Annotated in this window: 215 protein-coding genes, 3 tRNA genes, 3 pseudogenes and 1 riboswitch (1 of these 222 cut by a window edge); of the genes and pseudogenes, 105 read left to right on the top strand and 116 right to left on the bottom strand. The window is 66.1% G+C overall.

Annotated features, from left to right (window positions below; genetic code table 11):
• Positions 1 to 421: 421 nt before the first annotated feature.
• Positions 422 to 1,789: an NAD(P)-binding domain-containing protein gene (locus tag B841_RS04885; protein WP_020934374.1), complete on the top strand. Its 1,368-nt coding sequence runs from the start codon at positions 422 to 424 to the stop codon at positions 1,787 to 1,789.
• Between the two features lie 19 nt (positions 1,790 to 1,808).
• On the opposite strand, the gene B841_RS04880 is transcribed toward B841_RS04885, so the two are convergent.
• Entirely contained in the window at positions 1,809 to 2,525 is a 717-nt protein-coding gene (locus tag B841_RS04880) for an SCO1664 family protein (RefSeq protein WP_020934373.1), read from the bottom strand.
• Positions 2,522 to 3,190 (bottom strand): histidine phosphatase family protein, encoded by a 669-nt coding sequence (locus B841_RS04875; RefSeq protein ID WP_020934372.1) that lies wholly within the window; start codon positions 3,188 to 3,190, stop codon positions 2,522 to 2,524. The genes B841_RS04880 and B841_RS04875 overlap by 4 nt, the downstream gene beginning before the upstream one ends.
• Positions 3,191 to 3,279: 89 nt before the next feature.
• Between B841_RS04875 and B841_RS04870 the strand changes: the two genes are divergently transcribed.
• From B841_RS04870 to arfB, 3 genes are read left to right on the top strand one after another with little or no spacing between them, the layout of a single operon-like run.
• Positions 3,280 to 4,668, top strand: a complete 1,389-nt coding sequence (locus B841_RS04870; protein WP_041631755.1) for a sigma 54-interacting transcriptional regulator — start codon at positions 3,280 to 3,282, stop codon at positions 4,666 to 4,668.
• A gap of 21 nt (positions 4,669 to 4,689) precedes the next feature.
• On the top strand, positions 4,690 to 6,705 hold the full coding sequence (locus B841_RS04865) for a VWA domain-containing protein (RefSeq protein ID WP_020934370.1): 2,016 nt from the start codon (positions 4,690 to 4,692) through the stop codon (positions 6,703 to 6,705).
• A gap of 39 nt (positions 6,706 to 6,744) precedes the next feature.
• Positions 6,745 to 7,185, top strand: coding sequence for an alternative ribosome rescue aminoacyl-tRNA hydrolase ArfB (arfB, locus tag B841_RS13590; protein ID WP_211215545.1), 441 nt, complete (start codon positions 6,745 to 6,747; stop codon positions 7,183 to 7,185).
• Between the two features lie 29 nt (positions 7,186 to 7,214).
• On the opposite strand, the pseudogene B841_RS04860 reads toward arfB, so the two are convergent.
• Positions 7,215 to 8,114: pseudogene (locus B841_RS04860) on the bottom strand (IS982 family transposase).
• A gap of 119 nt (positions 8,115 to 8,233) precedes the next feature.
• Between B841_RS04860 and B841_RS04855 the strand changes: the two are divergent.
• From B841_RS04855 to B841_RS04830, 6 genes are all read left to right on the top strand, one after another.
• A complete protein-coding gene (locus B841_RS04855; protein ID WP_020934368.1) occupies positions 8,234 to 9,241 on the top strand; it encodes an ABC transporter ATP-binding protein in 1,008 nt (335 codons plus the stop codon).
• Between the two features lie 115 nt (positions 9,242 to 9,356).
• Positions 9,357 to 10,640, top strand: coding sequence for an ABC transporter substrate-binding protein (locus tag B841_RS04850; RefSeq protein WP_020934367.1), 1,284 nt, complete (start codon positions 9,357 to 9,359; stop codon positions 10,638 to 10,640).
• Positions 10,641 to 10,727: 87 nt separating this feature from the next.
• On the top strand, positions 10,728 to 11,747 hold the full coding sequence (locus B841_RS04845; protein ID WP_020934366.1) for a carbohydrate ABC transporter permease: 1,020 nt from the start codon (positions 10,728 to 10,730) through the stop codon (positions 11,745 to 11,747).
• Entirely contained in the window at positions 11,744 to 12,580 is an 837-nt protein-coding gene (locus tag B841_RS04840) for a carbohydrate ABC transporter permease (RefSeq protein WP_020934365.1), read from the top strand. The genes B841_RS04845 and B841_RS04840 overlap by 4 nt, the downstream gene beginning before the upstream one ends.
• A gap of 5 nt (positions 12,581 to 12,585) precedes the next feature.
• Positions 12,586 to 13,233, top strand: a complete 648-nt coding sequence (locus B841_RS04835; RefSeq protein WP_020934364.1) for a hypothetical protein — start codon at positions 12,586 to 12,588, stop codon at positions 13,231 to 13,233.
• Positions 13,234 to 13,237: 4 nt separating this feature from the next.
• Positions 13,238 to 13,486: a hypothetical protein gene (locus B841_RS04830; protein ID WP_020934363.1), complete on the top strand. Its 249-nt coding sequence runs from the start codon at positions 13,238 to 13,240 to the stop codon at positions 13,484 to 13,486.
• A gap of 37 nt (positions 13,487 to 13,523) precedes the next feature.
• Here B841_RS04830 and B841_RS04825 read toward each other — a convergent pair whose 3' ends face one another.
• Together B841_RS04825 and B841_RS04820 are read right to left on the bottom strand one after the other, a co-directional pair.
• The gene (locus B841_RS04825) at positions 13,524 to 14,078 is read right to left on the bottom strand and encodes a DedA family protein (protein ID WP_020934362.1); all 555 of its coding nucleotides are present in this window, start codon (positions 14,076 to 14,078) and stop codon (positions 13,524 to 13,526) included.
• 191 nt (positions 14,079 to 14,269) lie between these two features.
• Positions 14,270 to 15,916: an ABC-F family ATP-binding cassette domain-containing protein gene (locus B841_RS04820; protein WP_020934361.1), complete on the bottom strand. Its 1,647-nt coding sequence runs from the start codon at positions 15,914 to 15,916 to the stop codon at positions 14,270 to 14,272.
• An 81-nt stretch (positions 15,917 to 15,997) separates the two neighbouring features.
• Between B841_RS04820 and B841_RS04815 the strand changes: the two genes are divergently transcribed.
• Entirely contained in the window at positions 15,998 to 16,588 is a 591-nt protein-coding gene (locus B841_RS04815; protein WP_020934360.1) for a hypothetical protein, read from the top strand.
• A 254-nt stretch (positions 16,589 to 16,842) separates the two neighbouring features.
• Here the strand turns inward: B841_RS04815 and B841_RS04810 are convergent, their stop codons facing one another.
• Entirely contained in the window at positions 16,843 to 17,571 is a 729-nt protein-coding gene (locus B841_RS04810; RefSeq protein ID WP_020934359.1) for a DUF429 domain-containing protein, read from the bottom strand.
• A gap of 233 nt (positions 17,572 to 17,804) precedes the next feature.
• Here B841_RS04810 and B841_RS04805 point away from each other — a divergent pair, with 233 nt between their 5' ends.
• Positions 17,805 to 19,073, top strand: a complete 1,269-nt coding sequence (locus tag B841_RS04805) for an NAD(P)/FAD-dependent oxidoreductase (RefSeq protein ID WP_020934358.1) — start codon at positions 17,805 to 17,807, stop codon at positions 19,071 to 19,073.
• On the opposite strand, the gene B841_RS04800 is transcribed toward B841_RS04805, so the two are convergent.
• From B841_RS04800 to B841_RS04785, 4 genes are all read right to left on the bottom strand, one after another.
• The gene (locus tag B841_RS04800) at positions 19,039 to 19,464 is read right to left on the bottom strand and encodes an SRPBCC family protein (protein ID WP_041631754.1); all 426 of its coding nucleotides are present in this window, start codon (positions 19,462 to 19,464) and stop codon (positions 19,039 to 19,041) included. The genes B841_RS04805 and B841_RS04800 overlap by 35 nt on opposite strands.
• A 10-nt stretch (positions 19,465 to 19,474) precedes the next feature.
• A complete protein-coding gene (locus tag B841_RS04795) occupies positions 19,475 to 20,572 on the bottom strand; it encodes an alkene reductase (protein WP_020934356.1) in 1,098 nt (365 codons plus the stop codon).
• A gap of 83 nt (positions 20,573 to 20,655) precedes the next feature.
• Positions 20,656 to 21,252 carry a hypothetical protein gene (locus B841_RS04790; RefSeq protein ID WP_245561060.1) on the bottom strand — a complete coding sequence of 199 codons (597 nt, stop codon included), beginning with the start codon at positions 21,250 to 21,252 and terminating at the stop codon, positions 20,656 to 20,658.
• Positions 21,253 to 21,473: 221 nt separating this feature from the next.
• Positions 21,474 to 23,225 (bottom strand): SulP family inorganic anion transporter, encoded by a 1,752-nt coding sequence (locus B841_RS04785; RefSeq protein WP_020934354.1) that lies wholly within the window; start codon positions 23,223 to 23,225, stop codon positions 21,474 to 21,476.
• Between the two features lie 217 nt (positions 23,226 to 23,442).
• Between B841_RS04785 and B841_RS04780 the strand changes: the two genes are divergently transcribed.
• Positions 23,443 to 24,441: a GIY-YIG nuclease family protein gene (locus tag B841_RS04780; RefSeq protein WP_020934353.1), complete on the top strand. Its 999-nt coding sequence runs from the start codon at positions 23,443 to 23,445 to the stop codon at positions 24,439 to 24,441.
• A 38-nt stretch (positions 24,442 to 24,479) separates the two neighbouring features.
• Here B841_RS04780 and B841_RS04775 read toward each other — a convergent pair whose 3' ends face one another.
• The 7 genes from B841_RS04775 to ychF form a co-directional block, all read right to left on the bottom strand.
• On the bottom strand, positions 24,480 to 24,719 hold the full coding sequence (locus B841_RS04775; protein WP_020934352.1) for a hypothetical protein: 240 nt from the start codon (positions 24,717 to 24,719) through the stop codon (positions 24,480 to 24,482).
• A complete protein-coding gene (locus B841_RS04770) occupies positions 24,716 to 26,209 on the bottom strand; it encodes a glycosyltransferase family 2 protein (protein WP_020934351.1) in 1,494 nt (497 codons plus the stop codon). Before B841_RS04770 ends, B841_RS04775 begins: the two co-directional genes overlap by 4 nt.
• A 3-nt stretch (positions 26,210 to 26,212) precedes the next feature.
• Positions 26,213 to 29,233: a bifunctional diguanylate cyclase/phosphodiesterase gene (locus B841_RS04765; protein WP_020934350.1), complete on the bottom strand. Its 3,021-nt coding sequence runs from the start codon at positions 29,231 to 29,233 to the stop codon at positions 26,213 to 26,215.
• Between the two features lie 87 nt (positions 29,234 to 29,320).
• The gene (locus B841_RS04760; protein WP_020934349.1) at positions 29,321 to 29,833 is read right to left on the bottom strand and encodes a 2'-5' RNA ligase family protein; all 513 of its coding nucleotides are present in this window, start codon (positions 29,831 to 29,833) and stop codon (positions 29,321 to 29,323) included.
• Positions 29,834 to 29,839: 6 nt separating this feature from the next.
• A complete protein-coding gene (locus B841_RS04755; protein ID WP_020934348.1) occupies positions 29,840 to 30,211 on the bottom strand; it encodes a carboxymuconolactone decarboxylase family protein in 372 nt (123 codons plus the stop codon).
• A gap of 90 nt (positions 30,212 to 30,301) precedes the next feature.
• Positions 30,302 to 30,742 (bottom strand): YtoQ family protein, encoded by a 441-nt coding sequence (locus B841_RS04750; protein WP_020934347.1) that lies wholly within the window; start codon positions 30,740 to 30,742, stop codon positions 30,302 to 30,304.
• A gap of 158 nt (positions 30,743 to 30,900) precedes the next feature.
• Positions 30,901 to 31,986, bottom strand: a complete 1,086-nt coding sequence (ychF, locus tag B841_RS04745; RefSeq protein ID WP_020934346.1) for a redox-regulated ATPase YchF — start codon at positions 31,984 to 31,986, stop codon at positions 30,901 to 30,903.
• 83 nt (positions 31,987 to 32,069) lie between these two features.
• On the opposite strand from ychF, the gene B841_RS04740 reads away from it, so the two are divergent.
• A complete protein-coding gene (locus tag B841_RS04740; protein WP_020934345.1) occupies positions 32,070 to 33,527 on the top strand; it encodes an AI-2E family transporter in 1,458 nt (485 codons plus the stop codon).
• A gap of 48 nt (positions 33,528 to 33,575) precedes the next feature.
• Positions 33,576 to 34,166, top strand: a complete 591-nt coding sequence (locus B841_RS04735; RefSeq protein ID WP_156844706.1) for a DUF6542 domain-containing protein — start codon at positions 33,576 to 33,578, stop codon at positions 34,164 to 34,166.
• An 82-nt stretch (positions 34,167 to 34,248) separates the two neighbouring features.
• Here B841_RS04735 and B841_RS04730 read toward each other — a convergent pair whose 3' ends face one another.
• Positions 34,249 to 35,217, bottom strand: coding sequence for a 4-hydroxy-3-methylbut-2-enyl diphosphate reductase (locus B841_RS04730; protein ID WP_041631753.1), 969 nt, complete (start codon positions 35,215 to 35,217; stop codon positions 34,249 to 34,251).
• Between the two features lie 122 nt (positions 35,218 to 35,339).
• On the opposite strand from B841_RS04730, the gene xseA reads away from it, so the two are divergent.
• Positions 35,340 to 36,593: an exodeoxyribonuclease VII large subunit gene (xseA, locus tag B841_RS04725; protein WP_020934342.1), complete on the top strand. Its 1,254-nt coding sequence runs from the start codon at positions 35,340 to 35,342 to the stop codon at positions 36,591 to 36,593.
• A gap of 51 nt (positions 36,594 to 36,644) precedes the next feature.
• A complete protein-coding gene (locus tag B841_RS04720; protein WP_020934341.1) occupies positions 36,645 to 36,911 on the top strand; it encodes an exodeoxyribonuclease VII small subunit in 267 nt (88 codons plus the stop codon).
• A gap of 15 nt (positions 36,912 to 36,926) precedes the next feature.
• Here the strand turns inward: B841_RS04720 and B841_RS04715 are convergent, their stop codons facing one another.
• Genes B841_RS04715 through B841_RS04695 form a run of 5 tightly spaced genes read right to left on the bottom strand, consistent with a single transcriptional unit; the run spans position 36,927 to position 42,247 of the window.
• Positions 36,927 to 38,222, bottom strand: coding sequence for an LLM class flavin-dependent oxidoreductase (locus B841_RS04715; protein ID WP_020934340.1), 1,296 nt, complete (start codon positions 38,220 to 38,222; stop codon positions 36,927 to 36,929).
• 26 nt (positions 38,223 to 38,248) lie between these two features.
• Positions 38,249 to 39,337 carry an LLM class flavin-dependent oxidoreductase gene (locus B841_RS04710; protein ID WP_020934339.1) on the bottom strand — a complete coding sequence of 363 codons (1,089 nt, stop codon included), beginning with the start codon at positions 39,335 to 39,337 and terminating at the stop codon, positions 38,249 to 38,251.
• A 59-nt stretch (positions 39,338 to 39,396) separates the two neighbouring features.
• Positions 39,397 to 40,362 (bottom strand): transporter substrate-binding domain-containing protein, encoded by a 966-nt coding sequence (locus tag B841_RS04705; RefSeq protein WP_020934338.1) that lies wholly within the window; start codon positions 40,360 to 40,362, stop codon positions 39,397 to 39,399.
• A gap of 2 nt (positions 40,363 to 40,364) precedes the next feature.
• A complete protein-coding gene (locus tag B841_RS04700; RefSeq protein WP_020934337.1) occupies positions 40,365 to 41,183 on the bottom strand; it encodes an amino acid ABC transporter ATP-binding protein in 819 nt (272 codons plus the stop codon).
• A complete protein-coding gene (locus B841_RS04695; protein ID WP_020934336.1) occupies positions 41,180 to 42,247 on the bottom strand; it encodes an amino acid ABC transporter permease in 1,068 nt (355 codons plus the stop codon). The genes B841_RS04700 and B841_RS04695 overlap by 4 nt, the downstream gene beginning before the upstream one ends.
• Before the next feature lie 179 nt (positions 42,248 to 42,426).
• On the opposite strand from B841_RS04695, the gene B841_RS04690 reads away from it, so the two are divergent.
• Positions 42,427 to 44,370 (top strand): FAD/NAD(P)-binding protein, encoded by a 1,944-nt coding sequence (locus B841_RS04690; protein WP_020934335.1) that lies wholly within the window; start codon positions 42,427 to 42,429, stop codon positions 44,368 to 44,370.
• Positions 44,371 to 44,378: 8 nt separating this feature from the next.
• On the opposite strand, the gene B841_RS04685 is transcribed toward B841_RS04690, so the two are convergent.
• The gene (locus B841_RS04685; protein ID WP_084481973.1) at positions 44,379 to 44,951 is read right to left on the bottom strand and encodes a DUF4245 domain-containing protein; all 573 of its coding nucleotides are present in this window, start codon (positions 44,949 to 44,951) and stop codon (positions 44,379 to 44,381) included.
• A gap of 259 nt (positions 44,952 to 45,210) precedes the next feature.
• Between B841_RS04685 and glpX the strand changes: the two genes are divergently transcribed.
• Entirely contained in the window at positions 45,211 to 46,227 is a 1,017-nt protein-coding gene (gene glpX / locus B841_RS04680) for a class II fructose-bisphosphatase (RefSeq protein ID WP_020934333.1), read from the top strand.
• A gap of 150 nt (positions 46,228 to 46,377) precedes the next feature.
• Positions 46,378 to 47,778 carry a class II fumarate hydratase gene (locus B841_RS04675; protein ID WP_020934332.1) on the top strand — a complete coding sequence of 467 codons (1,401 nt, stop codon included), beginning with the start codon at positions 46,378 to 46,380 and terminating at the stop codon, positions 47,776 to 47,778.
• 54 nt (positions 47,779 to 47,832) lie between these two features.
• Here the strand turns inward: B841_RS04675 and B841_RS04670 are convergent, their stop codons facing one another.
• The 5 genes from B841_RS04670 to B841_RS04650 form a co-directional block, all read right to left on the bottom strand.
• The gene (locus B841_RS04670; RefSeq protein ID WP_156844703.1) at positions 47,833 to 48,852 is read right to left on the bottom strand and encodes a hypothetical protein; all 1,020 of its coding nucleotides are present in this window, start codon (positions 48,850 to 48,852) and stop codon (positions 47,833 to 47,835) included.
• 62 nt (positions 48,853 to 48,914) lie between these two features.
• A complete protein-coding gene (locus tag B841_RS04665; RefSeq protein WP_020934330.1) occupies positions 48,915 to 49,880 on the bottom strand; it encodes a hypothetical protein in 966 nt (321 codons plus the stop codon).
• Between the two features lie 114 nt (positions 49,881 to 49,994).
• Entirely contained in the window at positions 49,995 to 51,380 is a 1,386-nt protein-coding gene (locus tag B841_RS04660; protein ID WP_020934329.1) for a PhoH family protein, read from the bottom strand.
• A 269-nt stretch (positions 51,381 to 51,649) separates the two neighbouring features.
• Positions 51,650 to 52,225: an LGFP repeat-containing protein gene (locus B841_RS04655; RefSeq protein WP_020934328.1), complete on the bottom strand. Its 576-nt coding sequence runs from the start codon at positions 52,223 to 52,225 to the stop codon at positions 51,650 to 51,652.
• Between the two features lie 73 nt (positions 52,226 to 52,298).
• On the bottom strand, positions 52,299 to 52,964 hold the full coding sequence (locus B841_RS04650; protein WP_020934327.1) for a LysR family transcriptional regulator substrate-binding protein: 666 nt from the start codon (positions 52,962 to 52,964) through the stop codon (positions 52,299 to 52,301).
• Positions 52,965 to 53,050: 86 nt separating this feature from the next.
• Here B841_RS04650 and B841_RS04645 point away from each other — a divergent pair, with 86 nt between their 5' ends.
• Both B841_RS04645 and B841_RS04640 read left to right on the top strand, forming a co-directional pair.
• Positions 53,051 to 53,410: a DUF5997 family protein gene (locus B841_RS04645; RefSeq protein ID WP_041631751.1), complete on the top strand. Its 360-nt coding sequence runs from the start codon at positions 53,051 to 53,053 to the stop codon at positions 53,408 to 53,410.
• A 144-nt stretch (positions 53,411 to 53,554) separates the two neighbouring features.
• Positions 53,555 to 55,021, top strand: coding sequence for an MFS transporter (locus B841_RS04640; protein ID WP_020934325.1), 1,467 nt, complete (start codon positions 53,555 to 53,557; stop codon positions 55,019 to 55,021).
• Positions 55,022 to 55,105: 84 nt separating this feature from the next.
• Here the strand turns inward: B841_RS04640 and B841_RS04635 are convergent, their stop codons facing one another.
• Positions 55,106 to 56,308, bottom strand: coding sequence for an alpha-amylase family glycosyl hydrolase (locus tag B841_RS04635; protein WP_020934324.1), 1,203 nt, complete (start codon positions 56,306 to 56,308; stop codon positions 55,106 to 55,108).
• Positions 56,309 to 56,382: 74 nt separating this feature from the next.
• On the opposite strand from B841_RS04635, the gene B841_RS04630 reads away from it, so the two are divergent.
• Complete coding sequence (locus B841_RS04630) at positions 56,383 to 56,970, top strand: TetR family transcriptional regulator (protein WP_041632076.1); 588 nt, start codon at positions 56,383 to 56,385, stop codon at positions 56,968 to 56,970.
• A gap of 64 nt (positions 56,971 to 57,034) precedes the next feature.
• Here B841_RS04630 and glyA read toward each other — a convergent pair whose 3' ends face one another.
• The gene (gene glyA, locus B841_RS04625; RefSeq protein WP_020934322.1) at positions 57,035 to 58,336 is read right to left on the bottom strand and encodes a serine hydroxymethyltransferase; all 1,302 of its coding nucleotides are present in this window, start codon (positions 58,334 to 58,336) and stop codon (positions 57,035 to 57,037) included.
• Positions 58,337 to 58,515: 179 nt separating this feature from the next.
• On the opposite strand from glyA, the gene coaA reads away from it, so the two are divergent.
• Positions 58,516 to 59,442, top strand: coding sequence for a type I pantothenate kinase (coaA, locus tag B841_RS04620; RefSeq protein WP_020934321.1), 927 nt, complete (start codon positions 58,516 to 58,518; stop codon positions 59,440 to 59,442).
• Positions 59,443 to 59,456: 14 nt separating this feature from the next.
• On the opposite strand, the gene B841_RS04615 is transcribed toward coaA, so the two are convergent.
• From B841_RS04615 to mca, 6 genes are all read right to left on the bottom strand, one after another.
• Complete coding sequence (locus tag B841_RS04615; protein ID WP_020934320.1) at positions 59,457 to 59,975, bottom strand: flavodoxin domain-containing protein; 519 nt, start codon at positions 59,973 to 59,975, stop codon at positions 59,457 to 59,459.
• Between the two features lie 26 nt (positions 59,976 to 60,001).
• Entirely contained in the window at positions 60,002 to 61,942 is a 1,941-nt protein-coding gene (locus tag B841_RS04610; RefSeq protein ID WP_020934319.1) for a BCCT family transporter, read from the bottom strand.
• Positions 61,943 to 62,029: 87 nt separating this feature from the next.
• Positions 62,030 to 62,797, bottom strand: a complete 768-nt coding sequence (locus tag B841_RS04605) for an isoprenyl transferase (RefSeq protein ID WP_020934318.1) — start codon at positions 62,795 to 62,797, stop codon at positions 62,030 to 62,032.
• Positions 62,798 to 62,807: 10 nt separating this feature from the next.
• A complete protein-coding gene (locus B841_RS04600; protein ID WP_020934317.1) occupies positions 62,808 to 63,908 on the bottom strand; it encodes a 3-deoxy-7-phosphoheptulonate synthase in 1,101 nt (366 codons plus the stop codon).
• 233 nt (positions 63,909 to 64,141) lie between these two features.
• Positions 64,142 to 64,471, bottom strand: coding sequence for a hypothetical protein (locus B841_RS04595; protein ID WP_020934316.1), 330 nt, complete (start codon positions 64,469 to 64,471; stop codon positions 64,142 to 64,144).
• Between the two features lie 39 nt (positions 64,472 to 64,510).
• A complete protein-coding gene (mca, locus tag B841_RS04590) occupies positions 64,511 to 65,422 on the bottom strand; it encodes a mycothiol conjugate amidase Mca (RefSeq protein WP_041632074.1) in 912 nt (303 codons plus the stop codon).
• 261 nt (positions 65,423 to 65,683) lie between these two features.
• On the opposite strand from mca, the gene B841_RS04585 reads away from it, so the two are divergent.
• From B841_RS04585 to B841_RS04575, 3 genes are all read left to right on the top strand, one after another.
• Complete coding sequence (locus tag B841_RS04585) at positions 65,684 to 66,148, top strand: DUF4307 domain-containing protein (RefSeq protein WP_020934314.1); 465 nt, start codon at positions 65,684 to 65,686, stop codon at positions 66,146 to 66,148.
• Positions 66,149 to 66,370: 222 nt separating this feature from the next.
• Positions 66,371 to 66,892 (top strand): transcription elongation factor GreA, encoded by a 522-nt coding sequence (gene greA / locus B841_RS04580; protein ID WP_020934313.1) that lies wholly within the window; start codon positions 66,371 to 66,373, stop codon positions 66,890 to 66,892.
• Positions 66,893 to 66,938: 46 nt separating this feature from the next.
• A complete protein-coding gene (locus tag B841_RS04575; RefSeq protein ID WP_020934312.1) occupies positions 66,939 to 67,421 on the top strand; it encodes a hypothetical protein in 483 nt (160 codons plus the stop codon).
• Between the two features lie 93 nt (positions 67,422 to 67,514).
• Here B841_RS04575 and B841_RS04570 read toward each other — a convergent pair whose 3' ends face one another.
• Positions 67,515 to 68,318 (bottom strand): Bax inhibitor-1/YccA family protein, encoded by an 804-nt coding sequence (locus tag B841_RS04570; RefSeq protein WP_020934311.1) that lies wholly within the window; start codon positions 68,316 to 68,318, stop codon positions 67,515 to 67,517.
• 170 nt (positions 68,319 to 68,488) lie between these two features.
• Here B841_RS04570 and B841_RS04565 point away from each other — a divergent pair, with 170 nt between their 5' ends.
• The 7 genes from B841_RS04565 (at position 68,489) to B841_RS04535 (ending at position 75,313) form a co-directional block, all read left to right on the top strand.
• On the top strand, positions 68,489 to 69,562 hold the full coding sequence (locus B841_RS04565; protein ID WP_084481972.1) for a suppressor of fused domain protein: 1,074 nt from the start codon (positions 68,489 to 68,491) through the stop codon (positions 69,560 to 69,562).
• Positions 69,563 to 69,847: 285 nt separating this feature from the next.
• Complete coding sequence (locus tag B841_RS14180; RefSeq protein WP_041631750.1) at positions 69,848 to 70,405, top strand: molybdopterin-dependent oxidoreductase; 558 nt, start codon at positions 69,848 to 69,850, stop codon at positions 70,403 to 70,405.
• Entirely contained in the window at positions 70,402 to 72,291 is a 1,890-nt protein-coding gene (locus B841_RS04555) for a DMSO/selenate family reductase complex A subunit (RefSeq protein ID WP_041631749.1), read from the top strand. Before B841_RS14180 ends, B841_RS04555 begins: the two co-directional genes overlap by 4 nt.
• Positions 72,292 to 72,321: 30 nt before the next feature.
• On the top strand, positions 72,322 to 72,948 hold the full coding sequence (locus tag B841_RS04550) for a DMSO/selenate family reductase complex B subunit (protein WP_020934309.1): 627 nt from the start codon (positions 72,322 to 72,324) through the stop codon (positions 72,946 to 72,948).
• A gap of 9 nt (positions 72,949 to 72,957) precedes the next feature.
• Positions 72,958 to 73,917, top strand: a complete 960-nt coding sequence (locus B841_RS04545; protein WP_020934308.1) for a dimethyl sulfoxide reductase anchor subunit family protein — start codon at positions 72,958 to 72,960, stop codon at positions 73,915 to 73,917.
• Positions 73,917 to 74,513 carry a TorD/DmsD family molecular chaperone gene (locus B841_RS04540; protein WP_020934307.1) on the top strand — a complete coding sequence of 199 codons (597 nt, stop codon included), beginning with the start codon at positions 73,917 to 73,919 and terminating at the stop codon, positions 74,511 to 74,513. The genes B841_RS04545 and B841_RS04540 overlap by 1 nt, the downstream gene beginning before the upstream one ends.
• On the top strand, positions 74,510 to 75,313 hold the full coding sequence (locus tag B841_RS04535) for a 4Fe-4S binding protein (protein WP_020934306.1): 804 nt from the start codon (positions 74,510 to 74,512) through the stop codon (positions 75,311 to 75,313). The genes B841_RS04540 and B841_RS04535 overlap by 4 nt, the downstream gene beginning before the upstream one ends.
• Positions 75,314 to 75,347: 34 nt before the next feature.
• Here B841_RS04535 and B841_RS04530 read toward each other — a convergent pair whose 3' ends face one another.
• The 8 genes from B841_RS04530 to B841_RS04495 all read right to left on the bottom strand — a co-directional run bounded on the left by B841_RS04530 (position 75,348) and on the right by B841_RS04495 (position 82,011).
• Entirely contained in the window at positions 75,348 to 76,142 is a 795-nt protein-coding gene (locus B841_RS04530) for an ABC transporter permease subunit (RefSeq protein ID WP_020934305.1), read from the bottom strand.
• On the bottom strand, positions 76,135 to 77,061 hold the full coding sequence (locus B841_RS04525; RefSeq protein WP_020934304.1) for an ABC transporter ATP-binding protein: 927 nt from the start codon (positions 77,059 to 77,061) through the stop codon (positions 76,135 to 76,137). The genes B841_RS04530 and B841_RS04525 overlap by 8 nt, the downstream gene beginning before the upstream one ends.
• 421 nt (positions 77,062 to 77,482) lie before the next feature.
• Positions 77,483 to 77,559 (bottom strand) — tRNA-Leu (locus tag B841_RS04520).
• A 33-nt stretch (positions 77,560 to 77,592) separates the two neighbouring features.
• A complete protein-coding gene (locus B841_RS04515; protein ID WP_020934303.1) occupies positions 77,593 to 78,567 on the bottom strand; it encodes a Ppx/GppA phosphatase family protein in 975 nt (324 codons plus the stop codon).
• Between the two features lie 14 nt (positions 78,568 to 78,581).
• Positions 78,582 to 79,142 (bottom strand): DUF501 domain-containing protein, encoded by a 561-nt coding sequence (locus B841_RS04510; RefSeq protein WP_020934302.1) that lies wholly within the window; start codon positions 79,140 to 79,142, stop codon positions 78,582 to 78,584.
• A gap of 55 nt (positions 79,143 to 79,197) precedes the next feature.
• A complete protein-coding gene (locus tag B841_RS04505; protein ID WP_084482075.1) occupies positions 79,198 to 79,710 on the bottom strand; it encodes a septum formation initiator family protein in 513 nt (170 codons plus the stop codon).
• A gap of 94 nt (positions 79,711 to 79,804) precedes the next feature.
• Positions 79,805 to 81,082, bottom strand: coding sequence for a phosphopyruvate hydratase (eno, locus tag B841_RS04500; RefSeq protein ID WP_020934300.1), 1,278 nt, complete (start codon positions 81,080 to 81,082; stop codon positions 79,805 to 79,807).
• Between the two features lie 140 nt (positions 81,083 to 81,222).
• Positions 81,223 to 82,011 (bottom strand): lytic transglycosylase domain-containing protein, encoded by a 789-nt coding sequence (locus B841_RS04495; RefSeq protein WP_020934299.1) that lies wholly within the window; start codon positions 82,009 to 82,011, stop codon positions 81,223 to 81,225.
• Between the two features lie 216 nt (positions 82,012 to 82,227).
• Here B841_RS04495 and B841_RS04490 point away from each other — a divergent pair, with 216 nt between their 5' ends.
• Complete coding sequence (locus B841_RS04490; protein WP_020934298.1) at positions 82,228 to 82,689, top strand: hypothetical protein; 462 nt, start codon at positions 82,228 to 82,230, stop codon at positions 82,687 to 82,689.
• Here B841_RS04490 and B841_RS04485 read toward each other — a convergent pair.
• The gene (locus B841_RS04485) at positions 82,686 to 83,318 is read right to left on the bottom strand and encodes a MazG nucleotide pyrophosphohydrolase domain-containing protein (protein WP_020934297.1); all 633 of its coding nucleotides are present in this window, start codon (positions 83,316 to 83,318) and stop codon (positions 82,686 to 82,688) included. The genes B841_RS04490 and B841_RS04485 overlap by 4 nt on opposite strands.
• Before the next feature lie 114 nt (positions 83,319 to 83,432).
• On the opposite strand from B841_RS04485, the gene B841_RS04480 reads away from it, so the two are divergent.
• Positions 83,433 to 84,089, top strand: coding sequence for a response regulator transcription factor (locus B841_RS04480; RefSeq protein WP_041631748.1), 657 nt, complete (start codon positions 83,433 to 83,435; stop codon positions 84,087 to 84,089).
• Positions 84,076 to 86,328, top strand: coding sequence for a sensor histidine kinase (locus tag B841_RS04475; protein ID WP_156844701.1), 2,253 nt, complete (start codon positions 84,076 to 84,078; stop codon positions 86,326 to 86,328). The genes B841_RS04480 and B841_RS04475 overlap by 14 nt, the downstream gene beginning before the upstream one ends.
• Here B841_RS04475 and mfd read toward each other — a convergent pair.
• On the bottom strand, positions 86,318 to 89,962 hold the full coding sequence (gene mfd / locus B841_RS04470) for a transcription-repair coupling factor (RefSeq protein ID WP_041632069.1): 3,645 nt from the start codon (positions 89,960 to 89,962) through the stop codon (positions 86,318 to 86,320). The two genes, B841_RS04475 and mfd, sit on opposite strands and share 11 nt — an antisense overlap.
• A gap of 45 nt (positions 89,963 to 90,007) precedes the next feature.
• Positions 90,008 to 90,715, bottom strand: coding sequence for a TetR/AcrR family transcriptional regulator (locus tag B841_RS04465; protein WP_084481971.1), 708 nt, complete (start codon positions 90,713 to 90,715; stop codon positions 90,008 to 90,010).
• Between the two features lie 189 nt (positions 90,716 to 90,904).
• Between B841_RS04465 and B841_RS04455 the strand changes: the two genes are divergently transcribed.
• Positions 90,905 to 91,198 (top strand): 2Fe-2S iron-sulfur cluster-binding protein, encoded by a 294-nt coding sequence (locus B841_RS04455; protein WP_020934292.1) that lies wholly within the window; start codon positions 90,905 to 90,907, stop codon positions 91,196 to 91,198.
• Here the strand turns inward: B841_RS04455 and B841_RS04450 are convergent, their stop codons facing one another.
• Together B841_RS04450 and B841_RS04445 are read right to left on the bottom strand one after the other, a co-directional pair.
• Positions 91,199 to 91,399, bottom strand: a complete 201-nt coding sequence (locus B841_RS04450) for a hypothetical protein (protein WP_020934291.1) — start codon at positions 91,397 to 91,399, stop codon at positions 91,199 to 91,201.
• Positions 91,400 to 91,442: 43 nt separating this feature from the next.
• Positions 91,443 to 92,456, bottom strand: a complete 1,014-nt coding sequence (locus B841_RS04445) for an isopenicillin N synthase family dioxygenase (protein WP_041631747.1) — start codon at positions 92,454 to 92,456, stop codon at positions 91,443 to 91,445.
• A 160-nt stretch (positions 92,457 to 92,616) separates the two neighbouring features.
• On the opposite strand from B841_RS04445, the gene B841_RS04440 reads away from it, so the two are divergent.
• The 4 genes and pseudogenes from B841_RS04440 (at position 92,617) to B841_RS04425 (ending at position 97,420) form a co-directional block, all read left to right on the top strand.
• A complete protein-coding gene (locus tag B841_RS04440) occupies positions 92,617 to 93,855 on the top strand; it encodes an MFS transporter (RefSeq protein WP_020934289.1) in 1,239 nt (412 codons plus the stop codon).
• 167 nt (positions 93,856 to 94,022) lie between these two features.
• Positions 94,023 to 95,489, top strand: coding sequence for a bifunctional UDP-N-acetylglucosamine diphosphorylase/glucosamine-1-phosphate N-acetyltransferase GlmU (gene glmU, locus B841_RS04435; protein WP_020934288.1), 1,467 nt, complete (start codon positions 94,023 to 94,025; stop codon positions 95,487 to 95,489).
• A gap of 11 nt (positions 95,490 to 95,500) precedes the next feature.
• Positions 95,501 to 96,478: a ribose-phosphate diphosphokinase gene (locus B841_RS04430; RefSeq protein ID WP_020934287.1), complete on the top strand. Its 978-nt coding sequence runs from the start codon at positions 95,501 to 95,503 to the stop codon at positions 96,476 to 96,478.
• Between the two features lie 169 nt (positions 96,479 to 96,647).
• Positions 96,648 to 97,420, top strand: a pseudogene (locus B841_RS04425) (SDR family NAD(P)-dependent oxidoreductase).
• Here the strand turns inward: B841_RS04425 and B841_RS04420 are convergent.
• Positions 97,417 to 98,550 carry an MFS transporter gene (locus tag B841_RS04420; protein ID WP_020934286.1) on the bottom strand — a complete coding sequence of 378 codons (1,134 nt, stop codon included), beginning with the start codon at positions 98,548 to 98,550 and terminating at the stop codon, positions 97,417 to 97,419. The pseudogene B841_RS04425 and the gene B841_RS04420 sit on opposite strands and share 4 nt — an antisense overlap.
• A 308-nt stretch (positions 98,551 to 98,858) precedes the next feature.
• Between B841_RS04420 and B841_RS04415 the strand changes: the two genes are divergently transcribed.
• Both B841_RS04415 and pth (B841_RS04410) read left to right on the top strand, forming a co-directional pair.
• A complete protein-coding gene (locus tag B841_RS04415) occupies positions 98,859 to 99,482 on the top strand; it encodes a 50S ribosomal protein L25/general stress protein Ctc (protein ID WP_020934285.1) in 624 nt (207 codons plus the stop codon).
• A gap of 90 nt (positions 99,483 to 99,572) precedes the next feature.
• Positions 99,573 to 100,142 (top strand): aminoacyl-tRNA hydrolase, encoded by a 570-nt coding sequence (gene pth, locus B841_RS04410; protein WP_041631746.1) that lies wholly within the window; start codon positions 99,573 to 99,575, stop codon positions 100,140 to 100,142.
• 1 nt (position 100,143) lies between these two features.
• Here pth (B841_RS04410) and B841_RS04405 read toward each other — a convergent pair whose 3' ends face one another.
• Positions 100,144 to 101,523 (bottom strand): FAD-dependent monooxygenase, encoded by a 1,380-nt coding sequence (locus B841_RS04405; protein WP_041632067.1) that lies wholly within the window; start codon positions 101,521 to 101,523, stop codon positions 100,144 to 100,146.
• A gap of 91 nt (positions 101,524 to 101,614) precedes the next feature.
• On the bottom strand, positions 101,615 to 102,964 hold the full coding sequence (locus B841_RS04400) for an MFS transporter (RefSeq protein ID WP_052337729.1): 1,350 nt from the start codon (positions 102,962 to 102,964) through the stop codon (positions 101,615 to 101,617).
• 85 nt (positions 102,965 to 103,049) lie between these two features.
• Between B841_RS04400 and B841_RS04395 the strand changes: the two genes are divergently transcribed.
• The 4 genes from B841_RS04395 to B841_RS04380 all read left to right on the top strand — a co-directional run bounded on the left by B841_RS04395 (position 103,050) and on the right by B841_RS04380 (position 106,692).
• Positions 103,050 to 103,826, top strand: coding sequence for an IclR family transcriptional regulator (locus B841_RS04395; protein ID WP_020934281.1), 777 nt, complete (start codon positions 103,050 to 103,052; stop codon positions 103,824 to 103,826).
• Between the two features lie 174 nt (positions 103,827 to 104,000).
• Positions 104,001 to 105,119, top strand: a complete 1,119-nt coding sequence (locus tag B841_RS04390) for a cupin domain-containing protein (RefSeq protein WP_020934280.1) — start codon at positions 104,001 to 104,003, stop codon at positions 105,117 to 105,119.
• Positions 105,120 to 105,124: 5 nt separating this feature from the next.
• Positions 105,125 to 105,952 carry a fumarylacetoacetate hydrolase family protein gene (locus B841_RS04385; protein WP_020934279.1) on the top strand — a complete coding sequence of 276 codons (828 nt, stop codon included), beginning with the start codon at positions 105,125 to 105,127 and terminating at the stop codon, positions 105,950 to 105,952.
• A complete protein-coding gene (locus B841_RS04380; protein ID WP_020934278.1) occupies positions 105,952 to 106,692 on the top strand; it encodes a maleylpyruvate isomerase family mycothiol-dependent enzyme in 741 nt (246 codons plus the stop codon). Before B841_RS04385 ends, B841_RS04380 begins: the two co-directional genes overlap by 1 nt.
• Before the next feature lie 89 nt (positions 106,693 to 106,781).
• Here the strand turns inward: B841_RS04380 and B841_RS04375 are convergent, their stop codons facing one another.
• From B841_RS04375 to B841_RS14110, 3 genes and pseudogenes are all read right to left on the bottom strand, one after another.
• Positions 106,782 to 107,180, bottom strand: a complete 399-nt coding sequence (locus B841_RS04375; RefSeq protein ID WP_020934277.1) for a sensory rhodopsin transducer — start codon at positions 107,178 to 107,180, stop codon at positions 106,782 to 106,784.
• Between the two features lie 14 nt (positions 107,181 to 107,194).
• Positions 107,195 to 107,980, bottom strand: a complete 786-nt coding sequence (locus B841_RS04370; RefSeq protein WP_245561059.1) for a D-arabinono-1,4-lactone oxidase — start codon at positions 107,978 to 107,980, stop codon at positions 107,195 to 107,197.
• A 91-nt stretch (positions 107,981 to 108,071) separates the two neighbouring features.
• Positions 108,072 to 108,431, bottom strand: a pseudogene (locus tag B841_RS14110) (FAD-binding protein); the annotation flags it as partial.
• Positions 108,432 to 108,498: 67 nt separating this feature from the next.
• Here B841_RS14110 and B841_RS04365 point away from each other — a divergent pair.
• Positions 108,499 to 109,422, top strand: a complete 924-nt coding sequence (locus tag B841_RS04365) for an NADP-dependent oxidoreductase (protein ID WP_041631745.1) — start codon at positions 108,499 to 108,501, stop codon at positions 109,420 to 109,422.
• On the opposite strand, the gene B841_RS04360 is transcribed toward B841_RS04365, so the two are convergent.
• Positions 109,412 to 110,407 carry an NAD(P)H-dependent flavin oxidoreductase gene (locus B841_RS04360; RefSeq protein ID WP_041631744.1) on the bottom strand — a complete coding sequence of 332 codons (996 nt, stop codon included), beginning with the start codon at positions 110,405 to 110,407 and terminating at the stop codon, positions 109,412 to 109,414. The two genes, B841_RS04365 and B841_RS04360, sit on opposite strands and share 11 nt — an antisense overlap.
• A gap of 36 nt (positions 110,408 to 110,443) precedes the next feature.
• Between B841_RS04360 and pth (B841_RS04355) the strand changes: the two genes are divergently transcribed.
• The gene (gene pth, locus B841_RS04355) at positions 110,444 to 111,103 is read left to right on the top strand and encodes an aminoacyl-tRNA hydrolase (RefSeq protein WP_020934274.1); all 660 of its coding nucleotides are present in this window, start codon (positions 110,444 to 110,446) and stop codon (positions 111,101 to 111,103) included.
• Between the two features lie 14 nt (positions 111,104 to 111,117).
• Here the strand turns inward: pth (B841_RS04355) and B841_RS04350 are convergent, their stop codons facing one another.
• Complete coding sequence (locus tag B841_RS04350; RefSeq protein WP_020934273.1) at positions 111,118 to 111,669, bottom strand: NADPH-dependent FMN reductase; 552 nt, start codon at positions 111,667 to 111,669, stop codon at positions 111,118 to 111,120.
• A 318-nt stretch (positions 111,670 to 111,987) separates the two neighbouring features.
• Here B841_RS04350 and B841_RS04345 point away from each other — a divergent pair, with 318 nt between their 5' ends.
• The 4 genes from B841_RS04345 (at position 111,988) to B841_RS04330 (ending at position 115,960) form a co-directional block, all read left to right on the top strand.
• Positions 111,988 to 112,587 carry a PepSY domain-containing protein gene (locus B841_RS04345; RefSeq protein ID WP_020934272.1) on the top strand — a complete coding sequence of 200 codons (600 nt, stop codon included), beginning with the start codon at positions 111,988 to 111,990 and terminating at the stop codon, positions 112,585 to 112,587.
• Positions 112,588 to 112,630: 43 nt separating this feature from the next.
• Positions 112,631 to 113,458, top strand: coding sequence for an SDR family NAD(P)-dependent oxidoreductase (locus tag B841_RS04340; RefSeq protein ID WP_020934271.1), 828 nt, complete (start codon positions 112,631 to 112,633; stop codon positions 113,456 to 113,458).
• Positions 113,459 to 113,482: 24 nt separating this feature from the next.
• Positions 113,483 to 115,117, top strand: coding sequence for a peptide chain release factor 3 (locus B841_RS04335; protein WP_020934270.1), 1,635 nt, complete (start codon positions 113,483 to 113,485; stop codon positions 115,115 to 115,117).
• Between the two features lie 117 nt (positions 115,118 to 115,234).
• Positions 115,235 to 115,960 carry a hypothetical protein gene (locus tag B841_RS04330; protein ID WP_020934269.1) on the top strand — a complete coding sequence of 242 codons (726 nt, stop codon included), beginning with the start codon at positions 115,235 to 115,237 and terminating at the stop codon, positions 115,958 to 115,960.
• A gap of 30 nt (positions 115,961 to 115,990) precedes the next feature.
• Here B841_RS04330 and B841_RS04325 read toward each other — a convergent pair whose 3' ends face one another.
• Together B841_RS04325 and B841_RS04320 are read right to left on the bottom strand one after the other, a co-directional pair.
• Entirely contained in the window at positions 115,991 to 116,275 is a 285-nt protein-coding gene (locus tag B841_RS04325; RefSeq protein ID WP_020934268.1) for a DUF1540 domain-containing protein, read from the bottom strand.
• A 202-nt stretch (positions 116,276 to 116,477) separates the two neighbouring features.
• Entirely contained in the window at positions 116,478 to 117,347 is an 870-nt protein-coding gene (locus B841_RS04320; RefSeq protein ID WP_020934267.1) for a patatin-like phospholipase family protein, read from the bottom strand.
• 35 nt (positions 117,348 to 117,382) lie between these two features.
• Here B841_RS04320 and B841_RS04315 point away from each other — a divergent pair, with 35 nt between their 5' ends.
• The 5 genes from B841_RS04315 to B841_RS04295 all read left to right on the top strand — a co-directional run bounded on the left by B841_RS04315 (position 117,383) and on the right by B841_RS04295 (position 121,180).
• Positions 117,383 to 117,766 carry a hypothetical protein gene (locus B841_RS04315; RefSeq protein ID WP_020934266.1) on the top strand — a complete coding sequence of 128 codons (384 nt, stop codon included), beginning with the start codon at positions 117,383 to 117,385 and terminating at the stop codon, positions 117,764 to 117,766.
• A gap of 230 nt (positions 117,767 to 117,996) precedes the next feature.
• Positions 117,997 to 119,238: an NAD-dependent epimerase/dehydratase family protein gene (locus B841_RS04310; RefSeq protein WP_020934265.1), complete on the top strand. Its 1,242-nt coding sequence runs from the start codon at positions 117,997 to 117,999 to the stop codon at positions 119,236 to 119,238.
• 17 nt (positions 119,239 to 119,255) lie between these two features.
• Positions 119,256 to 120,392 carry a glycosyltransferase family 4 protein gene (locus B841_RS04305; protein WP_020934264.1) on the top strand — a complete coding sequence of 379 codons (1,137 nt, stop codon included), beginning with the start codon at positions 119,256 to 119,258 and terminating at the stop codon, positions 120,390 to 120,392.
• 13 nt (positions 120,393 to 120,405) lie between these two features.
• Positions 120,406 to 120,840 (top strand): hypothetical protein, encoded by a 435-nt coding sequence (locus tag B841_RS04300; RefSeq protein ID WP_020934263.1) that lies wholly within the window; start codon positions 120,406 to 120,408, stop codon positions 120,838 to 120,840.
• A 10-nt stretch (positions 120,841 to 120,850) separates the two neighbouring features.
• On the top strand, positions 120,851 to 121,180 hold the full coding sequence (locus B841_RS04295) for a transcriptional regulator (RefSeq protein WP_020934262.1): 330 nt from the start codon (positions 120,851 to 120,853) through the stop codon (positions 121,178 to 121,180).
• Here B841_RS04295 and B841_RS04290 read toward each other — a convergent pair.
• Positions 121,177 to 121,836 (bottom strand): sulfite exporter TauE/SafE family protein, encoded by a 660-nt coding sequence (locus tag B841_RS04290; protein WP_020934261.1) that lies wholly within the window; start codon positions 121,834 to 121,836, stop codon positions 121,177 to 121,179. The two genes, B841_RS04295 and B841_RS04290, sit on opposite strands and share 4 nt — an antisense overlap.
• A 46-nt stretch (positions 121,837 to 121,882) precedes the next feature.
• Positions 121,883 to 123,352 (bottom strand): glyceraldehyde-3-phosphate dehydrogenase, encoded by a 1,470-nt coding sequence (locus B841_RS04285; RefSeq protein WP_052337728.1) that lies wholly within the window; start codon positions 123,350 to 123,352, stop codon positions 121,883 to 121,885.
• Positions 123,353 to 123,593: 241 nt separating this feature from the next.
• Here B841_RS04285 and B841_RS04280 point away from each other — a divergent pair, with 241 nt between their 5' ends.
• Positions 123,594 to 124,826 carry a DUF6882 domain-containing protein gene (locus B841_RS04280; RefSeq protein ID WP_020934259.1) on the top strand — a complete coding sequence of 411 codons (1,233 nt, stop codon included), beginning with the start codon at positions 123,594 to 123,596 and terminating at the stop codon, positions 124,824 to 124,826.
• Here the strand turns inward: B841_RS04280 and B841_RS04275 are convergent.
• Positions 124,813 to 125,787: a 3-hydroxyisobutyryl-CoA hydrolase gene (locus B841_RS04275; RefSeq protein WP_041631743.1), complete on the bottom strand. Its 975-nt coding sequence runs from the start codon at positions 125,785 to 125,787 to the stop codon at positions 124,813 to 124,815. The genes B841_RS04280 and B841_RS04275 overlap by 14 nt on opposite strands.
• A gap of 47 nt (positions 125,788 to 125,834) precedes the next feature.
• Between B841_RS04275 and B841_RS04270 the strand changes: the two genes are divergently transcribed.
• Both B841_RS04270 and B841_RS13840 read left to right on the top strand, forming a co-directional pair.
• Positions 125,835 to 126,629: a Cof-type HAD-IIB family hydrolase gene (locus B841_RS04270; RefSeq protein WP_020934257.1), complete on the top strand. Its 795-nt coding sequence runs from the start codon at positions 125,835 to 125,837 to the stop codon at positions 126,627 to 126,629.
• Positions 126,630 to 127,418: 789 nt separating this feature from the next.
• Positions 127,419 to 127,922, top strand: coding sequence for a hypothetical protein (locus B841_RS13840; RefSeq protein WP_156844700.1), 504 nt, complete (start codon positions 127,419 to 127,421; stop codon positions 127,920 to 127,922).
• On the opposite strand, the gene B841_RS04260 is transcribed toward B841_RS13840, so the two are convergent.
• From B841_RS04260 to B841_RS04225, 8 genes are all read right to left on the bottom strand, one after another.
• Positions 127,906 to 128,232: a putative quinol monooxygenase gene (locus B841_RS04260; protein WP_020934255.1), complete on the bottom strand. Its 327-nt coding sequence runs from the start codon at positions 128,230 to 128,232 to the stop codon at positions 127,906 to 127,908. The genes B841_RS13840 and B841_RS04260 overlap by 17 nt on opposite strands.
• A 34-nt stretch (positions 128,233 to 128,266) precedes the next feature.
• A complete protein-coding gene (locus B841_RS13305; RefSeq protein WP_020934254.1) occupies positions 128,267 to 128,782 on the bottom strand; it encodes a hypothetical protein in 516 nt (171 codons plus the stop codon).
• 91 nt (positions 128,783 to 128,873) lie between these two features.
• Entirely contained in the window at positions 128,874 to 130,685 is a 1,812-nt protein-coding gene (locus B841_RS04250; RefSeq protein WP_020934253.1) for an ABC-F family ATP-binding cassette domain-containing protein, read from the bottom strand.
• Positions 130,686 to 130,735: 50 nt separating this feature from the next.
• Complete coding sequence (locus tag B841_RS04245) at positions 130,736 to 131,716, bottom strand: 4-(cytidine 5'-diphospho)-2-C-methyl-D-erythritol kinase (RefSeq protein WP_020934252.1); 981 nt, start codon at positions 131,714 to 131,716, stop codon at positions 130,736 to 130,738.
• Positions 131,717 to 131,721: 5 nt separating this feature from the next.
• Positions 131,722 to 132,600, bottom strand: coding sequence for a 16S rRNA (adenine(1518)-N(6)/adenine(1519)-N(6))-dimethyltransferase RsmA (rsmA, locus tag B841_RS04240; protein ID WP_020934251.1), 879 nt, complete (start codon positions 132,598 to 132,600; stop codon positions 131,722 to 131,724).
• Between the two features lie 32 nt (positions 132,601 to 132,632).
• Positions 132,633 to 133,169 carry a type 1 glutamine amidotransferase domain-containing protein gene (locus B841_RS04235; protein ID WP_020934250.1) on the bottom strand — a complete coding sequence of 179 codons (537 nt, stop codon included), beginning with the start codon at positions 133,167 to 133,169 and terminating at the stop codon, positions 132,633 to 132,635.
• 111 nt (positions 133,170 to 133,280) lie between these two features.
• Positions 133,281 to 134,471, bottom strand: coding sequence for a resuscitation-promoting factor (locus B841_RS04230; RefSeq protein WP_020934249.1), 1,191 nt, complete (start codon positions 134,469 to 134,471; stop codon positions 133,281 to 133,283).
• 192 nt (positions 134,472 to 134,663) lie between these two features.
• Positions 134,664 to 135,503 (bottom strand): TatD family hydrolase, encoded by an 840-nt coding sequence (locus B841_RS04225; RefSeq protein ID WP_020934248.1) that lies wholly within the window; start codon positions 135,501 to 135,503, stop codon positions 134,664 to 134,666.
• A gap of 101 nt (positions 135,504 to 135,604) precedes the next feature.
• Between B841_RS04225 and B841_RS04220 the strand changes: the two genes are divergently transcribed.
• A complete protein-coding gene (locus tag B841_RS04220; protein WP_020934247.1) occupies positions 135,605 to 136,126 on the top strand; it encodes a GNAT family N-acetyltransferase in 522 nt (173 codons plus the stop codon).
• Here the strand turns inward: B841_RS04220 and B841_RS04215 are convergent, their stop codons facing one another.
• From B841_RS04215 to rsmI, 5 genes are all read right to left on the bottom strand, one after another.
• Positions 136,127 to 138,220 carry a RecQ family ATP-dependent DNA helicase gene (locus B841_RS04215; protein WP_020934246.1) on the bottom strand — a complete coding sequence of 698 codons (2,094 nt, stop codon included), beginning with the start codon at positions 138,218 to 138,220 and terminating at the stop codon, positions 136,127 to 136,129.
• 34 nt (positions 138,221 to 138,254) lie between these two features.
• Positions 138,255 to 139,481: an MFS transporter gene (locus tag B841_RS04210; protein WP_041631741.1), complete on the bottom strand. Its 1,227-nt coding sequence runs from the start codon at positions 139,479 to 139,481 to the stop codon at positions 138,255 to 138,257.
• 6 nt (positions 139,482 to 139,487) lie between these two features.
• A complete protein-coding gene (gene metG / locus B841_RS04205) occupies positions 139,488 to 141,326 on the bottom strand; it encodes a methionine--tRNA ligase (protein ID WP_041631740.1) in 1,839 nt (612 codons plus the stop codon).
• 90 nt (positions 141,327 to 141,416) lie between these two features.
• Positions 141,417 to 143,237: a BCCT family transporter gene (locus tag B841_RS04200; RefSeq protein WP_020934243.1), complete on the bottom strand. Its 1,821-nt coding sequence runs from the start codon at positions 143,235 to 143,237 to the stop codon at positions 141,417 to 141,419.
• 163 nt (positions 143,238 to 143,400) lie between these two features.
• The gene (gene rsmI / locus B841_RS04195; protein ID WP_041632062.1) at positions 143,401 to 144,276 is read right to left on the bottom strand and encodes a 16S rRNA (cytidine(1402)-2'-O)-methyltransferase; all 876 of its coding nucleotides are present in this window, start codon (positions 144,274 to 144,276) and stop codon (positions 143,401 to 143,403) included.
• 56 nt (positions 144,277 to 144,332) lie between these two features.
• Between rsmI and B841_RS04190 the strand changes: the two genes are divergently transcribed.
• Entirely contained in the window at positions 144,333 to 145,910 is a 1,578-nt protein-coding gene (locus tag B841_RS04190) for a dolichyl-phosphate-mannose--protein mannosyltransferase (protein ID WP_041631739.1), read from the top strand.
• A gap of 10 nt (positions 145,911 to 145,920) precedes the next feature.
• Here the strand turns inward: B841_RS04190 and B841_RS14175 are convergent, their stop codons facing one another.
• Positions 145,921 to 146,622, bottom strand: coding sequence for a zf-HC2 domain-containing protein (locus B841_RS14175; protein WP_041631738.1), 702 nt, complete (start codon positions 146,620 to 146,622; stop codon positions 145,921 to 145,923).
• The gene (locus B841_RS04180; RefSeq protein WP_020934239.1) at positions 146,615 to 147,022 is read right to left on the bottom strand and encodes a DoxX family protein; all 408 of its coding nucleotides are present in this window, start codon (positions 147,020 to 147,022) and stop codon (positions 146,615 to 146,617) included. The genes B841_RS14175 and B841_RS04180 overlap by 8 nt, the downstream gene beginning before the upstream one ends.
• A gap of 84 nt (positions 147,023 to 147,106) precedes the next feature.
• Between B841_RS04180 and B841_RS13300 the strand changes: the two genes are divergently transcribed.
• The gene (locus tag B841_RS13300) at positions 147,107 to 147,730 is read left to right on the top strand and encodes a DNA-3-methyladenine glycosylase I (RefSeq protein WP_020934238.1); all 624 of its coding nucleotides are present in this window, start codon (positions 147,107 to 147,109) and stop codon (positions 147,728 to 147,730) included.
• On the opposite strand, the gene B841_RS04170 is transcribed toward B841_RS13300, so the two are convergent.
• The 5 genes from B841_RS04170 to B841_RS04150 all read right to left on the bottom strand — a co-directional run bounded on the left by B841_RS04170 (position 147,701) and on the right by B841_RS04150 (position 152,071).
• A tRNA-Ala gene (locus B841_RS04170) sits at positions 147,701 to 147,776 on the bottom strand. The two genes, B841_RS13300 and B841_RS04170, sit on opposite strands and share 30 nt — an antisense overlap.
• Positions 147,777 to 147,848: 72 nt before the next feature.
• Entirely contained in the window at positions 147,849 to 148,958 is a 1,110-nt protein-coding gene (gene sepX, locus B841_RS04165; RefSeq protein ID WP_020934237.1) for a divisome protein SepX/GlpR, read from the bottom strand.
• A 99-nt stretch (positions 148,959 to 149,057) separates the two neighbouring features.
• The gene (locus tag B841_RS04160; protein ID WP_020934236.1) at positions 149,058 to 149,747 is read right to left on the bottom strand and encodes a GNAT family N-acetyltransferase; all 690 of its coding nucleotides are present in this window, start codon (positions 149,745 to 149,747) and stop codon (positions 149,058 to 149,060) included.
• A 20-nt stretch (positions 149,748 to 149,767) separates the two neighbouring features.
• On the bottom strand, positions 149,768 to 151,033 hold the full coding sequence (gene glp / locus B841_RS04155) for a molybdotransferase-like divisome protein Glp (protein ID WP_020934235.1): 1,266 nt from the start codon (positions 151,031 to 151,033) through the stop codon (positions 149,768 to 149,770).
• Positions 151,034 to 151,114: 81 nt separating this feature from the next.
• Positions 151,115 to 152,071 carry a UTP--glucose-1-phosphate uridylyltransferase gene (locus B841_RS04150; RefSeq protein ID WP_020934234.1) on the bottom strand — a complete coding sequence of 319 codons (957 nt, stop codon included), beginning with the start codon at positions 152,069 to 152,071 and terminating at the stop codon, positions 151,115 to 151,117.
• A gap of 94 nt (positions 152,072 to 152,165) precedes the next feature.
• Here B841_RS04150 and B841_RS04145 point away from each other — a divergent pair, with 94 nt between their 5' ends.
• Genes B841_RS04145 through mscL form a run of 3 tightly spaced genes read left to right on the top strand, consistent with a single transcriptional unit; the run spans position 152,166 to position 153,929 of the window.
• A complete protein-coding gene (locus B841_RS04145) occupies positions 152,166 to 152,768 on the top strand; it encodes a 5-formyltetrahydrofolate cyclo-ligase (RefSeq protein WP_084481968.1) in 603 nt (200 codons plus the stop codon).
• Positions 152,769 to 152,804: 36 nt separating this feature from the next.
• Positions 152,805 to 153,458: an SAF domain-containing protein gene (locus B841_RS04140; protein WP_020934232.1), complete on the top strand. Its 654-nt coding sequence runs from the start codon at positions 152,805 to 152,807 to the stop codon at positions 153,456 to 153,458.
• 60 nt (positions 153,459 to 153,518) lie between these two features.
• Positions 153,519 to 153,929, top strand: a complete 411-nt coding sequence (gene mscL / locus B841_RS04135; RefSeq protein ID WP_020934231.1) for a large-conductance mechanosensitive channel protein MscL — start codon at positions 153,519 to 153,521, stop codon at positions 153,927 to 153,929.
• A 14-nt stretch (positions 153,930 to 153,943) separates the two neighbouring features.
• Here the strand turns inward: mscL and B841_RS04130 are convergent, their stop codons facing one another.
• The 7 genes from B841_RS04130 to B841_RS04100 all read right to left on the bottom strand — a co-directional run bounded on the left by B841_RS04130 (position 153,944) and on the right by B841_RS04100 (position 158,446).
• Positions 153,944 to 154,171: a hypothetical protein gene (locus B841_RS04130; protein ID WP_020934230.1), complete on the bottom strand. Its 228-nt coding sequence runs from the start codon at positions 154,169 to 154,171 to the stop codon at positions 153,944 to 153,946.
• Between the two features lie 2 nt (positions 154,172 to 154,173).
• Complete coding sequence (locus B841_RS04125; protein WP_020934229.1) at positions 154,174 to 154,755, bottom strand: MogA/MoaB family molybdenum cofactor biosynthesis protein; 582 nt, start codon at positions 154,753 to 154,755, stop codon at positions 154,174 to 154,176.
• Positions 154,756 to 154,808: 53 nt separating this feature from the next.
• The gene (locus B841_RS04120) at positions 154,809 to 156,026 is read right to left on the bottom strand and encodes a S1C family serine protease (protein ID WP_020934228.1); all 1,218 of its coding nucleotides are present in this window, start codon (positions 156,024 to 156,026) and stop codon (positions 154,809 to 154,811) included.
• A gap of 109 nt (positions 156,027 to 156,135) precedes the next feature.
• Positions 156,136 to 157,131, bottom strand: coding sequence for a HAMP domain-containing sensor histidine kinase (locus B841_RS04115; protein ID WP_020934227.1), 996 nt, complete (start codon positions 157,129 to 157,131; stop codon positions 156,136 to 156,138).
• Positions 157,128 to 157,823 (bottom strand): response regulator transcription factor, encoded by a 696-nt coding sequence (locus B841_RS04110; protein WP_020934226.1) that lies wholly within the window; start codon positions 157,821 to 157,823, stop codon positions 157,128 to 157,130. The genes B841_RS04115 and B841_RS04110 overlap by 4 nt, the downstream gene beginning before the upstream one ends.
• A 155-nt stretch (positions 157,824 to 157,978) precedes the next feature.
• Positions 157,979 to 158,152: a 50S ribosomal protein L32 gene (gene rpmF / locus B841_RS04105; RefSeq protein ID WP_020934225.1), complete on the bottom strand. Its 174-nt coding sequence runs from the start codon at positions 158,150 to 158,152 to the stop codon at positions 157,979 to 157,981.
• A gap of 21 nt (positions 158,153 to 158,173) precedes the next feature.
• On the bottom strand, positions 158,174 to 158,446 hold the full coding sequence (locus tag B841_RS04100; protein ID WP_020934224.1) for a type B 50S ribosomal protein L31: 273 nt from the start codon (positions 158,444 to 158,446) through the stop codon (positions 158,174 to 158,176).
• Between the two features lie 374 nt (positions 158,447 to 158,820).
• Here B841_RS04100 and rpmB point away from each other — a divergent pair, with 374 nt between their 5' ends.
• From rpmB to rpsR, 4 genes are read left to right on the top strand one after another with little or no spacing between them, the layout of a single operon-like run.
• Positions 158,821 to 159,057, top strand: a complete 237-nt coding sequence (rpmB, locus tag B841_RS04095) for a 50S ribosomal protein L28 (RefSeq protein WP_020934223.1) — start codon at positions 158,821 to 158,823, stop codon at positions 159,055 to 159,057.
• Between the two features lie 2 nt (positions 159,058 to 159,059).
• On the top strand, positions 159,060 to 159,224 hold the full coding sequence (rpmG, locus tag B841_RS04090) for a 50S ribosomal protein L33 (RefSeq protein ID WP_020934222.1): 165 nt from the start codon (positions 159,060 to 159,062) through the stop codon (positions 159,222 to 159,224).
• Between the two features lie 2 nt (positions 159,225 to 159,226).
• Positions 159,227 to 159,532, top strand: coding sequence for a 30S ribosomal protein S14 (gene rpsN / locus B841_RS04085; protein ID WP_020934221.1), 306 nt, complete (start codon positions 159,227 to 159,229; stop codon positions 159,530 to 159,532).
• 12 nt (positions 159,533 to 159,544) lie between these two features.
• Positions 159,545 to 159,793, top strand: coding sequence for a 30S ribosomal protein S18 (rpsR, locus tag B841_RS04080; protein ID WP_020934220.1), 249 nt, complete (start codon positions 159,545 to 159,547; stop codon positions 159,791 to 159,793).
• Between the two features lie 126 nt (positions 159,794 to 159,919).
• Here rpsR and B841_RS04075 read toward each other — a convergent pair whose 3' ends face one another.
• The 4 genes from B841_RS04075 to B841_RS04060 form a co-directional block, all read right to left on the bottom strand.
• Positions 159,920 to 160,561 (bottom strand): hypothetical protein, encoded by a 642-nt coding sequence (locus B841_RS04075; RefSeq protein ID WP_020934219.1) that lies wholly within the window; start codon positions 160,559 to 160,561, stop codon positions 159,920 to 159,922.
• A gap of 100 nt (positions 160,562 to 160,661) precedes the next feature.
• Complete coding sequence (gene purH, locus B841_RS04070; protein ID WP_020934218.1) at positions 160,662 to 162,230, bottom strand: bifunctional phosphoribosylaminoimidazolecarboxamide formyltransferase/IMP cyclohydrolase; 1,569 nt, start codon at positions 162,228 to 162,230, stop codon at positions 160,662 to 160,664.
• Positions 162,223 to 162,843 carry a phosphoribosylglycinamide formyltransferase gene (gene purN, locus B841_RS04065; RefSeq protein WP_041631736.1) on the bottom strand — a complete coding sequence of 207 codons (621 nt, stop codon included), beginning with the start codon at positions 162,841 to 162,843 and terminating at the stop codon, positions 162,223 to 162,225. Before purN ends, purH begins: the two co-directional genes overlap by 8 nt.
• 17 nt (positions 162,844 to 162,860) lie before the next feature.
• Positions 162,861 to 164,462, bottom strand: a complete 1,602-nt coding sequence (locus tag B841_RS04060; protein ID WP_156844698.1) for a cell division protein PerM — start codon at positions 164,460 to 164,462, stop codon at positions 162,861 to 162,863.
• A gap of 270 nt (positions 164,463 to 164,732) precedes the next feature.
• On the opposite strand from B841_RS04060, the gene B841_RS04055 reads away from it, so the two are divergent.
• Entirely contained in the window at positions 164,733 to 165,473 is a 741-nt protein-coding gene (locus tag B841_RS04055; RefSeq protein WP_020934215.1) for a M23 family metallopeptidase, read from the top strand.
• Positions 165,474 to 165,569: 96 nt separating this feature from the next.
• Here B841_RS04055 and pcrA read toward each other — a convergent pair whose 3' ends face one another.
• Complete coding sequence (gene pcrA / locus B841_RS04050; protein WP_020934214.1) at positions 165,570 to 167,915, bottom strand: DNA helicase PcrA; 2,346 nt, start codon at positions 167,913 to 167,915, stop codon at positions 165,570 to 165,572.
• Between the two features lie 59 nt (positions 167,916 to 167,974).
• Between pcrA and B841_RS04045 the strand changes: the two genes are divergently transcribed.
• Entirely contained in the window at positions 167,975 to 168,271 is a 297-nt protein-coding gene (locus B841_RS04045) for a chorismate mutase (protein ID WP_020934213.1), read from the top strand.
• Positions 168,264 to 168,992, top strand: a complete 729-nt coding sequence (locus B841_RS04040; protein ID WP_020934212.1) for a hypothetical protein — start codon at positions 168,264 to 168,266, stop codon at positions 168,990 to 168,992. Before B841_RS04045 ends, B841_RS04040 begins: the two co-directional genes overlap by 8 nt.
• Here B841_RS04040 and B841_RS04035 read toward each other — a convergent pair.
• The gene (locus B841_RS04035; protein WP_020934211.1) at positions 168,989 to 169,309 is read right to left on the bottom strand and encodes an antibiotic biosynthesis monooxygenase family protein; all 321 of its coding nucleotides are present in this window, start codon (positions 169,307 to 169,309) and stop codon (positions 168,989 to 168,991) included. The two genes, B841_RS04040 and B841_RS04035, sit on opposite strands and share 4 nt — an antisense overlap.
• 101 nt (positions 169,310 to 169,410) lie before the next feature.
• Between B841_RS04035 and pgi the strand changes: the two genes are divergently transcribed.
• Positions 169,411 to 171,048: a glucose-6-phosphate isomerase gene (gene pgi / locus B841_RS04030; protein ID WP_020934210.1), complete on the top strand. Its 1,638-nt coding sequence runs from the start codon at positions 169,411 to 169,413 to the stop codon at positions 171,046 to 171,048.
• Between the two features lie 180 nt (positions 171,049 to 171,228).
• Positions 171,229 to 172,470: an HNH endonuclease signature motif containing protein gene (locus B841_RS04025; RefSeq protein WP_020934209.1), complete on the top strand. Its 1,242-nt coding sequence runs from the start codon at positions 171,229 to 171,231 to the stop codon at positions 172,468 to 172,470.
• Here the strand turns inward: B841_RS04025 and B841_RS04020 are convergent.
• Positions 172,467 to 172,880: a YccF domain-containing protein gene (locus tag B841_RS04020; protein WP_020934208.1), complete on the bottom strand. Its 414-nt coding sequence runs from the start codon at positions 172,878 to 172,880 to the stop codon at positions 172,467 to 172,469. The two genes, B841_RS04025 and B841_RS04020, sit on opposite strands and share 4 nt — an antisense overlap.
• A 47-nt stretch (positions 172,881 to 172,927) precedes the next feature.
• Between B841_RS04020 and B841_RS04015 the strand changes: the two genes are divergently transcribed.
• A complete protein-coding gene (locus B841_RS04015) occupies positions 172,928 to 174,169 on the top strand; it encodes an MFS transporter (RefSeq protein ID WP_020934207.1) in 1,242 nt (413 codons plus the stop codon).
• Between the two features lie 75 nt (positions 174,170 to 174,244).
• Positions 174,245 to 174,871 (top strand): DedA family protein, encoded by a 627-nt coding sequence (locus B841_RS04010; RefSeq protein WP_020934206.1) that lies wholly within the window; start codon positions 174,245 to 174,247, stop codon positions 174,869 to 174,871.
• Here B841_RS04010 and B841_RS04005 read toward each other — a convergent pair.
• Both B841_RS04005 and B841_RS04000 read right to left on the bottom strand, forming a co-directional pair.
• Positions 174,868 to 175,671 (bottom strand): DNA-formamidopyrimidine glycosylase family protein, encoded by an 804-nt coding sequence (locus B841_RS04005; RefSeq protein ID WP_020934205.1) that lies wholly within the window; start codon positions 175,669 to 175,671, stop codon positions 174,868 to 174,870. The genes B841_RS04010 and B841_RS04005 overlap by 4 nt on opposite strands.
• Before the next feature lie 12 nt (positions 175,672 to 175,683).
• Positions 175,684 to 180,288, bottom strand: coding sequence for an ATP-dependent helicase (locus B841_RS04000; protein WP_020934204.1), 4,605 nt, complete (start codon positions 180,286 to 180,288; stop codon positions 175,684 to 175,686).
• Between the two features lie 34 nt (positions 180,289 to 180,322).
• On the opposite strand from B841_RS04000, the gene B841_RS03995 reads away from it, so the two are divergent.
• Genes B841_RS03995 through B841_RS03980 form a run of 4 tightly spaced genes read left to right on the top strand, consistent with a single transcriptional unit; the run spans position 180,323 to position 182,721 of the window.
• Positions 180,323 to 181,081 (top strand): 3'(2'),5'-bisphosphate nucleotidase CysQ, encoded by a 759-nt coding sequence (locus tag B841_RS03995; protein ID WP_020934203.1) that lies wholly within the window; start codon positions 180,323 to 180,325, stop codon positions 181,079 to 181,081.
• 10 nt (positions 181,082 to 181,091) lie between these two features.
• Complete coding sequence (locus tag B841_RS03990; protein ID WP_020934202.1) at positions 181,092 to 181,901, top strand: thymidylate synthase; 810 nt, start codon at positions 181,092 to 181,094, stop codon at positions 181,899 to 181,901.
• Positions 181,901 to 182,431: a dihydrofolate reductase gene (locus tag B841_RS03985; RefSeq protein WP_020934201.1), complete on the top strand. Its 531-nt coding sequence runs from the start codon at positions 181,901 to 181,903 to the stop codon at positions 182,429 to 182,431. The genes B841_RS03990 and B841_RS03985 overlap by 1 nt, the downstream gene beginning before the upstream one ends.
• Positions 182,432 to 182,439: 8 nt before the next feature.
• Positions 182,440 to 182,721, top strand: a complete 282-nt coding sequence (locus B841_RS03980) for a mycoredoxin (protein ID WP_020934200.1) — start codon at positions 182,440 to 182,442, stop codon at positions 182,719 to 182,721.
• Here the strand turns inward: B841_RS03980 and B841_RS03975 are convergent.
• On the bottom strand, positions 182,718 to 183,017 hold the full coding sequence (locus B841_RS03975; RefSeq protein WP_020934199.1) for a hypothetical protein: 300 nt from the start codon (positions 183,015 to 183,017) through the stop codon (positions 182,718 to 182,720). The genes B841_RS03980 and B841_RS03975 overlap by 4 nt on opposite strands.
• Before the next feature lie 103 nt (positions 183,018 to 183,120).
• Between B841_RS03975 and B841_RS03970 the strand changes: the two genes are divergently transcribed.
• The 5 genes from B841_RS03970 (at position 183,121) to B841_RS03950 (ending at position 191,217) form a co-directional block, all read left to right on the top strand.
• Positions 183,121 to 183,193: transfer RNA gene (locus B841_RS03970), tRNA-Arg, on the top strand.
• 771 nt (positions 183,194 to 183,964) lie between these two features.
• Positions 183,965 to 185,929 carry a type I restriction-modification system subunit M gene (locus tag B841_RS03965; protein WP_041632055.1) on the top strand — a complete coding sequence of 655 codons (1,965 nt, stop codon included), beginning with the start codon at positions 183,965 to 183,967 and terminating at the stop codon, positions 185,927 to 185,929.
• On the top strand, positions 185,926 to 187,158 hold the full coding sequence (locus B841_RS13585; protein ID WP_084481967.1) for a restriction endonuclease subunit S: 1,233 nt from the start codon (positions 185,926 to 185,928) through the stop codon (positions 187,156 to 187,158). Before B841_RS03965 ends, B841_RS13585 begins: the two co-directional genes overlap by 4 nt.
• Positions 187,155 to 190,346 (top strand): type I restriction endonuclease subunit R, encoded by a 3,192-nt coding sequence (locus tag B841_RS03955; RefSeq protein ID WP_020934196.1) that lies wholly within the window; start codon positions 187,155 to 187,157, stop codon positions 190,344 to 190,346. The genes B841_RS13585 and B841_RS03955 overlap by 4 nt, the downstream gene beginning before the upstream one ends.
• Positions 190,347 to 190,518: 172 nt before the next feature.
• Entirely contained in the window at positions 190,519 to 191,217 is a 699-nt protein-coding gene (locus B841_RS03950; protein ID WP_020934195.1) for an 8-oxoguanine DNA glycosylase OGG fold protein, read from the top strand.
• 189 nt (positions 191,218 to 191,406) lie between these two features.
• Here the strand turns inward: B841_RS03950 and B841_RS14100 are convergent, their stop codons facing one another.
• From B841_RS14100 to B841_RS14220, 3 genes are all read right to left on the bottom strand, one after another.
• The gene (locus B841_RS14100; protein ID WP_020934194.1) at positions 191,407 to 192,456 is read right to left on the bottom strand and encodes a hypothetical protein; all 1,050 of its coding nucleotides are present in this window, start codon (positions 192,454 to 192,456) and stop codon (positions 191,407 to 191,409) included.
• 1,180 nt (positions 192,457 to 193,636) lie between these two features.
• Positions 193,637 to 195,871, bottom strand: a complete 2,235-nt coding sequence (locus B841_RS13575) for a bifunctional DNA primase/polymerase (RefSeq protein WP_084481966.1) — start codon at positions 195,869 to 195,871, stop codon at positions 193,637 to 193,639.
• A gap of 224 nt (positions 195,872 to 196,095) precedes the next feature.
• Positions 196,096 to 196,251, bottom strand: a complete 156-nt coding sequence (locus B841_RS14220; RefSeq protein ID WP_404825474.1) for an excisionase family DNA-binding protein — start codon at positions 196,249 to 196,251, stop codon at positions 196,096 to 196,098.
• A 181-nt stretch (positions 196,252 to 196,432) separates the two neighbouring features.
• On the opposite strand from B841_RS14220, the gene B841_RS13835 reads away from it, so the two are divergent.
• Together B841_RS13835 and B841_RS13565 are read left to right on the top strand one after the other, a co-directional pair.
• Entirely contained in the window at positions 196,433 to 196,747 is a 315-nt protein-coding gene (locus B841_RS13835; protein WP_156844696.1) for a hypothetical protein, read from the top strand.
• A gap of 10 nt (positions 196,748 to 196,757) precedes the next feature.
• On the top strand, positions 196,758 to 197,870 hold the full coding sequence (locus tag B841_RS13565; RefSeq protein ID WP_084481964.1) for a tyrosine-type recombinase/integrase: 1,113 nt from the start codon (positions 196,758 to 196,760) through the stop codon (positions 197,868 to 197,870).
• Between the two features lie 783 nt (positions 197,871 to 198,653).
• Here B841_RS13565 and B841_RS03925 read toward each other — a convergent pair.
• A complete protein-coding gene (locus B841_RS03925; protein ID WP_020934188.1) occupies positions 198,654 to 199,688 on the bottom strand; it encodes an FUSC family protein in 1,035 nt (344 codons plus the stop codon).
• A 291-nt stretch (positions 199,689 to 199,979) separates the two neighbouring features.
• On the opposite strand from B841_RS03925, the gene B841_RS03920 reads away from it, so the two are divergent.
• Positions 199,980 to 201,383 carry a M20 family metallopeptidase gene (locus B841_RS03920; protein WP_052337726.1) on the top strand — a complete coding sequence of 468 codons (1,404 nt, stop codon included), beginning with the start codon at positions 199,980 to 199,982 and terminating at the stop codon, positions 201,381 to 201,383.
• Positions 201,384 to 201,478: 95 nt separating this feature from the next.
• Entirely contained in the window at positions 201,479 to 202,297 is an 819-nt protein-coding gene (locus B841_RS03915) for a DUF1906 domain-containing protein (RefSeq protein ID WP_020934186.1), read from the top strand.
• Here the strand turns inward: B841_RS03915 and B841_RS03910 are convergent.
• From B841_RS03910 to B841_RS03885, 6 genes are all read right to left on the bottom strand, one after another.
• Positions 202,278 to 203,048, bottom strand: a complete 771-nt coding sequence (locus B841_RS03910) for a hypothetical protein (protein WP_020934185.1) — start codon at positions 203,046 to 203,048, stop codon at positions 202,278 to 202,280. The two genes, B841_RS03915 and B841_RS03910, sit on opposite strands and share 20 nt — an antisense overlap.
• 109 nt (positions 203,049 to 203,157) lie before the next feature.
• Positions 203,158 to 204,810, bottom strand: coding sequence for a solute symporter family protein (locus tag B841_RS03905; protein ID WP_020934184.1), 1,653 nt, complete (start codon positions 204,808 to 204,810; stop codon positions 203,158 to 203,160).
• A 3-nt stretch (positions 204,811 to 204,813) separates the two neighbouring features.
• The gene (locus tag B841_RS03900) at positions 204,814 to 205,092 is read right to left on the bottom strand and encodes a DUF485 domain-containing protein (protein WP_020934183.1); all 279 of its coding nucleotides are present in this window, start codon (positions 205,090 to 205,092) and stop codon (positions 204,814 to 204,816) included.
• 398 nt (positions 205,093 to 205,490) lie between these two features.
• Positions 205,491 to 206,351: an aldo/keto reductase gene (locus B841_RS03895; protein WP_020934182.1), complete on the bottom strand. Its 861-nt coding sequence runs from the start codon at positions 206,349 to 206,351 to the stop codon at positions 205,491 to 205,493.
• Positions 206,352 to 206,367: 16 nt separating this feature from the next.
• Positions 206,368 to 206,727: an FKBP-type peptidyl-prolyl cis-trans isomerase gene (locus tag B841_RS03890; RefSeq protein ID WP_020934181.1), complete on the bottom strand. Its 360-nt coding sequence runs from the start codon at positions 206,725 to 206,727 to the stop codon at positions 206,368 to 206,370.
• 111 nt (positions 206,728 to 206,838) lie between these two features.
• Positions 206,839 to 208,134 carry a citrate synthase gene (locus B841_RS03885; protein ID WP_020934180.1) on the bottom strand — a complete coding sequence of 432 codons (1,296 nt, stop codon included), beginning with the start codon at positions 208,132 to 208,134 and terminating at the stop codon, positions 206,839 to 206,841.
• 456 nt (positions 208,135 to 208,590) lie between these two features.
• On the opposite strand from B841_RS03885, the gene serC reads away from it, so the two are divergent.
• The 3 genes from serC (at position 208,591) to B841_RS03870 (ending at position 211,751) form a co-directional block, all read left to right on the top strand.
• Positions 208,591 to 209,739, top strand: a complete 1,149-nt coding sequence (serC, locus tag B841_RS03880) for a phosphoserine transaminase (protein ID WP_020934179.1) — start codon at positions 208,591 to 208,593, stop codon at positions 209,737 to 209,739.
• A 122-nt stretch (positions 209,740 to 209,861) separates the two neighbouring features.
• Positions 209,862 to 210,836, top strand: a complete 975-nt coding sequence (gene sepH / locus B841_RS03875) for a septation protein SepH (protein ID WP_020934178.1) — start codon at positions 209,862 to 209,864, stop codon at positions 210,834 to 210,836.
• A gap of 21 nt (positions 210,837 to 210,857) precedes the next feature.
• Positions 210,858 to 211,751 (top strand): DUF6928 family protein, encoded by an 894-nt coding sequence (locus B841_RS03870; protein ID WP_020934177.1) that lies wholly within the window; start codon positions 210,858 to 210,860, stop codon positions 211,749 to 211,751.
• Here the strand turns inward: B841_RS03870 and B841_RS03865 are convergent.
• Together B841_RS03865 and B841_RS03860 are read right to left on the bottom strand one after the other, a co-directional pair.
• Positions 211,736 to 212,578 carry a TrmH family RNA methyltransferase gene (locus tag B841_RS03865; RefSeq protein WP_020934176.1) on the bottom strand — a complete coding sequence of 281 codons (843 nt, stop codon included), beginning with the start codon at positions 212,576 to 212,578 and terminating at the stop codon, positions 211,736 to 211,738. The two genes, B841_RS03870 and B841_RS03865, sit on opposite strands and share 16 nt — an antisense overlap.
• Positions 212,578 to 214,068 (bottom strand): NCS2 family permease, encoded by a 1,491-nt coding sequence (locus B841_RS03860; protein ID WP_020934175.1) that lies wholly within the window; start codon positions 214,066 to 214,068, stop codon positions 212,578 to 212,580. Before B841_RS03860 ends, B841_RS03865 begins: the two co-directional genes overlap by 1 nt.
• A 139-nt stretch (positions 214,069 to 214,207) precedes the next feature.
• Between B841_RS03860 and B841_RS13290 the strand changes: the two genes are divergently transcribed.
• The gene (locus tag B841_RS13290; protein ID WP_020934174.1) at positions 214,208 to 214,921 is read left to right on the top strand and encodes an aminotransferase class IV; all 714 of its coding nucleotides are present in this window, start codon (positions 214,208 to 214,210) and stop codon (positions 214,919 to 214,921) included.
• Here the strand turns inward: B841_RS13290 and B841_RS03850 are convergent.
• Entirely contained in the window at positions 214,918 to 215,661 is a 744-nt protein-coding gene (locus B841_RS03850; protein ID WP_020934173.1) for a DUF3027 domain-containing protein, read from the bottom strand. The two genes, B841_RS13290 and B841_RS03850, sit on opposite strands and share 4 nt — an antisense overlap.
• A 36-nt stretch (positions 215,662 to 215,697) precedes the next feature.
• Here B841_RS03850 and B841_RS03845 point away from each other — a divergent pair, with 36 nt between their 5' ends.
• Both B841_RS03845 and B841_RS03840 read left to right on the top strand, forming a co-directional pair.
• Positions 215,698 to 216,477: a glutaminyl-peptide cyclotransferase gene (locus B841_RS03845; RefSeq protein ID WP_020934172.1), complete on the top strand. Its 780-nt coding sequence runs from the start codon at positions 215,698 to 215,700 to the stop codon at positions 216,475 to 216,477.
• Between the two features lie 18 nt (positions 216,478 to 216,495).
• The gene (locus B841_RS03840) at positions 216,496 to 217,029 is read left to right on the top strand and encodes a DUF2771 domain-containing protein (RefSeq protein ID WP_020934171.1); all 534 of its coding nucleotides are present in this window, start codon (positions 216,496 to 216,498) and stop codon (positions 217,027 to 217,029) included.
• 8 nt (positions 217,030 to 217,037) lie between these two features.
• On the opposite strand, the gene B841_RS03835 is transcribed toward B841_RS03840, so the two are convergent.
• Positions 217,038 to 217,421, bottom strand: a complete 384-nt coding sequence (locus tag B841_RS03835; protein WP_020934170.1) for a cold-shock protein — start codon at positions 217,419 to 217,421, stop codon at positions 217,038 to 217,040.
• 333 nt (positions 217,422 to 217,754) lie between these two features.
• Positions 217,755 to 217,944, top strand: a riboswitch (cyclic di-AMP (ydaO/yuaA leader).
• A 3-nt stretch (positions 217,945 to 217,947) separates the two neighbouring features.
• Between B841_RS03835 and B841_RS03830 the strand changes: the two genes are divergently transcribed.
• Positions 217,948 to 218,577, top strand: coding sequence for a resuscitation-promoting factor Rpf1 domain-containing protein (locus B841_RS03830; RefSeq protein WP_020934169.1), 630 nt, complete (start codon positions 217,948 to 217,950; stop codon positions 218,575 to 218,577).
• 78 nt (positions 218,578 to 218,655) lie between these two features.
• Here the strand turns inward: B841_RS03830 and B841_RS03825 are convergent, their stop codons facing one another.
• Entirely contained in the window at positions 218,656 to 218,847 is a 192-nt protein-coding gene (locus tag B841_RS03825) for a hypothetical protein (protein WP_020934168.1), read from the bottom strand.
• Between the two features lie 65 nt (positions 218,848 to 218,912).
• On the opposite strand from B841_RS03825, the gene B841_RS03820 reads away from it, so the two are divergent.
• The 6 genes from B841_RS03820 to B841_RS03795 form a co-directional block, all read left to right on the top strand.
• On the top strand, positions 218,913 to 221,192 hold the full coding sequence (locus B841_RS03820; protein ID WP_041631732.1) for a helicase-associated domain-containing protein: 2,280 nt from the start codon (positions 218,913 to 218,915) through the stop codon (positions 221,190 to 221,192).
• 54 nt (positions 221,193 to 221,246) lie between these two features.
• The gene (locus B841_RS03815; RefSeq protein ID WP_020934166.1) at positions 221,247 to 221,525 is read left to right on the top strand and encodes a helix-turn-helix transcriptional regulator; all 279 of its coding nucleotides are present in this window, start codon (positions 221,247 to 221,249) and stop codon (positions 221,523 to 221,525) included.
• A complete protein-coding gene (locus tag B841_RS03810) occupies positions 221,518 to 222,033 on the top strand; it encodes a hypothetical protein (protein ID WP_020934165.1) in 516 nt (171 codons plus the stop codon). Before B841_RS03815 ends, B841_RS03810 begins: the two co-directional genes overlap by 8 nt.
• A gap of 1 nt (position 222,034) precedes the next feature.
• The gene (locus B841_RS03805) at positions 222,035 to 222,919 is read left to right on the top strand and encodes an ABC transporter ATP-binding protein (RefSeq protein ID WP_020934164.1); all 885 of its coding nucleotides are present in this window, start codon (positions 222,035 to 222,037) and stop codon (positions 222,917 to 222,919) included.
• 3 nt (positions 222,920 to 222,922) lie between these two features.
• Positions 222,923 to 224,107, top strand: a complete 1,185-nt coding sequence (locus tag B841_RS03800) for an ABC transporter permease (protein WP_020934163.1) — start codon at positions 222,923 to 222,925, stop codon at positions 224,105 to 224,107.
• 62 nt (positions 224,108 to 224,169) lie between these two features.
• Positions 224,170 to 224,721 carry the 5' portion of a DNA repair helicase XPB gene (locus tag B841_RS03795; RefSeq protein WP_020934162.1) on the top strand. It continues 1,110 nt past the right edge of the window, so 552 of the gene's 1,662 nt are visible here — the first part of the coding sequence; it begins with the start codon at positions 224,170 to 224,172; its stop codon lies beyond the right edge, outside the window.

The raw sequence follows: 224,721 nt of genomic DNA, 5'->3' as shown, positions 1-224,721 counted from the left end.
ACCACATACTGCGGCGGGGCGTCGTGGCAGCGCACGCAAGGTTCCGCGCTTAACGTGCACATATGGACTTAAAGTATGGACAATCGTGCATTGTGGGGCAAAGTGTGTTAGCATTCATCCCTGGATGTGACCGCATTCAGAGTTTTCAATTATGAATGGTGGCCCTCGCCGACCTCGTTCCCGGGGTGCGACGGCCCCTCTGTTTCCCGGCAGAATGCGCAAGGTGAGCGTGTTCCGAAGGTCACGGCAGAACCCAAGACAATAGAACAGTGAAGAAGATCGCCTGCAGTGCGGCTCGGCGCCCCGGTATAAAAACTCGGCGGGCCCCTGCCCGGCAGGTGGTGTTCATGGCCCGGAGAAACGGGCCGGAAAGGCATGTTTGACTAAGCGTATTGCAATCATCGGGGCAGGTCCGAGCGGAATGGCGCAGCTGCGCGCATTCGAATCCGCACAGAAGAAGGGTCATGAGATCCCCGAAATCGTGTGCTACGAAAAGCAGGACGACTGGGGCGGCCAGTGGAACTTCACCTGGCGCACCGGCACGGACAAGTACGGCGAGCCCGTGCACACCTCGATGTACCGCAATCTCTGGTCGAACGGCCCCAAGGAGGGCCTGGAGTTCGCGGAGTACACTTTCGACGAGCACTTCGGTCGCCCCGTCTCCTCCTACCCGCCGCGTGAGGCGCTGTGGGACTACATCGACGGCCGCGCCAGCAAATCCGACGTGAAGAAGTACGTGAAGTTCGCCCACGCCGTGCGGTGGGTCGATTTCGACGAGGACGCCAAGACCTTCACCGTCCACGTGGAGAACCTGCGCACCGGTGAGACCGAGTCAAACGAGTTCGACAACGTCATCGTCGCCTCCGGACACTTCACCTTCCCGAACGTCCCGCACTTCGAGGGCATCGACACCTTCCCGGGCCAGATCGTCCACGCACATGAGTTCCGCGGCGCAGAGAGCTTCGCGGACAAGGACGTCCTGCTCATCGGCGCCAGCTACTCCGCCGAGGACATCGGCACCCAGGCCTTCAAGATGGGCGCCCGCTCGGTGACCTTCTCCTACCGCAGCGCGCCCATGGGCTTCGACTGGCCGGAAGGCATGGAGGAGCAGCCGCTGATCGAGAAGTTCGAGGACGACGTCGTGCACTTCTCCAACGGCGTCTCGCGCAAGTTCGACGCCGTGATCATGTGCACCGGCTACATCCACCACTACCCGTTCCTGCCGAGCTCGCTGGCCCTGGACTCGCCGAACAACGTCTACCCGGACAACCTCTACCGCGGCGTCGTCTGGGAGAAGAACAACCAGATGTTCTACCTGGGCGCCCAGGACCAGTGGTTCACCTTCAACATGTTCGACGCCCAGGCCTGGTACGTCCGCGACGTCATCCTCGGCGAGCGCGAACTGCCCTCCGCGCAGAAGCAGCGCGCGAGCATCGACGCCTGGCTCGAGCGCTTCGACAAGCTGGAGACCATGGAGGACCAGGTCGACTTCCAGGGCGCGTACGTCCGCGACCTGATCGAGCAGACCGACTACCCGATGTTCGACCTGGACGCGGTGTGCGGGATCTTCAAGCAGTGGATCCAGTCCAAGCGCGACGACATCCTCAACTACCGCGACGTCACCTACACCTCCGTCATGACGGGCACCACCGCGGAGAAGCACCACACCCCGTGGATGCTGGAGCTGGACTCCTCGCTGAAGCGCTACCTCTCCACCCCGGCGCGTGACGAGGCCCGCGACATCTTCGAGGGGCGCGAGCCGGCCGCCAAGGCAGCCGAGCGCAGCTAGTTCACTTCGGCCGCACCCTTCACACCAGGGGCCACGGGTACTGGTAGTGCGACCTGGGGTGCGGCAGGAAAGGCAGGCGCACGATGCGGGCGGCGCGGCGCTGCAACGCCTCGACCTCGGCGGGGTGCAGCAACTCGGCGATCTCCGCCGGCACATCGTCGATGAGCGGTTCAACCGCGGCCGCCCACTCCGCGTCGATGCCTTCCCCCGCGAAATCCCAGATCACGGTGCGTAGCTTCGGTTCAAAGCTGAAGCACAAACCGTGGTCGATGCCCCACACGTGGTCGTGTTCGTCGATGAGCACGTGCCCGGATTTTCGGTCGGTGTTGTTGACCAATAGATCGAATACGGCCATGCGCTCAAATTGTTTATGCAGTTCCGGCCGAGCTTCCACCACCTGGAGGTAGTGGGTTCCGTCGTTGTCGATGTACCACTGCAGCGATCCGACGCCGAAGGGGGCGTCCTCCCGCACGATCGTCGGCGGGACGATGTGCCAGCCCAAATACTCGCTGAGCACAAACGCCGCCCGCTCCCGCGCGTGCAGGCCCGGCGGGAAATCCCACAGCGGCTGCTCCCCGACCTCGGGTTTGTAGATGGCCCAGCCGTAGTCCTCGCCGAGGGTGGCGTCGAGGGCGAGGGCGAGGTTGCTCGACTCGTGCAATTGGGCCACCAGGCCGAGCTCGCCGCGTTCCAGCAGGCGCAACTCGTCATCGAAAGGCGGCGTCGGCGCGGTCATGGCCGTCCCGCCGCCCGCAGTCGCCCCAGTTCCCCGCTCGTGGTGTTGACCGCCACCATGCGGGTCGAGCCATCGGCGGTGAACTCCGCGACGGAGATCGAGGCCGGGGCGACGACCGCCTCCTGGAACTGATCGAGGTCTTTGCCCTGCAGGTGCGTGATCGCCGCCTTGAGCGGATCGGCGTGGCTGAAGCAGGCGATCACCTCCCCGGGGTGACGTGCGGCGAGGCCGTGCAGCGTCTCGACGATGCGGTCACGCATCTCCACGAACGACTCCCCGCCCGGGAAGCGGAACTCGGACGGCGTTTTCTGCACGGTCTGCCACTCCGGGAGTTTCGCCAGCTCGGTAATCTGCTCGCCGGTCCACTCGCCGAACTCGCATTCCAGGAGCCCATCGTGCAGCGTGGCCTCGAGCCCGAAGTGCTCCGCGGTGGGGGCTGCCGTCTCCCGCGTACGTTCCAGCGGGGAGGCGTAGACCGCGCTGACGGGCAACTCCCCCACTCGCCGCGCGACGGCGCGGGCCTGCGCGCGGCCTTCCTCGCTCAAGTGCAGGCCGGGCGCTCTGCCGGGCAGCACTTTCCCGGTGGTCGGAGTGACGCCGTGGCGCACCAGCAGAATGAGCGTGGAGGATGCGGCCGGGACGTCGGAAACGGTGTCAGTGCCCATACCGCCCGCAGCTTAGTCGCCGAACCGGTAAGAGGCCACGCTTTCCCGGCCCCTCGACGGGCGGGGGTTTCGGGGCTAGCCTGGCGATTGTGACTGCCAAGCCCCATGTGTCCACGATCGGTGAGCTGCGGGCCACCGAGTACACCCACCGTCCCCTGCGCGAGGAGATCCGCGAGAACCTGCTGGCCAGGCTCGCCGCGAGCGAGGACCCCTGGCCGGGTCTGCACGGTCTGGACAACACCGTCATCCCGCAGGTCGAGCGCGCCTTGATCGCCGGCCATGACATCGTCCTGCTGGGTGAGCGCGGCCAGGGCAAGACACGGCTGCTGCGCTCCATGACGGGGCTGCTCGACGAATGGATCCCCGTCGTCGCCGACACCGACCTGCGCGAAGACCCCTACGCCCCGATCACCGAGGCCACCCGCCGCCGCATCGAGAAAGAGGGCGACGACCTGCCCATCGAGTGGCTGCACCGCGACGACCGGTACGCGGAAAAACTCGCCACCCCGGACACCTCGGTGGCGGACCTGATCGGCGACGTCGACCCGATGCGCGTGGCCGAGGGCCGCCGGCTGGGTGACCCGGAGACGATCCACTACGGGCTGATCCCGCGTTCCAACCGCGGTATCGTGGCGATCAACGAGCTGCCGGATCTGGCCGAGCGCATCCAAGTGTCCATGCTCAACGTCATGGAGGAGCGCGACGTGCAGATCCGCGGTTACATGCTGCGCCTGCCGCTCGACGTGCTGGTGGTGGCCTCTGCGAACCCGGAGGACTACACCAACCGCGGGCGCATCATCACCCCGCTGAAGGACCGTTTCGGCGCGGAGGTGCGCACCCATTACCCGCTGGCGTTGGAAGACGAGATCGCCGTCATCGAGCAGGAGGCCGAGCTGCTGGCCGAGGTGCCCCCGGCGCTGCTGGAGATCCTGGCGCGCTTCACCCGCGCCCTGCGCGAGTCCTCGGCGGTGAACCAGCGGGCGGGCGTGTCCGCGCGTTTTTCCATCGCCGGCGCCGAAACCGTCGCTGCCGCGGCCCGTCATCGCGCCGCCGTGCGCGGGGAAGACGCCGCCGTCGCTCGCCTCGTCGATCTGGAGGCGGCCGTCGACGTGCTCGGCGGCAAGATCGAATTCGAGCCGGGCGAGGAAGGCCGCGAGTGGGAGATCCTGGATTACCTGCTGCGCACCGCCACCGCCGCCACCGTCCGTGAGCGTCTGCGTGGGGTGGACTTCTCCCCGCTGATCGAGGCGCTCGACGGGGCCACCACCGTGTCCACCGGCGATCAGGTCACCGCGGCCGAGTTCCTCGCCGGGCTGCCGGAGCTGGGTGAGTCGGACCTGTACAGCGATCTGGCCACCGCTTTCGGCGCCACCGACGACGGTACGCGCGCCAGCGCCATTGAGCTCGCCTTCGAGGCGCTCTACCTCTCCCGGAAGATCTCCAAGGATTCCGGCGAGGGCACCACCATCTACGGCTGAATCATCGGCTGAGGAGGCCCCATGTCCACGAGCCACACCTCCCCCGGCCACGGGCGACGTTCCCGCTACGGCCGCTACACCGGCGGGCCCGACCCGCTGGCCCCGCCCGCCGACCTGACGGAAGCACTCGACGCTGTCGCCGAGGAAGTCATGGCCGGCTACTCCCCCGAACGCGCCCTGCAGGAGTTCCTGCGTCGCGGCGGGCGCGGCCGCGAAGGCTACGACGACCTGGCCCGCCGCCTCGCCGAAAAACGGCGCGAACTGCTGCAACAGCATAATCTCGGTGGCACGCTGCAGGACGTCCAGAAACTTCTCGACGACGCCGTCCTCGCCGAACGCGGCCAACTCGCCCGCGACGTCATGATGGACGACACCGACCGCACCTTCCGGGAGATGCAGCTGGACAACCTGCCCGCCTCCACCGCGGCGGCGGTCAACGAACTGTCCAGCTACGACTGGCAGTCCACGGACGCGCGCGAGAAATTCGAGCAGATCAAGGACATGCTCGGCCGCGAATTCCTGGATCAGCGCTTCGCCGGCATGAAGCAGGCGCTGGAAGGCGCCACCGACGAGGACCGCGCCGCCGTCAAGGAGATGTTGAGCGACCTGAACGACCTGTTGGCCAAGCACCGCGCAGGTGAGGACACCGACCAGGCTTTTCAGGACTTCATGTCCAAGCACGGCGAGCAGTTCCCGGAAAATCCGGAGAACGTCGACGAACTCATCGACACGCTCGCGCAGCGCTCGGCGGCCGCCCAGCGCATGCTCAACTCCATGTCGGAGGAACAGCGCCAAGAGCTGATGGAGCTGTCCGCCCAAGCCTTCGGCTCCCAGGACCTGATGGATCAACTGGGTGCGCTGGACGACAACCTGCGCGACCTGCGCCCAGACCTGGACTGGTCCGGCTCGGCGGAATTCTCCGGTGAGCAGGGCCTGGGACTCGGCGACGGTACCGGCGCCATCCAGGACCTCGCGGAACTGGACGCCTTGTCCGAGCAGCTGAGCCAGGGTTACGACGGGGCGCGTTCCACCGACATCGACCTCGACGCGCTGGGCCGCCAGCTCGGCGAGGACGCCACTGTCTCCGCCCGCACGCTGGCGGAACTGGAGCGCGCTATGCGCGACAGCGGCCTGCTCCGCCACGGCGCCGACGGCTCCCTCCGACTGTCCCCGCAGGCGATGCGTCGGCTGGGCCAGTCCCTGCTCAACGACGCCGCCCAGAACTTGAGCGCCCGCACCGGCTCCCGCGACACCCGCTTGTCCGGTGCCTCCGATGAACAGACCGGGGCGTCGCGCCCGTGGGAGTTCGGCGACACCGCCCCCTGGGACGTCACCAGGACGGTGACCAACGCCCTGCAGCGCAGCGCCGCCGAAGGACAGAGTCCCACCGGGCGGGTCCGCATCGAGGTCGGCGACGTCGAAGTCGTCGACACCGAAGCCCGCACCCAGTCCGCAGTGGCGCTGCTGGTGGACACGTCATTCTCCATGGCCGCCGAAGGCCGGTGGGTGCCGATGAAACGCACCGCCCTGGCCCTGCACCACCTGGTGTCCACGAAGTTCCGCGGCGACGAACTCGCCCTGATCACCTTCGGCCGGATGGCCATGAACATGGACGTCGACGAACTCACCGCCCTGCCGCCCGTGCAGGAACAAGGCACCAACCTGCACCACGGGCTGCTACTGGCCGAGCGTTTCTTCGCCCGCCACCCCAGCATGGACGCCACGCTGCTGATCGTCACCGACGGCGAACCCACCGCCCACCTGGAGGAATGGGGTGAGGCCTGGTTCAACTGGCCCACCCACCCCGAAACTCTGCGCAAAACCGTCATTCAACTGGACCGGGTCACCCGGCGCGGGGCGAAGGTGACCTTCTTCCGCCTCGGCGAGGACCCGGGCCTGGCCCAGTTCTTGGAGCAGCTGGCCGACCGTGCCGGCGGGCGGGTCACCGCCCCGGACCTGGACGACCTGGGCGCTGCCGTCGTCGGTGAGTATCTGCGCTTCCGCGAGTCCGGCTGGGACGAGGTGGACTGGGGCTAGCGGGCCGCCCCGGCCCCTGTCATGTGGGACACTGTGGGCGTGAAAGGTGTGCGTGTATCCCCCGGCCCCGGCGCCCCACAGGGGCTGTTCATTCCGGATCGCGAGTTGCAGGAGCAGTTCTCCCGCGCCTCGGGTCCTGGAGGGCAAGGAGTCAACACCACTGACTCTCGGGTCCAGCTCAGCATTGATCTCGCGACAACCACAGCGTTAAACGAGCGACAGCGGCAACGGGCCCTAGCCAATCTCCGTCCCAGACTCGCCGGGACCGTGCTCACCATCACCGCCTCTGAGCATCGCTCGCAGCGGCGGAACCGAAGCGTAGCCCGGCAACGGCTCAGCGCTCTGTTGCGCGAGGCCGTGGCCCCGCCGGTAGTCCGGCGCCCCACCAAACCCACCCGGGGGTCGCAGCGGCGTCGTCTGGAAAGAAAACGCGCGCGATCCGAGATAAAAAAGTCACGGAAACGACCGTCGGGGTACTAGATGATTGATTGCTGGGGCGTGCTGGGAGTTTAGTGGTCATACGCGATCAGCGACCGCAGCACCGGCTGCCCGGTGGTGTCGTTATGCCAGATCACCGCGGTCAACGCCAACAGCCACCGCATCACTCGGCTGACTACCCCAGCCACGGTCCTACCGCCGTGTTGTTCGAGACCCAGCTGGCCTTTCACGGTGTCAAACACCGACTCAATCCGCTGGCGTAAGGGCTTGAGGACCTGCCTGCCGGGCCTGGGCGCCTCGCTTTTGCGGGCAGGCCGGATCAACTCGACGCCACCACCGTTGAGCGCTTCTTCCAGCCAGGCACCGTTGTAGCCTTTATCTGCCATGATCACCTGGGCACGCACACTTGCGCGGCATCCAACATCGTCAGCAACGTCTAGCGTTCATCGGCTTTTGCCCCGGTGATGGCGTAGCTGACGCAGGCCATGCAGCGTAGCCACCAGGTGCAGGCGCAGACCCCAGAAGAATCGGGAGTGCGAGGCGCAGTAGCCGTATTCCGCGTAGCCGGCCAGGTTGGAGCGTGTGACTGTTTCCCTTGAGCGGCCGTATTCGACTGGGGTGGAGTCCACGACCCAGATATCGCCGCCCAGCAGGCCGGTCGAGGCGCTCAGGTGCGCCATGACGTGCTGCATCACTGCGGCGAGACGGCGTTGGCGTTTGTTGTAACCAGACTGCTGCGGGATGGAGGGAAACATGGTGCTCAGGTGGGGGTGGGCGTAGCGGATGAAACGTCGTTCGGAGGTGAAGCCGAGCAGGGTTTCCATGACGGCCAAGACGATGAGCTCGGCGTCGCTGATCCGGGGTGGAAATCCGGAGGCAGGCCGGGCAGGCAGAATGTCGGGGTGGGTGTTGGGGTAGTCGTCGGTGGCGACATGCACTGCTGTTGCGAGAGTGTTGAGATTGTTGTCCACAACGTCGATTTTTCAACGCTCTCGCTTTATTTATTGGTAGCGACTCCCGTGCTGTCCCCAGGAATCAATCATCTAGGTTTTCGCCGTTCCGGACCGTTGCCGCGTGGTAGCTTTCTTTCATGACAACGGTCACTTTCGAGCAGGTTTCCATCCGCTATCCCGGCGCGGAGGACCCGAGCGTCGCTGACTTGGACCTGGAGATCGCCGACGGGGAGTTCCTCGTGCTCGTCGGCCCTTCCGGCTGCGGCAAGTCGACGACGTTGCGGGCGCTGGCGGGCCTGGAGCCGGTGTCGGAGGGCCGGATCCTCATTGATGACCGCGACGTCACCGGCGTCGAGCCCGGGGAGCGCGACATCGCGATGGTGTTTCAGAATTACGCCCTGTACCCGCACCTGAGCGTGGCCAAGAACATGGGGTTCGCGTTGAAGTTGGCGAAGTTGCCGAAGGCGGAGATCGACGCCAAGGTGCACGAGGCCGCGGAGCTGCTCGGCCTGAGCGAGCTGCTCGACCGCAAGCCGAAGGACCTGTCCGGGGGTCAGCGGCAGCGCGTGGCGATGGGCCGTGCCATCGTGCGCGCCCCGAAAGTCTTTCTCATGGATGAACCGCTGAGCAACCTGGATGCGAAGCTGCGCGTGCAGACCCGCGCGGAACTCGCGTCTTTGCAGCGTCGGCTGGGCACCACCACGGTGTATGTCACCCATGATCAGGTGGAGGCCATGACCATGGGCGACCGGGTGGCGGTGCTCAAGGACGGGATTTTGCAGCAGGTCGCCCCGCCGCGCGAGCTCTACGACGCCCCGGTCAACGAGTTCGTCGCGGGTTTCATCGGTTCGCCGGCGATGAACCTCTTTCCCGGCGACGGCGTGACTTTGGGGGTGCGGCCGGAGGCGATGGCCCTGCTCGGCGAGCAGAGGCAGGCCCCCGCAGGTTGGGTCGTGCGGGACGGGGCAGTCACGATCATCGAGGAGCTCGGTTCGGAGTCTTATGTCTACGCCGACTGCGACGGCGACCGGCTCGTCGCCCGCATCACCGACGACCGACGCCTCTCCCCCGGTGAGCGGGTGCAGCTGGCGTACGACCCCGCCGCCGCACATCGATTTGATCAGACCTCCGGCCTGCGGTTATGACTTTCTCCGACGGCAGCACCCATCCCAACGGGGGTGATCTGCCTCAAAACGCTGTGGCGGGGTGTGGCAATTCACTAATGTCATGACCACCTGACCAACTCGAAAGGTGGACCCGATGACCCTGCCCAAGCCCCGTAAAGTGGCGGCCACTCTCGCCGCCGCCACCCTGGCTGCAGTCACCTTGGTGGCCTGCGGAAACGACACCAGCAACGGCGACGACGGCGCCGCCGCCCCGGACGCCGGGGAAACCGACGGCCGCGGCCCCATCACCTTCGCGATGGGCGCGAACGACACCGACAAGCTCATCCCCGTCATCGAGGCGTGGAACGAGGCCAACCCGGACGAGGAGGTCACGCTCAACGAGTTGCCCGGGGAGGCCGACGCCCAGCGTGAGACCCTCGTGCAGTCGCTGCAGGCCGGCAACTCCGACTATGACGTCATGGCGCTCGACGTCATCTGGACCGCCGACTTCGCCGCCAACCAGTACCTCGCCCCGCTCGAGGGCGACCTGGAGGTCGACACCGACGGGCTGTTGGATGCGACCGTGGAGTCCGCCACCTACAACGACACTCTCTACGCGCTGCCGCAGAACACCAACGGCCAGCTGCTTTTCCGCAACACCGAGGTCGTCGCCGAGGAGCCGGGCGACTGGGACGAGCTGGTCGCCTCTTGTGAAGAAGTCGAGGCTGACGACGTCGAGTGCCTGACGCTGCAGCTGAGCCAGTACGAGGGCCTGACCGTGAACACCGTCGGCTTCATGGAGGGCTGGGGCGGGTCCGTGCTCGACGACGACGGCAACGTCACCGTCGATTCCGACGAGTCCAAGGCCGGCCTGCAGGCGTTGGTCGACGCCTACGACGACGGCGTCATCTCCGGCGAGTCCACCGCCGCCACCGAGGAAGAGACCAACCTGGCCTTCGTCGAGGGTCGCACCGCGTACGCCATCAACTGGCCGTACATGTACACCAACGCCGAGGGCGAAGCCTCCGAGATCGCCGGCAACGTCGAGGTTTCCCCGCTCGTCGGCGCCGACGGGGTCGGCGTGTCCACTCTGGGCGGCTACAACAACGGCATCAACGTCAACTCGGAGAACAAGGCCACCGCGCGCGACTTCATCGAGTTCATCGTCAACGAGGACAACCAGATGTCCTTCGCCGAGGCCTCCTTCCCGCCGGTGCTGGCCTCCATCTACGACGACGAGTCCCTCACCGAGCAGTTCCCCTACTTGCCGGCGCTGAAGACCTCCCTGGAAAACGCCGCGCCGCGCCCGGTCAGCCCGTTCTACCCGGAGATTTCCAAGGCCGTCCAGGACAACGCCTATGCGGCACTGACCGCGGGCAAGAGCGTCGACGACGCCACCGCGGACATGAAGGCCGCGATCGACAACGCCTCGAACTAAGAACCGTCCTTCTCGCTTTCCGCCGCCCCGACGCCACACCCAGGTCGGGGCGGCGGTTGCGCCTTGTGTCCCACCAGGAGGTCCCTGATGCTCACCCGGGCCCAGCAGACCAGACGCGCGGCCGCGCTCATCGCCCCGGCGCTGGTCGTGCTCGCCATCGTCATCGGCTACCCCATCGTCCGCGCCGTCTACCTGTCCTTCCAGGCCGACAAGGGGCTTGACCCCACCACCGGGCTGTTCACCGACGGCGGTTTCGCCGGCTTCGACAACTACCTCTACTGGTTGACCCAGCGGTGCCTGGGCGCCGACGGCACCGCCACCGTCTGCCCGCCCGGCACCTTGGCGACGGATTTCTGGCCCGCGGTGCGCAACACGTTGTTCTTCACGCTGGTCACCGTCAGCCTGGAGACGATCCTGGGCATGATCATGGCGCTGATCATGGCCGGCAACTACCGCGGCCGCGGCCTGGTGCGCGCGGCGGTGCTCATCCCGTGGGCGATCCCCACCGCGGTGACCGCCAAGCTGTGGCAGTTCATCTTCGCCCCGCAGGGCATCGTCAACTCCTTGTTCGGCCTCGACGTCGCGTGGACGACGGACCCGTGGGCCGCCCGTTTCGCGGTGATCATCGCGGACGTGTGGAAGACGGCGCCGTTCATGGCGTTGCTCATCCTCGCCGGTTTGCAGATGATCCCCAAAGAAACCTACGAGGCCGCCCGCGTCGACGGGGCCACCGCCTGGCAACGCTTCACCCTGATCACCCTGCCGTTGGTGCGCCCGGCGTTGATGGTGGCGGTGCTCTTTCGCACCCTTGACGCGCTGCGCATGTACGACCTGCCGGTCATCATGATCTCCTCGTCGTCGAACTCGCCGACCGCGGTGGTCTCCCAGCTGGTCGTCGAGGACATGCGCCAAGGCAACTTCAACTCCGCTTCCGCCATGTCGACGCTGATTTTCCTGCTGGTCTTCGCCGTCGCGTTCATCATGATCAGGTTCCTGGGCGCGGACGTCTCCGGTCAGCGCGGAATGAAGAAACGCAAGGTGCCGGACCTCGGGCGTCGACAAGCCCCGAAGAAGCCGGCCTCAGAGAAAAAGGAGGCGACGGCATGACCGCGCAACGCAAAGCCGCCCTCGGCCACTACCTCGGGGTGCTGTTCATCCTCATCTGGGGGCTGGCGCCCTTCTACTGGATGGTCGTCGTCGCCCTGCGCGACTCCACCTTCACCTTCGACACCACGCCCTGGCCCACGCACGTCACCTTAGACAACTTCCGCGACGCACTGGCCACGGACAAAGGCAACGACTTTCTGGGCGCGATCGGCAACTCTCTGATCATCTCCCTGACCACAACCGTGATCGCCGTGCTGGTGGGCGTGTTCACCGCCTACGCGCTGGCGCGCCTGGATTTCCCGGGCAAGGGGCTGGTGACCGGGGTGATCCTGGCGGCCTCGATGTTCCCGGGCATCGCCCTGGTCACCCCGCTGTTCCAGCTCTTCGGCGACATCGGGTGGATCGGCACCTACCAGGCGATGATCATCCCGAACATCTCCTTCGCCCTGCCGCTGACGATCTACACCCTGGTGTCCTTCTTCCGGCAGCTGCCCTGGGAACTGGAGGAAGCCGCCCGCGTGGACGGCGCGACCCGTTCCCAAGCCTTCCGCCTGGTGCTGCTGCCGCTGGCCACCCCGGCGCTGTTCACCACCGCGATCCTGGCGTTCGTCGCCTCCTGGAACGAATACATGCTGGCCCAGCAGCTGTCGACGACGGCCACCGAACCGGTGACCGTGGCCATCGCGCGCTTCACCGGGCCCAGCGCCTTCGAGTATCCCTACGCCGCGACCATGGCGGCCGGAGCCTTGGTGACGGTGCCGCTGATCATCATGGTGCTCATCTTCCAGCGCCGCATCGTCTCCGGGCTGACGGCGGGCGGCGTAAAGTCCTAGGGAAGATGAGAACATTCCGCGCCGCCGCCCTCGCCCTCGTGACCGCTTTCAGCCTCGCCGCCTGCTCCCCGGATTCCGCCGAAGAACCGGCCGAGCAAACCGCAGAGGAGCCCTCCGCCCTGGAAGAGGATCTCGCCGAGGGCGGCCAAGAGCGCGAAGCCAGCGTCGCCATGCTCACCGCCTGGTTCCTCGACCTCGAACGCGCCCCCGCCGCCGAGGCGCAGGACTTGTCCACGCAGTGGGGGCGCGACCTCGTCTACGACAATCCGGACGCGCCGGTGACGTGGACGCCGCAACACCGCGACCTGCAGGGGCAGACCTCCGAGGAGGTGCCGGCCCCGTGGCCCGGGTTCGACGCCACCCTGCGCCGCTTCACCGACGAGGGCTCCGGCCTGGATTTCCTCGCCGTGGGGCTGCGCCTGGACTACGACGACGTCGCCGACTTCACCGACGGCATGGCCACCGCCCTGGACAACTCCGAGAACCCCCAGGTGCCCGGCGTCGTGGGCACCGCCGAAGACCACGAGCACTACTACCTGTCGGCGGTGCTGGACTTAAACTTCGTGGAGATGCGCACCGACGCCGCCGTGGAGTCCTTCACCGAGGACCTCTTCCTGCCCGTCGACTACTGGCGCGACAGCCTGCAGGGATAGCCCCATGTCCTCCCCTGACCCGTCGCGGCATCAACGTCGCCGCCTGCAGCGTGAGACGCTGACCGGTTTCCTGGGCTTTTTCGCCTTCATGGCGGTCGTGCAGGCGATCATCAACGTCTTCCAGCCCGAACCGCAGGTGTGGCCGGCGCTGCTGGCCCTGGTGTTGGTGGCGCTGACCTGGTGGTCGGGGAAAACAGGAAGGCGCGAGGGCACCCCTCGAAGAGGACGTACCTCTCAGAAACAAGAACCATAATTTCGATTCGGACCAACGTCTCCGGTCAGCACACAGCTCAGCCGGTAGATGAGTTCTGCACGGAGCGTTCCGCATGGTCGACGTGCTCGGCCTCCGCCTCTGATCTACGGCGCCCACCCCGCACGCGGAAAATCACCGCCACGATCACGGACACCAGCAGCAGCGCCAGCAATGGCCACCAGTCCCCCGTCAACGCGCGTACCGCCGCAGCCCACGCGGCGAACCCGATCGTCGAGTAAATGGTCGCCCACGCCGCCGCGCCGGGGAGTTGGGCGAGGGCGAATATCCCCAGGGGCATGCGTACCAGCCCGGCGGCGAGAATGATCGCCGTCTGCAGGCCGACGGTGAGGTAAGCGAGCGGGATGGCGAGCACCCCCAGCTTTTCCAGCGTCGCGCGCCCGCGGTCGGTGGTGCGGCCGGCGACTTTCTCCTGCATGCGGGACCACCAGTTCGGGGTGCGTGTGACGCCTTTGGCCACTCCCGCCGCCGCGCCCCGGCCGATCCAGTAGGTGCCTTGGCCTCGGAGCATCGCCCCGAAAAAGAGAAAAATCCAGGCAGCCCAGAACGGGTACGCGCTGAAGATGCCGTCCATTCGACGCTCCCCTCGATCGTGTTGCTGTGGATCACCCAAACTACGCCTGGTCCGTCACGAGGCGCGGGAAGTTTTTGCGCCCCCGGACCCACACGCTCAAGATTAGGATAGCTTTACCTTAACCGCAAGGGCGGTTTGGTAGGTTCGTATGGGGGGGGAAAGCTCGTCCACCCGGGCGGTTCGGAAGCAATCTACAGCTGCGTGACCTGACCCGCCTCCACTTGCCAGCGCCGGTTAGTGCGCACGGACTGCAGCATCCGCCGGTCGTGGGTGACCAGCAAAAGGGTCCCGTCATAGGCGTCGAGGGCTTCCTCCAACTGCTCAATCGCGGGCAGATCCAGGTGGTTCGTCGGCTCGTCGAGTACCAGCACGTTCACGCCGCGGGCCTGCAACAGCGCCATGGCGGCGCGGGTGCGCTCCCCCGGCGACAGCTCGTCGACGGCCCGGTGCACGTGGTCGGCGGCGAGCCCGAACTTGGCCAGCAGGGTGCGTACTTCGCTGGCGGTCATCTCTGGGACGGCCGCCTCGAAGACCTCCACCACTGCGTCACCGCCGGCCAGCACGGAACGCGCCTGGTCGATTTCCCCGACCTGCACGCCGGCGCCGAGGCTCGCGGTTCCTTCATCGGGACGCTGCACTCCCAGCAGCGCTCGCAGCAGGGTGGACTTGCCGGCGCCGTTAGGGCCGGTGATGATGATCCGCTCCCGCGCGTTGACCTGCAGCGACACCGGCCCCAACACAAAATCGCCCTGCCGGTAGACGGCGTCGTTGAGGGTGGCCACCACAGAACCGGAGCGCGGCGCCGCGGCGATCGAAAACTCGAGCTTCCACTCCTTACGCGGCTCCTCCACCTCTTCCAGTCGCGCGATGCGGCTTTCCATCTGGCGAACCTTCTGAGCCTGTTTCTCACTCGACTCGGTGGCGGCCTTGCGTTTGAGCTTGTCGTTGTCGGGCGCCTTGCGGATGGCGTTGCGCACCCCCTGGCTCGACCATTCCCGTTGGGTGCGAGCCCGGGCGACGAGGTCCTCCTTCTTGTCCACGAATTCTTCGTACTTTTCCCGCTGATGGCGGCGCAACGTGGCGCGTTCCTCCAGATAAGAGTCGTATGAGCCGCCGTAAAGGTGATGAGAATCCTGCGCGAGATCCAGTTCGAGGACCTGGTTGACGCAGCGGGCGAGGAATTCACGGTCATGGCTGACCAGCACCACCCCGCCGCGCAGCCCCTGCACGAAGTCCTCGAGCCGCTCCAACCCGTCGAGGTCGAGGTCGTTGGTCGGCTCATCCAGCAGCACCAGATCAAAGCGCGACAACAGCAGGGCCGCCAAGCCCACCCGCGCCGCCTGCCCGCCGGACAGCGACGTCATCAACTGCGTATCGACGCCCTCCTGCCCCACCTCGAAGCCCAATTCCGCCAGCACCACCGGCAAGCGGTCCTCCAGGTCGGCGGCGCCGCTGGCCAGCCAGCGGTCCAGCGCCACGGAGTAAGCCTCGTCGGCTACCGCGCTCGTGCCCACTGCGTCAGCGGCAGACTCCATGTCGAGCGTCGCCTGGGCACACCCGGTGCGCCGGGTGACGTAGTCGACGACGGTCTCCCCGGGCACCCGGTCATGCTCCTGCGGCAACCAGCCGATGAAGGCGTCCGCCGGCGACAGACTCACCGACCCGGCCTGGGGGTGATCCGCTCCGGCGAGCAGGCGCAGCAGGGTGGATTTACCGGCGCCGTTGGCCCCGACGACGCCAATCACATCGCCCGGCGCGACGGTGAGGTTGAGGGAATGAAACAGGGTGCGGTGGCCGTGGCCGCCCGCCACATCGTGTGCCACGAGAGTTGCGGTCATCGTAGTATTCTCGCACCCGCGCGATGCGGAGGCGCAACCACGGCGCCTGTAGCTACGAAAACTGGTGGGACAATGACGGGCATGACGACATTTCCTCTCCATCCTCCGAGCCCGCCTCCCTTGCGGGGAGACGAGCCCGTTCAGGGCACCGACGCCACTGTGCTGGACTTCTGGCGATTCGCGCTCTCAGACTTCAAAATGAATAATGTCCGCGGTTATCTCGCCGAGTTTCTCGTGGCCCGCGCCATCGGGGCAGCTGGCCCCCGAGTGGAGTGGGACGCCTACGACGTGGTGGCCCCAGATGGAACCACCATCGAGGTCAAGGCCTCCGCATATCTCCAGTCCTGGGAGCAACGAACTACTTCCCGCATCATCTTCTCCGGTCTGAAGAAAAGAGTCTGGGACACGGCCACCGGCATGAGCGAGGAGCCGACCTATAACGCCGAGATCTATGTCTTCGCTGTTCAGACAGCCCTCACCCATGAAGAGTACGATCTGCTTTCCGTCTCCCAGTGGCAGTTTTACGTCATGTCACGTCCCGCGTTACAGGAGATCGGCTACGCATCGATCGGGTTGTCGACTTTAAGACGACATGCAGGCCCTGCCGTCACGTACTCCGAGCTGGCCGACACAATTCAATCGGCCTCTGTGCGGGTGCGGCCAGGAAATTGAGAGGCCATGCCCCGCCAGCCATCTTTTCTCGTGTGTGCCACGAAAGTCGCGGTCATCGCCTTATCCTCGCACGCGCACCTCACCGGCGCGCTCTAGCGAAAAATCCGCCGCACCAGCCGGTGGACGGCACGCTGAGCGAAGTGCCGGCCCGCCGCCTCAGGGCCGCGTCGTACCGCCTGAGCGTCGTTACGCAGGCGCCGCAATCGCAACAACTTATTGAGCATAGTTCCCTTTCCTCTGTGCGTGCCCGAAGTCTACGCCGGTCCCGGTAGCCAGATCCATCCCTCGCGCCGGGCAAGCTCCACGAGGTCGTCCGGTGGCGGGATACAGACCCCCTGGGCGACGTCTCTGGCGATCAGGGCAGCCAGCACCGCGTCAAGCGCGTTGTCGTCGGCCAGGCACAGGTCACGGTGGCCGTTCCACTCCAACCGCGGGTGACGCTCCCTAAGCGCGACAACGAGTTCGGCTCGCCGCTCGACGTTCTTCCGCCCCTTGTACCCGCGGTAGGGCAGCCCCCACAACCGGAGGGCTGCGGCGGGGTAGACCTCGCACACCACCCCGAATCCGGCCCGGTCGACGGCGGTCCCCCGCTTCCTCAACCGGGACTCAATCCCGGCCCAACGCAGCGCCGGATGAGCGATGCGGTCGGTGGACACACTCAAAGGCGTCATCCCGGTCCGCCGGTGAACTTCTCGGTCCGTGGCCCGCATCGCCAAGGGGCGACGCCACTGCGGTCCAGTGTCATCCGGCGCGACCAGAGTACCGGCGGCGTGCGCCGTGACTACCTCGAGGAAGGACTCCGGCCAACCGAGCGGGACGTCGACCCCCATCCGATCAGCGGTTTCCACCTGTTGCAGGATGTCTTCGTCGATGACGCCGACGGAGAGTGCCTCTACTCTGCAACGGCCGTCGTCGGCGAGTACGGCCAACCCGGTGAGCCGCGGATCTGCGGCCATGTCGACGCCCACGAAACGGCTCGTCACAGGGGGATTAATAGGCACTGCACCCAGCCTCGCGACGAGAGCGCTTCCGGCCACGACGGCGGTCCACCTGGTCGGTGAAATCACAGGACACGGACATGCGTCTTCCTCTGCTTAATGAATATGTGTCAGGGAACAGCTCTCCCTGCCTCACCCTACGAAACATCCCCGCCGGCCGCCCTCTACTCTCCCCCGAGCGCCGCTACACTCGGAGGCCCCGCACCCGAGGAGCACCCATGGACGCAGACGTCGTCGTCATCGGAGCCGGCCTCGCCGGCTTACAGGCCGCGCGCAGGCTGGAGAAAAACGGGCTGACCGTCACCGTGCTGGAAGGCTCCGACGCCGTCGGCGGACGGGTGCGCACCGACCAGATCGACGGTTTCCTCCTCGACCGCGGTTTCCAGGTCCTCAACCCCGCCTACCCGGCCGTACGCGACTGGATCGACGTCAAGGCCTTGGATCTGCACAGCTTCGGCGTCGGCGTCATCGTCCGCGACGGCGTTAAAACCAGCACGCTCGCCCACCCGCTGCGCCACCCGCGTCTTTTGTCGGCCACGCTGCGCAGCGAATACGTCACCGCCTCCGAAGTCTTCGCCCTGGCGAAGTGGCTGGGCCCCACGCTGCTGCGCGAAACCGCGGCCTCGCGCTCCACCAGCGACGCCGCCCTCGCCGCGTCGTTGGACAAAGCAGGCGTGACCGGCCCACTGCGCACCGACGTCCTGAACACTTTCCTCAGCGGAGTGCTGGCCGACGCCAGCGGAAAGACCTCAGCGAACCTAGTCAAACTGCTGTTACGCGCCTTCGCCTTCGGCGCGCCGGGCCTGCCGAACAACGGCATGCAGGCGTTGCCCGAGCACATGGCCGCGGAGCTCTCTCACACACCGCGGCTGGAACACCGCGTCACCGACGTCCGCGACTTGGCTGACGGGGTGAGCGTGGAGACCGAGGCTGGTTCGCTGCGCGCCCGCATGGCGGTCGTGGCCGCGGACCCGGTGTCCGCAGCCGAACTCATAGGCTCCCCCGCCCCGACAATGAACGGGCTGGCCACCTGGTGGTTTGCCGCTGAAGAGCCACCGCTGCAGGAGAAGTTCCTACAGCTGGACACTTCCTCTCCCGCGGGTGGCCCAGCTGGCCCAGTCCTGCATGCGGCCGTCATTTCCGCGGTGGCGCCCTCCTACGCCCCGGCGGGAAAGCACCTGGTGGAGGCGACCACCTTGCTCGGTTCAGGAAAAGGTGACGCCGCTGAAGCAGACGTGCGCCGCGACTTGGCGCGGATGTACGACGCCGACGTGTCCGGCTGGGAGCTGATCGCCCGTCACGACGTCCCCCACACGCTGCCCGCGCAACCGCCGCCGCTGATCGACCGGCGAGAACAGCGCGTCAGCGAGCACGTCTTCGTCGCGGGAGATCACCGCGACACCGCGTCCATCAACGGCGCGTTGACCTCCGGCGACCGTGCGGCCCGCGCGATCAGCGGAATCCTTCTGACCCAGTCTCCCGGCTGACCAGTCTCCGCATGGCCCAGCGCATCAGCGGCCGATAGGTCACCACCACCAGCCACGGGCCTTCCAACCGGATACGCGCGAGCGTGCCCGGCGCGCCGTCCGGACCGGGATGCGCGATGACGTCGTGGTACAGAACTAACCGGACAGGACCCACGCGCACCACCCACGACCAGGAGCGCTGGGCATGGTCGACGTGAAGAATCTCGAAGCGCGCCGGCACGACGCCGAGCGCGGTGACCGTTCCGCTGACGCCGGGCGCGATGTTGGCGGCCGTAGCCGACACATCGGTCAAGTGCGGCGCCCACCCGGTCCACGCCTCTGGCCGAAGGTAGCGCTCCCATACCGTCGACGCCGCGGCGGGGCCGGTCACCTCTGCCGTCGCTGCTGCCATGTCGGCGAGTCTAGTTGCGCTGCAGCGCCGGGTAGTCGATGTAACCCTTCTCTTCGCCGACGTAGAAGGTGTTCTGGTCCGGCTCATTCAAGGGAGTGTCTTCGCGCCAACGGGTCACCAAGTCCGGGTTGGCCAGCGCCAGCCGACCCACGGATACGGCGTCCGCGCCTGCGTTGTCCACCAGCTCCTGGGCATCCTCGCGCTCGACCAAGCGGCTGAATCCGGTGTTTAAGATGACCGGGGCGCCGAACGTGTCACGCAACATCTGCACCAGCTCCCCTTGCGGTTCGTGGTGGACGATTTCCACGTGCGCCAAGCCCAGCTCTGCGAGACCGCCGGCCAGTGCCCCGTACGTGGCCAGGACGTCGTCACGGTCCTGCTCTACCGCGCCCTGGATGTTGTGCTCCGGCGACAGCCGCAGGCCGGTGTTGTCGGCGCCGATGGCTTCGGCGACCGCGGTGACGACCTCGACGGCGAAACGCGCGCGATTTTCCGGGCTGCCACCGTAGGAGTCGGTGCGCAGATTGGTGCTCGGCGCCAAAAACTCGTGGACGAGGTAACCGTTGGCGCCGTGGATCTGGACCCCGTCCATGCCGGCGGCCATGGCGTTGCGGGCGCCGGCCACGAACTGCTTGATGAGGGCAGGGATTTCTTCTGCGTCCAGGGCGTGCGGTGTGACGGGGTCGGTCTTGCCGGTGGAGATACGGATCGGATCCGGGGCGGTCACCGCGCTGGGGGCGACGGTGCGTCCCGTGCCGGTCAGTTCCGGATGGGAAATGCGCCCGCCGTGCATGACCTGCATGACGATGCGGCCGCCGCGCTCGTGTACCGCGTCGGTGATCTTTCGCCAGCCGGCGATATGGGCGTCGGTCTCGATGCCGGGTTGCCGACCCCAGGTGCGGCCTTCCTGGATGGGCCACGTTCCTTCGGTGATGATCATGCCGAAGGAAGCGCGCTGAGAGTAGTACTCCCGCATCAGCTCGTTGGGGGTGCCGTCGGTCTCTGCGCGGATACGGGTCAACGGAGCCATGGCCAGACGGTTCTTCAGCTGCAGTTCGCCGAGCTCAACCGGGGAATACAGCGGGTGGGTGTTCTCGTGGGCGCTCATGTGAGTGATCGGGCTCTTTTCTTAGATTGCGTGCGGGGTAATCCACTTCCCCGCAACAACGGCGGCGCCGGTTTTCTTCCCCGTCAGTTGAACGCGAACTCGACCGTGGCGTTGTCGTCCACACCGTTGATGATGCCGGTGTAGAAAAGTCGCGCCTGATCTTCCAAGAGCCCCTGGTTTAAGGCGATGACCTCTTTCGCCATGGTCGCTTCGTTGAGGATCCCGCTGATGGTGTCCGCCGTGTCGATCTTGTCGGTCATGGCGCCGAGCACGCCGGCGTTGTCCAGGACGGTCTTGAACTCGGCGTCGCTGTTGCCGATGACGATGAATTCCGGCACTGTGATCAAGAATTCGTCCTCCCCGGTTTCTTCAATGCTGACCTCGCCGCCTTCGATGCCGATTTTGGCGCTGTAGCTGTACTGCACGAATTCGGTGCGTCCCGAACCCGGGACGTTCCTGCCGAACAACGTGCTGGACCGGGTTTCCTCGGACAGTCCCTGGGTGGCGGCGCTCAAAAGAACGATCTGCTCTTCGCGCTCGACGGCGGTGATGACCTGAGTGTTGCTGGATTCGGCGACGGTCTCGACCGGAGTCGCCCGAGCGAGCGACCAGGTGACCGCCAGCGCCGCCACGAAAAGAATGATGACGAACACTGTTGTGAACGCGCGTTTAATTTTCACGTTTTCTCCGCTTGACATGATCTCGGTTACGAACATCCGGCAGGGACCAGTGACCTGCGGAAAACGAGACATATTCCTCAGTACCCTGGCAGCTGGAGCAGGGAACCCTCAGCCAAGGAAGAACTTTATAACAAATTGATAAATACTGCATACTTCCGGAAGAAAACGATCCCGCACGGGCCCCTCTGCCGGTACGCCCGCTTCACCCCAGCGCCGCTAACTCAAGAATCGAGGACTTCTTCCGGCACACCCGTCGGCCACCGTCCATAAAAGGCCCGGTAGCGGCGCGCATATTCACGTACTGCGGTGGGCAAGGTGGCAAAGATGTTGTCGTCGCCGACGCGCTCAATGAAGCCCATCGGCTCAAGCCGCCGGTACAGGTCTTGTTTCACCCTCGCCATCGCGAACCGGACGTCGCGCTGCGCCAGCTTCTCCCGCAGCTCCTCCATCGCGTCGACCGCCGTTAAGTCAATCTCGGTGTTGGCCTCCGCGTTGAGCAAAAACCACTGCACCGGCCGCGCTGAATCCGTGACTGCGGCCAACGCGCGAGCGACGAAGTCGTCCGCATTGGCGAAAAACAGCGGCGAGTCATACCGGAAGACGACCAAGCCGTCGACCTGGTGCGCGTCCGGGTAATCCTCCAGGCTGTGCATTCCGGGCACCCCGGGCGCGTAGCCGAGGACGTCCGCCTGCGGGCGGGTGATGCGACGCAACAAATCCAGCACCGACAAGGCCACCGCGACGCCGATGCCCACGAGCACCCCGAACACCCCGACGCTGACCGCCGTGATGGCGGTGATGACCAGTTCGCTGCGCCGGAATCGACTAATGCGACGCAACTCCGCCACGTCGATCAACTGGGTGGCGGCGTAGATGACGAGCGCACCGAGCGCCGCCTCCGGGAAAGATTCCAGCACCGGTCCGGCGAACAACAGCACCATCACCACCAAGGCGATGACCACGAGGGAATGCACCTGGGTCTTCGAGCCCATGGCGTCGCCGATCACCGTCCGGGAGCCACTGGAAGACACGGGGTATCCCTGCATGAAGCCGTTCGCGAGATTGGCCGTGCCCAGCGCCAACAACTCCTGGTTCGAATCAATGACTTCACCGCCCCGGCCCGTGGCAAAGGCCCGGCCGGTGAGGATATTGTCCGAAAAACCCACGATGGCGATGCCCAGGGCATACGGCAGCAACGTCCAGATCTCTAAGTCGCCGAGCTGGGGGACCCGCGGCTCCGGAAGCCCGCGCGGCACCTCCCCGATGACGTCCAGCCCGTAACGTTCCAGGTCGAAAACGGCGACGACAGTGGCCGCCACCAGCAGCACCACCAACGGGGTCGGCACTTTGGGCGTCAACCACTTCCCCAGATACAACAGGGCAAGGACCAGGACGGTCAGCAGCACCGTCGGCACGTGGGCCTGGCCCAGTTGGCTGAAGAAAGAGGCCAGTTCCTCCCAGGTATTGTCGCCCGTCACCTCGAGCTTGGTGACCTTTCCCAGCTGGCTGACGATCATGAGCACCGCGATGCCGATGAGGTACCCGATCAACACCGGGTGAGACAGCAATGAAGCCAGAAAACCCAGTCGGCCCACGAAACCGACGATGCAGACGATCCCCACGGCGATCGCCATCAGAGCGGCGACTTCGGCGTACCTTTCGGGCCCGCCGACCGCCCCCACCAGGGCGCCTACGCCGGCGGCCGTCATCAGCGCGGTCGTCGACTCCGGACCGATCGACAGCTTCCGGGAAGTGCCCAGGAAGAAGTAGATGAGCATCGGGGCGATGACCGCCCAGAGTCCGACCACCGCGGGCAACCCGGCGATGACCGCATACGCCATCACCTGCGGGACCAGGTAAGCCGCGACGGTGACGCCCGCGAGGACGTCGCCACGCAGCCAGGAACGCCGGTAGTGCCGGAGTGCGACGATCCCCGGGAGAAACCGTTGCCACGTCGGTGTGTCACGGGCCATAGCCTGAGAATATCCTGGCCGCTCAGAGTTGACCACCGCTACTGTGACTGGGGTGGCGGCCGGTTGACTATGCGCGCGCATAGTGGCCGGGTGTTCACTGCGGCCGCGTTTTCTGCGGCTGCAGAAAACGCTCGTCACCACCCTCGATTCCTTCCCTGCCCGCCCGACATCCGGCACACTGAGACTAGGCAGACTCATTCCAACATCGGAGGAACGGATGGAGCTGACGGGACGAATTTACGACGTCCGCGAGCTCGACTCGATCGCGATCATTCTGGTGGACGAGCCCAGCAAGAGAGGCTTGTACCGGCTCGGGTTCGCCGACGGCAGCGCGTACGTCGGGCAATCCGTCAACGTCATCTCCCGGTTTACTTCTCACCGCAAACGCTGGGAAGACATCGTCACTTTCGAGTTTTTCCCCGTACCGGCGGGGGATCTGAACATCCCCGAACGCACCCTCATCGCGGCGACCGAATCCGCTGCGTCAGTCAGAAACGTCCGGGACACCAACCGCCCCTACGGCGAGGATGACGTCGAGTTCACCTCGACGGAAGGAATCAGCACTTTTTTACCCTGGGAACGAGGCAAACGCACCCGGCCAGGGGAAGACGTCACGGGCAAAGAGGCGAAGAAATTCACCGAACTCGCGCGGTTGACCGAGTATGAGGTGCTCCGGGACCTCATCGGCTGGTTCATCTACGAGACACTGCCAGACCCCTACAACACGCAAAGACACTTATGGGTGGTGTCGTGCCTTCCGGCCGCGAACCGTCCACGGTCGCATCAAAGACTATTGGCGTTGAGTGCGGGAAACCTCGAGGTTTTCGTGGCTTATCAAGATGTGATCGACGGGATGACTGTCACTGATTTGTTCATCAATACCACGCCCGTCGATGTGGATCTCCACACTTTGCAGGATCCTAAGGGTCGCTGGGTCGTCGAAAAGGGCCGCTACTCCCAGGCGGAGGTCACCCGTTGGCGATTTACCCTGGAGAGCTTAGAAGACATTCTCAACGGCACGCTCGCTTTCCCTCACCTCGAGCTACTTGTTGAGAACGCGTATCAACTCAATGTTCGTTTGATGCGGCAAGGAGGGACGATGTTTGGTCGCTTCCACAATGAATTGCTCGCCCACGACCTGCTTGCCTCTTCCCTGAAGTGGGGCAATGACGACTGGCTGGCGGCCATTCACCTTGGTGGTGAGAGCGACTTCTGAGGAAACCCTCCCCAGACACCGCCGCGCACCCCAGGCGATCACTTACCCTCGTCGTCTCCGCCATCAGGGTCTTTCTTCCGGCGACGGCCACCTTCTTCCGCGTCCGGGTAGATGCTGCGGGTTTCCGAGCGCTGATACGTGCGCGGCAAATAGTCGCGGAAGTAGACGCGGGGCAGGGTCTTGATGATCGCCAGCGTCACGTAAATCGCGGTGTTGATGGCGACGAACGCCGCGAGCGCCGAGAACCACTCCGTGGCCAAGACAGATTCCGGAATCACGGCTTTTCCTCCTCTCCCCTGGCCTGACGTTCAGTGACCTGAATTTCAGTGGCCTGGCTTTCTTCAGCGATCGCATCCGGGTCAATGTCCGACTGCCCCCATTGCGCCTGTCTCGCGAGCAGGATGTCGAGCACACCCTTGAGGAAGACGACGTTGAGGAAAGTTGCGAAGACGAGCTCCGGCAGCAACAAGGCGGCGACGAACTTCGCGAACAACGTCGAGCGCCACACCGTCACGACACGCTCGATCATGAACAACAGCCCGAGCAGCATCCAGAACGGATACCAGATCCATTCGTCCAGAGCGAGGATCGTGATGAGAATCAGGACGAAGTAGGCGCCGAGGGCGATCGCCCCGTAGCCGATGCCGAGCTGCTGGAACCAATACCGCGTCGTCTGCGGGGTGAGACCGTAGGCGCCGAGGTTCTCCAGCGCCCCTCGCTGCCACCGCAGACGCTGGTGCCACAATTGCTTCCACGTGGGCATGACTTCCGTGACCACCGAGCACTCGTTGGGTGAGACCATCAACCCGCCGAGGGACTTCAGCGCCAGCGTCAGTTCGTTGTCCTCGGTCAGCGCAGCGGTGTCGTACACGTCGCCCGGACGCCCCGGGATCCTGGTGCCCCGGGACTCCGCGATCGCCCGCAGCCCGCGGGGACGAAACGCCGAGGCAGTGCCGGTGAGCACGAACACCCGGCCGCGGCGGCGGTGGATGTCCCGGCTGTACCGGGTGTATTCGTTGCGTTGATACTGGCCGAGCCATCCCGCCCCGGGCTCACCGTAAAACAGCCCACCGACGGCCATAAGCGCCCGGTCATCCGCGAACCGTCGCCTGGCTTCCCGGAGGAATCCCTGGTCGAGGACGGTGTCGGCGTCCACGACCATGACGACGTCGTTTTCGCCCTGTTGCGGAAGCACTTCCTTGAGCGCCTGGTTGAGCCCGCCCGCTTTCTTGTGCCGGTTGCCGCGGGTCTCGAACACTTCGACGCCGGCGGCGCGGGCCAGGTCCGGCGTCTCATCGGTGCAGTTGTCGGCGACCACGATGATGCGTTCCGGGGCGTCGTGCTGCTCCTGAAGGCCGGTGATCGTCGCGGAAATGCGTTCCGCTTCATTATGCGCGGGGATCAGCACGGTGATCGTCACCGGGCCATGGAACACCCCGCGGGTCTCCGCCATGACGATCTTCGGGGCCAGCGGCAACCCTTCGGCGTCGATGGAGCGCCGGTACCGGTTGGTGACTACCCGCTCCACCGTCGCGGCGATGGCCGCAAACGCCAATGCGACGAGCACCGCCGCGACGAGCACCCGCGTCGGCGGAACGTAATCGTCGTAGAGCACCTGCCACGCCCCGAAGAGCTCGGCTTCTTTCGCCCCCGGTGAACTCGGGTCGGACAACGTGATGGCGAGCCACAGCAGGAGTCCCGCCATGGCGGCGAGTCCGACCACGCCGATGCCGATGGTCCTCCCGATGGGAAATTTGTTGCGGAGCATTCCTTATCCCTTCTCGTCGGCGACCGGCGCCCCAGCGCCCGCCCCCGTCAGGTGCTCGGTGATGAATTCCCGGGGCGGCAGCGAAGCCCCGAAGTGATACCCCTGCCCGTAGGTGACGCCGAGCCGTCGGGCTGCCTCGAAGATCTGCTCCGCAGAGACATATTCGGCGACCGTCGCCATGCCCTCGTCTTCGGCGAGACGCACCAACGACTTCACGACGCTGAGGTCCACGCCGCCGTCAGTCATGCTTTCCACGAACTCACCGGCGATCTTCACCACGTCAAAGTCCAGTTGCTTGAGATAGCGGTAGGGGTCGAATCCGGTGCCGAAATCGTCGAGGGCGAACGCCACCCCGTGCTCCCGCAGTCTGCGTTGGAACGCGCGGGCGGCCTCGACGTCGGGAAGGGGCGCCGACTCCGTCACTTCCAGCACGAGCGAACCGGGAGGCACCCGGCGTCGCGTCAGCTCTGTGACGATCACCCGGGCCACCTCCTCCGAGCCCAGCGACTGCGCCGACAGGTTGAGCGAGAGCCGGAAGCCGGGGCTGGCCTGCTGCAGCTGCGGCAGCAACCCAATCCCCCGACGCATGACGAGCGCATCGAGCTCCGGCCCCAACCCGGCTTTCTCCACCACCGCCACCAGCTCACCCGCGGACATGTCCCCTTCGGCGGGCGTCACCCGAACGAGCCCTTCCGCCAGCGTGACGCGTCCCGTCTTCATGTCCACGATGGGTTGCAGTTCCAAGCGCAACGCGTCCGTTTTCAGGATCCGCTCCACCTGTTCGCCTGCGAGCGGATTCGAGGCGACGCGGTTGCGTCCCGAGTTTTTGGCGTCGTACAGCCGCTGGTCCGCGAGCACGAGCAGGTCGGTGGAACTCCCATTCGCCTCGGAAAACATGGCGGCGCCGACGCTCGCCGTGACCTCGCCCAGTACCCCGGGCCGGTTCCTGAACCGGCGATTGGCCGTGTCCAGGATCCGCTCGCCGACGGCGGTCGCCTCCGCTCGGTCGGCGGCCGGCAGAACGACGACGAATTCGTCGCCGCCCAACCGGGCGACCAGGTCGGTCGCCCGGACGCAGTCCTGCAGCAGCGTCGCAAACTTCACGAGCAGATCATCGCCCGCCTGATGACCAAGCGAGTCATTGACCGCCTTGAACCGGTCGAGGTCGATGAGCAGCAGGGCGCCGGCGCCACGATCCCGGTCGCCGTCGTTCAGGATGTCCGCGAGGTCAGCATCGAACCGGCGCCGGTTGATCAAGCCCGTGAGCGCGTCATGGTCGGCGATGTGGCTGATCAATTCATAGAACTCGTGTTGATGGGTGACGTCGACCACGTTGACCAGCAACAGCGTAGACCCCCTTCCCCCGCCCGCGATGGTGCGAAACGACAGCGTCACCCTTTTCTCCCACCCGTCCGCGGAATCGAAATCACGGTCCACCTGAACGAGCGTGCCCGGATCGGCCAGCGCGGCCTCGATTTCCCCAGCGAATGCCCCGTCGCGGCTGAATTCATCGAGCCTTCGACCCACCAGTTGAGCGGCGGGGGCGCCGATTAATTCACCGAGCGCACGGTTGGCTTGCAGAATCACGCCGTCATCGTCGAGGGTCGCCACACCCTGCGGCGCATACTCGAAAAGAGCCCGAGCTTCGTCGCGGGCCCGCCGCAAGTGCCGCATTCTCCAGTATTCGTCGGTGCTGTCGTGGTACAGCAGCACAGCGTGCCCCGGCTCCACTTCACCGGGCAAAGACAAGGGTGAAGCTCTGACCGAATAAAAGCGGCGGTCGTCATCCGTGCCGCCGGCGGGAGGATAGGCGAGCTCCACGAGCATCTCCCGCACATTTTCACCCCGCAGCGCTGCGCTGCTGGGCCTGTTCGTCTCGTCGAGCAACTCACCGTCGACCTCCCGGAGACGGCGCGCGAGGATCTCCCCGTCCTGATTTTCAAAGACGACGTCGTGCGCGGCCGCATTGATGGGGATAGCCCGTTTATGGCGGTCGATGAGCAGCAGCGCATCCGGAATCGTCGCCGCCAGCGCCTCCAGCTCCGCGGCGAGCGTAGCGTGCTGCTGCACCGTCGTCGACACCACCAACGACAACAGAACGCACATGATGATGAAGATCTGGGTTGCCGACGCCTGATCCATCGGGCTGTCGTCGGAGACGGCGAATGGTCCCGCCCCGACCAGGTAGGTGAGAGTCATCGTCGTGACCACCGTGATCACGACGTGGACCGAGGCCACGATCACGGGCAGCCGCGTCGCGCTCCAGTACAGCGGCAGCATCGCGAGATACGCGATCGGCAGATCCTGCCCGGGGCCGAAGATCAGCGCCAGCAGCACGGCGGTGACTGCAGTCACCCCCGCACATTCGCGGAGGGCGGCCGCGCTGATGGCCTGCCCCACCGCCGAGGAGATGGCGATCCCGGGACCGGCGACCGCCAAGACGCCGGCCAAATCGCGGAGGACGAGGCCCGTGTAGAGCTCGACCGACACCTCTGCTTCCATCCCGACGCCCACCATCCCGACGCCCTTTGCCACCGGGATCATGAGGAGACACACGATGAGCAGACGGTAGACCTGATGCGGCAGCACCAGGCGGGCAGCCACCCGGCCACCTCCGCCGCCGAAGTGGGATCGCGGCGGGAATTTCTTCTCGAGCAGGACCAGCGCCAGCCCCACCGCCGGTCCGGTGAGGACATGCGAGATTCCCACGAAGATGACCGGTAAAAACGCATGTCCGTCGACGGCGCCCAGATAGAGGGCGGGAACAGCGAACACGAATGCCGCCACCCACGCGAACGACCGCCATCCCCGGCAGGTGACGGCCCACCACACCGCTACGCCGGCGGAGGGCCAGACGATCGCGATGGAGGTGCCGGAATACGCCACCGTGATCGAGGCCACCACCATCACCGCGTACACCGCCGCGAAGAGAGCGTGCCGCAGCCAGATCGCATTCACGGACTTGTCACGCTCGGGCGCTGCGCCGCCGGTGGCGGCGGGGGTCAGTGGACTGGTCGAAAGCACGAAAGCAGCCTTCCCGTCGGCGGTGTGAAAGCCCGGTCGAATAGACGCTGAGCGTGCGTCTGTTCAGCATTGATTCTATCGGCCCGCTCAGCTCGGTGCGCCGCCAGCCAGGACGGTCAGCTCCTGACTCCGGGGCCGCCACAACGCCGCCCGCGCGGCCGTGAGTTCCTTGAGGTGCGGAGACGTCTCCTCCCCCAGCGCCCGGATGTAGTCGGGGACGATCTCCCGGGGCAGCCGCAACCCCATCGTCAGATGCGGGGTCCACCGCGGGCCGCGACCGTCCGGGTTGCGCGCGCCGATGTCGCGGGCGGCGATCTCCAGTTCATCGGAGGTCTCCAGCAGCCACGCCACGGTTTGTTTGCGCTTCGTGCCGAACACGACGGTGCCCACCCGCCGAAAACGGGCGGGGATCACCGGCGGGAGCAGCTCGGCGGCACGCTTGACGACGCCCTCATCCATCGCCGGCGAAAACGTGACGGTGATGTGCGGGGTTTGTCTCTGGGCGGGAAACCCCCGCTGTTCCAGACGCGCAAACACCTCACGCACTTGCTGTTCTTCGTCCTCCGGGAGGTGCAACAAGATGTTGTCCGGGGAGGTCATCGCCAGTTACTCCTCGAACGCGGCCTTCATGCAGCGCATCGCCGCGAGCGTCTTCGGCACGCCGATGTAGGGCATCAGATGCACGAAGCACTCCGCGACTTCTTCCTTGCTCATGCCGGCGACGTCCACCGCCGTCTTAATGTGGCCGGTCAGCTGCGGTTCGGTCCCGCCCATCGCCGCCAACGCCGCCATGTTGAGCATCTGCCGATCCCGCAGCTCGAGGCCGTCGCGCTGGTACGTTCCCCCGAAGACCGCGCCGACGACCCAGTCGGATGCGCCCGGCGCAAACTCGTCCAACTGCTTCTTCCATGCCGCAGCGCCTTCCGGCGACTGCGTCTCCTCCACGAATTGGTTGCCCTTGTCCATGCTCAGTTCCACAGTGATCTCCTTAATAAAACGCACGACACACCCCGGGGCGGGTAATTACCCGCCCCATGGGACGTTCATTTCATCTGGTCCGTGCCCGGCTCACGCCTTGAGCACGTAGCGCAGGGTCTCCACCACCTGATCGGTGGTCGTGCACCAGGCCTGAGCCCCGGCGTCGACCTCCTTGAGCGGGTGCACGGTGTCGGCGTCATGGAGGGTCACGTAGGGCTTGCCCAACGCGGCGCAGTAGCCGGCGTCGAAAGCGGCGTTCCACTGCTTGTACTTGTCGCCGAAGCGCACCACCACCAGATCGCTCTGCTCGATCAGAGTGCGGGTGCGGATGGCGTTGACCTTGGCGGATTGGTGGTCACGCCAGAACTGCTCGGTGTTCTCACCCAGGTGATCGCCCGCGGCGTCGCTGGCCTCATGGTCGGTCACCGGCGCGGTGAACACCACGTCCAGTCCGGCGGCCTCGGCGCCGCGCTGGATCTCCTCCCGCCAATCGGTGTGGATCTCGCCGGAAAGATAAACGTTAAAGCTCATGGCTAGAAACTCCTGTATTTGGGTGTCATCGGATCTGGGATCTGATCTCTCATTCCCACCCTATCGCCCGACGGGAAGAAGCGAAGCCCGGCGCAGGAAACGCAGAACCGGCGACGCGTTCACGTGGTCGCCGGGACATGCCGTCCTGAACAGGAATTTTATACGTTGAACTTAAAATCGACGACATCCCCGTCGACCATCGTGTACTCCTTGCCCTCCTGGCGGACCTTGCCTTGGGCGCGGGCCTCAGCCATGGAGCCGAGCTCGTCGAGGGCCTCGAAGGAGACGATTTCGGCCTTGATGAAGCCCTTTTCAAAGTCGGTGTGGATCACGCCGGCGGCCTGCGGGGCGGTCGCGCCCTGCGGGATCGTCCAGGCGCGGGATTCCTTGGGGCCGGCGGTGAGGTAGGTCTGCAAACCGAGGGTCGCGAAACCGGCCTTCGCCAGGGAGTGCAGGCCCGGTTCGGTCTGACCGACGGACTCGAGCAGTTCGGCGGCTTCGTCGTCCTCGAGCTCCAGCAGCTCGGTCTCGGTCTGCGCGTCGAGGAAGACGCAGTCGGCCGGGGCGACGAGCTCCCGCAGCTCGTCCTTCTTCGCCTCATCGGTGAGCACGCCTTCGTCGGCGTTGAACACGTAGAGGAACGGCTTCGCTGTCATCAGGTGCAGATCGCGCAGCAGGGTAAGGTCGATGTCTCCGGTCTTCGCCCCGGAGAACAGCGTGCGCTCGTCCTCGAGGACGGCCTGGGCCTTCTTGACCTCGTCGACGGTCTCCGCGAGGTCCTTGTCCTTGCGGGCGTCCTTCTCCAGCCGCGGCAGGGCCTTTTCGATGGTCTGCAGGTCGGCCAGGATCAGCTCGGAGTTGATGGTGGCGATGTCCGTGGCCGGGTCGACTTCACCGTCGACGTGGACGACGTTCTCGTCGGAGAATGCGCGCACGACCTGACAGATGGCGTCGGCTTCCCGGATGTTGGCCAGGAAGGCGTTGCCCATGCCCTCGCCTTCAGAAGCGCCCTTGACGATGCCGGCGATGTCCACGAAAGACACCGTCGCCGGCAGGATCTTCTCGGACCCGTAGATCTCGGCGAGGCGGATCAGCCGCTCGTCCGGCAGCTCCACCAGGCCGACGTTCGGCTCGATGGTCGCGAACGGGTAGTTCGCGGCCAGCACGTCGTTGCGGGTAAGGGCATTGAACAGAGTGGACTTGCCCACGTTGGGCAAACCGACGATTCCAAGAGTAAGGCTCACAAGCGTCCACCCTAGCCCACCGCTTCCCCGTCCAGGGTGTCGGGTGACGCACCGGCGGGGACGGATGAGGCAATATATAACATGTGAGCACGCCCAGTGAGAAGTACGAATCCGATTCCTCCGAGAAGGAGCGCGACGTCGCGGCCTTGAGCCTGGACGACCCCGTGGCCGACCAGATCGACCGTTCCGTGGTCGTCGGGTCCTGGCTCAAGCAGGTCGCGATGTGGGCGCTGCGCGCCCTGATCATCGCCGTGGCCGCCTACGCGCTGTGGTTTCTGCTCAGCACGTTCTGGGTCGGTCTTCTGCCGATCATTCTCGCCCTGATCGTCTGCACGGTGTTGGCGCCCCCCACCACGTGGATGCGGCGCCGCGGGATGCCGTCGGTGTTGGCCGCGTTGATTTCCATCCTGCTGTTCTTCGGCGCCCTCGGGGCGATCGTCGCCGTCGTGGCGCCGGACATCGCACGCCAGTCCCAGGTGCTGTACCTGCAGGCGCTGGAAGGCATTCAACGCCTGCAGCTGTGGGCCCAGGGCCCACCGCTGAACCTCAACGGCGAGGACCTGGACAACGTGCTGAACGATCTCGTCAGCTGGGTCCAGGATCAGGCTGGCGCCATCGCCGGCGGGGTCGTCACCGGGCTGTCCACGGCCACGTCGCTGGTCATCACCTTGTTCATGGTCGTGGTGCTGGTCATCTTCTTCCTCAAGGACGGGCACCTCTTCCTGCCGTGGGTCCGTTCGGTGATGGGCCGGCGCGGCGGCTGGCACGCCACGGAGCTGCTCACCCGTTCCTGGACCACCCTCGGCGGCTACATCCGCGCGCAGGCGATCGTCTCGGCGGTGGATGCGCTCGCGATCGGCCTCGGCCTGTGGGCGATCGGCGTGCCCATGGCGTTCACGCTCGCCGTGATCACTTTCGTGGCGGGCTTCGTCCCCTACGTCGGCGCGATCACCGCCGGCGCCCTGGCGGTGCTGGTGGCGCTGGTCTCGCTCGGTTTCACCGAGGCGCTGCTGGTGCTCATCCTGATCGTGGCGGTCCAGCAGCTGGAGGGAAACATCTTGTCCCCGCTGCTGCAGTCGCGCGCCATGAACCTGCACCCGGTCATCGTGTTGATTTCTGTGGTCGTCGGCGGCGGCCTCTTCGGTCTGGTCGGCGCATTCTTGGCGGTGCCGGCGGCCGCGATGATCGCGGTGGCCTTCCGCTATCTTCTCGACATCACCTCCCTGCAAGCCGGAGAGAAGAAGGCCGCCGAGATCGAGTTCATCACCCCAGAGGGACTGGCCACGGGCCGGGTCAACGAAGAACATGGCCGGGTCCTACGGCAGCGGTGGCGGGAAGACGGCGAGTTTTTCGCCACGGCCGCCCGCGAGTACGGCCAGTACGACGACGTCGACGTCGCCGAGGACGTCGGCCCACCACCCGCGAAGACGGCCCCCTCCCCCCGCGCCGAGGGCGTCCGGCGGCCGGCGACGAAGCTGCTGCGCCGGGGCGGGGATGCGGTGGAACGGCTGCTGGACAGTCGCCGTAATCGCCGGAAATAGCGCGGCCCTGCCTTGGACTGCGGGGAGAACACGCTATGATCTTCAGCTGTGTCACACGCATACCCGAGCTCCCGTCCACGGTCGTCCGGCCGGTTTTCCGGCCTACCGACCTGGTCGGCCATCTCGATCATGCTGGCGGGTCTGCTCACGGGGCTGATCATCAGTCTCTATCTCCAAGAGATCTCGCTGCTCTACCTGGTGATTTTCGCGGTCGCCACGGTCGTCGTCGCCGTGTTCGTGGAGTCGCGCGGCCTGTTTTTGACCGTCGTCTCCATTCCGCTGCTGTTTACCGTGATGACCGTGATCACCGCGTGGGCGGTCACGCAATCGTTGGCCGCGGAAGGCTCTGACCCGTTTTCGACGACGTCGATCATCACGGCCGTGTACCCGTTGACCCAGTATTTTCCCTGGCTCCTTGCCGTCACCGGGATCTGTGTGGTCATCGCCGTGTTGAGGTTGTGGCTGCTGCGTCGGGCGGCCCGCAAACGGCGGGAGCAGGAAAACCGGCGGCGTCGGCGGGCCCGTGCCCGGGACCGCCGTGGCCGGGCGGCCGCGGCGGACGCGCGCGGTCATTCCTCCCAAATCACGGTGGAGGAGCTGCTGGCCCGGCGCCCGACGCGCCCCCACCCCGAGGAGTAATTCGCCCCTTGCCACGACGCTGCCCCCGGCCCGCACACTCTCGTAGCGGGCCGGGGGCAGCGTCGTGTCGTCGAAAAGCTGTTTAGGCTCGAGCCTTCGTGGCACGGGCCGGACGGATCTCGCGCGGCAGGGAGAAGGTGATCGTCTCCGTGGCGGTGCGGATTTCTTCGGTGTCCGCGTAGCCGCGCTCGGCAAGCCACTCGAGGACCTCGCGCACGAGGATCTCCGGCACGGAGGCGCCGGAGGTGACGCCGACGGTGGTCACGCCGTCGAGCCAGGCCTCGTCGATTTCGGCGGCGTAGTCCACCAGGTGCGAATCCTTCGCGCCGAACTCCAGGGCGACTTCGACGAGGCGCACGGAGTTCGAGGAGTTCTGGGAACCGACGACGATGACCAGGTCGCAGTCCGGGGCCATCTCACGCACGGCGTTCTGGCGGTTCTGGGTGGCGTAGCAGATGTCGTCGCTCGGCGGGTTTTCCAGGTGCGGGAAACGCTCGCGCAGCTTGGCCACGATGTCCAGGGTCTCGGTGACGGACAGGGTGGTCTGGGACAGCCAGACGAGCTTCTCGTCCGCGAGGAAGTCCGGCAGCGCGTCGACGCCCTCGATGCCGTCGACGAGGTAAGTGACCTCCGGGGCCTCGCCCGCGGTGCCCTCGACCTCCTCGTGGCCCTCGTGGCCGACCAGGAGGATGTAGTAGCCGTCCCGGTCAAAGCGGTTGGCCTCACGGTGGACCTTGGTCACCAGCGGGCAGGAGGCGTCGATGGTCTGCAGGTTGCGGGAGTCCGCGAGCTGGCGGACCGCCGGGGACACGCCGTGGGCGGAGAAAACCAGGTGGGCGCCCTCCGGGACTTCGTCGGCCTCGTCGACGAAGATCACTCCCCGCTTGGCCAGGGAATCCACGACGTACTTGTTGTGGACGATTTCTTTACGAACATACACGGGCGCACCGTAATCCTCGATGGCCTTCTCAACGGTCTCGACTGCGCGATCCACGCCGGCACAATACCCTCGTGGCGCCGCCAGGAGAACCTTCTTATCCGCATCAGTCATGGAACCCAGCGTATCGAAGAGCAGTCCAAAAGAATAGACTGGACGAACCTGTCGCAGAATTTTCCACGACTTACATCGAGTTTATTATCACTGCGTGCCTACACTAGAGAGGTGGACCACACGTGACGAACGGCGCCAAGCCACCGGCCAGCACCGCCGAGTCCCCCTGGCCCGTGGCCCGGGTCAACGACACGGTCAAGGGCTGGATCGAAAGGCTCGGGTGGCTCTGGGTAGAAGGACAGCTCACCCAGGTCAACATGAAACCCAACTGGAAGCTGAGCTACCTCACTCTCCGCGACCCGGAGAAGGAGGCTTCCGTCCAGCTCACGTGCTCGACGCAGTTGCTGCGGGGCGCCCCCACCCCGATCAAGGACGGCGACCGGGTCGTCGTCCACGGCAAACCCGCTTTCTACGCCGGGCGCGGATCCTTTTCCCTCTGGGTCACCGAGATCCGCCACGTCGGCGTGGGCGAACTGCTCGCCCGGGTGGAGATGCTGCGCAAGCAACTCGCCGCCGAAGGGCTCTTCGACCCCGCCCGCAAGCGGCCGCTTCCCTATCTGCCCCACCGCGTCGGCCTGATCACCGGCCGCGGCTCGGCGGCCGAGCGCGACGTCTTGTCGGTGGCCCAGTCCCGCTGGCCCGAGGTGGATTTCCGGGTGATCAACACCGCGGTGCAAGGCGCCAACGCCGTCACCGAAGTCATCGCGGCCCTGCAGCAGCTCGACGCCGACCCGGAGGTCGACGTCATCATCATTGCCCGCGGCGGCGGCTCCGTCGAGGACCTGCTGCCTTTCTCGGAGGAGGCGCTGCAGCGCGCCGTGGCCGCCGCGGGCACCCCGGTGGTCTCCGCCATCGGTCACGAGCCCGACAGCCCGGTGCTGGACAACGTCGCGGACCTGCGCGCCGCCACCCCGACGGACGCCGCGAAGCGGGTCGTGCCCGACGCCGCCCAAGAACGCGCCTTCCTCACCGAGGCCCGCTCCAGGATGGCCGGCGCCCTGCGCGGTTGGGTGCAGCGCGAACAGCGCGGCCTGGCGCAGATCCGCTCGCGGCCGGTGCTGGCGGATCCGATGAACCCGATCACCCGCCGCCGCGAAGAATTGGAGCGGGCGGTGGGCTCCATCCGCCGCGACGTGCGCTACCTGCTCAGCGGCGAACAGTCCACGATCGCGGGCCTGCGCGGGCAGATTTCCGCGCTCGGCCCCTCGGCCACCCTGGCCCGCGGCTACTCCGTGGTGCAGGTCGTCCCGCGCGACGGCAGCGACCCCGAGGTGGTCATGAGCATCGAGCAGGCCCCGCCCGGCTCGCAGCTGCGCATCCGCGTCGCCGACGGCTCCATCACCGCCGCCGGCATGTCTGCCACCCAGGCCGATTAACCCCTTCTTTGCCCCACACACCCATACACAACGAATTTGGAGAATCCCCGCATGAGCGACAACGTTTTCGGCGACGGCCAGGTCAATGAATCCGCCTTCACCCCCGTCGAGCAGCTGAGCTACGAAGCTGCCCGCGATGAGCTGATCGAGATCGTCAAGATCCTCGAGCTCGGTCAGATGGGGCTGGACGAATCCCTGAAGTACTGGGAGCGCGGCGAGTCCCTGGCCAAGCGCTGCGAAGAGCACTTGGCCGGCGCCGCCCGCCGCGTCGAGCAGGCGATCGCCGGCTCCGACGAGGGCACCAACCAGCAGAACTAGCAAGCTGCTCGGCCATCAGCGCACGCCCGGCAGCCCCAGGTTCTCCCGCAAGGTGGAACCGACGTAATCCTCGGGGTATACCCCGCGGTCCTGCAGGCGCGGCACCAGCTCGTTGACCACGTCGTCCAGGCCGGTGGGGATCAGCCAGGGGGCGACGCAGAACCCGTCGACCGCGCCGGTGGCCGCGTATTCGGCCATCTGCTCGGCGACGGCGTCGTAGGAACCGGCCACCGGGTTCTGCCGCCCGACGAGCTGGCTGGTGGCCAGGTCACGGATGGACCAGTTCTTCGCCGCCGCCTCTTCGCGCCATGCCGCCACCTTCTCTCGCACCCCGGAGGCCTGGAAGGCTACGCCGCGGGAGCCGTCGGTCTCCTCGACCACCGGGTCGATCTCCGGCAACGGCCCATCCGGATCGTAGGCGCTCAAGTCCGCGCCCCAGAACTGCTCCAAAAAGGCGATCGCCTGCTGCGGACCGACCTGCAGTCGGCGCACCTCCTGGCGCTTTTCCTCGGCTTCCTGGGCGGTGGGGGCCAGAATGAATTCCACCACCGGGGTGATCTTGACGTCGTTGGCGGGGCGGCCGAACTTCTTGGTGCGCTCGACGATGTCCGCGCGGAAATCCTGCGCCGCCGGCAGGTTCGGGAGCACCGTGAAGATCACGTCGCAGTTCTTCGCGGCGAAATCCCGGCCGGACGGCGACATTCCCGCCTGGAATAGCACGGGCCGACCCTGCGGGCTGGCGGGCAGCTGCGGCTGATGGTCGATGGAATAGTGCTTGCCCACGTGCTCGACGTCGCGACCCGCCCAGATGTCCTTGGCCACGTCGAGGAAACGCTCGGCGTGCTCGTAGCGCTCCGCGTGATCCAGGTAGCCGCCGCGGCGGAAGTTCGCGCCGGTCCAGGCGTTGTCGGTCGTGACCACGTTCCACGCCGCCCGCCCCTCGGAGAGCAGGTCCAGCGACTGCAGTCGCCGCGCCAACTCCACGGGATCGTTGAAGGTGCTGTTCTGGGTGGCCACCAGGCCGAGGTTCTCCGTGACCGCGGCCAACGACGCCAGCATCGACTGATTGTCGGGCCGGCCGGCGACGTCGAGCTCGAAGACCTTGCCGTTCTGCTCCCGCATGCGCAGGCCTTCGGCGAGGAAGAAGGCCGCGAACTTGCCGCGCTCCGCGGTCTGGGCGATGCGGCGGAAAGACTCGAACTCGATCTGCGACCCGGATTCCGGGGACTTCCAGATCGTGCCGGTGTTCACGCCCTGGAAAAACGCGTTGAACTGGATCTGGCCGGTGGGGGTGAATTCAGTGCTGCTCATGGGTACTCCTTTGACGATCCCGTGGGTTAATCCTGCTGGGTGACGGCGTAGCGGCTGGCCGGGCGGGAAAGTCCGAGCAGGTCGCGGAAAGTGCCGTCGATGGGGTTGTCGGCCAGTGATATCCGGGCGCGCAGCGCCGGCAGCACCTCCGTGGCCAGGGCGGCGGCGTCCACGTCGAACACCGCGGGACGCAGCCGCACGCCGTCGGCGACCGCCAGGACGGCGGCGAGATCGTCGACGACCTCGGCGGCGGTCCCGGACGCCAGAGCGCCCGGCGCCCACTCCCGCCGCTCGTTGAGCTGCGCCAGCCGCACGTGCGCAGGCACACCGAGGTGGTCGACGGCGACGGCCACCTCCGCGAGCACGGCGCCGAAGCCTTCCGCCCGGGCACGTCGCACCGCTTCCACCAACTCCGGCACGGACTCCGCCCGCACCTGGACCACGTCGACGTCCGCCCCCGGCTCCACCAGCTCGCGCGGGGCGATGACCGGCACCTGCCCCTGCGGGGTACGCGGGGCGATCGCCGCGGACTTCACGGAGTAATGCTCCCCCACGAAATCAATGTGGTGGATCTTCTCCGCGTCAATGAACCGGCCGGTGGCCACGTCCCGGATCTCCGCGTCATCCTCCCAACTGTCCCACAGCCGGCGGTTGACCTCGACGGCGTCGGTGACCTCCTGCCGCACCCGCCGCTGATCCGGTACCTCCCGGCCGAACGCCGCGGCCTCAGTCAGCTCATCGGCGCCACGGACCAGCCACCCGGCGCGGCCGAGCGAATTCTGATCCAGGGTCATCAGCTGCATCGCCAGGTGAAAAGGTTCGGTGAGCACGGCGTCGGCTTCCGCGATGAGCACCGTGCGCCGGGTCACCGGGGCCAGGAAAGCGGCGGAGTGGGTGGCGGCCAGGTTGACCGGGTGCGCTTCCGTGCGGGCGTCCAGCGCCCGGTCGGCGAGGACTAAAGCGTGGAAGCCGGCGGTCTCCACGGCGCGGGCGCGCCGGGCCAGTCTGGCTCCCGAGTGTGTGTCCTGGGAAGTGGCGTTCGTCCAGGAGGCGGCGGCCGGGTGCGCGCCCTCGCCGTCGAGGTCCAGGGCGATGAACGGGTGGTGGGTCGTCATGGGAAACTGTTCCTTTGCTGTTGCGGGTTGACGGGGGCGGCCTGTGGCGCGGGGGGAGGTCAGTTCTCGCCGTAGCTCTCCAGGCTCTCGGTGTGGGTCTGGTCCAGGGCCTCGTCGCCCAGGTCCCAGCGTTCGAGCACTTCCTGGTAGGTGCCTTCGTCGATGAGCTCGTTCAGCGCCGCGGTGACGGCCGGCGCCAGGCCGGAACCGCGGCCCATGGCGGTGCCCACGAGGGTTTCCTGCGGCCAGCCCGCCGAGACCCGGCCGGCGACCTCGACGTCGTCGCGGGTGTTCGCCAGGTAGGACGCGCCCGGCAGGTGGTTGAAGAACGCGTCCAGGCGGCCGGCGACCAGCGCCATCGTCATGTCGTTTTCGTTGACGTAGTGGTAAATTTCCGCCGGCTCCTTGCCCTCGGCGATGAGCTGGTCGTTCCATTCCCCCAGCACGCGGTCCTGGTTGGTGCCGGCGGCCGCGGCGATGCGCAGCCCCGAGATGTCTTCTGCCTGCTCGATGTGCAGGTCGCTGCCGGCCTGGGCAATGAAGCCCAGGTAGGCGGCGCGGTAGGGGGTGAAGTCGAATTTTTCCAGGCGGGCGTCGGTGACGGCGATGTTGCCGTGCATGGCCTCAAACTCGCCGGCCTCCACCTTCAACGCCCAGTTGTCCCAGCTGGTCAGCTCCAGCGAGAGTTCCAAACCGAGCTTGTCGGCCAGCAGCTGGGCGAGGTCGACTTCCGAGCCGATCTGGGTGGTGTTGTCCGTGGCGGTCATCACCAATGGCGGGGCGCCGTGGACGAGTGTGCCTACGGTCAGCAACCCGTCCTCGCTGATCGACTCCGGGACGAGTTCGGCGATCTCCGGGTTGACCTCCGAACGCACGCGGTCCTGATCCGGGGTGAGGTTCAGGCCGGTCTCGGAAACAGCGGTGAGATTGACGGGATCTGCGCAGGCGCCCAGGCCCAGCGCCGCCGCCAGGACGACGGCGACGGTCGCGCGGCGCGTGCCGGTGCGGGTGGTGCGGGAGAACAATCTTATGCCTCCTCCGTGGCGCCGACGTCGCGGATCTTGGACAAAAAGTCCTGCGTGCGGGGGTGTTGCGGGTCTGTGAACAGTTGCTCGGGCGGGCCCTGTTCGACGATGACGCCGTCGTCCATGAACACCACGGTGTCGGCGACGGTGCGGGCGAAACCCATCTCGTGGGTGACCACGACCAGGGTCGTGCCGGATTCGGCGAGATCGCGGATCACGGCGAGCACTTCGTCGACCAGCTCCGGGTCCAGCGCCGAAGTCGGCTCGTCGAAGAGCACCACCTTCGGGTTCAGCGCGAGCGCCCGGGCGATCGCCACGCGCTGCTGCTGGCCGCCGGAGAGCTGGCGCGGGTAGGCGCCTTCCTTGCCGGACAGCCCCACCCGGGACAGCAGGGCGCGGGCCCGTTCCCGGGCCTCGGGCAGCGGCATGCCTAGCGCCCGGACCGGGGCTTCGGTGATGTTGCGCAACGCGGTCATGTGCCCGAAAAGGTTGAAGTTCTGAAAGACCATGCCCACCCCGGTGCGTTGGCGCAGAATCTCGGATTCACGCAGCTCCTGCAGCACGTCCGGGTTGTTCGGATCCTGTCGGAAGCCCATGATCTCGTCGTCGACGCGCACCATGCCGGCGTCGATGTCCTCCAGGTTGTTGATGGTGCGCAGCAGCGTGGATTTGCCGGAGCCGGAAGGGCCGATGATAACGGTCACCTCCCCCGGCTCCACGGTCAGGGACACCCCGTGCAGCACTTCGGTCTCCCCGAAGGATTTACGGATATCGGTCAACTCCACCCGGCCTTGGGCGGTGGTGGCGGCAGTGTCAGTCACAGCGATCCCTCCTGCGGACGGGTGGTGGCGTTGTCTGCGCCGGCGGGACCGGAGATCGGCCCACCGGCGGAAGCCGGACGGCGGCGGAATTTCGCGCGCAGGCGCTCCCACGGGGTCGGCGGGACCTCGCGCACCGCGCCCTTGGAAAAGTGGCGCTCCACGTAGTACTGGGCGATCGACAGCGCAGAGGTGATCACCACGTACCAGACCGTGGCCACCAGCAGCATCGGCAGCACTTCTTGGGTGCGGGCGTAGATGACCTGCACGGTCAGGAAGAGTTCCTGATAGGCCAGCACGTAGACGATGGCGGTGCCCTTGACCAGGGAGATGATTTCGTTGAACGACGCCGGCAGGGCCGCGCGCATGGCCTGCGGGAAGACGATGCGCAGGGTGCGGTCGCGCGCCGGGATGCCGAGCGCGGAGGCGGCTTCCAGCTGGCCCTGGTCCACCGACAGGATGCCGCCGCGGATGATCTCGGCGGCGTAGGCGGCCTGGTGCAGTCCGAGACCGAGGATGGCGGCCAGGAACGGGGTGACGACCTGGTTGGTCTCGACGCTGAAGAAGGTGACGTCGGTGAACGGGACGCCGATTTCGAGGCGTTCGTAGAGGTAGCCCACGTTGTACCAGAGCAGGAGCTGCACCAACAAGGGGGTGGAGCGGAAGATCCAGGAGAATGTCCAGGACACCCCCGAGATCAACGGGGAGCTGGACAGCCGCATGACGGCGAGCACTGCGCCCAGCCCGAAGCCGATGGCCCCGGCGATGACGGTGAGCTTCAGGGTCTCGAAGAGGCCGGCGAGGATGGATTCCGCGAAGACCCAGGAAGCCACGACGTCCCAGCCCCAGCGGGGGTTGGTCGCGAACGACCAGAACACTGCGGCGACGAGGGCGATGACAAGGCCGGCGCCGACCCAGCGACCGGGGCGGCGCACGGGCCTGATCTGGAAATCAGTGATGGAGCGGTGCGTGTGGGCCGCGGCGACGGTGCTGCCGGAGGCCGGACCGAGCGGTGCGGAACGGGGCGCTCCGGTGCGCGGGGCGGCGTCGCTGAGGCGGGAAACCATGGGTACCAGCTTTCTGCTTGACGGTGCGTATCTGTCGTCCGACAGAGCGGAACAACCTTTAGACAGACTAGTCTATGGTCTGTAGACGGACTTGTTTGAACGGTGCTAGCCTTGCTGCCAGCTCCCACCGCACAACCGTTGCCCTGCAGGAAGTCGCACGGAGGAAAGAGAGAATAAAAATGTCTGGAACATCCGCCCGCATCCTCATCGTCGGCGGCGGCCCCCGCGCCGCCGGGATCCTAGAACGGATCCAGGCCAACGTGGATCTTTTGGCCGGCTTCCGACTGGACATCGACGTCGCCGACCCCCACGTACCCGGCGCCGGCCGGATCTGGCGGCCCGATCAAAGCCCCATGCTGCTGATGAACTCGCACGCCGAAGACGTCAGTGTGTTCACCGACGACTCCGTCGAGTGCGCCGGACCCGCTCGTCCAGGCCCGAACCTGCACCAGTGGGCCCGGCTAGTCAGCGCCGGAGAGATCGCCCTGCCGGACGTCGACGTCGACCTGCGCAGCGAAATCGCCGGGCTCCAACCGAAGTCCTTCGCCTCCCGGCGCCTGCTCTCGCAGTATCTGAGCTGGTTTTACGCCACCACCGTCACCGAATTCCCGGACTCCGTCACCGTCACCCCACACACTCAGCTGGTCACGTCCGTCACCCCGGACGGACAGGGTTACCGCGCAGAGCTTGCCGACGGCACCGTGCTCGACGCCGACGCCGTCGTCCTCTCGCTCGGCCACACCGACGCCGCCGACAGCCCCCGGGCCAGCGCGTTGATCGACTTCGCCGAACGTCACCGGCTGTTCTACTCCCCGCCGGCCCAGTCGCACGAGCTGGACCTCTCCCCCGTCGGGGCCGACGAGGATGTGTTGGTCTCGGGCATGGGGCTGGCGTTCATCGACGTCATGGCCCAGCTCAGCGAAGGTCGCGGCGGCGTCTTTCACCCCGACCCGCGGCCGGGTGAGCCCGACCGGCTGCGCTATGAGCCTTCCGGGCAGGAACCGCGGATGTGGGTCGGCTCCCGCCGTGGGGTGCCCTACCACTCCAAGATCACCGCGGAGCTACGCGGGGAGTTTTCCCCCGCCATGACTTTCCTGACCCGCGACTACGTGGACGGCCTGCCCGGGGCCATCAACTTTCGCCGCGACCTGCTGCCGGTGATCACCGCCGAATGCGAGTACTTCGTCTACCGCGAAATCCTCACCGGCCACCCCGAATGGTCCGCGCTGGATTGGGCCGAGTTCGCGCCTCGTTTCCGCGCCGCCGTGGCCGCGGGCTCCGACCGTTCGGACCTGATCGCGGAGGCCGTGCCGGACGCCCGCCTCCACCTGGACCTGGCGTGGCTGGATCAGCCTTTCGCCGGCGAGCTCTTCGCCACCCTGGCTGACGTCGAGGCGGCGCTCGTCGACTACGTCTCCGAGGATCTGCGTCTGGCCACCTCTCCCGATCATTCCGAGAAGCAGGCGTTGTTCCTGGCGCTCCTGCACGTACACATGCAGCTGGCGCGCATCGTGCCCGTCGACAGGTTAGACGCCGACTCCCGGCAGGACTTCCCGGACCGGTGGCAATCCTTCTTCAGCCTGCTCGACTCCGGCCCGCCGCCACACCGGCTCCATCAGCTGCTCGCTCTGCACCGCGCCGGCCTGCTGCGGTTCTTGGGTCCCGGGGTCAGTGTCACCGCCGATTCCGCCACCGGGACGTTCACCGCCGTCAGCGCCCACTCACCGCTGCGGATCTCCGCGCGCAACTACATCGACGCCTTTCTGCCGCCCCAGGTCGTCGAGGGCACCGCCAATCCGCTGATCGCGCAGTTAATCGCCGACGGAATGGCGCGTGAAGAACGCGTGCTCTCCGCCGACGGAGACGCCGGCACCGGACGCCTGGGCATCGACGCCCGGTATCACCTACTGCGTCCGGACGGCGACGCGCACGAGCGAGTCTGGGCGACGGGGCCGACCAGCTCCGAAATCCCGCTGGGCGCGTTTTCCCGCCCGCACACCAACGCCGCGCCCTTCCAGCGCAACGACGCCATGGCCCGCGACATCCTGCGCTCTGTACGCCAAGGACCGGCCGGCGCCCGGCAGGACCGCGCGGAGCGGGTCACCGCCGGGGTCTGCCGCTGACGACGCGGCTACTCGACGACGATCTGGTCGGCGTCCAGGGCAGCGGCCATCAACGCGCGGAATTCTTCCTCGTCGGCCGCGCCGCTGACCAGCAGGCGTGATTCGCCGGCGTCGACGGCCCACAAGTCGCGCACGTCTCCCTCCTCGGAGGAGTAGACCTGCACCTCCTGGCCGTCGATGTTTTCCGTGCGGTCGAGCGCGCGCGGGTCCTGATCGACGCCGCGCACGGCGTCCTCGAGCTCCACGCCCGTCTGTGTCAGCTGGAGGTACCCTTCGTCATCCGTGACCCAACCGACCACGGTGGCGGGTTGGCCGTCGACCTGAGTGCGGCGGGCGGAGTTGGGGACCCAGCCGTCGGGATTCTCCGGCATGATCAGCGGGAAGTCCGCGGCCCGGGCCTCCAGGCCCAGGAACGCCTCCGCGTCTACTTCTTGCACGGGGCCGCCTTCTGGAGCGCCGGGACTATACGTGCACAAACCGGTGGGAAGGACGATGAGGACCATGAGCACCACGATGATGCCCATGGAAATGCTCATGTCCTTGCCACCCTGGAAGATCCGGGGTCTCTTCTCTTCAGCCACGGGCTAAGTATGGCATGCGCCCGATCAGGGGCGGGAATCGGCGAGCGGCCTGGGCACAGGTTCAGGCCGCCGCACCCCGCCACCCCTGCGTTCGGACACCCCGCCCGGCACGAAATCGTCATACCTGTGCACTTTTCCCCACCTTCGGGTGTCTTCGCGGTGCGGTTTCCCGAACAGAAGTGCCACAATAGGCAAAGGCTTGGTTGGAGGAAACCACCCTCGCCATCAATACACCGCAGCACGTGCCAGGAGGCCACACATGAGTGACAGAAATATTCAGGTTCCGGACAGAAACCTCGCGATGGAACTCGTCCGAGTCACTGAGGCCGCGGCGCTCGCCTCCGGTCGCTGGGTCGGCCGCGGCAAGAAGAACGAGGGTGACGGCGCCGCCGTCGACGCCATGCGTCAGATGATCAACTCCGTCAACATGAAGGGCGTCGTCGTCATCGGCGAGGGCGAAAAAGACGAGGCGCCGATGCTCTACAACGGCGAAGAGGTCGGCACCGGCGACGGCGCCGAGGTCGACATCGCCGTCGACCCGGTGGACGGCACCACCCTGATGGCAGAAGGGCGCCCGAACGCGATCTCGGTGATCGCCGCCGCCGAACGCGGCTCCATGTACGACCCCTCGGCCGTGTTCTACATGAACAAGCTCGCCGTCGGACCGGAGGCCGCCGGACTGGTCGACATCCAGGCTCCCGTGGCCCACAACATCCAGGTCGTGGCCAAGGCCAAGGGCATCGACGCCGACGAGGTCATCGTCGTGGTCCTCGACCGCCCCCGCCACACCGAACTGATCCGCGACATCCGCGAGGCCGGCGCCAAGGTCCGCCTCATCTCTGACGGCGACGTCGCCGGAGCCGTCGCCGCCGCCCAGTCCTCCTCCGCCAACTCCGTCGACCTCATGATGGGCATCGGCGGCACCCCGGAGGGCATCATCACCGCCTGTGCGCTGAAGGCCATGGGCGGCGAGATCCAGGGCGTTCTGGCCCCGGTCGACGACGCCGAGGCCGGCCGGGCCCGCGACGCCGGCCACGAGCTGGACCGCGTGCTGCTCACCAACGACCTCGTCAGCTCCGACAACACCTACTTCGCGGCGACCGGCGTGACCAACGGCGACATGCTGCGCGGCGTTTCCTACCGCGCCAGCGGCGCCACCACGCGTTCGCTGGTGATGCGCTCGAAGTCCGGCACCATCCGCCACATCGAGTCCCGCCACGAGCTGTCCAAGCTGCAGGAGTACTCGGCCATCGACTACTCCCCGCCGACCAACTAACACACCCACCCCTCTCCGGGTACCCCCGCTCCGGTTCGCCCGAACGGGGGTAGGCCATACTTGGAGGAGAGGATGTTTGGCCCTCACGGCCGGAGATTCACCGGCCGCTTATATCACGACAGTTCCCAACTGATGAAGGTGGTTTAACACATGACTGATCAGGAATTCCGCATCGAACATGACACTATGGGCGAGGTCAAGGTCCCGGCCGACGCTCTGTGGCGCGCCCAGACGCAGCGTGCTGTGGACAACTTCCCGATCTCCGGCCGCGGCCTCGAAGCCGCCCAGATCCGCGCCCTCGGCCTGCTGAAGGCCGCCTGCGCGCAGGTCAACAAGGATTCCGGTGCCCTGGACGCGAAGCAGGCGGACGCCATCGTGGCCGCCGGCAAGGAAATCGGCGAGGGCACCTACGACGCCGAATTCCCGATCGACGTGTTCCAGACCGGTTCCGGCACCTCGTCGAACATGAACACCAACGAGGTCATCGCCTCCCTGGCCAAGCAGAACGGCGTTGAGGTCCACCCCAACGACCACGTCAACATGGGCCAGTCCTCCAACGACACCTTCCCCACCGCAGTGCACGTCGCTGCGACAGAGGCCGCCGTCAACGACCTTATCCCGGGGCTGAAGGTGCTGCACGCGTCGCTGCAGAAGAAGTCCGAGGAGTTCGCGGACGTCGTCAAGGCCGGCCGCACCCACCTCATGGACGCCGTCCCGGTCACCCTGGGCCAGGAGTTCGGCGGCTACGCCCGCCAGATCGAGCTGGGCATCGAGCGCGTCGAGGCCACCCTCCCGCGTCTGGCGGAACTGGCGATCGGCGGCACCGCCGCCGGCACCGGTTTGAACACCTCCGCCGACTTCGGCGCGAAGGTCGTCGAGGAGCTCAAGAAGCTCACCGGCCTGGAGGTGCTCAAGGAGGCCGAGAACCACTTCGAGGCCCAGGCCAACCGTGACGCCCTCGTCGAGTTCTCCGGCGCCATGCGCGTCGTCGCCGGCTCCCTGTACAAGATCGCCAACGACATCCGCCTGATGGGCTCCGGCCCGCTGACCGGCCTGGCCGAGATCCACCTGCCGGACCTGCAGCCGGGTTCGTCGATCATGCCGGGCAAGGTCAACCCGGTCCTGTGCGAGACCGCCACCCAGGTCTCCGCCCAGGTCATCGGCAACGACGCCGCCGTCGCTTTCTCCGGCACCCAGGGTCAGTTCGAGCTCAACGTGTTCATCCCGGTGATGGCCCGCAACGTGCTCGAGTCCTCCCGCCTGCTGGCCAACACCTCCCGGGTGTTCGCCGAGCGCTGCGTCGACGGTATCGAGGCCAACGAGGAACAGATGAAGAAGTACGCCGAGTCGTCGACCTCCATCGTGACTCCGCTGAACTCCGCCATCGGCTACGAGAACGCCGCCAAGGCCGCCAAGCACGCGCTGAACGAGAACATCACCGTCCGCGAGGCCGTCATCGACTTGGGCTTCGTCGACGGCGAGAATCTCACCGAGGAAGAGCTGGACAAGCGCCTCGACGTGTTGGCCATGGCCAACACCGACCGCAACTAACGCGTCCGGTCTCTTCTGACTGAGCCCGAAGGCCGCTGCTCCCCGCCCAGGGGGTCAGCGGCCTTCGAGTCTTTTCATCAGATAAGAATTCGGCTGGATCAAGAATCCGTCCCCGTCTGTGACCTCGGAGATCGTCTCGACGTGGCCGTCGCGCCACAGGTGCACCCGCGGGGAGACGGCCGCCTCCGCGCCGGCCCCCGCCGCCAGGCTGACCGCCCCCGAGGCCATCATGTGCAGCCCATGGGCGAGATCCTCGCCTTCCGTGACTTCGCGCACGAGCAGAAAGTTCGGCAGCGGCACCGCGAACAGCAGCCCGGCCTCCGCGTCGACCTGCGGGACGTGCCTGTCGACGAAGTCCTCCAGCAGCAGCGGGGCGGCCGACAGGTAGAAACTGTTGCCCCGGATCACCCACACGCCCGCGCCCTCGACCTCGTCGTCGATGTTCTGGTAGCCGACCTCGACCTCGAGGCTGCGCAACTCATCACGCAGGTTGCGGCGGGCGGCGCGCACCAGCGTGTCCACGTCGTCGATCTCCGCCAGTTCCGCCGTCCGCGCGGGCGTGGCCGCCGCCCCCATGTCCAGCACCAGGCAGGTGAGCAGGTCAGCCGTGAAATGGCCGATCGAGGCGTCCTCGATCACCCGGACCTCCTCCTCTTGCTCCGGATAGGCGGCGCCTTCGTGATCACCGGGTCCGCCGGGCTGCGCCGGCATGAGCACGAGGCGCAGCGACCGGTACACGCCGGAGGTGTCCAGGTGTGCGGCGAGGTCGACCGCGAGGGCGGCCTTGATGAAGGAATCCGTCCACGCGGCCACGGCGTGCGGGGCGTCGTCGGCGGCGATGCCGTGCACTAGGTCCTCCAGGGGCAGCACAATCTTGTCTTCGGGAGTTTCCCGCGACAGGACCAGCGTCATCCCGGACAGTTGCACGTCGAAGCCGTGGCCGACGAAGCCCTCCTGCAGTTCACGGCGCAGTTCATCGGCGCGGCGTCGGTCCAATGCCGGGAATTGCTCGTCGGTTCGTTTGCCGCCGATTCCCGGACGACGAAACCGGCGTCGAGAGAATGGGAACTTCACGTCAGTGCCTCCTAATTTCTCCCCCACACTAGTACCCGGGGCGCTCGTGGACCGCGATAGCGTCAGGGGGTCTCCCGCATCAGCCAGATCAGGCGCTCGGTCGGGATGATCCGCAGGTGACGCTCCTGCTCTTCCCACGCGGAGATCGTCTCGATCTCGCCTTCGTGGAACACGTGCAGCAGCGGGGAGAGCGGGTGTCGGCTGTCGAGGGCCTTCTCCAACGCGGACGCGGCGATACTGGTCATCCCTTCGATGAGGTCTTCCCCGCTGGTGATGGGGCGAACCAGCAGGCTGTGACGGGTGGGCACGGCCACCAGCAGCCCCTCTGAGACGTCGAGCTTGGGCAGCCACCAGGCCAGGGCGTCCGACAAGAGCAACGCCGCCGAAGACACCGGGGCGTCGTCGGCCTCCACGGACCAGAAACGGGCGCCGGGGTGCTGCTCGGCCCCGGAGTGCAGCCGCACGTCCACCGGCGCCCGGGAGAGTTCGTCGCGGGTGTTGGCCGTGGCCGCGCGTTCCAGGGATTCGAGGTCGTCGAGTGCCCGGAGCCGCTCCAGCGGGACGGTCTGGACGGCGTGCGGGGCGTCGACGACCAGGGTGGCGACCGTGTCATGGGTGAACGGGCCCAGCGCGGCGGCGTCGGTGACCTGTTGCACGCCGCCGCCTGCGCCTTCCGCAGGGACGAGGCGCAGGCGTAGACCGGCGTAGAGTTCGGCGTCCGTCAGCTCGGCGACGTCCGGATCCGCGAACACGTCGTTGACGTACGCGCTGCTCAAATGCCGGGCGGCTTTGGGGTGCTGCGAGTACGCGACGTCGCGGGACAACCCCGCCAGGCTGACGGTCATCGTCCCCCGGCGCGGGTGCCGGATGACCGCCTGGTCGCCGTCGAAACGGACGGCGGCGCCGTGGTCTCGCAGCGCGTCGCGCACTTCTTGACGCAGTTGGTCGGCGTCGCGGCGGTTGAGGTGGGGAAAGCCCGGGTCGGGGTCGCTGCCGCGGGGCCCTCGTCGTCGCCGCCAGAATGTCATGACCCGTCACCCTCTTCGTCGAACCCGTATGGGCGCCACCTTAGTGGTCGAGCCTTGGGGTCCGACACCCTCCCCCGCCCCGGGGCGGTCTCCGGCGCAGTGACGGGGAGGTGATCAGTGTTCGTCTTCGAGCAGGGTGGTCACCAACTCAGCGATGGCGGAGCGTTCGGAGCGCTGCAGGGTGATGTGGGCGAAGAGTTCGTGGTCTTTGAGCTTTTCGATCACGGCCTGCACTCCGTCGTGTCGGCCCACGCGGAGGTTGTCGCGCTGGGCGACGTCGTGGGTGAGCACCACCCGGGAGCCGCGTCCCAGGCGGGAGAGCACGGTGAGCAGCACGTTGCGTTCGAGCGACTGGGCCTCGTCGACGATGACGAAGGCGTCGTGCAGGCTGCGGCCGCGGATGTGCGTCAGCGGCAGCACCTCGAGCAGGCCGCGGTCTTCGACTTCGGCCATGACGTTCTCGGAGACCAGCCCTTCGAGGGTGTCGTAGACGGCCTGGCTCCACGGGTTCATCTTTTCGGTTTCGGATCCGGGCAGGTAGCCGAGGTTTTGTCCGCCGACGGCGTAGAGGGGGCGAAAGACCACGATCCGGCGGTGGGCCTGGCGTTCGAGGACGGCTTCCAGCCCTGCGCAGAGGGCGAGGGCGGATTTTCCGGTGCCGGCGCGCCCGCCGATGGAGACGATGCCCACGTCCCGGTCCATGAGCAGGTCGAGGGCGATGCGTTGTTCGGCGGAGCGGCCGGAGAGCCCGAAGGCCTGCTGGTCGCCGCGGACGATGCGCACCGTGCCGTCGCGTTGGATGCGGCCCAGCGCGGACTGGCCGGCGGCGGTGAGGGTGACTCCGCAGTGCACGGGGAGCTCTTCCACGGACTCGCCGTCGACGGTGGCCGCGTCCCCGAGGTCGGCCCAGCCGTCGCGGTAGAGGGCGTCGATGACGTCGGGGCCGGTCTCGACGGTGGTCATGCCGGTGTAGCCGCTCGAGACGACGTCTTGGGCGTGGTATTCGTCGGCCGCCAATCCCACCGCGCCAGCTTTGACGCGCAGCGGGATGTCTTTGGTGACCAGGACGACGTCGCCTCCTTCCCGCTGGAGGTTCAGGGCGCAGGCGAGGATGCGGTGGTCGCCTTCGGTGCCGCGGAAGGCGACGGGCAACACGGACTGGTCCTGATGGTTGAGTTCCACCCGGAGGGAGCCGCCGTCGGTGTTCGCGGGCACTTTGCCGTCGAGCCGGTCATAGGTCTGACGCAGTTCCTCCAGCATCCGCAGTGCCTGGCGGGCGAACCAGCCGAGTTCCGGGTGGTGCCGCTTGCCTTCGAGTTCCGTGACGACGACCAGGGGAAGCACCACGTCGTGTTCGGCGAATTTCCGCAGTGCCCAGGGGTCAGACAGCAGGACGGAGGTGTCGAGGACGTAGGTGACGGTGTCGGTGGCCAGGGACTCGTGGGGCCAGGCGCCGATCGACGGGGTGGCGTCGGCGAGGTCGGTGGTGGGATCGAACATCTGCTGCTCCCTCGTGCACGGCGGGGCGGGTACCCGTCCTGCTGTGCGGACGTGTCGGGTCGTTGTCACGCCCGCCGGGCCGGTACCGGCCTATGCCGGGCGTGGAACCAGGAAGTGTGCCCGGGAGCCGGGGCGGCTCCCGGGCACTCGCCGACGGTAAGTGGGGCGGGTAACGCGAATGTCGCGCATAGGTGAACACGCAGTAGCCGATGCCTGTCCACCCAGCTCATCGCCCTGCCGCACCACCAGGGCAGGGGTAGCGGGAGGGGTTAGGAAACGGTGGCGGTGAACTCACCTGAATCGTCACGGGCCCAGGTGATCGTGCCGTTGGTGAACTCCTGGCCCCAGCCGGATCCGCCGTCGTTTTCCCGCTCGGGGGCGGTCGGCATGCCCACGGGGTTGGTCAGCGAACCGTCCTCGACCCAGGTCTGGGCGATCATGCCGACCATGGGCTGGACGCCGCCTTCTTCGGAGTGGGCCAGCAGGTTTCCGTCGGGGAAGGTGGCGACGGCCCCGACGTCACTTTCCTGCACCTGTTCCGGCGTGCCCCAGTCCTCGGCGTATTGGTTGATCTGCTCGCCGAATGCGGGGTTCACCAGGACGGTGTTGCCGTCCGCGGTCGGGATCTGAGAGCTCTGCGCTTCCCCGGGAACCGCGCTTTCTTCAGGCGCGTCTTCTTCGTCGGTGGTTTCTTCCTCGGTGGCCGACGCTTCTTCAGTGGCCGTCCCCGTGTCGGTGGCGCCGTCGCCGTCGGCGCAGGACGCCAAGGCAAAAGCGAGGGTGACGGCAGCCACACCTGCGGCGGCTCGGCGGGCGCTGGGGCGGCGGAAGAGGGAGCGAGTCATGTTGTCAGGTCCTTTCTGAGGCACTGCGCTGCTGCGCAATTGTGTCACCAGGGTACAAAAGTCCGTCGCTTCCTCAGCGCCGTTTCCGCCCCGGCCGGGAGGCGCCGCCGCCGGGGCGTTGGCCACGGCGGGCCTGCTTGGCCAGGGCCTTGTCGCGGGCGGTGCGTTTCGGGGCCGCCTGCCGAGAGGAGTTCGCGGTGCGGCCCTTCGCCACACCCACGAAGTCCTGGATCGCGTCGTTGTCTTTGTCTTTGAGCCACACCAGCGCAATCGACGTCTCCGGCACCGTGGGATCTGCGAGCTCCAGGGGGACGACCTGCTTGCGGGACATCACTTTGAGCACTGGACGGGGTGCGATCGCGACGCCCACGCCGGCGGCCACGACCTGGAGGGCGTCGGCCAGCGCCTCGTAATCGATGCCCGCGTCGTCGGTGATGCGGTAGTTCAGGTGCTCGTCGTCGATGTCAGCGGCGGCGACCTTCTCCCCGACCTCGGCGAAGATGGAGTCCTTCGGCACGGCGACGCCCCGGGCTTCGCCGTAGAGGGCGACCTGGTGGAAGCGGGAGTCGATGCGCCCATCGGGCAGACGCAGGAGCGCCAGGTCGGCGGAACCGTCTTCGAGCAGGGACAGCGGGTCGTGGCTGTCGATGGTCGTGAGCGTGCCGTGATCGGTGCGCCGCCGGAAGCGGGCGAACCACTTTCCGGGCTCGGTTCCCGTGACGAACGCAATGGTGAGCATGACCTCGATGATACCTTTAAGGTGTGACTGATCGAAGCGAATACCCTGACAACACCCCGAGCCCCCATACCCCGTCCGGCGTGGCCATGAAGCCGATGACCGCGGCCAAGAAGTTGGGCATTTACCTGCCCGCCACCCCGCAGGAATTCCAGGATGGCGCGGTCACCCACGCCGAGCTCCGGGAACTGCAGAACAACCCGCCCGAGTGGCTGGTGGAGCTGCGTCTCAGCGGCCCGCACCCGCGCCCCGTCGTCGCCCAGAAGCTCGGCATCACCATCGCCGCCCTCAAGCGCAACGACCTGGACAAGCCTCTGACCACGGCCGAGATCAAAGAACTGCTGGAGAATCAGCCGGAATGGCTGAGCGCGGCGCGCACCTCTCTGGCGGAAAACCGGGCGGCAGAAACGGACGCCGCCACTGAGACGGACGCCACCGAAAACGAATAACCACAACGCCGGTCACATTAACGAACCCTGACCCCTGGGTATAGTCCAGGGAATCCCCTAGTTACTGTGACGAAGAACACTCATATGCTGGTCACATCCTCCCCACACCGGCGGAGAAACCCCTGACAACCTAGGAGTAGACCAGTGAGCTCCACCACTTCTTCCTCGGCCGCCACCCGCGGAGCATCCGGTTCCGAGTGGGCGTCGCCCACCCACCGTCGCACCGTGTACCTCGTGCTCGCGGTCGTCGGCATTTCCATCCTTTTCGACGGCTACGACCTCGTCGTCTACGGCGCCGTGCTGTCCACCCTGCTGAATGACCCGAGCCAGATCGGCCAGCTGTCCCCCGCCATGGGCGGCACCCTGGGCTCCTACGCCATGATCGGCGTCATGATCGGCGCCCTGTCCGCCGGCGCCGTGGGCGATCGCCTCGGCCGCCGCAAGGTGATGCTCATCGCGATCGCCTGGTTCTCCATCGGCATGGCCCTGACCGCCATGTCCACTTCGATCTTCGCCTTCGGCCTGCTGCGCTTCCTCACCGGCCTGGGCGTGGGCATGATCGTCGCCACCGGCGGCGCCATCATCGCCGAATTCGCCCCGCCGAACCGCCGTAACTTCTTCAACGCCATCGTCTACTCCGGCGTCCCCGCGGGCGGCGTCATGGCCTCGCTGTTCGCCATCTGGTTCGAGGACCTCATCGGGTGGCGCGGACTGTTCCTCATCGGCGCTTCCCCGCTGATCTTCCTGCTGCCCCTGGCCTTCTTCGCCCTTCCGGAGTCGCCGCGCTGGCTGATGAGCCGCAGCCGCACCGCGGACGCCAAGGCCCTCGTCGCCAAGCACGGCCTGCCGGAAGAGCAGTTCCTCACCGAGCCGACCATCGCCGCCCCCACCGCCGACCGCACCCCGCTGCAGACCCCGGTGGTCAAGGAAAAGACCGGCTTCGCCGCCATCTTCTCCCTCAAGTACCTGCCGGGCACCGTCCTGATCGGCGCCATGAGCTTCATCGGCCTGCTGTCCACCTACGGCCTGAACACCTGGCTGCCGGAGATCATGCAGTCCGCTGGCGCCAGCGCCGACGACTCCCTGTACTCCCTGCTCGCCCTCAACGGCGGCGCCGTCATCGGCGGCCTGCTGGCCTCCCGCGTGGCCGACAAGATCGGCGCCAAGGTCGTCATCACCTCGACCTTCGCCCTGGCCGCCATCTGCCTGTTCGCCCTCCCGTTCATCGGCGCGATGACCCTGATGTACATCGCCATCGCCGGCGCCGGCATCGGCGTCCTGGGCACCCAGGTCCTGACCTACGGCCTGACCTCGAACTACTACGGCACCTCCTCCCGCGCCGCCGGCGTCGCCTGGTGCGCCGGTTTCGGTCGACTGGGCGGCATCTTCGGCCCGGCCATCGGCGGCCTGATCATCGCCGCCGGCTTCGGCCCGGCCAACGCGTTCTACCTCTTCGCCGGCGTCGCCGTCGTCGGCGCCATCTGCACCGCCCTGATCCCGCGCTCCCCGGCCGCCATCGACGCAGAAGCCGTCGAGGCCGCCCGCGCCGCCCAGGAGCAGGACGAGCCCGCCCTGTCCACGAGCGACCGCACCGCGAACACCGCCAGCTAAACTCTTCGCGGCGCAGACCACGTGCCCGCCTCCCCGATCGGGGAGGCGGGCACTCGGCTTTTCTGACCCGCGGGGTCCGCCGCCTCAGCCCCAGGCCTGCGCGAAGACGACCTCGCCGTCCACGGTGACGCGCACGGAGCACTCCTCGCCCAGCACCAAGGCGACCTCGGCGGCCCGGTCACCGGCGCGCAGGCGATAGACGAGCCTCTCGTTGGCCACGTCGACGACCTCCAGGTCCGCCGTGGCCCACCAGGGGTTGTTGCGCCGCAGCCACACGAACGCCGCGACAGTGTCGCGCAGGGCCATGCCCTCTTGGCCCGCGTCCAGCGGAGAGGCCGGCAGCGGCGGACGCAGCGCGTCGTCCGCGCCGAAACCCTCCCCCTTCGCGCCTTCGACGCCGCGTTCGTCGCCGGCGTAGATGCTCGGCAGCCCGGGCAGGGTCAGCACGACCGCGTGGGCGAGGGCTGACCCGGTCGCGCCGACGGCGGTGGCGATGCGGTCGACGTCGTGGTTTCCCACGAAGGTCTGCATGCGCGCCCGCGAAGAGAACTCCTGGTGCCGTCCCAGCGCGTGGGACAGCTCGAAGAAGTTCGCGTCTTTGATCGAGCTCCAGATTGCCTTCCACAGCTCGTATTGGGTCATCGTGTCCAGTTCGGAGCGCTGCGCGAAGTCGGCGTAGTCGCCGTGGATCATCTCTCCGAGGAAGACCGCGTCGGGGAAGCGCTCCCGGACGCGGGCGACGGCCGCCGCCCAGAATTCGGCGGGCACCGCGTACGCGACGTCGAGCCGCCAGCCGGCGGCCCCGCGCTCCAGCCAGTACTCCATGACGTCGACGACAAAGTCGAGCGTCGCGGGATCGTCGTGGTCCAGTTCGGCGAGGGTCATGTCGCCTTCCCAGCCGACGGCCCGGCCGTCGTCGTCGCGGGCGACGGGCCCGCCGTCGGCGACGAAGCGGTGCTCCCGGGCGACGTGATTGAATACGCCGTCGAGGATCACGTCGAGGTCGCGGGCGCGGCAGGCTTCGATGAGCTCGGCGAAGTCGTGGTCGTCGCCGAGGCGGGGGTCGATGCGGCAGTGATCGAGGGTGTCGTAGCCGTGGGCGACGGAGTCGAAGACGGGGCCGAGCAGCAAACCCGTGGCGCCGAGGTCGGCCGCGTAGTCGACCCAGGCGGTCAGGCGCCGCAGGCGATGTCCCTCGTCGCCGGGGTAGCGGTCGCGGATGGGCGCGTCACAGGCGCCGAGGGGGTAGACGTGCCACCAGACGGCGGCGTCGAGGGGGTGCGCCATGGCGATCCTCCTTGTTGAGTCGTGATCAATAAGATGTTGTTGACCCTAACTCAATAAGCGGTATCGTGTCCACCATGACCGCAGAGAAGCCCCGCCGACGACTCTCCCCCGCCCAACGACGCGCCGCACTTCTGGCCGCCGCCACCGAGGCCTTCTCCGCGGCCGGCTACGACGAAGTCCAGGTTACCGACGTCGCCGCCGCGGCCGACGCCTCCCCCGCCCTGGTCTTCCACTACTTCGGCTCCAAAGCCGGCCTACACGCCCACACCGTCGAAGCCGTGCTGGATGAGCTGACCGACCGCTGGTCCGCGGCCACCGCAGAACCCGCCCCCTCCGCCCGCGAACGCGTCCGCGTCTTGCTCGAGGAGTCCCTCGGCGTGGCCGCGCGCACCCGGTTGCTCATCGCCGCCGGCGACGAACCCGCGGCGACCACCGCCGTGCGCGCCGCGGCGCGGGAACGTCGGGTTCAGCTACTGCGAGACAACCTCGTCCTGACCTCCGGCTGGGACCGCCACACCGTGGCCGTGCCCGCCTGGCTGGGCTTCGTCGACGCGGCCGTGGGCGACTGGATCGCACACGGCCGCCCCGAGCAGCTGCGCGCACCGCTGCTGACGGCATGCCTCGGGGCACTCGAAGGCGCACTCGGCGACTGGGCGGGCTAAAAACAACGAAGGCGCGGCCCTCCCCTGAACGGGGAAGACCGCGCCTTCGCCGGCGTCGAAAAGCTTAGACCAGCTTCCAGTCCTCGAGGCCTTCGTACAGCGGGAACTGCTCGGCGAGCTTGTCCACGCGGGCACGCAGCGCCTGAACGTCGGCGTCCTTGCCGTCGGTCAGGGCGGTGCCGATGATGTCGGCGGTCTCGGTGAACGCAGCGGCGTCGAAACCGCGGGTGGCCAGCGCGGCGGTGCCGATGCGCACGCCGGAGGAGACTGCCGGCGGACGCGGGTCGAACGGCACGGAGTTGCGGTTGGCGGTGATGCCGACCTCGTGCAGCAGATCCTCGGCCTGCTGGCCGTCGAGCTCGGAGTTGCGCAGGTCGACCATGACCAGGTGGACGTCGGTGCCGCCGGTCAGGACGTCGACGCCGGCGGCCTTCGCGTCCGCGGAGACCAGCCGCTCCGCGACGATCTGCGCGCCTTCGATGGTGCGCTGCTGGCGCTCCTTGAACTCCTCGGTGGCGGCGACCTTGAGCGCGACGGCCTTGGCGGCGATGGCGTGCATCAACGGGCCGCCCTGCTGGCCCGGGAAGACGGCCGAGTTGAGCTTCTTGGCGTAGTCCTGCTTGGCCAGGATCATGCCCGAGCGCGGTCCGCCCAGGGTCTTGTGAATCGTGGTGGACACGACGTCGGAGTGCGGCACCGGCGACGGGTGCAGGCCGGCGGCGACCAGGCCGGCGAAGTGCGCCATGTCGGTCCACAGGTAGGCGCCGACCTCGTCGGCGATGGAGCGGAAGGCCTCGAAGTCCAGCTGACGCGGGTACGCGGACCAGCCGGCGATGAGCACGTTCGGGCGCTCCTTCAGAGCCTGCTCCCGCAGCTTGTCCATGTCGACGCGCATGGTGTCTTCCTCAACCTCGTAGGCGGCGACCTCGTAGAGGCGGCCGGAGAAGTTGATCTTCATGCCGTGGGTCAGGTGGCCGCCGTGCGGCAGAGCCAGGCCCATGATCTTGTCGCCCGGTTTGATCAGCGAGTGCAGCACCGCGGCGTTGGCCTGTGCGCCGGAGTGCGGCTGCACGTTGGCGAACTCCGCGCCGAAGAGGCTCTTGGCGCGGTCGCGGGCCAGATCCTCGATGACGTCGACGTGTTCACAACCGCCGTAGTAACGGCGGCCCGGGTATCCCTCGGCGTACTTGTTGGTCAGGACGGAGCCCTGCGCCTGCAGCACCGCACGCGGAACGAAGTTCTCGGAGGCGATCATTTCCAGGGTGCTGCGCTGACGGCCGAGCTCGGCGGTCATCGCGTCCGCAACCTGCGGGTCAAGGTCTGCGAGGGGTTGGAGGAAGAAAGAATTGTCGTTGGCTTCGGCCATGAAAACCGCGCACCTTTCAGGGAGACAAGTATCGATGTACGGCCGCCACCCTCGAGCGGGTCACCGGTGGCGGGTATCGGGGCAAAAGTCTACCTTGCCCAGTGGGATTTCCTATAGCCGTCGACCTTTAATGGGGTGGTCTGACATTGCCGTGCGCGGATGATGAAACAATGGGGTTCATGGCCCGCACCACCGACTCCACCCCCTACCTCGACTTCGACCGCGACGAGTGGCGGCAGCTGCGCAGCTCGATGCCCCAGGTCCTGACCGAGGACGAGGTCGTGGCTCTCCGCGGCATCGGCGAGAACATCGACCTCGAGGAGGTCGCCGACGTCTACCTCCCGCTGTCGCGCCTGATTCACCTGCGGGTGTCCGCCCGGCAGAAGTTGACCGCGACGACGGAGACGTTCTTGGGCAATAACCCGGGACATGTGCCCTACATCATTGCGGTGGCCGGTTCCGTGGCGGTGGGCAAGTCGACGACGGCGCGCCTGCTGCAGGTCCTGCTGCAGCGCTGGGAGTCGCATCCGCGGGTGGATCTGGTGACCACCGACGGGTTTCTCCACCCCACCGCGGAGCTGGAGCGGCGCCGGCTGATGAAGCGCAAGGGTTTTCCCGAAGCCTACGACCGGCGGGCGCTGCTGCGGTTCGTCACCGACGTCAAGTCCGGCAAGCCGCAGGTCGAGGCGCCGGTGTACTCGCACACGGCCTACGACATCGTGCCCGATAAGGTGCAGACGATCGAGCAGCCCGACATCCTCATCTTGGAGGGGCTCAACGTGCTGCAGACGGGGCCGACGTTGATGGTCTCGGACCTCTTCGACTTCTCCGTCTACGTGGACGCGCGCACCGAGGTCATCGAGCAGTGGTACATCGACCGTTTCCTGAAGCTACGGTCGACGGCTTTTCGACGCCCGAACGCCCACTTCGCGCCCTACGCCGACCTCGACGACGCGGCCGCGACCGAGGTCGCCCGGGAGATCTGGCAGTCCATCAACCTGCCGAACCTGGTGGAAAACATTCTGCCCACCCGGGTGCGCGCCTCCCTGGTGCTGCGCAAAGGCATCGACCATCTGGTCGAGTACGTGCGCATGCGCAAGCTCTGACGGAGTCTGAAAAATCAGGCGCCGTGCGCCTGCGCCCACTCCACGACCGGATCGAGCTCCGCGAAATCCACCCGGTCGACGTCGGTGTTGTACTCCTCGACCATCGCGCGATCGTTGTCGGTCTTGCCGGGCTTCATGCTCAGCATCGTGATGATCATCCGCATCATGCTGTGGTGCTTGTCCGTCAACTCCGAATAGTGCATGCGCCCCGGCAGGTAAAAGCGTTGCACCTGGGCGGCGAAGGGGCCGAGCATCTTCCTGATCTGATCGCGCTTGCGCGCGTTTTCCGGCCGGGACATTCCCACTGCGACGGCCGCCAGGGGCCGGTCGCCCAGGTCATTGTCGGCGATGAAGCTGGCCGCCGGCAACGACGGGCCGTGCGTGTAGGACAGCACGATCATGGGCTCGGAGCCGCGCAGCGTCGCAGCGTCGACCCCTTCGATCGTCTCTGCTTCGACTCCGAGTCGGCGAGCCAGTTCCTCGGCGTACTGCTGCGTCGAACCATAGGCGGTGGCGTAGAGAATCCTCGTCATGGGGAAAACTCTACCGCCCCGGCGGGTCAGGGACGCTCGGTCGGTGCCTCTTCCCCGTCGTCGCCGTCGTCGACCTTGTCTTTATCCGCCTTATGGGAGGTGTACCAGTCGGTCAGCGACTCGTCCTCGGAGTCGAACTCCGCGCCGGCGCCTTCCTCCGCGGACACCTTTGAGGCGCCGAAGACGAAGTCGTCGCCGTGCTCGTCGATGCCGCGGGCGACGCCCTTACGCAGAGCCTGCCACCCGTAGCGGCGGCGGATGATCAACGGGTCGGTGATGAGGTCCCGCGCCCAGACGATCGCCATGCCGATGATGATGATCGCGAAGGGCACGGACATGCTGACCATGATCGACTGCAGGCCCGACAGGGCGTTCTGTCCGCCCGCCAGCAGCAGCGCCAGGGCGATCAGGCCGAGGGCCACGCCCCAGGTGACGGTCGCCCAGTTGGCCGGGACGGGGCGGCCGTTCTGGGACATCGACCCCATGACGTTGGTTGCGGAGTCGCCGGCGGTGATGAAGAAGATGATCACCGCGAGCAGGGCGACCACCTGCATGACGACCGACCACGGCAGGTTGCCGAGCAGGTCGAACATGACGTTTTCGCCCGCGCCCTGGATCGGCAGGCCGAACCCTTCGAGAACCTGCCAGATGGCGGTGCCGCCGAAGACGACGTACCACCCGACGGAGATCGCCGCCGGGGCGAACACGGTCACGGTGACGAACTCGCGCAACGTGCGGCCCTTCGAGATCTTGGCGAAGAACACGCCCACGAACGGCGACCAGGAGATCCACCAGGCCCAGAACAGGATCGTCCAGGCGGTCACGAACTCAGCCTCCACTTCACCCTGGCTGGCGGCCACAGAGAAGAAGTCCGGAATGGAACCGAAGAAAGTCAGCACCGAGTTCGGGACCAGGTCGAGCAGAAAAACCGTCGGCCCCGTCACCAGGACGAACAACGCCAGGAAAACGACGAGCCCCATGTTCATGTTGCTCATGATGCGGATGCCGGTCTTGACGCCGGCGACCGCCGACCACACGAAGAGCGCGGTCAGGATCGAAATGATCACGACGATGACGCCGTTGCCCGACAGATCCTGACCGGTGATGATCGAGGCGCCGGCCTGAATCTGCAGGGCGCCGATGCCCAGCGAGGTGGCGGTGCCGAACAAGGTGACCAGCACGGCGAAAATGTCGATGACCTTGCCCACCGGGTGGTTGGGGGAATTCGGGAACACCGGCTCGAAGACCGAGGAAATCAACGGCAGGCGGCCGCGCCGGTAAGCGGCGTAGGCGATGGCCCCGCCGACGAAGGCGTAGATGACCCACGGGAACGACGCCTGGTGCAGGAGCGCCTGCGCAATCGCCGGCCCCGCGGCGTCCATGCTGGCGTCGGCGATGCCGTCGCCGTCGAAGGCGGGCGGCACGGACTGGAAGTGAATCAGCGGCTCCATCGGACCGTAGAAGATCAGCCCGATGCCCAGCCCGGCGGCGAACAACATCGAGATCCACGACAACGTGGAGAACTCCGGTTCGCTGTCGTCCGCCCCCAACCGGATGCGGCCCGACGGTGCGTACCCGACCACCAGCATGAACACGGTCACCCCGAGCACGACGGCGGTGAACATCCACCCGAGGTTCTGCACCACCCAAGCCTGCATCGAGGTCCCGACGTCGTTGATGTTGTCCGGCGCGATGAACGCCCATGCCACCACAGCCAGGCTGACGAGCAGCGCTACGGCGAAGACGACGGTGTTGGTCGGGAATTTCTTGTCGGTGTCCTCCACCGAGATGCCCGGCACCAGCGCGGGGTGAATGGAGCGCTCACCGGTCGCGGCCTTACGCAGCGGCGAACTCAACCGCGACACCGGCGGCCAGACCTGATAATTGCGACGGAGGATGACCGTGGCGTCGTCGAACGCAGGCGCCGGTGGCCGCTCCTCCCCCGGCCTCTCGTGTCGATCGCTCATGGCGGGACTCCCCTTATCTCATCGATGCGGACTTCACGATCTCATGGATTATGGGATTCAAGCCTACCCGGCCCGCCGAACGCCGATCTATCTGCCGAAGCGCCGGGTGCGTTGCGAGTAATCGCGCAGCGCACGCAGAAAATCGATCTTCCGGAACGCCGGCCAATGCGTGTCGGTGAACCAGATTTCCGAATACGCCGCCTGCCAGAGCAAGAAACCCGACAGCCGCTGCTCTCCCGAGGTGCGGATGACCAGGTCCGGGTCCGGCTGCCCCTTCGTGTACAGGTGGGTGGACACGGAATCGACGGTGACCCGGTCCGCCATATCCTGCGCGGCCACCCCCGCGGCCGCTTCGTCTGCGATGAGGCCGCGCACCGCGTCGACGATCTCCTGCCGGCCGCCGTAACCGACCGCCACGTTGACCACGATCCCGTCCCGGTCGGCGGTGGAATCCGCCGCCTCGCACATGCGCTCGGCGACCTTCTCCGGCAACAGGCCGAGGTGCCCGACCAGGCGCACCTGGCAGTCGGTTTCTTCCGCGAGCTCGGTGACCACGCCTGCGATGATCTCGTAGAGGGTGTCGATCTCCTCCGAGGAGCGCGACAGGTTCTCCGTCGACAGCAGGTACACGGTGACCACCTCGACGTCGGTGTCTCCGCACCAGCCGACGAGCTCGCCGACCTTTTTCGCCCCGACGCGGTGGCCGTGGCTGACGTCCACGAAGCCGGCTTCCCGCGCCCATCGCCGATTGCCGTCGACGATGACCGCGATGTGCTTCGGCTGGGCCACCCCTTTGAGCTCGCGGCGGAGGCGGGCTTCGTACATCGGGTACAGCAATCGGGACAGGAGTTTCACGCCCCCGAGTCTAGACGCGCGACTGCCGGCGTTCGCGCACCGCCGCCGCCAATTCCGCCAGCAGGTCCACCGTGGTGTCCAGGTCCATGCAGGCGTCGGTCACCGACTGCCCGTAGACCAGCCCCTCACCGCCGTTGACCACCAGCTTCTCCGGGTCGAGCTTCTGCGCGCCCGCCACCAGGAAAGACTCCAGCATGACGCCGGCGATCTGGGCGTTGCCGTCGGCGATCTGGGCGGCGACGTCGCGGGCCACCTCCGCCTGCCGCACGTGGTCCTTGCCGGAGTTGGCGTGGGAGGCGTCGATCATCAGGCCCCTGCCCTCCCCGATGCGACCCGTCGCCCGGGACACGGAGCCGGCGTCATGGTTCGGTCCGCCGGTGCCGCCGCGCAGGATGATGTGGCAGTGTTCGTTGCCGGCGGTTTCTACGACGGCTGGGGCGCCCTCGTCGCTGACGCCAAAGAAGAAATGTGGCTGGGAGGCGGCGGCGACGGCGTCCACGGCGACCTGCACGGAACCGTCGGTGCCGTTCTTGAAACCGATCGGCATGGACATGCCCGAGGCCAGCTGACGGTGAACCTGCGACTCGGTGGTGCGGGCGCCGATCGCGCCCCACGCCACGGCGTCCGCGTAGTACTGCGGGGAGTTCGGCTCCAGGAACTCCACGGCGGTCGGAAGATCCAAATTGACCACGTCGGTGAGCACCTTACGCGCCAGTTCCAGGCCATGGTTGATGTCGTAGGTCTCGTTGAGGTGGGGGTCGTTGATCAGGCCCTTCCAGCCGACGGTGGTGCGCGGCTTTTCGAAGTAGACGCGCATGACCACCTTCAGGTCTTCGTTCAGGCGTCGCGCCAGCGGCGCCAAACGGTTGGCGTAGTCCAGGGCGGCCGCTGGGTCGTGGATGGAGCACGGCCCGACGACGACCACGAGGCGGTCGTCCTCGCCGGCGAAGATGTCGGCGATCTCCTGACGATCGCTTTCCACCTTGGTCGCCTGCTCCGGGGTCAGCGGCATCTTGGCCTGGACCTCGGCCGGGCTGGGCAGGTCGTGGAAAGCGCGGACGCGCTTATTGGTGGTGGACGCTGCATCGTTGAGGGAAACCTGCGGACTCATGGTGTCTCTGCCTTTCTGGGAAGTGTTCGGATAGGTGCTGCTGGGGTGTGGAAGTGAAACCGGAAATAAAAAAGCAGCCCCTGGACCAGATGAGTGGTCAGGTGCTGCTGGGCTCCGGGATGTTCGTCGTTGTCGCGTCAGGCACGCGAAACGGCGAGGCGGGGGAATCTGTGTCCCGGAGCCTCACCAAAATAAAATCGCGGAGCGAACATGTGCAGAACTATAACACGTGTTTACACAAAGCGCTTCTGGCGGCGGTCCCACACCCCCGCCTCGCGCATCGCCTCATCCACGGCCTCGGCGTCAAAGACGTCGAGGCCGTGCGCCTCAGCGAAGAGCTGGCGGCGGCGGAAGGTGCGGTGGCGGCGGTAGAAGGCCCAGCCCAGCGACAGCACCGCGACGAGCAGCAGCACGAGCACGAGCAGGCCGATGGGCGCGGCCTTGCCGAATTCCGGTCCCACCGGCCCGTCGGTCGGCCCCTGCGCCACAACCGCGGTGGCGGCGGCGTTGAGGTGGGCGGACGCCGCCGTGACGGTGGCTGCGGCCGAACTGAGAATGGTCATGATAGGAGTGCTTCCTCGCTGGCTGGTATGTGGTTGTGGCTAGTTCTTGGAGAACACGGCGGCGTTGTTCTGGTCCGCCTCGGCCGGGTCGCCGATGCCGGCGAAAAGGTCGTCTTCCGGCAGTTCGGAGGACACCCGGGTGCGGGCGAGCTCGAACTCCTCGGTCGGCCACAGCTTCGCCTGCACCTCTGCGGAGGTGGCCAGGAACGCGCCGGCCGGGTCAATCTGGGTGGCGTGCGCACGCAGGGCGGCGTCGCGGTGGGGGAAGAACTCGGAGCACTCGACCTGGGTGGTCACGCGCGCCATGATGTCGGCCTTGTTCGCCTCCCAGCGCGCCATCATCGGCGCGTACGGGCTGGTCTTGCCGGCGGCGACGAGGTCATCGTGGAAGAGCTTCATGCGCTGGTAGACGAAACCGTGCGTGTAGTAGAGCTTCAACGGGGTCCAGGGCTCACCGAGCTCGGGCGCGAAATCCGGGTCGCCGGCGCGGTCCCACGCGATCATCGACGCTTCGTGGACCTTCAGGTGGTCCGGATGCGGGTAACCGCCGTTTTCGTCATAGGTGATGATGGCGTGCGGACGCATCTCACGAATGATCTTGACCAGCTCTTTCGCAACCTCGAGGCCGTCGACGAGCGCGAAGCAGCCTTCCGGCAGCGGCGGCAGCGGGTCGCCCTGCGGCAAGCCGGAATCGATGTAGCCCAGCCACCGGTGATCCACCCCGAGCGCGGCGGCGGCCGTGGCCATTTCTTCACGGCGCAGCGCAATCATGTTCTCCACCACGCCCGGCTTGTCCATGGCGGGGTTCAAAATGTCGCCGCGCTCGCCGCCCGTGCAGGTCAGCACGAGCGCTTCATTCCCCTCGGCCACGTATTTCGCCATGGTCGCGGCGCCCTTCGAAGATTCGTCGTCAGGGTGTGCGTGAATGGCCAAAAGCCGGTAGCCGCTCAAATTCTTGTCATCCTCACTCAGATTCATTGCGTCCGCCGCCGAGACACACGGAGGGAACCTCTCCCCTCGGTGCTGCGCCGAGCGGCGGCAAACAGTCATGGTCAACAATAGTCCCATTCCATCTTAATGAACATACCGGCCGTCCTGGCAATATCGTTTCGGTGAGTGACGGGTTAAGATGTCCCGTTAGTGCTGATCCGTCTTGCCCGCCGGCGGACCCACGCCCGTCCCCTAATATTGCGAAGACTTCTGAGGTTGCCGATGTCCTCCCCCCATTCCGCCCGCCCTGTACAGCGCTACGGGAAAAAGGACGACGATTCCAAGCCTTCCGGCATCGGCGGAAAGATCCTCGCGGTCATCCTCGTCATCGCCTTAGTCGTGGTCGTCGGCTTCGTGGCCCGCACGATCCAACAACGGGGGTCCGTGCCCGTCTCCGCCTCCCTGGTGACCTACGAACGTCAGGACGACGACACGATGCGCCTGTGGGTGGACATCTCCCGCGACGACCCCTCCGAACCTTCTTACTGCATCGTCACCGCCTTGAACTACGCGATGGCGGAAGTCGGGCGCCGCGAGGTGATCCTTCCCGCCGGGGGCGAAGAGCAGACCCGCGTCGAAGTCGATCTCCCGACCCGAGACTACCCCGTTTCCGGTGGCGTATACGGTTGCTCGACGGCTATTCCGGCATACATGGACGTGGAGGACCCCACCTACCTCGCCCGGTGACCCCTGCCCCCGCCCGGTTGGGCGGTGACGGTCAGCGACTCGTCGTTATGCTAAAATTCGCCGGAGAATACCTCCGCTGGCCGTCGGGTGATTTTCACCCGCGTTTCAATCGGCTGGGAGCTGACGACAGTGATCCGACATCGTCGGCGGTGCGGTGGGGCCGTGTTGTCCCGGCTGCCGGCCGCCGAGTGGTCTTGACTTTAAAGAAGGTTGCGTTAATTCATGGCTGAACCCCAGAAGCAGTACATCACCCCGGAAATGAAGGCGAAGCTCGAGGCTGAGCTGCAGGAACTGATCGATAACCGCCCCGCCGTCGCCGCCGAGATCAATGAGCGCCGCGAAGAGGGCGACCTCAAGGAGAACGCGGGCTACGACGCCGCCCGCGAGCAGCAGGATCAGGAAGAGGCCCGGATCAAGCAGATCTCCGAGGTCCTGGCCAACTCCACCACCGAACGCACCGCCGTCGTCGAGGGCGTCGCCGTCGTCGGCTCCGTGGTGCACGTCTACTACAACGGCGACGAGAACGACAAGGAAACCTTCCTGATCGGCACCCGCGCGGCGTCGATCGACAACGAAGATCTGGAAACCTACTCGGAGCAGTCGCCGCTGGGCGCCGCCGTGCTCGGCGCCCACGCGGGCGAAACCCGCGAGTACACCGCCCCGAGCGGGGCCACCATCTCGGTGACCCTCGTGGACGCCGCTCCGTACGACTCGGCCAAGGCGGCTACTCCGCGCGCGAAGTAGCTGCGGAGCACGATTCCAGCACTGACTACCCAAAGGACTGACTGCGTTGTCTCAGATTTCCCGTTACTCCCGTTCCCTCGCCGCCGTCGCCGCGGCTTCCCTGGCCGGTTTCGCGCTGGCGGCGTGCTCGCCCCAGCTCGAGAACCCGTCCACGGAGAAGGTCGACACCGCCCTCGAGCAGGACGCCGACACCGTGGGCGTGGACTCCGCCGCTGAGACCACCGGCACGGAAACCACTACCGCAGAGACCGAGACTACGGCCGCCGCAGCCGTTTCGGAGGTCTCCTTCATCGACTGCGTCAGCGTCCCGGAGCAGGAGCCGGAGCAGGTGACCCTGGACTGCGCCAACCCTGCCAACGCCGTCACCGCCATCACCTGGTCTGCGTGGGACGAGGACGAGGCGACCGGCACCGGCACCAACCAGACCACCGGGGCAGTCTCCGAGGTCGTCCTGTCTTCCGCGGAGGAGACCGACGAGGGCATGGTGTTCACCACGATCACCGTCGACGGCGCTGAGGTCGTCCAGTAGCATCCCAGCTTAAAGAACTCGGGCCCTTCTTCCCACCGATGACCGGCGGGGAAGGGCCCGAGTTCTTTGTGGTCTACGAGGAGACGGGAGAGCCTAGTCGCGCTGGAAGTAGCTCAGCAGACGCAGGATCTCGGTGTAGAGCCACACGAGGGTGACGGTCAGGCCGAGGGCGATGCCCCAGGCCATCGTGGAGGGGGCGCCGGCGCGGATCATCTTGTCGGCCTCGTCGAAGTCCTGCAGGAAGCTCAGTGCCGCCAGCACGATGCAAACCAGCGAGAAGATGATCGCCAGGGTGCCGCCGCCACGCAGCGGGTTCGCGTCGGTGAAGATGGCCAGCAGCAGGTTGCCCAGCGCCAGGACGGCGACGCCGATGATGGCGGCGGTGATGAAGCGGGTGAACTTCGGCGTGACCCGGATGGCGCCGGTCTTGTAGACGACCAGCATGCCGACGAACACGCCCACGGTGCCCAGGATGGCCTGGCCGATCAGCGCGCCGGCGTCGGCGTCGCCGACCGCCCAGCCAGAAACCAGCAGGGAGAAGCCGCCGAGGAAGAGGCCCTGCAGCGCCGCGTACAGCAAGGTCACGGTGCGGGAGCCATACTTGCGGGTGAAGACGCTGACCAAGACGGTGATGAAGGCCGCGATGCCGCCGCCGATGGTCAGCAGCATGGCCAGGCCCATGTTGACCGTGGACACGCCGAAAGTGACCAGGGCGAAGGCCACGAGCACGCCCAAGGTGATGCCGGTCTTGGTGACCACGTCATCGACCGTCATGGGGCGGTCCGTGGTCTGCGTCGGGGCCCCGCCCCGTCCGTAACCGGCGTAGGGGTCCTGGTAGCCCTGTCGACTGTGGCCGTCGTCGACGATTCGTGTGAGCACCGGGTTATTGCTGTTCATGAAAAACCTCGGTTCCTTTCCGTATGCGTAAATGAGTCATATGGTCCATAGGGACCACGAGCGATCACAGAGAAATTCTATGAGCCGGACACGTACAAAGGTACAACGGTACTGGGCGGATGATTGTTCCCGTTCTCGAGTCAGTGATCCGTGGGCCGTAAGATTGGCTCATGGGATTCCTCGATCGTCTTCTTCGCCGCGACACAGCCCTTCCGAAGCCTACGCCCAGCGTGCCCGAGGAGCAGAGCAACGCGGACAAACGCAGGGAGTTCATCCTGCTTTCCCTGCGCGACCGCTACCCCGGGCAGGAGGGATTCCGCCTGCCCGTCCCCGCCGGTGTGGTGGAGGACGTGCTGGCCTACGCCGTGCCGGAGCCGGTCGGCGGCGCCGCGCCCCACTGGCACTACGTCACCCGGGGGCTCTCGGACGCGCCGGCCAGCCAGGGAGTGGAGTTGACCATGCGGGTCGCAGCCAGCACAGACGGCACGGGCACTCCCCCGCTGTGGCCGGTGGACCTGTTGACCTACCTGGCCAATTACGTCGCCGACCACGGCCACCCCATCTTGCCGAATCATCATCTGGACATGCAGGGGCCGATCGCCGGCGAGGAAGAACCCGGCGGCGGGACGGAGCCGTTGACGGCGGCGGTGTTTTCACCGGACCCGGCGCTGACCTCCTCGAACCGCTCCGCCGGAACCGTGGTGTTCAACCAGTTGATCGGGATCACCGCCCGCGACCTGCGGGATGCGCTGGGGTGGCGGACAGAGAAATTCATCGACCTGCTCACCGGGGCCTACCCTCTGGGAGTCACTGTCGTGGGCCGACCCAGCCTGCGTGCCCACGCTCGCCTGGCCACCCGGATCGACGAGGGCACGGCGAAGGAGGGGTCCTCCACCTCGCACGGCGTCGCCGACCGGTTGGAGCAGAAGTACGTCGACGGGCGGTTGCGGCTGGCGATGGGGCCCGTCGCGGTGGAGGCCGTGCTGTCGGCGCAACGCACCCGCCTGGGATTCGAGCGCGAGTTCACGCTCGTCGGGCCGGGCCCGGCGGTGCGGTTTCTGCCCGCCCAGGACACGCCCCGGGCGTCTGTGGATCCTGCCGGCGACGGCCTCATCGAGGTCACCCGTACCGTCTCGGATGAGATCCGCGCCCGCCTGGACGCCTCCCCCGGAACATATGAATTGACGACAGTCAACGTCACGATCGAGGTGATCGAGGCCGACCCACACCCTAAAATGATGTGATGTTTGCCCTAAACCAGACGTACGTACTATTCGCGGCCCCTATCAGAGGGTTCAAACTTGTAGCAGCACCCCATAAGTGCACCTCACGGCCCCCTAGAGGTAGCCCCAGCTCAACGGCACAATAAGAGCACCACAGAGCAAACCCCCTGGCAGGGGCGCAAAACCGTACGCCCGTTTTAAATGGATAAGCAACCCCTATTTCACCTTTGCACTAAAACCAATGACTGCTTAAGGTTGTCGTTCACAAGCATTCAGCCGCCCCTGCAGAAAAGGTTGTGTGGACACATGAGCGACTTCACCGTCAACAGACGTTCCTTCCTCGCCTGGACCGCCGCCACCGGCGCGACCACTGCCCTGGTCAGTTCAGGCGTCTTCGCCGGTGAACCCGGCGTCGGCCCCGCCCAAGCGGCCGCCGCCAGTGACGCGTCCGGCGAAAAAATCGTGTGGTCCGCCTGCACCGTCAACTGCGGATCCCGCTGCCCGTTGCGGCTCGTGGTCAAGGACGGGGCGGTCACCCGCGTGCTCCCCGACGACACCGGCGACGACGAGATCGGCACCCAACAGATCCGCGCCTGCGTGCGCGGCCGCTCCATCCGCCACCGCATCTACAACCCCGACCGGCTCAAGACCCCGCTGAAGCGCAAGCCCGGCACGCTGCGCGGCGCCGGTGAATGGGAAAAGATTTCCTGGGAGCAGGCCCTCGACGAGATCGCCGACAAGATGAAGCGGCTGCTGCGCGACTACGGAAACGAGTCGATCTACCTCAACTACGGCACCGGCACCATCGGCGCCACCGTCGTGCGTTCCTGGCCCCCGCCGAAACGCCGTTCGCACGCTTCATGAACCTCATCGGCGGATACCTCAACCATTACGGCGACTATTCCTCCGCCCAGATCGCCGGGGCCTACCCCTACCACTACGGCGAGTGGACGCCGTCGAACTCCTTCGACGACGTGAAAAACGCCCGGCTGCAGGTGATGTTCGGCAACAATCCGCTCGAGACCCGCATGTCGGGCGGCGGAGAAACCTTCGTCACCCAGAAAATCAAGCAGGATTACGGCGTCAAGACCATCGTCATCGATCCCCGCTACTCGGAGACCTCCGTGGGACTCGGGGACGAATGGGTGGCCCTGCGCCCCGGCACCGACGCCGCCCTAGTCACCGGCATGGCCCACGTCATGATCGCCGAAGGGCTCCACGACCAAGAGTTTCTCGACTCCTACTGCGTCGGCTTCGACGAGGACCACCTGCCCGAAGGCGCGCCCGAGCACTCCTCCTACCGCTCCTACCTCGAGGGCAAGGGCGCCGACGGCGTCGAAAAGACGCCGGCGTGGGCGGCCGCGCTCACCGGGGTGCCCGCCGACCGGATTCGGCAGCTGGCCCGCGAGATCGCCCTGGCCAAGCCCTGCGCCATCACCCAGGGCTGGGGGCCGCAGCGCCACGCCAACGGCGAAAACCAGGCCCGCGCGATCTTCACCCTCGCCGCCCTGATCGGACAGGTGGGTATCCCCGGCGGCGGCACCGGCGGCCGGGAGGCCTCCGCGTCCCTGCCGATGGTCTACCCGTTCAACACCCAGCACGAGAACCCGGTGGAGACCGCCATCTCCGTCAACGGCTGGACCGACGCCGTCGACCGGGGCACCGAGCTGACCGCGCTGCGCGACGGCGTGCGCGGCAAAGACAAGCTGGACGTTCCGATCAAGATGATCTGGCAGTACGGCGGCAACGCGCTGACCAACCAGCACGGCGACATCAACCGCACCGTCGACTTGCTCCAGGACGAATCCAAGGCGGAGCTGATCGTGGTCTCCGACATCCAGATGACCACCTCCGCCCGCTACGCCGACTACGTCTTACCGGACGCCTCCACCGCCGAGCAGGAGGACGTCATTCAGCAGGGTTCCGCTGGCAGCATGGAGTACTCGATCCTGGCCTCGCCAGCGATCGCGCCTCTCTACGACTGCCGCCCGATCTACGACGTCATCGCCGACCTGGCGGAGCGCTTCGGCGTCCGCGAGCAGTTCACCGAAGGCCGCACCCAGGAAGAGTGGGTGAAATACACCCTCGACAAGTCGCGGGAAGAGATCCCCGACCTGCCGGAGTACGAGGACTTCAAGGAGATGGGTGTGTGGAAACGCGCCGCCGACTCGGTCATCCCCCTCGCGGAGTTTCGCGCAGACCCGGAGAACAACCCGCTGCCGACCCCGTCAGGCAAGATCGAGATCTACTCCCAGCAGCTCGCCGACATCGCCGACGAGTGGGAATTCGACCCGACCATCCCGGGCGACCGGATCACCGCCCTGCCGGAACAAGTCGACACCTGGGAAGGGGCGCTGGCGGCGCGTGCCGACGAGCGCTATCCGCTGCAATGCATCGGGCATCACACCAAGGGCCGCACGCACTCTTCCTACGCCAACGTCGACTGGCTGCGCGACGACGCTCACCCGCAGGTGCTGTGGCTGAACCCCGTGGACGCCGCCGAACGCGGCATCGCCAACGACGATCTGGTCTACGCCTACAACGGCCGCGGCCGGATCCGCTCCATCGCCCGGGTCACTCCGCGCATCGCGCCGGGCGTGATCTCGATTCCCCAGGGCTCCTGGTTCGACCCCAACAAAGACGGCGTCGACGAAGGCTCCTCCGTCAACACTCTGACCAGTTGGCACCCCTCCCCCATCGCCAAGGGCAACGCCCAACACACCACCATCTGCCAGGTCGAAAAAGCCTGAGCCGGACCCTCCCCAAGATAAGGACGCCTCGTGTCAGAGAACACCAACCTCGGCTTCTACTTCAACCAGGAGCTCTGCAACGGCTGTAAGGCCTGCCAGATCGCGTGCACCGACAAGCACGACACCCCGCTCGGGGTGAACTTCCGTCGCGTCGTGGAATACTCCGGCGGCTCCTGGAACCTCGCCTCGGACGGCTCCTTCACCAACGACACCTTCACGTACTACACCTCCATCGCCTGCAACCACTGCGTGGACCCGGTGTGCATCAAGGCCTGCCCCACCACCGCCATGACCAAGGACGACGACGGCGTGGTCTGGGTCGACCAGGACAAGTGCGTCGGCTGCCGCTACTGCGAGTGGGCCTGCCCCTACTCCGCACCGCAGTTCGACGCGGAGCAGGGCATGATGACCAAGTGCGACATGTGCCGCGATTACCGCTCGGAGGGGCTGGACCCCGCCTGCGTGTCCGCCTGCCCTTCACGCGCCCTGGATTGGGGCCCGATCGGTGAATTACGGGAGAAGTATGGCGACGTCGACGCCGTCGCGCCGCTGCCGGACCCGTCGATCACGAAGCCCAACCTCGTCATCACCCCGCACCGCGACGCCCAGCCGTGGCAGTCGGACAACGGTGAGATCGTCAACCGCACTGAAATCTAGGAGACCCTCTTGAACACCCACGAATGGCCGTTGACGCTGTTCACCGTCTTCGGCCAGATGGCCGTCGGGGCTTTCCTGGTCCTGGGCGCCGTCCAGGTGCTGGGGAGAAAGAAATACTCCACCGCGGTGATCGACCGCGTCGCCGATCCGGCGCTGTACGCCATCGGCCCGATCATGGTCGCCGGTTTCCTGGCCGCCTCCTTCCACCTCGGCAACCCCTTCAACGCCCTCAACGTTTTGCGCGGCTGGTCGAACTCCGCGCTGAGCCAAGAGGTGATACTCGGCGTCATTTTCGCTGGCCTCGGCTTCCTCTTCGCGGCCTGCCAGTGGCTGGGTTGGCTCACGCAGCGGATCCGCGTCGTGCTGGCCTCCCTGACGGCCCTGGTCGGCGTCGTGTTCGTCGCGTCCATGGCGAACCTGTATATGCTGCCGACCATTCCGGCCTGGAACCACTGGACGACGCCGGCGCAGTTTTACCTGACCACCCTGTCCACGGGCGCCCTGGCGATCGGCGTCGCGTTCTGCTCCTACCCGTTTTTGGCGGACGCCCCGTGGCTCAACCGGCTCATGCCGGCCAACCGCCGCGACGAGCACGTCTCCGAAGAAGAGGTCTCCGGACTGATCACGACGTCCTTGAAGTGGATCGGCGTGGCCGTGGTCATCCTGATGCCGCTCGAGTTGCTGGTGCTGGTCTTCTACTACGGCCGCCCCGCAGGCGTAAACCCCACCGAATTCGACTTCCCGATGGCCTGGTTCGTCATCCGGGTCGCCCTTCTCATCATCGGCGCCGGGCTCATGGGCGTGTTTTTGGTGCAGTCGGCCACGAAGGCGGAAGCGGACTCCGGCGTGCGCACGCCGGCACAACGCCGGCTGCTGCTCATGGTCACTCTCAGTTATTTGCTGGTCTCGGCCAGCGCCATCATCGGCCGCTTCATCTTCTACGGCGGCAGCGACAGGATCGGAATCTAATGACGCTCAACACCGCACTCGCCAACCGGGTCGCCGTCGCGGGGATGGTCCTCTCCCCGCTGTTTCTGGCCCCGCCCACCAAGCATCTGCGCAGCAGCCTGCAGGATCCCGGCATGCTCGCGGCCTGGCCCCTGGAAGACGAGGTCTCCGCCCAGGCGGTGGCCTCGTTGCACGGGGGAACTGATTCCCCCGCAGAGCTCGACCGCGACCACCTCTACCTGTTCACCGGGGTCTCCGCCCCGCTGGCGCAGCCCTACGAATCGCCGTACCACTCCCCCGACGGGCTGATCCACGACGGCCGGGCCGCGCAGGTGCGCGAACATTACCAGGCGCTGGGCTTCGCGGCCCCCGACGTGCGCACCCCCGACGACCACATCGGACTGGAAATCGCCTTCGTCACCGAGGTGTGCACGCTCATCTCGGACGGCACGGACCACCGCGACCGGCTACGGGTTTTCCTCGACGACCACCTGACCAGCTTTTCCGACGCCGTGCTCACCGGGGTGCGGGAACACGCCCGCACGCGCATCTACCAGGCGCTGCCCGGGCTGACCGACGGGTTCATCGCCTCCGCCCGCCAGGTCGCGGGACGATGACCACCAGGCGTTTGCTGCAGTGGGTGGCAGCCGCCGAACCCGATGTGGTGTTGGTCTGCGACCACCTCGACCCGGTGCGGGCGCCACGCAGCCACGTCCCCCTGCGCCTGGACCGCTGCGTCGCGAAGCTTCCGGATCAGTGGATCCCGGAAGTGCTGGCCTGCGGGGCGCCCACCGTCGCCGTGGTCTGCGACGAATCGACCAGGGTCATCGACGCTCTCCGGGAGAGCCTGCCCGACCGGCTCGTCCCCGCGCCCGCCCGGCGCGTGTTGCGTGCGGCCGAGGAAATTCCCGCCGACCGGACGCCGCTGCCGCGGCGGGCGTTGTTGGGCTTGTCCGGTGACACTTCCCTTCCCCTCGACGTCGACCTGCCCGACGCCGAGCGGTTGGAGCGGGCGTTGCAGGTGCTTGGCGTCGAGCTCAGCCTCAGCGTGGAGCTGATTGCGCGGGATTGCACGGCCTGCGGGGTGTGCGTCAAAGCGTGTCCGGCAGGCGCGTTGTCCCTGATCGACGTGTCGGACTCGTCGACGGCGCTGCTTCACGACGCCTCCCTGTGCCAGGGGGATCAGCGCTGCGTGGACCTGTGTCCGGCGCAGGCGATCACGGTGGCGGGCAGTGACGGCGGCGCGGGGCTGCAGACGTTGGAGACCGTCCCCGTCACCCGGTGTTCGTCGTGTCATGCGCGGTTTCGCAGTGACGGCGCGGAGCTGTGTCCACCGTGCAGTTTCCGCGCCGCCAATCCCTTCGGGTCGAGGATGCCGCCGGGGACGGCGCCTCACCGGGATTCGGCCTCGGACTGACCCCGTGGTCAGCTCAGCTACCTGGTGGTGATGGCTAACCGGTGATATCTCGTCGAGCCAGGGCCCACGCGGAGACCACGATGAGCAGAAAACTCAATCCCCACAACAGCGTCAATCCGCCCCAATCAACGCCCTGTGCCAGGGGAGCGTTCCTGAATGCCCAGTGGTACGGAGAAAATGGTTGCAGCCATTCCATGTCGGGGTTCATCTCGCCCAGGGCGTCAAAGGCATAGCCGAGAACCACGACGCTGGAGCTCGCCCCGACGGCCCATGCTCGTTTGCCGGTCACAGCGCCCGCGGCCAACGCTACGGTCCCGGCCGTCAGCCCGAGGCCCGTCCACGCCAGAATGACCGCGAGCAGGTTATCGGCCTGTAGGCCCAGCTCAGACGGGCCATTGAGAAGGGTGATGCCGAGAAAGGCGACCACCCCCAGCAGCAGGACCTTAACCACCAGGGCGGCGGCGGATTCCAGCGCGTACTGGACCCGCCCTACGGCATGGGCCAGGGTCAGCTCCAGCTGCCCGGATTCCTCGTTGCCGGCGATGGCCGCCGATCCCCATGAGATTGCGGCGATGATGATGAGGATGAACCCGATCAAGCCGAAGAAGGTGGCTTGCGTATAACCCGCACCGGAGGTGATGTCTTCATAACCGAGTGCCTGCACGAGCTCGGAGGGGAGGTTGTTGATCATCTGGCTCAGTTCGGGCGTCTGCATGGAGGGATACAGCGGAAGATAGAGCAAAAGCACCGCCACGATCGCCGCCGCCCACGCCAGGAGCCCACGCCAACTGCCGAGGACGCCGCGGATGAAAATCGGTGTGCTACTCATGGTTCGCCGCCTCGGAGGAGTAGAGGTTCAGGATGGACTCTTCGAGGTCGGGTTCCTCGATGGTCAGAGCCAGGACCTGGAATTGGGCGAGGGCTTTGATCACCGCGTCAATATCGCCCTGCACGCTGGCGGTGAGTCGGACCAGATCGCCCGGAGCGGAGGTCACCTGAACGTCTTGCAGGTCAGACAGCGGGGTGAAGCAGGCGAGAACGTCATCGACAAGCGTGCCGGCGAGCGTTGCGCGTAGGTGCGAGATGCTCGCCAGGCGCAGGGAGGAGACGTCGTTGTCCGCCACGATCTTGCCACCCGTCAGCACCGCCACCTCATCGGCGGCATGTTGGATCTCACTCAGGATGTGCGAACTGAGCAGCACCGTTTGTCCCTCCGACTGGGCTTCCCGGACCAGCGCCAGAAACTCCCGCTGCATCAGGGGGTCGAGGCCGCTGGTGGGTTCATCTAAAATGAGCAGCTCAGGGCGGTGCATGAAGGCTTGGACCAGCCCGATTTTCTGTTTGTTGCCTTTGGACAGAGCGTGCACCGGGCGACTCAAGTCGAGGCCCAGGCGCTCGGCGAGTGTCGCCACAAAGGTCTCGTCCACCGGCCCGCTCACCTTCCCCAACTGCTGGAGAAGTACTTTGCCGGTGACGCGTGCAGTGAGTTTCAACTCTCCGGGGAGATATCCGATGCGCTGGCGTAATGCGGAATTCGATTGACGCGGGACCTCCCCCAGCACCGTGAGATCACCGCTGGTGGGCCGGATGACGTCGACGAGCATGCGCAGAATCGTTGTTTTGCCCGCGCCGTTGGGGCCCACGAGGCCATAAATGGAACCGCGCTCCACGTTCAAGTCAATGCCGTCGACGGCGAGGTGTTGCCCGTACTTCTTCCGGAGCTGGTGGGCGTGGATCACAGTGGACACCTGGTCACCTCCCCCTAGGCGTCGTAGACGACCGGCCACGGCGATGCGGTTGTCTCATAGGGACAGGCAGCAGGACTGGAGCGATGCGGTCGAGCGTGCCCGGGAGCACGAGAATCAGGCGTGCCACCTGTGGGTGCCCCGGAGGAACATAGAAAATCCTGTGTGTTGAAGTTGTCCATCAGCTTTTCTCCACCCTGACAGCGGAACGGAAGTGCCCCAGCCTGCGCCATGTCCATGATTTTTGGTTACTTCCCCAGTTTAGACCGGTTGCCTGACGCCAGGGAGGTCATTCGCCGGGAACCCGGCGCAAGCGCGGTGGGCCGGGCATGCCTGCCACTCTGCCCGCCTCATTTATTGTGTGGGCACTGGGTGGACGCTGAAGGCAGGTTCTGACTGCCGGCCGCACTATTTATGCTGGTAGTGGTGCCCCCACTGGGATTCGAACCCAGACTGAATCGATTTTAAGTCGACTGCCTCTGCCGGTTGGGCTATGGGGGCGGGTAGGCCGCGCGTGGCGGCTGAAAAAAGAGTCTACTCGGTGGCTGCCGGGAGGCCGTCAGCCAGCCCCGCCACAATGCCGTCGAGGATGTCGCGCTCGGAGATGACGAAGCTCGTGGCGTCCTTGTTGGTGCGCTTGAGCAGGTCGATGATCCCGTTGACTACGACGCCGCCCCCGCCGATGACGTCGGCTCGGCCCGGGTGGATCACCGGATGCATGGCGCGTTTCGCGGAGGTTGCTTCGACGAGCCGGCAGGTCATCACCCGCAAGGCGTCGAACTTCAGTTCCGAACCGTGGATCTCGCTCCGGTCGTAGCTCTCCAAGCCCAGGGCGAGCGCCGCCAGCGTGGTGAAGGTGCCGGCCACCCCGACGAAGGTCTTCGCCTCTTCCAGCGGCACGAGCTGCTCGACTTCGGCAACGCGCTCAGCGACGTAATCTTCTCCCGCGCGGATCTGCTCTTCCTCCGCAGGATCGGAGGTCATGATGCGCTCCGTCAAGCGCACGCACCCCATCTGCGTGGAGGCAGCGCCGAGGATCTCGCCGTCGGCGTCGCCGACGATGAACTCCGTGGAACCGCCGCCGAGGTCGATGACGCAGAAGGGCGCGTCCGCCGGGTCCAGGTCGGACACCGCCCCGCGGAAAGACAGCGTCGCTTCCTCGTCGCCGCCGATGACTTCGGCGGATGCCCCGGGAGTGATGCGGCCGAGCAGCTCCGCGGTCATGGCGAAGAACTCGTCGCGGTTGCCGGCGTCGCGAGTCGCGGAGGTGGCCACCATCCGCACGGTGCGGACGTTTTCCTGTTCCATGATTTCGACGTACTCGGCCAAGGCGAGGCGGGTGCGTTCGATCGCGTCGGGGTGGAGCATGCCGGTGGCGTCGACGTCCTGGCCCAGACGCACAATTTCGTTGAGTCGGGTCACTTCGTGGATCGAGCCGTCGGGATGAACGTCGGAGACGAGCAGACGGATGGAGTTCGTGCCGCAATCAACGGCAGCTACACGGGTCATCGTGGGCGTCTCCCCTACTTCTCGTCGTCCAGGAAACTGGCGGCGCCGTCGGGGTCGACGGCGATGCCGAGCTCACGGGTGGTGGGCCAGTCGGCGGGGATGGCGGAGCCGCGCAGGTTGCCATGTTCCGCGGCGATGGCCACGGCCTCGGTGCCCAGTCGGAAATGTCCCGGGCCTTCGGCCAGCGCGTAGCCGATGAGCACGTGCAGGCACTTGACGCGGGTGGGCATGCCGCCGCCGGAGAAGTCCGTCTCCAAGTCCTCGATGGCGTTGCGCTGCGTGAGGTAGTGCTCGTGGGCGGCGCGGTAGTCCTCGGCCAGCGCCTCGTCTTCTCCCAGACGGGCTTCCATCCACTTCATCACGTGGGCCCCCTCCAGGCGGGAGGCCTCCGCGGTCAGGCGCGGATCAGTGAGGTAGTACAGGGTGGGGAACGGGGTGCCGTCGGCAAGCCGGGGCGCCGTTTTGATCACGGCCGGTTGCCCGTCCGGGGTGCGGTAGGAGATGTCCAGGACGCCGCGGGGGCGGCGGCCGAGCTGCTCGGCGACGATAGCAAGATCCGCATCGGTGACAGTCATGGGAGGTAGTATCTCACATCCCCGTCGGACTTCCCCACCACGCTGCCAGCGAGCCTCAGGGGGCCTCCGGCTCGGACGGGGGCGGGGGTATGTCCACCTCGGGCATCGGCGGCTCGGAGATGGATTCCCACAGGGTGACGTACCACGGGTCGAGGGTTTCCTCCGCCCCGTGCGGGGTGCTCAACGAGCCGTCCGTGTCCATCCGGGGATCAATGATGCGGTAGGCGGTCTCCCCCGGCTCGATGACGCCGAGCCGGCGGCGGGCCTCCTGCCGGATGTACTCCTCATCTTCATACCGCTCAATCTCGTCGAGGAGGCGGTCCTTCTCCTCCTGCTTGGCGACGATGGATTCGTTGAGGCGGGCGATCTCGGTGCGGCCTTGATAGTAGTTGCGCAGTGGCACGCCGATGGCGAGGAGGACGATCAGTACCACCGTGACGATGACGGCGACGACCCAGAGGTTCGGGCGCCGCACCCGAGTACGCGACGCGGCGGGTTTCCTGTCCCTGGCGTCGCGCGACGACACCGGCACCGTGGTGCGGCGGGCGGGTCGGTTCTTCTTAGCCATGATGGATTCGATCATAGCCACGAGACGCCGCGACCCCCGCTTCACGCACCGCAGAGGCGGACAGAAACGGGGGTCGCGGGTGTGTCAGGCGGGTTTAGGCCTGGAAGCGCGGGAAGGCGGAGCGGCCTGCGTAGACGGCGGCCTCACCGAGCTCCTGCTCGATGCGCAGCAGCTGGTTGTACTTGGCCACCCGGTCGGAACGCGCCGGGGCGCCGGTCTTGATCTGGCCGCAGTTCAGGCCGACGGCCAGGTCGGCGATGGTGGTGTCCTCGGTCTCGCCGGAGCGGTGGGACATCATGGAGGTGTAGCCGGCGCGGTGGGCCATCTCCACGGCGTCGAAGGTCTCGGTCAGGGTGCCGATCTGGTTGACCTTGACCAGGATCGAGTTGGCGGCCTTCTTCTCGATGCCCTCGGCCAGACGCTTCGGGTTGGTGACGAAGAAGTCGTCGCCCACGAGCTGGACCTTCTCGCCGATGGCCTTAGTCAGGGCGACGTAGCCGTCCCAGTCATCCTCCTGCAGCGGATCTTCAATGGAGACGATCGGGTACTCGTCGACCAGATCGCTGTAGACCTGGGACATCTCCTCGGCGGTGAGCTCGCCACCCTCGAAGTAGTACGTGCCGTCCTTGCAGAACTCGGAGGAGGCCACGTCCAGGGCCAGGGCGATGTCCTTGCCCGGCTCGAAACCGGCGTCCTTGATGGCCTCGACGATCAGGTCCAGCGCGGCGCGGGTGGAGTCGACCGACGGGGCGAAGCCGCCCTCGTCGCCCAGGCCGGTGGACAGGCCCTTGTCCTGGATGACCTTCTTCAGTGCGTGGTAGACCTCGGTGCCCGCGCGCAGCGCCTCGGAGAAGGAGTCGAAACCGATCGGGGCGATCATGAACTCCTGGACGTCGACGCCGGAGTCGGCGTGGGCGCCGCCGTTGATGATGTTCATCATCGGCACCGGCAGGACGTGGGCGTTCGGGCCGCCGACGTAGCGGTAGAGCGGCAGGTTCGCGGATTCTGCGGCGGCCTTGGCGGCGGCCATGGAAACACCGAGGATGGCGTTGGCGCCGAGGCGGGACTTGTTGTCCGTGCCGTCGAGGGTGATCATGGCCTGGTCGATCAGACGCTGGTCGTCCGCGACCATGCCGGCGAGCTCGTCGGCGATGTCCTCGTTGACGTTTTCGACTGCTTTCAGCACGCCCTTGCCCAGGTAACGGTCGCCGCCGTCACGCAGCTCATGCGCCTCGTGGACGCCGGTGGAGGCGCCGGAGGGAACACCGGCGAGACCCCGGGAGCCGTCGTCGAGGAAGACCTCGGCCTCGAGGGTCGGGTTGCCGCGGGAGTCAAGGATCTCGCGGGCAAAAACGTGCATGATGTCAGCCACAGGGGCCTCCTAAAGAAGATCGTGTTTCCATGGGAGAAGTTCACACGCGTATGAGACGTCGGCGTGCGACCTCGATCTACTATTGTGGCAGAAAATCTTTCTGGACGTGCACCGTTGACCCGTTTAAGGGGCAAGGGACGTCAGGGTGCGGGCTGGTTCAGCGCATACGACGCCGCCGCGTCGCGGACATTGATCAGGTATTCCCGCGAGCGGTTATAAGACAGCACCGCCTCCGTCCACCCTTCGGCGGTGGCCAGGTCGGCGCCGTTGTCGCACAGGTGGTTCGCCGCGCCGAGGGAGGCGTCGTCGATCTGGTGCGGGTTGGGTTCGCCGTCGCCGTCGGCGTCGAGTCCGTAGCGTCGCCACGAGTCGGGGATGAACTGCATCGGGCCGATCGCGCGGTCGTATTCGGTGTCGTTGTCCCACCGCCCGCCGTCGGTGTCGGGGATTTCGGCGACGCCGGGGCTGCCGTCGAGCGGGATGCCGATGATCGGCGGCTCGGCGACGCCCTCCTCGTTGATGCTGGCGCTGCCGAAAAAGCTGCCCGCGTAGGTGCCGTGGCGGGTCTCGACCCAGCCGATGCCGGCGAGGGTGTTCCAGGTCAGGTTGCACTGCGGCCATGCCTCGGCGGCGATGAGCTCGGCGTTGCCGTAGGCGCGCAGGGCCGGTTCCGGAATATTGGTCTGCTCTGCCAGCGGCGTGGCCCAGTGACTGAGCTTGTCGCTGGTGCGGCCCGGGGCATTGACGTCGACGGCGGGAACTTCGGCCCCTGCCCGCGGCGGGACGTCATCCGGGATGGGTTGCAGCGGGGTGCGCGTGATCGGGCCGGATTGAAACGACAGCAGCCACCCGACCAGCGTGACCACGAGGACAATGGCCAAAATGACGCCGCAGCCACAGCCGGTCGCTCTATTCAGGCCTTTGCTCATGGCGATTGATCGTACAGGCCTGCACCTGCGGAGGAGGAACCCGCGAGAGCGGCGAATATGCGTCTGACATGGAGTTGCCAGGCGCAGCGGGGGTGTGCGGTGGCGAGGCCACCAATGAGGGAATGGTCACAGCTAAATCACAGGGACCCCTTTTGCCGCACAAACAACATATGCTGTGAAGGCCCTGTCTCAACCATGCCCCGTAAAGGATTGTCCATGAAACTTCGCACCCTCGCCGTGTCCGCCGCCGCCGCGGCCGCAGCCGCCTCCGTCGCCCTCGTTCCTGCCGCGGGCGCCAGCCCACTGAACCTGCATACTCTGCTGGGAATGAACGAGGCCGCCGTGAGCTTCGTCAACGATGCCCACTGCGATGTATTCGGCCCGATCGTGAAGGCTTCCGGAATGGTCAACGACGGCACCACCCGGGGCGAACTCATCACTTCTCTGCGTAACAGCCTCGGCGACGATCAGGCGGTTCAGGTCGCGGCTACTCCGACGATCAACGCCATCGGCGACAAGGCCCTTGAGTGCGACGTCGTGCAGCCGGACCCGCTTGATCCCGCAGCACTGTCCTCCGCGGTGATGAACGGCGACTTCACCACGATCATCGACACGCTGCCGTCACTGTCGTCGCAGTTCAACCTGGACTTCGACGTCCCGTTCCCGGGCTTGGGCTAAGACTGCCCCTCCCCTGAGTCGCGCTCGTTGCGTTTGCCCTGCGCCCACAGCCGGTTCTGTTCGTCTTCGCCGACCAGCCCGGTGGTGCCGTCGAAAAGGTAGGGCGCGCGCGAGCGCATCTTGGCCACGAACGCCCCCGCCACGTCATCGAAGGTGAAGGCGCTGCGGCGGGAGGCGATCTCCGCGTGGAAGAGCACCTGCAACAGCACGTCGCCCAGTTCGGCCAGCAGCTGCGCATCGCTGGCTCCGGTACGTACGGCCTCGGCGAATTCCTCGGCCTCCTCCTGCAGGTACGGCAGCAGCGATGCGTGGCTCTGCCCGGCCTCCCACTGCCCTTGGCGCACCGCCTTGGCCATGATGCGTTGTGCCTCGAATACGGTGTCCTGCCTGCTGACGGCCTCGATGAGGCGTTCGCCGCGCCTGATCCGGGCGGCGGCGTCCGGGTCGTCGGCGTCGGTGGTGACCAGAGTGCCGCGTCCGGTGACGTCTTCTCCTGCGAGCAGGCCCTCGAAGTTCCAGCGCACCGCGATCGGCACTTCGGAGGTGTAGGTGACGGGGGTTTCCAGCTGCCCTTGGGCTTCCAACGGGATGAGGGTGGGCCAGCGAGGGTCAAGGAGCAGCACGGTCATGACCCTTATTCTAGGTGCGACAAAGGCCGGCGAAGCCCGGTGCCCCCATTTTCCAGGGGCACTGGCGTCCCGGTTCCCCTCCCATTGAGCAGTTGTACGCGCTACGCTCGGAATATGAATGTCACCGTGGCGGCGATCGAGGATCACGAGGCAACGGCCCTCGGCATTACCCACACCGTGAGTAGCTCTTCTGACCTGGAGTTTCAGGCCGTCTTCCCCACCGTGACGGGTTATGAGCGCAGCGGATGGCCGTACGCGGACGTCGTATTGCTGGACCTGCGGCTGGGTGATGATTCAGATCCTTTCGCTAACGCTCATCGGCTGATTTCCCAGGGCGCACACGTGCTCATTTATTCGTCGTTGGAATCGCCCTATCTGATCCGGCGGGCGCTGCAGGCCGGGGTGCACGGGGTAATTGAGAAGTCCCGGCCCATCGCGGAGCTTACGGAGGCGGTGCGCACGGTTGCCGCGGGCAAGGTGTACGCCACCGCAGACTGGGCCGCCGCGATCGACGCCGACGGGGATTTCCCCCACACGAAGTTGTCTGCCCGGCAGCGCGACGTGCTGGAGCTGTACGCCTCCGGCGAATCGGCGAAGCGGGTGGCTCGCTTGCTCGATCTGTCTCCGGAGACAGTGCAGGACTATCTGGAGCGCATCCGCACCAAATATGCGTTGTCGGGTCGACCCGCCAACACGAAGATCGAACTCTTCCGTCGTGCGCAGGAGGACGGTCTGTTGCCGGGCCCGGACGATCCTCATGCCTGGTCCTAGCTCCCTGGAGGCCGTCTATGCCGAACCCGCCCCCAGACAGCGCCCCACCGGACTGCCACCTCAACTGGAGGGCGCTTTTCACCGAGCTCTGCACTCGGAGTTGAACCTGCTGCGCATCGTCGCCATGGTCGCCGGCGTCAGTTACCCGATCTTCGTGGGGCTGTCCCGCAGCAACGCGGCCCGGCTCATCGACGGAACTCTGCCTCTGACTCCGTGGGCCGTCGTGGCGCTGGTGATGCTGGGCCTGTCCGCCGTGTTTCTGCTCTCGGCGGCGCTGGTGCATTCCCGCCGCTACTACTACGCGGTGTTCCGGGGCACGTTCGTGGCCTTCAGCGCGCTGCTCGCCATCCACATCGGTTTCCGTGTGATGACGGGGGCCTCCCCGTTACAGGTGCTCTATCTCGGTGATTACGCCGGGTTGCCGGCGGCCGTGCTGGTGGCGGCGGCGCCGGCGGGTGTGGGCACACTCGCAGCGTTGACGATGCTTTCCTTCGCCGTCTCCTTCAACAGCGTGGTCCCGCCGGACAGTCTGTTTTACCTCCTCATGGAAGTCGGCCACGCGTGGCTGTTGATGGGACCGTTTTTGTTCATGATCGCGCGCGGCCGACAGGTCAGCCGCCGGTTGGACGCCGCCGCGGTCGCAGAGTACCGCTCGGCGGTGACCGTCGCGCGTTCATCGTTGCTGGGCGAATTGGAGAATCGCTTCCTGTCCCACGTGCACGACACCGTGCTGGCAGATCTGCGGGCCGTGGCCGCCGGGACACTTCCGGTGGAACAGCTGAATGATTCAACGCCCCTGAAAATGCCCGATTCCCGATCCACTGCGGTCACTGCAGTGGCGAAGGCACTTCGGGAGGTGGTGAGGAAGGCCGCTCCCGGGACCGAACTCGACGCCCGCTCCGACGTCCCTCTCAGCGCCGTCATGCCCACCGAAGCGGCCGCGGCAATCATTGACTGCGTGTATGAGGCGGTGTCGAATTCCAGGCGCCACGCCCCCGACGCGAACTGCCGGGCGGTCTTTGAGTGGGACGGTCGCCTACGGGTGACGGTGTCGGATGACGGGCCGGGCTTTGATCCGTCACAGATCCCCACGGACCGCGCCGGGGTACGGATTTCGATTCTGCGCCGCCCACGCAACATTCTCGGATTGAGCGTGGAGCTGGACACCGCGCCCGGGGCGGGTACGCGGGTGCGCGTGGAATGGGACAGGAGCACCTCGTCCACGGAGACGGCTGCCCCGGAGGCTGCGCGGCGGCCGTTGCCGTCGGCGCAGGAGACGTTGGGCATCGGCACGTTGTTCCGGCCCGCGACGGCGGCGGCCGCTTTCGCGGTGTTCGTGGGCCTCGGCCTGCTCAACGATCACAGCGGCGCGTGGGGGCACTTCCTCGCGGGGTTGGCGTTGACGGCCGTGGCTTTATCGTTGTTGTGCCGCGTGGAAGGGGTGCGTCTCGACTCGCCGGCGGCCTACGGGGTGTCCGCGTGCGCCTTCGCCATGGTCATGCTCGGCCAGTTCGCGCCTTTTCCCGCTTCCTCGGAATGGCCGTACCGGTGGTACGTGCCGGTGGGGTTGTTGCTGTGCGCGTATCTGGCGTTGCGGGACCGGGCAGGGTTTGCTTGGGGGACGTGGCTGGCGGTATCCGCCGCGACGGCCCTTATCCAGGCCACGGACGCGCTGTCCCTGGCTGCGGAGGCGTCGTCTGCGGAGTGGTTGCTCAATCAGGCGTCGCTGCTGGTGCCGGCGTCATTCATCCCGGTGCTGCTGGGCAAATTGCTGCGTTCGCTGCCACTGTTGGAACGCGCCAGCCGCGACGAGCTCGTCAGCCTGGACCGCACGACCGGGGGCCGCCGCTTCCTCGACGGGTGGACGCAGTGGTTGCGGCGCCAGTTGCAGGTCGTCATCGACGACACTTCCCCGGAGTATGCGAAGATCATGGAAAAACGCCTGCGCGACGCGATCCGCTCACCCCTGCTGGACACCCCGGCGGTCACGGTCGCCGTCTGGGAGGCGCGGACCCGGGGCGCGCAGGTTCGGCTCATCGACGACCGCAGCCCCGCCACGGCCGACCCCGCCCCGCACCGGGAGTTGGAGGAACGTCTGGTGTCCACCGCCGCTGATTTGGACGACTGCGACGCGCTGACGGTGCGGTTGCTGCCCCCGGGCCGCCACTCCTATGCCACGCTGGTGGCCGAACTCGGCGACGGCGAGGCCCGGCGCGTCAGCGTGCCGGTCACTCGCTGACGGAAAAGACCTTGCCCTTGCGCGCTTTCTTCTTTCCCTCCCCGCCCGTGACGTCGGTGGCGTCCACGTCGAACATCGAACTCAAGAAATCCGCCATCCACTGCAGCAGCTCCTCGTCACGCAGCTTCGGGGCGGTGACGTTGCGGCCGGCCTTGGGGAAGGACAACTGGATGGCCTTGGCGGCGGCCCGGTAGTTCGAGCCCGGGAACAGGCGCTTGAGACGCACCTGCTTCGAATCGGCCAACTCCACCGGGTGGACCTTGATGCGGGTGCCCTGCACCCCGATGTCGGTGACCCCGGCGCGACGGGCCTGGTGCCGCAGGCGGGCGACGGCCAACAGCCGGGAGACTTCTTCCGGGACGGGGCCGTAGCGGTCCTCCATCTCCTCCACGATCAGCTGCAGATCCGTGTTGTCCTTCGACGAGGCGATCTTGCGGTAGATCTCCAGGCGCAGCCGCTCGGAGTTGATGTAAGACTCCGGGATGTGCGCGTCGACGGGCAGGTCGATGCGGATTTCCTTCGGCGCCTGGTCGGTGGCGTCGATGGTCTCACCCTTGGCCAGGGCCTTGTACGCCTCGACGGCCTCGCCGACGAGGCGGACGTACAGGTCGAAGCCGACGCCCGCGATGTGCCCGGACTGCTGCGCGCCGAGCACGTTGCCGGCGCCGCGCATCTCCAGGTCCTTCTGCGCCACGGCCATGCCGGCGCCCAGGTCGTTGTTCTGGGCGATGGTGGCCAGGCGGTCGTAGGAGGTCTCCGACAGGGTCGCGCCCTTGGGGTACAGGAAGTAGGCGTACCCGCGTTCGCGGGACCGTCCCACTCGGCCACGCAGCTGGTGCAACTGGCTCAGCCCCATGTGGTGGGCGTTTTCGACGATCAGGGTGTTCGCGTTCGCGATGTCCAGGCCGGTCTCCACGATGGTGGTGCACACCAGCACGTCGTACTCGCGGTCCCAGAACCCCTGGACCGTGCGCTCCAGCTGTTCCTCGCTCATCTGGCCGTGGGCGACGACGATGCGCGCCTCGGGCACCAGATCGCGCAGCTCGCGGGCCTTCTTCTCGATGTCGGCGACCTTGTTGTGGATGAAGAACACCTGGCCGTCGCGCAGCAGCTCGCGGCGGATCGACGCCGCCACCTGCTTGTCCTCGTAGGCGCCGACATAGGTCAGCACCGGATGCCGGTCCTCCGGCGGGGTGAGCATCGTGGTCATCTCCCGGATGCCGGACATGCTCATCTCCAAGGTGCGCGGAATCGGGGTGGCCGACATCGTCAACACGTCCACGTGGCTGCGCAGCGCCGTGATGTGCTCCTTGTGCTCCACGCCGAAACGCTGCTCCTCGTCCACGATGATCAGCCCGAGGTTCTTCCAGTTCACCCCGGTCTGCAGCAGGCGGTGGGTGCCGATGACCACGTCGACGGAACCGTCGGCGAGACCGCTGAGAATCTCCTTCGACTCCGCCGTCGAAGTAAAGCGCGACAACTCCCGAATCGTGATCGGAAAACCATCCATGCGCTGAATGAACGTCTTCGTGTGCTGCTGCGCCAACAACGTGGTCGGCACCAACACCGCCACCTGGGTGCCGTCCTGGACCGCCTTGAACGCCGCGCGCACCGCGACCTCCGTCTTGCCATAACCGACGTCGCCGACAATGACCCGATCCATCGGCGTGGTGCGCTCCATGTCGTGCTTGACCGCCTCGATGGCCTCCATCTGATCCTCGGTCTCGACGAACGGGAAGTTGTCCTCCATCTCCGCCTGCCACGGCGTGTCCGGTCCGAACTTCCGTCCCGGCGCGGCCTGCCGCTTGGCGTAGAGCTCGACCAGCTCCCCGGCGATCTCGCGTACGGCGGCGCGCGCCTTCTTCTTCGTGTTCTTCCAGTCCGAACCCCCCATCTTCGACAGCGTCGGGGCCTCGCCGCCGGAGTACTTGCTCAAGATGTCGAGCGACTCCATCGGCACCCACAGCTGATCCGCGGGCTGGCCGCGCCGGGCCGGCGCGTATTCGAGGACGATGTATTCGCGGCGGGAGGTTTCATCGCCGGTGTTGATGGTGCGCTCGGCCATTTTGAGGAAGCGTCCGATGCCGTGGGTTTCATGCACGACGTAGTCGCCGGTCTTCAGTGCGAGCGGGTCGACGCGGTTGCGGCGTTTCGCGGGGCGGCGTTTGGCGCCGGCGATGTCTCCGACCCGGTTGCCCGTCAGGTCGGTTTCCGTGACCACGACCAGCGGCAGCGCCTCGGCGTCTTTGTGCTTGCGCACTTTCGGGAAGACCAGGCCGGCGTGGCTGAGCGCCTGGTACAGCGTGATTTCACCCGGGGTGGGCTCCCACCCCGGGGTGGCCACCTTGGCGGGCACGCCCTGTTCCCGGAAGCGTTCCACCATACGTTTGATGGCGCCTTCGGCCGGGGCGATGAACGCCGCCCTGCCGCCCGCGGTGGTGTGCGCACGCAGCTCGGCCATCATCGCCGCGATCTCCTGGTCAGCGCCTCGCGGCGCCGGGCCCGGTTCATATTCCAAGGGCAGTGTCGCCGCTTCGTCGGCGGCGAACATGCCGGGCGGGGCGAAAGTCCACCACGGGGTGCCGTTGTCGCGTGCGGCTTCTTCCAATTCCTCGAAGGAGCGGTAGGACGACGCCGACAGGTCCAGGCCTTCGGCGGCGATCGGGCCGGAAGCGCCCATCGCGGCGGCTTCCCAGCCGGCGGCGAGAAATTCCGCGTCGGTGGACTCCAGGTCCGCGATCCGGGTGCGGATTTTTTCCGGGGCGATGAGCAACACGTGCGCGTCCTCCGGCAGGAAGTCCGGCAGAGTGACCAGCGGGCTGTCGCTGAGCACCGGGATGAGCGCCTCCATGCCGTCGGCGGGAATGCGGTCGCCCAGCTTGGTCAACAGCTCCACCAGGGTGGCGTTGCCCGGGTATTGGGTGCTCAGCGCGCGGGCACGCGCCGCGACGTCGTCGGTGACCGGCAGCTCACGCGCGGGGTAGATCTCCACCCGCCCCACTTCGACGTCGTCGAGCGTGCGCTGGTCCGCGACGGAGAACTGGCGGACGTCGGTGATCTCGTCGCCCCAGAATTCCACGCGCACGGGGTGGTCCAGGGTCGTGGGAAAGACGTCGAGGATGCCGCCGCGGACGGCGAACTCACCGCGCTTGGCCACCAAGTCGACGTGGCTGTAGGCGCGGAAGACCAGTTGGTCGGTGATCTCGCCCAGGTCGTGTTCCTCGTCTTCCGCCAGCACGATCGGGGCGCGCCCCTCAGCTCGCTCGAGGATGGGTTGGCAAAAGCCGCGGGCGGCGGTGACCACGACGCGGTAGTCGGCGAGGTTATGCAGGATCTCGGCGCGGCGGCCCACGATGTCCGCCCCCGGCGACAGACGTTCGTGCGGCAGCGTCTCCCAGGACGGGAACCAGGCGACCTTGTCGCCCATCATGGCGCGCAGCTCCGCGGCGAGGTCCTCCGCCTCGCGGCCGGTGGCGGTGACCACGAGCACCGGCGCGTGGTGCGCCAGGGTGCCGATGGTCCAGGGGCGGGCTTGATCGATGGCCTCGATGTGCAGGCGTCGTTGCCCCACGTTTCCGGCCAGCCCCTTGAGCTTCGGGTCGGTGGCGGCCACTTTGAGCAGGCCCGCCAGCATCGCCGGGTCCGCCTTCGTCGTCTTCGCTGCCATAGTCTTGTCTGTCTACTCCTGCTCCTGCGTCGTGTCCTGGCCCTCGTCCTGCGGCGTGACCAGGGTGGGGTCGGGTGCGCTGAGATCCACCGCCGCCAACTGCTCCTCCACCTCGTCGGCGGTGAGCAACTTCGGTTGGGCCTCCATGCGGGACAGCCCATTCCAGCACAGGTTGACGATGTGCGCGGCCACCGTCTCCTTGTCCGGGCTGCGCTCATCCAGCCACCACTGCGCCGTCGTGGAGACCATGCCGACGAGCGCCTGACCGTACAGCGTGGCCAACGCGGGATCCAGCCCGCGGTGCGCGAAAGCCTTGCCCAGCAGATGCGACACCTGATTGACGGCGATGTTGAGCAACGTCGCGTAGCTGCGATCCTTTCCCGGCACGGAATCACGCACCAGGATGAGAAAGCCGTCGGTCTCGTCTTCCACGTAGGTCAGCAGGGCGACCACGGCCTGCTCGATGCGTTGGCGCCACCGTCCTTCCCGGATCGCGTCGACGATGACTTTCTCCAGGGCCAGCATTTCCCGGTCGACGATGACGGCGTAGAGGCCTTCTTTGCCGCCGAAGTGCTCGTAGACCACCGGCTTGGACACCCCCGCCCGCGCCGCGATCTCCTCGACGCTGGAGCCGTCGAAGCCGCGTTCCGCGAAGACGGTACGCCCGATAGAAATGAGTTGTTCCCGGCGTTCGCGCCCGGTCATGCGCTGTCGAACCATGACGTTAAGCCTAGCCCCCGACATCCGCCGGGGCGGTTTCGGATCTGCGGCCGGACATCGGGTACGATAATTCTCCAGCGTCATGATGACGCGTTTCCCTGTGGTGTAATCGGCAACACTACGGTTTTTGGTACCGTCATTCCAGGTTCGAGCCCTGGCGGGGAAGCAACTATCGAAGGACCGTGCACCATGACCACTGATGATGCCGCCATCCACACCGGTGAGGTCGACGGTCTCGCTGAGTCTTTCGTCTGGCCCGCAGATTCGACGTTGCTCGACGCCCTGCTGAACGCCGGTATTCCGGCGCGTCACTCGTGCACGGACGGGCACTGCGGCACCTGCCAGTGCACGTTGACCGGCGGGCCCTCCCACATGCTCCACAACGAGGTGTTGGGCTCCTACGACATTGAGCACGAAGATCAGACGCTGGCCTGCCAGGCCATCCGGGACGGCGAGGGGCCGTACACGGCGGAATTCGAGTAGTTACTTGAACAGGTCCCAGAAGCTGAACGTGGTGCGTCGGTAAGCGGCGTTTTTCATTGAGCGTTTCGGGTTCTTGATGAACCCGGCGCCCTTTGTGCCGTAGCCGGGGATGACCTGCCGTTTGATCGCCCGCTTGGCCCGCCCGGTGGTGCGTGCCTTCAGGGAGCGGGTGAGGGAGGGTTTGCGCATGCCGAATTTCATGGCCCCATTGTCCCAGAAAGCGGTGCGTTGCGCCCCCGCCGGCTCAGCCCAGTGAGGCGGCGAGTTCCGTGTGGAAGCGCCTGGTGATCGCCGGGTGCGCGCGCAGCCGGGACTTCAGCGCGTTGAGTCCGGAAACGTCGAAGATTTCCTGTCCGCTCATGTCCTGGCCGGTGCCGCGGGCCGTGGCGGCGAGGTATTCCGGCAGCGGCACTTTCGGCATGCGGGCGTCGAGGTTCGGGGTCAAAAAATACGGCAGCGAGTAGCGCGCCTGCCCGGGGGCGGTGGGCAGCACGCGGTGCGGGGTGGCTTTCAGGTAGCCGTCGGTGGCGACGTCGAGAAGCTCGCCGACGTTGACCACGAAGTGGTTCGCGGGCGCCTTAACGTCGATCCAGCCGTCGCCGTTTTTCACCTGCAGGCCGGTGGATCCTTCTTCGGGCAGCAGCAGGGTCAGCACCCCGGAGTCGTGGTGGGCGCCGACGCCCTGCGCGGCTTCCCCGTTGTCGGGGGCCGGGTAGTGGCACAGTTTCAGCAGCGGGAACGGACGGGAGAAATACGGGTCGAAGAAGTCCGCCGGCTGGCCCAGTGACTCCGCCCAGGAACGCAGCAGAATCAGGGAGACGTCGGTGAGCCTGTCGGTCCACTCGGTGACCAGCGGCCGCATCTCCGGCAGAGTGTCCGGCCACGGATTGGGGCCTTCCAGCACGCGCCACGGATGGTCGTCGAGGCCGTCGGTGACCACGTCGCGCTCCGGGCCGTAATCGATCTGTTCGCGCCAATCGATCTGCCCCTGGGTGCGTTCGTCGCCGACGGCCGCGTAACCGCGGTACTGGGGGCTGTCGATGTTGGAGATCTGTTCCTTGAGTTGCGCGGGTTGGGAGAAGAACTCCTTGGCCACCGCAAAAAGCCGTCGCTGCAGATCTTCGGGGACGCCGTGGCCTACGAGGTAGAAGAATCCGATGGTGTGGGTGACCTCGCGCAGCCGCTCGATTTCGGCAGCACGGTCGGGACCGTGGATGAGACGCTGAAGCGAGATGACGGGCAACGATGACGCGGGCACGGGGTCCTCCTAGAACAAAGACTGAGCTGTCTATTTTCTTCGGGCCAGAATAGACCGGATGCCCCTCTCCCCCGCCGAACCCACGGCCTGTGCCGGAAGACGTGCACGAATACTTGAATATATTATCTTCCCCCGATGTGGACCACTATCCTCGGCGGTCATGACAGACACGGATCTCACCCAGCCGGAACAACACAATGCCCGGCGTTTCATTTGGGCGAACGGGCTGCAGGGCGTGGGCGATCAACTCGTCAACGCCAAAACGGTGCTGCCCTGGCTGCTGCAGGCGGCCGGGGCGCCCGGGTTTTTCACCGCGATGCTGGTCCCCGTCCGCGAATCCGGCTCCATGCTGCCGCAGGCCGCGCTGACGCCGTGGGTCACCCACCACCGTTCCCGCAAGCGCATCTGGCTGCTCGGTTCTGCGGGCCAGGCCGTCGCCGCCGCCTTCATCGCCTTAGCTGCGTTGTTTATGCGCGGGTGGGCTCTCGGCGTATCCGTCGTCGCCCTCCTCGCCCTCCTGGCCGTGTTCCGCTCCCTGTGCTCCCTGGCGGGCAAAGACGTGATGGGACGCACGCTGCACAAAGGCGTCAGGGGGAAGATCACCGGCCGAGCCACCGCGTTGGCCGGCGGCGTCGCCCTGGTCTTCGGGCTGTTGCTGTCGCTTTTGCAGGGTTCGCTGCCAGACTGGGCGCTGGCGGGGCTGATCGGGCTCGGCGCGCTCGGCTGGTTCCTGGCGACGGCCGTGTTCACCACCATCCAGGAACCGGTCCCCGACGATGAACCTCAAGGCCTGAACACGCGGTGGTGGTCGGACACCTGGTCGCTGTTCACCGGCGACGCCCAGTTTCGCGCCTTCGTCATCGTGCGCTCCCTGCTGCTGGTCTCTGCGCTGTCGACGGCGTTCGTGGTGACCCTCTCGCAGGAGATCGGCCACGACCTCACCGGCGTCGGCCTTTTCGTCGTCGCTTCCTCGCTCGCCTCGCTCGTGGGCGGCCGGATCTCCGGCGCCTGGTCCGACCTGTCCTCCCGCAACGTCATGGCCGGCGGTTCTGCGGTGGCGTCCGTGACGATCCTGGCAGTCGTCGCCGCCGCCCACTTCGCCCCCGACACCGTCGGGGCGTGGGGGTTGCCGCTGGGATTTTTCCTTATCCAACTCGCCCACACCGCCGTGCGCGTCGGCCGAAAAACATATCTGGTGGACATGGCCGAAGGCGATCAACGCACCCGCTACACCGGGGCAGCGAACACCATGATGGGCGTCATCCTGCTGCTCATGGGGTTCGTCTCCGGGTTGATCGCGCTGGCGGGCTCCACCGCGGCGCTGCTGTTTCTGGCCGGGACCGGGTTTGTCGGGGTCCTGGCGGCGGGCCGGATGGACGACGTCTCCGCGAAGAAGTAGTCACAGGCATGAAAATCCCCTCCGTCCACCCCTGATTCCTGAGAAAAGCTAAGAGTCTCACACCCCCGCGCCACGTTCACGCCCCTCTACGAGACGCCCGGCGATATGCTGGGCGAGTGGTTTTCCCACGTCCCCGATAACCCACAACCAGCGAGGAGACACACCGAGTGGCTACCCCCACCCCCTGCACCGTGATTGTCCTGGCGGCCGGCGCCGGCACCCGCATGAAGTCCGACAAGCAGAAAACGCTCCACGAGATCGGCGGCCGTTCCCTACTGTCCCACTCGCTGCACGCCGCCCACGGCCTGAACCCGGAGCACATCGTGGCCGTCGTGGGCCACCAGCGCGACCAGGTCTCCCCCGAGGCCGACCGTGTCGCCGAGGAACTGGGCCGCGAGGTCATGCAGGCGGTGCAGGAAGAGCAGAACGGCACCGGACACGCCGTCTCCTGCGGACTGGCCGACCTGGCCGACTACGACGGCACCGTCATCGTCACCAACGCCGACGTGCCGCTGCTGACGGCTGCGACCCTGCAGTCGCTGCACGACGCCCACGTCTCCGCCGGCGCCGCGGTCACCGTGTTGACCATGAAGCTGCCCGATCCGACCGGTTACGGCCGCATCGTGCGCGACGACTCCGACGAGGTCACCGCCATCGTGGAGCAGAAGGACGCCACTGAAGAGCAGCGCGCCATCGACGAGGTCAACTCCGGCGTCTTCGCCTTCGACGGCGCCATCCTGCGCGACGCGCTGGGACGCCTGGACACCGACAATGCGCAGGGCGAACTGTACCTGACCGACGTGTTGGGCATCGCCCGCGGCGACGGCCACCCCGTGCGTGCGCACATCGCCGACGACGCCCGTGAGCTGGCCGGAGTGAACAACCGCGTGCAGTTGGCCGAGGCCGGCCGCGAGCTCAACCGCCGCACCGTCGAGCAGGCCATGCTGGGCGGCGCCACCGTCGTCGACCCGCAGTCCACCTGGATCGGCGTCGACGTCACCGTCGGCCGCGACGTGATCATCCACCCGAACACGCAGCTGTGGGGCGCCACCTCCATCGCCGACGGCGCGGAGATCGGCCCGGACACCACGCTGACCGACATGACCGTCGGCGCCGGCGCCACCGTCATTCGCACCCACGCAGAGCGTTCCGTCATCGGCGCCGACGCCGCCGTCGGCCCGTTCACCTACATCCGCCCGAACACGGTGCTGGGCAAGGGCGGCAAGCTCGGCGGCTTCGTGGAGGCGAAGAACGCCACCCTCGGCGCCGGCTCCAAGGTGCCGCACCTGACCTACATCGGCGACGCCACGATCGGGGAAGAAACCAACATCGGCGCCTCCAGCGTCTTCGTCAACTACGACGGCGTGAGCAAGCACCACACCACCATCGGCAGCCACGTGCGCACCGGCTCGGACTCCATGTTCGTCGCTCCGGTGACCATCGGTGACGGCGCCTACACAGGGGCGGGTACAGTAATCCTCGACGACGTCCCCGCGGGCGCGCTGGCCATCAAGGAAGGCCGCCAGCGCAACATCGAGGGGTGGGTCGAAAAGAAGCGGCCGGGCACCCCGGCCGCAGACGCCGCTCGCCAGGCGCGCGAGCGTTCTGAGCAGGATCAACAGCAGGAAGGCTAAGGCTGCACATAATGACGGGACACTGGACCGAAAGCCACAAGAACATGATGTTGTTCTCCGGGCGGGCACACCCGGAGCTCGGAGAGGCCGTGGCTGAGGCGCTGGGCACGGAACTGACCCCGATGTCGGCACGCGACTTCGCCAACGGTGAAATCTTCGTCCGCTTCGAGGAATCGGTCCGCGGCGCGGACTGCTTCGTGATGCAGTCGCACACCCAGCCGCTGAACAAGTGGATCATGGAACAGCTGATCATGATCGACGCCCTCAAGCGCGGCTCCGCAAAGCGCATCACGGCGATTCTGCCGTTCTACCCCTACGCGCGCCAGGACAAGAAGCACCGCGGCCGTGAACCCATCTCCGCCCGCCTGGTCGCCGACCTGCTGACCGCCGCCGGCGCCGACCGCATCGTCTCGGTCGACCTGCACACCGACCAGATCCAGGGCTTCTTCGACGGCCCGGTCGACCACATGCACGCCATGCCGATCCTGACCGACTACATCATGGACAACTACGGCCTAGACAACCTCGTCGTAGTCTCCCCGGACGCCGGCCGCGTCAAGAGCGCCGAAAAGTGGGCCAACACCCTGGGCGGTGCGCCGATGGCGTTCGTCCACAAGACCCGCGACGTCGACGCCGCCAACCAGGTCGTCTCCAACCGCGTGGTCGGCGACGTCGACGGCAAGAACTGCGTTCTGATGGACGACATGATCGACACCGGCGGCACCATCGCCGGCGCCGTCAAGGTGCTCAAGGAGGCGGGCGCCAAGGACGTGGTCATCGCCTGCACCCACGGCGTGTTCTCCGATCCGGCCCGCGAGCGCCTCAGCGAGTGCGGCGCCGAGGAGATCATCACCACCGACACCCTGCCGCAGAGCACCGAAGGCTGGAAGAACCTCAAGGTCTTGTCCATCGCCCCGCTGCTGGCGCGCACGATCAAGGAGATCTTCGAGAACGGCTCCGTGACCACCCTCTTCGAGGGCGACGCCTAGACTTTTTCGCCCGACGCCCCGTCGACCGCCCCTGTGGCGGTCGACGGGGCGTCGCTGGTTCTGCACCACAATAAATTTTGATGATACATCACCAAACTTCTTGCAGGGTGGAAGCCGGACACCCCTTGGCGCCACCCACCATAATCCCGGCGGCAGTCAGCCGCAGAGAATGAAGGAGACACACATGACCACATTCAACGGAAAAGTAGCCCTCGTCACCGGAGCCGGCTCCGGACTCGGAGAAGCCACCGCCAAAGACCTCGCCGCACACGGGGCGAAAATCATCGCCGCCGACATCAACCTGGCCGCAGCTGAGCGGGTGGCCGGGGAAATCGGCGAGTCCAACGGGAGGCCTTCGCCTTCGAGATGGACGCCTCCACCCGTGCGGACAACAAGGCGGCGGTGGAATTCGCCGTCGAGAAGTTCGGGGCCCTGCACCTGGCGGTCAACAACGCGGGCATCAACGGCCCGGGAGCCAAGGTCGGCGAAATGGATCTGGACGCCTGGGACCGCGTCATCCAGCTCAACCTGAACGGCGTCGTCTACGGCAACCACTACCAGATCGCATAGTTTCTCAAGCAGGACGATCCCGCGCAGACCGCGATCGTGAACATGGCATCCATCCACGGCGCCGTCGCGATTTTAGAGAACGCCGCATACACGGCCTCGAAGCACGCCATCGTCGGCTTCACCAAGAACGCCGCCGCCGAGTACGGCGACAAGGGCATCCGCGTCAACGCGGTCGGCCCGGCCTATATCCGCACCCCGCTGCAGGATTCTCTGCCCCAGGAGGTGCAGGACCAGCTCGCCACCAAACACGTGCTCGGCCGTACCGGTGAACCGCAGGAGGTCGCGTCATTGGTGCGCTTCCTGCTCTCCGAGGAAGCCTCCTTCATCACCGGTTCCTACCACCTGGTCGACGGCGGTTACACCGCGCTCTAAGAGGCCGGTTCCCGCTGCCCCGCTCTGCCCAGCCCCCACTGGGCGGCCGCGGCCAGCACCAACGCCGCGGAGGACACCCAAAACGCGGCGCCGCCGATGCCCGTGTAGATCGGCAGGAAGAGCACCGGGGCGGCCGCGGAGCCGAAGAAGCGGAACGCCTGCACCGTGGAAATCAACGACGAGCCCGCCGGCCCTTCGATGACCGTGAGATTGATCGTCGCCTGAATGCCTTGCGCAGAGGCCACGGCAACGGCCCACAGCAAGGCCACCAGCACCGCCCACGGGGCGATCGGCAGCACGAACAACGCCACGGCGGCGATCACGCCGCTGGCCACCAGCACCGTCGTCGCACCGTACTGGTCCGCCATGGCGCCGATCCGGCGGGAGGCGAAGAAGGCCGCCGCCCCACCGGCCATGACCACCAGCCCGCGGCCGACCGGCCCCAGTCCGAATGCGTCGCCGACGTACAGCGACGTCATGAAACCGACGCCGATGATGCCGCACCCGACGACGAAGCTCGTCGCCATGTGCACCAGGGTCGGAACCACCCGCACGCGCCCGGCCGCGGCGTTGTCCGAGCCAGCGGGCGACGGCACCACCGGCAGGCGCACCAGCAGGATGTAGGCGGCCGCCCCGGCGGTGACCAGGAAAGTCAACCGCCAGGTGACCAGGCTCGCCAGCCCCGACACCAGCGGAGCGGACAGCATGCCCAGCGATTGCATGGCGGCGTAGGTGCCCAGCGCCTGGCCGAGCCTCTCCTTCGGAGTGATCGCGCGCAGCATGATCTGCAGCACGGGCGTGGTGAAGGCGTTCGCCACGCCGATGGCCGCGAACGCCACGGCGAACAGCCACCATGACGGCGTGAGAAGCAGCAGCAACGCCAGCGGCAAGGTCACGGCGTAGGCGGTGGCCACCACCCGGTGCGGCTGGAAACGGCGCACCAGGCGGCCGGAGACGAGCATCATCGTCGCGAACGGGAACAGGTAGATCGACATCGTGGCCGCCGCCCGGGCCACGGTGACGTCGAAAGTCTCCGCGAACTCCGGCAGCACGACGGCCAGCGCCTGCCCGGTGAAGGGGCCGACGAACCCACCGATGAGAATCGCGGCAAACTGCAGTCTTTGCTTCATAACCGCCCTACTTTATCCCTGTGCCCGCAGTCTTTCCGTTCGTCACCGACGTGATCCACCCCCTCGGTGACCCCGGGCGCCGAAGTGCCGGCGCCCGGGTTTGGCTGCGCCTCTGTGGCCGTGTTACATTAAACGCCGTCTCGGCGAGGGCCTCACGGCCGTTATCGACGCGATGATGAATCACAGATTTTTTGACCTGCGATGACTCGACGAGGACACGTCCTTGAATTTTGAGTCGGTCGCAGGTTTTTGCGTTTTCACCGTGAGCCCTCGACCGTCCCCAACCCCGACCACTGAGGAGCATCCCCATGGCTGAAACCACCGTCATCAAGGCAGAGGCGCGGACCGAGTTCGGTAAGGGCGCCGCACGCCGCCTGCGCCGCGACTTCCGTCTGCCGGGCGTCATCTACGGCACCCACCACGAGCCGATCCACTTCCACGCCGACCTGCTCGAGATCCACACTCTGCTGCGTTACGAGGGCGTCAACGCCGTCGTCGAAATCGCCGTCGACGGCGAGCAGCACCTGTGCATGGTCAAGGCCATCGACCAGAACGTCCTGACCCTGGACGTCGACCACCTGGACATGCTGTCCATTAAGCGTGGCGAAAAGGTCGAGGTCGAGGTCCCGGTCGTCACCGAGGGCGAGGTCTTCTCCGGCGCCATGCTCATCCAGGAGCTGGACACCCTGACCATCGTCGCAGACGCGCTCAAGCTTCCGGAAGAGATCCTGGTCAGCGTCGAGGGCATCGAGGCCGGCAACCAGATCCTGGCCGGCGACATCACCCTGCCGGAAGGCGTCGAGCTCATCGACGAGGCCGACGCGCTGGTCCTCAACATCACCCACGAGGAAGTCGCCGACGTCCCGGAGGAGGGCGAAGAGGCCGACGCCGAGGCCACCGAGGCCGCTCCGGCTGCCGAGGAGAACGAGTAGTCTTTCGACTTCTCCCCTCGTTAAACTCCCGCACCCCGTGCGCATCATCGACGATGCGCACGGGGTGCGCCCTTTTCCGGGTGTGAGAAGATGATGCGCGTGTCTGATAACCCTGTTCTCATCATCGGCCTGGGCAACCCCGGCCCCAAGTACGCCGGCACGCGCCATAACATCGGCGTCGACGTCATCGAGGAGCTGTGCTCCCGCGTGGTCCCCATGCCCGCCTCTTTGAGCGTGCACAAGCGCACCAACACGGAAATCGCCGAACTCCCCGCCGGCCGGCTCGGCGCCCGCAAGGCCGTCCTGGGGCGCACCCGCGGCTACATGAACGTCTCCGGCGGACCTGTCAAAGCCCTGGCGAACTACTTTTCGGTCCCGGCGGGTGAAATCATCGTCATCCACGACGAGCTCGAACTGGATTTCGGCGACGTGCGGCTGCGTCCCGGCGGCGGAGACCACGGGCACAACGGGCTGAAATCGATCACCAAGTCGCTGGGCACGAAGGACTATCAACGACTCGCGGTGGGCGTCGGCCGCCCACCCGGCCGGATGGATCCGGCGTCGTACGTGCTCAAGGGTTTTTCCCGCGCCGAGCAGGCGGAGCTGCCGATCATCTGCGCGGACGCCGCCGACGAAGTGGAGCGTTTCCTCCGCCGGTGAATTAGACGGTGATGTCCTCGGCGCTCACGCCTGCGTCCCGCTGACGCTGGATCTTGTGGATGTTGTATTCCCAGTCCTTCAGCCCCTCCGGCAGCTCGCCCAACGCCGGGTCGTTGACGTAATCGCGGCGGGCCGGGTCGTAGTTCCACAGCCAGTCGGCGTAGTGGAACCAGCCGCCGCGCTCCGCCTGCCGGAAGGCCTCGTTGCGGACGTGGCGGGCGACGCCGTCGACGTGCCACATCTCGCCCCAGAAGCGCGAGGTGGTCTGGATGCGCCCGCACCGCGGCGCCCGCTCATCGGAGACCTCGCGGACTACCGAGCCCCAGTCCACGTCACCTTCGGAAGCGGCCTCGGAGGCGTAGAGCGCCAGAGTCTCGCCGTCCTCCATCGCCATGACGGCGCCGGAGGCGATGTACTGCAGCGGCGGATGCGCGGCGTCGCCCATGACCAGGATGTGGTCGCTGACCACCCAATCGGTCAGCGGCTCCCGGTCAGCCATCTGCCACCACTGGTCCAGCCACATGTGGCCGAGGCGACCCTGCAGAAAATCATTGGTGTGGCCGAAGGCGTTCTTGAATTCTTCGTTGTTGCCCCAGTCCTCCGGGGCGTCGGTGCCGCCGATCAAGGCATCCAGGTAGCGCGGCGACTGGAACACGGCGACCTGGTTGAGCAGCTCGCCCTGACGCAGCGGGTACTGGATGAAGTGGCAGCGCGGGCCGATGTAGCCCACCACCGAATTCAACCCCTGCATGTCCGGGTCGTTCGGCAGGTCGGAGGTGCCGCGGTAGGCCACGTAGGCGCTCGGCACGGGCTCGTCCTGGACGATCTTGGGGCGGAAGACGGAGTGGATGCCGTCGCAGGCGACGAGCAGGTCCGCGGAGACGGTCTCGACGCTGCCGTCGGCGCGGTGCTCGATCGTGACGTCGACCCCGTCCCCGGCGGCGTTCTCCTCGCCGCCCACGACGGAGACGCCGTTGACCAGGTCGGCGCCGGCCTCCCGGCCGGCCTCGACGAGGAGGTTCAACAGATCAGAGCGGTGCACCACCAGGTAGGGGGCGCCGTAGCGTTCCCGGAAGGTCTCGTCGAACTTCATGGTCAGAATGTTTTCGGCGGTGACCGCATCCCGGAACTGCATGTCGTCGGGCAGGTAACCGGCTTGGATGGCCTTGTCTCCCAAGCCCCACTTCTCCAGGATCTTCACGCCGTGGGGGCCGATCTGCAGGCCGGCGCCGACCTCCTTGAACTCCTCGTGACGCTCGTAAAGGGTGACGTCTGCGCCGCGCAGCGCAAGCGCGAGCGCCGTGGAGGCGCCGCCGATGCCGCCGCCGGAGACGATGATCTTCTTGCCGGCGAGTTCGGTGGTGGGGGTTGCGGTGGACATGTAGGTCAACACTTCCTTCCAGAAAGAGTATTTCTATGGATACTAACTGTGCGGGTAGCGCACCGGGCCCGCGGGCCCAGCGCCGGAGAATCTAGGCGGAGGAACCGGCGGGCTCGTGCACCACCGCCTTCGCGGTAGTCGGACGGCGTCGCTGAATGTTGAACAGGACGATCAGCGACAGGGAGGACAGCAGAGCCGAGACTGCGAAAAGCAGGTAATTCGACTCGGGGCCGAGGCCCCAGGACAGCAGCAGGCCCGCGAGCTGCGGCGCCACGACGGCGCCGATACGGCCCACCCCCAGCGCCCAGCCCAACGCGGTGCCGCGCAGGCGGTGCGGGTAGAAGTGCGTGACCGCGGCGATGATCAGGATCTGCGTGCCGTGGGTGCCCACGCCGGCCAAAACCAGGATGGCGTAGACCGCCAAGATGGGCGGTCCGGACAGCAAGCCGAGCAGCGCGATTCCCGCGACGCCGGCGGCCACCACACCGGAGCGGACCGGTCCGAACCGGTCACCGGCCCAGGCGGTGACGACGGAGCCGATGATGGCGCCGAGGTTCAGCGCCAGCGTGAAGTTCAGCGAGGCGCCGAAATCGTAGCCTTCCTCCTGCATCAGCTTCGGCAGCCAAGTGCCCAGTCCGTACCAGGCCAGCAGGGTGACGAAGGTGGCCAGGGCGAACCAGACGGTGACCGCACGGTACTTGGCGCTGAACAACGCCCCGTAGCCCGGCACCGCGCCGCCGTCGTCGCCGCTCTCCGGGTCGACTCCTTCGCGGGCGATCCGATCCTCGCGGATCGCCCGGTCGGAGGGGATGACTGCGGCCGCGAGCGGCAGGCCGACGATCAGGGGGATGATCGCCAGCAGGAACATGAAGCGCCAGCCCCAGTCGTCGTGCAGCGGGACGATGAACTGGGCGAGCACCGCCGCGATGGAGCCGCCGAGCGGGACGCCCGACATCAGGACGGTGGACCAGGCGGACATCTTGTTGCGCGGGACCAGGTCAGCGGTCATGGCGTTGACCGAGGGGACCAGCCCGCCCAGGCCGATGCCCGCGAGCAGACGGAACGCGCCGAACAGCCAGACGCTGGGCGCGAAACCGCACAGCAGGGTGAACACGGAGAGCACGACCACGGAACCGAGGACGGCGAACTTCCGTCCGAAGCGATCTGAGAGACGTCCGACAAGCACCGCGCCGATGACCATGCCCACGAAGGCCATGGAACCGACGGTGCCTGCGGTGGCGGCCGTGAGGTCCCACTCTTCCATGAGCTCTGCCTGGACCGTGCCGTAGACGATGAGGTCGTAGCCGTCGAAGACCACGAAAAACCAGCCGAGAAGGACGGCCGCCAGCCTGCGCCCGGAAATGCCGAGCACAGTGAAGCCGGAGCCGCCGAGTCCTGGGGCGGATCCCACAGGAGTGTCCTGCGCGCCGCCCTGCCGCATGGGTGAAGGGGTGTGTGCCATGAAACCATCATCTTCGTGATCCGCGTTACAATCAAAATTATCCCACATAGCGGAAGGTCTGACCATGATTCACCTTGGCCCCACCCACGGACTGCCGCCCCGCGAGTATTTGCAGTCGGTGGACCTCGCCCTCGTTCTCATCCTCATCCTGCGCGACTCCGGTCGCATCACCATTTCTGGGACGGCGAAACTCCTCGACGTTTCCGCCTCCACCGTCCACCGCTCCGTGGCCATGCTCGTCTACCGCGGCTTCGCCACCCGCAGCGAAAACCGGACCTACGTCCCCGGGCCCGCCCTGAGCTCGTCGAGCCTGCAGCCCGGCACCGGCGCGCGGCTCGTCGAAGCCACGCGCGACCAGCTCATTCGTCTTTCCGAGGAGACCGGCGAGACCTGTCAGCTGATGACCCTGTCGGGCAACAAGTGCCACATCCTGCTGTCGGTGGCGGGCGCCACCCAGCCGACGGTGGGCAGCCGACGCGGACAGATCATTCCCGCCGAGCAGAACGCCGGTGGCCTGGCCATGCTGGCGGAGTATTCCGCCGGTGAGCTGCGCGCCCTGTACCCCACCTTCCCGGACGCGACTTTCGACCAGTTGCGCCGCACCCTGCGCCGTTCCCGCGAGCGCGGCTTCGCCATCAACAACGGACTGTATGAGGCCCATGTGTCGGCGGTGGGCGCCTGTTTGCGCAACGAACTCGGCGATGTGCTGGGCGCCGTGGCCGTGACCGTGCCCACCCACCGCTTTCGTGCAGTGCACCACCCGTGCACGCAAGCGCTGAAGGCGTCCGTGCGGTCCCTGAATCAGGACTTGGCGGACGCTCGGCCGGGCCCTGATGCCTGACAAGGGGGTGACAGGGGGTACTTCCCCGCATCTTTCCGCATAGCGGAATTACTTTGAGGACCAGAGCGACTCCCCATATGTTCGTAGTCACAACCATCCGCCAGCGTGACGGCTGCTGCCCCAGCAGGCGCCGCCCTACTCGTCCCGCAGCACATACACAGGAGGTTTTGGACAATGAGTGAATCCGACTACTCAAAAAAGCACGTCGAATACGTCGCCCCGGAGGCCACTCCGGAGGAACAGGCCGAGCTCGACGCCATGTACAAGCAGATGGACTCGATCCACCTGAAGCCGCTGTGGCGCCAGATCGGCGGGCTCATGCCCAACGAACCGGAACCCGCGGCCGTCGCCCACAAGTGGGACTGGGAGGAGCTGTACAAGATCGCCCAGCGCTCCGGTGAGCTGGTGCCCGTGGGCCGCGGCGGCGAGCGTCGCGCCCTGGGCCTGGCCAACCCGGGCCTGGGCGGCAACACCTACATCTCCCCGACCATGTGGGCCGCCATCCAGTACCTGGCCCCCGGGGAAAACGCCCCGGAGCACCGCCACTCCCAGAACGCCTTCCGTTTCGTCATCGAGGGCGAGGGCGTCTGGACCGTGGTCAACGGCGACGCCGTCCCGATGAAGCGCGGCGACTTCCTGCTCACCCCGGGCTGGAACTTCCACGGCCACCACAACATCGCCACTGAGCCGATGGCGTGGTTGGACGGCCTGGACATCCCGTTCGCACACCAGATGGACACCGGCTTCTTCGAGTACGGCACCGAGAAGCTCACGGACGAGTCGACCCCCGAGTACTCGCGCGGCGAACGCCTCTGGGCGAACCCGGGCCTGCGCCCGGTCGCCTTCCCGGGCAAGACCACCGCCTCCCCCATCGGCCGCTATGCCTGGGAGCACACCGACAAGGCGCTCAACGAGCAGCTCGCGCTCGAGGACGCCGGTTTCCCGGGCGTCGTCTCGCCGGGGCATGCGGCGGTGCGCTTCACCAACCCGACCACCGGCGGTGACGTCATGAGCACCATCCGCGCAGAATTCCACCGCCTGCGCCCGGGTGCAGCCACCACCCCGGTCCACGAAGTGGGCAACCGCGTCTTCCAGGTCTTCGAAGGCTCCGCCACCGCGCACGTCGGCGAGGAGACCTTCGAACTCAACCACGGCGACATCGTCAATGTGCCGTCCTGGAAGAAGTGGCATATTGAAGCGGGCGACGACGGCGTCGACCTGTTCAATTTCTCCGATCACCCGATCTTTGAGAAGCTCGATCTCGCACGTACCTACACTCCGGAAGGAATTTAACCGATATGCGTCTTGCAACCATTCGCTCCACCGAGGGCACTTTCGCCGCCCGCGTCGAAACTGAGACCACCGCCGTCACCATCGACGGTTACGCCAACGTCGGCGACCTGCTGCAGCAGGAGAACTGGGCCGAGATCGCCGAGCAGGCGTCCGGCGAGACCGTCGAGTTCGCCAAGACCGACCTCGAAGCCGTCGTCCCGGCCCCGAAGAAGATCGTCTGCGTCGGCCTGAACTACGCCAACCACATCAAGGAGATGGGCCGCAACCTGCCGACCCACCCGACTCTGTTCGTCAAGTACCCGGAGGCCCTGACCGGCCCGTACGACGACGTCCTGGTCCCAGACTACGCCAACGGCGAGCTCGACTGGGAAGGCGAGCTGGCCGTGATCATCGGTAAGCGCGCCCGCCGCGTCAAGGCCGCCGACGCCGCCGAGTACATCGCCGGTTACGCCGTCATGAACGACTACACCATGCGCGACTACCAATACCGCACTCTGCAGTGGCACCAGGGCAAGTCCTTCGAGAAGTCCGCCGGCTTCGGCCCGTGGATGACCACCCGCGACTCCTACGAGTTCGGCGGCGAGCTGGCCACCTACCTCGAGGGCGAGAAGATGCAGACCACCCCGACCGACGACCTCGTCTTCGGCCCGGAGGCCCTCATCGAATACATCTCCCACATCTACCCGCTGGACGCCGGCGACGTCATCGTCACCGGCACCCCGGGCGGCGTGGGCCACGCCCGCGACCCGAAGCGCTACATCGGTGACGGCGAGACCGTCACCATCGAAATCGACGGCCTGGGTTCCATCGCCAACAAGACGGTGTTCGAGTAATGCCGGCTGCCGCACAGTCCTTCCACGACCTGCCGCTGGAGGAGCGCCTGTCGATCACCCGACGCGGCACCGCCTTGTACTCCGGCCAGCTGTCCCTGATCGACAACGACGACTTCGGCGAGCCGACCCTGCTTCCCGGCTGGGACATCTCGACGCTCGTCGCGCACGTCGCCTACAACGCCCACGCATTGGTCAACCTGATGGACTGGGCGACCACGGGCGTGGAAACCCCGATGTACCCCTCCCCCGACGCCCGTAACGAGCAGATCGCCTACGGCGCGACGTTGATTCCGGACGCGCTGCGCAACCTCCACGAACACACTCTGGTTCGGCTGGACGTCGCCTGGCGTGACGCGCCGGAGGAGGCGTGGAACGCGGAGGTCAAGACTGCGCAGGGCCGTACCGTCCCGGCGTCCGAGACGCTGTGGATGCGCACCCGCGAGGTCTGGCTCCACGCCGTGGACCTGAACCAGACGGCGAACTTCTCCGACATGCCCGAGGTGGTCCTGGAGACCTTGGTCCCCGAGATCGCGAACAAGTGGCGAGGTCAGGGCGCAGGCGAGGGCCTCGTCCTGGTCAACACCGACTCCGGCGAACGCATCGAGGTCTCCCCAGGCGAGAAGACCGTGGAGATCCAGGGCGGCCTAGCAGGTCTGGCCCGCTGGGCCTCCGGCCGCGGCGATCACGGCGTCACCGTCGCCGAGGGCGACGAGGTGCCCGCGCCGCCGCGCTGGCTCTAAGCTGCGCTGAGACATCTGACCACCGGATCTGCCGCCTCCCTCAAGGATGAGAGAGGCGGTGGGTCCGGTGGTCGGTTCTTTCCCGCGGTCTAGTCGAGCGGGGCAGGATTCAGATGCGACACCGCCAGTTGCCCGCCGCGGTTGTCCAGATAATACAACTGCGCGACCACGGGCCGGTCGGATTCCAGCACCAGCCCGTACGGCGCGTCCAGGGGCACGGCCTCCGGCTCGATCAGGTCGTTGATCCGCTGGTGACAGACCCGGTGCGGCTCCACGGGGATCTCGTACGGCCCGACCGGGTCGGCGTCAGCATGGTAGACGGTCAGGCGCACCCGCGCCGTCAGCGTTCCGGTGTTGAGCAGGCACAATGTATTACGTGAGGTAAACTCCGGTTCGCGTCCGGTGCTCTGGCTGGGGGCGAAACCGGCGGAGAACACCCACTGGGTGCGTCCCAACGGGCCCGGTTCACCGTGGCTTTGCTCCGCCATCCCGCTTCCTCCTGTTATTGCTCCGCGAATAGCTCGCGCAGGTAGTCGTTCATGAATACGCCGTCGGGGTCCATGTTTCGCCGGATGCGGTGGAAGTCCTGCCATTCCGGGTAGAGCTCGGCGAGTTGAGGTCCGGTCAGCGAGTGTTTTTTGCCCCAGTGCGGGCGCCCGCCGGCTTCTCGAAACAACGGCTCCATGTCGTTGAAGTAGTCCTCGTGCGGCAGGGTGTTGTTTTGCAACAGAGCGATGGTCATCGTCGGTTGTCCCTGGGCGTTGGAGAGCATCGCCTGGTCGGGGGCGATGGTGCGCACCAGGACACGCCATCCCACGGTGGCGCGGTGGCGCTCTTTGATGCGCTGGCGCACCTGCCGGAACACCTCCAGGCCGGGATCCAGCGGGAGCATGTACTCCATCTCTTCGAAGTGCAGGTGCCGGTCATTGGGGATGATGCGGTAGGAGGGCCCGGTCTCGTCTGTTCTGAGCGTGCCGGGAGGGATGAGGTCCGGTTCTTGACCAGGTTTGTTGAGCATGCGGACTTTGGCCAGGTCGTTGCGTGGATACCAGTAGAAGTCCAGGATACGGTTCTGGTGCATCATCTCCTCGAAGTTGTCGAGCACCCAGTCGATGTGGGTGATCCAGTTCTGTCGGTGCAAGTCATAGGATTCCTCCACCTGCAGGGTCAGCGACGTCATGACGCCGAGGCTGCCCAATGACACCTGCGCCGCCCTCAGCAGGTCGTGGTCCTTGTCGTGTCCGGCGTCCGTGCCGAAGGCGACTTCCTCGCCACGCCCATTGATCAACCGCCCGCCGACCAGAAACGACGAGAGGTTGCCGAGTGTGACACCCGACCCGTGAGTGACCGGTGCCGATCGCTCCGGCGATGGTCTGGTAGTCGACGTCTCCCAAGTTGGACAGTGCCCAGCCGTGTTCGTCGAGTTGGTTGTCCATGTCGCTGAGCCCGGTTCCGGGCAGCACCGTGGCCAACCCGTTGTCGCGGTCCACGTCTTTGACCCCACTGAGATGGTCGAGGTGGATCAAGGTGTCGGGGGTGTCGAACAGCGGCTGGGAGGAATGCGCTGAGCCGACCGGGCGCAGGGTCCGGGAGTGGGTGCGGGCGTCGTTGACCAAGTCCACGATGTCGTCGACGTCGGAGGGGCGTGTTCTCGAGGAGGGGGGTGAATTCCACGCTGCCCGACCAATTGCGGAATGTTTCGGCCATCTCCGCCTTCCTTTCCGACGTGTTCGGGGCATGACCGCCAGACTAATCACGCCGGCGCCGTCGATGCAGAAACGGGCGCGCGTCCCTACGCTGACAGGTATGCGTGCAATGACTTATTCCGAATACGGTGACAACGACGTCCTGCGGCTACAGGAGCTGCCGACCCCGAAAGTGGGGCCGGGCCAGATTCTGGTCCGGGTGACCCGCGCGGCGATCAACCCGGTGGACTGGAAGGTCATGTCGGGGGGCCTCGACGCCATGATCGACGCTCAGTTCCCGGCGGTGCCGGGGTGGGACATGGCCGGGACCGTCGAAAGTCTCGGCCCGGACGTCCCGGAATTCGCGGTCGGCGACCGGGTCGCCGCCTATGCCCGAAAGATGGTGGTCTCCGGTGGAACTTTCGCCGAGTACGTGACCGTCCCGGCCGAGTTCGCCACGAAGATTCCCGAAGGGGTGGATGACGAGACGGCCGCCGCGTTGCCCCTGGCCGGGCTGACCGCCAAGCGGGTGGTCGAGGCTCTTCAGGTCGGGGAGGACGACACCGTGCTGATCCACGCCGCGTCCGGCGGGGTGGGGCATCTGGCTACTCAGCTGGCGGTGAACCTGGGCGCACAGGTGGTCGGTACGTGCTCACCGGATAATTTCGAGAAGGTGCGCGGCTTGGGGGCCGCGCCCGTAGAGTACGGCGACGGACTCGTCGACCGGGTCCGTGAAATTGCCCCGGACGGGGTCGACGCGGTCGCGGACCTCGTGGGCGGGGTGCTGGAGCAGACGCTGGAGCTGCTTGGCGACGGTAGCCGCCATGTCTCGATCGCCGATCCGGAGGCCGCAGAGAAGGGCGGCCGCTGGCTGTGGGTCCGCCCCGACGGAGCCGGCTTGGCGGAGCTGCTGGAGCAGGTCGCGGCCGGCACACTCGCCGTCGAGGTCGACCGGGTTCTGCCGCTGGGTGAGGTCGCCGAGGGGTTCCGGCTCAGCAGCGAGGGCGAAGCCAACGGCAAGATCGTCGTCGACGTCACCCGTTAGCCAACCTGTCGATGACTTCGGCCGCCGGGCCGGGCCGGACGTCTTCGACGCCGACGCCTACGAGACAGTAGGCCACGGACTCATCGCCGGTGGCCCGCCGCTGAGCGAGCATCCGGTTCAGGTGCGGGTAGACGGGTGGGACCTCGGGGTGGCGGCGCGTGAACTCAGTTTCCAGCCCGCGGGCGTAGCGTCCGGAGAAGGCCCGGGTAGACGTCGTGATTCCGCCCCGGGTGAGCAAGGCGCGGTTGTGTTCGGAGGTTCCAGCTTCATCCGCGAGGAGAAAAGCCGTGCCGCAGGAGACCGCGACGACGCCGTCGAGTCTCAGTGCCTGCGCGACCTGTGCCGGGGTGGTGATCCCGCCCGAGGCGACCAGCGGCAGCCGCACGCCGGCGCCCCGGACCGCCGCCAGCAGGTCGGACAACGGGCGCTGATCGGGTTCCTCCTCGACCGACCAGGTGAACCGGTGTCCGCCGGCCTCCGGCCCCTGCACCACGAGAGCGTCCACCCCGAGACGTTCCGCTATGACGGCGTCCTCTGGCGTGGTCACCCCGACCCACGCCTCGACGCCCGCGGCATGCAGCCGCGCCACCTCCTCTGCCGAGAAGGCGCCGAAAGTCGAGCTGACCACGGCCGGGCCATGCCCCGCCTCCACTGCGGCGAAGATCGACGAGAGTTTCTTCGCCCATCCGTTGGTGTAGTCCACTTCGTCGACGCTGGGCACGGCCAGATCCAGTTCCTGGGCGAGCGCCGCCACCTGTCCCGGTTCTGCGAGGGGTTCTTGCGGGGCGAAGAGATTCACACCGTAGGTCACCGGGCCGGCCATCCCCGCCATCTGCCGGGCGGCGTCGTCCACCGTCGTGGTGCCCAATGCCAGGAATCCCAGGCCACCGGCTGCGCCCACGGCGCGCGCCAGTGCCGGGGTGCTCGGTCCGCCGGCCATGGGGGCGGCGATGATCGGGGTCGTCATGTCCTGTAACACGCTCATGGCCCCATGCTAATCGCATTGTGGGAGACTGGATGAGTGTTTTCGCTCAAAGACTTCTTTCGACGACTGACCGGTTCTGCGTCCGGCCGCGCCTCCCAGGGGGCGGCTGCGCTCGACCCCGCCGAACTCTCCGCCGACTGGTTGATCGTCGGCCTGGGCAACCCCGGTCCGAAGTACGCCGCCACCCGCCATAACGTCGGTTACATGGCGGCGGATGACCTGTTGGCCGCCGACGGCGACGTGCTCGCTCCGGTGCGCGGTGTGCCGGCGGAGGTCGCGGTGTTGACCGTCGAGGGGCAGCGGGTGGTCGTCGCGCGGTCGACGACGTTCATGAATCTTTCCGGTCAGGCGGTGGAGCCGTTGGCCGGGGCGCTCGGGTTGCCGCCGGAGAAGGTCATCGCGATCCACGACGAGTTGGATTTGCCGGCGGGCAAGGTGCGGGTGAAGCTGGGCGGTAACGAAAACGGCCACAACGGGTTGAAGTCGATGACGGAGCATCTGGACACGCGGGATTATCTGCGGGTGCGGATCGGCATTTCTCGGCCGCCGAAGGGCGTCCGGGTGCCGGATTACGTGTTGGGCCCGGTGGGCGGGGGCGAGGATTTTGACGCGGCGATCGCCACGGCCGCGGAGGCGGCGCGGTTGATCGTCACGGCCGGCTTGTCGGTGGCGCAGAACAAGATTCACTCCCGCTGAGCCGGGGGCGTCGTTTAGCCTTGGAGAAGGCCGGCGATGCGCTCGAGGTCGTCGAAGATGGCGGCCATCTCCTCTGGGCGACGCTCGTTCGGGGCGGCGCCATTGTCGTCGAACTCGGTGAACAGGTTCAGGTCCAGCTGGTTGCGGACGTCGAACATGCTCAGGTTGGCGACGATGTTGCGCCAGTGCTCGACGGCGCGGACGGCGCCGGCGGAGCCGTAGCCGACGAAAGCGACCGGCTTGTCGGACCACTCGGAGCCGAGGGAGTCGAAGGCGTTCTTGAACGGGCCCGGGACAGAGTGGTTGTACTCGGGGGTGACGAAGACGTAGCCGTCGAGGGCGTCGATCTTCTCGGACCAGGCGGTCACGGCCGGATCCTCGTACCGCTTGTTGGCGGCGCCTGGGACGACGGCGGAGCTGTTCAGGGGGACGTTGTAGTCGTTGAGGTCGACCAGCTCGTACGCGGCGTCGCCGCCGCGGGCGTCGGCCTGCTGCTTGACCCACTGCGCGACGGATTCCGCTGCGCGTCCTTCGCGGATGCTGCCGATGATGATGCCGAACTTCATGTGGTGGTCCTCCATTCACAAGCCAATAATGTGTACCTGTCAACAATAAATCATGGTCGCGGAATATTCCAGGGCGCCGCCGAATGAGAGTTCCTTCATCTTCGCTTCACTCTCCCCTCATAGGCGCTGACCTGGGGGTTACGGAAAAATCAGTGTCTTACACTCCCCTGGCGGTCCCCGCTTACGGTGAGCCACACTGAAGGTGAGCTCAAGAAGAGCCACCCACAAGTTCACAGTCGTTCCGGTTTTCCGGAACCCTAGCGAGGGGCTGGCGCCTGCGTCATGTTGAAGCAGATCGGCCCCGGATAAGGACCCCTCATGCTTTCCCCCACCTCAATCCTCGCCGGCGTCTTGGCGTTGCTGGCCCCGCTGGGCGTATCTGCCGACCAAGGCCCGGACACCCCGGACGCCGTGACCGTGCAGGCCGCCGCCCCCGCGGCCGCCGCTGAATCCGCCGACGCCTCCGAGACCATCTCGAAGGAGCGTTCCCTGGAGATCGCCCACGAGCACGCCGGAATCACCGCCGACCAGGTCACCCACCTCGACGACCACGAGCTGGACTCCGACGACGGCCGCCAGATCTGGGAAATTGAATTCCACGCCGACGGCTACGAGCACGAGTTCGACATCGACGCCCGCACGGGCGAAGTGCTCGACTACGAACGCGACCGCGAGGACGACGACGCCCCGGCCCCGGCCCAGCCGGGTCCGAACGACCGCCTCTCCGGTGAACAGGCCCTGCAGATCGCCGTCGACCACGCCGGCGTGGGCGCACCGAGCCACGTCGACGACCTCGAGCTGGACTCCGACGACGGCCGCCAGATCTGGGAAATTGAATTCCACGCCGGCGGACTGGAGTACGAGTACGACGTCGACGCCCACTCCGGCGACATCCTCGAGTTCGAGATCGATGATTAAGTGACGCCGCTGCGCCCGGCCGGTTTTCCCTAGACTGGCCGGCATGCGCACCATCGTCATCACCGGGGCCTCCGACGGCATCGGCGCCTCGGCCGCCCGTATCCTGCACCGCGCCCGCCCGGAGGACCGCCTGGTCCTGATCGGGCGTGACCCGGCGAAGACAGCCGCCGTGGCGGAGTCCGTGGACGCAGAGTTCCACACCGCCGACTTCTCCCGCTTAGATGAGGTCCGTGCCCTGGCCGACGACCTCGGCGAGCTGGGCCGCATCGACGTGCTGGCCAACAACGCCGGCGGAGTGTTTCCCGGCCCGGAGACCACCGTCGACGGTTTCGAGAAGACCTGGCAGGTCAACGTCGTGGCCCCGTACCTGCTGACCAACCTGCTGCTGCCGACGTTGGTGGCCTCGCGCGCCTCCGTGGTGGCGACCGCGTCGGTGGGCTCGTTGGCCGCCAAGTTCAACCTCGACGACCCGAACACTTTCCGGGGGTTCACCCCGGACCGCGCCTACGCCAACGCCAAGCTGGGCAACATCCTCTTCACCAAGGAGTTGCACCGCCGTTTTCACGATCACCGGCTCAGCGCCGTCGCGTTTCATCCGGGCGTGATCGCCACCAGCTTCGCACAGGAGTCCGGCGCCGGATTGTTGCACAAGATGTACGGTGGCCCGCTCGCCCGATTCTTCGGCGGTTCCGCCGCGGGCGGGGAAAACCTCGCCCACTTCATCGCCGGGGTGCCGGGGGTGCACTGGGAATCGGGGCGGTACTACGACGACCGGCGACGACCGGGCCTGCAGCGGCCCATCGCCAAGGACCTGGGCGTGGCCAAGCGTGTCTTCGAGGACCTCGGCGAGGCGTTGAATGTGAGCTGGTAGCGCCAGCGACTAGGCTAAACAGCCATGAGCATCGCCCAAGAAGCGGCCCGCCGCCGTACCTTCGCCGTCATCGCCCACCCGGACGCCGGTAAGTCCACGCTGACGGAGGCGCTCGCGCTGCACGCCCACATCATCTCCGAGGCCGGCGCCACCCACGGCAAGGCCGGCCGCAAGGCCACCGTCTCCGACTGGATGGACATGGAGAAGGACCGCGGCATTTCGATCGCGTCGTCCGCGCTGCAGTTCGAGTACGCCCCGGAGGACCACGAGGGCGAGCCCTACATGATCAACCTGGTGGACACCCCGGGTCACGCGGACTTCTCCGAGGACACCTACCGCGTGCTCACCGCCGTCGACGCGGCCGTCATGCTGATCGACGCCGCCAAGGGCCTGGAGCCGCAGACCCTCAAGCTGTTCCGCGTGTGCAAGGCCCGCGGTCTGCCGATCATCACCGTGATCAACAAGTGGGACCGCGTCGGTCGGGAACCCCTGGAGCTCGTCGACGAAATCGTCAACGAGATCGGCCTGCAGCCGACCCCGCTGTATTGGCCGGTCGGCGAGGCCGGCGACTTCCGCGGTCTGGCGCACGTCACCGAGGACGGCGAAGTCGACGGCTACGTCCACTTCACCCGCACCGCCGGCGGATCCACCATCGCCCCGGAGGAGCACTACTCCCCCGACGCCGCCGAGGCGAAGGAGGAGGACGTCTGGGAGACCGCCGTCGAGGAGGCCGAACTGCTGGCACTGGACGGCGCGGTCCACGACCAGGAGCTCTTCGAGAGCTGCGAAACCTCCCCGCTGATCTTCGCCTCCGCGATGTTGAACTTCGGCGTGCACCAGATCCTGGACACCCTGTGTGCGATCGCCCCGGCGCCGCGCCCCCGCGACTCCGACCCGAAGGCCGTGGCGGTGTCGACCTCCGCGATGGACGAGACCCGCGACCTCGACGACGCTTTTTCCGGCGTCGTGTTCAAGGTGCAGGCCGGCATGGACAAAAAGCACCGTGACACGCTGGCGTTCATGCGGGTGGTCTCCGGCGAGTTCGACCGCGGCATGCAGGTCACCCACGCCCAATCCGACCGCAGCTTCTCCACCAAGTACGCCCTGACGGTCTTCGGCCGCACCCGCGACACCGTCGACTCCGCCTTCCCCGGCGACATCGTCGGCCTGGTCAACGCCGGTTCGCTCGCGCCGGGTGACACCATCTACGACGGCCGCAAAGTGCAGTTCAAGCCCATGCCGCAATTCGCCCCCGAGCACTTCCGCACCCTGCGTGCGAAGTCGCTGGGCAAGTACAAGCAGTTCCGCAAGGCGCTCGAACAGCTCGACGCCGAGGGCGTGGTGCAGATTCTGCGCAACGACCTCCGCGGCGACGCCTCCCCGGTCATGGCCGCCGTCGGCCCCATGCAGTTCGAGGTCATGCAGGCCCGGATGGAAAACGAATACAACGTCGAGACCGTCACCGAACCGGTCCCCTACTCCGTGGCCCGGCGCACCGACGAGGAGTCCGCCGCCGAGTTGGGCCGTCAGCGCGGCGTCGAGGTGTTCACCCGTTCCGACGGCGAGCTGATCGCCCTGTTCGGCGACAAGTGGAAGCTGGCCTTCATCGAGCGCGAGCACCCGAACCTGACCATGGAACCGCTGGTGGCTGACGACTGACACGGTGCGCCCCGCCCGGGCGGTTTTCTGGTCGTGTGTCGAGAAAGTTTCCGCCCCGCCCTTGTGCGTGCGATCACATTAGGTTAGGGTCACCTTCATTGACTTTCAGGAGGCGCCATGACCATCACTGCCACGTACGCGAAAAACCTCACCCGTCGGATCCTCAACGGGGCCGGGTCGGTGTCGTTCGTCCCATACAAGCTGGACCCGACCCGCAGCATCCCGGTCGTTCTGCACGGCATCGACGCAGCCGGCCGCATCATCGTGGTCTGCCGCGCCGATGAGTCCGACTGGCTGCCGAATACCGAAGTTCGCGTCGATGGGGTGAAGAAGGCGTTGGAGCTGTCGACGAACATCACCGTCGCCAGCCTGCATGGGACGGGCCAGTTGGCCTGGCTCCCTGCCGGGGAAGCCGTGCCCGGGATCGGGCTGGACCCCGCGCCCCACCTTCGTTTCGGCGTGGTCGACCTTGAGCAGGTCCATCTGCATTGGCCGTGCGGCGCCACGATGGTGCGGATCGCCGAACTTAGCGGCATGGCCGACGACGCCCCGGCGATCGACGAATTGGAGGTGCGCGGCCGCCTCGACGCCTTGGGCGAGCGCCGCCTGGCCTCCCTGCACACAGAGGTGCTCACCGGGCTGATCGACGGCGAAGTCCTCGACGACCGCAAGCTGGCCCTGCGCAAGAACCACCGCGACCGGGTGTGGGTCGGCGACGTTGACGGCCAAGGCCTCATGCTCATCGGCGCCGGCACCCAGCGCATCAGCGTCACCTTCGTACGCTTCCCGCAGCCGGCGGATTCCGCCGAGGAAATCGCCGATGCGGTGGCGGCACTGGCCTAGCGGCACGGTGTGCCCGCGGTGGAAAACGACTCAGCGAGCCTCGTAGGTGGTGCACGCCGCGCTGTCGGCAACCTCAATGCCACTGGCGGAGCACAGCAGGTTGGAATTGTGCACGCAGTCGACGCGGTGGCAGGCCCCGACCTGGCCCCGACCGTCGCTCAGCCCGGCACGGACGTCGAGCTCGGCGAAGGTGGTGCAGGAGGCGCTTCCGGTCACGCCACCGACGGTGATGGCGACGGCGGTGCAGCTTTGACTGTCGTTGAAGGCGCAGGCGGTGGCGGCGCAGGTGCTGACGGGGGCGGTGGCGGTGGTCATGACGGTTCCTTCCGGGATCTTTTCGATGAGGGAGGAGTTCTCCCAATCATTGCCTAACCCCTCCGTGACCTTGAATATACGCGCATCCCTGCAGCTAGAGGGGCCTTTATTAGGCAAGCCTATACTTTGGCGACACGATAGTGGCAGGTAGTGATTTTGACGCAATCATCGTGTCAAATTAACCAACCCCATTTCGGGGGTGTTATGTGGCCAGAAATTTTTCCAGCGCCGACCACTCACGCCGCGTCTGTTCTTGACCTGCCTCGAAGGCCAGCCGGAGCCGTTTCACCCTACGTTCGCCCGTGCTCACCGGCATGACTTCCGGGAAGAACACTTTCGCCCGCCCCTGGTTCTCCAGCTCCAGGATGCGGCGCTTGGCCTCGTTGTAGATGGCGGGCCGGTTGATTTGCGCCTCAGCCACCGCGGGCCAGCGGCGCAGCACCCGCCGCACCGCCTGCGGGCGGGTCACCTCCGGTTTCCAATAGTCCCGCGGGCGGGACATGATGACCAAAAACTTCGAGTACCCGGCCCGCTCGGCGGCGTCGATGAGCAGTCCGCCGGATGTGCCCATCGCGCCGTCGACGTACGGCTCACCGTCGATCACCGGCATGTTCATCACCACCGGCAGCGTCGACGACGCCCGCACCCGGACGTTGACGTCGGTGGCCGTGGCCATGTCCGCCCGGTTCCACACCACCGTCTGGCCCGTCGCCGCCTGCACCGCTTCGATGTGTACCTGCGCCGGGTGCTCGGCGTAGGCGGTGAAGTCAAAGGGAAGGTCCGCGTCCCCGGAACGCTCGTAGATGTATTCGGCGTTGAAGTAGCCGGTGCCGCGGGCCAGCGATCCCCAACCGCCGAACTCCGGGAAGGCCGCGAAATCCGTGAAGCTGATGCGGGCGCGTTCCGCGTCGCGGCTCAAGTAGTTGAGGGTGTGGCTCGACCCGGCGGAGATCCCGCCGACCCAGCCGACGTCCACGCCTTCGCGGATCAGGGAGACCACGGGCGCTGCGGTGTAGGACCCGCGCATGCCGCCGCCTTCGATTACCAGGGCCACATCAGATGCATCGATCACACCCCGCGATTCTAGCGGAGGCTAGCATCGGGGCCATGGGATTTTTAGACCGCATCCTGGGCCGGGGCACGGCGGAGAACCTGCCGAAGCTGCCGACTGAGGTGGAAGAGGTGAACGTCGGCACGCTGCGGGTGCGCACGGCCGCGGAGTGGGTCATGGTGATCGCCTCCCCCGACGCCGCGGACCAGCTGCTGGACGCCGCCCGCAGCCGCCGGGCCCGGCGGCTGCACCCGGGAGGGCGCCCTTTGACGGTGGTGCCGGTGAAACGGGACAAGCGCATCGTGCTCGACCCCAAGGTCGGGTGGGTGCTGCCTTTGACCGAGGTACAGGCTGAGGCCTTGGTCTCCGGTGCGCGCAGCGAGCCCGGCGAATACGAGATCGCCGACCTCGGCCTCGCCTTGGTCGTCGAAAAGCAGTGACCTCACCCCTCCCCCACTGAGACACGGCCCACACCACCCCTCTCGTCGCGGGGTGGCGAGCTGGCCAGTTTTCCGGAAATTCATGCCGGGGACACGTGGCGGCCACGCCCGCCCCGGGCCGTGCACCCCAACCTCTCACCCAACTCGCTCATGTTGACTAAACTCGACACGCAGACATTTTTGCGTATGGAACTGTCTGGTCTTTGTCCCCGAACGTGTTTGGAGTAACAGTGAAGGTTGCGATTCTCGGCGGCGACGGCTTCTGCGGATGGCCTGCGTCCCTCTACCTCTCAGATCAGGGACACGACGTGATCATCGTGGATAACCTGTCCCGGCGCGCCATCGACGCCGAGCTCGGCGCGGAGTCGTTGACCCCGATCGCCGACATCGATGAGCGCATCGCGGCCTGGAAGGAAGTCTCCGGCAAGGAGATCGGCTTCCGTAACTTCAACGTGGCGGAAGATTATGACGAGCTGCTTGATTTCCTGGTCACCGAGCGTCCCGACGCCGTCGTCCACTTCGCCGAGCAGCGCGCTGCGCCGTACTCGATGAAGAATTCGCGCAACAAGCGCTACACCGTGGACAACAACACCAACGCCACGAACAATCTGTTGGCCGCCATCGTGGAGTCCGACTTGGACATCCACGTCGTCCACCTGGGCACCATGGGCGTCTACGGCTACGGCACCGCCGGGATGAAGATCCCGGAAGGCTACCTCGACGTCGAGGTCACCGCCGACGAGGACGAGCACGGCAATGCGGTCGAGCCGCACCGTGTCCCCCAGCAGATCCTGTACCCGACCAACCCGGGCTCGATCTACCACATGACCAAGGTGCTGGATCAGACGCTGTTCGCCTTCTACGCGAAGAACGACGAGCTGCGCATCACGGACCTGCATCAGGGCATCATCTGGGGCACGACCACCGAGCAGACCGCTAAGGACGAGCGTCTGATCAACCGTTTCGACTACGACGGCGACTACGGCACCGTACTCAACCGCTTCCTCATGCAGGCCGCGGTGGGTTACCCGCTGACCGTCCACGGCACCGGCGGCCAGACCCGCGCGTTCATCCACATTCGCGACATGGTCCGGTGCATCGAGATCGCCCTGCAGAACCCGCCGACCCGCGGGGAGCGCGTGAAGATCTTCAACCAGATGACCGAAACCCACCGCGTTCGGGATCTGGCGAACCTGCTGGCCGAGATCTCCGGCGCCGAGGTGGCCAACGTCCCGAACCCGCGTAAGGAGTCCGCGGAAAACGAGCTCCACGCGGTCAACGAGACGTTCCTGGACCTGGGGCTGAACCCGACGACGCTGTCCGAGGGCCTGCTGCACGAGGTGGAGGAGGTCGCCCGCAAGTACGCCGATCGCGCCGACATGTCCAAGATCCCGGCGCGTTCGCTGTGGACGAAGGACAATGAGGCCGGTGAGCCGGAGCGCGTCACCGAACCGGCGGCCGTGGCCAAGTAAAAGGAGATCTCGGGCACGTGAAGATCTCGATGTTCACGGAGGTCTTCCTCCCCAAGATCGACGGCGTGGTCACCCGTGTGACCCGCACGATGGAGCAGCTCGCGGAGCTGGGCCATGAGGTTCAGCTCTTCGCTCCCGGCGATCCGCCGGCCGAATACGCGGGCTTCACCGTCAACCGGGTGCGCGGCATCTCCTTCAAGCCCGTCTATCCGGAGATCAAGGTCGGCATGCCCACCCCGTCGATCGCCCGGAAGATCGAGGAGTTCCAGCCCGACGTCATTCACGCCGTCAATCCGGTGTGGCTCGCCGCTTTCGGGGTGCTCTCCGCCAAGCGGCGCGGCATTCCGCTGGTGGCGAGTTTCCACACCAACGTGCCCGAATACACCGAGTCGTTGCGCATCGGGTGGTTGCGCCAGCCCGCGGCGGCGTGGATCCGAACGCTGCACAATCAGGCCGCGGTCAACCTGTGCACCTCCGGGCCGATGGTGGATAAGGCCACCGCCCAGGGCATCCGCAACGTTGAATTGTGGCCCAAGGCCGTGGACACCGATGGCTATTCCCCCGAACGCCGCTCGCGGAAGATGCGCGCCCGGCTGACCGACGGGCACCCGGAGGCCCCGTTGGTCATCTACGTGGGCCGGTTGTCCGCGGAGAAGAACCTGGACCGCCTCGCGCCGATCATGCGTAAGGTGCGCGAACGCGTGCCTAACGCACGGTTGGCGATGGTCGGTTCCGGGCCGCAGGCCGATGATTTGAAGAAGATGATGGACCCGGCGTTCACCACCTTCACCGGCTATCTCTCCGGCGCGGATCTGCAGTCGGCGTTCGCTTCCGGCGACGTCTTCGCTTTCCCGTCGGTCACCGAGACCCTCGGTCTGGTGGCGTTGGAGTCTTTCGCCTCCGGTGTGCCGGTCGTCGGCGCCCGGGCCGGCGGCATCCCGTTCGTCATCGACGAGGCAAAGACCGGGTATCTGGTCGAGCCGGAGGACTACGACGCGTGGGCGGAGCGCATCGCCCTGTTACTCAACGACGAGGCCCTGCGCACCGAGATGGGCCACACCGCCCGCTCGGAGGCGTTGCGCCACGGCTGGCGGGCGGCGACGGAGTCACTCGTCGACTACTACCAGCGCGCGATCGACGAGCACCGTAGCTAGACGAGGTACAGGCATGGAGAGCAAAGATACGGATGACGTGCGGGTGACGCCCGAGGAGGCGCAACACCTCCTGGACGACGTCTCCGCTATCCGTCAGTCCCTGCAGTGGCAGCCCAACCTCTCGGTCGTCACCCTGCTGGCGGTGCTGTTCGCCGCCCTGGTCGCCACCGGCATCTGGGAAATGCTCACCTGGACTTTTTCTCTGTTGGCCCTGATCTTCATCCTGTTCGTGGTGTTCCGTAAGCAGCTCTTCACTCCCCATACCCGGGAACGCCCAGTGGTGGATTTCGACCAAGAAAAGGGTAAGAAGAGTAATTGGTGGCGGGAATCGGTCTGGTTCCTGTGGACGCCGGTCGTGGTGCTGCTTCCGGCGGAGCCGCGTTGGCTCGGTCTGATCGCCGGCATTCTGGGCGGCCTGCACATCCACTACGCGCTCCGGAGCACGTGATACCTGCCCTATGGACAACGCACTCGATCCCGTCCTCCGCCCCGTCACCCGGCTGCGCATCTGCGCAGCGCTGAAAGCCGCCGGAGCCACTGAGGGCGGCGACGCCGCTGACCGGGAGATGTCCTCCGCCACCCTGCGGAACGTGGTCGACGTCAACGACGCCGCTTTATCGGAGCAGCTCGGTGCGCTGGAGTCGCACGGGTATGTCGCCCACGACCGCATCTACGGTTTCAGCCGCGCCAAAAACACCGTCTGGGTCCGTCTCACCGCCGTTGGCGACGCCGCCCTGACCAGGTATCTCGCCGCTCTGCGGCACATCGCGAATAGGGTCGAGAATTAAAACAGGTGCAGCACCCCGAGCAGCACCAGGAACACGGCGACGCCGTAACCGCCGATCTTGGTGACCTTCTCGGTGTTTTCGCGCGCCCACTGAAACGCCCGACCCGGCGGCGAGTACGGGTATTTCCGTACCAGGCCGACGAGCACGGCCGTAAGCGTCGGCAAGCTCAGCGCGATGGTGGCGTAGAAGAACATGCCGCCGTAGCGCACCCACGCCGAGTAGTCCCCCGCCGACAGCACCGCGATGCCCAAGAAGAACGGGCCGGAGGTCAAAGACTGCACCACGCCGAGCACAAACCCCGCCAGTACCGTCCAGACGCTGGGGGTGCGCAGGAACTTCAGGATCATGTCCACCAGTTCGCGGTTGCCGCCCGGCTTGGTGCGCCATACCCCGATTGCGGCGATCAGACCGACGGCGATGAGGATGATGCCGAAGACGGGCCCGTCGATGAGCGTCTGGACGAAGTCCTCCAGCCCGTCGAAGACGAACATCACGCCCAGCGCAAGCAAGAAAACCCCCAGCCAATCACCGAAGATCAGCAAGGGGGCCACTTTGCGGTACTGTCCGCGCGGCAAGATGATGCCGATGGCGACGACGACTGCGATGAGCAGCGCGTTGACGGAATCGGCGAACGCGAGACTGACGGCGGAGAACATTCCCGCAGTCTACCGGGCCAGCCGCCGGCCCGATAACGTCAGGACTTTACTTCAGGTCGGTGACCTTGACGCGCTCCGGCAGGACCTTCGGGCGGGCTCCGGCGAGCTTCTCGACGATGCGGATGACCTGGTTGGAGTAGCCGAACTCGTTGTCGTACCAGACATAGAGCACCAGGTGGTTGTCGTTGGCGATGGTGGCCAGGCCGTCGACGACGCCCGCGTGGGTGGAGCCGACGAAGTCGGTGGACACCACGTCCGGGGAGTTGATGTAGTCGATCTGCTGACGGACCTCGGAGTGCAGGGAGACGTCGCGGAGGAACTCGTTGACCTCGTCGCGGTCGACGTCGATCTCCAGGTCCAGGTTGAGCACGGCCATGGACACGTCCGGGGTGGGCACGCGGATGGCGTTGCCGGTGAGCTTGCCCTCCATCTCCGGGATGGCCTTGGACACTGCCTTTGCGGCGCCGGTCTCGGTCAGCACCATGTTCAGTGCGGCGGCGCGGCCGCGGCGCGGGCCCTTGTGGATGTTGTCGGCCAGGTTCTGGTCGTTGGTGTAGGCGTGGACCGTCTCGACGTGGCCGTGCTTGATGCCGTAACGGTCGTTGATGACCTTGAGCACCGGGGTGATCGCGTTGGTGGTGCAGGACGCGGCGGACAGGATCTTGTCCTCGTCACCGTCGGTGATCATCTCGTGGTTGATGCCGTAGACGATGTTCTTGACGTCGCCCTTGCCCGGGGCCGTCAGCAGCACCTCGCTGACGCCCTTCGACTGCAGGTGCTGGCCGAGGGCCTCGCGGTCGCGCCAGATGCCGGTGTTGTCGACGACGACGGCGTCGTCGATGCCGTAGGCGGTGTAGTCGATCGCCGCCGGGTCATTGGCGTAGATGACCTGGATGCAGGTGCCGTTGGCCCAGATGATGTCGTTTTCTTCGTCGACGGTGATGGTGCCGTTGAACGGGCCGTGGACGGAGTCACGGCGCAGCAGCGAAGCACGCTTGGCCAAGTCCTCGTCGTTGCTCTTGCGCACCACCACGGCGCGCAGGCGCACGCCGCCGTAGGTCGCCTCCCGGGCGACGAGGATGCGGGCCAGCAGGCGGCCGATGCGGCCGAAGCCGTAGAGGACGACGTCGCGGGATTCGCGTGCGGAGCTGGTGCCCATGGCGTCGGTGAGCTGGGACTCGAGGAAGGCGCGCAGGTCGGTCTCGTCGCTCTTGGCGAACTGCGCGGCCAATGCACCCAGGTCGATGGAAGAGGTGCCCAGGTCCATGTCCACCAGCTCACGCAGGATCGGCAGCGTCTGGTCGAGCGGGAGCTCCTTTTCGACGATGCGGCGGGCGTAGCGGTGCGACTTGATGATGTCGACGTCCGTGACTCCGATGAGCAACCGGCCGAAGATCGAGGTGACCACGTTGTGCTCACGGTGAAGGCGGCTGATCAGGGGGAGCATCTCCTGCGCCAGTTCGAGTCGGTCGTTCCAGTCCTGTTGAGCCTGCTGCTGCGAGGTCACGTTCCCCATCCTTTTGTAGAGGTTGCCACTTCGGTCACGAATCTTGGGCCTCACTGTACCGCGCGAGCAGCGCACGAGCAGCGGAAACCACCCAAGTGTTCACCCCCAAACACTACTTCCAGAAGACGGGGTCTGTGAACACCGGGGGTAACCGGCCCCACCCGCCGACGGACATTCAGTCCCCCAGGCCAGAGGGGTTATTCTGAGAGTCATCACTTCTTCCCTTTTTTCGGACAAGGACTCTCCCCGCATGGACCTGCCCCCTCCCGCCACTGTCGCGGACGTCATCGCCGACGGCGCCGTCGCTCAGGCGGACCTGGACGCCGTCCTGGCGGGAGCCTCCGGCACGGTCACCGGCGTCGAATACTCCGGCCCCCAGCCGACGGACCCGGCCGAAGACGCGCTCGTGGACGTCCGCGCGCATTTCAGCCGCTCCGGCTCCGTGCCCCTGCGCGGGGTGCGGGTCGCCGTCATCCGCGCCGGGCGCTGGACCTGGCTGACCCGGCGCGGCGCCGACTTCCCCGTCCCGGAACTGAGCGGCGCCTGGCCGGCGGCCGATGACCTGCTGCGGGCGGCGCGCACCCTGCTGGGCAACGTCCCCGTGCTGCTCGCCCCGCATTCCGACGGATCGACGTCCGTCGTGGCGGTGGACGTGCCGGCCAGCACCTCCGACACCCGCACCGCTGTGCTCAACGGGGTGGCCGCCCTGGATGAGGCGCTCGATGCGGAACGTGCCCTCATCGGTTTCGCGGCGGCCCGCGGACTGGGGATCGAGCGCACCTCCTTCGGCGTGGAGTACAGCGACGGCGTGGCCGTGGAGATCGTCGACGGCCGGGTGGTGGACATCCGTGGCGGGGCGAGCCTGGCGGAGGTGCGCGCCGATGCCGTCTACACCTCCGAGGAGCATCAACTCCTGCTCAGCGGCATGTTCCCGCAGGCTCAGCTGCAGCCGGACCTGCGTACCGGGTTCGGCCGGTTGTCCGGTTCGCACGGCGCCGGCCTCGAGGTGCGCAGTGAGATCCTGGGGGTGATCGTCGACGAGGAGTGGGTGTGGGCGTGGGCGGATCCGCAGCTGGCCGGCACCCCGGCCGCGGGCCCTGCCTCGGTGTCTGCGCGGGTGCGTCGGTTCGGCGGGGACAACGCGATCCCGGCGTTCGTGCGGCCGCGCACCACGCTCGAGCTGGCGCGGGCGGACGCTCTGGTGGAGGCGGCCAAACCCGTCGCCGGCCTGTGGGCGCATCTCACCGCCCCGCTGACGCCGACGGTCACGGGCGTGTTCCTCCTCGACGCCCCGGCCCTGCGGCTGCCGGGCGCCACGGAAGCCGCGGTGCGGGCTACGCTGCGCACGGAGGCGGGGCGCCGGGTCGACCAAGAGCGGGCGGCGGTGTCCTACGCCCGGTTCCGGCGTCTGCCGCACCGGGTAGCCGACGGCGTCGTGCACCTGCAGATGCCCGACACCGGCAACGACGTCACGGTGCCGTAGTAAACTCCGCGTCGCGGGTCTTGTCCACCAGCACCGCGCGCACGCCTTCCACGAAGTCGGGGTGGCGGCGCATCTTCTCCCCCATGACCCGTTCGTTGTCCAGGGCCTGCGCGAGGTCGACCTCCAGGTTGGCGGCCATCAGTTCAGTGGATCGGGCCAGGGACGTGGGGCTGGCGCCCGCGGTCAACTCGCGGACCAGAGAGACGAACTCCGCGTTGTCGTGGCTCTTCAGCGCCCGGTCGATCTCCGCCCAGGTGTCGTGGCCGAAGGTGGCGTCGATGTCATTGATCAGTTCAGCCAGCCGCGATTGCTCCTCCGGTTGCGTGGCCAGCTCAGCCAACACCTGGTCGACGCCCTTCTCCACGATCGCCTCCGCCACCCCGTCGGCGGCGTCCACGTGGTGGGTCGCCAGGCCCGAGGCCAGCATGTCGGCGGCGGTGAGCCGGTATCCGGTCAGGGCCAGGAAGCGCCCCGTCGCCGGGCCGAAGCGCAGCGTCTGAAAGACCTGCGACATGCCGACGTCGGTGACATACCCGATGGCCGTCTCGGGCATGGAGGCGAACGCCGCCGGGGTGATCACCCGGTGACTGCCGTGGGCCGATATGCCCAGACCGCCGCCCATCACCACCCCGTCGATGAGAGACACATAGGGTTTCGGGAACTCCGCGATCTCCCGGTTCATGGCGTACTCCACGGCGAAGAACTCGTCCGCCTTCGCCGCTTTCCCGGCCAGAACCTGTTCGCGGGCCCAGCGGACGTCGCCGCCCGAGCAGAACCCCTTCTCCGAGTTGGACAACACCAGCACCTGGGTGATGGCGACGTCGTCACGCCACTCGCGCAGTGACTGCGCCACGGCCTCGACCATCTCCGGCGTTAAGGCGTTGATCGCCCGCGGCCGGTTCAGCCGGATGACTCCCGTAGTGTTGCTGATGGACGTGATCACTGCTGCTTGCTCATTCATGGCGCCCAGTGTGCCAGCGCAGCGCCAACCAAGGAGGATAAGTTTCGGTGTCGTACCGGATCATCGCCGTAGACATGGACGGCACGCTTCTCGACGCCCACGGCGCCATCCCCGCCGCCTTCCGCGACGTCATGGCCTACGCCGAGGACACCGACGTGGTCATCGCCCCGGCCAGCGGACGCCAACTGCGCACCCTGCAAGACATATTCGGAGATTTCTCCGACGCCGTGCCGGAGGCCTATATCGCCGAGAACGGCACCGTCGTGTCGTATCAGGGCGAGATCGTCTCCACCACCGCCCTGCCCGCGGATCCGGTGCACGCGATCATCGACGCCGCCGAGGACTTCGTCGTGGTCGTCTGCCGCCCCGACGCCGCCTATATCCCCGCCGGCCTACCCGCCCCGATGCTCTCGGAGATCGACAAGTACTACCACTCCACCGTCGAGACGTCCGATCTGCACGACGTCGTCACCGACGACGTGGTCAAAGTCGCCGTCTACACGCCCGGCGACGCCGAGGCCGAGGTGTTCCCGGTGGTCGACGCCGCCGCCCCCGACGCGAACGTCGTCGTCTCCGGGGCGAACTGGGTCGACGTCATGCACCCGGAAGCCGACAAGGGCGTGGCGCTGCGGGCGTTGGCGGACGCGTTGGGAATCGCCCACTCAGAAACCGTCGCTTTCGGCGACTACCTCAACGATTACGCCTTGCTGCAGGCCGCCGGCACCGCGTGGGCGATGGACAACGCTCACCCGGAGTTGAAGGCGATCGCCGATCACATCGCCCCGTCCAACGTCGACCACGGCGTGGTCACGGTGCTCAAGGAACACTTCGGGCTGGGGTGACGGGCCGTACCTGGCTACGTGGTGAATTCTGGATGATGAAAATCCACGGCGCCAGGTACGCTCCGCCCGCCTTTTTCCCGGTCTTTCATCACCTATTTTTCACCTTCTACCCGCTGAGGCGGAATGCCCGCCGGCTCTCCTCCCGGCACTCCCACCCACACACGGTGAATTCTGATTGGTGAACATCCGCGACAGGTCATGCATCGAGCTACACGGTGGCCCGGATTTTCACCAACCGGTATTCCGCAAGCACTCACAGGCACCGCCGCAACCGCGACTTATCCACAGATGGCCTCCTCGCCCTCCCCCCCCCGCCAGTCCGCACAATGCTGTGCTGGAGGCATGGATCTCGCCGCCCTTCTCACCGACACCCGCGATCTCCGCGCCACCTATCTCACTGACCCCGTTTGGCAGCAGGTGGCGGAGGGGACGATGAGCAAGCTGTCTCCCAATCACGTCATCGCCACCGAGATTTATCGACGTCTCCCGTGGTTCCACCAGAACACGCTCCGAGCAGCGACGGCCGGGTTAAGCGCCACCCGCTCTCTCGTGATCAGTCGCTCAGCTGCCCGGCTGCACGGTCTCTGGGTCATCGGGCGCCCACGTGAACCCGTCGAAATGACCTTATTGTCCGGCCACTCTCGGCCCTCACCACCACCTGGCGTCATCTACCGCCGTCTCCGGCTTCGCGCAGAAGACACCGCTCGGGTTCACGGCGTCCCCGTCACGTCCCTGGCACGATCAGCCGCAGACGTTGCCCGTTATCACGGGTGGGAGGAGGGCCTGGTCGTGTTCGACAGCCTGTTGCGTCGAACCGCCATGCCGGGACAAGACGCTCAGCGGCTGGCCCGCTATCTCGAGGGACTGGGCCCACTCAAAGGCATCGCCTTCGCTCGCGCCGCCCTCTCTCACGCGTCCCCGTTGTCGGAGTCGCCTTATGAGTCCTTGGCCCGCGCCCAGTTGCTCGCGGCGCAGAGACGGCATCCGCAGATCCGGTCCGTGCAGCTGCAACGGCAGATTGATCTCGAGGACACTTTCCGCTCCACGCATGGGCTCCACCGCACCGTCGCCCGGGTGGACCTTCTGGTCAACGACCGGGTGGTGGTGGAGGGGGACGGGGAAAGCAAATACGACGGCACGTTCGGAGATGATCCGAATGCCGTCGTAGTTGATGAGCGTAAACGAGAGAAGAGACTCCATAATCTGGGTTATCTCGTTCTCCGCGTTTCGCCACGGGAGATCACGGCGAATGAGCTTGTGCCGTGGGTGGTGCGGGCTACTTCTCGACCGTGAACTCCGCCATCTCGTCCCATTCGGTCTTGCCGGGGATGAGCGTGTTGATGATCTCGGGGGTTTCCTTCAGCAGCGTCGGGAAAAGCTCCTGGGAATCCTTAAAATGCTGGGACTGCACGTGCGCCTCGGCGGCGTCGTCGTGGAAAGCCTCGATGAGGATGTAGAGGCCCGGATCCTCGGTGGAGCGGTACCAGTCGAAGAAGATGTTGCCTTCCTCGGCGCGGGAAGCCGCGGTGAAGTCAGCGACCTTCTCCATGAAGTTGTCGACGTATTCATCGCGGGGACGGAACTTGACGTTGATGAGAATCATGTCACCTATCCTAGCGATCTCCGCCGCCGCGCGCCTAGTAGAGGAAGTACTCCACCAAGTAGACGGTGTCGTCGACGCGCGCCGACGCCACGCCGAATCCGGTGCCGTTGGCGGACTCGGTGACCGGCTGATCCAGCCAGCCGATGCGCGCCTCGGCCTCCTCGACGGTCAGACGGTAAATGTTGCCGTCGCCGGTGTCCAGGTGGGTGTTGCCGCGGCCGACCCCGCCCAAGAACTCGACCTGGCCGGTCATGGCCTCGCCCGCCCACTGCGCGGCGATCTCCCATGCCACCGGGTCAGCGTAGTGACCCATGCCGGTGAGGTTCTGGCCGGTAGCGGCCAGCAGACGCCCCTCCACGCCCTCAGCGGTGAACGCCGGAACGTCCTGCTGCGGCTCAGCCTCCACCGGAGCCGGAGCCTGCTGGATGCCGGCCTCCGCCTGCACCGGCGCGTCGGGCAGAGTCTGCGCACCGGCGGGGACGGCGAAAGTCGCCGTGACGGCGAGGGCGGCGGCGGTGAGGAACGCGGAAACTCGTGCTGTGATCGACATACCTCCACTTTGCCACCGCTACGCAGCGGAAAGGCACAGCGACAAGACACGATTCCATAACGAGTGGGTTACGTTACCGCGCCCGACGTCCTTAGCCTTCGAGCTGCTCCCCGAGCTCCAGCCACTCCATCTCCAGGCCCTCGTGGTCCTCCCGTGCCTCCCGCAGCCCCTTGTCCACGTCCGCGAGCTTGCCCAGGTCCGGATCCTCCGCCCCGGAGAGCACCGCCATCTCCTGCTCGAAGGTGGCGATGCGCTCGTCGAGTTTGGCCATCTTGCGCTCCACGGCGTTCATCTGCTTGCGCAGCTCACGCTCCTCCTGGGAGCTAAGTCGCTTTTCCTCCGCCGACGCCGCCGGGGCGGATTTGTCGCCCAGGTCAATGACCCCGCCACCCTCCGCGGCCGCCATCGCTTTGCGACGCTCGAGGTACTCCTCGATGCCGCCCGGCAGGTTCGTCAACTGCCCGTCACCGAATAACGCGTAGGTGTTGTCGACGATGCGCTCGATGAGGTAACGGTCGTGCGAAATCACTACCAAGGTGCCCGGCCAGGAATCCAGCAGCGACTCCAGCTCCTGCAGCGTGTCGATGTCCAGATCGTTGGTCGGCTCGTCCAGCAGCAACATATTCGGCTCGCCCATCAACACGCGGGTCAGCTGCAGGCGGCGGCGCTCACCGCCGGAGAGGTCCCGGATGAAAGTGCGCTGCCGCTTCGGGCTGAACCCGAGCCGCTCAGCCAACTGCGAGGCAGAGACCTCCCGCTCCCCGATGGTGACGTACGTGGCGACGTCCTCCACCGCGTCAATGAGCCGGCGGTCCGGATCCAGATCATCGAGTTCCTGGCGCAACCATCCGATGCGCACGGTCTGGCCCTCGATGCGCTTGCCCGCGGCCAGCGGGTGATCGCCGGCCAGGGCCCGCAGCAGCGTCGTCTTGCCCGAGCCGTTGACGCCCACCAGGCCGATGCGCTCCCCCGGCGCCAGCCGCCAGGTCAACCGATCCACGAGCGGACGGCCGTCGGGGGCTTCGATGCGCGCGTCCTCCAGCTCCACGACGACCCGGCCCTGGCGCGACTTGGAAAACGACATCAGCTCGACCTTGTCGCGCGGGGCGGGCACGTCCGCAATGAGCGCCTCCGCCGCCTCGATGCGGTACCGCGGCTTGGAGGTGCGCGCCGGGGCCCCGCGGCGCAGCCAGGCCAGCTCCTTGCGGGCCAGGTTCTGGCGGCGCTGCTCGATGGCGTCGGCCTGACGGGAACGCTCGGCGCGCGCGAAGGTCCAGTCGTTGTAGCCGCCTTCGTAGGCGTCGACCCGCCCGTCGTGGACCTCCCAGGTCATATTGGCCACGGTGTCCAGGAACCAGCGGTCGTGGGTGACCACGACGATGGCGAGTTTGCGCGAGAGCAGGTGTTCTGCCAGCCACTGCACGCCCTCCACGTCGAGGTGGTTGGTCGGCTCGTCGAGGACGATCAGGTCCAAGTCCTGCACGAGCGCCGCGGCGAGGTTGACGCGGCGGCGCTCACCGCCGGACAGCCCGCCGACCTTCGCGTCGAGCCCCAGCTCCATGATGCCGATGCCGCCCAAGACTTCGCGCACCCGTGCGCTGGAGGCCCATTCGAAGGTCTGCAGGCCGAGCGGCTCGACGACGACTTCGCCGATGGTCAGCTCAGGGTCGAGTTCGGCGCGCTGGGTGACCACCGCCATCCGCACATCGGAGGTGTGGGAGACGCGGCCGGAGTCCGGCTCCTCGACGCCGGTGAGCACCTCGAGGAGGGTGGTTTTGCCGCCGCCGTTGAGTCCGACGACGCCGATGCGGTCGCCGGTTTGCACGCCGAGGCTCACCGAGTCGAGCAGGGTCTTGAGGCCGTAGGATTTGGAGACATTCTCCAGATTGATCAGGTTCGCCATGATGGGACTCAGTCTAGGCGAGTCCTCTGCTCGAGCCCCAGCCCGCTCCCCTACCTCCCGGCGGGCGAACCCAGGTACGCGCCCTCCGCCGGCCCGGAGACCCGCAGCCCGGAGGTGCCTGGGAGTTCCAGGGACAGTCGCACGATCAGCTGGTCGACGGTGGCGGCGTCCTCGCACAGGAAAGCGCAGGTCGGGCCAGACCCGGACACCAGGCCCGCGATCGCCCCCGACTCCTTGCCCAGCTCGAGCACCCGCCGCAGATCCGGCTTCAGGGACAGCGCGGCGGCCTGCAGGTCATTGTGCAGCGCCGCCCCCAGCGCGAAAGGATCTCCCTGGATGAGGGCCTCGGCCACGGCACGGGTCTCCAGCGCGGGGGTCAGTTCCGGGCGTTTGCCACGCAATTCGTCCAGTTTGCCGAAGACCTTCGGTGTCGACAGCCCCTGCTTCGACAGGATCAGCGCCCAGTGGTACTTCCCCCGGGAGAGCATCGTGGTCAGGTGATCGCCGCGCCCGGTGCCTAAAGCGGTGCCGCCGACGAGCGTGAACGGCACGTCCGCCCCCAGTGAGGCGCCGAGTTCCACCAATCGGCCTCGCCCCAGCCCGGCGACGCCGTACGTGCGCGCCAGGAAGTCGTCGGCGGCCAGCAGCGCGGCCGCGGCGTCGGCCGACCCGCCGGCCATCCCGCCGGCGACGGGAATGCGCTTGTCGATGCGGATGCTCACCGGCGGCAGTTCCCGCGTCCCATACCGGTTCGCGTAGTCGTCGACGACGAGGTCGAAGGCCCGCCACGCCAGGTTGCCGGGGTCTTCGGGAACCTCCCCACGAACGTGGGAGACGCATTCAAGGCTGACGGCGGCGCTGCCGTCGACACGCGGGAAGTCGTACTCGTCCTTGAGGAGGGTGACGGTGTCATGGGTGTCCACGGACTGAAAGACGGTCACCAGGTCGTGGTAGCCGTCCTCGCGGGCGGCGCCCACGCCCAGGTGGAGGTTGATCTTGCCGTGGGCGGTGGCTCGGGAAAGGTTGGTCACCGGCCTCACTCCTCAGCGACGTCGACGCCGGCGAGGCGGACGAAGTCCGTCACGTCGAGTTTCTCGCCGCGCAACTTCGGGTCGATGCCGGCCGCCGTCAACGCCTCTTCCGCCTGCGCGGGTGAACCGTAGTGCCCGCCGAGGGCGGCACGCAGAGTTTTGCGGCGCTGCGCGAACGCGGCGTCGACGACAGGAAAGACCTGCTCCCTGGTCTGCGCGTCCTGTGGCCAGGAACGCTGATCCTCGGGGTGGCGGTCGATGCGCACCAGCCCGGACTCGATGTTGGGCTCCGGCCAGAAGACGTGGCGGCCGATCGAGCCGGCCCGCTTGACCTTGCCGTAGAAGCTGGCTTTGACGCTGGGCACACCGTAGATTTTGGAGCCTGGTTCAGCGGCGAGCCGATCGGCGACCTCCGCCTGCACCATCACCAACACGCGCTCGATGGTGGGGAAGGTCGCCAAAAAGTGCAGCAGCACCGGGACGGAGACGTTGTAGGGCAGGTTGGCCACCAAGGCGGTGGGCGCGGCGACGTCCTCGGCGGTGACCTGCATGGCGTCCTGGGTCACCACGTTCAGCCGGTCCGCGACGGCCGGGGCGCGCCACTGGGCGGTGGCGGGCAGCTCGGCGGCGAGGCGTTTGTCGATCTCCACGGCGGTGACTGCGCCTGCGGTGTCCAGCAGGCCGAGCGTCAACGAGCCGAGGCCGGGGCCGATCTCGACGACGTGATCGCCGCTGCTGATGTCAGCGGCGGCGATGATGCGTCGGACCGTGTTGGGGTCGTGGACGAAGTTCTGGCCCAGCTTCTTCGTCGGGGTCACGCCGAGCTTGTCGGCGAGCTGACGGATCTCGGCTGGGCCGAGTAAGTCGGCGGCGGTGGTGCTCATGGCCACCTAACTTACCCGTTGCGGGAACTCAACTAGTGCGTGCCCTCGGCGAACTCCTCGACGATCTTGGCGTTGAAGGCCGGCAGATCGTCCGGAGTACGGGAGGAGACCAGCCCGTTGTCGGTGCGGACCTCCTCGTCGACCCAGGTGGCGCCGGCGTTCCGCAGGTCGGTCTGCAGCGACGGGTAAGAGGTCAGGGTACGTCCCTTGAGCACGTCGGCGTCGGTGAGGATCCAGGCGCCGTGGCAGATGACGCCGACCGGCTTACCGGCCTCGACGTGGGCCTTGACGAAGGACACGGCGTCGGCGTCCATGCGAATCTTGTCGGCGTTGCCGGTGCCGCCCGGCAGGATCAGGGCGTCGAACTTCGCCGGGTCGGCGTCCGCGGTGGCGGCGTCGACGTCGACCTTGGTGCCGTTCTTTCCCTCGATGGGGGCGCCGGTTTCGGTGGACAGGACAGTAACGGTGGCGCCGGCTTCCTTGACGGCTTCCACGGGGCTGCTCAGCTCCGAGTCCTCGAAGCCGTGGGTGGCGATGACTGCGACGTTCTTGCCGGTGAGGTCGGCCATGATGTCGTCCTTTCTGCTACGTTTTGTTCGGGTACGCGGCCCAGCGTAACGAGAAAGGAAGAAGCTGGCAGACCCGCAGGTCAACCGGCTCTCATGCGTTTCCGCTAATTCTTAGCGGATGCCCAACTTCGAGGTGCAGGCTGGCCAGGCGCCCCAGCCCTGTCCCGCCTGGGTCTTCTGCGCGATGGCGATCTGCTGCTCGCGGGAGGCCTGGTCGGCGGTCGGCGCGTACTGGGTGCCGCCGTAGGCCGCCCAGGTCGACGCGGAGAACTGCAGGCCGCCGTGGTAGCCGTTGCCGGTGTTGATGGACCAGTCGCCGTTCGACTCGCACTGCGCCAGCGCGTCCCAGACGGATCCGCCGGCGACGGCCGGGGCCGCCGCGCCGGAAGCGGAACCCGCCGCGGGGGCCGGAGCTGCCTGAGGGGCCGGAGTTTCCGGGGCCTTGGTGCCGCGGGCTATCTTTGCCGGGGTCGCGGCCTTCGCTTCGACGGCCTCCAGGGTCTCGCGGGATTCTTCCACGCCGTTGACGGTGACCACCCGCTGGACGAGGTTGCGGACGCCGGATTCCCCCTCCTCGACGACCCGCTCGGTGCCTTCCTCCGCCTCGGAGTCTTCGACGTAGACGGGCTCGGCGTCGAACTCGGCGCGTTCGGTGGTCTCGGCGACGTCGACCCGGTCGATGACGATCTCGGTGCCCTCGCCGATGACGGAGTCCAGCGACGGGCTGACCCGGTCGTCGGAGTCGACGGTGATGCCGCGGGAGGTCAGCACGTCGGCGACGGTTTTCTTCGCGATGGAAGTGTAGGTGACCTGGCCGCCGTCGTTGATCGCGATGATCTTCGGGGTGGTCACGTCCAGGGTCATGCCCTCGGTGACGGGGGCGTCGTCCGCGGCGGCGGTCTCGGCGGCCGGGGTGACGCCCGGAATGGTACCCAACAGGTCGGCGACGGTGTCGGCGGTGGAGTTGAGGGTCTGTTCGTTGCCGTCGACGATGACGGCGACCGGCTTAGAGGTGCGCACGGTGATGGTGGCGTCGTCGGCGACGGACTCAGAGGGCGCCGGATAGACGAGGTCCTCATCGTCGACGGTGACGCCGGCCGCCTCGAGGGCGCCGGCGACGTCGGCCGCGTACGTGCGCAAGGAGATCTCTTCGCCGTTGACGTCGACCAAGACGTCCTTCTGGGCGCCGAGGGCCACCACCCCGCCGAGGGCCATGACGCCGGCGGCGCCGCCAGCGACGATGCGCGCGGTGGTCTTCTTCGGGGCGTTGATGCTCTTGATCTGTGAGGAGGTGCGTGCCATGGGAGTTTCTACGTCTCGTGTTTCACTCGATCGGCCGGGCCTGCGGAGATCCCGGCGCGTTGTGCTGTGGGCGATGCGCGGAACTGCGCCCACACTGTCATTACGTCACGATAAGGTAACAAACCTACAACCGCCACCGCAACAGACACGCTCACCAAGCCCTGTCCGCCGACCTGTGAGGTTGCCCACCTTCTACTCGAGCGCGAACACCTCGTCGAAGGTCGCGGACACCTCGGCCGCCAGGTCGTGGACGTCCATTCCGCGCGCCTCCGCCACCCGCAGAGCCGTATGGCCGATCAACGACGGCTCGTTGCGGGACCCGCGGAACGGCTCCGGCGTCATATACGGCGCGTCCGTCTCAATGAGCAGTTGCCCGGCCGGGGTTTCCGCGGCGGCCTGGCGCAGCTGTTCGTTGCGCTTGAAGGTGACGTTGCCCGCGAAGCTGAGCACGTAACCCCGGTCGATCGCCTCCCGCGCCACCCCCAGCGGGGAGGAGAAGCAGTGCAGGATCACCCGACGCGGCTGTGGCGCGTCGGCGAGGATGCGCATGAGGTCCTCGTCTCCTTCGCGGTTGTGCAGCATCAGGGTCTTGCCGGTTTCCACGGCCAGGTCGATGTGCCAACGCAGCGCTTCCTCCTGGACGTCCAGCGGGGCGGTGCGATCGGGGTCGTGCTGCAGCCAGTAAGTGTCGATGCCGGTCTCGCCCACGGCGACGCAGCGCGGGTCCGCGACGAGTTCCCGCACGCGGGTGCGGGCAACGTCATCGAGTTCGTGGGCGCGGGTCGGGTGAATGGCACACGCCGCCCATACCCGGGCGTTGTGGCGGGCGGCGGCCAGGGCCGCCTCCGCTTCGGCCAGCCCGTCGCCGACGGTGCAGATCTTCTCCACGCCGGCGGCGAGGGCGCGGTCGACCAAGGCGTCGACGCCGGCGCCGTCGCGTGCTCCGGCGGAGGCGAGGTGCGTGTGGGCGTCGACGAGTCCGGCGACGGTCTCGGCGGGGACGGGGGTCGGGCGCGGTTTCTTCTTCGACATGTCTTCCCACCTTAAACGGACGCAGTGCCGAGGCAAGGCGATCCCCCACGGCGGTGACTCGAATTCGGCAAGATTCTGGAGGGGGACTTACACTCAGTCGCATGCAGATTCGCGCCGCCTCTCACAACGACCTGCCTTCCCTGATTGACATCCAGAATCAGGCGATACTGAACAGCACCGCCTCCTGGCGTTTCGACGAATTGACGCTCGAAGAGCGTACTCAATGGCTCGACTATCAATTCGACACCGGTTATCCGGTGTACGTGGCAGAGGAAGAGGACGGCACGGTGTTGGGCTATGCCTCGTACCGACCCTTCGACACCATCACCGGCTACCGGTACACGGTGGAGAATTCGGTCTACGTCAGCGACCTGGCCCACGGTAAGGGCGTCGGCTCGAAGCTGATGCAGGCGATGATCGACCACGCCAACGACTCGAACAAGGTGCACGTCATCCTGGCGAACATCACCGGCGACAACCTCGCTTCCCAGAAGCTGCACCGGAAGTTCGGCTTCGTCAAGGTCGGGCACTTCCCGGAGGCCGGCCACAAGTTCGACCAGTGGCTCGACCTGACGTACTGGCAGCTGACTATCCCGATGGATCCGGTCCTGGTCGAGGACTGATCAGCCCCGGGAGGCCAGCGCCAACGGCAGCACCGCCCGCCCCGTCGCCTCGTGCAGCTGGCTGCCCGCGACGGTGACCGACCAGCCGCTGTCGACCACGTCGGTGACCAGCAACACGGGCCCCGCCGCGCCCTCGAGCGCTCCGGCGACGGCCGCGACGTCGAAGTGGCCCAGCAGCCCCTGGACCCGGTAGGCGGAGTTCTGCGCGGTGATCTCGCCGTGGCCCCCGCGCACCGGAACCACCCCCGCATAGTCCATCCGTCCCACCCCCGCGATCGCCGACGCCAACGCGTCGACGAACGCGGTTTTTTCTTGGTCGGCCGCGCCCAGCGCCACCACCGCGGTGGGGCGTTGTTCCCAGCCCCAGTCCGCCAGCACCGCCACGATCCGGGGCAGCCACGTGTCCTGTTGCCAAGGGGAAGTGGGGCGCCAGGACCGGTCGTCGAGAAGCTCGCGCAGCGCCGGCCCCCGGCCGACGTCGTTGAGCCTGCCCAACGCCCGCCCCGGTTCGACGCCGGTGATTTTTCCGCGCACCTGACTCAGGCCCGTCGGCCATTGGCGCCGCTGCGTGATGCGTACACCCGGCGCGCGCATCTTCTCCGAGACCTTCTCCGCCAGCGCCGGATCCACGTCCCATGACAGGTGGCCCTCGGTGCAGTTGTCGCAGCGCCCGCAGGGTTGACCGGTGGCGGTGGGGTCGTCGAGCTGGCCGCGCAGGAACAGCATCCGGCAGTCGGTGGTGTCCTGGTAGCGCCGCATCGCCTCTTGCTCGGAGCGGCGTGCCTCGTCCAGGCCGCGGTAGCGCTCGGCGTCGTAGTGCCAGGGTCGGCCGGTGCTCACCCAGCCGCCGCGCACGCGCTGCACGGCGCCGTCGACGTCCAGCACCTTCAACGTCTGGTCGATGCGTGAGCGCGTCAGATCCACCACGGACTCGAGTTTCTGGGTGGACAACGGCTCCTGTCCCAGCGCGTCGAGCAAGGTGCGGACGGTGTCTTCGTCGGGAAAGGACACGGAGGCGAAGTAGTCCCAGATGCCCTGGTCTTCGGCCCCGGGCAAGAGGATGACGTCGGCGCGGCCGGTGCCGCGGCCGGCGCGTCCGATCTGCTGGTAATAGGAGATCGGCGAGGAGGGCGCGCCCAGGTGCACGACGAAACCCAGGTCGGGTTTGTCGAATCCCATGCCCAAAGCGGAGGTAGCCACCAGGGCTTTGAGTTCGTTGTCGATCAGGGCCTGTTCTAGCCTTTCCCGCTCCCCCGCCTCGGTGCGGCCGGTATAGGCCGCGACGTTCCAGCCGACGGCCTCGAGCGCTTCGGCCAGGTCTTCCGCGGCGGAGACGGTCAGACAGTAGATGATGCCGGAGCCGTCCAAAGATCCGAGCCGCTCCGCCAGCCAGGCGGGCCGTTGGGTCGTGTCGGGCAGCCGCACGACGTTTAACCGCAACGACTCCCGGTCTAGGCCGCCGCGCAGCACCCCGGTGTCCGGTCCCAGCTGGGCCTGGACGTCGGCGACGACTCGGTCGTTGGCGGTCGCGGTGGTCGCCAACACCGGCGTGGCCTCGGCGCGGGCGCTCAGGCCGTCGAGAAGGTCCTTGATGCGGCGGTAGTCGGGGCGGAAGTCGTGGCCCCAATCAGAGATGCAGTGGGCTTCGTCGACGACGACCATGCCGACGCCGGCGGCCAGCTGCGGGAGCACGTTGTCGCGGAAGTCCGGGTTATTCAGCCGTTCCGGGGAGACCAGCAGCACGTCGACCTCACCGGCGGCCACGGCCGTCTCGATCTGGGCCCATTCGGTCATGTTGGCGGAGTTCAAGGTTGCACCCCGGATGCCGGCGCGGCCGGCGGCCTCGACCTGGTTGCGCATCAGCGCCAGCAGCGGGCTGATGATCAGCGACGGCCCGGCGCCGCGTTCCCGCAGCAATTTGGCGGCGATGAAGTAGACGGCGGATTTACCCCAGCCGGTGCGTTGGACCACCAGCATGCGCCGCGATTGGTTGACCAGCGCGTCGATGGCGGTCCATTGATCGTCGCGGAGTTGGGCTCCGGGCCCGGCGATGCCTTCGAGGAGTTGATTGGCGCGTTCTCGTGTTGCCTGCATGCCCTCCACTTAACACCACGGGCCCGACGTCGGCTCAGGCCCCTGTGGAGGAACGCCCCAGTTCGTCGTCGACGCGGCCGGGTTGCGCGGCTTTCATCCCCACCACGCCCTTGAGGGCCGCCAGGACGATGAGAACCGTGATAATGGCGGTCCAGGTGTGCGGGTTCTCCGGCCGATAGGCCAGCCCCACCAACAGCGGCCCGGCCGCGGCGATGATGTAGCCGTAGGGCTGCACGAAGCCGGACAGGCGGGCGGCCACGAGCGGGTGCCGCGCCTTGACGACGATGAGGTTCAGCGCCGTCGGGAAGGCCCACCCGCCCAGGCCCAACAGGCCCGCCCACAGCAGCGGCATGGTGTCCGGGATCAACAACAGCCCCACGTAGCCGGCGACGGTGACCACGCCGAACAACAGCGGCCAGCCCGGCAGCCAGCGCGAGCGCTGGACCACGGTGGGCATGATCAGCCCGCCGGCCACGCCGAACACCGCGGTCAGCGACAACGCCAACGCGGCGACGGCCACGTCCACGCCGGCGTCGATGAGTATCTGCGGCAACCAGCCCATCTGGACGTAGGCCTGCATCGACTGCAGCCCGAAGTAGAACATCAGCGCGAGCGCGGAGGCGGCGCGCCACAGCGAACCCGTCGGCGCCCGACCGTCCTCCCCCACGGCGCTGTGGGAGGGGAAATCGTAGCGGGTGCGCAGCGCCACCACGGCCCACACCAGGACCTGCGCCAACGCGAGCCACGCCCAGACGAACAACGCGTCGCGCCACCCGCCCGGGCCATCCGCCAGCGCAGCCGACAGCGGGCCGAGGCCGCCGGAGAGACCCAGTACGGCCCCGTTGACGGTCATCAACGCCACCACGTTCTTCCCGCCGTGGAGTTTGATCCAGGCGGGCAGCAACACGTTCGACAACGCGATGCCCGCCACCACCAGGGCGGTGAGCAGCAAGAACAGACCCACGCTGCCGGTCCAGGGGCGCAGCGCCAGCCCCGTCAGGGTCATCGTCATCCCCAGCAGCAGCGTGCGGCTGAGACCCAGCCGGGAGGCGATCGGCACCGCCGCCAACCCCATGACCGCGAAAAACATGCCGGGCATGGCGGTGACCAGCCCGGCCAACGCCCCGGAGGCGTCGTACCAGGCCAGCAGATCCCCCAGCACCGGGCCGACGGACGAGATGCCCGCGCGCAGGTTGAGGGCGGCGACGAAGACGGCGGCCAGCGCGAAGCCGCCGCCGATCACCTTCTGTCTAGGAGACACTCATCCCTACTTCTGCACCGGGGCCCATTCCGGGCCGGTTTCGGCGAGCTCGGGGTCGAGCTTGGCCACCAGCGGCTTCGGCTTCGACAGCTCGGTGCCGGCGACGACCTCGGTGCGTTCCCACCGGGCCTGTTCGACGGTGTAATCGCCGGTGATCACCGGGTAGCTCTGGCCCGGATCGGGCAGGCCCGCGCCCACCGGCTCCACCGGGGCGTCGTCGACGACCTCCTTGACCTCCGGCAGCGCCGCCCACACGCCGTCGCGGCCGAGGGTCTCGTGGACCTTCTGTGCGGTGTGCGGCAAAAACGGGGTCAGCATGGTGTTGGCGTCGGCGACGACCTGCAGGGCGGTGTGCAAGACGGTGCCCAGACGCTCGCGGTCGGCCTCGGCCTTGGCCAGCTTCCACGGCTCCATCTCGGCGATGTAGGCGTTGGCCTCGCCGACCAGGTGCATGATCGCGGAGATGGCGTTTTTGAACTTGGCGGCGGCCAGGTTCTCGCCGGCGGTGGTGAAGGTCTCCTCCGCCAGCGCCAGGATCTTACGGTCCGCGTCGGTCAGTTCTCCCGCGGCGGGCACCTCGCCGAAGTTCTTGTGCGCCATGGACACGGTGCGGTTGACCAGGTTGCCCCAGCCGTTGGCCAGCTCGTTGTTGATGCGGCGGACGAACTCGTCCCAGGTGAAGTCGGTGTCGTGGTTCTCCGGGCCGGCGACGGCGATGAAGTAGCGCAGCGGATCCGGGCCGAACTCGGCGAGGAAGTCCTTGACGTAGATGACCACGCCCTTGGACGAGGAGAACTTCGAGCCGGACATCGTCAGGAACTCCGAGGAGACGACCTCCGTGGGCAAGTTCAGGTCGCCGTATTCGTGGGCCTTGCCGCCCTTGGTCCCCTTGCCCGCGTAACCGAGCAGTTCCGCCGGCCAGATCTGGGAGTGGAAGGTGATGTTGTCCTTGCCCATGAAGTAGAAGGACTGGGTGGCCGGGTCCTGCCACCAGGTCTTCCAGGCGTCGTCGTCGCCGGTGCGGTGCGCCCACTCGATGGAGGCGGAGAGATAGCCGATGACGGCGTCGAACCACACGTAGAGCTTCTTGGCGTTGTTGTCCTGCCAGCCGTCGACCGGGACGGGCACGCCCCAGTCGATGTCGCGGGTCATGGCGCGCGGGCGCATGTCGTCGAGCAGGTTCAGGGAGAACTGCAGGACGTTGGGGCGCCAGTCCTGACGGGCCTCCAGCCATTCGCGCAGCGCCTGGGCCAGCGACGGCAGGTCGAGCAGGAAGTGTTCCGTCTCGACGAACTTCGGGGCTTCCCCGTCGATCTTGGAGCGCGGGTCGATCAGTTCGGAGGGGTCGAGCTGGTTGCCGCAGTCGTCGCACTGGTCGCCGCGGGCATCGGTGGCGCCGCAGATCGGGCAGGTGCCCTCGATGTAGCGGTCCGGCAGGGTGCGCCCCGTGCTCGGAGACACCGCGCCGAGGGTGGTCTCCTTGATCATGTACCCGTTCTCGTACAGGCCGGTGAACAGCTCTTGGACCACGGCGTAGTGGTTGCGGGTGGTGGTGCGGGTGAACAGGTCGTAGGACAGGCCCAATCCCGCGAGGTCCTCGACGATCTGACGGTTGTAGCGGTCCGCCAGGTCCTGGACGGTGACGCCTTCTTTGTCCGCCTGGACCAGCAGCGGGGTGCCGTGCTCGTCGGTGCCGGAGACCATGAGGACGTTCGCGCCGGACATTCGCTGATAACGGGCGAAAACATCCGAAGGGACGCCGAATCCGGCGACATGGCCGATGTGGCGGGGGCCGTTGGCGTACGGCCACGCGACGCACACAAGAACGTTGTTGGTCTCAGTCATGTCCTTCAGCATAATTTAGACGAGTGAACCCGCACGCCCACGGGTGGTGATCCGTAGGTGCGCGGGTTCGAAGAGGGCTCTGGTTGGCTGTTATTTCCTGCGGTGGATGACCGCGGAACGGCGGTCCTTTTGCGCCTCGCGGTAGGCCTTTTCGCGGTACAGGCGACGTTCGATCGCCAGTTGGCGGGCGAAGTTGCGCTGGTCGATCTGGTCCTTGTAGATCACGTCGTTACGCAGATCCTTGAAGATGGCGAACATCAGCAGGATGACGATGAGCAGGAACGGCGTCGCCGCGACGATGGTGACGTTCTGCAGCGCGCTGAGGGCGTCGTCGCCGCCGGCGACGAGCAAGGTCACGCCGACGAGCGCTGCCATGATGCCCCAACCGGCGGTCAGAGGGCGCTTAGCATCGGAGACGCCGTTCTGCGACATCGACCCCATGACCGTCGACGCGGAGTCGGCGGAGGTGATGAAGAAGGTGCCCAGCAGAATGATCGCCACGATGGAAACGATCTGGCCGCCCGGCAGATTCTGCAGCAGGTTGAAGAGCATCTCCTCGGTCGTGCCGCCGCCGACGATGGACTGATCGTTGTTCTCCATCCAGATGGCGGTGCCGCCGAAGATGGCGAACCAGATGGTGGAGACTCCGGCCGGGATGAGCAGGACGCTGAGACAGAATTCGCGGATGGAGCGGCCGCGGGAAATGCGCGCCAGGAACATGCCGACGAACGGGGACCAGGAGATCCACCAGGCCCAGTAGAAGATGGTCCAGCCGCCGAGCCACTCGCCGGCGGTGCCGTCTTCGGAGACCGGGGTGCGCGAGGCCATCTCGAAGAACTGCGACAGGTAGCTGCCGACGGAGGTGGGCACGATGTTCAGCTGCACCAGGGTCGGGCCCATGACGAAGACGAAAATCGCGAGGATCGCGGCGAAGATCACGTTCAAGTTGGACAGGTACTGGATGCCCTTGCCCACGCCGGACAGCGCGGAGAGGAGGAAGGCGAGCGTCAGCACCAGCACGATGCCCAGAATCACGCCCTGGCCCGGATCCTCCATGATGCCGGAAGCCTGCAGTCCGGAACGGATCTGCAGGGCGCCGAGGCCCAGGGAGCAGGCGGTGCCGAAGATGGTGGCGAAGATCGACAGAATGTCGATGACCTTGCCCAGCCAGCCATTGGCGTTCTTTTCGCCGATCAGCGGGATGAACGCGGACGAGATCAGCTGCTTGCGGCCGAGTCGGAAGGTCGAGTAGGCGATGGCCAGGCCGACGATGGCGTAGATCGCCCACGGGTGCAGGGTCCAGTGGTACATCGTCGTGGCCAGGGCCGCGCCGACCTCACGTTCCTCGTGGTTGGGCACCGCGTCGAGGTAGAAGGTCAGTGGCTCGGCGGCGCCGAAGAACATCAGGCCGATGCCCATGCCGGCGGCGAACATCATGGCGATCCAGGAGATCGTGCGGAACTCGGGTTGTTCATCCACCTCGCCGAGCCGGATGGAGCCGAAACGGGAGAACGCGATGAACAGGACGAAGGCGACGAAGATGGTGCCGAAGAGCAGGAAGGCCCAGCCCAGGTTCTCGACGACCCAGGTGAAGGCCCCGTTGGCCACGTTGGAGAAGTTGTCGGGGAAGACGAGACCCCACATGACGACGGCGATGACCAGGATGAAGGCGGGGACCACGACGATCCAGCTGATGGGTGCGTTCTTGTCATCGGCGAGGCGTTTGACCGTCTTGTCATCCTCGGGCACTTGCCCGGAAAGCGCACTTTCATCGGAGAGCATCGACGCCAGCTGCTCAGTGGCGGTGGCGTTGTCGAGACGGTCACGGACTGTTTCATAGTCCGGGCCGGCCTCCGGGCCGGGGACCGCTCCCGGCGGTCCCTCCACGTTATTCAAATCCTTGTCAGACATGGCTACACCTTCCGAGTAGAGGGCCGGGTTTTCAAACCAGAAAACCTGGCACTTCACTGACGGGCACAAACGCCAACTGGCGATTTACCCAATTGTTATCCAATGTTTTTCCAGGTGGCTCCGACTGTACACCCAGTTAGGTCACGGAATAATAACGATCCCCTCACCTGCCTCGAGCCATAAGCACCGCCTCATACAATTCCCGGTTCGAAACCCCGTATCTGCCCGCCACCGCCTTGCAGGCGTCCTTCAGCCGCACCCCGTCAGCCACCTGTTTCTCGACGGCGGGAACCAGCTCCTCCGGCTCCGCGGCCTCCCCTGCCCCGCCCTCCAGCACGACGGTGACCTCACCTTTGACTCCCCCGGCGGCCCATTCCGCCAATTCCGGCAGCGTCCCGCGACGGACCTCTTCGTAGGTCTTGGTCAGTTCGCGACACACCGCCGCCCGACGGGAGTCCCCCAGAATCTCGGCCGCCTCGAGGAGCGTTTCGTGTACCCGGTGCGGGGACTCGAAGAAACACACCGCCCGCTTCTCCGCCCGCAGGCTCTCCAGCCACGTACGGCGTGCACCCGCCTTGCGGGGCGCGAAGCCGTCGAAAATGAAGTGCCCCACATTCAACCCCGACAACGCCAACGCCGTCGGCACCGCCGACGGCCCCGGGATGCACGTGACGGACACCCCCGCCTCATGCGCGGCGTCGACCAACGAGTGGCCCGGATCCGACACCAGCGGCATGCCCGCGTCGGTGACCACCACGACGCTGCCGGAGCGCGCCGACTCCAGCAGCCCCTCGCTGCGGGCGGCCTCGTTGTGGTCGAAGTTGGACACCACTTTCCCGCGGATCTCCACGCCCAGCGCCGTCGCCAAGTTACGCACCCGGCGCGTGTCCTCGGCGGCCACGACGTCCGCGGTGGCCAACGCGTGCCGCAGACGCGGCGAGGCGTCGCCGACGTTGCCCAACGGGGTGGCGGCCAGAATCACCCCGCGCGGCAACGGGTCGAGATCCAGGGGCGGGTTGGTGTCGTGGGTGGCGCTCATGCCGTCCAGCATTCCACACCCCTGCCTGCCGTTCACTGAGGGGCGGGTGGCCTAGACTGTCCCGGGTGAACACCGCCACGAGTACGCGGCCGTCCCCGCCGCCGGTCACCCCGCCTGCTCCGACGCGCTATCGCTGGACCCGCGCCGACACCTACAGCACCCTGGTGATCGCCGCCCTTGCTTTCCTGACTCGTTTTGTGGGCCTGACCTCGGCGAGCGTGCAGGGCACCCCCGTCTTCGACGAGAAGCACTATGTGCCACAGGCCTGGGACATGGTGCGCTCCTGGTTCAACCCTTTCCTCGGCGGCGTCGAGGCCAACCCCGGGTACGGGCTGGTGGTGCACCCGCCGCTGGGTAAGCAGCTGATCGCCTTCGGCGAGATGCTCTTCGGATATACCCCGCTGGGGTGGCGAGTGTCCGTCGCACTTTTCGGCGTCGCCACGGTGGTGCTGATCATGGCGCTGGCGCGACGCCTCTCGCAGTCCTGGCAGGTGGCCGCGTTCGCCGGGGTGATCGCCGTGTTCGACGGGGTGCTGCTGGTCTCGGCGAAGTTCGGCATGCTGGACATGTTCCAGGTGTTCTTCATCGTCGCCGCCGCCTGGGCCCTGGCCCGCGACCACGAGCAGGTCCGCGCACGCTTTCACGCGGCCTTCATCTCCGGGGCGATGGGCGACTCGCCCTTCGGCCCGCGGCTGGGGTTCCGGTGGTGGCGTTTCGCCGCCGGCGTCGCGCTGGGCTGCGCGCTGGCCGTGAAATGGTCGGGCCTGTACTACATCGCCTTCTTCGGGCTGATGAGCGTGTTCATGGATCTCGCGCTGCGCAAACGTTATGGCGTGCGCCGCTACGTCGCCGGCGCGCTGGTGCGCGACACGCTGCCGGCGCTGGCGTCGTTGGTGGCGCTGCCCGCCGCACTCTACCTGTACTCCTGGCGCGCGTGGTTCGCCTCCGAGACCTCCGTCTACCGGCATGCGGCCGTCGACGGCTCCATCGCCGAAGACTCTGTCCTGCAGCTGCTTCCCGACGCCCTGGCCGGCTGGTTTTACTATCATTTCTCCGTGCTCGACTTCCACGGGGACCTGACCACCTCCGGCGGCCACTCCCATCCGTGGGAGTCGAAGCCGTGGGCCTGGCTCGTGGCGGCGCGGCCGATCCTCTACTACTCCTCCACCGGCGTGGACTGCGGGGAGACGACGTGCTCGTCGATGATCTACCTCTTCGGCACCCCGGCCATCTGGTGGCTGACCGTGCCCGCCCTGGCGTGGGGGCTGTGGTGCCTGCTGATCCGCCGGGACCGCCGCTTCCTCATCCCGATCATCGGTTTCGCCGCCGGCTTTGTGCCGTGGCTGGTGGCCTACGACCGCCAGATGTACTTCTTCTACGCCACGGCGTTGGTGCCGTTCACCATCTGCCTGCTCGCCCTGGCGCTGGGCCAGCTCGTGGCGTCCGGGAAGCCGGTGCGGTGGCGGTGGGTGCGCCGCCTGGCCGGCGGAGACATCACCTGGGGCACCGTCGCCGTGATCGTCTATCTTTCGTTGGTGGTGGCGATGTTCGCCTACTTCTCCCCGATCCTCTACGGATATCTGATACCGGAGTCCATTTACCACGAGTTGATGTGGCTGCCCAGCTGGACTTAAAAGCCCGCCCCTAATTGGGCCGGGCGCTCAGTGAGCGCCACAGCTGACCGGGGTTCAGTCCGCGGCCGGCGCCCCACAGCCAGACGAGCACGACGGCGACCAGGGCGAGTCCGCCCAGCTGTGCGATCTGGGCCAGCGACGTCGCCCCCAGCACGATGTCGCGTACGGCGAAGCCGGTGAGAAACGCCCACAGCGTGGCCACCACCGGCGCCATTCCTCCCGCCATCTTCGGCTGCCAGGCCGCCAGCCCCAGGCCGACCGCCAACGCCAGGCGTACCGCCGCGCCTTCGATGCGCAGGGCCGCCACCTCCGGCTGCGCCTCCGGGGAGAGCACCTGTCCGTCGCTGCTGACCTGCATCAGCCCGCCGGTTTCCAGCACCAGCACTATCGCCCAGGCCACCAGCCCGACCGCGAGCAGCGTCGCGAGGACACGGGCGACGGTCAACGACACCAGGCGGTTGGCGGAGCGCTTGCGCCACTCCGGCTCCACCCCGGCGATGATGATCTCGGAGAGGTCCTTCGGCGGGCTCATGCCGACGCCGGAGGACTCCACGAAATTCAGCCGCCGCGACAAGGCCAGCGACTCCTCCCAAAATTTGGAACACACCTCGCAGCCCGCGACGTGTGCGTCCACGACGTCTTCGTCGAGCCCCGAGGGCTCCCCGTCAAGGCGCGCCGACAGGGCCGCCTGCACCTCATCATGATCAATCACGCTGCAACACCCCGTCGATACTAGCCCGGCCGGAGCCGAAGACCACGATCATCACCAACGCCGCGATGACCACGAGGGGGTACTCCACCCCGCCCTGCGCGACGAAGAAGCCGTTGCCCAGATGCACGAAATACAGCGCGGCGACGACCAACAGCGTCAGCGCCCCGGCCGTCAGGGTGGTCAGCAGCCCCAGCGCGAGCAGGGCGCCGCCCAGCAATTCCGCCGTGGCGGTCAGGTACGCGGACAAGCGCGGCTGCGGCACTCCCCAGGCGGAAAATTGCCCGGTGGTTTCGACGATCCCGCTCAGGAACCAGCGGTCCCAGCCGTGGGCGATGAACGCCACGCCGAGCACGACACGCAGGAACAGCAGCGCTGCATCTCTGACCACGGGCCTATCCATGATGATCAGACTACAACGGATCGACCCCGAAAGCGTTCACGACGAAACGGGAACCTGAGCCGTTCCAGTACCGTCTAACAGAGTATGGAGACCACTGAAAACGGATTGATCATCGGCGCCGACGGGCTCGCCCGCCCGCCCTGGGCAGAGGCCAGCGACCTGCTGCGCGACTACTACGACGTCGAATGGGGCATGCCCGTGCGCGACGAGCACGGGCTCTACGAGCGCGTCACCCTCGAAGGCTTTCAGTCTGGCCTGTCCTGGGCGACGGTGCTGCGCAAACGCCCGGCCTTCCGCGAGACCTTCGCGGACTTCGACCCGGAGGTCGTCGCCGCATTCGACGACGCCGACGTCGACAGACTGCTTGCCGACGCCCGCATCATCCGCAACCGCCGGAAGATCCTCGCCGCGATCACCAACGCGCGTGCCACCGTCGCACTGCGGGACAAGGCAGGCCTCGCCGACTTCATCTGGTCCTTCCAGCCGGAGGAGACGCCGGAGCCACGCACCATGGCCGAGGTGCCCACCACCTCCCCCGAATCCGTCGCCCTGGCCCAGGCCCTGAAGAAGGAAGGTTTCGTGTTCGTCGGCCCGACCACGATGTTCGCCCTCATGGAATCGATCGGCGTCGTGGACACCCATCTCATCGGCTCTCACCGGCGCGGATCGTCGGGAGTGTGGTGGAGACGAGGGGAATCGAACCCCTGACCTTCGCGTTGCGAACGCGACGCTCTACCAACTGAGCTACGCCCCCGAAGCGGGGTTGCCCCGCTGACTGGTCAGTTTACTTACCGACCAGGCCGGCGGACAACCATAAATATTCAACCTATCCGGCGCGACGACCGTTGAAATTCCCGCCACGCACCGGGCGCAGCGTCGTCGGCTCAAAGGACGCCTCGGTGACGCCGAGGTAGTCGAAGTCCGGGCTTTCGTCGTCGAGTTCCACGACCACCGCCCCGGGCCGGCGCAGTTCGCGGGGGACGCCGCCCTCGGCGTCGTCAGCCCGGCGCACCCCCATGCGGGCGCGCCGCAGTTGCCGGATCCGGCGGGCGCGCAGTGCCTTCTCCTCCTGCACCTGCTTACGCAGGGCGACCAGGTAGACGGCGGTCAACGCGCCAGTGAGCAGGACCGTGATCCATGCCCACCCGCCGACGACGATGCTCAACACCAGGGTCACGGCCACCGCGGCGAGCAGACCCGCCAGAGTGCGGCGGCGGCGCTGGTAGCGGTCGACGGAGTATCTCTGATCGGACTCCGGATCCCATCCGCCACGGCCGGCGCGGCGCTTGGCGAAAGCCAAGTCCTCGTCGGTCAAGTCGATGTCCTCGACGAGCAGCTCCTCGTCCTCCTCGTGAGCGGCGTCGCCGACAAGAGCAGGTTCAACCTCAGCGGTCTCCGGTACCGGCGCGGGCTCCGCAAGCGTCCGAGTGGCGGGATGCAGATAGTCTGCGGCGGTGACGTACGTGTCATCGTGTTCATAGACGTCGCTGTCTGCCAGGGGTGCGGTGACCTCCTCGGCCTGTTCCAGCGCGGAGTAGGCGGTGGATCCGCCCTGCGGAAGTTCGGCCACGGGCTCGTCGACCACTTCGCCGTCGACGATCTCCTCACGTCGTTCTTCGACGACGGGCTCTTCCACCGGATCTTCGATCAGCGGAGCACGGCGCTCGTCGATGAGGACGTCGGCGTCCTCCTCGGCGAGCGCCTCGACGAGTTCATAATCTTCCTCGTCTTCGTCGGCGCGGGAGCGGACGTCTTTCGGCAACACCCGGGGGTGACGGCGGGCGGGGATGTCGCCGCTTCCGCCCTCATAGACGACGCGGGTGTCGTCGAAAGCTTCGCCGGTTTTGTTGATCGGTCGCTGACCACGCAGCAGCAGCGGTGCGAGGACAAAGAGCCACACCACGATGACCAGGATGATCATCAAACCATCGGACATACCCCGTCGCCTACCTTTCGTCGTTCGAGAACCAGTCGGTCACAACAAGCGTAATTCGCTGGCCAGGCACGCCTGGCCTGCCACGCCGTGCATTGTGACCTAGAGTAGCCGACCGGCCCGGCGCAGACGCGCAACGCACGTGTCCGGGTGGTCCTCCGCGTTCTGCGCGACGAAGTGATGGTCCCGCCATTCGCCGTCGATGTGCAGGTTCCGGCGCAGGAGGCCTTCTTCCCTGAATCCGGCCGTCACCAGCACTTTCCCCGACGCAGGGTTCGACGGCAGGTAGGTGGCGGTCACCCGGTGCAGCCCGATGCGGGAGAAAGCGTGGTCGGTGCCCAGCGCGCACGCCGCGGTGGCCACCCCCTTCCCCATGTGGGCCGAATGCACCCAGTAGCCGATCCACGCCTCCGAGACGGCTCCGTGCTGGATGTTGCCGATGGTCGTCTGCCCGGCGAATGCGCCGTCGATCTCGATGACCAGCGGGATCGCGACGCCACGCGACGCCAATCCTCGCAGGTAGGAGAAGGTGTTGCGCCAGGAAGTGGAGGAATGTGCTTCCTGCCAGGTGTCGGCGGTGGTGGGTTCCACGGGGCGCAGCCACTGTTCGTCCAGGAGGCGGATCTCGGCCCAGTCTGCGCCGTCGCGGTTGGTCAGCGGGCGTAACCGCATTTTTTCACCGGTGGTCAACCGCACGGTCGGGGTGGATTCCGGCCACCCCGGGTGCACCGGGTCGCGGGGGCCGGTGGCGGGCTTGTCGAAGCGGGCGGCCGCGAGTCCGAAGGGATCCATGAGCACAGTCAGACCCCCCGTCAAGATCGCTGCGCCAAGAAGAGCACGTCGACCACGTCACCGGGACGGATTTCCGTGACCTCTTCGGGGATGCGGATCATGGCGTTGGCCTCCGCCAGACCGGCCAGCAGATGCGCCGGTGCGCCCGTCGCGCCACCGAGGCCTTCGACCAGGTAATCCTGGGAATGGGCGTCGCGCATGAGCTGGGCACGGACGTAACCACGGCGGCCGGGGGTCGAGGTGACGTGGTTGAGGGCTCGGGCGCGGACCACCCGGCGGTTGGCGGAACGCTTGCCCAACGACAATCGCAGCACGGGACGGACGAACACTTCAAAGGCCGCCAGGGCGGAGACCGGGTTGCTCGGCAGCAGAAACACCGGGATGCGCTCCTCGCCCAGCAGCCCGAATCCCTGCACGGAACCGGGGTGCATGGCCACCCGGGTGGTGTCGATCTCACCGATCTCGGTGAGCACCGACCGGATCAGGTCCGAGCCGGAACCGCCGACCGCGCCGGAAATGACGAGCATTTCGCTGCGTTGCAGCTGAGCTTCGATGGTCTGTCGGAGGCGGCGGGGTTCGCCATCGAGGAGACCGACCCGGCTGACCTGGGCGCCGGCCTCCTTGGCCGCTGCTGCCAAGGCGTAAGAGGCGACGTCGTAGACCTGCCCGGGGCCGGGCTCTCGGTCGATGTCGATCAGTTCGGCGCCAAAGCTGAAGACGCTGACCCGTGGCGTCGGGTACACGAGCACTTTGGTGCGCCCCACGGCGGCGAGCAGCCCAATCTGCGCCGGCCCCAGGACGGTGCCGGCGGTGACGGCGACGTCGCCGGGCTGGATGTCGTCGCCGCGGCGGCGCATGAAGTCCCCGGAGCGCACCGGCTGCAGCGGGGTCACGCGCTTGCGTCCGCGGTCGGACCATTCGAGAGGCAGCACGGCGTCGGCCAGCGTGGGCAGCGGGGCGCCGGTGTGGACGCGCACCGCCTGTTGCGGCTGCAGGCGAATGCGTTGACGGGACCCGGCGGGCACCTCCCCCACGACGGGCAGGGAGTGCGCCGCGGCGGGCCGGTCGGGGCCGGTGACGGCGCTCAGGGCGCGTTCGCCGCCGACGTCGACGGCGCGTACCGCGTAGCCGTCGATGGCGGCCTGTGGAAAGGCCGGCAGCGGGGTGCTCGCCTGGACTTCCTCGGCACTCATCAGTCCGAGCGCGTCGGTGATCGACGTACGGACGGGCTCAGGGGTGACCGCGGCGTCGGTGACGATCGCCAACTGTTCTTCCACGGAGCGCACGTGGTTACCTCCTGTTGTGCCGGCCCGGATGTCATCTCCGTCAGCCTACCGCCGCGGCCGTGTCCGGCAGCGTTATGACACTTAGCTTTGTGCCTGCTCCGCCTCGAAGTCGGCGATGACCTGCTTGATCGCGCGATACAACGCCGGGCCGTACTTCGGATGATGCAGACCAAAGTCCACGTTCGCCGGGATGTATCCCGCCGGATTCCCCAGGTCATGGCGCTTGCCCGTGTGCACCACCACGTGCACCGGATGCCCCTCCTGAATCATCAGCTCAATCGCATCCGTCAGCTGCAGCTCACCGCCCTTGCCCGGGGTGATCCGGCGCAACGCATCAAACACCGCCCGATCCAACAAATACCGTCCCGCGGCCACCAACGTCGACGGCGCCGCCGCCGGATCCGGCTTCTCCACCATCCCGGCCACCGACTTGACCAACTCACCCGGCAACCCGGACGCCCCGTCAATCTCCTCGACGTCGAAGACCCCGTAGTTGAACACCTCATCGCGTTCGACCTCGAACGCACACAACACACTGCCGCCGAATTGCTCACGCACCCGGCACATCAACTCCAGCACACCCGGCCGCCCATTCTCAGGCAAGACCAGATCATCCGGCAGCATCACGGCGAACGCGTCCTCATCTTCATCGAGCGCGTCCTCGGCCAGCCCGACCGCATGCCCCAGCCCCAGCGGCCGCTCCTGCTCCACCGCGACCGGCTGAATCAATGCAGAGGCACGCTTGACCTTGGCCACCTGCTCATCCTTGCCGCGAGCCTCCAGCGTTTCCACCAGGCCCGGGAACTCACCGAAGTGCGCCAAGACCTCATCCTTGGACGGAGCGGTGATCACCGCCAGACGCGACGCCCCCAACGCCGACGCCTCCTCCGCGATCAATTCGATGCCCGGAGTGTCCACCACCGGCAGCAGTTCCTTCGGCACCGTCTTCGTCGCCGGCAGGAACCGGGTCCCCATACCCGCGGCCGGCACAACGACCGTCCGCACACCGTTGGGGTGAAAGTCATTCGTCTCAACCATGCCCGAGACCTTACCTTCTCTGTGGCGCCGTGATTGACAAAGACCCGGCCGCATTCACACGTGTTTTTCTCCCCGCGAAGCTAGGCTGAGGGCCATGAGCATGGACATCAGCGACCCCGGCGGCACAAAACGCGTCTTGCGCAGCACCCTCAAGCAGGCGCGGCAAGAGCTCGATAAAACCACTCGGGAGCGGCAGCACACGGCTCTGATCGCTCGGTGCGTGGAGCTGATCCACGAACGTTCCGCCGGCACCGTCGCCGCGTACCACCCGCTTCCCGACGAGCCCGGCGGCCCGGGTTTCCTTCCCGCCCTCCGCGCGGCCACGGGTGCTGTCCTGTTGCCGATTTCCGAGGCCGAAGGCGCCATGCTGTGGGCCCCCTACGAGGGGGAGGAAGCCATGGCCAAGGGAGATTTAAACATCCCCGAACCCGTCGGCGAACGCCGGGACTGGCGGGCCCTGCTGGACTGCGACATCGTCTTTCTGCCCGCCCTGGGCGCCAACCGCCGGGGTTTCCGGTTGGGCAAAGGCGCCGGCTACTACGACCGCACGCTGGCCCGCCTGGCGGAGGCTGAAGCCCCGCAGCCGTTGCTGGCCGTCGTTCTTTTCGATCACGAGGTCACCCACGACGTCCCCGTCGAAGCCCATGACATGCCCGTCAACGTCATCGTCACGGCCGAAGCGCTCCACCGCGTGTAGGGAACCCCGGGCGCCCCGCGGACAGTCCAAGGGAGTGTGACCGCTTCCGCATCTTCGCTGCACGCCCTGTTGCGTCCACCCGGACACCGCCGTTCCCTCCTGCTCCGCCGGCTGCTGGCCGCCGCCCTCGTGCTGGCGGCGGTGACGTCCGTGGTCCGTTCGGCGACGGCCGAGCATCCCCGCATCGTCGTTTTCGCCGGCGCCGTCGCCGCCGGTGCGTCGCTGGGGGAAGACGACGTCGTGCTCCGCGCCGTGCCCGCCGACCTCATCCCCGACTCCGCCCTCACAGACCCGCAAGAGGCCGTCGGCCTAGTGGTCACCGCGGCGGCCGACGCCGGCGAACCGGTCACCGCGGCGCGGCTGATCGGACCGGAGCTGATCAACACGCTGGTGGGCTCGAGGGACGAAGGCCCCTCCTCCGCCACCATGGTCCCGGTGACGTTGGCGGACCCGGACGTCGCGACGTTGTTGCGGCACGGGGACACCGTGTCCATCGTCACGGTCGCCGCAGAGGGGACGGACCCGGTGATGGTGGCCGACGGGGCCCGGGTGATCCTGGCAGGCGCCGAAGCCGGTTCAGAGTCTTTGCTGGTGGCCTTGGAGAACGAAGCGGCGCAGCGGGTCGCGGCGGCTTCGCTGACGTCCCCGCTGGCGGTCGTGCTCACGGGAGACCGTGCACACGGCCGGTGAGACACTGTGTAAGGTGCCTTCTGACTATTCGGCCACACTCCTCAGAAAGGACCCCGGCACATGCTCAAGGGTTTCAGAGATTTCATCATGCGCGGCAACGTCATCGACTTGGCCGTGGCGGTCGTCATCGGCGCCGCTTTCACCGCCATCGTCACTTCGTTCACCCAGAATCTGCTCGACCCACTCATCGCCTCCTTGGGCAATCCGGACGTCTCCGGGCTGGGATTTCACATCCGCCCGGGCGATGACTCCACCTTCCTCGACTTCGGCGCCGTGATCACCGCGATCGTCAACTTCTTGATCGTCGCGGCGGTCATCTACTTCGCGCTGGTGCTGCCGATGAACAAACTCCAGGAGATCCAGAAGCGGAAGCAGGACGTCGACCCGGAAGAGCCGGAGACCACCGAGGTGCAGTTGCTGTCAGAAATCCGTGATCTGCTGGCGGACAAGGATTCTTCCGCCAAGGAGTAGTCCGTGCGCTTGCGTCACTCCCCGTAGTGAGGAGGGCGCTGCTCCCGCAAGAATTCCTCGCCCGCCGGGTCGTCTGTCTGACTGTCCTCGACGGGCACGGGACGTTCGGCGTCATCGGAGACCAGGTCGTCGGCGAAACCGTGCCGCGGGGTATCCGCGCTGCGGTCGATGTGCTCCGCCGCGCTGGGACGGCGGACCCGGCGGCGGTCTTTGCGGCGCGGGCTGTGCTGTGGGTCAGACATGATCAGTGCACGCTGTAGGTCTGCAGCTCATCGACCACGTGGTGCACCAGCGGGGGAAGCGCCGCCATGCCGTCCCGGATCGCGGCCCGCGACGAGGCGAGGTTGACGATGACCGTCGAACCGGAGACGCCGGACACGCCGCGGGAGACCACCGCGTCCACGGCGCCGCACGCCTGCCCGGAATCCCGCAGCGCCTGCGCGATGCCCGGAACCTCCTGGTCCAGGACGGTCAGGGTGGCGTCCGGGGTGCGGTCGCGCGGACCGACGCCAGTGCCCCCCACCGTCAGCACCAGGTCGACGCCGCCCACCACGGCGGTCTCGATGGCCTGGCGGATCTCGCTCTTCTTCGACTTGACGCGGACGACCGCGTCGACCTGGAAACCGCATTCGATGAGCAGCTCCGTCATCAGGCGGTCGGTGTCGTCCTCAGCGCCGTTGTGGTGGTCGCTGACCAACACGACCAACGCCCGCCGACGGGCCGGCATGTCCTCCGCTTCCTCAGTGGCCCGCAGAAACTCGTCATTGGGCTCGACGATGTCGTTCAGCTCGTCGGATGCTTCGCGAGCGACGGGGATCGTGTCCATGTTTCTCCTCAAACTTAAGTTCCCTGTTATGGGAATGAATCTAGTCGCTAACGCTACTCGACGCTCAGCGTAACCTGAACCTCTTTGCGCTCGTCCGTTTCCGGGTCCACCACCTCCAAGGTGACGGTTTCCCCGAAATCATGGGAACGAACTGCAGCGATGAGGGCGTCCGAGGTGTCGATGTTCCGGTTGTTGAGGCGGGTGATCACCTCCCCCTCTTCTAACCCTGCGTCCGCCCCCGGCCCGTCCGGCTGCACGCCGACGATGAGTGCCCCGTCCACGGGGTTGGCGCCGTCGACGGTCACGCCCAGCATGGGTTGGCTGGCTTCTCCTTCTGCGAGCAGCTGTTCTGCGACGCGTTGGGCGAAGTTCGACGGGATCGCGAATCCGAGCCCGATGGAGCCGGCGGTATTGCCCGTGGACAATGTCGCGATGACGGAGTTCATGCCCACCAGGTTGCCGTTCATGTCCACCAACGGCCCGCCCGAGTTGCCGGGGTTGATGGCCGCGTCGGTCTGGATGGCGTCGATCAGCGACGACTCGCCGCCCCCCTGGGAGGCACGGACCGGGCGATCCATCGCGGAGACGATGCCGCTGGTGACGGTGCCGGACAGTCCCAGCGGGGCGCCGACCGCGACGACCTGCTGGCCGACGGCGAGCTGCTCGGAGTCTCCGAACTGGATGGTCGGTAAGTTTTCGGCGTCCCGGATCTTGATCACGGCGATGTCCGTCGCCGCGTCGGAGGCCACGAAGTCCGCGGTCATGTCGGTGCCGTCGTTCAGGGTGACCTGCATCGCGCCGTCCTCGGCGCCGGCGACGACGTGGTGGTTGGTCAGCACATAGCCGTCGGAGGTGAAGATGGAGCCCGATCCTTCCCCCGCCGCCATCGGGGTGACCACCTGGATGGAGACGACGGTGGGAAGGACGGCGTCGGCGACCTCTTCCACGCTCCCCGCCGGGGTGTCGGGCGCGTCGGCCGGCGGGGCGGTCAACGCGTTGTCCGGGCCGGTGCTCGGTGCCGGCTCATCGCCCGTCGACGAGACCGCGTATCCGGCCACGCCACCGGCCACCCCGCCGACGAGCAGGCTGAGAATCGCAATGAGGGCGATGACGCCGCCTATGCCGCGGCCCCGCTTCCCGTCGCTGTCCTCCGGGGCCGGGGCCTCGGGACTCGGGTAGGTCGGGTCCTGGCCAGTGGCGTTGAAGGGCTGGTAGGGCGACTGGGGCCGCTGCCCCGGGTGGTAGGAGTTGTCCCCGGTGGTGTTCGTCATATCCTTATCTTGCCCCTCACTGATGTGATCGCGCTTTAGCCCTCGTCAATGTCAGCCGTCCAGTGTCTGGACGTTTTCTGACCTTCCAGTGTAGCCATGACCGGCGACACTACCCGGGCGAGCCGGGGACCCGGGCGGTGAACAACGCTCCGCCGTCCCCGGATTCACCGACGTCGATGTCCCCGCCGATGTCTTCGACCGCTTCTTTGACGATGGCCAGCCCCAATCCTGAGCCTGGGGTGTTGCGTACGTCCGGGGGGCGGTAGAAACGGTCGAAGATGCGGTCGCGCTCTCCCGGATCCACCCCCGGGCCGGAGTCCGCGACGGTGAGCGTCGCCCGCCGGTCGCCGTCCCTCGTTAGCCGCACCCTGACGACGCCGCCGGAGGGCGACCATTTGACGGCGTTGTCCACCAGGTTGGTCACGCCCCTGCCCAGGGCGCCGCCGTCACCGCGCACCAGCCACGGTGTCGTCGTCACCTGGACCTCCACGTCCCCGCGTCGGCAGCGCGCCCGCTCGCACGCGGTCTCTACTACGGCGTCGAAGCGCACGGGTCCGGCCGCCCCTCCCGACAGGTCCACCAGCTCGTCGATGAGCCCGGCGAATTCGTCGAGCTGGGTGAGCACGTCACGCTCCAGCTCCCGGTGTTCCTCGGGGGGAAGTGCACGCGGTCGATCGTCCCTGTGCAGCGACAGCAGCAACTCGACGTTGACGCGCAGCGCGGTCAACGGGTTGCGCAGGTCGTGGCCGAGCTCCGTGATCCGCCGTTCCTGTCGCACTCGGGACTCCTGCAGCGAGGCCAGCATGTGGTTGAAGGAGCGGGTCAACCCCTCATCGGGAGTCTCTGGTATCGGCCTTAGGTCACCTGTGTCGGCGACCCGTTCCATCGACTCTCGCAATCGCCGTGCCGAGGCCCGGCCTGGGGCGGCCGAGAACGCCACGGACAGCCCGACCACCAGCGTGACGAGCGCGCCGCCGCCGACGAGCAGGAACGGAGGACAACCGAGGTCCTCGACGTCACCGGTCAGCAGCCACGCAGCCATCAAAGACCACGCGCCCAGGGCAAGCACGACGACGACCGCTGAGGCCAGCCGTCGAAAAGTCACGGCGTGCTGCTCCGCAGCACGTAGCCGACGCCTCGCACGGTGTGGATCAGACGCTCCTCGCCCGCGGCCTCCGTCTTGCGGCGGAGGTACCCGATGTACACCTCGAGGGCGTTCCCGGACGTGGGGAAGTCGTACCCCCACACTTCCTCGAGGATCGTCGCACGCGACAGAACGTGACGGGGGTTTTGCATGAGCAGCTGCATGAGAGCGAACTCCGTGCGCGTGAGACTGATGCTCCGGTCGCCGCGGCGCACATCGCGGGTCTGCACGTTCAGGGAGAGGTCCTCGAAAGTCAGCTCCGCGTCCTGCGTTCCCCTGCCCCGGGATTCGATGGCGCAGCGTCGGGCCAGGGAACGCACCCGGGCGAGAAGCTCTTCGAGGGCGAAAGGCTTGGGCAGGTAGTCGTCGGCGCCGGCGTCGAGCCCCGCCACCCGGTCCGCGACCTCACCGCGGGCGGTGAGCATCAGGACCGGGCGTTCGTAGCCAGCGCCCCGCAGAGTGCGGCACACCTCCAACCCGTCCATTCCGGGCATGAGGACATCCAGGATGACCAAGTCCGGCGACTCTTTGCCGATGAGGGAAAGCGCTTCCTCGCCGTCACCCGCCAGACACACCCCGTACCCGTTGAAGGTGAGCGACCGCTTGAGGGAGTCCCGCACGGCCTGTTCATCGTCGGCGACCAAAATATTCATAATGAGACTATGTCCTATTTAATTAAAAATTGAGTGACGTTTCCATACATCTTTCCCCACCCTGTGTGCCTCCGCTACCCAGGGCACCCCCGGCAGAAAGCAGAAACGCCGTCCCAGCGGGGCGGGGACGGCGTGACCGGAGCTATCGAGCGCGACTAGAACTGCTCGACGTCGACGAGGCCGAGCTTGGCGGCCTTGACCAGACGGCGCGGGATGCGCACGGTCTGACCGTCGACGGTGACCTCCTGGAGGGCGACGTTGTCGGCCTTCCACTGTGAACGACGCATGCGCGTGTTGGCGCGGGACTTCTTGAACTTGGGAGTTGCCATGGTCTGTTTTCCCTCCTTGGGTTAGTTGTTGTCGGTCTTCTTCTTGCGGCGGGCCATGCCACCGAAGCGCTTCTGGAACTTCTCGACGCGGCCGGCCGTGTCCATGACGCGCTGGGCGCCGGTCCAGAACGGGTGGGACTCGCTGGTGACGTCAACGACGATCAGCGGGTATTCGTTGCCCTCAAACTCGACCGTGCGGTCCGACGTGGCGGTGGAGCGGGTCAGGAACTGGAAGCCCGTGCCCGCATCCTGGAAGACTACCGGGTGGTAGTCCGGGTGGATGTCGTTCTTCATGAAAATCGTGTCCCTCAGGATTGAACTTCAGGTCGGTTCCCCGCGCGAGCTCGCCGAGGATCGTGCCTGAGTTGGGTTTCGATAGATGGTCATCAGCGCCGGACGCACGCAAGACGCGCGTCGGCGACAGCTCAGACAATCATACAGAGGGGGCGACGAATCCAGAAATCACTTAACCATAGAGGGGATTAGGTTTTTTCGCTCTCCACCGGTAGGGTTGACCCTTGCTGTTGTCGAAAGTAATCGTTTACGCCCCGTCAGCCGGCTATTCCGGCAGCGCCCCGACCTGGCCACTGGCTTGGACGGCGCGGCGCCGCCTTTAGTGTTTCCGCACTTTGTAGCCGTGATGTGGGCGGCAAGGAGAAAGAAGCACCATGTCGGCTATTTGCCAGGTCACGGGACGCTCGCCGAAGTTCGGCAAGACCGTCTCGCACTCGCACCGCCGCCACTCGCGTCGTTGGAACCCCAACGTGCAGCGTCGTCGGTACTACCTGCCCTCTGAGGGGCGCACCGTTACTCTGACCGTGTCCACCAAGGGCATGAAGGTCATCGACCGCGACGGCATCGAGTCTGTCGTCGCCAAGATCCGAGCACGTGGGGAGAAGATTTAAGCATGGCACGTAATGACATTCGCCCCATCATCAAGCTCAAGTCCACGGCTGGCACCGGTTACACCTATGTCACCCGTAAGAACAAGCGCAACAACCCGGACCGTATCTCCATGAAGAAGTACGACCCGGTCGTCCGCAAGCACGTCGAATTCCGTGAGGAGCGATAAGTATGGCGAAGAAATCCAAGATCGCTAAGAACGAGCAGCGCAAGGAAATCGTCGCCCGCTATGCGGAGCGTCGCGCTGAGCTCAAGAACATCATCAAGAACCCGAACACCTCTGACGAAGACCGCTTGGACGCGCAGTTCGAGCTGAACCGTCAGCCGCGCGACGCCTCCCCGGTGCGCGTCCGTAACCGTGACGCCCACGACGGTCGTCCCCGCGGTTACCTCCGCAAGTTCGGTCTGTCCCGTGTCCGCATGCGCGAGATGGCTCACCGCGGTGAGCTTCCCGGCGTTCGTAAGTCCAGCTGGTAAGGAGTGGCAAAGATGAAGCGCACCAACCACAAGAAGGCACGGATCGAGCAGTCCCGTCGCCCGAAGAAGAACCCGCTCAAGGCCGAAGGCATTGAGAAGGTGGACTACAAGGACATCAAGACCCTTCGTCTGTTCATCTCTGATCGTCACAAGATCCGCTCGCGTCGCGTCACCGGTCTGACCCCGCAGCAGCAGCGCCAGGTCGCTACTGCCGTGAAGAACGCCCGCGAAATGGCTCTCCTGCCGTTCACCACCCGCTAAGTCGGTTGTGAGGACGCAACAGCGCAAATGACTTTGCCGCTGTCCTCTAGTGACATCGGCTAGAGTCGTTCATGAAATCCGCCGCCCAGCATTGCTGGGCGGCGGATTTTGTCGTCCCTGGCCTCGCTACATCACGTAGAAGAAGGCGAAGTCGGCGCTGTTGACCACGCTGGATCCCTCCCGCACTTCGAGCCGATCACCGTCGATGACGATGCGGTGCTGTCCGGCCGGCACACTGAAATACCCCTGCGACGGTGCGGAGGCGCCGGCGTCGACGGGCATTTCGAGGGTGCCCCCGAAGATGTCGGAGCGGTACGTCATCGAGTTACCCGACGAGCAGACGGTGATGTAGGAGCCCGCCCCGTCCCGGGCCGCGTACCTGACGCTCTCCCCTCCCCCGCACCGGGTGACCGGGCTCGCGGTCCAGCCGCGGGCGGTCAGGCCGGCCACCTCCGGCGCCGGGGAGGTCGTGCTCGACGTGGTGGTGGGGGCCGTGGTCGCCGGGGCGGCGGTGACCGTCTCCTCCACCGTTTCCACGACCGTCTCCACCACTGCGGGCGGGGCGCTCGTCGCGGAAGTTTCCGCCGCCCTCGTCTCTGTGCCGCCGCCGCGGCCGAAGATGAGGTAGGCGGCGAAGGCCGCGAGGATGACCACGACCGTCGCCAGGATCGTGACCACGACGATGACTCCGGTGCTGCCCGTGGGCCCCGACGCAGGTTCCCTCTGCGTGGCCCACGGGTTATCCGGGATCGGCGGCTGGTTGCTCACGGTGTGCTCCTTCGCTGTGAGGACGTTTCAGGGTTCTCATAGCTTGCCATAAAAACAGCCGCACCCCTGGTGTGGGACGCGGCTGCTGGATGGGCCGTGACTAGTGGGCGAAGTGACGTGCCCCGGTCAGGTACATGGTCACGCCGGCGGCGTTGGCCGCGTCGATGACTTCCTCGTCGCGGATGGAGCCGCCCGGCTGGACGACGGCGGTGACGCCGGCGTCGGCGAGCACCTGGAAGCCGTCGGCGAACGGGAAGAACGCGTCGGAAGCGGCGACGGCGCCCTGAGTGCGGTTCTTGCCGTCGGCGAGGGTGTTGGCACGGTCGACGGCTAGCTTGGCGGAGTCGACGCGGTTGACCTGGCCCATGCCGACGCCGACGGTGGCGCCGTCGGCGGCGATCAAGATGGCGTTGGACTTGACGCAGCGGATCGCGTTCCATGCGAACGCCAGGTCGGCGAGCACATCCTCGGACGCGGCCTCCCCGGCGGCCAGCGTCCAGTTGGCGGGGTCGTCGCCTTCGGCCTGCAGGGCGTCGGCGCTTTGGACGAGCACGCCGCCGGAAATCTGACGGGTCTCCACTCCCCCACGCTCCGGGGCTTCGGCGGTCAGCACACGCAGGTTCTTCTTGGTCTTCAGCAGCTCCAGCGCCTCCTCCTCATAGGAGGGGGCGATGATGACCTCGGTGAAGATGCCCTTGACGCTCTCCGCCAGCTCGAGGGTGACCTGGCGGTTGACGGCGATGACGCCGCCGTAGGCGCTGAGCGGGTCGCAGGCGTGCGCCTTGCGGTGCGCGTCTGCGATGGACTCGTCGGAGACGCCGATGCCGCAGGGGTTGGCGTGCTTGATGATGGCCACGGCCGGGCGCTCGTGGTCCCAGGCGGCGCGCCACGCGGCGTCGGCGTCCTGGTAGTTGTTGTAGCTCATGTCCTTGCCGTTGTGCTGGACGGCGTTGGCCAGTCCCGGCGCCCCGGCGTCGGCGTAGAGCGCGGCCCGCTGGTGCGGGTTCTCCCCGTAGCGCAGGGTGTCCTTGAGTTCGTGGCTCTCGCCGATCCAGGCCGGGAAGCCTTCGTCCTGGGCCTGCTCGCCGAGCCAGGTGGCGACGGCGACGTCGTAGGACGCGGTGTGGCGGAAGGCCTCGAGGGCCAGTTCAGTGCGCTCCGGGCGGGTGAATCCGCCGTTCTGCAGCGCCTCGGCGACGTCGCCGTAGCGGGCCGGGTCGGTGACGATGGCCACGGACGGGTGGTTCTTCGCCGCGGCGCGAACCATGGAGGGTCCGCCGATGTCGATTTGCTCGACGCACTCGTCGAAGGTGGCGCCGGAGGCCACGGTTTCGGTGAACGGGTAGAGGTTGACCACCACGAGCTGGAACGGCTCGACGCCGAGGTCGTTCAACTGGCTGAGGTGGTCGTCCTTGCGGGTGTCGGCCAGGATGCCGGCGTGGACCTTCGGGTGGAGGGTCTTGACGCGACCTTCGAGGCACTCCGGGAAGCCCGTGAGTTCTTCGACCTGGGTGACCGGCACACCGGCCTCGGCGATCTTCGCGGCGGTGGATCCCGTGGAGACGATCTCCACGCCGGCGTCGCCGAGGGACGTGGCCAGGTCTTCGAGCCCGGTCTTGTCGTACACGCTGATCAGTGCGCGCTTAATTTCCTTGCGGCCATCACTCATTGGCAAACTGAACCTTCCCTGTGGTGTTGTCGGTGCGTGCGGATCGCAGCACCGTGACGATGAGCCGACGTTCCACCTGCTTGATGCGCTCATGCAGACTTTCCTCTGTCTCACCGGCGTGAACCGTGACGGCTTCCTGCGCGATGATTTCTCCGGTGTCCACCCCGGCGTCCACGAAATGGACGCTGGAACCGGTCACTTTCACACCGTAAGCCAGGGCGTCACGCACGGCGTGGGCCCCGGGGAACGACGGCAGCAACGCCGGGTGGGTGTTGATGGTGCGACCGGCGTAACGGTCGAGGAAACCGGCGCCGAGGATCTTCATGAATCCCGCAGAGACGACGAGGTCGGGGGCTGCGGCTGCGACCGCGTCGGCGAGGTCGACGTTCCAGGCGTCGCGGTCGTCGGCGAGTGCAACGACCTGCTTGTCGACGCCCGCCGCTTCAGCCCTGGCCAACGCCGGACAATCCTTATCCGCGATGACCTTGACCACACGGTATGTCTCGTCCTGGTGGTCCAGAATGGCCTGCAGCAGGGTGCCGGAGCCGGAGACGAGAACGACCACGTCGTTCTGGTGAGAAGCATGAGTGTCGGGCAGTGATGTCGTTGTCACTGCTCCCACCCTAGTCCTTAACGACGCTCGTCTTTCTCAATGCCCTCGTCTTCGCCCCCGTCTTCGGCGTCTTTTTCCTCCTCTTCCTCCCTTTCGTCGTCTTGCTCGTCCTCCTCGTCCTCCTTACTCTCTACGCCACTTTCTTCGTCAACTTCTTCGTCACCGTCGACGTCGTCTGTTTCTTCTTCGGCGTCTTCCTCCTCTTCCTCCTCTTCCTCTGCTTCTGCCGCTTCTTCCTGCGACTCCTCTTCCTCTGCTTCTGCCGCTTCTTCCTGCGACTCCTCTTCCTCTGCTTCTGCCGCTTCTTCCTGCGACTCCTCTTCCGGTTCCTGCTCCTCGACGTCCTCTTCGGCGGGCTCAGCGTCCAGCGCCGTCGTCCGTCGCTCAAGAAGGCCCAGGATCAACGAGGTGCCGACGCCGATGACGCCCACCCATGCGCCGGCGAGCAGCGCCGCGAGCCATACGGTCGGACCGGTGTTTCCGTACCAGCCGAGCTCTCCCCCAGCGAGGTACGCTCCGGCCGCGGCCGCCAGCGTGGCGCCCAGTCCCGCGCCGACCGCCTGCACCAGACTCGGCCGAGACCGTGCCGCCTGCCAAGACGCCAACGCACCGGCGACCAACAACAGCACCGGGGCCCACTGACTGACCTCTCCGGGGATCAGCGCGAACAGCGGCATGGGAGGCAAAGGAACCAGATGCACGCTGAAGAGCGAGGCACTGGCCTCACCAGCCACGAACTCCCCGCCGAGCAGCACCGCGACCATCGCGATCACGGCGTTGGGAAGGTAGAGCAGGGAAGTCAGCAGCAATCCGGTGATCTCCCCTCCCCCGAAGGAATCGAAGGACTCGGCCATCTGGACCTGCCTGCCCCACCCGAAAAGCAGGAGGCCAGCCATGACCACAAGTGCCACGACCGCCATGCGGCGGAAGAAGAACCCGGCGTCGACGGCGCCGTCGACAAGCTGGGCCGGCAACCGGTAGTGTCTGGCCACCGCCCGCCACAACCGCCGCCCGAGCCCCAGCACATAGGCGATCAGGTGCAGCAGCAGCGTGCGTGCCAGAGCCTCCCACACCGGCGGCGGGGAGAGATCGAAGACTTTCGCGGCGTCCCACAACATCACCCAGGCGATCAACGTCAAAACCACTGGCACAAACAGGGTGCAGGCCAGCAAAACAGCCAGGTCAATGACGCTGACCTTTGTGCGTACCGCCCGCCGCACTCGGTAAGCGATCACCGCCACCAGACCCATGGCGGGCAGCAACGGCAACAAGGAGACGGTGACGTCGGACAGCACGACCGGCGCCAGGTTCAGGACCATCCACGCGGTGGCGATCGTGGCGGGCAGGGCCCCCATCGTCCCCGACGCGAACATGATGCCCGCGAGAGAGATCACCACCAGCACCAGGACGACGAGCAGCTCCGGAATGGCGATGACCGGCAGGAAACGGCGCAGCCGCCCCGCCAGCGTCGTCGGGCGAGGCTTGTCCGTGCGCCGGGCGGACGATTGTGTTTTACCCCGTTCCACGGCATGCGCCTTCGCCGCGGCGCGTGATCTCGACGGCCCGACGGTACGGGGGCGACGGGTGGGCCGGGATTGCGGGCTGGTGTTCTTGCTCATCGCCTTTTACTTTGCCACGTCCCGCGCGAAGCTTACGGGCGGCGCGTCGACGAGCACGATGAGCGGGGCAGAGAAAGAATATTATGCAGAGCCTGATATAAAAACCCGTATGTAACGCCATGGTCACGCTACTCGATAGAGATTGTCTGACCCCAGTAGTTGCCATGAAGAAATTGAGACGCTATCGTGATCTTCCGTACATCACAGGATGGTCACAGCATAATCACGCGCCATCCGCGCGAGGCACCAAACGAACGGAAGAATAAAGAAATGCGCATCAAGACTCAGCGGTCTGAGGGTGGTAAACACCGTAAAATCTCCACCTCGCAGACTACGACTGGTCGCGTTGCACTCGTCGCCATCGCCACTGGCGCAGCCTCCACCGCCGGCGTCGGTGGAGCGGCCGCAGCTTCCCTGCAGGCCGCTCCCGCCGAGAACACCGAGGCCGTGAACTTCGAGCTCACCAATGATGCGCAGCCCATCGACGAGGCGCCCGTCGCCGAGTCCGCTCCGCAGATCCTCGCCATCTCCGAGTACAAGCCGGTCGCCGGGCTGGACACGCAGCTGCTCAAGGCCGTCGAGGCCACCGCCGACCGCCTCGCCGCCGACCAGGCAACCCGCGGCGCGGCCGTCGTCAAGCCCGCCGAGGGCGCATTCACCTCCGGCTACGGCATGCGGTGGGGCTCCCTCCACGCGGGCGTCGACATCGCCGCCCCCGTCAACACCCCGATCCTGGCCGTCATGGACGGCACCGTCATCGACTCCGGCCCGGCCTCCGGCTACGGCCAGTGGATCCGCATCCAACACGACGACGGCTCCATCTCCGTCTACGGCCACATGGAAACCCTCGACGTGCAGGTCGGCGAGCACGTCCATGCCGGCCAGCACATCGCGGGCATGGGCAACCGCGGTTTCTCCACCGGCTCGCACCTGCATTTCGAGATCCACCCGAACGGTGGCGGAGCCATTGACCCGCAGGAATGGTTCGCCCAGCACGGCATCCACCTCTAAGCCGCATACTTTCCCGTTCACCCCCGACCGCCGTGGTCGGGGGTTCGTGCTTTCCTAGAGATTTCCTGGCGCCACCCCAGCGCCGGAATCAACTTTCTAGAGCTTCTCCATGGGCAGCCCGCCGATGAGCATCAGGCGCACCGTGCCGGAGCTGCCGAAGTCGATGGTGACGGTGGCACGTGCCCCGGAGCCGTCGGAGGAGAGGACCTTGCCCAGGCCGTACTTGGCGTGGTTGACGCGGTCGCCCGCCGCCAGCTGCAGCTCGTTGTTCTTCGGCGCGGCCGGCAGGGTGCTCCGCTGGGGGCGGCGGGTGGTGCGCTGCGGCTGCTGGGTGCGGCCCCAGCTCCCGCCGCCGCCCCACGCGGAGGAGGCGGCGGGGGACGGTTCTTCCCGGCGCCAGTCGATCAGCTCGTCCGGCACCTCCCCCAGGAAGCGGCTGGCCGGGTTCGTCATCGGGTTGCCCCACGAAGAACGAATCATCGCCCGAGTCAGGTAGAGCCGTTCGCGGGCGCGGGTGATGCCCACGTACGCCAGGCGACGCTCCTCCGAGAGCTCGTCCGGGTCGCCGAGGGCACGCACGTGCGGGAACTGGCCGTCCTCCCAGCCGGTGACGAACACCACCGGGAACTCCAGCCCCTTGGCGGTGTGCAGCGTCATCAGCGTGACCATGCCCTGGTCGTCGTCGGGGATCTGGTCGGCGTCGGCCACCAGCGACACCCGCTCCAAAAACGCCTGCAGGCTGCCGGGCGCGGGCATGCCCTCCTCCAGCTCCACCTCCCCGCCGTCCATCTCGGCGTAGGCGACCTGGTTGGCGGCCTCGGAGGAGAATTCGCGGGCGACGGAGACCAGCTCGTTGAGGTTGTCCAACCGCGCCCCGTCCTGCGGGTCGTTGGAAGCTTCCAGCACGTCCTTATAGCCGGTGACGTCCAGCACCCGGGAGATCAGCTCCCCCAGGTCCGGTTGCCCGGTGACCTCGTTGAGCAGGTCTGGCGTCGCGGCGCGCAGGCCGTTCATCATCTCGACGAAGCCGGCGACGGCGTTTTTCGCCCGCGTGGCGAGCATGTCTACCTTGCCTTCGGCGGCGGCCCGCAGCCCCTTGCCGAAGGACACCCCGTGGTTTTCCGCGTACAAGGCCACCGTGGCCTGTGCCTTGTCACCGATGGCGCGGCGTGGCTCGTTGACGATGCGGCGCAAACTGACCGTGTCGTCCGGGTTTTCCAGCGCCCGCAGGTAGGCGATGACGTCGCGGATTTCCTTGCGCTCGTAGAAGCGGGTGCCGCCGACGACCTTATAGGGGATGCCGGAGCGGATGAAGATGTCTTCGAGCGCCCGGGAGGCGTTGTTGGTGCGGTACATCACCGCGATGTCCGAGTAGTTGCGCCCCTTGTCCGCCAGGGCGTCGATCTCGGAGGCGATGAAGCGCGCCTCGTCGTGTTCGTTGTCCGCGACGTATCCGGTGATCTGCTCGCCTTGGCCGTGGTCGGTCCACAGGTTTTTGTCCCGGCGGCCGTCGTTCTGGGAGATCACGGCGTTGGCGGCGCTGAGGATCGTCTGCGTGGAGCGGTAGTTCTGCTCCAGCAGGATGGTGCGCGCCTGCGGGTAGTCGCGCTCGAATTCCTGGATGTTGCGGATCGTGGCGCCGCGGAAGGCGTAGATCGACTGGTCCGAGTCGCCGACCACGCATAGTTCCGGCGCATCGGGGCCGTCGCCGACCAGGGCTGCGACCAGCCGGTACTGGGCGTGGTTGGTGTCCTGGTACTCGTCGATGAGCACGTGCCGGAAGCGGCGTCGGTAGTAGTCGGTGACCTGCGGGTGTTCGGTGAAGATACGCACCACTTCCCCGATGAGGTCGTCGAAGTCCAGTGCATTGGCGGCGCGCAGGCGGCGCTGATACTCGGCGTAGACCTCAGCCACGGTGACCTCGAAGGGGTTTTTCGTCGTCTGTGCCTCGGCCAGGGCGCGTTGCGGGCCCACCAGTTCGTTCTTGTGGTTGGAGATCGCGTTCGCCAGGACGCGGCCGGTGAACTTCTTCAGGTCCAGATTCATGTCCTTGCCGATCATCGACAGCAACCGGCGCGAATCATCCGAATCGTAGATGGTGAAGTTCGTGTTCAGGCCGGGCACGAGCTGGGCCTGCTGGCGCAGGATGCGCACGCAGATGGAGTGGAAGGTGGCCACCCACATGCGCTCGGCGACCGGGCCGACGAGCCCGGCGACGCGTTCCTTCATCTCGGCGGCGGCCTTGTTGGTGAAGGTGATGGCCAGGATTTGCCAGGGGGCGACGCCCCGGTGCGACATCAGGTGGGCGATGCGGCGGGTGAGGACGGCGGTCTTGCCGGAACCGGCGCCCGCCACGATCAACAGGGGGGAACCGGTGTGTTCGACGGCGGCGGCCTGCTGCGGGTTCAGGCCCTGGGTCAGATCTACGGAGTGGTTAGCCATGATGTATTTCAACCTACTAGGTGACCCTGACACCGCCACCTCATGGCAAGATGGGGCACATGTCCGAAGAGTTAGAGATCCGCATGCCCACCGGCACCGATGACCCGTTGTCCGACGCCGAGATCCAGTCCTACCGCAAAGAGATCGACCGGCTCAACCAGGTCATCCTGGAGGCCGTGAAACGGCGCACGGAAGTGGCGCAGGCGATCGGCAAGACTCGCATGGGTTCCGGCGGCACCCGCTTAGTGCACACCCGCGAGGTGGCGATCATCAATCAGTTCCGCGACGAGCTCGGCGAGGAGGGCCCGGCGCTGGCGAACGTGTTGCTGCGCCTGGGCCGGGGCAAACTTGGTTGATCATGGCGTCGTCTTTCTGACCCGGTTCGTCTGTGCCCCGGAGAAACTCGCCGAGGCCGAGTCCCTCTACCGCCGGCGGGTCTCCGGGATCGACCCTCGCCTGGCGGTGGTGGAGGCCTCCGACGACCACGCCCTGCCCATCGACGACGACGCGCTGCTCTGGGAGCTGCGCGACACCGCCCTTTACGAGGGGATCGCCGACGTCGAGAAGCTCGGGCTCCACCAGATCTCCAGCCGGCTCCGACTGCTCGCGGGCGAGGATGACCGGATCACCGATCAGCTGTTTTTCTCCGACCCTGCGGCGGCCGATCCGTTCCCGGCGGAGGTGACGCGCCTGCCTGCGCCGAAACCCGCGCCGCCGGCCGCCGGCGTCGCGCTGCTTGATGAAGGCGTCTGGTCGGTGACCGTGCACGCCTTAGTCCCCCAGGCCGCGAAAGCGGAGGACGTCTTTCATGACTTGCGGGCCGGACTCGACGTCGTGGCCGCTTCGGAGATCACGGAGGTCGGCCCGGAGGACTCGGATTACGGCCGCGTCTTCGGCCCCCTCGTCGTGGCCGAAACCCGCGCCCTGCTCGCTGGGGAAGGCGTGGGCCAGGACTACCCGGCCGGCCGGTTGCGCCTGACTCAGCGGTGGGTGGTCAGACACTCGGGGCTGATCCGGGCGTTGGGCGGTAACGGACGCCCGGCGGCGTTCACCGCGGAGCGTCTCACCGTGTTTTAATCCTGCTCGAGGGAGTCGATGACGACGTCGAACTCCAGCAGCTCCGCCTTGTCGGAGACCGGCTTGCGCGGCTGTTCGCCGTCCTTCTGGCCGTGGGCGGCCTGGCCAGCGCTCTCCCACCATGCGTCATAGGATTCCTGGTCCGCCCAGCGGGTGACCACGAAGTAGCGGTCCTCGCCCTTGGTCGGACGCAGCAGCTGGAAGCCCTCGAAGCCTGGCTGGGAGTCGATGGCCTGCTTGCGGGCGGCGAAGCGTTCCTCCAGCACGGAGCCGGCTCCCTCGGGGACGGAAATTGCGTTGATCTTCACGATGCTCATGGTTCGACTATAACCCCACTCCTTCGCAATCGTCCGGCCCCGGCCACGCAATTGAAGTAGATTCAGTGCAGGAAACAATCCGTCGTACGAGGAGCCGCATCATGTCTGACATCACCGCCACGGCCGAGTGGTCGCAGCTGGCCAGCCTTTTTCCGGAGAAGAAGGACCTCTCCCTGCGCCAGCTGTTCGCCGCGTCCCCCGCCCGGGCGGCGGACCACACTTTCGACGCCGCCGGCCTGCACGTCGACCTGTCGAAGAACCTGGTGGACGCGGACGTCGTCAAGGCACTCGTGGAGCTCGCGGACGCCGCCGGCCTGCGCCGGGCCACCGAGGCGATGTTCACCGGTGAGCGCATCAACGGCACGGAGGACCGCGCGGTGCTGCACACGGCGCTGCGCACGCCCGAGGGAGAGAACCTGAAGGTGGACGGCCAGAACGTGTCCGGTGACGTACACGAGGTGCTGCGGCGGATGGGCGCTTTCGTCGACAAGCTGCATTCCGGCGAGTGGACCGGGCACACCGGCAAGAAGATCACCCGCGTGGTCAACATCGGCATCGGCGGCTCCGACCTCGGCCCCGCCATGGCCGCCCAGGCGCTGCGCACCTTTGCCACCGCCGGGGTGGGCGGCGACTTCGTCTCCAACGTAGACCCGGCCGACCTGTCGGCGACGCTGGCCGGTCTCGACCCGGAGACGACCCTGTTCATCGTCGCCTCCAAGACCTTCACCACCCAAGAGACGCTGTCGAACGCGCACGCCGCGAAGCGGTGGCTGCTCGACGAGCTGGGCGGGGACGAGTCGGCCGTCGCCAAGCACTTCGTCGCCGTGTCGACCAACGCGGAGAAGGTCGCCGAGTTCGGCATCGACACCGACAACATGTTCCCCTTCTGGGAATGGGTCGGGGGCCGTTACTCGGTGGACTCGGCGATCGGGCTGTCGCTGATGGCGGTGATCGGCAAGGACGCCTTCGCGGATTTCCTCGCCGGCTTCCACGCGATGGACGAGCACTTCCGCACCGCTGATTTCTCCGCGAACGTACCGGTGCTGATGGCGCTGCTGAACATCTGGTACGTCAATTTCCACGGCGCCGAGACCCACGCGGTGCTGCCCTACTCGCAGGACCTCGGGCGTTTCCCCGCTTACCTGCAGCAGCTGACGATGGAGTCGAACGGCAAGTCCGTGCGCCACGACGGCTCCCAGGTCGGATACCAGACCGGCGAGATCTACTGGGGCGAGCCGGGCACCAACGGCCAGCACGCGTTCTATCAGCTGATGCACCAGGGCACGAAGCTAATCCCGGCCGATTTCATCGGCTTCGCCCGCCCTGACGAGGACCTGCCGACCGCCTCCGGCACCGGCTCCATGCACGACCTGCTGCTGGGCAATCTCTTCGCCCAGACCAAGGTGCTGGCCTTCGGCAAGACGGAGGAGGAGCTGCTGGCGGAGGGCGTGCCCGCCGAGCTGGCCCCGCACAAGGTCATGCCGGGCAACCGCCCGACCACCACGATCTTGGCGGAGTCGCTGACCCCGGAGGTGTTGGGCGCGCTGATCGCGCTGTACGAGCACATCGTGTTCGTGCAGGGCGTCATCTGGGACATCAACCCCTTCGACCAGTGGGGCGTCGAGCTGGGCAAGCAGCAGGCCAACGACCTGGCGGCGGCCGTCTCCGGCGAGGAGTCCCCGGACACCGGCGACGGCTCCACCGACGCGTTGATCGCCTGGTACCGCTCGAAAAAGTAACTTTTCGACGTCCGCGACCCCGGCCTCTCCCCTCTGTGGAGAAGCCGGGGTTGTCGCCGTTTATCCACAGTTTTTCGCGGTGTCGAGCAGATGTTCGATGATTGCTCTATGGTGGGGTTCAATGCCGGTTATAGAACTGGTGTTCCCCTTACGGCTCTTTTGAAGAGGTGACCAACCCTCGTGACCGCCACCGCCTACTACTCCGTGTGCTCCCCCACCGACCCGCTCGCCGTCGCCCGACGAGAGGTCCGCCGCGCCGAATACCTCTCCTGGCGCGCCTGTTTGCCCGATGACGAAGACGGCCACCGCGACTGGACCACCCACGCCGCCACGCTGACCGCCTCCATCGGCGGCACCCCACGCTTCATCGCCGCCCACCTCGACGCCCTGACCACCGTGAACATGCTTCCCGGCCTGCGCACGCTCGTCGAGCAGATGCACCACCTGGACATGTTCCACCTCCGCAAGATCGACGACGCCCTGTTGGACCTGCCGACTGGCCTGCGGGAGGACGAGTTCTTCTGGGACACGCTCGACGAGGTGCTGGTCGACTACCTCACCCCGACCCGCGCCAATCAACTTCTCCCCACTCCCGGCGCCATCACCCGCAAGATCCGCGGCGTGATCCGCAGTCTCGCACAAGAAGAGGACACGGAAGAAGACGTCGAAGATTCCGCCTCGGACTCCTTCCGCCAATACGACCACGCGGACGGGTCCGTGACCACCGAGGTCCGCCTGGACGCCATCAACGCGGCGGCGGTCGAACAGGCGGTGCGCGACTACGCCGCCGAACACGACTGCAGCTTCGCCCAAGCCTTCACCGCCCTGCTGCTGAACAACGTCCAGATCAAGGTCGTGCTCAACGTCTACCGCGCCCACGACGTCCCGGACGCGCCCGGCTGGCTGTACCCGGCCGGCTGGCTCAGCCCGGACTGCACCCGACGCGCCGCCCGCATGGCCGCAACCGTCAGGGACATGGACGAGGCCGCGACCGCACACACCGGCAGCTACCGCCCCACCGGCACGATCCGCGCCTTCGTGGAAGGGCGGGACGGCACGTGTCGATGGCCCGGGTGCACGCGGTCGGCGGTCAGCGCCCAGAAGGATCACCGCGTCAATCACCGTGACGGCGGTCCGACCACGCCCGCCAATCTCGCGTGCCTGTGCCAGCATCATCACAACCGGAAATCGGGCGGGCAGGCTTTCTACGTCCTGGATCCGGCCACCGGTGAGGTGTTCTGGTTGTTCGAGGACGGCCGGTGGGTTTGCGACGACGCCGAGGGCCCGTTGGCGCCCAAGCAGCGTCGGTGGGTGCAGAGCCTGGCTCAACGGCGGGCCCGCCGGGCAGAGCGTGCGCGAAAACGACGTGCCCCATCCACTAGCCCGAAAGAGACCGCCCCGACTGGCCCTCCACCGTTTTAGAGTTTGATCATCGGTTCATAGCCATACGGGATGTTGTCGGAGGAGACGATCCTTCTGCCGAAGGGGAAGCAGGTGACCGGAATCATCCGCAGGTTGGCGATCGCCAGCGGGATGCCGACGATGGTCACGGCCTGCGCCACCGCGGTGGTGACGTGTCCGGCGGCCAGCCACAGGCCCGCGATGACGAACCAGATGACGTTGGTGACCGTGGACAGCCCACCGGTGCCCTCCACTGGTTGGACGACGGAGCGGCCGAAAGGCCACAGCGCGAACTTCGCCATGCGGAAGCTGGCCACGCCGGCCGGAATGGTCACGACCAGTAGACAGGCGAGGACGCCGAAGAGAAAATATCCCAGCGCGAGGAAGAATCCGCCGAAGATAAACCAGATGAGGTTGAGTATCAGGCTCATGTCCGCCACGGTAGCGAAACGGTCGGTCGCGAGTATGGTGACCCGTTATGGTGGACCACTCTTGGCGGCAGGCGCCGAAGCTGATTGCCCTGGCGGCGATCATCCTGACGTCGTTGAATCTGCGCACGGCTATCGTGGCGTTGTCGCCGCTGGTGCCGCGGGTCCAGGACGATCTGGGCGTCGGCCAGTCGCTCATCGGCGTCCTCGGCATGATTCCGACGGCCATGTTCGCCGTGTCGGCTTTCCTGCTTCCCACCCTCATGCGGCGGTTGACAATCGCCCAGCTGTTGTTCGCCGCCATGATTCTGACCGCGGTGGGGCAAGTGTGGCGGGTGCTCGGGCCGTCGGCGTTCAACCTGGTGGCCGGGTCGGTGTGCGCCTTGTTCGCCATCGGCGTGACCAACGCAGCCATGCCGGTGGCGGTGCGGTCGTACTTCCCGAATCGGGTGCCGACGGTCTCCACGACGTTCCTGGTTACCAGCCAGGTGGCCATGGGGTTGGCGCCGTTGCTGGCGGAGCCTTTCGCGCTGGCCGCGGAAAGTGTGGGCCTGACGGGGTGGCGGGCGTCGTTGGGTTCGTGGGCGTTGCTGGCCGTGGTGGCGGCGGTGGCGTGGTTGCCCCTGCTGGCCCGGAGTCGCAGACCGGAGAAGACGGTGCGGGTGCCGGGAGACGCCGACAAGCCCAAGGGCGTGGCGGTGTGGCGGACGCCGGCCGGGGTGGGGTTGGCGTTCATGTTCGGGTGCACGTCTTTCGTGACGTATTCGATCATGGCTTTCCTGCCGCAACTGTTCGTCGAGGCCGGGGCGTCGACGCAATTCGCCGGCACCATGCTGGCGTACTGGTCCCTGCTGGGGCTGCCGCTGAATGTTCTGGGGCCCTGGCTGGTGGGGCGTTTCACGGAGGTCTATCCGATGGCGGCGGCCTCGTGCGTGATTTTCATCGTCGGCAACATCGGTTTGGCGACCGCCCCGATGGCGGCCCCGTGGCTGTGGGTGACGCTGTCCGGGCTCGGGCCGCTGGTGTTTCCGATGGCGTTGACGCTGATCAACATCCGGTCCCGCAGCATGGCCGGCGCAGCGTCGCTGAGTTCTTTCGCGCAGGGGCTGGGCTACACCGTGGCGTGTGTGGGGCCGTTGTTGACCGGCGTGCTCCGCGAGGCGACCGGGTCGTGGGTGGCCGCGGTCGCCGTGTGGATCGCGGGCACGGCGGTGGTGCTGGCCGGTTCCTTCTTCGCCACCCGGGACGTGTTTGTGGAGGATCAAATCAAGAGTCAGGGAACTGCCAGCTAACGTGCGGACGTTTCCCGCCCGATCCTGACACTATGGCGAATGTTTTTCTCTATGGCTTAAAGGAAGGTCCGGCAGATGCTTGATTCGATAGTGGAATGGGTCGTTTCCCTGATGGAGCTGCTCGGCGCCCCCGGCGTGGGCATCGCCATCCTGTTGGAGAATCTCTTCCCGCCGATCCCTTCGGAGGTGGTCCTGCCTCTCGCCGGGTTCACCGTCACCGCCGGCGACCTGTCGTTCTGGTCCACCTTCCTGTGGGCGACCGCCGGTTCCGTTCTCGGCGCCTGGCTGCTTTATTGGGTGGGGCAGGCGATCGGCGCGGACCGGTTGCGCAAGATCGCCGACTGGATGTGGCTGGTGGAACCGGGCGACGTGGACAAGGCCTTGGGCTGGTTCGACAAGTACGGGTCCGCGTCGGTGTTTTTCGGCCGGCTCATCCCCGGGGTCCGCTCGCTGATCTCCATCCCGGCGGGCATCGACGGGATGAATTTCCTCAAGTTCACCGCCTGGACGGCGGGTGGTTCGGCGCTGTGGAATGCGCTGCTGATCGGGTTGGGCGTCTGGCTCGGAGCGCGTTACGACGTGGTGGCGCAGTACATCGACCAGTATTCGACGGTCGTGTACATCATCCTCGCTCTCGCGGTGGTGGCGGTGATCGTCTACTTGGTCCGCCGCTCCGTGAAAAGGCGCGCCGAGCACGACTAGCCCGGCTGGCAGCGTGGGCACCACCAGATGACGCGCTCCAAGTCTTCTCCCCCGCCCAAGAAATCCTGCTCGATGCGGGAACCGCAGCGCCGGCACGGCCGACGGTTCCGGCCGAAGACATAGACGTTTTCCCCCGCGCGGCGCACCCCGGTCGTCACCCGCAGCGGGGCGTCCCGGTTCATCCACATCAACCGCCGCGCCAGGTCCACCACGGCGGGCACGTCCACCCCGGCCACGGGGCGGGCGGGGTGGATGCCCGCTAAAAAGCAGATCTCGGCGCGGTATTCGTTGCCGATCCCCGCCACGTTCTTCTGGTCCAGCAGCGCCTGCCCGATCGTGCGTTCAGGGCGGGACAGAATGCGGGCGACGGCCTGCGCACGGCCCTCCAACTCCCACTCGTCCGACAAAATGTCCGGGCCCAGATAACTCGTCTTCTCCCCGTACTGGGCCACGGGAAAGACCTCCACTAGCCCCAGGGAGTGGCCCACCACTTCAATCGGGCGCGGATAGGGGCTGCCCTCCAGTTGCAGGACGACACGTGCGGTGTGCCCCGGTTTTCGCCACCTGTCGCCGGCCAGATGCATCGCCCAGGTGCCCTCCATCTTGAGGTGGGTGTGCAGCACGGCGTCGCCGAACTGCATGAACAGGTGTTTTCCGTAGGGCCAGACACTCTCGCAGACGGCGCCGTCGAAACGCGCCGTCGCCACCGACGGCACCCGCAAGGAGGTGTGCAGGACTTCGCGGCCGGTCATGAACTGCAGGCGGCGGGAGAGCTGGAGGACGGAATCACCTTCGGGCATAGTGGCGCCACCTTACTTCGGATCATCGAAACTGAGCTCGCCCAAGGCCTCCGTGACGGTGCGGCCGCGCCGGGGCATACGCGGCGGGGCCGAGCGTCCGCCGATGCGCACGCCCTTCGGCGTCAACGCGGCCCCGGCGGAACGCAGCACCGGCACGGCGCCGGAGTCGAACACGGAGGCGCCGTTGAGCTTTTCGACGGTCAGCGGCGTCATCCTGCCTGACGCCACGACCTCGGCCAACGCCCCCACGACCATGGCGGTCAGCCCCTCCTCGCCCACTTCCAGACCCGCCGGTAGGGAGTCGAAGAACGTGGTGAGCACCCGCCCGCCGCGGGTGATGTGGGCGAGGAGCAGGCCGTCGACAAGCACCACCAGCGCCCCGGCGGCGCGCGACGGCCCCTGCGCGGGCCACGGCAGCGCCGCACCGTAGGGATTGGCGGGATCGGCGGCGGCCAGCACATGCACCGCCGGCTCCGCGGCGCCCGACGGCCAGCCCTGCACATCCGGGGAATCTGCGTGCCCGCGCAGCCGGTCGATGACCGCGGGCGTGGAAAACTGCGAGGCGCCCAACGCCTCCACGACGTAACCACGCATCGCCTTGCCTGATTCCTCGAACCCGGAGAGCACCCGGTAGGCCAGGGCAAAGCCCCCGACGACGTCCTCGGCCACGACACTGCCGCGAGTGAGCACCCCGTAACGTTCCAACCAGGTTTCCCCGCGCACCAGCGAACGCGTGGTGGCGTCCGTATCCGGAGCCACCGTCAACGACCACCGCCCCACCATGTCCGGCGGAACAGTCTGCCGCGCGATCCCGGCGCGCCCCATCCGCAGTCGCGAGCGGGTCGGGCGTCGCTTGGTCTTGTGCGCGGTGGCGCCGCCCGCCAGCCGGGCCCGGATCGGCTGGAAGCCGTCCGGGGAGACCAGGCCCGCCTCCACCAGTCCCCACAGAGCTTCCCGACGCTCCTCCGTCGTCCCCGGCACGTCCAGGTCGGTGAAGAGGAATCCGCCGCCACGGCGCAGGATCTCCAGGAGGGACTCCTGCACCTCCGTCAGGCCAACGTCGACGGGCTCGTCGACGAGCTGGGGCGCGTAGTCGGCGGGCAGCAGCATGACGTTTTTGCCCGAACCGACGACGAGAACCTCGCCGGAGGAGGTCAGCTCATCCAGGTGGACGGGGTTGTAGTCGCCGACGCGTGAGGGCAGCACCATCGACTCCCACGCCGACGCCGACAGGCGTACGCCCGCGAGTTGTTCGAGCACGGCGAAGACCCCGTCGGCGCCGCGGAGTGCGGGGGTGGAGCCGATGGGCGCGACGTGCTGCCAGTCCGGCAGGAACCGTCCGAAAGCCGATTGGGAGACGGCCTGGGTCTGCGCGCGGGCGGCGGCCAAGGAACGGGAGCGGATGATCTTGAGCACCTCGGCGGCGACGTACTCGGCCTCGTCGACGCCTTGGCGGTAGCGGCCTTCCACGACCTTGCCGGATTCGATCAGGGGGCGCAGGGCGCTGAACGCCGCGCCGGGAGCCAGGCCGAACGCCTCCGCCACGTCCTCGGGCACGAACGGGCCGCGGGTGCGCGTCCACCGACCGACGAGCTGGTCTAAGGCATCGGTGATCGTCTCCACCTGGGCGGGCACCCCGGGCGGGACGGGCACCCCGAGGCCGTCGCGCAACAGCGGGGCGTCCTGCACCTGCGCCAGGTGCGTCCTCGACCCGATGCGCACCTCCATGACGCGCCCAGCCAGCTGCTGACGGGCCACCGTCAGCGGATCCTCGAAAGTGGTGTGCCGGGCAAGCTCGTCGACGGGGATCGGCCCCAGCACCCGCAACACGTCCGCCAGCTCCTCGCCGGTGCGCGCCGCCCGGTCGCCGGTGCGCTGCAGCTGGGCGTGGACCTGGGCGATGATCTCCGCGTCGAGCAGATCACGCAACTCCACGGTGCCCAGCAGCTTCGCCAACAGGCTCGGATCCAGGGCCAGCGCCGCCGCACGCTTTTCCGCCAACGGGCTGTCGCCCTCGTACATGAACGCGCCGGTGTAGTTGAACAGCAACGACGACGCGAACGGGCTGGGCTGATCCACGGTGACTTCCGCGATCCGGAGACGGCGGGCCTTCAGATCGCGCAACACCTCCGTCAACGCCGGCAGGTCGTAGACGTCCTGCAGCACCTCGCGGACGGTCTCCAAGATGATCGGAAAGCTCGGATACTTGCGCGCCACGTCCAGCAGCTGCTCCGCGCGTTGGCGCTGCTGCCACAGCGGGGCCCGCTTGCCTGGATTGCGCCGCGGCAACAACAGGGCCCGGGCCGCGCACTCCCGGAACCGGGAGGCGAACAACGCGGACCCGCCCACCTGCTCCGTGACCACGTCCGCGACGTCGTCCGGATCCAGGGTAAACAGCTCCGCGTCCGGCTCCTGCTCCCCCTCGGGGAGGCGGAGAACGATGCCGTCGTCGCCGGCGACCGCCTGCGCGTCCATGCCCGTGGCCTCCGCGATCTGCGCACCCACCGCCAACGCCCACGCCTGGTTGACCCCTTTGCCGAAAGGCGTGTGCAACACCACCCGCCAATCCCCCACCTCGTCGCGGAAACGCTCCACCACCAACGTCTTCTCATCCGGCACGACGCCGGTGGCCTCCCGCTGCTCCGCCAGATACGCCACCAAATTGGAGCGCGCATTGTCATCGAGCCCTAGCCCGTCGAGGCGGTCGGGGTCGGCGAGGGCCTCGCGTCGAAAAGCCCCCAGCGCCTTCCCCAGCTCATAGGGACGCCCCTGCGCGTCCCCCGACCAAAACGGCAGCCGACCCGTGTGCCCCGGCGCCGGAGTCACCAACACCTGATCGCGCGTGATGTCCTCGACCCGCCAACTCGACGCCCCGAGCGTGAACACGTCACCGACGCGCGACTCGTAGACCATCTCCTCGTCCAACTCCCCCACCCGCCGCGGCGCCCCCTCCCCGCCCAGCAGGAACACGCCGAACATGCCGCGGTCCGGGATCGTGCCCGCATTCGTCACCGCCACCCGTTGCGCGCCGGGCCGGGCGGAGAGCATCCCGGAGATCCGGTCGTAGACGATGCGTGGCTTGAGTTCCGCGAAGTCGGTGGACGGGTAAGAGCCGGCGGCCAGGTCGATCACCGAGTCGAAGACGTCCCGGTCCAGGTCGCGGTAGGGGTGGGAGCGGCGGACGGTGGCGAACCAGTCGTCGGCGAGCACGTCTCCGGCGGCGACGGCAGCCACGGTCTGCTGCAGCAGCACGTCGAGTGGGTTGGCGGGGACGGTCAGTTCCTCGATCAGCCCGGCGCGCATGCGCTCCACGGTGGCGGCGGACTGCACGAGGTCGGCGCGGTGCTTGGGGTAAAACGAGCCTTCGGAGACGGCGCCGACGGAGTGCCCGGCACGGCCGACGCGCTGCAGGCCGGAGGCCACCGACGGCGGCGACTCCACCTGCACGACCAGGTCGATGGCGCCCATGTCGATGCCCAGCTCCAGGGAACTGGTGGACACCACCGCCTTGAGCGTGCCCTCCTTGAGCATCGTTTCCGTGGCCGCGCGTTCGTCCTTGGACACCGACCCGTGGTGGGCGCGTGCGATGACGGGCGGGGCCGTGCCCGCCAGGTCAGTGGGCTTCATCAGCTGCGCCGGGTCGCGGCGCAACGGCGGGCTGAGCGATTCGGGGGCGTGCTCGGCGGCCCAGATCTCGTTGAGCCGGCTGGTCAACCGTTCCGCGGTGCGGCGCGAGTTGACGAAGATCAGCGTGGAGCGGTGCGCCATGACCTCGTCGTAGAGGGCTTGCTCCACAAACGGCCAGATCGAGGTGGGGGTAGGAGCTGGCCCGGTGAGCCCCAACGGGTCGTCGATCACGGCGTCCCCGATCGTCGAGCCCTGTTCCGGCACCGGCAGATCGCTCATGTCCTCGACGGGGACGTGCACGTCGAGCTCCCACTTCTTTTCCCCCGGCGGGGCGATGATCTGCACCGGCCGGGCGCCGCCGAGGAACTTCGCCACCGTCTCCAGCGGCCGCACCGTCGCCGACAGCCCGATGCGCTGCGGGTCGCCGGTGAGCCGCTCCAGGCTCAGCGCCAGGTGCACGCCGCGTTTGGAACCGGCCAGGGCGTGGATCTCGTCGATGATGACGGTCTCGACGGTGCCCAATACGGCCGCGGCCTTGCTAGTGAGCATGAGGTACAGCGACTCCGGCGTCGTGATCAGGATGTCCGGCGGGTTACGCACCTGCCGGTTGCGTTCCGCCTGCGGGGTGTCGCCGGAACGCACGCCCACCGTGACGTCCGGGAGGGGAAGGCCCAGGCGCTGCGCGACGCGCGCGATGCCTGTCAGGGGCGCGCGCAGGTTGTTCTCCACGTCCACGCCCAAGGCCTTGAGCGGAGACACGTAGAGGATCCGCACGCCTTCCTCCCGCTCGTCGCGTTCCACGAGGGAATTGAGCGCCCATAGAAACGCGGCCAGGGTCTTGCCCGAACCGGTCGGCGCCACCACCAGGGCGTTTTCTCCGTCCGCGATCGCCTCCCACGCCTGCTCCTGCACCTGGGTGGGGGCGGCGAAGACCTCTGTAAACCAGGTAGCCACCTGTGGGCGGAAACGATCCAGGGTGTTATCGGCCATGCCTAACCCTAACCGGCGCGTTATTGTCGTACATATGACTGCACAGGTATCCGACGCCCGGTTGACCGACTTGCTCGCCAAAGGCACCGGCGAAATCCTCCAAGGCATCCGCGGCGTGGGACTGCTCCGCGGGCGCAACCTCGGCGACGCCGGCGACGACCTCGCCCAGAACTGGATCGCCCGCGTCCTCGCGCAGCACCGCCCCGACGACGGCTTCCTCTCCGAGGAGGCGGCCGACAACCCCGCTCGCCTGGGCAAGGACCGCGTCTGGATCATCGACCCGCTGGACGGCACCAAGGAATTCGCCACCGGCCGACAGGACTGGGCGGTGCACATCGCGCTGGTCATCGACGGCGAACCCGCGCACGCCGCCGTGGCCTTGCCCGACCTGGGCGTGGTCTTTTCCTCTTCCGACGCCCAGCACGTCACCGGACCGCTGGCCCGCAAAGTCATCGTCTCCCGCAACCGTCCGCCGAACGTCGCCGACCACATCGCCACGCAGCTCGGCTTCACGACGGAAGGGTTCGGCTCCGCCGGCGCTAAGGCCATGAACGTGCTCCTCGGTGATTTCGACGCCTACGTCCACGCCGGCGGCCAGTATGAATGGGACCAGGCGGCCCCCGTCGGCGTCGCGCTGGCCTCCGGGCTGCACGCCTCCCGGCTCACCGGCGAAAAGCTCGTCTACAACCAAAAAGACACCTTCATCCCCGACCTGCTGATCTGCCGCCCCGAGCTCGCCGACGAGATCCTGGGACTGGCGTCGGATTACCTCGACGAGCACGGCAGCTTCTAGGCTGGGGGCCATGACTGCACGTGACATCAACACGCCCTACGAGGACTTGTTGCGCGACATCCTCGCCAACGGCGCGTCCAAAGGCGACCGCACCGGCACCGGCACCCGCAGCGTGTTCGGCCGCCAGCTGCGCTACGACCTGGCAGACTCCTTCCCGCTGCTGACCACCAAAAAAGTCTATTTCCACGCCGTCGTCGGTGAACTGCTCTGGTTCCTCTCCGGCGACTCCAACGTCCAGTGGCTGCAGGACAACAACATCCGCATCTGGAACGAATGGGCCGGCGACGACGGCGAGCTGGGCCCCGTCTACGGAGTTCAGTGGCGCTCCTGGCCCACCCCGGACGGCCAGCACATCGACCAGGTCCAGGGTGCCCTGGAGACGCTGCGTGACAACCCGGACTCCCGCCGCAACATCGTCTCCGCCTGGAACGTCGCCGAACTCGACGAGATGGCGCTGCTGCCCTGCCACCTGCTGTTTCAGCTCTACGTCGTCGACGGGCGGCTGTCGCTGCAGGTCTACCAGCGCTCCGCCGACATGTTCCTCGGCGTGCCCTTCAACATCGCTTCCTACGCGCTGCTGGCGCACATGTTCGCCCAGCAGGCCGGACTGGAGGTCGGCGAGCTGATCTGGACCGGCGGCGACTGCCACATCTACAACGACCACATCGCACAGGTGAAAGAGCAGCTCACCCGCGAGCCACGCCCCTACCCGCAGCTCGAGCTGAACAAGGCGGCGTCGATCTTCGACTACGGTTTCGACGACGTCGAGGTCGTCGGCTACGACCCGCACCCGGCGATCAGGGCGCAGGTGTCCGTCTGATGCTCGGCGCGATCTGGGCGCAATCCCGGGACGGGGTCATCGGCGACGGCACGCAGATGCCGTGGCACGTCCCCGAGGACCTCGCCCACTTCAAGGACATCACCTACGGGGCCCCCGTCGTCATGGGCCGGCGCACCTGGGAGTCCCTGCCGGAAAAATTTCGTCCCCTGCCGGGGCGCGAAAACTTCGTCGTCTCCTCCCGTGAACCCGGCGAGTGGTCCGCAGGCGCCACGGTCATGCCCTCGCCCGTGGACGTCGGCAGCGGCGCCGGCGCCTGGGTGATGGGCGGCGCCCGCCTGTACCAGGAGTCCGTGGAACACGCCGACGTCCTCGAAGTCACCGTCATGGACTGCGAAGTCGCCGACCTGCTCGGCGACGACGCCGTCCGCGCCCCCGCCATCCCCGACGCCTTCGAGGTCTCCTCCGACACCGGCTGGCTGGAATCCGACGCCGGGCGGCTGACCGTCGGCTCCGCCCCGGAGAATCCGCTACGCTACCGTTTTATCCGATACTCACGAATTCACCGATAGGACAGAACATGACTGACATCGCCACCCCGCAGACCACCGCCCCCGTGACCATCTTCGCCACCGACTGGTGCCCCTTCTGCAAAAAGCTCAAGGGCAACCTCGACCGCTCCGAAACCCCTTATGAGATCGTCGACGTCGAAGCCGAGGGCAACGCCGACGCCGCCGCCTGGGTCGAGTCCGTCAACGACGGCAACCGAGTGGTGCCCACCGTCCTCTACTCCGACGGCACCCACGAGACGAACCCGCCGGCGTCCTCCGTCCGCGCGAAGCACGCCGAGCTGACCGCTTAGTCTTCGTCGTCGTCCGCGCCGAAGATTTCGAGCATGTCAGCCGGCGACAGCGACGCGTTGATGCCGTTGAGTTCCTGGGCGTAGATGTGGTTCAGGTAGCGCTCCAACGCCCGGATCGCGGCCTGGGCGTCCGTCTTGTTCAACAGCAGCAACCGCTTCGAAGAACCGCCCGGCAACTGCTTATCGACGGACAGCACCGGCACCCCGTCCTTCGTGACGGTCTCGGCGAAGACCACTCGACGCTGCACGTCAGTGAAAGTGGGCTGGAGCTCATGGTTGTTGTGCACGTCCGGCATAGCCGCTGGTCCTTTCATCGGCAAAACATTGACGGATCTAAGACTAGGCGGTTTACCCGCCGTCCTCACCCTCGGGTAGCCTTAACTACCGCGCAGGGCGCAAGCCCCAGTAGCTCAGTGGATAGAGCACGGCTCTCCTAAAGCCGGTGTCGGAGGTTCGATTCCTCTCTGGGGCGCTCAAGGAAAACCCCGTGACCTTTCATTTCAAGAGGTCAGAGGGTTTTTTCTCTTTTTAAAGAGCACTACGGAGCACCCGGGAGAACCCCTCAGCGCTCATCATGTCGTGGAATTGTCGTGAGATCGCAGAGCCCTCAATCCAGCTACGAACGTCAGGCTCGGAGCAAAGAAGGTCCAGCAATCTATATCTCAGGGAACCGCGCTACTGGAAGCGCGTCCCACACACGCAGATCACCGGGTCCGAGAGCTGCGGAGTCAAATATAAGTTGAAAGCGAGCTGTAGGCAGCAAAGGGAACCCACTTCATATACCTCCAGGTGAAAGACACTTCTTCGCAAAGATATTCTTATTATTGTGACAACCCGTGCTTACTCCTTTAATCAGGTGAATCCTTCGGTTGCCAAGTCGAAATGCTGTATCCTCACGAGGCGCACTTCGCCTTACTGGAATCGTGTTGGGCAGCGGGGAGGGTAGGGAGAGCCAGAGCAAAGCCGAAGAAGAGCTTCGCCTGAGTGAGAGGGTCAGAGCGAAGAAAGAGGAGCCACTCACCCGGTGCGACATCGACGTTGTTAAGGGGGTTGGCCCTGTGGTCGTGTCTGAGTAGTCGGTTGCTTCCCCCAGTGGAGAGGTTGCTCTTAACCAGGGTTTTCTAGTTGCTGAAGGGGTAAAGCCCCGAGGGGTGGGGGTTGTTTATATGGGGTGGCTGTCGGGAAGTTGTGAGGGATCTTCCTAGAGTAGGAGGAAACTCGCCTCAAGAAAGACAGGTTGCTCTTGTTTAATCACGCCTCATTTATCTGGAGTGCCGCCGACCTGCTGCGTGGAACCTACAAACAACACCAGTACGGCAACATCATCCTCCCCTTCACAGTTCTCGCTCGTCTTGACGGAGTACTCGCCCCCACCAAGCAGGCGGTGTTGGCGGCCATCGAAGGCCTTGATCCGGAGCAGACGCCTTCGGCGGGTATGTTGCGCAATCGCGCAGGCCATGACTACTCCTTCTACAACCGGTCTCGCCATGACCTGCGCTCGTTGCAGGGCGATGTGGACAACCTGGAGGAAAACCTTCGCGACTACGTCAACGCTTTCTCCCCGAATGTGCGCGATATTTTCGAGCAGTACAAGTTCGACGAGACCATCATCGACCTGTCAAACAACGACCTGCTGTTGGAGATCCTCCAGCACTTCGCTAAGGCTGATCTTCGCCCCGAGGCAGTGAGCAATGAGGTGATGGGTCATATCTTCGAAGAGCTCATCCGGAAATTCGCGGAAGCCTCCAACGAGACTGCCGGTGAGCACTTCACCCCCCGTGAGGTCATCGACTTGATGGTCACCATCTTGTTAGACGGGGATGCCGATCTGACCACTCCAGGGGTGATTCGCTCGGTCTATGACCCGACTGCCGGCACTGGTGGCATGCTCTCGGCGGCTGACAACAAGATCAAGGATTTCAACGAACACGCTCAGGTCAACCTGCTTGGACAAGAGATCAACCCCGAGTCTTATGCGATTTGTAAGGCCGACATGGTGGTCAAGGGCCAGCCGATTACCAATATTCAGCTCGGCAACACCTTGACGAACCCGGCGTTTGAGGATCAGACCTTCCATTACGCGTTGTCGAACCCTCCCTTTGGTGTGGCGTGGAAAAAGGACAGGCCGGCGGTGGAGCGCGAGCACAAGATCGCTGGTTATTCTGGGCGCTTTGGCCCCGGGTTGCCGCGAGTCTCTGACGGGTCGTTGTTGTTTCTCATGCACCTGGTCTCGAAACTGCGTGAACCCGGCCTGCAGGGAGGCGCTGCTGGTCGAGGGGCCATCGTCCTTAACGGCTCGCCGCTGTTTACCGGTGGAGCAGGCTCCGGAGAGTCGAATATCCGTAAGTGGGTCCTCGACAACGACTACCTCGAGGCAATCATCGGGTTGCCGACAGACATGTTCTACAACACCGGCATCTCCACCTATGTCTGGATTCTCAACAAGGACAAAGACCCCGCCCGCAAGGGCAAGGTCCAACTGATCGACGCCACCGAGATGTCCGTCAAGATGCGCAAGTCGATCGGCTCCAAACGCAAGCTGCTCTCCAACGACGACATCACAACCATCACCAAGCTCTACGGTGACTTCGTAGAATCCGAGCACTCCAAGATCTTCGACACCACCGACTTCTACTACCGGACCATCACTGTGGAGCGACCGTTGAAACTCAACTACGCGTTCACCTCCCAGCGCATCGACAAGGTGATGGATGCTCGGCCTGTGGCTAGGCTCGAGGAGAGCGAGCAGGAAGCCCTCCAGGAGGCCCTGAGAGGCGCTGAGGCGGCCACTGGCGGGGTCGTGTCTACCGGCCGGGCCCAGTTCACCACGGAGCTTAAGAAAGCCCTCGCTGACGCAGGGCTCGTCCTCAAGCCGGCTGTGCTGAAGGCTGTGATCACTGAACTTGGGGAACACGATGACCACGGCGAGCTCGTGATGAAGGCCGGTAAACCTGAAGCAGACGCCAGCCTGCGTGACACGGAAAACGTCCCCTGGGATCAGGACATCCACGAGTATCTCGAACGAGAGGTCAAACCCTTTGTCCCTGATGCGTGGATCGACGAGTCTAAGACGAAAGAAGGTGTTGAGATCCCCTTCACCCGTCACTTCTACCAGTACATCCCCCCACGCCCCTTGGAAGACATCGACCGGGATCTTGACGAAGTCCTCGGACGCATCCGAGTCCGCCTTGAGCAGGTGAAAGCATGAGTAGCTCAATGTTTCCTTTAGTGCGGTTGGCAAGGGTCGCCCGCAGGGTTCCTCCCATCAAATCTGTGAGCAGCTGCTCAATTGGGCTGGAATCGGTGGAATCTTGGTCAGGACGTTTGATCGAGGAATCCCTGGAGCCAGCAGATTCCGAAGGCGCGGAGTTTGAGCAGGGGGACATTTTGTTCGGCAAACTTCGTCCGTACCTCGCGAAAGTATGGGTAGCAGATCGTCCGGGCACTTACATCGGTGACTTCATTCGTCTTCGCCCGTTCCGCGACTGTGACCCCGAGTTCCTGGGATACGTGCTCCGTAGCCGTGAGGTTATCGAGGCGGCTTCAGCGGAATCCTTAGGAACCAAGATGCCTAGAACCGAATGGGAACGGTTACGACAGTTGCAGGTCCCAGCTCCTCCGCTTGAAGTACAACACCAAGTGGTGGATTACCTCGACCGAGAAACCGCCGAAATCGACGCCTTCATAAATGACCTGCACGATCTTAAGGTCTTGGCGAGTGAGCACTTTAGCTCTTTAAGAAGCGAAACACTTCGCCAACCGAGCTCGGTGGGAAAGGAGACTGATTCTCATTCGGTTCCTTTGACTCGAGCTCTTCCTCACCGCGTCGATTACAGAGGGGCCACGCCCACAAAGGTAGATGATGGTATTCAACTCGTCACAGCCCGAAATATCCGGCCTGGGTGGATTGACTATGAATCGAGTCAAGAGTTCATCTCTCCTAAAGACTACAGCCAGGTGATGTCCCGAGGCCTGCCAATAATAGGAGACATCTTATTCACTATGGAGGCTCCTCTTGGGAATGCTGCTCTGGTGGATCGCACTGATGTGGCTCTGGCCCAGAGAGTCATCAAGTTCACTCCCACGCTAGGAGTGGATTCGAGGTTCATGTGTCATGTGATGAATTCCAATGAATTTCAACATCAACTTCGGGAGCTGGCCACCGGTTCGACTGCTTTGGGTCTCAAAGCCAGCAAGTTACATCAACTGCGGGTTCTCATACCGGATGCCCCTACTCAGAAGCGGGCGGTTCGAATATTAGATGACGCCTGGTCGTCCCTAGTCAGGTTGCAAGATTTAGTGGATGAGGCGAAAAAACTAGCGCTGGAACGACGCTCGTCGCTTATCTCTGCGGCGGTCACCGGGCAGATTGATGTGACCGCTCAAAGAAAGTCGGCTGCGGAGCAGCTGCAGGATGAGCTTGAGGCCAAAGTATGAGTGTGGGTGCGCATCGGGAGGTTCATCTCCAACGGTTTGTCGTTGACCACCTCACCTCCCACGGGTGGTTGTCGTCGAAGGGCAATGAGGGCTACGACAAAGAACGAGCCCTATTCGTCCCCGACCTGTTGGGGTGGCTGGAGGAGACCGATCCGGAGAACTATCACCGGATCGTTCCGAAAGATGGATCTGAAGCGGCAGTGGTCAAGGGTCAGAATCGGATCCTCGACCGGGTAGCCAAGCAGCTGGGGGTGGAGGAAAAACACGGCGGTGGCACCCTCAACGTCTTGCGTCATGGTGTGGATGTGGTGGGGGCGAAGAAGTTCAGCTTGCTGCAGATGCCGCCGGCCAACGATAAAAACCCCCGCCTGATCACACGCTACGAGTACAACCGCCTGCGAGTCGTCGAAGAGCTGATTTACTCCACCCGCCACGGCAACCGGTTGGATCTGACGTTTTTTGTCAACGGTATTCCCGTGGCCACCGCAGAGATTAAGACAGAGTTCACCCAGTCGTTGGCTCAGGCGAAGGCACAGTATCGCACCCAGCGTCTGCCTAAGGGTGAGCCGTTGCTGACTGCCGGGCGAGGTGCCTTGGTTCATTTTGCCGTTACTGATCGACGTATAGCCATGACCACCTCCCTCAATGGTGAGCACACGAGGTTTCTGCCCTTTGATCAGGGTCATGACGGGGGTGCAGGGAACCCGCCGTCGACGACGGGGCATGCGACCAGTTACTTCTGGGAGGAGATCCTTGATCGGGATACGTGGTTGACGATTCTGACGAAGTTCATCTACACCAACCACCAGACCAAAACAGATCCGATCACCGGAAAAATCACCACGACCTCGCAGATCCGCTTCCCCCGGTTTCATCAGTGGCGGGCAGTATCCAAAATCGCGAAGGCGGCAGCGGCAGAAGGCCCGGGGCATAACTACCTTATCCAGCACTCCGCTGGCTCAGGCAAGACGGATTCGATTGCCTGGACCGCTCACCGCCTGGCCTCTCTCCATGATGAGGCTGGCGAGAAGGTCTTCGACACTGTTTTTGTTATTGCTGATCGGCAGGTGCTCGATCGCCAGCTCCAGGACGCAGTTCAACAGCTAGAAACCGTGGCCGGTACTTTCCAGGCTATTGAATCCGGGGGCAGTGGGTCTAAAACTGCCCGGTTAACAGAGGTTCTGACCAGTGGAACGGCGAAGATCGTTGGAGTGACCTTACAGACTTTTCCGCATGCGCTCGCAGCGCTACAAGACCCGGATAACCAGGAGAAGCTTGCGGGACGGACGTTTGCGGTGATCGCTGACGAGGCGCATTCTTCTCAAAGTGGTAGCTCCGCGAAGGCCTTGCGGGAGATGCTCTATTTAGGCGAGAACAGTGAAGATGTCGATTGGGAGGAGCCAGGCGCTGATCAAGACGCCCTGGCTGCCATGGCGGCTCGCAGTGACGAGGATAAACGGTTGAGCTACTTCGCTTTCACTGCCACCCCGAAGGAGCCGACCATGAAGCTATTTGGCCGACGCAACCCGGCGACCCAGGAGCTGGAGCCGTTTGACCTGTACCCAATGAAGCAGGCCATCGAGGAGGGGTTCATTCTCGATGTGCTCAAAAACTACACCACCTACGAGATGGCCGCCCGCGTAGCCGAGAAGGGCCAAGACCCCGGTGTCGTAGCCGAACAGCAACCGGGGAGCCCTTCGACAGAGGCGGCTACAAACGACGGGGAAGTTGATGTTCGGCAAGGAACTCGGGCGTATATCAACTTCGTTGAGCATCATCCAACGAATGTCGCCTCCAAGGTCGACGTCATCTTGGACCACTACCGCTCTACGGTTCAACCTCATCTAGGTGGCCGTGCCAAGGCGATGATCGTGACCGCTTCTCGGGCAGCTGCGGTGCGCTATGCCCGGGCCTTGGACAAAGCGATCACTGAGCGAAACCTGCCCCTGCAGACCCTGGTGGCTTTTTCCGGGGAGGTCCCTGACCCGGATGTTCCTTCGTTGCCGGGCACACCGCAGACGATGGTCACCGAGACCAGTATGAACCCCGTCCTCAAGGGACGGGATCTGGCCGATGTGTTCGCTCAAGACGGCCAGAATATTCTGGTGGTGGCTAATAAGTATCAGACTGGTTTCGATCAACCCTTGCTGGTGGGCATGTACGTCGACAAGCAGCTCTCGGGTATCGCTGCGGTGCAGACGTTGTCGCGGCTTAATCGCAAGGTCGACGGCAAGACCGACACCTACGTGTTGGACTTCGTGAACGACGCTGAGCAAATCCTCGCCTCGTTTCAGACCTACTACGAAGCAGCGCATATTGAGACGGAGTCCGACCCGGATCTCGTCGCTGATCTGATCGCCAAGTTAGAGGCTCAGCGCGTCTTCACCTGGGCAGAGGTCGATCAGGTGTGGCAGGCATGGTCGTCGAAACGTACTCCCACCTCGCGGAAACACGCTCAGTTCTCTAGGCATCTGTCGCCGGCCGTGGAGAGGTTTGAGAATGCGTGGAACCAGGCGATACGAACCGAGGATGAGCAGCGACGAGAAGAGCTACTCGACTTCAAGGCGGTGTTGGCTCAGTATGTGAAGGCCTATTCGTTTTTCAGCCAGATCCTGCACTTCGGTGACCCCCGCTATGAGAAGATGTCGGTCTTCGCTGATCTGCTGGCGAAAGCGCTGCGGAACTTTACAGCGGACGCCGAGAAACCGGAGGCCGTGGACGTCTCTGATGTGGTGTTGACCCACTACCGGTTGGAAAAGATTCGCGAAGATGACCTGGGGCTCAGCGCTACCGATGGTGAGGCTCCGGGTCTAACGGGTATGACTGAGGCGGGGTTGGCGAAGGCTCGGGAGTCAGAGCAGGTCAGAAAGTCGGAGTTGATTGAGAAGGTCAACAAGTACTTCGGTGACCTGGAGGCCAAGGACGAATACAAGGTCAACTTCATCGAGACCTTGCTTGCTGAAGCGGTTGATCATCCTGAGTTGGAGATGCAGGCAAAAAACAACTCGAAGATTGACTTCGCTAGCTCTCCGCAGCTGCAGGTCATCTTGGAGGATGCGCTCTGGCAGCAGGAGGAATCATCTAACGAGGTTCTCAAGTCTGCCCGCGAGATGACGACCCAGAGGCTGGTGGAGATGGCCATGGAGTTCGGTCTATTCGAGCGCCTCAGGGGCCAGGACACCGGCTGAGCGCCCTTGGGTCTACCTGGCGAGTGTCACCGCCGCCTGGCGGCAGACTAGGGCGCAGAACCGGGGCGGAGAAGGCTGCAGTCATCGAAAAATAGGTGGCGCGTGCTGTCATCTGGCTAGGCTGGGGTGGTCAGTATCCGTAGCTGCGGAACTTATCGATGGAGGAATCATCATGGCTGTATCTCCGGAAAGCCTCTCGGCTGCCCTGTCTGCCCTCGGCCCTGCCGAGGAGGCAGTCACCGCAGAGACGGTGTGGGCACAGTCATCGAAGTTCTTCTTATCTCATTGGACGAGCAGGTGGCCCGAAACGCTACCCCTGCCCCCGGTTCTCGACAACCCGAACACGGTTGGCTGGATCTCCCGTCAAGACCTGTTCGACCTCGGGGAGCCCATCGAATCAGAAGCCGACGCCGTGAACTTTTACGTCGCAGTCTGCGCCTGGGGAGCCGGACCGAGCGCTCAACAGACGTATCGAAGTATTCGTCCCCTTCACGAACCCGGCGCGCCCCAGCGCCTCCTGGAGGGGTTGCGGGCGGCTGCTGTGGGGTCAGCTGACGAGGGATATGCCGTCTTTGATCATTCTGGCCCAGCCAAGCTCAAGGGGTTGGGGCCGGCTTTCTTCACCAAGTTGCTCTACTTCGCTGCGGGACGTCCTACCTCTTCTGATACCCGACATCCGCTCATTCTCGATAAGAGAGTGGCTGTCGCCTTGGGCTGGGAGAAAACATTTGGGTGGCAGACGTCCGAATATTCTCACTACCTTGACCTGGTGGGACAACTCCATCAGCGGTGGCGACCAGACCTTCCTACTGATGTCATTGAGTACACCCTTTTCCTAGCTGGGTTACTCCCCTACGAACCCAATATGTAGCTCCTTCCCCTACTCACCTGATTGCCCGGCGCGCCGGGTTGCAGGGCGGGCCTGCGCCTCTCCCCTATGAACAAGTCCTGGCTGATCGCCCCGGGCTGTTCGCGAACTGGAGATGAGGGACACTCCTCGCGTGTCTAGGCGAGGCGGGTCCGAGGCTTCACATGCGTCCGGGGGAGGATATGGCTGTCTTTACTGCTGCCAGGGGTCGTTCGCTCGGCAGTATTCCGCAGTGTTGGCTGCGACGCATTCATTCCACCAGGCGTGGGAGTCAGCCTTCTCCTGGTTGAGATCGTTGCCTTCAGCGTCGGTTCCATATCCGCATCTATATGCGGGGCAGGTTCCTCCCTCGGAGTACGGGATGTTGCTGAGGTCTTGCGTCGGATCATTTGCAGGGCTTGCTGCGTCAGGTCCCCAGTGGATGTCGTAGGCGGGGTCGCCTCCTAGGTTTGCAGCCGTGCAGTTAGCGGGGTCGTCAGTCCATGCGTCTGTGGCTGCGCAGTTGTAGCCGATGCCTGGTTCGTTCCATATCGAGGCGGAGTTCGCTTCTCCCGCATCGCCTGAGGGTTCCATCGATTCGCTTGTCGGCTCTGTAGCCTCTTCCAAGCCAGCTGAGGTTGTGGATGCGGAGGCAGGGAGGGGGCGTTCTCCTGCACCGGGTTCGACGTCAAGATCAGTGACGTCGAATTCATAGGTCACAGGATCCCAGTACTGGGTGAATCTCACTGTCTCAGTGTTATCAGGGATGGCGAGAATAAGCTGGCCGGAGCGTTTTAAGCCGGGATCGACAGGGTTGGAAAGGTTCTTATCGACGCCAAGATTCTCACAGTCGTAGGCAATGAGATTGCTGGTCGCATATCCTTCTGGGTCGACGGCAGTGAAGTCGGTTTCGGCAACGGAGAAGTTTGTCTGGGAGTCAATGACGTGGAACTCCCCCTCAAATGTCAGGTATAGACTTCCCTCGGGGTCCATCGCTTGCATGTCTGGGTAAGAGACTCCATGGGGGCACGTTTCGGTGAGTGTTGCCTGGCTCAGGGTGATGTCGATTTCACAAGGAATGTCCCCACCGCAGCGAGTGACCGTCATGGTTTCCCCGAGGATGAGATCCTGAATTCCTGAAGCAGCTTCGGTGGTCGTTTCTGCCGCCTCGGTGGTGCTGGTCGGAGGAGGATCGCCTTCCTCGCCGCAGGCAGTCAGCGTGAGTGTCAGACCAGCCAGCACAGCGGTGACAAGCTTCTTCATGACGTTGGGGTCCTTTCCTGGGGGCCTCACGGGATACGAGTTGCGTGAGGAAAACGCTCAGACCTCAGTCAAGATCTCTTTTCTAGAATACTGCCAGCTTTTCGGCAGACTCGTAGTCGACGGGGGTGGTGAGAAGTTTATCGAAACACTCGCATACTCGGCCGCCGAGCAGGCCCAGTACCCCCACTCAGATCGGTGCGCTGATACCCATACGGGGAAGGACAAGGGGACCCCTCTGTCATTAACCCGACCCCTCACATTGTTAGCTTCCAGCATCCTCTGCACGCCAATATCTCGCCATAAAGATCCGCAGCAAACCTAATGGTCTTTCTTCTCATCGACTCCACCGGTCTGGGTTGCACTAGCCGGTTCACCAAGCTCGAGAAGAAGTCCTGGACAATCGTTGGGAAATTTCTACTGCCTAGATATCACAGCAAGAACCGACACATGACCGCTATCAACCCTCACATTCTTATGACGTGGCTCATGACGTTTGATAAGCGCAGATCTACAAAACCTCCCACTCGTAACCGCCTATCAAAACGAGGTCACCAACCTAAACTATGACTGCTGAAGGAAGTATCAGACCACTTTTACAGAGACAATCCTCGTTTGGCTCTAGGGGGTCGAGTCTCACTGTAAAACAATCTGACCTTTATAAACTTCCACTCTTCCCCTATCTATCCCCCGATGTGTGAGACCCTCCACACTTCATTCTCTTTTCTGCGCTGAGCGTTCTCCCTCAGACTTTTTCAACCTCGGGATGACTTTTCATCCCTAGTTTCACAGTCGTGGCAGTTCCCGTTGCTCCCTCTCCACCCCGGGGCGGGAGGAGGAAGCCGATCAGAAAAGCGCAACGAGTTCTAAATAGAAGAAACCGATTGACTTGCTGCTTTCTGAGAGTTAGAGTCGCGCTAACGCGCGATTCTTCCTAACCCAGCCGAGAGCTGGGATTTTTCATTTAAGCAGCAGGTCAGAGGCGTTTTAAAGAGAAGCAACCTCATATGTCAGACCAGTAAAAGAGTCAGACATCCTAGCAATACTTGCAGGTCACTCCACCAGGATGTCTGACTCAAAACTCTAGAGGGGTGCACGAGCATCATTTGAGGATTCTTCGACCAGAGAGAAAACCTGCCTACCGCAAAGAACGATAGGCAGGAAAAGCTCGCAATGAGGCCAGTTAGCTGACCCTCTCCTCTTTATTTATACGGTACCGCGTGCCCCCTGAGACAGACTCTTCGAGCAGGTGGCCAGTTGCAAGCAGGGACTCAACAGCAGGTTCGATGTCTTTCTTTTTCGGGACCGGGTGGCCTTGCCCTTTCGCTTGAGACCATTTCGTGCGAGTCAGCCAAGATTTCGCCCGCCCTTCATCTTCCCTCGCAAGAATCTCGAGCACCCAGTCAGCGGCATCTATTTCCTTCGAATCCGCTCCCTCAAGGTTTTGGCTCTGACTGCTCATTTCAGGCCGAACACGCAGGGCCCCATTGGCGGATTTTTGGAGCATCACACCCACTTCGTCGACGTCCCGGCCGATAGCGGAGAGGGAACGGTGCCTAGCCTGGTTTTCGATCATAAGTTTCCAGGTGGCGTCCGGCCAGTCGGTAATCCTGGAGTCGCCTCGAGCCCGGTCACCGTTATGACCCATGTGATGGACGAGGAGAGAATTATCAATCTCCGCGTCATATAAGAGCTGTCCAAAAGCACTGAGGAAAGTTCCTGCTTCCCTATTCTCGTCGAGCGCCAGGGCATCCATGATCGGCCTCAAGCAATCGAGAATCAGGTAATCAGTTCCTCTGAGGATCTCAGCCCACCTTCTTCGCACCTGTTCATTAAGGATATTGAAGTCTGCCTCATGCCCGCGCAGAGTAACGATGCGCACTGATTCGGGGTTTCTGATGTTCAGTCTTTTTAGCCACCGTTGAAGCATTGCGTCGTTCATTTCGTTGTCGATCAAGGTGACGGTGCCGTGGAATTTTGTCGGATAGTGATCCAAGAACATCTCTTCATCAGCTAGAGCCTTGATGAGGTTGGTAACCAGCGTTGTTTTTCCCGCCTTGGCTTGAGCGGCGAGCAGCACTCTCGTGTTCATAGGCTGGAGGCCTTCAATAAGCCACTCTGTGCTTTCGGTTGGCCGGCTGAGGAAGTCCTGCAGCGCCACTGTCGATTGGAGACGTTCAAGGAGATCATCGATCGCTGAGGAGGAGACGCGTCGCTTTGCCTCTTCAAAGATCTCTAGCTCGATGACTTTCTCTTGTATCCGCCTCTCGCGGTATTCGTGAAGAGTACTAGCGTGGGAGGCCATGTCTGCGCCTTCTTGAAAAGATCCCTGCCCCTGCTCCTCACTGTCGTACCCCTCTGAAACGTCCCGCTCTTCTGGCGGGAATGAAGATTGGGGGTTATCCCGGTTGTCTCCTACCCCCTCCTCCGCCGGCCTCGAGAGACCTTGGTCAAGATGCAGCGTGCGCGGTTCAGCAGAATTAAAAGCGCTAGTGAGCGTTTTATCTATCTCGTGCTCCGGCAAACCCGTAGTCAGTGCATGGGTCTGCAGTTGTTCCCAGGCGAAAGATTCGTCAAGATAGCCTCCCTTGACCAGTCCGCCGATAGAATACGCCTGCTTGTTTAAGGTGGAGTTTCGGGTTCCCTCAGGTGCACGACTCACTTCCTTGCAAGCCTGTCGTAACGCTTTTTCCGCGTACTGGTTTGCTCGCTGACTCCCCGCTGTGGCTGGCCGGGTGTTTAGAGAAGGCTGCCGCGAGACCGTCTCCGGATGGTAAACGTGGTCAATGAGGAACTCTGGAAGGACAGGGAGCTGCGCAAACGGGAGCTGGTGCTCGAAAACATAATCCTTGCCGTTCTCATGAGTAGAGCCAGGCAAGATCACATTCCGATCATTACAACGAACATCGATCCCTTTACCGCCGACGTTACTCTTTGGCCTGCGTCCGAGATCTACGGGCTCTTTAAACCATAAATGTATACCCCCGCGTCCGGTTTTGACGGTGGTAGTGAGAGGAACTTCCTGGTCAGCGATGAGGTCTTCCCATTGACGGAGGCCATCCTCTTCTGGCTTGTCTGAAGGGTCAAGATCAATCACTATGATCCCTGGCGGTGGATTCCAGCCGATGTTTGCTTCCGGCCACCGGCGCCACTGGCGCTCGATCCACTCGAGGTCAGAAGTAAAGCTTGTGTGTCCTTTAATAGGCAGCGGTGCTTTTCCATTCAGGTGTTCGACCCCGGGGACTCTTTCATCACCGTCCTGGTAGTAGATTCGTTGCTTCTTTCTCTTGCCCTTGCTGAGGACGGTTTCTTTCCTAGGCTCTCCGCATGGCCCCACCTTCATGCCCTCGAGCGCATACTCGATTGCCTGTCGATGTTGAGGGGAATGGATCTCACCCTTATAATCGTCAATATTCACGTTTATCCTTTTTGCGTGGACTACACCTCCTACTGAAGTGACAGCTCCAGTAGGAGGTTTTACTGATTTTTTAGCGTCTTGTCTGTGCCTTTGTTTTGGCCCTTAGTGAACACCTCCACGAAGATAAAGCTGATACCTCCCGGAGAAAACCTCGTTTTCCTTCGACTTCTTGGCCGCAGTTATAAGCATCATTTTTACCTCCATCTTCAACATGTCGGGAAGTATTAGACGGCTCTTTTCTCTAGATAAGAATCCGCCCATGGACGACGGATTCGATAACTTCTCCCGAGCTGCACACTCCGCATCTCGCCAGCGCGAAGCTCTCTGCGTACGTGAGCTACCGAACAACGCAGATAGGCCGCCACTTCGGTGGCAGTCATCCATTCATTCATGATCCTGACCTCTCACTCTTGTGGATTTCACACGATTCCCCCTCATGGGGAGACCGAGCATCGCTCTGAAGCGCAAATTAAGCAAGCCCTGAGCAAACTTCACCGACCTAAAGCCCCTTATGTGCCCACCCCTTGCTGTTCTCGCCATACTCGAGCTACTCTCCGCAGCATGAATATCCGAACTTGGCTAGCCATGATTACAGACGACAATCTGGTGCAAATAGCGAAGAAATCAGAGATCCCCTACCGCACCCTTCTTCACCAGAGTCGAAGCAGTATCTCTGTCGCTAACGTGATCAAAATTTCCGAGACTTACTCAATAAATCCAGTCGAATCTCTATCAGACCTCAACTTCATTGACTCCAAATGGGCCGACTTGGAGCAGATCCAACAGGAAAAAGTTCTTGCTGCCACTCCGACTAAGGAATTGGCTGCCGAACTAACCCAGCGTCTTTTAACAGCCGAACAACTGCTCGCGGGATAGGAAAGCGATCATGGCAAGCCTCCAAAAATACACAGCGAAAACAGCCCGATCAGGGTATATGTGGCGGGTGCAATATCGAGATGCAGCGGGGCGAAGTCGCACCAAATCTGGGTTCAGAACTAAGGATGCGGCTCAAGCATGGGCAGACGACAACGCCGTCTCAGTCCGCGCCGGCGATTGGATCAGCCCTGAAGACCAGCGGGTAACACTCACCGAAGTATGGCATCGCTGGAAAATCTCCCGACAGAAACAACTCGCAGTCTCCTCCTGGCGCACATTGGAAGCGGCGTGGCGAAACCATATAGAGCCCGTGTGGGGGCATCGAGCAGTGGCGAGTGTCCACCCCGCCGAAGTCCAAGATTGGGTCAACAAGCTAGATAGAGCCCCCTCCACAGTGCATCGCGCTTTCCACCTTTTGCGCAGCCTTTCCGATGACGCTGTCCGCCTGCGTCAGATGCGAACTAACCCTTGCGTAGGCGTGCAATTGCCTTCACGGCAGAAGTCGAAGAACACGACGCTGACCCCAGGACAGGTCAGTCTGCTCATTGAACAAACGAATCGTTATAAGTCCTTGGTAGCTTTCCTTGCCTATACCGGAGCGCGTTGGGGTGAGGCAGCGGCCTTAACGGTTGCCGACGTCGACCTCGAAAAACAACGAGCAACAATCACCAAATCAGCCTCCACCATAGGAGGTCAGGTCACCGTAGGAGATACTAAAACTGGCGCCTCCCGAAGTATCGCTATCCCTACCCCGGTCATCTCTCACCTCAAGAAGGCGATGAAGGACAAGTTGCCCACTGCCTTGCTGTGGACCAACCAAAACGGCACACATGTAACAACCCCGAGCCGGCGCTCTTGGTGGCACTCTGCTGTCGACGCCTGCCGAGAGCTAGATAATTCTTTCCCTTCAGTCACTCCTCATGACCTTCGACATGCAGCCGCTTCAATGTTGATCTCTGCGGGAGCCAGTGTGCTGGTGGTCCAACGTCAGCTAGGTCATAGTTCTGCCAAAATGACGCTGGATAAATACAGCCACCTCTTTGACTCCGACCTCGACGCTATCGTGGACGCCTTCCCCCAGAGTCGTGAAAATGTCGTGAAACACGGAGAGATGCAACGATAGTTGCAGCTAGGCTGCATAATATCGGGGAATCGATTCCTCTCTGGGGCGCTCAAAGAAAACCCCCTGACCTTTCATTTTAAGAGGTCAGAGGGTTTTTGCTCTTTATAGGGAGCGCTACGGAGCACCCGGGAGAACCCCTCGGGGCTCATCATAAGGTTCTTCACCAAATGCGTTCTGAGCTTGCCCGGTGACATGCTGGATCCCCAAGTGCGCCTCGCTGGCGACCAGGCAGACATCGGGTGGAATCACGTCACTCTCGGGGACTCACACCAGACAAGAGATCTCAGAAAGAGTTGGCTACTCAATGAAAAAGAAACTTGCCCTCATCGTTCTTGCGGTGTCACCCCTCATCACCAGCTGCCCCCGGAGGTGGCGATCAACCCGAAGCCGGCTCCCCTCCCGTAACGGTCACAACCACGACAGTGGAGACGGTTCTCTTACCGGAGGGCTATCCGCAGATCGTCCCGCTCTCGGAGGTACCCGAAAATATGCAATGGTCCCTCGAGGGAGCCGGCGCTGCAGAGGCAGTGGCGGTGGCGCCTGGTGTCTGGGCAGAACTCGCCCCAGGAGCGACAGCGGAAGATGCCGTGAACGCAAAGGTGTTTAACGGCTACTGCGCTTCTAAAAAGGCACTCGAGCAGGAGTATCTGAATGGTGAGGCGACAGCTGGAAACTGCTGGTGAGCCTATCCGTTGCGGCCCAGTCGCCATGGAGCACCACTGTGGGGATATCACTTTGGCACCGGCTTCTTAGGAGGGCGCCCGTTTTGGTGTGATGGGATTTTTAGGTCTCTCGGTTCTCACGAGCAGAGGCGACGTCCTCGATCAGCAGCGCGATATTACGCAGCGAGGTGATCAGGGAACCATAGATCGGCCATTGGGTCTCCGGCAGTTCCCCCTCGGTGGCCATGTCGCGGGCGAGACCGTCCAACCGGTCCACCGTCGGCTCCACATCGGCATCGGGTTGGACGATGCGTCGGGCTGTATCACGAAGCACCGCCGCCCACTGCTCACGAAAGTTCGTGTCCCAGGCGGATTCAGAGTAGGACGCGGTTTCCAATGTCCGCGAGAGGTTACGCAGGTGGGCGATGCCCTCGTCGAGCCGGGAGAGAACGTTCTCATAGTCTCCCCCTGCCCCACGGTGCAGCAGCCACCGGGGATTACGGCGTCGGCTGTCCCTGGCGAACTGGACGGTCCGCCAGGTCCTGTCCAGGTCGGTGCGCATCTGCGAGATATCCTCGGACCAGGCGCGGGCCCGACCGGTACTCCAGGAATCGGCGAATTCCTCGCTCATCTGGCCCATGATCTCGCCCATCCGACGGTTGAGCTCGTCCACCGTCCGAGCCGCCTGCCTGTCACGCAAGGGAGGCAGCACCAGCATATTGACGCCGATGCCGATCACGACACCGATACCAATCTCGATCACCCGATCGATCAGCGCCGGCGTGTCTTCGGTGAAGCCTGTGGAGAGCAGGAAGATCGCGCTGGTGGCGATAGAGATCCCATCTCTCCGCAGACCTGGGATGCGGGAGCCGAGCATGCCGACGAAGATCGCCAGTGCGTAAGTCCAGATGTTCACCTCAAGGTAGACGCCTATTGCGAAAGACATCAGCACGCCGATGAAAGAGGCGATCATCGTCTGGGCGCCTTGCGCAACTGAATTGGCCACCGTCGCCTGAATGGTCATCAGGGCTACCCAGGGGGCCAGGAACGGCATCTGGGAATCCAGGAACGTGACACAGATCCACCACGCACCGGTGGTGGCAATCACAGCCTTTAGGATCTGCAGGAAATCTGTGGCTCTTTCTGCCTTTGACATGGCCCCTCCGGCGTGCAGCAAGTGTGGGGTGGCCGGCAAGTAGACAGCGCTCTACGTGCCGTGGCTCTACCGCCAAAACAATGATCAACGAAATCTTATACTGACACTGTAGTTGTCGGGGAGAGAAATTGGTCAGTGCTCGATTCCGGTTCACGCTCGACACGGGGCCAGAACCACCGTGATGATCGCCAGGGCAGTTGACGCCGGAGAGATAGTTGAGCCTTGATTTTCCTTCTGGGCCCACCCCGAGACGCAGACACATCCCGGCGATTCATCAGTAGCCTGGGCGCCATGCACCCCGATCACTCCCGCGACCCGCGCCTGGATAACCCGGGTAGCCCGTCGCCCGCATATCTACAGGCCACGACCCGGGCCGTTCACGACAGAATGGCGGAGGCCACCGCCGCGGCCGGCGTCGACGAACAGGGGCCGGACTACCTCGGTCAGCGAGAGCTGTGGGCGGCGGCGGAGTCACGTGCCGAAGCATTGACGACGGATCTGAGCGACCTGCTCCTGGATCTGCACGCCCACCCTGAAACCGCCTTCGAAGAACACCGCTCCCAGGAGCGTCTGGCCACCTTCTTGTATGACCGGGGATTCCCGGTGGAGCGTGGCGTCCATGACGTGGGCACAGCTTTCCGCACGGAATGGGCGTCCAAGGACCACCGCCCCGGCGTGCACCCGACGATTGCCGTGCTGGCTGAGTATGACGCCCTTCCGAACATCGGGCACGCCTGCGGGCACAACATCATCGCGGCAGCCGGGGTCGGAGCTTTCCTGGCCGCCGTCGACGCATTGACGGCCCGCCCGGACCTGCCCGTGCGCGTGGTGCTGATCGGCACTCCCGCCGAAGAGGGCCACACCGGCAAGGAATACATGATCCGCGGCGGCATGCTCGACGGCGTCGACGCCGCCGTCATGATGCACCCTTTCAGCTTCGACATTTCCTCGCACGTCTGGAACGGCCGCCGCACCCTGACGGCGACGTTCGACGGGATCGCCGCGCACGCGTCCTCGCAGCCGTTCATGGGGCGCAACGCCCTCGACGCCGCCACCCTGGCGTACCAGGGGCTCGGATTGCTGCGACAGCAGATGCCCCCGTCAGACCGGTTGCACGCCGTCGTCTCTGACGGGGGTGCACGACCGAGCATCATCCCGAAGACCGCTCAATTGGAGATCTACGCCAGGTCCCTGCTCGTAGACTCGCTCGTCGACCTGTCTTCCCGCATCGACGACATCCTCGACGGCGCCGCGCTCATGGCCGGAGTGACCGTGACCAAGGAGTGGGACCCGCACCCGATGAGTCTGCCCATCCGTAACAACCGGGCCATGGCCGACCGGTGGGCGCGCACCCAGCGGGCCCGCGGGCGGGTGTCCTTGCCAGCGGGCGTGGTGCCCGAGACGCTGGCGGCCTCCACGGACTTCGGCAACGTCTCCTTCCTGGTGCCGGGCATCCACCCGATGGTGAAGGTCGCCCCCGAAGGCGTCGCGCTGCACACCGACGAGTTCGCCCGGTGGTCGGCCAGCCCGCAGGCCACCGAGGCCGCCGTAGACTCCGCCGCCGGGTTGGCGCAGGTCGTCGTGGACCTGGCCGCTGACCCGGCGTTGCTGGCGGCCGCGCAGGAGGAGTTCCGGCAGGCCGGTGGGGCCCAGTCCGTGACCGACATCCTGGAGGGCGCCCGGCGAGACGCTTGAGCGAGATAGTGTGCTGGAAACGCGCTACCAGTGTTGCTAAAGTTCCCCTTGTTAACGGCCGGTTCTCGGCCCCGGCACGTCAGGAGTGACCCGTCTTGTCTTCTTCCGCCCCCTTTTCCCGCCGCAACCTGTTCAAGGCATCCGCCTTGGCAGTGGCAGCCGGCGCCGTCACCCTCGGCGCTCCTCAGGCCCACGCCCAGCGCCGGGTCCTGGGCACCGTCATCGACTATTCCGCCGGCGTCCCCTCCGCCGCTGCCGTGGATGAGGCGGGGCACATCGGCGCCGTCCGTTACGTCTCTGGCCGCCGGGCGGACTGGATGGCAGGAAAGCCAGTGACCGCCGCCGAAACGCGGGACTTCGCCGACACCGGGCTCGCCGTGGCGTCGGTCTACCAATACGGCAAAGACGCCACCGCCGACTGGAAGGCGGGGGCGGCCGGGGCCGCCATCCACGCGCCGCAGGCCATTGCCTACCATCGCGCCGCCGGCGGGCCGACCGGCCGCCCGATCTACATCGCGATCGACGACAACCCCACTCGCACCCAGTACAACACTCAGATCAGGCCGTATCTGCAGGCGTTCTCCGCGGCGCTGAACCTCGCCGGCTATCAAACCGGAATTTACGGCAATTACTCCACCATGGAGTGGGCCATCGCAGACGGCATCGGCGAGTACTTCTGGCAGCACAAGTGGGGTTCGAACGGAAAAATCCACCCGCGTGCCGCCCTGTACCAGGTCCGCATTGACGACGACGCGGATTCCATTGGCGGACTAGATGTCGACGTCAACCACGTCTATGCCCAGGACTGGGGGCAGTGGACCCCGGGGCAGACCGGAATCCCGTCGCTGCCGGCGAGCGACTCTTTGGATCTTACGCAGCTGGCCAACCAGGCCATCAGGAACCTCTCGAGTTAGCTGCCTCGGCGGGGCCCTCCAGCTGGGCCTCCGCGTACTCCGTCAAATCTTCCGCGGACCCGACCACCGACGCCGCGGCCACCCACCCGCGGCCGAAGCTGACCGAAGAGTGCAGATCCCGGGCGTCCGACCATCCCCACTTCGTGCCGAGCACGCCCGGCAGCTGCGCCGTGCCGAAGTCCTGTTCATAGCCGTCGGCGGCGACCTCCGTGGACACGCTCATCGCCGTGAGAATCGGATGCGTCGGATTTTCCACCATGAGCTGAGAAATAAACGTCACGGCGTCGTAGGTCGACGTCACCGAATACCCCCACTGCTCCGCTCCCCTGGTGGAATACAAATCGTATTCTTCCGCCACTGAATCCACGGATTCCGGGTAAGAGCGGTAGAGTTCCGCGGCGAAGCGGTCATTGGAGTCGACGAGCATCTGCAGAGCGTCGTAGCTTTCCTCTATCGTGCCATTGTCCAGCACGTATTTCGCGATGTAGAGCTTGATCAGACTCAGCGCCGGGCGGGCCTTACGCTCGTTGGCGGTGCCCACCTGCATCCCGTCGCTCAGACGGTAGAACGACGCTTGACTCCGCTCCCCCGCGTAGGCGAAGTCCGCGGGGTCAGGGGTGAGGGCGATCATCTCCGTGGGCCCGGCCTCGGTGGAAGAGGCATCTTCCTCGCCCGCCACCGCTGATTGTTCGTCGGTACGAGCGCCGAAAGAGGCGACGACGGGGATGGCGATGAGCGCGGCCAGCAGCACGACACTCAGTGCCGCCCCGAATGAAGAAAAGGACCGCCGAGCGGGACTGTCACGGAACACGAGTGTTCATGTTAGTCCCTACGGCGGTCTTTCCCGGAGTCAGGAAACCTTAGTGGTCGACCGGGGCCTCCACGCCCACACCGGTGAGCGAACGAACTTCCATCTCATCGGAGAGGTGGTCGAGCTTGTCCGGCTTACCCACGAAGGTGCCGATGATGCCGGCGAGGAACGCCAGCGGGATGGCGACCAGGCCCGGGTTGGTCAGCGGGAACCACGCGAAGTCGGCGCCCGGGATCATCGCGTTCTCCGCGCCGGAGACGGCCGGGGAGAAGATGATCAGCACCAACGAGGTGACCACGCCCGTGTACATGGACGCCAGCGCACCTGCGGTGTTGAATCGGCGCCAGTACAGGGAGAACAGGATCGTCGGCAGGTTCGCTGCGGCGGCGATGCCGAAAGCCAGGGACACCAGGAACGCGACGTTCTGCTCCATGGCCAGGATGCCCAGGATGATGGAGACCACGCCGATGACGACGACGGTGATGCGGGAGACGCGGACCTTCTCGGCGTCGGTGGCCTTGCCGTCACGGATAACGGGGCCGTAGACGTCCTGGGCCACCGACGCCGAGGCGGTGATGGCCAGGCCGGCGACGACGGCGAGCACGGTGGCGAAGGCGACGGCGGCGATCAGCGCCATGAACAGCGAGCCGCCGAGCTCGAAGGCCACCAGCGGGGCCGCGGCGTTGGCGCCGCCCGGGGCCGCGAGAATGCGGTCTGGCCCGACCAGGGCCGCGGCTGCGAAGCCGAGGACCAGGGTCATCAGGTAGAAGGCGCCGATCAGGACGATGGCGACGGTCACGGACTTACGGGCCGCGGTGGCGGTCGGAACCGTGTAGAAGCGCATCAGCACGTGCGGCAGGCCGGCGGTGCCCAGCACCAGGGCCAGGCCCAGGGAGATGAAGTTCAGCTGCGACAGCCCGTCGGCGCCGTACTGCAGACCCGGGGCGAGGATCTCGGAGGCTTCGTAGCCTTCATCTGCGATGCGATCGGACGCCGCGTGGGAATCCACGGCGTCGCTCAGCAGGGTCGGCAGACCGCCCTGGATCGCGACGAACACCAGGACGGTCATAACGGCCACGCCACCGACCAGCAGAACGGCCTTGATCATCTGGACGTACGTGGTGCCCTTCATGCCGCCGATCAGGACGTAGGCGATCATGATGACGCCGACGACGGCGACGACGGCGGCCTGTGCCCAGAAACCGTGGATGTTGAGCAGGACGCTCACCAGCGAGCCGGCTCCGGCCATCTGCGCGATGAGGTAGAACAGCGAGACGAACAGGGTGCCGAAGGCCGCGGCGACGCGGACGGGCTTCTGCTTCAGCCTGAACGAGAGCACGTCCGCCATGGTGAATCGGCCCACGTTGCGCAGCGGCTCTGCGACCAGCAGCAGGGCGACGAGCCACGCGACGAAGAAGCCGATGGAGTACAGGAAGCCGTCGTAACCGTACAGGGCGATGGAGCCGACGATGCCCAGGAAAGACGCCGCCGACAGGTAGTCACCGGCGATGGCCAGGCCATTCTGGGTGCCGGTGAAGGATGCGCCACCGGTGTAGAAGTCACCGGCGTTCTGGCTGGGGCGGCGCGTGACATAAGCGACGACGCCGAGCGTGATGACGATGAACGCCACGAACACGGCGATGTTGAGGATCGGGTTGCCCGTACCCTCGTTTTCGCCCTGGGCGAGAATCAGGTCAGTCATGGGTTAATCCTCCATTGCTTCGCGAATGGCCGCTGCCTGCGGCTCGATGTTCTTGTTCGCGTAGACGACGTACAGGAACGTGATCAGGAACGTGGTGACGAACTGCGCCAGACCGAACCAGATGCCGACGTTCAGCCCCCACAACGGCTGCGCCATCCACTCTGCGGCGTAGACGGCCGTGAAGACGTAGACGGCGAACCACAGGAAAAACGCGACGGACATGGGGAAGGTGAATTTGCGGTATGTGCTGCGCAGTTTCTGGAACTGGTCGCTGTTGCGCATGGCGGTGAACTCTTCCGAGGTGGGTTCTCGGCGAACCGGAGCCCTCACCGCTTCCTGCGGATTAGCTGAATCTCTGGTGCTCAACCTCTACACCTTTCGCGTATCGTGCCCCGGCTGTGACGCCGGTGGACTATCGACAGATTTTGTTGGCTTTCAACGAACCTCAAATGAAAGTGTTGATCTTCACATTCGAGCTACTCTGAAGTAAACCTCACGCTCTGCCCCGCTGTCGACCAGTTTGACAGGAGAACGCCAGACACCAACCAAAGTTTCCCCCCATCCCCCGCCTTTACGCTGCGCAGCCGACGCCCCCTCACCCCCGCGCCACCCCCTGCCCCAACGACAACGGCCCCCTGCCGTCGCTTCAGCGAAAGCAGGGGGCCGTCAAAGAAATATGATCAGCCGGGGAACTCTTCGGGGTCTTGCCCCATCCGGCCATAGGCGCCCGTCGCGTCCAATCGGGCGATCGTCTCCATGTGATCGCGTTTGAGGCGGAAATCCAGCACACCGAGGTTTTCCCCCAGCCGCTCCGCCGACGCAGATTTGGGGATGATGGAATAACCGAGCTGCAGCAGGTAACGCAAGGCCACCTGGGCTGGGGACGCCCCTACTGCGGCGCCGATGGCCTTGACGTCCGGGTCAGTCAGAACCCTGCCCTTCGCCAACGGGTACCAGGCCTCCGTGACCACTCCGAGACGCTCGTGCTCCGCCGCCAGCTCCGACTGCGTGAAACCGACGTGCGCCTCCACCTGATTGACCACGGGCGTGATGCCGGTGGCCGCGATGAGCTCCGCCAGCGTCTCCGCCGGGAAGTTAGCCACCCCGAGGCACTGGATGAGGCCCAGCCCCTGCAGTTGGGCCATCGCCCCAAACGTCTCGTTGTAGCGGCCCGCCTGCGGCCACGGCCAGTGGATCATGTACATGTCGAGGAACTCCAGGCCCAGACGGCGCAGAGAGCCGTGAAACGCTTCCTGCACCTGTTCCGCGCCCTGCTCGTCATGCCACGCCTTGGAGGTGATGAACAGTTCTTCGCGGGTGACGTCACCGGCGGCGATCGCCTCCGCGAAAGCCCGCCCCAACGCCCCCTCGTTGCCGTACCGGGAGGCCGTGTCGAAGTGCCGGTACCCGAGGTCGATGGCGGTGCGGACGACTCGGACGGCCTCGTCGTCGAGCAACTTGCTGGTGCCCAGACCGATCAGCGGCATCTCTTTACCGTCGTTCAACGTCACCGTCGGGATAGCACGGCCCTCAGCACTCATGGCGGCTCCTGGTCTCCTAGTTGACGCTGAGCAGGTCGATGACGAAGACCAGCGTGCGACCCGCCAGCGGGTGACCGCCGCCCGCCGGGCCGTAGGCCTTCTCTGGCGGGATGACCAGCTGTCGGCGGCCGCCGACACGCATGCCGGGGATGCCTTCCTGCCAGCCGGCGATGAGGCCGGTCAGGGGGAACTCAATCGACTGGCCGCGGTCCCACGACGAATCGAACTCCTGGCCGCTCTCGAAATCGACGCCCACATAGTGCACTTCGACAACGCCGCCGGCCTGCGCCTCTGCTCCGTCGCCGACCACCAGGTCGGTGGCGTCCACATCGGTCGGGGCGGGGCCGGACAGGGGTTCAATGATCGGCTTGTCCATGGAATATTCTCCTCAGGAGTATCTGGATGAAGGTCTGAAAAACAATGCGACCGGGCTCGCTTCGAGCCATTATAGGCCGAAGCGAGCCCGGTCGGGGGTTACGCCGTGCGGTTAGCGGTCCTCACGCGGGGTAACGGTGCGCAGGGTTTCGCCGGTGTAGATCTGACGCGGGCGGTTGATCTTGGAGTTCATCTCGATCTGCTCGCGGTAGTGGGCGATCCAGCCCGGCAGGCGGCCAATGGCGAACAGGACGGTGAAGAAGTCCGTCGGGAAACCCATGGCGCGGTAGATCAGGCCGGTGTAGAAGTCCACGTTCGGGTACAGCTTGCGCTCGATGAAGTACTCGTCGGCGAGCGCGATCTCCTCGAGCTTGAGGGCCAGGTCCAGCAGCTCGTCGCCGCCGAGGTGCTCCAGCACCTCGTGCGCCAGGTCCTTGACGATCTGGGCGCGCGGGTCGTAGTTCTTGTACACGCGGTGGCCGAAGCCCATCAGACGAACGCCGTCGACCTTGTTCTTGACCTTGTCCATGAACTCGGTGGCGTCGCCGCCGTGGTTGTTCTGGATGTCCTCGAGCATTTCCAGGACGGCCTGGTTGGCGCCGCCGTGCAGCGGGCCGGAGAGGGCGTTGATGCCGCCGGCGACGGAGACGAACATGTTCGCGCCTGCGGAAGCGATCATGCGCACGGTCGAGGTGGAACAGTTCTGCTCGTGGTCGGCGTGCAGGATCAGCAGCTTGTCCAGGGCCTTGACCAGGATCGGGTCGATCTCGTACGGCTCGGTCGGGTAGCCGAACATCATGCGCAGGAAGTTCTCGCGGGCGTTCAGCGAGTTGTCCGGGTACATGTACGGGGTGCCCTTGGAGGCACGGTGAGCGTATGCCGCCAGCATCGGGACCTTGGCCATCAGACGCGTGGTGGCCTTGTTCAGGTCCGCCTCGCTCTTCGGGTCCAGCTGGTCCTGGTAGTAGGTCGACAGAATGTTGACCGAGGACGCCAGCACGGACATCGGGTGGGCGTCGCGCGGGAACACGTTGAACTGGGACTTGAAGTCCTCGTCCAGCAGGGTGTGGCGGCGGATGCCGTTGTTGAACTCGTGCAGCTGGTCCAGGGTCGGCAGTTCGCCATGGATCAGCAGGTAAGAGACCTCGTTGAAGGTGCACTTTTCCGCCAGCTCAGCGATGTCGTAACCGCGGTAACGCAGAACACCGGCGTCACCGTCGATGTAGGTGATCTTCGATTCCGTGGAACCGGTGGACACGTAGCCCGGGTCGAAGGTGACCAGGCCGGTCTCACCCAGCATCTTGCCGAGCACAACGCCGTCGTTGCCTTCCGTGGCGTGCATGATATCCATTTCGTACTCGCCACCGGAGTAGTGAAGTACGGCCTTGTCCTTGTTGTCAGTTGCCACTGTGAACCTTTCAAACTTGGTTGTAGACACCACGGCACCGGTGTAGTGCCGTTGGCTGTATTCCGCGGTGCGCCGCAGGAGCCTAAAGAGGCGCTAGTGAACACGCTAGTGCGCCTGCCCTTAGTTAGCTATGCGCCCCTGCCCACTTTGAGGGGGACAAACACTTTCCCCGCCCAATCGGACACACCTGCCGCCGCAGCTGGCCAGCAATAATTTCGCCAGGTTATTTTCAGTTTTGCAGAACCCGCCGCGCACTGGGGGCGCGTGAGGATCTGGGCACAGCTTAGCAACAATGTGAAACCGGCTACACGACCACCCGCCCACCCCCGGCCCCACCCCCAATCGCAGACCCACCGGAAAACCCGCTCCGGTGTTGGACACACTGGGGGGTTAGAGTGTGGTTGCCAACAATGCACGGCATGCGCTCTCAGGGCGCTTCGACCAAGAAGGAATTTCATGAGCGAAACCCAGCAGTTCCCCACTCTCCCGGCAGAGCTGATCCCGGCGGACGGCCGTTTTGGTTGCGGTCCCTCCAAGGTGCGCCCGGAGCAGATCCAGGCCGTCGTCGACGGCGCCACGGGCGTCATCGGCACCTCGCACCGCCAGCCGGCCGTCAAGGACGTCGTCGGCTCCGTCCGCGAGGGCCTGAGCGAACTGTTCAGCCTCCCGGAGGGCCACGAGATCATCATGTCCCTCGGCGGGGCGACCGCGTTCTGGGACGCCGCCACCTTCGGCCTGATCGAGAAGAAGTCCGCCCACCTGTCCTACGGCGAATTCTCCTCGAAGTTCGCCAAGGCCTCCAAGCTCGCTCCGTGGCTGGATGAGCCGACGGTCATCGAAGCTCCGGTCGGCAGCGCGCCGTCCGTGGATGAGCTCGGAGAGGTCGCCGACGCCGACGTCGTCGCCTGGGCGCACAACGAAACCTCCACCGGCGCCATGGTCCCGGTCCGCCGCCCCGCCGGCGCCGACGCATTGGTCGCCATCGACGCCACTTCCGGCGCCGGCGGCCTGCCGGTCGACGTCGCCGAGTCCGACGTGTACTACTTCTCCCCGCAGAAGTGCTTCGCCTCCGACGGTGGCCTGTGGCTCGCCGCCATGTCCCCGGCCGCCATCGAGCGCATCGCCAAGATCAAGGAATCCGGCCGCTTCATCCCGGCGTTCCTGGACCTGCAGACCGCCGTGGACAACTCCCGGAAGAACCAGACCTACAACACCCCGGCCGTCGCCACGCTGCTGATGCTCGACAGCCAGGTCAAGTGGATGAACGACAACGGCGGCCTGGACGGCATGGTCTCCCGCACCACCGCCTCCTCGGACGTGCTCTACCAGTGGGCCGAGGCCCGCGAGGAGACCTCCCCGTTCGTCACCGACAAGGACACCCGTTCCCTGGTCGTGGGCACCATCGACTTCGACGATTCCGTCGACGCCGACGTCCTGGCCAAGGCGCTGCGCGCCAACGGCGTCCTCGACGTCGAGCCGTACCGCAAGCTGGGCCGCAACCAGCTGCGGATCGGCATGTTCCCGGCCATCGAGACCTCCGACGTGGAGATCCTGACCAAGGCCATCGACGCTCTCCTCGAGCAGGGCGTCGGCCGGCAGGGCTAGTCCTTGCCGGACGCACGAGCGCCGAGTCTGGCAAGGCTCGGCGCTTTTCTGCATTAGGCTGGGGAAAGATCAGCCGGATTCCATGTTCGGCGACTGTCGCTCCAGCAAGAAGGGATGAACGCATGCGCGAGCTTTTCCTCGTTCGTATCACGGACGGCCAAACGGACGGGCCCGACCAGCCCGACCAGCGTCTTCTGGTTCTGCGCGACACAGACGGAACCGATTATGCGCTGCCCGTGACCGAGGAGCTGCTTTCCCTGCTGCCGGCCGACGAGCCGAAACCCGTCGAGCACCGGCCGGCGGGCGTGAGCAAGCCGCCGACCAAGGAGCAGCCGCCCGCTGAGACGTTGTCGCTGCGCCCGCGGGACATCCAGGCACGCATCCGTGCCGGCGCGACGCCGGAGGATCTCGCCGACGAAATGGGGGTGCCCCTCTCCCGCATCGAGCCCTACGCCCACCCTGTGTTGTTGGAACGTTCCCGCATCGCGGAGCTGGCGAGGCAGTCGCACCCGGTCCGCGAGGACGGCCCCGCGAAACTGACCCTGTGGGAGGTGCTCGCCGCGGCGTTCGGCGCCCGTGGGCACAGTCTCGCGGATTCGGAGTGGGACGCGTTCCGGGAACCCGGCGGCGATTGGATCGTGCGCATCAGCTGGCAAGCGGGGCTGAGCGAAAATTCCGCCGACTGGCGGGTTCGTGGATTCAATTCCCCGCAGCCGACGGCCGAGGCGCTCAATCCGGTGGCGGCGGACCTCACCGACCCCAACTTCGTTCAGCCGGTGCGCACCCTGACCTCGGTGGGCCGGGGCGAACGCTATGAGGAGAGCCACAGGCAACGGGAGGACAGCTTCGACGACGTCGACGTGGAGGCGCGCGAGGAGCCGCAGGAGCGGGACGTCGAGGTAGTCGAGGAAGTCGACGACCGTGCTGAAGCCCCTGCACCCGCTGATCCGGCGCCGGACACCGTGGAGGGAGACGACGTGGAACCTGATCCCGAGCCGCAGGCCGCCCCGTCGAAACGTCGCCGCAAGGCCGTCACACCGCACTGGGAGGACGTGCTGCTCGGCGTGCGTGCCAACACGAAGCGTCCGAAGCAATAAAGACAGACAGGGATCCCCACCATGGCCACCACCAGTGATTCTCAACAGTCCCCGATCGCCATCACGCTGTGGTTCGTCACCGCGGAGGACCCCGGCGCGATTTTGCGGGAGGAACCCAAAGCCGACCGCGGTTTCGGCCGTAAGTATCTGGCCCAGTTGAACCCGCGGTGGCCGATCACCCCGATCGGGCAGTTTCCGTTGAACCGTTCGGCGCCGGCGTCGGAGGGTGAATTCTACGTCGCGGGTTTCCCAGGCGTGACTGTGGTCCATACGTGGCTCACCGACCTGCGCCGTCTCTCGGACGTGGACTCTCGGCTGTTGTCTTCCGCCCCCGCCCGGGATCTGTACGCCTTTGCGGTGGACGACGAGGCGGGTTTCGGGGGTTTCGCGCATTGGGAAGACGGGGTGTTGAAGCGTTCTTTGTGCGCGGTGCGCGACGTGATGTTCGAGGATGTGGGTCTGCCGGAGCCGTTTGAAAGTCCCTATTGGGCGGGTGAGATGAACGAGCAGTTGGGAGGGTTGTCCCTCCCCTTCGATCCGCCGGACCTGGTCGCGGAGGCGCAGCGCTCGTGGCTCGGGGTCGATGTGTCGCCGGAGGGCCCCGACATTCACGTGGTGGGCTACGCGGTGGACGGCCGTCCGGAGCCGCGGCTGGACGTCCCGGAGAAGCGGGCGGAGCTGGACGTGGGGAACTTGGCCAGCGGGTCGGCGGAGAAGCTCCGCCTGGGGCCGGCGCACGCGGACTACGACGATTATTCCAGCGGGGTCGACACCGGCGAGGCCACGGGCGATGAGTTCCGGCAGTTTTTCCGCGCCACCGGCGCCCTGGTCAAGCGGGTCGGGCGCGGGGCGGGGCGCCGGGCCAAGGAGCTGCTGCGCACCGTCAACGAGAAGATCCGCTACACGGATCGGTGACGCAGCGAGCGGTCGCGTTCGTAGAAGGCGACCGCCGCGCTGGTGGCCACGTTGAGGGAGTCCGTGCCGGGGGCCATGGGGATCATGGCGCGGGCGTCGGTGGCGCGCATGGCGTGTTCGGTCAGCCCTGGCCCTTCCCCGCCGACCAGCAGGGCGAGCTTCCCCCAGGGGGCGCCGGCCTCGTCGACGAGCGCTTCGGCGAGGGTGACCTCGCCCGCGGGCGTCATGGAGACGAGGCGGTATCCGGCGTCGCGAAGCTGTGCGAGGCTGCGCTGCCAGGTGGTGTGGGTGCCCTCCAGGTGGGCGAACGGGGTGCGCAGCACATGGCCCATGGACACGCGCACGCTGCGGCGGTACAGGGGGTCGGCGCAGCCGTTGCCGAAGAGGACGGCGTCGACGCCCATGCCGGCGGCGTTGCGGAAGAGGGCGCCGATGTTTTCGTGGTCGCCCACCCCCTCCAGCACGACGACGGTGCGGGCCTTCGCGAGGACGTCGTCCACCGTCGGCTCCGGAGCCCGGACAGCGGTGGCCAGCAGGCCGCGGTGCAGGTCGAATCCGGCGGCGTCCGCCAGCACCTCGCGGGAGACCTCGTAGACGTCGACGTCGTCGGGGACCTCGTGCTCGGCCAGGTAGGCGTCGAGTTTGCTCGGGAAGCCCACCAAGGTGCGGACCGGGAAGCGGGAGGCCAGCAGGCGGGAGACCACGAGCGGGCCTTCCGCGACGATCAACCCTTTGCCCCCGGGCAGGTCGGGCCGGTTGTCGGAGTGGTTGAGGTCGCGGACGTCGTCCAGACGGGGGTCGGCGGGATCCTCGATGCGGACGCGCATCAGTTCAGTGCGTCCATGATCGGGTCCATGCCGAAGAAGACCACGAAGAGCGCGGAAATCACCCACATGATCCAGTGGACGTCCTTGATCTTGCCGGCGGCGACGTACATGACGGTGAAGGCGATGAAGCCGACGCCGATGCCGTTGACGATGGAGTAGGTGAACGGCATGACCATGATGGTCAGGAAGGCGGGCAGGGCGATGTAGAACTTGGACCAGTCGATGTCGCGGACGCCGCCCATCATCATGGCGCCGACGATGACCAGCACCGGGGAGGCCGCCTCGATGGGGACGATCTCGTAGAGCGGGGTGAAGAACATCGCCAGCAGGAACAGCAGGCCGGTGACCACGTTCGCCAGGCCGGTGCGGGCGCCGTCGCCGATGCCGGCGGCGGAGTCCGCGAACACGGTGTTCGATGACGCGGAGCTGGCGCCGCCGACGACGGCACCGACGCCCTCGACGACCAGGGCCTTCTTCATGCCGGGCAGGTTGCCGTCGGCGTCGGCGAGGCCCGCCTGCCGGCCGAGGCCGGTCATGGTGCCCATGGCGTCGAAGAAGTTGGCCAGCAGCAGCGTGAACACCAGCAGGGAGGCCGCCACGACGCCGATGCGGGTGAAGGCGCCGACCAGGTCGACCGCACCCAACAGCGACAGGTCGGGCAGCCCGCCGAGGGAGTCCGGGGCGGTGGGCACGGCCATGCCCCAGCCGGCCGGGTTGGTGTTGCCTTCCCCGTCGACGGAGGGGCCGATGTTGAACGCCGCCTCCAGGATCAGGGAGAAGACGGTGGTGGCGACGATGCCGATGAACAGCCCGCCCGGGACGTTGCGGACCACCAGGACGCCGCAGAGGAGCAGGCCGAAGACGAAGACGACGGTCGGCCAGGCGGAGATGGAGCCGTCGATGCCGAGCCCCACCGGCACGGTGGTGTTCGCCGCGTCGGGCACGCGGCTGACGAAGCCGCCGTCGACGAAGCCGATGATGGCGATGAAGGCGCCGATGCCGACGCTCATGGCCGCCTTCATGGACTGCGGGATGGCTCGGAACACGGCGGTGCGGAACCCAGAGACCGCCAGCAGGACGATGATGATGCCCTCGATGACGACCAGCCCCATGGCCTCGGGCCAGGTCAGGCCGTGTCCGCCGACGAGGGTGACGGCGACCAGGGTGTTCAGCCCGAGCCCGGCGGCGATGCCGAAGGGGTATTTGGCCACGACACCGAAGAGGATGGTCATGACGCCGGCTGCGAAGGCGGTGACGGCGGCGACCTGGGGGACGCCCAAGACGGTGCCTTCGCTGTCGGCGCTGGTGCCCAGGATCAGCGGGTTGAGCAAGATGATGTAGGCCATCGCGAAGAAGGTGACCACGCCTGCGCGGATCTCCGCGCCGACCGTGGTTCGCCGTTCCGTGATGTGGAAGTATTTGTCTAAGCCGTTCTTCGGCTGCCGGGCTGTCGCCGGGCGCGTCGACGCCTCAGCAGCGGGTTCCGTCATGGTGTCGCTCCTCGCTCCACGGATCCTGGGTATTTTTCTTTGTAAGAATCTCACTGATCCGCTTTTTCCACAAAACCTGGAATCGTGTCCCGTGATTCCGGCCGGGTATCCTTGAGGAGGCCTAACAGGAGGAATCGTCGTGCCCGAATATGTGACCACCTTCGCCATACGCGGCGGCAGAGCACCGCACTTTTCCCGGCAGCTGGCCTGGCTGCGCGATACGGCGGCCCTTTCGCCGCTGAAGCTCACCGAGGTGCGCACCACGCTCCAGGAACTCGGGCCTGACGACGTCCGACCGGTCATCCGGGCCGACCAGGGGGCGGTGTCGGTGTCCATCCGCTCGCTTCCTGCCCTCCCCGAGTCTCATGTGCTCGACGCCGAACCCATCCTGGATCGCCGCGTCCAGCCGGTGTTCACCGGCCCCGATCTGGGCTGGCAGAACAGACAGCTGGCGCAGCTGGCGGCTCGCGGCGCAGTCGAGGGATTACTGGTCGACGAGGCCGGCGCCGTCATTTCGGCCGTCCGCTCCGGCCTGCTGGTGATCCTCCCCGGCGAGGTGGTCGTCTCCTCCCATCCCCGCACCCCGCAGTCGGTGATCCGCAACGCGGTGCTGGACTTACTCGCCGAGCGTGGCGTCACCGTCACCGAACGCCCGGCCGGGCTGCCCCTCTCGGAGCTGCGCGTCAACGAGACGTGGACGGTCGGGTCGGTCAACGGCGTGCGCCGGGTGACGGGCTGGCGGGAGTACGGCTCCGTGCTCACCGCGCCGACCCTGCCCGACGATCAGCGGGGCGGGGTTCCCACCGCCGACGAGGTGGAGACCCACCGGTGGGCCCACGCCGAGGAGATTTAGGAGAACAGCGGCCGCTCGTCGTCGAAGTAGTCGGGGTCCTCGGAGTCATCGGTCAGCGTGGTCTCTGAGTGCGCGCCGCAGCCGTAGGTCTGGTGGACGAGTACGCCGTCGGCGGAAAATTCATTCGCGCACACCCCGTAGGTCTGTCCGATGGCCCCGCCCGCCGGGAGGAAGAACGCGCAGGTGCGGCACGTCAGTTGCGCTTGTTCGGCGAATTCGGAGTTCGGGCCGTACTCACCGGTGCGCCAGCGCGTCAACGCCTCATTCAGGCCGGTGCGCGTCAAAAAGCTCTTCCGCTTGTCGACGCCCACATCCACCGCCTCCGGGTCGTCGGCGTCGTCGGTCAGGCGCACATCGTCCGGCGCCGGCGGCATGAGGTCGCCCGGGCCCAGGTCGCCGGGCAGGACACGCTGGTCATAAGGAACCCATTCCGGGGCGCGCAGCGCTTCCCCGGTGGGCGCGGGCACGAGCGCCACTTCGTTGACGGTGACGTAGTCGGAGCCGGACGCGCACGCCAGCACCGCGTTCCACTCCCAGCCGGGGTATCCCGGCACCTCGGCGGCGAACCGGTGGGTGGCCACGTTCGCGGTGAGACCGGACACGCCGACGTGTTCGCCCACGTCCCCCTCGCCGAGCTCCTCCAGGGCCCGGCGCGCGACGACGACGGCGTCGTTTCCCAGCAGCGGAGTGGTGCGGGTGGACGGCTTCTTACGGCTGCGGCGACGATTCGAATGGGACATACCCTCATTATGGGGCATCTGAGGCAAAATGAGGCCATGGCCTCCCCACGTCTGTGCGTGACACTCATTCCCCTGCTGGCTACGTCTCTGGTCGCCTGCGGTTCTGCCCCGGCTCCCGTGGAGCGTCTCACCGTCGAGGTGGTCGACGTCCACCCCTTCGACGAGACGAGTTTCACCCAAGGGCTGGAAGTCGACGAGGACGGGCGCCTGCTCGTGGGGACGGGGATGCGCGGTGACTCGCGGATCTACCGGAGCACGATCGACGGGCGGCAGTCAGACTCCCACGAGCTGGCCGACGAGTTCTTCGGCGAAGGGTTGACCCGGCACGGCGAGACCGTGTGGCAGCTGACGTGGCAGGCGGGCGTGGCCCTGCGGCGCGACGCCGACACGCTCGCCGAGGTGGGGCGGGCCGAATACGACGGTGAAGGGTGGGGACTGTGTTCCCGGCAGGACGAGCTGATCATGTCCGACGGCACCGACCAGTTGCGGCGGGTGGATCCGGAGACCTTCGCCGAGCGGGAGCGTTTTTCCGTCACCCTGGACGGGGAGCCGGTCACCGGGCTCAACGAGTTGGAGTGCGTTGACGGCGACGTGTACGCCAACGTGTTCATGGACGCCGACGTCATGCGCATCGATGCGGAGACCGGCGAGGTCACGGCGGTCATCGACGCCGCCGGGCTGGAGAACAACGCGGTTCCGGACCCGAACCATGTGCTCAACGGGATCGCCCACATCCCCGGCGGCGACCGGTTTTATCTGTCCGGGAAGCGGTGGCCGGACCTCTATGAAGTGCGCTTCGTCGCTTCCGGGCGGTAGCCGTTAAGATTTCAGGTCATGGCCACCCGTAAAGAGGCAAAACAGAAGTCGTTCATGCAGATCCTCGGTCTGCTCGTCGTGGTCATGCTCGTCGTGGCCGCAGTGGTGCTGGGACAGATGTGGTTGAGCTCTCGGCCCGCCCCGGAGCCGGAGGACGTCGCGGTCACCGCGTCCGTCGGAGACCGCTCCATCGAGGCCTCCCCCTACATGGTGTGCGCTCCGGGCGAGGAGTGCGAGGAGGGAGAGGTGCCCGTCCTGGAGGTCGGCGCCGACGAGAGCCTGACGATCACGGTGCCGGAGCCGATCTACGACCATGACTGGCAGCTGCTGACCATCTACGACGACCCGGGGGCCAACGATCAGCAGGTGCACGGCCCGCACGACACGGATTCCGTGGAGATCCCGGGGTCGGCGGAGCCGGTCGGTGATTCGGACGAGCGACCCCGCCTAGTCGTGGTGGAGGTGTCCAGCGTGATGATCGGCCACGACGAGGACGGGGTGGAGACCCCGTACACCACCGTGTGGTCCGTCTCCGCGCAGGCCACCGAGTAGTTTTTTCTTTAGGAGTCGAGCTCTTTGGCCACGGCGCGAAGGATCTCCGCGACCTGGCGCCCGGTCTTGCGGTCCGGGTAGCGTCCCGCAGACAGCGCCGGCTGGATCTGGCCCTCGATGACCGTCATCACGTCGGAGAGCATGCTGCCCAATTGCTCCGGCTTGCGCCGGGAGGCGGCGCGGCGACGCGGGGTGTCCAGGATCTTGATCCGCAACGCCTGCGGACCGCGGCGGGCGGCGGCGAAATCGAACTCGATCCGCTGGCCGGGGGCCAGCTCTTCCACCCCTTCCGGGAGGACGGACTTGCCGACGTAGACGTCTTCATCCCCCGGGTTGGAGACGAACCCGAAGCCCTTTTCAGCGTTGTACCACTTGACTTTTCCGATAGGCACGAAGCTCACCACTTTCAATTCCGCACGGACGTGCGCATTGGTTAAACAATAAATATTAGCAGCGCCCGGCCGGCAGGCACCAGTGCGTGCCTTCCGCCCCACCGAGGGGGCTGCGTCTCACAGGAATATAAATCAGGCTGAAAGCGAACTCACATTTTTGCAGTTCAACCCCCTCGCCCGTAACCCGATCGTCGCCGTTTTGAAATATTTCCGTGTCTCCAGCGTGACACATTCGTTACAAAGGGTTAGTGTCGTCGGCAGGCAAAAAGCCGGATGCGCCCCGTCCCCCGCCGAACCCTGTCCGGGACGGACACGCACGACGAGCATCCACCACCAAACTTACCGCAGACATCGATGGACAGGGGCGGGGGACCCACCGCGGCCACGCGCCGCACCGGGCGACCCGATCAACGACACGTCACCCTCGGGGTGAAGCCCGCCGCATACGCCGGCGGGCCGGGCACACCGTGAACCTCAGCCCGAACCCGACAGCTGACCCCGCAGGCGCCGCTTGAGAGGAACACACATGGCACGCTCCACGACCAAGAACTCGTCCGTCTTCACCAAGCTCGCGGCCTCCACCGTCGCCCTCGGCGCAGCCACCGCCCTGCTGGCCCCCACCGCCTCCGCCGCCCCGGACTCCGACTGGGACCGCCTCGCACAGTGCGAGTCCGGCGGCGACTGGTCCATCAACACCGGCAACGGCTACCACGGCGGCCTGCAGTTCTCTGCGTCCACCTGGCAGGCCTTCGGCGGCGGCGAATTCGCCCCCACCGCCAACCAGGCTTCCCGCGAGCAGCAGATCGTCGTCGCCGAGCGCACCCTCGCCGGACAGGGCTGGGGCGCTTGGCCCGCCTGCTCCGCCAAGCTGGGCCTGAACTCCGCTCCGACCCCGCGCACCGCCCCGACCGCGACGCAGTCCCTGCCGGCGGCCAACGCCCCGGTCCAGATGATGGCGGCCAACGTCGCTGCCGGACAGACCACCGACGAGCTCGCCGTGGACGCCCTGTTCGAGCTGCTGAAGGACACCGCAGCCGAGTACGGCGTCGACGTGCCGGCCCCGGTCGTGGACTTCTACAACGCCAACCGCCACGACTTCAACGCCTTCTACGCCGCCAGCCGCGGCGAGGTCGACGCGCTCCTGAGCAGCCTCTAAGCGCACGCCGCCCCAGAGACGCACAAGGCGCCTTCTTCCCCGCGGGGAAGAAGGCGCCCTTTGTCTGTGCCGCTAAAACTAGCGGTTCATCCGCGTGTACGGATGCACGTAGTTCAGCTGTTCGTGCGGGACAGGGAAAACCATGTCGTCGCCGTACTGGCTGGACGGGCCAGCCAGGTAGGACGTCATCTCGGTGACAGCGTGCTCACCCTCCGGCAGGTGCGTCGGCCAAGCCGGATCAACGAAGCGCTTCTTTTCTACGTTTGCCATACTCCCCATTGTGTCAAACTCGGGGAGAAAAAGTAACTGGAACGGGCACTACACTGACCTGCACCATGACTGACCCCACCCCCGCCACTCCCACCCCTCCGGATTTCCGCACGTGGATAGAGGGCCTCGACGATGAATCCCTCACTGAGCTGCTCCGGGCGCGTCCCGACGTCATTCAGCCTTTACCCCCTTCGATCACCCCCTTGGCTGGGCGACTGCAGTTGCGCGCTTCTGTCGCCCGAGCAGTGCGCTCCCTGACGTCCCTGCAGCTGGCCGCGGTGGAGGCCGCCGCCGACCTCGGCGCCGAGTTCACGCCCGTCACCCGCCGCCAGATCGTCGACGCCCTGACCTCCCGGGCGCCCAAGACAGTCGATCCCGGCCTCGCCGCCGCGGCCGTGGACGACCTGCTGCGCGCCGGCCTGCTCTACGGAGACGACCCCGTGCTGCTGGTGCGCGAGGCCATGAGCGTGCTCCCCGGCGGATGGCGCCTGCTCGGCGAGGACCCCGCCACCGCGGCCGACCTCACCGAGCGGGTCGCCTCCCTGGATCCGCGGGAACGCGCGGTGTTGGACACGCTGGCGGCCGCCGGCGGACTCGGCCACACCCGTGACGCCGCCGTCGACGCGGATCCCGCTCGTCCGGTCCCCCGACTGATCGCCGCCGGGCTGCTGGTCCGCGTCGATTCCGGGAACGTGCGCCTGCCGCGCGCCGTCGCTCAGGCGGTGCGTGGGGAAGCGCCCACCGACATCCCGCTGCACCCTTCGGCGCGCGTGCGCGGGGAGGCCGTCGCCGACCCCGACGCCGGGCGCCGCGCCAACGAGGCCGGCGCGGGCCAGGGGCTGGAGGTCACCCGCCGGATGAGCCGCCTGCTGGACCATCTGGGTGCGGCGCCGGTGGCGCTGAACCGGGACGCCACCGTCGGCGTCCGCGCCGTGGCCCAATTGGGCAAGGCGCTGGGGCACCCGGTCGCGGAGATCCATCAGCTGGTCAGCCTCGGGGTGGCGGCAGGGCTGATCGGCCGCGGTGAAATCATGGCGCTGAAGGCAGAAGAGGACGCGCAGTTTCTCGCCCCGACCAAGGTGGCCGGCGAATGGGCGGAAGAACCGCTGGCCACGCAGTGGGCTCGGCTGCTGGCCGGATGGTGGGTCAGCCCTTTCACGCACTGGCGGGCGGGTGAAAAGGACGACGCCGGGCAGCCGATCCGGCTGCTCGGCGACGCCTCACGCAACGAACGGCTATCCCAGCGACGGGCGTTGGTCACCGAACCGTATGTGCGGGCGGCGGAAGGGGTGGCGTTGAGTGCTGATGACCTGCTCGAAGACCTGCACTTCCTCTCTCCGTTGTCCGCGTCCGCCGGCCCGGCGGAGGAGACTACGGCGCTGGCGGAAGAAGCGCAGTGGATCGGCGCCGTGGCTGCGGGGGCGGCGACGACGTGGTTGCGGCTGTTGCACGCCGGTGACGACGAGGACGTCGCGGCGGCCGTCGCCGCGGTCACCCCGCCGGAGGTGGACCGAGTGATCGTCCAGGGCGACATGACGGTGATGGTGCCCGGCCCCCTCCCCCGGCAGCTGCAGTCGCAGCTGGAGCTCATGGCGGATCTGGAGTCACCTGGATTGGCCAGCGTCTACCGGATTTCGGAGGCGTCGCTGCGGCGGGCGCTGGACGCGGGGCGCAGCGCCGAGGACGTCGCCGGATGGTTCCAGCGCCACGCCCTCGGAGAACTGCCGCAGTCGTTGACGTATCTGGTGGCGGACGTCGCCCGCCGCCACGGCGGGCTGCGCGGTGGGGCTATCGCCAGTTACCTGCGCACCGAAGACCCGACGCTGTTGGATGCGGTGTTCGCGGGCCCGACGGCCGCGGAAGCGGGGCTGCGGCGGCTGGCGCCGACGGTGGCGGTCTCCGATCTGCTGTTGGCCGAGGTGTTGGAACGGCTGCGGGCGGGCGAGCATCACGCCGTCGCAGAGGACGCGGAGGGCTCGGCCGTGGACATCCGGCCGACCGCCGCGACGGTGCCGGCGGAGCGCCTGCGGGCGCCCGCCCGGCCGAAGGTGGACGACTCGCGGGTGGCGGCCGCGGTGCGTGCGCTCCGGCGTGGGGCTGCGGAAGGCGAGGACGGGGAGGATCCCCGAATCATCGCCGGCTCAGAGTCGCTCAGCGTGCTGCAGGCGGCGGCGCGCGGCGGCAAGACGGTGACGCTCGGGGTCGTCGACAAGCATGGCCGGGCGCTGCAGGCGACGGTGAAGCCGTTGACGGTCACCGGCGGGCAGGTCGACGCCGTCGACGAGAAGACCGGCAGGGTGCAGCGGTTTCTCCTGCACCGCATCACGCAGGTCATCGTGGATTAAAGAAAATTGTTACCCAATCCCGACAATTCGTTGGGTTTATGCAACAATGAGGGCATGTCCCCGAAACGGAAATCACGCCGCCCGCTCTTCAACCGGGTCCGCGTGCTGCGCACTGAACGGGACTTCTCGCGCGCCCACCTCGCCGAGCTCGTCGACGTCAACCCCCAGACCATCGGCGCCTTAGAGCGCGGCGACCACTACCCCAGCCTCGATTTGGCGATGCGCATCTGCGAGGTCTTCGAGCTGCCGGTGGAGGCCGTCTTCTCGCGTACCGAGTTCACCCCGCTCAGCCTCGACCAACTCGCTCCCCGACAAGGAGGCGCCCATGCCTGAGACCACCCTGCAGGAACGCTACTGGAACTACGTCACCTCCGACGGCCCGACGTTCCCCCGCCTGCGTAACCCCCGTGCCACCAAAGCGCTGATCACCACCTACGCCGTCATGATGGCCGCCGCCATCGTCTTCCAGCTCGCCATGTTCCGGTGGCCGCACGCCGTGTGGCTCTTTCTCGTCTGCCTCGTGATCGCGCTGGTCGCTTGGACGGTGCTGCGCTCCACGATCGGCGTGCGCGACGCAGCGCCCCGCGACCGGCTCGACGACTACGAGTCCGAGGTGCTCGCCGTCTGGCGTCAACGCGCCCTCAATGTGCTGCTGGTGCTACTCTTCATCGGCGCCCTGACTATCTTCACCGTGTCCACCTTCTTTTCCGGGGCATTGAGCCCCGCCACCGTCGGAACCGTCGCCGGGCTGTTCATGCTCTATTCCAGCAGCATCGTCAGCACCCTGCCCGCCGTCGGTTACGCCCTGACCTTCAACCGCGACGCCGACGAGGAGCGCTGACATGCCGTCCCTGCACATCGACCGCCTGAACAAGACTTTCGGGGACCACCGGGTCCTGACCGACATGACCTTCTCCGTCCGGGAAGGCGAAGTCTACGGCTTCGTCGGCTCCAACGGCGCCGGCAAATCCACCACCATGCGCATCGCCCTGGGCGTGCTCTCCGCCGACTCCGGACAGGTCCGCTTCGGCGACGCCCCACTCGACGACGACCTGCGCCGCCGCATCGGCTACATGCCCGAAGAACGCGGGCTCTACGCCAAAGAAAAGATCGCCGACCAGCTGACCTTCTTCGGCCGGCTGCACGGCATGCAGTCCGCGGCGGCGCGCACCAACGCGGAGACCCTGCTGGAACAACTCGGCCTCGGCGAGCGGATGGACGACCGGCTCGAAGCGCTCTCGCTGGGCAACCAGCAGCGCGTCCAGCTCGCCGCCTCCTTGGTCCACGACCCGGACCTGCTCATCCTCGACGAACCTTTCTCCGGCCTGGACCCCGTCGCCGTGGAGGTGATGAGCGAGATGCTGCTGGAGCGCGCCCGCGCCGGCGTGCCGGTGATGTTCTCCTCGCACCAGCTGGATCTGGTCCAGCGTCTCTGCGACCGGGTGGGCATCGTCGCCCACGGCAGCATGGTCGCCGAAGGCACCGTCGAGGAGCTGCGCGCCGGCGGCCCACTCCTCTACGACGTGGCCACCCCGGCCCGCGGCTGGTACCCGCCGGGTACGACGCTGATCGAGGAATCGCCCGAGGGTGTCGTCCTGCAGGCCACTTCACCCGAACAGGACCAAGAGATCCTGCGGGCGGCTTTGGACGCCGGCCCCGTGCACTCCTTTACCCGCCGGGTGCCCGACCTGACCGAATTGTTCCGCGAAACCGTGAAGGCTGTCTAACCCATGAGCTACTCCTCCCTCGGCACCGTCGCCGTCACCGCGAAACGCGAAATGGCCCTGGCCGCGAAAAACCGCGGCATCATCGTCTCCGTCGCCCTCATGCTCATCCTCGTGCTCGGGCTCATCGGGCTGGGCATGTTCTTCGACAACCGCGACGCCGAAGTCACCCCCGACGAGGTCGCCGTCGTCGACGTCGCCCCCGAATCCTTCACCGGCACCGGGGTGGATGCAGTCACCGTCGCGGACCGCGCGGCTGCGGAAGAAGCCGTGCTTTCCGGCGACGTGGAGGCCGCCGTCCTCCCCGCCGACGACGGTTGGGAATTACTGGTCGACGGCACCGCCTCCTTGAGCGTCAGCTCCGCCGTCAACCAGGCCGTGACCGCCGTCGCCATGAACGACACGCTGGCGGCGTTCGGGGTGGACCCGGCCGAGTTCGCCGAGACGTTGCCCGCCGCCACCGTCACCGAAACCGACCTCTCCGACGACGGTTCCCTCTCCGAGGGCGACCTGGCCACCCTGACGGTCGCCTTCGTCGCGGTCCTGCTGTCGTTGAGCATGATCATTTTCTTCGCCGCCAACATCGGCTCGCGGGTGACGGAGGAGAAATCCTCCCGCGTCGTGGAACTCGTCCTCGCGGCGGTGCGCCCCCTGGATTTCCTCGCCGGCAAGATCCTCGGCAACGCGCTCTTCGGGCTGCTCGCCTCCTTCCTGCTCATCGGGATCGGGGCGGCCGCGCTGGCCGCCTCCGGCCTGGTGGAGGGCATCTCCTTCGACTGGACGGCGTTGCCCCTGGTGTTGCTGGCCTTCATCATCGGCATGATCTTCTTCGGCAGCCTGTACGCCGCCGCCGGCGCCATGGTCCAACGCACCGAAGACCTGCAGACCACCCAGGGTCCGGTGATGATCCTGCTGCTGGCCGTGATTTACGTCGCCGCCTTCAGCTTCTCCCTCCTCGACGCCACCTGGGTGCAGGTCGTCGCATGGATCCCGCCGATCTCCGGGGCGATGGCCCCGCTGCAGTACGCCGCCGGCAACATGACGCTGTGGGAGGCGCTGGCGTCGCTGGGCATCTACGCTCTGGTGACCTTCGGGGCGCTGTGGCTGGTGGCGCGGATCTACCGCGCCGCGATCCTCAACAACGGCGCCAAAATGACCTGGCGGCAGGCGGTCACCGCGAAGACCGCGTAATTGACAGGTGCTGCATAATGGGAGGGATAGACACTGTGATCCCTTCTCGTTGAGGAGCATTTTTGGCATTCGGTGACGGTCCTTTAATCGTCCAGTCCGACAAGACCGTGCTGCTGGAGCTCGCGCATCAGCTGGCCGACGAAGCACGCGCCGCGCTGGCCCCGTTCGCGGAGCTCGAACGCGCCCCGGAGCACATCCACACCTACCGCATCACCCCGTTGGCACTGTGGAACGCGCGCGCCGCGGGACACGACGCGGAGCAGGTCGTCGACGTGCTCGAACGCTACTCCCGCTTCCCCGTACCCCAGGCTCTGCTCATCGACGTCGCCGAGACGATGAGCCGCTACGGGCGGGTGCGCATGCTCAAAAACCCAGCCCACGGGCTGGTGCTGGAGTCTCCGGAGCCCGCGATCCTGGCGGAGATTTCCCGACACAAAAAGATCGCCCCCATGCTGGGCCAGCGCATCGACGACGAGACCGTCGTCGTGCACCCTTCCGAACGCGGCCGAGTGAAGCAGGAGCTGCTCAAGGTCGGCTGGCCCGCCGAGGATCTGGCCGGCTACGTCGACGGGGAAGCCCACCCCATAGAGTTATCCGCCGAGATCGAGCCCTGG

Source organism: Corynebacterium maris DSM 45190, from assembly GCF_000442645.1.
Taxonomy (GTDB): domain Bacteria; phylum Actinomycetota; class Actinomycetes; order Mycobacteriales; family Mycobacteriaceae; genus Corynebacterium; species Corynebacterium maris.
Note: the sequence above shows the minus strand (reverse complement) of the source record. Positions and strands in the feature narration are given on the sequence as shown.

What these genes read in the sequence shown, in the direction of transcription:
- B841_RS04885 (WP_020934374.1), top strand. Translation starts at nt 422, where the DNA reads ATGGCGCAGCTGCGCGCATTCGAATCCGCACAGAAGAAGGGTCATGAG.
- B841_RS04880 (WP_020934373.1), bottom strand. Translation starts at nt 2,525, where the DNA reads ATGACCGCGCCGACGCCGCCTTTCGATGACGAGTTGCGCCTGCTGGAA.
- B841_RS04875 (WP_020934372.1), bottom strand. Translation starts at nt 3,190, where the DNA reads ATGGGCACTGACACCGTTTCCGACGTCCCGGCCGCATCCTCCACGCTC.
- B841_RS04865 (WP_020934370.1), top strand. Translation starts at nt 4,690, where the DNA reads ATGTCCACGAGCCACACCTCCCCCGGCCACGGGCGACGTTCCCGCTAC.
- B841_RS04855 (WP_020934368.1), top strand. Translation starts at nt 8,234, where the DNA reads ATGACAACGGTCACTTTCGAGCAGGTTTCCATCCGCTATCCCGGCGCG.
- B841_RS04850 (WP_020934367.1), top strand. Translation starts at nt 9,357, where the DNA reads ATGACCCTGCCCAAGCCCCGTAAAGTGGCGGCCACTCTCGCCGCCGCC.
- B841_RS04845 (WP_020934366.1), top strand. Translation starts at nt 10,728, where the DNA reads ATGCTCACCCGGGCCCAGCAGACCAGACGCGCGGCCGCGCTCATCGCC.
- B841_RS04840 (WP_020934365.1), top strand. Translation starts at nt 11,744, where the DNA reads ATGACCGCGCAACGCAAAGCCGCCCTCGGCCACTACCTCGGGGTGCTG.
- B841_RS04835 (WP_020934364.1), top strand. Translation starts at nt 12,586, where the DNA reads ATGAGAACATTCCGCGCCGCCGCCCTCGCCCTCGTGACCGCTTTCAGC.
- B841_RS04830 (WP_020934363.1), top strand. Translation starts at nt 13,238, where the DNA reads ATGTCCTCCCCTGACCCGTCGCGGCATCAACGTCGCCGCCTGCAGCGT.
- B841_RS04825 (WP_020934362.1), bottom strand. Translation starts at nt 14,078, where the DNA reads ATGGACGGCATCTTCAGCGCGTACCCGTTCTGGGCTGCCTGGATTTTT.
- B841_RS04820 (WP_020934361.1), bottom strand. Translation starts at nt 15,916, where the DNA reads ATGACCGCAACTCTCGTGGCACACGATGTGGCGGGCGGCCACGGCCAC.
- B841_RS04815 (WP_020934360.1), top strand. Translation starts at nt 15,998, where the DNA reads ATGACGACATTTCCTCTCCATCCTCCGAGCCCGCCTCCCTTGCGGGGA.
- B841_RS04805 (WP_020934358.1), top strand. Translation starts at nt 17,805, where the DNA reads ATGGACGCAGACGTCGTCGTCATCGGAGCCGGCCTCGCCGGCTTACAG.
- B841_RS04800 (WP_041631754.1), bottom strand. Translation starts at nt 19,464, where the DNA reads ATGGCAGCAGCGACGGCAGAGGTGACCGGCCCCGCCGCGGCGTCGACG.
- B841_RS04795 (WP_020934356.1), bottom strand. Translation starts at nt 20,572, where the DNA reads ATGAGCGCCCACGAGAACACCCACCCGCTGTATTCCCCGGTTGAGCTC.
- B841_RS04785 (WP_020934354.1), bottom strand. Translation starts at nt 23,225, where the DNA reads ATGGCCCGTGACACACCGACGTGGCAACGGTTTCTCCCGGGGATCGTC.
- B841_RS04780 (WP_020934353.1), top strand. Translation starts at nt 23,443, where the DNA reads ATGGAGCTGACGGGACGAATTTACGACGTCCGCGAGCTCGACTCGATC.
- B841_RS04770 (WP_020934351.1), bottom strand. Translation starts at nt 26,209, where the DNA reads ATGCTCCGCAACAAATTTCCCATCGGGAGGACCATCGGCATCGGCGTG.
- B841_RS04760 (WP_020934349.1), bottom strand. Translation starts at nt 29,833, where the DNA reads ATGACCTCCCCGGACAACATCTTGTTGCACCTCCCGGAGGACGAAGAA.
- B841_RS04750 (WP_020934347.1), bottom strand. Translation starts at nt 30,742, where the DNA reads ATGAGCTTTAACGTTTATCTTTCCGGCGAGATCCACACCGATTGGCGG.
- B841_RS04730 (WP_041631753.1), bottom strand. Translation starts at nt 35,217, where the DNA reads ATGACTGATGCGGATAAGAAGGTTCTCCTGGCGGCGCCACGAGGGTAT.
- B841_RS04720 (WP_020934341.1), top strand. Translation starts at nt 36,645, where the DNA reads ATGAGCGACAACGTTTTCGGCGACGGCCAGGTCAATGAATCCGCCTTC.
- B841_RS04715 (WP_020934340.1), bottom strand. Translation starts at nt 38,222, where the DNA reads ATGAGCAGCACTGAATTCACCCCCACCGGCCAGATCCAGTTCAACGCG.
- B841_RS04710 (WP_020934339.1), bottom strand. Translation starts at nt 39,337, where the DNA reads ATGACGACCCACCACCCGTTCATCGCCCTGGACCTCGACGGCGAGGGC.
- B841_RS04695 (WP_020934336.1), bottom strand. Translation starts at nt 42,247, where the DNA reads ATGGTTTCCCGCCTCAGCGACGCCGCCCCGCGCACCGGAGCGCCCCGT.
- B841_RS04690 (WP_020934335.1), top strand. Translation starts at nt 42,427, where the DNA reads ATGTCTGGAACATCCGCCCGCATCCTCATCGTCGGCGGCGGCCCCCGC.
- glpX (WP_020934333.1), top strand. Translation starts at nt 45,211, where the DNA reads ATGAGTGACAGAAATATTCAGGTTCCGGACAGAAACCTCGCGATGGAA.
- B841_RS04675 (WP_020934332.1), top strand. Translation starts at nt 46,378, where the DNA reads ATGACTGATCAGGAATTCCGCATCGAACATGACACTATGGGCGAGGTC.
- B841_RS04665 (WP_020934330.1), bottom strand. Translation starts at nt 49,880, where the DNA reads ATGACATTCTGGCGGCGACGACGAGGGCCCCGCGGCAGCGACCCCGAC.
- B841_RS04660 (WP_020934329.1), bottom strand. Translation starts at nt 51,380, where the DNA reads ATGTTCGATCCCACCACCGACCTCGCCGACGCCACCCCGTCGATCGGC.
- B841_RS04655 (WP_020934328.1), bottom strand. Translation starts at nt 52,225, where the DNA reads ATGACTCGCTCCCTCTTCCGCCGCCCCAGCGCCCGCCGAGCCGCCGCA.
- B841_RS04650 (WP_020934327.1), bottom strand. Translation starts at nt 52,964, where the DNA reads ATGCTCACCATTGCGTTCGTCACGGGAACCGAGCCCGGAAAGTGGTTC.
- B841_RS04645 (WP_041631751.1), top strand. Translation starts at nt 53,051, where the DNA reads ATGAAGCCGATGACCGCGGCCAAGAAGTTGGGCATTTACCTGCCCGCC.
- B841_RS04635 (WP_020934324.1), bottom strand. Translation starts at nt 56,308, where the DNA reads ATGGCGCACCCCCTCGACGCCGCCGTCTGGTGGCACGTCTACCCCCTC.
- B841_RS04630 (WP_041632076.1), top strand. Translation starts at nt 56,383, where the DNA reads ATGACCGCAGAGAAGCCCCGCCGACGACTCTCCCCCGCCCAACGACGC.
- glyA (WP_020934322.1), bottom strand. Translation starts at nt 58,336, where the DNA reads ATGGCCGAAGCCAACGACAATTCTTTCTTCCTCCAACCCCTCGCAGAC.
- coaA (WP_020934321.1), top strand. Translation starts at nt 58,516, where the DNA reads ATGGCCCGCACCACCGACTCCACCCCCTACCTCGACTTCGACCGCGAC.
- B841_RS04615 (WP_020934320.1), bottom strand. Translation starts at nt 59,975, where the DNA reads ATGACGAGGATTCTCTACGCCACCGCCTATGGTTCGACGCAGCAGTAC.
- B841_RS04610 (WP_020934319.1), bottom strand. Translation starts at nt 61,942, where the DNA reads ATGAGCGATCGACACGAGAGGCCGGGGGAGGAGCGGCCACCGGCGCCT.
- B841_RS04600 (WP_020934317.1), bottom strand. Translation starts at nt 63,908, where the DNA reads ATGAGTCCGCAGGTTTCCCTCAACGATGCAGCGTCCACCACCAATAAG.
- B841_RS04595 (WP_020934316.1), bottom strand. Translation starts at nt 64,471, where the DNA reads ATGACCATTCTCAGTTCGGCCGCAGCCACCGTCACGGCGGCGTCCGCC.
- B841_RS04585 (WP_020934314.1), top strand. Translation starts at nt 65,684, where the DNA reads ATGTCCTCCCCCCATTCCGCCCGCCCTGTACAGCGCTACGGGAAAAAG.
- greA (WP_020934313.1), top strand. Translation starts at nt 66,371, where the DNA reads ATGGCTGAACCCCAGAAGCAGTACATCACCCCGGAAATGAAGGCGAAG.
- B841_RS04570 (WP_020934311.1), bottom strand. Translation starts at nt 68,318, where the DNA reads ATGAACAGCAATAACCCGGTGCTCACACGAATCGTCGACGACGGCCAC.
- B841_RS04565 (WP_084481972.1), top strand. Translation starts at nt 68,489, where the DNA reads ATGGGATTCCTCGATCGTCTTCTTCGCCGCGACACAGCCCTTCCGAAG.
- B841_RS14180 (WP_041631750.1), top strand. Translation starts at nt 69,848, where the DNA reads ATGAGCGACTTCACCGTCAACAGACGTTCCTTCCTCGCCTGGACCGCC.
- B841_RS04555 (WP_041631749.1), top strand. Translation starts at nt 70,402, where the DNA reads ATGAACCTCATCGGCGGATACCTCAACCATTACGGCGACTATTCCTCC.
- B841_RS04540 (WP_020934307.1), top strand. Translation starts at nt 73,917, where the DNA reads ATGACGCTCAACACCGCACTCGCCAACCGGGTCGCCGTCGCGGGGATG.
- B841_RS04535 (WP_020934306.1), top strand. Translation starts at nt 74,510, where the DNA reads ATGACCACCAGGCGTTTGCTGCAGTGGGTGGCAGCCGCCGAACCCGAT.
- B841_RS04530 (WP_020934305.1), bottom strand. Translation starts at nt 76,142, where the DNA reads ATGAGTAGCACACCGATTTTCATCCGCGGCGTCCTCGGCAGTTGGCGT.
- B841_RS04515 (WP_020934303.1), bottom strand. Translation starts at nt 78,567, where the DNA reads ATGACCCGTGTAGCTGCCGTTGATTGCGGCACGAACTCCATCCGTCTG.
- B841_RS04510 (WP_020934302.1), bottom strand. Translation starts at nt 79,142, where the DNA reads ATGACTGTCACCGATGCGGATCTTGCTATCGTCGCCGAGCAGCTCGGC.
- B841_RS04505 (WP_084482075.1), bottom strand. Translation starts at nt 79,710, where the DNA reads ATGGCTAAGAAGAACCGACCCGCCCGCCGCACCACGGTGCCGGTGTCG.
- B841_RS04495 (WP_020934299.1), bottom strand. Translation starts at nt 82,011, where the DNA reads ATGAGCAAAGGCCTGAATAGAGCGACCGGCTGTGGCTGCGGCGTCATT.
- B841_RS04490 (WP_020934298.1), top strand. Translation starts at nt 82,228, where the DNA reads ATGAAACTTCGCACCCTCGCCGTGTCCGCCGCCGCCGCGGCCGCAGCC.
- B841_RS04485 (WP_020934297.1), bottom strand. Translation starts at nt 83,318, where the DNA reads ATGACCGTGCTGCTCCTTGACCCTCGCTGGCCCACCCTCATCCCGTTG.
- B841_RS04480 (WP_041631748.1), top strand. Translation starts at nt 83,433, where the DNA reads ATGAATGTCACCGTGGCGGCGATCGAGGATCACGAGGCAACGGCCCTC.
- B841_RS04475 (WP_156844701.1), top strand. Translation starts at nt 84,076, where the DNA reads ATGCCTGGTCCTAGCTCCCTGGAGGCCGTCTATGCCGAACCCGCCCCC.
- mfd (WP_041632069.1), bottom strand. Translation starts at nt 89,962, where the DNA reads ATGCTGGCGGGCCTGCTCAAAGTGGCCGCCACCGACCCGAAGCTCAAG.
- B841_RS04465 (WP_084481971.1), bottom strand. Translation starts at nt 90,715, where the DNA reads ATGGTTCGACAGCGCATGACCGGGCGCGAACGCCGGGAACAACTCATT.
- B841_RS04455 (WP_020934292.1), top strand. Translation starts at nt 90,905, where the DNA reads ATGACCACTGATGATGCCGCCATCCACACCGGTGAGGTCGACGGTCTC.
- B841_RS04450 (WP_020934291.1), bottom strand. Translation starts at nt 91,399, where the DNA reads ATGAAATTCGGCATGCGCAAACCCTCCCTCACCCGCTCCCTGAAGGCA.
- B841_RS04440 (WP_020934289.1), top strand. Translation starts at nt 92,617, where the DNA reads ATGACAGACACGGATCTCACCCAGCCGGAACAACACAATGCCCGGCGT.
- B841_RS04430 (WP_020934287.1), top strand. Translation starts at nt 95,501, where the DNA reads ATGACGGGACACTGGACCGAAAGCCACAAGAACATGATGTTGTTCTCC.
- B841_RS04420 (WP_020934286.1), bottom strand. Translation starts at nt 98,550, where the DNA reads ATGAAGCAAAGACTGCAGTTTGCCGCGATTCTCATCGGTGGGTTCGTC.
- B841_RS04415 (WP_020934285.1), top strand. Translation starts at nt 98,859, where the DNA reads ATGGCTGAAACCACCGTCATCAAGGCAGAGGCGCGGACCGAGTTCGGT.
- pth (WP_041631746.1), top strand. Translation starts at nt 99,573, where the DNA reads ATGATGCGCGTGTCTGATAACCCTGTTCTCATCATCGGCCTGGGCAAC.
- B841_RS04405 (WP_041632067.1), bottom strand. Translation starts at nt 101,523, where the DNA reads ATGTCCACCGCAACCCCCACCACCGAACTCGCCGGCAAGAAGATCATC.
- B841_RS04400 (WP_052337729.1), bottom strand. Translation starts at nt 102,964, where the DNA reads ATGCGGCAGGGCGGCGCGCAGGACACTCCTGTGGGATCCGCCCCAGGA.
- B841_RS04395 (WP_020934281.1), top strand. Translation starts at nt 103,050, where the DNA reads ATGATTCACCTTGGCCCCACCCACGGACTGCCGCCCCGCGAGTATTTG.
- B841_RS04390 (WP_020934280.1), top strand. Translation starts at nt 104,001, where the DNA reads ATGAGTGAATCCGACTACTCAAAAAAGCACGTCGAATACGTCGCCCCG.
- B841_RS04385 (WP_020934279.1), top strand. Translation starts at nt 105,125, where the DNA reads ATGCGTCTTGCAACCATTCGCTCCACCGAGGGCACTTTCGCCGCCCGC.
- B841_RS04380 (WP_020934278.1), top strand. Translation starts at nt 105,952, where the DNA reads ATGCCGGCTGCCGCACAGTCCTTCCACGACCTGCCGCTGGAGGAGCGC.
- B841_RS04375 (WP_020934277.1), bottom strand. Translation starts at nt 107,180, where the DNA reads ATGGCGGAGCAAAGCCACGGTGAACCGGGCCCGTTGGGACGCACCCAG.
- B841_RS04365 (WP_041631745.1), top strand. Translation starts at nt 108,499, where the DNA reads ATGCGTGCAATGACTTATTCCGAATACGGTGACAACGACGTCCTGCGG.
- B841_RS04360 (WP_041631744.1), bottom strand. Translation starts at nt 110,407, where the DNA reads ATGAGCGTGTTACAGGACATGACGACCCCGATCATCGCCGCCCCCATG.
- B841_RS04350 (WP_020934273.1), bottom strand. Translation starts at nt 111,669, where the DNA reads ATGAAGTTCGGCATCATCATCGGCAGCATCCGCGAAGGACGCGCAGCG.
- B841_RS04345 (WP_020934272.1), top strand. Translation starts at nt 111,988, where the DNA reads ATGCTTTCCCCCACCTCAATCCTCGCCGGCGTCTTGGCGTTGCTGGCC.
- B841_RS04340 (WP_020934271.1), top strand. Translation starts at nt 112,631, where the DNA reads ATGCGCACCATCGTCATCACCGGGGCCTCCGACGGCATCGGCGCCTCG.
- B841_RS04335 (WP_020934270.1), top strand. Translation starts at nt 113,483, where the DNA reads ATGAGCATCGCCCAAGAAGCGGCCCGCCGCCGTACCTTCGCCGTCATC.
- B841_RS04330 (WP_020934269.1), top strand. Translation starts at nt 115,235, where the DNA reads ATGACCATCACTGCCACGTACGCGAAAAACCTCACCCGTCGGATCCTC.
- B841_RS04325 (WP_020934268.1), bottom strand. Translation starts at nt 116,275, where the DNA reads ATGACCACCGCCACCGCCCCCGTCAGCACCTGCGCCGCCACCGCCTGC.
- B841_RS04315 (WP_020934266.1), top strand. Translation starts at nt 117,383, where the DNA reads ATGGGATTTTTAGACCGCATCCTGGGCCGGGGCACGGCGGAGAACCTG.
- B841_RS04300 (WP_020934263.1), top strand. Translation starts at nt 120,406, where the DNA reads ATGGAGAGCAAAGATACGGATGACGTGCGGGTGACGCCCGAGGAGGCG.
- B841_RS04295 (WP_020934262.1), top strand. Translation starts at nt 120,851, where the DNA reads ATGGACAACGCACTCGATCCCGTCCTCCGCCCCGTCACCCGGCTGCGC.
- B841_RS04290 (WP_020934261.1), bottom strand. Translation starts at nt 121,836, where the DNA reads ATGTTCTCCGCCGTCAGTCTCGCGTTCGCCGATTCCGTCAACGCGCTG.
- B841_RS04285 (WP_052337728.1), bottom strand. Translation starts at nt 123,352, where the DNA reads ATGGGGAACGTGACCTCGCAGCAGCAGGCTCAACAGGACTGGAACGAC.
- B841_RS04280 (WP_020934259.1), top strand. Translation starts at nt 123,594, where the DNA reads ATGGACCTGCCCCCTCCCGCCACTGTCGCGGACGTCATCGCCGACGGC.
- B841_RS04275 (WP_041631743.1), bottom strand. Translation starts at nt 125,787, where the DNA reads ATGAATGAGCAAGCAGCAGTGATCACGTCCATCAGCAACACTACGGGA.
- B841_RS04260 (WP_020934255.1), bottom strand. Translation starts at nt 128,232, where the DNA reads ATGATTCTCATCAACGTCAAGTTCCGTCCCCGCGATGAATACGTCGAC.
- B841_RS13305 (WP_020934254.1), bottom strand. Translation starts at nt 128,782, where the DNA reads ATGTCGATCACAGCACGAGTTTCCGCGTTCCTCACCGCCGCCGCCCTC.
- B841_RS04250 (WP_020934253.1), bottom strand. Translation starts at nt 130,685, where the DNA reads ATGGCGAACCTGATCAATCTGGAGAATGTCTCCAAATCCTACGGCCTC.
- rsmA (WP_020934251.1), bottom strand. Translation starts at nt 132,600, where the DNA reads ATGAGCACCACCGCCGCCGACTTACTCGGCCCAGCCGAGATCCGTCAG.
- B841_RS04235 (WP_020934250.1), bottom strand. Translation starts at nt 133,169, where the DNA reads ATGGCCGACCTCACCGGCAAGAACGTCGCAGTCATCGCCACCCACGGC.
- B841_RS04230 (WP_020934249.1), bottom strand. Translation starts at nt 134,471, where the DNA reads ATGGCACGCACCTCCTCACAGATCAAGAGCATCAACGCCCCGAAGAAG.
- B841_RS04225 (WP_020934248.1), bottom strand. Translation starts at nt 135,503, where the DNA reads ATGTCGAAGAAGAAACCGCGCCCGACCCCCGTCCCCGCCGAGACCGTC.
- B841_RS04220 (WP_020934247.1), top strand. Translation starts at nt 135,605, where the DNA reads ATGCAGATTCGCGCCGCCTCTCACAACGACCTGCCTTCCCTGATTGAC.
- B841_RS04215 (WP_020934246.1), bottom strand. Translation starts at nt 138,220, where the DNA reads ATGCAGGCAACACGAGAACGCGCCAATCAACTCCTCGAAGGCATCGCC.
- metG (WP_041631740.1), bottom strand. Translation starts at nt 141,326, where the DNA reads ATGACTGAGACCAACAACGTTCTTGTGTGCGTCGCGTGGCCGTACGCC.
- B841_RS04200 (WP_020934243.1), bottom strand. Translation starts at nt 143,237, where the DNA reads ATGTCTGACAAGGATTTGAATAACGTGGAGGGACCGCCGGGAGCGGTC.
- rsmI (WP_041632062.1), bottom strand. Translation starts at nt 144,276, where the DNA reads ATGAGCGCCACCCACGACACCAACCCGCCCCTGGATCTCGACCCGTTG.
- B841_RS04180 (WP_020934239.1), bottom strand. Translation starts at nt 147,022, where the DNA reads ATGGATAGGCCCGTGGTCAGAGATGCAGCGCTGCTGTTCCTGCGTGTC.
- B841_RS13300 (WP_020934238.1), top strand. Translation starts at nt 147,107, where the DNA reads ATGGAGACCACTGAAAACGGATTGATCATCGGCGCCGACGGGCTCGCC.
- sepX (WP_020934237.1), bottom strand. Translation starts at nt 148,958, where the DNA reads ATGTCCGATGGTTTGATGATCATCCTGGTCATCGTGGTGTGGCTCTTT.
- B841_RS04160 (WP_020934236.1), bottom strand. Translation starts at nt 149,747, where the DNA reads ATGGATCCCTTCGGACTCGCGGCCGCCCGCTTCGACAAGCCCGCCACC.
- B841_RS04150 (WP_020934234.1), bottom strand. Translation starts at nt 152,071, where the DNA reads ATGGTTGAGACGAATGACTTTCACCCCAACGGTGTGCGGACGGTCGTT.
- B841_RS04145 (WP_084481968.1), top strand. Translation starts at nt 152,166, where the DNA reads ATGAGCATGGACATCAGCGACCCCGGCGGCACAAAACGCGTCTTGCGC.
- mscL (WP_020934231.1), top strand. Translation starts at nt 153,519, where the DNA reads ATGCTCAAGGGTTTCAGAGATTTCATCATGCGCGGCAACGTCATCGAC.
- B841_RS04130 (WP_020934230.1), bottom strand. Translation starts at nt 154,171, where the DNA reads ATGTCTGACCCACAGCACAGCCCGCGCCGCAAAGACCGCCGCCGGGTC.
- B841_RS04125 (WP_020934229.1), bottom strand. Translation starts at nt 154,755, where the DNA reads ATGGACACGATCCCCGTCGCTCGCGAAGCATCCGACGAGCTGAACGAC.
- B841_RS04120 (WP_020934228.1), bottom strand. Translation starts at nt 156,026, where the DNA reads ATGACGAACACCACCGGGGACAACTCCTACCACCCGGGGCAGCGGCCC.
- B841_RS04110 (WP_020934226.1), bottom strand. Translation starts at nt 157,823, where the DNA reads ATGAATATTTTGGTCGCCGACGATGAACAGGCCGTGCGGGACTCCCTC.
- rpmF (WP_020934225.1), bottom strand. Translation starts at nt 158,152, where the DNA reads ATGGCAACTCCCAAGTTCAAGAAGTCCCGCGCCAACACGCGCATGCGT.
- B841_RS04100 (WP_020934224.1), bottom strand. Translation starts at nt 158,446, where the DNA reads ATGAAGAACGACATCCACCCGGACTACCACCCGGTAGTCTTCCAGGAT.
- rpmB (WP_020934223.1), top strand. Translation starts at nt 158,821, where the DNA reads ATGTCGGCTATTTGCCAGGTCACGGGACGCTCGCCGAAGTTCGGCAAG.
- rpmG (WP_020934222.1), top strand. Translation starts at nt 159,060, where the DNA reads ATGGCACGTAATGACATTCGCCCCATCATCAAGCTCAAGTCCACGGCT.
- rpsN (WP_020934221.1), top strand. Translation starts at nt 159,227, where the DNA reads ATGGCGAAGAAATCCAAGATCGCTAAGAACGAGCAGCGCAAGGAAATC.
- rpsR (WP_020934220.1), top strand. Translation starts at nt 159,545, where the DNA reads ATGAAGCGCACCAACCACAAGAAGGCACGGATCGAGCAGTCCCGTCGC.
- purH (WP_020934218.1), bottom strand. Translation starts at nt 162,230, where the DNA reads ATGAGTGATGGCCGCAAGGAAATTAAGCGCGCACTGATCAGCGTGTAC.
- B841_RS04060 (WP_156844698.1), bottom strand. Translation starts at nt 164,462, where the DNA reads ATGAGCAAGAACACCAGCCCGCAATCCCGGCCCACCCGTCGCCCCCGT.
- B841_RS04055 (WP_020934215.1), top strand. Translation starts at nt 164,733, where the DNA reads ATGCGCATCAAGACTCAGCGGTCTGAGGGTGGTAAACACCGTAAAATC.
- pcrA (WP_020934214.1), bottom strand. Translation starts at nt 167,915, where the DNA reads ATGGCTAACCACTCCGTAGATCTGACCCAGGGCCTGAACCCGCAGCAG.
- B841_RS04045 (WP_020934213.1), top strand. Translation starts at nt 167,975, where the DNA reads ATGTCCGAAGAGTTAGAGATCCGCATGCCCACCGGCACCGATGACCCG.
- B841_RS04035 (WP_020934211.1), bottom strand. Translation starts at nt 169,309, where the DNA reads ATGAGCATCGTGAAGATCAACGCAATTTCCGTCCCCGAGGGAGCCGGC.
- pgi (WP_020934210.1), top strand. Translation starts at nt 169,411, where the DNA reads ATGTCTGACATCACCGCCACGGCCGAGTGGTCGCAGCTGGCCAGCCTT.
- B841_RS04020 (WP_020934208.1), bottom strand. Translation starts at nt 172,880, where the DNA reads ATGAGCCTGATACTCAACCTCATCTGGTTTATCTTCGGCGGATTCTTC.
- B841_RS04015 (WP_020934207.1), top strand. Translation starts at nt 172,928, where the DNA reads ATGGTGGACCACTCTTGGCGGCAGGCGCCGAAGCTGATTGCCCTGGCG.
- B841_RS04010 (WP_020934206.1), top strand. Translation starts at nt 174,245, where the DNA reads ATGCTTGATTCGATAGTGGAATGGGTCGTTTCCCTGATGGAGCTGCTC.
- B841_RS04005 (WP_020934205.1), bottom strand. Translation starts at nt 175,671, where the DNA reads ATGCCCGAAGGTGATTCCGTCCTCCAGCTCTCCCGCCGCCTGCAGTTC.
- B841_RS04000 (WP_020934204.1), bottom strand. Translation starts at nt 180,288, where the DNA reads ATGGCCGATAACACCCTGGATCGTTTCCGCCCACAGGTGGCTACCTGG.
- B841_RS03995 (WP_020934203.1), top strand. Translation starts at nt 180,323, where the DNA reads ATGACTGCACAGGTATCCGACGCCCGGTTGACCGACTTGCTCGCCAAA.
- B841_RS03990 (WP_020934202.1), top strand. Translation starts at nt 181,092, where the DNA reads ATGACTGCACGTGACATCAACACGCCCTACGAGGACTTGTTGCGCGAC.
- B841_RS03985 (WP_020934201.1), top strand. Translation starts at nt 181,901, where the DNA reads ATGCTCGGCGCGATCTGGGCGCAATCCCGGGACGGGGTCATCGGCGAC.
- B841_RS03980 (WP_020934200.1), top strand. Translation starts at nt 182,440, where the DNA reads ATGACTGACATCGCCACCCCGCAGACCACCGCCCCCGTGACCATCTTC.
- B841_RS03975 (WP_020934199.1), bottom strand. Translation starts at nt 183,017, where the DNA reads ATGCCGGACGTGCACAACAACCATGAGCTCCAGCCCACTTTCACTGAC.
- B841_RS13585 (WP_084481967.1), top strand. Translation starts at nt 185,926, where the DNA reads ATGAGTAGCTCAATGTTTCCTTTAGTGCGGTTGGCAAGGGTCGCCCGC.
- B841_RS03955 (WP_020934196.1), top strand. Translation starts at nt 187,155, where the DNA reads ATGAGTGTGGGTGCGCATCGGGAGGTTCATCTCCAACGGTTTGTCGTT.
- B841_RS03950 (WP_020934195.1), top strand. Translation starts at nt 190,519, where the DNA reads ATGGCTGTATCTCCGGAAAGCCTCTCGGCTGCCCTGTCTGCCCTCGGC.
- B841_RS14100 (WP_020934194.1), bottom strand. Translation starts at nt 192,456, where the DNA reads ATGAAGAAGCTTGTCACCGCTGTGCTGGCTGGTCTGACACTCACGCTG.
- B841_RS14220 (WP_404825474.1), bottom strand. Translation starts at nt 196,251, where the DNA reads ATGACTGCCACCGAAGTGGCGGCCTATCTGCGTTGTTCGGTAGCTCAC.
- B841_RS13835 (WP_156844696.1), top strand. Translation starts at nt 196,433, where the DNA reads ATGAATATCCGAACTTGGCTAGCCATGATTACAGACGACAATCTGGTG.
- B841_RS13565 (WP_084481964.1), top strand. Translation starts at nt 196,758, where the DNA reads ATGGCAAGCCTCCAAAAATACACAGCGAAAACAGCCCGATCAGGGTAT.
- B841_RS03925 (WP_020934188.1), bottom strand. Translation starts at nt 199,688, where the DNA reads ATGTCAAAGGCAGAAAGAGCCACAGATTTCCTGCAGATCCTAAAGGCT.
- B841_RS03920 (WP_052337726.1), top strand. Translation starts at nt 199,980, where the DNA reads ATGCACCCCGATCACTCCCGCGACCCGCGCCTGGATAACCCGGGTAGC.
- B841_RS03905 (WP_020934184.1), bottom strand. Translation starts at nt 204,810, where the DNA reads ATGACTGACCTGATTCTCGCCCAGGGCGAAAACGAGGGTACGGGCAAC.
- B841_RS03900 (WP_020934183.1), bottom strand. Translation starts at nt 205,092, where the DNA reads ATGCGCAACAGCGACCAGTTCCAGAAACTGCGCAGCACATACCGCAAA.
- B841_RS03895 (WP_020934182.1), bottom strand. Translation starts at nt 206,351, where the DNA reads ATGAGTGCTGAGGGCCGTGCTATCCCGACGGTGACGTTGAACGACGGT.
- B841_RS03890 (WP_020934181.1), bottom strand. Translation starts at nt 206,727, where the DNA reads ATGGACAAGCCGATCATTGAACCCCTGTCCGGCCCCGCCCCGACCGAT.
- serC (WP_020934179.1), top strand. Translation starts at nt 208,591, where the DNA reads ATGAGCGAAACCCAGCAGTTCCCCACTCTCCCGGCAGAGCTGATCCCG.
- sepH (WP_020934178.1), top strand. Translation starts at nt 209,862, where the DNA reads ATGCGCGAGCTTTTCCTCGTTCGTATCACGGACGGCCAAACGGACGGG.
- B841_RS03870 (WP_020934177.1), top strand. Translation starts at nt 210,858, where the DNA reads ATGGCCACCACCAGTGATTCTCAACAGTCCCCGATCGCCATCACGCTG.
- B841_RS03865 (WP_020934176.1), bottom strand. Translation starts at nt 212,578, where the DNA reads ATGCGCGTCCGCATCGAGGATCCCGCCGACCCCCGTCTGGACGACGTC.
- B841_RS03860 (WP_020934175.1), bottom strand. Translation starts at nt 214,068, where the DNA reads ATGACGGAACCCGCTGCTGAGGCGTCGACGCGCCCGGCGACAGCCCGG.
- B841_RS03850 (WP_020934173.1), bottom strand. Translation starts at nt 215,661, where the DNA reads ATGTCCCATTCGAATCGTCGCCGCAGCCGTAAGAAGCCGTCCACCCGC.
- B841_RS03845 (WP_020934172.1), top strand. Translation starts at nt 215,698, where the DNA reads ATGGCCTCCCCACGTCTGTGCGTGACACTCATTCCCCTGCTGGCTACG.
- B841_RS03840 (WP_020934171.1), top strand. Translation starts at nt 216,496, where the DNA reads ATGGCCACCCGTAAAGAGGCAAAACAGAAGTCGTTCATGCAGATCCTC.
- B841_RS03830 (WP_020934169.1), top strand. Translation starts at nt 217,948, where the DNA reads ATGGCACGCTCCACGACCAAGAACTCGTCCGTCTTCACCAAGCTCGCG.
- B841_RS03825 (WP_020934168.1), bottom strand. Translation starts at nt 218,847, where the DNA reads ATGGCAAACGTAGAAAAGAAGCGCTTCGTTGATCCGGCTTGGCCGACG.
- B841_RS03820 (WP_041631732.1), top strand. Translation starts at nt 218,913, where the DNA reads ATGACTGACCCCACCCCCGCCACTCCCACCCCTCCGGATTTCCGCACG.
- B841_RS03815 (WP_020934166.1), top strand. Translation starts at nt 221,247, where the DNA reads ATGTCCCCGAAACGGAAATCACGCCGCCCGCTCTTCAACCGGGTCCGC.
- B841_RS03810 (WP_020934165.1), top strand. Translation starts at nt 221,518, where the DNA reads ATGCCTGAGACCACCCTGCAGGAACGCTACTGGAACTACGTCACCTCC.
- B841_RS03805 (WP_020934164.1), top strand. Translation starts at nt 222,035, where the DNA reads ATGCCGTCCCTGCACATCGACCGCCTGAACAAGACTTTCGGGGACCAC.
- B841_RS03800 (WP_020934163.1), top strand. Translation starts at nt 222,923, where the DNA reads ATGAGCTACTCCTCCCTCGGCACCGTCGCCGTCACCGCGAAACGCGAA.